Source organism: Pseudomonas rhizosphaerae, from assembly GCF_000761155.1.
GTDB lineage: Bacteria > Pseudomonadota > Gammaproteobacteria > Pseudomonadales > Pseudomonadaceae > Aquipseudomonas > Aquipseudomonas rhizosphaerae.
In genome coordinates, this window is record NZ_CP009533.1 from 3328152 (window position 1) to 3517500 (window position 189349).

General features: G+C 60.6%; 143 protein-coding genes, 3 tRNA genes, 3 rRNA genes, 9 pseudogenes and 1 riboswitch (2 of these 159 only partly in view). Of the genes and pseudogenes, 79 read left to right on the plus strand and 79 right to left on the minus strand.

Going from position 1 to position 189349, the window contains the following annotated elements:
- Positions 1–1159: the 5' portion of a heavy metal translocating P-type ATPase gene (locus tag LT40_RS14760; protein WP_052393441.1), read on the minus strand. 1136 nt of this gene lie to the left of the window's left edge; only the first 1159 of its 2295 coding nucleotides appear in the window; it begins with the start codon at positions 1157–1159; the stop codon falls past the left edge of the window.
- A gap of 84 nt (positions 1160–1243) precedes the next feature.
- On the opposite strand from LT40_RS14760, the gene cadR reads away from it, so the two are divergent.
- From cadR to LT40_RS14780, 4 genes are all read left to right on the plus strand, one after another.
- The gene (gene cadR / locus LT40_RS14765) at positions 1244–1693 is read left to right on the plus strand and encodes a Cd(II)/Pb(II)-responsive transcriptional regulator (protein WP_043193727.1); all 450 of its coding nucleotides are present in this window, start codon (positions 1244–1246) and stop codon (positions 1691–1693) included.
- A gap of 113 nt (positions 1694–1806) precedes the next feature.
- Positions 1807–2106 (plus strand): helix-turn-helix domain-containing protein, encoded by a 300-nt coding sequence (locus tag LT40_RS14770; protein ID WP_052393442.1) that lies wholly within the window; start codon positions 1807–1809, stop codon positions 2104–2106.
- The gene (locus LT40_RS14775; RefSeq protein WP_043191582.1) at positions 2103–3368 is read left to right on the plus strand and encodes a type II toxin-antitoxin system HipA family toxin; all 1266 of its coding nucleotides are present in this window, start codon (positions 2103–2105) and stop codon (positions 3366–3368) included. Before LT40_RS14770 ends, LT40_RS14775 begins: the two co-directional genes overlap by 4 nt.
- Positions 3369–3464: 96 nt before the next feature.
- Entirely contained in the window at positions 3465–3938 is a 474-nt protein-coding gene (locus tag LT40_RS14780) for a GNAT family N-acetyltransferase (protein WP_043191584.1), read from the plus strand.
- 161 nt (positions 3939–4099) lie between these two features.
- Here LT40_RS14780 and LT40_RS14785 read toward each other — a convergent pair whose 3' ends face one another.
- Together LT40_RS14785 and lgt are read right to left on the minus strand one after the other, a co-directional pair.
- The gene (locus LT40_RS14785) at positions 4100–5071 is read right to left on the minus strand and encodes a thymidylate synthase (RefSeq protein WP_043191587.1); all 972 of its coding nucleotides are present in this window, start codon (positions 5069–5071) and stop codon (positions 4100–4102) included.
- Between the two features lie 53 nt (positions 5072–5124).
- A complete protein-coding gene (gene lgt / locus LT40_RS14790) occupies positions 5125–5937 on the minus strand; it encodes a prolipoprotein diacylglyceryl transferase (RefSeq protein WP_043191591.1) in 813 nt (270 codons plus the stop codon).
- 351 nt (positions 5938–6288) lie between these two features.
- On the opposite strand from lgt, the gene LT40_RS14795 reads away from it, so the two are divergent.
- Positions 6289–7032, plus strand: coding sequence for an NRDE family protein (locus LT40_RS14795; protein WP_043191593.1), 744 nt, complete (start codon positions 6289–6291; stop codon positions 7030–7032).
- A 6-nt stretch (positions 7033–7038) separates the two neighbouring features.
- Here LT40_RS14795 and LT40_RS14800 read toward each other — a convergent pair whose 3' ends face one another.
- The 3 genes from LT40_RS14800 to LT40_RS14810 all read right to left on the minus strand — a co-directional run bounded on the left by LT40_RS14800 (position 7039) and on the right by LT40_RS14810 (position 9602).
- Positions 7039–7866 (minus strand): TIGR03915 family putative DNA repair protein, encoded by an 828-nt coding sequence (locus LT40_RS14800; RefSeq protein WP_043191596.1) that lies wholly within the window; start codon positions 7864–7866, stop codon positions 7039–7041.
- A complete protein-coding gene (locus LT40_RS14805; protein WP_043191600.1) occupies positions 7863–9083 on the minus strand; it encodes a putative DNA modification/repair radical SAM protein in 1221 nt (406 codons plus the stop codon). Before LT40_RS14805 ends, LT40_RS14800 begins: the two co-directional genes overlap by 4 nt.
- A 123-nt stretch (positions 9084–9206) precedes the next feature.
- Entirely contained in the window at positions 9207–9602 is a 396-nt protein-coding gene (locus tag LT40_RS14810; RefSeq protein WP_043191602.1) for an acyl-CoA thioesterase, read from the minus strand.
- A gap of 197 nt (positions 9603–9799) precedes the next feature.
- Positions 9800–9907: riboswitch (S-adenosyl-L-homocysteine riboswitch) on the plus strand.
- A 20-nt stretch (positions 9908–9927) separates the two neighbouring features.
- Here LT40_RS14810 and ahcY point away from each other — a divergent pair.
- The 5 genes from ahcY (at position 9928) to LT40_RS14835 (ending at position 16397) form a co-directional block, all read left to right on the plus strand.
- On the plus strand, positions 9928–11337 hold the full coding sequence (gene ahcY, locus LT40_RS14815; RefSeq protein WP_043191604.1) for an adenosylhomocysteinase: 1410 nt from the start codon (positions 9928–9930) through the stop codon (positions 11335–11337).
- 69 nt (positions 11338–11406) lie between these two features.
- Positions 11407–12252 (plus strand): methylenetetrahydrofolate reductase [NAD(P)H], encoded by an 846-nt coding sequence (gene metF, locus LT40_RS14820; RefSeq protein ID WP_043191607.1) that lies wholly within the window; start codon positions 11407–11409, stop codon positions 12250–12252.
- 77 nt (positions 12253–12329) lie between these two features.
- Positions 12330–13412, plus strand: a complete 1083-nt coding sequence (locus LT40_RS14825) for a hypothetical protein (RefSeq protein ID WP_043191609.1) — start codon at positions 12330–12332, stop codon at positions 13410–13412.
- Positions 13413–13464: 52 nt separating this feature from the next.
- Complete coding sequence (locus tag LT40_RS14830) at positions 13465–14295, plus strand: substrate-binding periplasmic protein (RefSeq protein ID WP_043191612.1); 831 nt, start codon at positions 13465–13467, stop codon at positions 14293–14295.
- 221 nt (positions 14296–14516) lie between these two features.
- Positions 14517–16397: an RNA helicase RhlE2 gene (locus tag LT40_RS14835; protein WP_043191617.1), complete on the plus strand. Its 1881-nt coding sequence runs from the start codon at positions 14517–14519 to the stop codon at positions 16395–16397.
- A 163-nt stretch (positions 16398–16560) separates the two neighbouring features.
- On the opposite strand, the gene LT40_RS14840 is transcribed toward LT40_RS14835, so the two are convergent.
- The 3 genes from LT40_RS14840 to LT40_RS14850 form a co-directional block, all read right to left on the minus strand.
- Positions 16561–17160: a YceI family protein gene (locus LT40_RS14840; RefSeq protein WP_043191619.1), complete on the minus strand. Its 600-nt coding sequence runs from the start codon at positions 17158–17160 to the stop codon at positions 16561–16563.
- Positions 17161–17197: 37 nt separating this feature from the next.
- Positions 17198–17749, minus strand: coding sequence for a cytochrome b (locus tag LT40_RS14845; protein WP_043191621.1), 552 nt, complete (start codon positions 17747–17749; stop codon positions 17198–17200).
- Between the two features lie 196 nt (positions 17750–17945).
- The gene (locus tag LT40_RS14850) at positions 17946–19703 is read right to left on the minus strand and encodes a flavin monoamine oxidase family protein (protein WP_043191625.1); all 1758 of its coding nucleotides are present in this window, start codon (positions 19701–19703) and stop codon (positions 17946–17948) included.
- Positions 19704–19892: 189 nt separating this feature from the next.
- On the opposite strand from LT40_RS14850, the gene LT40_RS14855 reads away from it, so the two are divergent.
- Positions 19893–21299: an adenosylmethionine--8-amino-7-oxononanoate transaminase gene (locus LT40_RS14855; RefSeq protein WP_043191627.1), complete on the plus strand. Its 1407-nt coding sequence runs from the start codon at positions 19893–19895 to the stop codon at positions 21297–21299.
- Between the two features lie 135 nt (positions 21300–21434).
- Positions 21435–22154 (plus strand): 16S rRNA (uracil(1498)-N(3))-methyltransferase, encoded by a 720-nt coding sequence (locus LT40_RS14860; protein ID WP_043191632.1) that lies wholly within the window; start codon positions 21435–21437, stop codon positions 22152–22154.
- A 1-nt stretch (position 22155) separates the two neighbouring features.
- Here LT40_RS14860 and trhA read toward each other — a convergent pair whose 3' ends face one another.
- The 7 genes from trhA to LT40_RS14895 all read right to left on the minus strand — a co-directional run bounded on the left by trhA (position 22156) and on the right by LT40_RS14895 (position 27829).
- Positions 22156–22773, minus strand: coding sequence for a PAQR family membrane homeostasis protein TrhA (gene trhA, locus LT40_RS14865; protein WP_043191635.1), 618 nt, complete (start codon positions 22771–22773; stop codon positions 22156–22158).
- A gap of 75 nt (positions 22774–22848) precedes the next feature.
- On the minus strand, positions 22849–23619 hold the full coding sequence (hisF, locus tag LT40_RS14870; RefSeq protein WP_043191638.1) for an imidazole glycerol phosphate synthase subunit HisF: 771 nt from the start codon (positions 23617–23619) through the stop codon (positions 22849–22851).
- 93 nt (positions 23620–23712) lie between these two features.
- Positions 23713–24450 carry a 1-(5-phosphoribosyl)-5-[(5-phosphoribosylamino)methylideneamino]imidazole-4-carboxamide isomerase gene (hisA, locus tag LT40_RS14875; protein ID WP_043191641.1) on the minus strand — a complete coding sequence of 246 codons (738 nt, stop codon included), beginning with the start codon at positions 24448–24450 and terminating at the stop codon, positions 23713–23715.
- A gap of 44 nt (positions 24451–24494) precedes the next feature.
- Complete coding sequence (locus LT40_RS14880; RefSeq protein ID WP_043191643.1) at positions 24495–24752, minus strand: DUF2164 domain-containing protein; 258 nt, start codon at positions 24750–24752, stop codon at positions 24495–24497.
- A complete protein-coding gene (gene hisH / locus LT40_RS14885) occupies positions 24752–25390 on the minus strand; it encodes an imidazole glycerol phosphate synthase subunit HisH (protein ID WP_043191645.1) in 639 nt (212 codons plus the stop codon). The genes LT40_RS14880 and hisH overlap by 1 nt, the downstream gene beginning before the upstream one ends.
- Complete coding sequence (gene hisB, locus LT40_RS14890; RefSeq protein ID WP_043191647.1) at positions 25390–25983, minus strand: imidazoleglycerol-phosphate dehydratase HisB; 594 nt, start codon at positions 25981–25983, stop codon at positions 25390–25392. The genes hisH and hisB overlap by 1 nt, the downstream gene beginning before the upstream one ends.
- 187 nt (positions 25984–26170) lie before the next feature.
- Positions 26171–27829 (minus strand): OFA family MFS transporter, encoded by a 1659-nt coding sequence (locus LT40_RS14895; protein ID WP_043191650.1) that lies wholly within the window; start codon positions 27827–27829, stop codon positions 26171–26173.
- 406 nt (positions 27830–28235) lie between these two features.
- Between LT40_RS14895 and LT40_RS14900 the strand changes: the two genes are divergently transcribed.
- From LT40_RS14900 to LT40_RS14915, 4 genes are all read left to right on the plus strand, one after another.
- The gene (locus LT40_RS14900) at positions 28236–30464 is read left to right on the plus strand and encodes an AsmA family protein (RefSeq protein ID WP_043191652.1); all 2229 of its coding nucleotides are present in this window, start codon (positions 28236–28238) and stop codon (positions 30462–30464) included.
- A complete protein-coding gene (mutY, locus tag LT40_RS14905; protein ID WP_043191655.1) occupies positions 30461–31525 on the plus strand; it encodes an A/G-specific adenine glycosylase in 1065 nt (354 codons plus the stop codon). Before LT40_RS14900 ends, mutY begins: the two co-directional genes overlap by 4 nt.
- Entirely contained in the window at positions 31525–31797 is a 273-nt protein-coding gene (locus LT40_RS14910; RefSeq protein WP_043191657.1) for an oxidative damage protection protein, read from the plus strand. The genes mutY and LT40_RS14910 overlap by 1 nt, the downstream gene beginning before the upstream one ends.
- Before the next feature lie 92 nt (positions 31798–31889).
- Positions 31890–31965, plus strand: a tRNA-Phe gene (locus LT40_RS14915).
- 181 nt (positions 31966–32146) lie between these two features.
- On the opposite strand, the gene LT40_RS14920 is transcribed toward LT40_RS14915, so the two are convergent.
- Positions 32147–34327 (minus strand): TonB-dependent siderophore receptor, encoded by a 2181-nt coding sequence (locus LT40_RS14920; protein WP_043191658.1) that lies wholly within the window; start codon positions 34325–34327, stop codon positions 32147–32149.
- Between the two features lie 314 nt (positions 34328–34641).
- Here LT40_RS14920 and LT40_RS14925 point away from each other — a divergent pair, with 314 nt between their 5' ends.
- Positions 34642–34863 (plus strand): hypothetical protein, encoded by a 222-nt coding sequence (locus LT40_RS14925; protein ID WP_043191660.1) that lies wholly within the window; start codon positions 34642–34644, stop codon positions 34861–34863.
- A 101-nt stretch (positions 34864–34964) separates the two neighbouring features.
- On the opposite strand, the gene gabP is transcribed toward LT40_RS14925, so the two are convergent.
- Complete coding sequence (gene gabP, locus LT40_RS14930) at positions 34965–36353, minus strand: GABA permease (protein WP_043191662.1); 1389 nt, start codon at positions 36351–36353, stop codon at positions 34965–34967.
- A gap of 589 nt (positions 36354–36942) precedes the next feature.
- Here gabP and LT40_RS14935 point away from each other — a divergent pair.
- From LT40_RS14935 to LT40_RS20970, 10 genes and pseudogenes are all read left to right on the plus strand, one after another.
- The gene (locus LT40_RS14935; RefSeq protein WP_043191664.1) at positions 36943–37716 is read left to right on the plus strand and encodes an ABC transporter ATP-binding protein; all 774 of its coding nucleotides are present in this window, start codon (positions 36943–36945) and stop codon (positions 37714–37716) included.
- Between the two features lie 15 nt (positions 37717–37731).
- Positions 37732–38481 (plus strand): ABC transporter substrate-binding protein, encoded by a 750-nt coding sequence (locus LT40_RS14940; RefSeq protein ID WP_043191665.1) that lies wholly within the window; start codon positions 37732–37734, stop codon positions 38479–38481.
- Between the two features lie 56 nt (positions 38482–38537).
- Positions 38538–39233: an ABC transporter permease gene (locus LT40_RS14945; RefSeq protein WP_043191669.1), complete on the plus strand. Its 696-nt coding sequence runs from the start codon at positions 38538–38540 to the stop codon at positions 39231–39233.
- On the plus strand, positions 39230–39919 hold the full coding sequence (locus LT40_RS14950; RefSeq protein ID WP_043191671.1) for an ABC transporter permease: 690 nt from the start codon (positions 39230–39232) through the stop codon (positions 39917–39919). The genes LT40_RS14945 and LT40_RS14950 overlap by 4 nt, the downstream gene beginning before the upstream one ends.
- A complete protein-coding gene (locus LT40_RS14955) occupies positions 39904–41106 on the plus strand; it encodes a methyltransferase (RefSeq protein ID WP_148308565.1) in 1203 nt (400 codons plus the stop codon). The genes LT40_RS14950 and LT40_RS14955 overlap by 16 nt, the downstream gene beginning before the upstream one ends.
- A gap of 290 nt (positions 41107–41396) precedes the next feature.
- A tRNA-Thr gene (locus LT40_RS14960) sits at positions 41397–41472 on the plus strand.
- Positions 41473–41690: 218 nt separating this feature from the next.
- Positions 41691–42282: pseudogene (locus LT40_RS14965) on the plus strand (tyrosine-type recombinase/integrase); the annotation flags it as partial.
- An 861-nt stretch (positions 42283–43143) separates the two neighbouring features.
- Positions 43144–43413, plus strand: a pseudogene (locus tag LT40_RS14970) (integrase domain-containing protein); the annotation flags it as partial.
- A 188-nt stretch (positions 43414–43601) separates the two neighbouring features.
- Entirely contained in the window at positions 43602–44927 is a 1326-nt protein-coding gene (locus LT40_RS14975) for an AAA family ATPase (protein WP_043191673.1), read from the plus strand.
- Positions 44914–45579, plus strand: a complete 666-nt coding sequence (locus tag LT40_RS20970; protein ID WP_052393444.1) for a retron system putative HNH endonuclease — start codon at positions 44914–44916, stop codon at positions 45577–45579. The genes LT40_RS14975 and LT40_RS20970 overlap by 14 nt, the downstream gene beginning before the upstream one ends.
- 270 nt (positions 45580–45849) lie before the next feature.
- Here the strand turns inward: LT40_RS20970 and LT40_RS14985 are convergent, their stop codons facing one another.
- On the minus strand, positions 45850–46824 hold the full coding sequence (locus LT40_RS14985) for a hypothetical protein (protein WP_148308566.1): 975 nt from the start codon (positions 46822–46824) through the stop codon (positions 45850–45852).
- A gap of 717 nt (positions 46825–47541) precedes the next feature.
- Here LT40_RS14985 and LT40_RS14990 point away from each other — a divergent pair.
- The 9 genes and pseudogenes from LT40_RS14990 to LT40_RS21875 form a co-directional block, all read left to right on the plus strand.
- Positions 47542–48146, plus strand: a pseudogene (locus LT40_RS14990) (tyrosine-type recombinase/integrase); the annotation flags it as partial.
- 929 nt (positions 48147–49075) lie between these two features.
- Positions 49076–50055, plus strand: a pseudogene (locus tag LT40_RS14995) (integrase domain-containing protein).
- Positions 50052–50327: pseudogene (locus tag LT40_RS21870) on the plus strand (hypothetical protein). The pseudogenes LT40_RS14995 and LT40_RS21870 overlap by 4 nt, the downstream one beginning before the upstream one ends.
- Positions 50328–51407: 1080 nt before the next feature.
- The gene (locus tag LT40_RS15005; RefSeq protein WP_043191683.1) at positions 51408–52517 is read left to right on the plus strand and encodes a hypothetical protein; all 1110 of its coding nucleotides are present in this window, start codon (positions 51408–51410) and stop codon (positions 52515–52517) included.
- A gap of 24 nt (positions 52518–52541) precedes the next feature.
- On the plus strand, positions 52542–53102 hold the full coding sequence (locus tag LT40_RS15010; RefSeq protein WP_043191686.1) for a winged helix-turn-helix domain-containing protein: 561 nt from the start codon (positions 52542–52544) through the stop codon (positions 53100–53102).
- Positions 53103–53214: 112 nt separating this feature from the next.
- The gene (locus tag LT40_RS15015; protein WP_043191689.1) at positions 53215–53571 is read left to right on the plus strand and encodes a YegP family protein; all 357 of its coding nucleotides are present in this window, start codon (positions 53215–53217) and stop codon (positions 53569–53571) included.
- A 208-nt stretch (positions 53572–53779) separates the two neighbouring features.
- A complete protein-coding gene (locus LT40_RS15020; RefSeq protein ID WP_043191691.1) occupies positions 53780–54871 on the plus strand; it encodes a multiubiquitin domain-containing protein in 1092 nt (363 codons plus the stop codon).
- Positions 54868–56250 carry a ThiF family adenylyltransferase gene (locus LT40_RS15025; protein WP_043191693.1) on the plus strand — a complete coding sequence of 461 codons (1383 nt, stop codon included), beginning with the start codon at positions 54868–54870 and terminating at the stop codon, positions 56248–56250. The genes LT40_RS15020 and LT40_RS15025 overlap by 4 nt, the downstream gene beginning before the upstream one ends.
- 101 nt (positions 56251–56351) lie before the next feature.
- Positions 56352–56588, plus strand: coding sequence for a ubiquitination-like system serine protease family protein (locus tag LT40_RS21875; protein WP_237749330.1), 237 nt, complete (start codon positions 56352–56354; stop codon positions 56586–56588).
- Positions 56589–58463: 1875 nt separating this feature from the next.
- On the opposite strand, the gene LT40_RS15035 is transcribed toward LT40_RS21875, so the two are convergent.
- Entirely contained in the window at positions 58464–58907 is a 444-nt protein-coding gene (locus LT40_RS15035) for a carboxymuconolactone decarboxylase family protein (protein WP_043193734.1), read from the minus strand.
- Between the two features lie 116 nt (positions 58908–59023).
- Between LT40_RS15035 and LT40_RS15040 the strand changes: the two genes are divergently transcribed.
- The gene (locus tag LT40_RS15040) at positions 59024–59938 is read left to right on the plus strand and encodes a LysR family transcriptional regulator (RefSeq protein WP_043191695.1); all 915 of its coding nucleotides are present in this window, start codon (positions 59024–59026) and stop codon (positions 59936–59938) included.
- 98 nt (positions 59939–60036) lie between these two features.
- On the opposite strand, the gene LT40_RS15045 is transcribed toward LT40_RS15040, so the two are convergent.
- The 6 genes from LT40_RS15045 to LT40_RS21325 form a co-directional block, all read right to left on the minus strand.
- The gene (locus tag LT40_RS15045; RefSeq protein ID WP_202807707.1) at positions 60037–60918 is read right to left on the minus strand and encodes an alpha/beta hydrolase; all 882 of its coding nucleotides are present in this window, start codon (positions 60916–60918) and stop codon (positions 60037–60039) included.
- Positions 60919–61110: 192 nt separating this feature from the next.
- A complete protein-coding gene (locus LT40_RS15050) occupies positions 61111–63531 on the minus strand; it encodes a TonB-dependent siderophore receptor (RefSeq protein ID WP_043191697.1) in 2421 nt (806 codons plus the stop codon).
- A 108-nt stretch (positions 63532–63639) separates the two neighbouring features.
- Positions 63640–64593 carry a FecR family protein gene (locus LT40_RS15055; RefSeq protein WP_043191700.1) on the minus strand — a complete coding sequence of 318 codons (954 nt, stop codon included), beginning with the start codon at positions 64591–64593 and terminating at the stop codon, positions 63640–63642.
- Complete coding sequence (locus tag LT40_RS15060) at positions 64590–65087, minus strand: RNA polymerase sigma factor (protein WP_043191702.1); 498 nt, start codon at positions 65085–65087, stop codon at positions 64590–64592. Before LT40_RS15060 ends, LT40_RS15055 begins: the two co-directional genes overlap by 4 nt.
- A gap of 109 nt (positions 65088–65196) precedes the next feature.
- Positions 65197–66036 carry an alpha/beta hydrolase gene (locus LT40_RS15065; protein WP_043191705.1) on the minus strand — a complete coding sequence of 280 codons (840 nt, stop codon included), beginning with the start codon at positions 66034–66036 and terminating at the stop codon, positions 65197–65199.
- 192 nt (positions 66037–66228) lie between these two features.
- Entirely contained in the window at positions 66229–66462 is a 234-nt protein-coding gene (locus LT40_RS21325; RefSeq protein WP_043191708.1) for a DUF1127 domain-containing protein, read from the minus strand.
- A 95-nt stretch (positions 66463–66557) separates the two neighbouring features.
- Here LT40_RS21325 and LT40_RS15075 point away from each other — a divergent pair, with 95 nt between their 5' ends.
- Positions 66558–67412: a LysR substrate-binding domain-containing protein gene (locus LT40_RS15075; RefSeq protein WP_043191711.1), complete on the plus strand. Its 855-nt coding sequence runs from the start codon at positions 66558–66560 to the stop codon at positions 67410–67412.
- A gap of 304 nt (positions 67413–67716) precedes the next feature.
- Complete coding sequence (locus tag LT40_RS15080) at positions 67717–68613, plus strand: class I SAM-dependent methyltransferase (RefSeq protein ID WP_052393446.1); 897 nt, start codon at positions 67717–67719, stop codon at positions 68611–68613.
- Between the two features lie 49 nt (positions 68614–68662).
- Here LT40_RS15080 and LT40_RS22085 read toward each other — a convergent pair whose 3' ends face one another.
- A complete protein-coding gene (locus tag LT40_RS22085; RefSeq protein WP_420329694.1) occupies positions 68663–69370 on the minus strand; it encodes a methyl-accepting chemotaxis protein in 708 nt (235 codons plus the stop codon).
- 159 nt (positions 69371–69529) lie between these two features.
- A pseudogene (locus LT40_RS22090) lies at positions 69530–70735 on the minus strand (FIST signal transduction protein); the annotation flags it as partial.
- A 208-nt stretch (positions 70736–70943) separates the two neighbouring features.
- Between LT40_RS22090 and LT40_RS15090 the strand changes: the two are divergent.
- Both LT40_RS15090 and LT40_RS15095 read left to right on the plus strand, forming a co-directional pair.
- The gene (locus tag LT40_RS15090; protein WP_043191715.1) at positions 70944–71345 is read left to right on the plus strand and encodes a type II toxin-antitoxin system HicB family antitoxin; all 402 of its coding nucleotides are present in this window, start codon (positions 70944–70946) and stop codon (positions 71343–71345) included.
- A gap of 134 nt (positions 71346–71479) precedes the next feature.
- On the plus strand, positions 71480–72601 hold the full coding sequence (locus tag LT40_RS15095; RefSeq protein ID WP_043191719.1) for an SMP-30/gluconolactonase/LRE family protein: 1122 nt from the start codon (positions 71480–71482) through the stop codon (positions 72599–72601).
- A gap of 129 nt (positions 72602–72730) precedes the next feature.
- Here LT40_RS15095 and LT40_RS15100 read toward each other — a convergent pair whose 3' ends face one another.
- The 4 genes from LT40_RS15100 to LT40_RS15115 form a co-directional block, all read right to left on the minus strand.
- Complete coding sequence (locus tag LT40_RS15100; RefSeq protein ID WP_043193736.1) at positions 72731–73375, minus strand: LysE family translocator; 645 nt, start codon at positions 73373–73375, stop codon at positions 72731–72733.
- 174 nt (positions 73376–73549) lie between these two features.
- The gene (locus LT40_RS15105) at positions 73550–74005 is read right to left on the minus strand and encodes a helix-turn-helix domain-containing protein (RefSeq protein ID WP_043191721.1); all 456 of its coding nucleotides are present in this window, start codon (positions 74003–74005) and stop codon (positions 73550–73552) included.
- On the minus strand, positions 73993–74223 hold the full coding sequence (locus LT40_RS21330) for a DUF4160 domain-containing protein (protein ID WP_084139820.1): 231 nt from the start codon (positions 74221–74223) through the stop codon (positions 73993–73995). The genes LT40_RS15105 and LT40_RS21330 overlap by 13 nt, the downstream gene beginning before the upstream one ends.
- Before the next feature lie 60 nt (positions 74224–74283).
- Positions 74284–75063 carry an IclR family transcriptional regulator gene (locus tag LT40_RS15115; protein ID WP_043191727.1) on the minus strand — a complete coding sequence of 260 codons (780 nt, stop codon included), beginning with the start codon at positions 75061–75063 and terminating at the stop codon, positions 74284–74286.
- Positions 75064–75277: 214 nt separating this feature from the next.
- Here LT40_RS15115 and LT40_RS15120 point away from each other — a divergent pair, with 214 nt between their 5' ends.
- The 7 genes from LT40_RS15120 to LT40_RS15150 all read left to right on the plus strand — a co-directional run bounded on the left by LT40_RS15120 (position 75278) and on the right by LT40_RS15150 (position 79875).
- Entirely contained in the window at positions 75278–76042 is a 765-nt protein-coding gene (locus LT40_RS15120; protein WP_043191729.1) for an ABC transporter substrate-binding protein, read from the plus strand.
- A gap of 14 nt (positions 76043–76056) precedes the next feature.
- Positions 76057–76725, plus strand: a complete 669-nt coding sequence (gene ehuD / locus LT40_RS15125) for an ectoine/hydroxyectoine ABC transporter permease subunit EhuD (protein ID WP_043191730.1) — start codon at positions 76057–76059, stop codon at positions 76723–76725.
- On the plus strand, positions 76722–77474 hold the full coding sequence (locus LT40_RS15130) for an amino acid ABC transporter ATP-binding protein (protein WP_043191732.1): 753 nt from the start codon (positions 76722–76724) through the stop codon (positions 77472–77474). Before ehuD ends, LT40_RS15130 begins: the two co-directional genes overlap by 4 nt.
- Before the next feature lie 5 nt (positions 77475–77479).
- Complete coding sequence (locus LT40_RS15135; protein WP_043193737.1) at positions 77480–78748, plus strand: NAD(P)/FAD-dependent oxidoreductase; 1269 nt, start codon at positions 77480–77482, stop codon at positions 78746–78748.
- Positions 78749–78843: 95 nt separating this feature from the next.
- Positions 78844–79119 carry a hypothetical protein gene (locus tag LT40_RS15140; protein ID WP_043191733.1) on the plus strand — a complete coding sequence of 92 codons (276 nt, stop codon included), beginning with the start codon at positions 78844–78846 and terminating at the stop codon, positions 79117–79119.
- Between the two features lie 173 nt (positions 79120–79292).
- Positions 79293–79571, plus strand: coding sequence for a type II toxin-antitoxin system RelE/ParE family toxin (locus tag LT40_RS15145; protein WP_043191734.1), 279 nt, complete (start codon positions 79293–79295; stop codon positions 79569–79571).
- Between the two features lie 13 nt (positions 79572–79584).
- A complete protein-coding gene (locus tag LT40_RS15150; protein ID WP_043191735.1) occupies positions 79585–79875 on the plus strand; it encodes a HigA family addiction module antitoxin in 291 nt (96 codons plus the stop codon).
- 11 nt (positions 79876–79886) lie between these two features.
- Here the strand turns inward: LT40_RS15150 and LT40_RS15155 are convergent, their stop codons facing one another.
- Positions 79887–80909, minus strand: a complete 1023-nt coding sequence (locus LT40_RS15155; protein WP_043191736.1) for an ABC transporter substrate-binding protein — start codon at positions 80907–80909, stop codon at positions 79887–79889.
- Positions 80910–81145: 236 nt separating this feature from the next.
- Entirely contained in the window at positions 81146–81772 is a 627-nt protein-coding gene (locus LT40_RS15160; RefSeq protein WP_043191737.1) for a glutathione S-transferase family protein, read from the minus strand.
- 294 nt (positions 81773–82066) lie between these two features.
- Between LT40_RS15160 and LT40_RS15165 the strand changes: the two genes are divergently transcribed.
- The 8 genes from LT40_RS15165 (at position 82067) to LT40_RS15200 (ending at position 90805) form a co-directional block, all read left to right on the plus strand.
- Positions 82067–83119 carry an ABC transporter substrate-binding protein gene (locus tag LT40_RS15165; protein ID WP_043191739.1) on the plus strand — a complete coding sequence of 351 codons (1053 nt, stop codon included), beginning with the start codon at positions 82067–82069 and terminating at the stop codon, positions 83117–83119.
- 103 nt (positions 83120–83222) lie between these two features.
- Positions 83223–84143 carry an ABC transporter permease gene (locus tag LT40_RS15170; RefSeq protein WP_043191741.1) on the plus strand — a complete coding sequence of 307 codons (921 nt, stop codon included), beginning with the start codon at positions 83223–83225 and terminating at the stop codon, positions 84141–84143.
- Entirely contained in the window at positions 84143–84940 is a 798-nt protein-coding gene (locus tag LT40_RS15175; protein WP_043191743.1) for an ABC transporter permease, read from the plus strand. The genes LT40_RS15170 and LT40_RS15175 overlap by 1 nt, the downstream gene beginning before the upstream one ends.
- Before the next feature lie 136 nt (positions 84941–85076).
- A complete protein-coding gene (locus tag LT40_RS15180; RefSeq protein WP_043191745.1) occupies positions 85077–86537 on the plus strand; it encodes an NAD-dependent succinate-semialdehyde dehydrogenase in 1461 nt (486 codons plus the stop codon).
- 137 nt (positions 86538–86674) lie between these two features.
- Positions 86675–87763, plus strand: a complete 1089-nt coding sequence (locus LT40_RS15185; RefSeq protein WP_043191747.1) for an ABC transporter ATP-binding protein — start codon at positions 86675–86677, stop codon at positions 87761–87763.
- 208 nt (positions 87764–87971) lie between these two features.
- The gene (gene gabT / locus LT40_RS15190; RefSeq protein ID WP_043191748.1) at positions 87972–89264 is read left to right on the plus strand and encodes a 4-aminobutyrate--2-oxoglutarate transaminase; all 1293 of its coding nucleotides are present in this window, start codon (positions 87972–87974) and stop codon (positions 89262–89264) included.
- A 324-nt stretch (positions 89265–89588) separates the two neighbouring features.
- Complete coding sequence (locus LT40_RS15195) at positions 89589–90275, plus strand: HAD family hydrolase (RefSeq protein ID WP_043191749.1); 687 nt, start codon at positions 89589–89591, stop codon at positions 90273–90275.
- Positions 90276–90313: 38 nt separating this feature from the next.
- Positions 90314–90805: an Lrp/AsnC family transcriptional regulator gene (locus tag LT40_RS15200; protein ID WP_043191751.1), complete on the plus strand. Its 492-nt coding sequence runs from the start codon at positions 90314–90316 to the stop codon at positions 90803–90805.
- A gap of 75 nt (positions 90806–90880) precedes the next feature.
- Here the strand turns inward: LT40_RS15200 and LT40_RS15205 are convergent, their stop codons facing one another.
- The 4 genes from LT40_RS15205 to LT40_RS15220 all read right to left on the minus strand — a co-directional run bounded on the left by LT40_RS15205 (position 90881) and on the right by LT40_RS15220 (position 94743).
- A complete protein-coding gene (locus LT40_RS15205) occupies positions 90881–91591 on the minus strand; it encodes a cupin domain-containing protein (RefSeq protein WP_043191753.1) in 711 nt (236 codons plus the stop codon).
- 30 nt (positions 91592–91621) lie between these two features.
- Entirely contained in the window at positions 91622–92905 is a 1284-nt protein-coding gene (locus LT40_RS15210) for an NAD(P)/FAD-dependent oxidoreductase (RefSeq protein ID WP_043191756.1), read from the minus strand.
- A 46-nt stretch (positions 92906–92951) separates the two neighbouring features.
- Positions 92952–93656 carry an HAD-IA family hydrolase gene (locus tag LT40_RS15215; RefSeq protein ID WP_043191759.1) on the minus strand — a complete coding sequence of 235 codons (705 nt, stop codon included), beginning with the start codon at positions 93654–93656 and terminating at the stop codon, positions 92952–92954.
- 139 nt (positions 93657–93795) lie between these two features.
- The gene (locus tag LT40_RS15220; protein WP_043191760.1) at positions 93796–94743 is read right to left on the minus strand and encodes a LysR family transcriptional regulator; all 948 of its coding nucleotides are present in this window, start codon (positions 94741–94743) and stop codon (positions 93796–93798) included.
- A gap of 196 nt (positions 94744–94939) precedes the next feature.
- On the opposite strand from LT40_RS15220, the gene LT40_RS15225 reads away from it, so the two are divergent.
- Positions 94940–96367, plus strand: coding sequence for an aldehyde dehydrogenase family protein (locus LT40_RS15225; RefSeq protein WP_043191761.1), 1428 nt, complete (start codon positions 94940–94942; stop codon positions 96365–96367).
- Positions 96368–96485: 118 nt separating this feature from the next.
- Here LT40_RS15225 and LT40_RS15230 read toward each other — a convergent pair whose 3' ends face one another.
- The 3 genes from LT40_RS15230 to LT40_RS15240 all read right to left on the minus strand — a co-directional run bounded on the left by LT40_RS15230 (position 96486) and on the right by LT40_RS15240 (position 100428).
- Positions 96486–98159 carry a GMC family oxidoreductase gene (locus tag LT40_RS15230; protein WP_043191764.1) on the minus strand — a complete coding sequence of 558 codons (1674 nt, stop codon included), beginning with the start codon at positions 98157–98159 and terminating at the stop codon, positions 96486–96488.
- A gap of 13 nt (positions 98160–98172) precedes the next feature.
- The gene (locus LT40_RS15235; RefSeq protein WP_043191765.1) at positions 98173–99210 is read right to left on the minus strand and encodes an ABC transporter substrate-binding protein; all 1038 of its coding nucleotides are present in this window, start codon (positions 99208–99210) and stop codon (positions 98173–98175) included.
- Positions 99211–99510: 300 nt separating this feature from the next.
- Entirely contained in the window at positions 99511–100428 is a 918-nt protein-coding gene (locus LT40_RS15240) for a LysR substrate-binding domain-containing protein (protein WP_043191767.1), read from the minus strand.
- A gap of 118 nt (positions 100429–100546) precedes the next feature.
- On the opposite strand from LT40_RS15240, the gene LT40_RS15245 reads away from it, so the two are divergent.
- Positions 100547–101626 (plus strand): tartrate dehydrogenase, encoded by a 1080-nt coding sequence (locus LT40_RS15245; protein WP_043191769.1) that lies wholly within the window; start codon positions 100547–100549, stop codon positions 101624–101626.
- A gap of 521 nt (positions 101627–102147) precedes the next feature.
- A complete protein-coding gene (locus LT40_RS15250; RefSeq protein WP_043191771.1) occupies positions 102148–103074 on the plus strand; it encodes a 2-hydroxyacid dehydrogenase in 927 nt (308 codons plus the stop codon).
- A gap of 48 nt (positions 103075–103122) precedes the next feature.
- Here the strand turns inward: LT40_RS15250 and ptsP are convergent, their stop codons facing one another.
- A complete protein-coding gene (gene ptsP / locus LT40_RS15255; RefSeq protein WP_043191774.1) occupies positions 103123–105402 on the minus strand; it encodes a phosphoenolpyruvate--protein phosphotransferase in 2280 nt (759 codons plus the stop codon).
- A gap of 22 nt (positions 105403–105424) precedes the next feature.
- Entirely contained in the window at positions 105425–105904 is a 480-nt protein-coding gene (locus LT40_RS15260) for an RNA pyrophosphohydrolase (RefSeq protein ID WP_043191776.1), read from the minus strand.
- Positions 105905–106044: 140 nt separating this feature from the next.
- On the opposite strand from LT40_RS15260, the gene LT40_RS15265 reads away from it, so the two are divergent.
- Positions 106045–106698: a histidinol-phosphatase gene (locus LT40_RS15265; protein WP_043191777.1), complete on the plus strand. Its 654-nt coding sequence runs from the start codon at positions 106045–106047 to the stop codon at positions 106696–106698.
- 235 nt (positions 106699–106933) lie between these two features.
- Here LT40_RS15265 and LT40_RS15270 read toward each other — a convergent pair whose 3' ends face one another.
- Both LT40_RS15270 and ilvA read right to left on the minus strand, forming a co-directional pair.
- Positions 106934–107380 (minus strand): DUF2269 family protein, encoded by a 447-nt coding sequence (locus LT40_RS15270; RefSeq protein WP_043191778.1) that lies wholly within the window; start codon positions 107378–107380, stop codon positions 106934–106936.
- 140 nt (positions 107381–107520) lie between these two features.
- Positions 107521–109035, minus strand: a complete 1515-nt coding sequence (gene ilvA, locus LT40_RS15275; protein WP_043191780.1) for a threonine ammonia-lyase, biosynthetic — start codon at positions 109033–109035, stop codon at positions 107521–107523.
- Positions 109036–109172: 137 nt separating this feature from the next.
- Between ilvA and rpiA the strand changes: the two genes are divergently transcribed.
- The 7 genes from rpiA to LT40_RS15310 all read left to right on the plus strand — a co-directional run bounded on the left by rpiA (position 109173) and on the right by LT40_RS15310 (position 116672).
- Positions 109173–109850 (plus strand): ribose-5-phosphate isomerase RpiA, encoded by a 678-nt coding sequence (rpiA, locus tag LT40_RS15280; protein WP_043191781.1) that lies wholly within the window; start codon positions 109173–109175, stop codon positions 109848–109850.
- Positions 109851–110217: 367 nt separating this feature from the next.
- Entirely contained in the window at positions 110218–111468 is a 1251-nt protein-coding gene (locus tag LT40_RS15285; protein ID WP_043191783.1) for an SfnB family sulfur acquisition oxidoreductase, read from the plus strand.
- 20 nt (positions 111469–111488) lie between these two features.
- Positions 111489–112694, plus strand: coding sequence for an SfnB family sulfur acquisition oxidoreductase (locus LT40_RS15290; RefSeq protein ID WP_043191784.1), 1206 nt, complete (start codon positions 111489–111491; stop codon positions 112692–112694).
- Entirely contained in the window at positions 112694–114052 is a 1359-nt protein-coding gene (locus LT40_RS15295; RefSeq protein ID WP_043191786.1) for an LLM class flavin-dependent oxidoreductase, read from the plus strand. The genes LT40_RS15290 and LT40_RS15295 overlap by 1 nt, the downstream gene beginning before the upstream one ends.
- A 61-nt stretch (positions 114053–114113) precedes the next feature.
- Positions 114114–114905, plus strand: coding sequence for a MetQ/NlpA family ABC transporter substrate-binding protein (locus LT40_RS15300; protein WP_043191788.1), 792 nt, complete (start codon positions 114114–114116; stop codon positions 114903–114905).
- Positions 114906–114907: 2 nt separating this feature from the next.
- Positions 114908–116038 (plus strand): methionine ABC transporter ATP-binding protein, encoded by a 1131-nt coding sequence (locus LT40_RS15305; protein ID WP_043191790.1) that lies wholly within the window; start codon positions 114908–114910, stop codon positions 116036–116038.
- Positions 116028–116672, plus strand: coding sequence for a methionine ABC transporter permease (locus LT40_RS15310; protein ID WP_043191791.1), 645 nt, complete (start codon positions 116028–116030; stop codon positions 116670–116672). Before LT40_RS15305 ends, LT40_RS15310 begins: the two co-directional genes overlap by 11 nt.
- A gap of 140 nt (positions 116673–116812) precedes the next feature.
- Here the strand turns inward: LT40_RS15310 and LT40_RS15315 are convergent, their stop codons facing one another.
- From LT40_RS15315 to dibA, 12 genes and pseudogenes are all read right to left on the minus strand, one after another.
- Positions 116813–119872, minus strand: coding sequence for an efflux RND transporter permease subunit (locus LT40_RS15315; protein ID WP_043191793.1), 3060 nt, complete (start codon positions 119870–119872; stop codon positions 116813–116815).
- A pseudogene (locus LT40_RS15320) lies at positions 119869–120938 on the minus strand (efflux RND transporter periplasmic adaptor subunit). Before LT40_RS15320 ends, LT40_RS15315 begins: the two are co-directional and overlap by 4 nt.
- Positions 120935–122014 (minus strand): efflux RND transporter periplasmic adaptor subunit, encoded by a 1080-nt coding sequence (locus tag LT40_RS15325; RefSeq protein WP_043191795.1) that lies wholly within the window; start codon positions 122012–122014, stop codon positions 120935–120937. Before LT40_RS15325 ends, LT40_RS15320 begins: the two are co-directional and overlap by 4 nt.
- Before the next feature lie 154 nt (positions 122015–122168).
- Positions 122169–122951 carry a MetQ/NlpA family ABC transporter substrate-binding protein gene (locus LT40_RS15330; RefSeq protein WP_043191797.1) on the minus strand — a complete coding sequence of 261 codons (783 nt, stop codon included), beginning with the start codon at positions 122949–122951 and terminating at the stop codon, positions 122169–122171.
- 100 nt (positions 122952–123051) lie between these two features.
- A complete protein-coding gene (locus tag LT40_RS15335) occupies positions 123052–123993 on the minus strand; it encodes a sigma 54-interacting transcriptional regulator (protein ID WP_043191799.1) in 942 nt (313 codons plus the stop codon).
- Between the two features lie 53 nt (positions 123994–124046).
- Positions 124047–124628: an alpha/beta hydrolase gene (locus LT40_RS15340; protein ID WP_043191802.1), complete on the minus strand. Its 582-nt coding sequence runs from the start codon at positions 124626–124628 to the stop codon at positions 124047–124049.
- Between the two features lie 142 nt (positions 124629–124770).
- Positions 124771–125760, minus strand: a complete 990-nt coding sequence (locus LT40_RS15345; RefSeq protein WP_043191804.1) for a sulfate/molybdate ABC transporter ATP-binding protein — start codon at positions 125758–125760, stop codon at positions 124771–124773.
- A 3-nt stretch (positions 125761–125763) separates the two neighbouring features.
- Entirely contained in the window at positions 125764–126630 is an 867-nt protein-coding gene (gene cysW, locus LT40_RS15350) for a sulfate ABC transporter permease subunit CysW (protein WP_043191806.1), read from the minus strand.
- Between the two features lie 14 nt (positions 126631–126644).
- Entirely contained in the window at positions 126645–127463 is an 819-nt protein-coding gene (gene cysT / locus LT40_RS15355) for a sulfate ABC transporter permease subunit CysT (RefSeq protein ID WP_043191809.1), read from the minus strand.
- 108 nt (positions 127464–127571) lie between these two features.
- Entirely contained in the window at positions 127572–128582 is a 1011-nt protein-coding gene (locus tag LT40_RS15360; protein WP_043191811.1) for a sulfate ABC transporter substrate-binding protein, read from the minus strand.
- Between the two features lie 58 nt (positions 128583–128640).
- Positions 128641–128823, minus strand: a complete 183-nt coding sequence (gene oscA, locus LT40_RS15365) for a sulfur starvation response protein OscA (RefSeq protein WP_043191814.1) — start codon at positions 128821–128823, stop codon at positions 128641–128643.
- A gap of 107 nt (positions 128824–128930) precedes the next feature.
- Complete coding sequence (gene dibA / locus LT40_RS15370; RefSeq protein ID WP_043191816.1) at positions 128931–130805, minus strand: phosphodiesterase DibA; 1875 nt, start codon at positions 130803–130805, stop codon at positions 128931–128933.
- A 147-nt stretch (positions 130806–130952) separates the two neighbouring features.
- Between dibA and desA the strand changes: the two genes are divergently transcribed.
- From desA to LT40_RS15385, 3 genes are all read left to right on the plus strand, one after another.
- Positions 130953–132137, plus strand: coding sequence for a delta-9 fatty acid desaturase DesA (gene desA / locus LT40_RS15375; protein ID WP_043191818.1), 1185 nt, complete (start codon positions 130953–130955; stop codon positions 132135–132137).
- Between the two features lie 161 nt (positions 132138–132298).
- A complete protein-coding gene (locus LT40_RS15380) occupies positions 132299–133288 on the plus strand; it encodes a GGDEF domain-containing protein (protein WP_084139895.1) in 990 nt (329 codons plus the stop codon).
- Between the two features lie 341 nt (positions 133289–133629).
- The gene (locus tag LT40_RS15385) at positions 133630–133938 is read left to right on the plus strand and encodes a hypothetical protein (protein ID WP_043191823.1); all 309 of its coding nucleotides are present in this window, start codon (positions 133630–133632) and stop codon (positions 133936–133938) included.
- Positions 133939–133983: 45 nt separating this feature from the next.
- On the opposite strand, the gene gabT (LT40_RS15390) is transcribed toward LT40_RS15385, so the two are convergent.
- Entirely contained in the window at positions 133984–135264 is a 1281-nt protein-coding gene (gene gabT, locus LT40_RS15390; protein WP_043191825.1) for a 4-aminobutyrate--2-oxoglutarate transaminase, read from the minus strand.
- Positions 135265–135389: 125 nt separating this feature from the next.
- Positions 135390–136832 carry an NADP-dependent succinate-semialdehyde dehydrogenase gene (gabD, locus tag LT40_RS15395; RefSeq protein ID WP_043191829.1) on the minus strand — a complete coding sequence of 481 codons (1443 nt, stop codon included), beginning with the start codon at positions 136830–136832 and terminating at the stop codon, positions 135390–135392.
- Between the two features lie 310 nt (positions 136833–137142).
- Between gabD and LT40_RS15400 the strand changes: the two genes are divergently transcribed.
- From LT40_RS15400 to LT40_RS22100, 3 genes and pseudogenes are all read left to right on the plus strand, one after another.
- Positions 137143–137219, plus strand: a tRNA-Arg gene (locus tag LT40_RS15400).
- Positions 137220–137640: 421 nt separating this feature from the next.
- Positions 137641–138690: pseudogene (locus tag LT40_RS22095) on the plus strand (methyl-accepting chemotaxis protein); the annotation flags it as partial.
- A 141-nt stretch (positions 138691–138831) separates the two neighbouring features.
- Positions 138832–139545 carry a methyl-accepting chemotaxis protein gene (locus LT40_RS22100; RefSeq protein ID WP_420329695.1) on the plus strand — a complete coding sequence of 238 codons (714 nt, stop codon included), beginning with the start codon at positions 138832–138834 and terminating at the stop codon, positions 139543–139545.
- Between the two features lie 1351 nt (positions 139546–140896).
- Here LT40_RS22100 and LT40_RS20975 read toward each other — a convergent pair.
- From LT40_RS20975 to LT40_RS15435, 8 genes and pseudogenes are all read right to left on the minus strand, one after another.
- A complete protein-coding gene (locus LT40_RS20975) occupies positions 140897–141412 on the minus strand; it encodes a hypothetical protein (RefSeq protein ID WP_052393447.1) in 516 nt (171 codons plus the stop codon).
- 1310 nt (positions 141413–142722) lie between these two features.
- The gene (locus tag LT40_RS22165; protein WP_084139823.1) at positions 142723–143034 is read right to left on the minus strand and encodes a MafI2 family immunity protein; all 312 of its coding nucleotides are present in this window, start codon (positions 143032–143034) and stop codon (positions 142723–142725) included.
- Positions 143035–143081: 47 nt separating this feature from the next.
- A complete protein-coding gene (locus LT40_RS15420; protein ID WP_043191835.1) occupies positions 143082–143456 on the minus strand; it encodes a barstar family protein in 375 nt (124 codons plus the stop codon).
- 12 nt (positions 143457–143468) lie between these two features.
- Complete coding sequence (locus tag LT40_RS22105) at positions 143469–143696, minus strand: guanyl-specific ribonuclease (RefSeq protein WP_158497448.1); 228 nt, start codon at positions 143694–143696, stop codon at positions 143469–143471.
- Entirely contained in the window at positions 143684–144094 is a 411-nt protein-coding gene (locus LT40_RS21615; protein ID WP_148308568.1) for a hypothetical protein, read from the minus strand. Before LT40_RS21615 ends, LT40_RS22105 begins: the two co-directional genes overlap by 13 nt.
- Before the next feature lie 183 nt (positions 144095–144277).
- Entirely contained in the window at positions 144278–144802 is a 525-nt protein-coding gene (locus LT40_RS21350; protein WP_084139896.1) for a hypothetical protein, read from the minus strand.
- Positions 144802–153531 carry a two-partner secretion domain-containing protein gene (locus LT40_RS15430; RefSeq protein WP_052393448.1) on the minus strand — a complete coding sequence of 2910 codons (8730 nt, stop codon included), beginning with the start codon at positions 153529–153531 and terminating at the stop codon, positions 144802–144804. Before LT40_RS15430 ends, LT40_RS21350 begins: the two co-directional genes overlap by 1 nt.
- Positions 153532–153556: 25 nt before the next feature.
- Positions 153557–155267, minus strand: a pseudogene (locus LT40_RS15435) (ShlB/FhaC/HecB family hemolysin secretion/activation protein).
- Positions 155268–155897: 630 nt separating this feature from the next.
- On the opposite strand from LT40_RS15435, the gene LT40_RS15440 reads away from it, so the two are divergent.
- The 3 genes from LT40_RS15440 to LT40_RS15450 all read left to right on the plus strand — a co-directional run bounded on the left by LT40_RS15440 (position 155898) and on the right by LT40_RS15450 (position 158605).
- Positions 155898–156527, plus strand: coding sequence for a LysE family translocator (locus tag LT40_RS15440; protein WP_043191840.1), 630 nt, complete (start codon positions 155898–155900; stop codon positions 156525–156527).
- 118 nt (positions 156528–156645) lie between these two features.
- On the plus strand, positions 156646–157533 hold the full coding sequence (locus tag LT40_RS15445; protein ID WP_043191843.1) for a bestrophin family protein: 888 nt from the start codon (positions 156646–156648) through the stop codon (positions 157531–157533).
- A 76-nt stretch (positions 157534–157609) separates the two neighbouring features.
- On the plus strand, positions 157610–158605 hold the full coding sequence (locus tag LT40_RS15450; protein ID WP_043191845.1) for a zinc-binding alcohol dehydrogenase family protein: 996 nt from the start codon (positions 157610–157612) through the stop codon (positions 158603–158605).
- A gap of 3 nt (positions 158606–158608) precedes the next feature.
- Here LT40_RS15450 and LT40_RS15455 read toward each other — a convergent pair whose 3' ends face one another.
- The 7 genes from LT40_RS15455 to LT40_RS15485 form a co-directional block, all read right to left on the minus strand.
- Complete coding sequence (locus LT40_RS15455) at positions 158609–160048, minus strand: efflux transporter outer membrane subunit (protein WP_043191847.1); 1440 nt, start codon at positions 160046–160048, stop codon at positions 158609–158611.
- Positions 160045–160935, minus strand: coding sequence for an efflux RND transporter periplasmic adaptor subunit (locus LT40_RS15460; protein WP_043191850.1), 891 nt, complete (start codon positions 160933–160935; stop codon positions 160045–160047). The genes LT40_RS15455 and LT40_RS15460 overlap by 4 nt, the downstream gene beginning before the upstream one ends.
- Positions 160932–161141 carry a DUF1656 domain-containing protein gene (locus tag LT40_RS15465; protein WP_043191852.1) on the minus strand — a complete coding sequence of 70 codons (210 nt, stop codon included), beginning with the start codon at positions 161139–161141 and terminating at the stop codon, positions 160932–160934. Before LT40_RS15465 ends, LT40_RS15460 begins: the two co-directional genes overlap by 4 nt.
- On the minus strand, positions 161138–163228 hold the full coding sequence (locus LT40_RS15470; protein WP_043191854.1) for an FUSC family protein: 2091 nt from the start codon (positions 163226–163228) through the stop codon (positions 161138–161140). Before LT40_RS15470 ends, LT40_RS15465 begins: the two co-directional genes overlap by 4 nt.
- Positions 163225–163677 (minus strand): MarR family winged helix-turn-helix transcriptional regulator, encoded by a 453-nt coding sequence (locus tag LT40_RS15475; RefSeq protein WP_043193740.1) that lies wholly within the window; start codon positions 163675–163677, stop codon positions 163225–163227. The genes LT40_RS15470 and LT40_RS15475 overlap by 4 nt, the downstream gene beginning before the upstream one ends.
- 211 nt (positions 163678–163888) lie before the next feature.
- The gene (locus LT40_RS15480; protein ID WP_043191856.1) at positions 163889–165265 is read right to left on the minus strand and encodes an HlyD family type I secretion periplasmic adaptor subunit; all 1377 of its coding nucleotides are present in this window, start codon (positions 165263–165265) and stop codon (positions 163889–163891) included.
- Entirely contained in the window at positions 165255–167408 is a 2154-nt protein-coding gene (locus tag LT40_RS15485) for a type I secretion system permease/ATPase (RefSeq protein WP_043191858.1), read from the minus strand. The genes LT40_RS15480 and LT40_RS15485 overlap by 11 nt, the downstream gene beginning before the upstream one ends.
- Before the next feature lie 876 nt (positions 167409–168284).
- On the opposite strand from LT40_RS15485, the gene LT40_RS15490 reads away from it, so the two are divergent.
- Together LT40_RS15490 and LT40_RS15495 are read left to right on the plus strand one after the other, a co-directional pair.
- Positions 168285–182186 (plus strand): retention module-containing protein, encoded by a 13902-nt coding sequence (locus LT40_RS15490; RefSeq protein ID WP_043191860.1) that lies wholly within the window; start codon positions 168285–168287, stop codon positions 182184–182186.
- A 122-nt stretch (positions 182187–182308) separates the two neighbouring features.
- A complete protein-coding gene (locus LT40_RS15495; RefSeq protein ID WP_043191861.1) occupies positions 182309–182647 on the plus strand; it encodes a hypothetical protein in 339 nt (112 codons plus the stop codon).
- Between the two features lie 73 nt (positions 182648–182720).
- Here the strand turns inward: LT40_RS15495 and lapD are convergent, their stop codons facing one another.
- Positions 182721–184673: a cyclic di-GMP receptor LapD gene (gene lapD / locus LT40_RS15500; RefSeq protein WP_043191863.1), complete on the minus strand. Its 1953-nt coding sequence runs from the start codon at positions 184671–184673 to the stop codon at positions 182721–182723.
- 11 nt (positions 184674–184684) lie between these two features.
- Positions 184685–185377: a cysteine protease LapG gene (lapG, locus tag LT40_RS15505; protein ID WP_043191864.1), complete on the minus strand. Its 693-nt coding sequence runs from the start codon at positions 185375–185377 to the stop codon at positions 184685–184687.
- A 230-nt stretch (positions 185378–185607) separates the two neighbouring features.
- Here lapG and LT40_RS15510 point away from each other — a divergent pair, with 230 nt between their 5' ends.
- Positions 185608–186300 (plus strand): GntR family transcriptional regulator, encoded by a 693-nt coding sequence (locus tag LT40_RS15510; protein ID WP_043191866.1) that lies wholly within the window; start codon positions 185608–185610, stop codon positions 186298–186300.
- 80 nt (positions 186301–186380) lie between these two features.
- On the opposite strand, the gene rrf (LT40_RS15515) is transcribed toward LT40_RS15510, so the two are convergent.
- The 3 genes from rrf (LT40_RS15515) to LT40_RS15525 all read right to left on the minus strand — a co-directional run.
- A 5S ribosomal RNA gene (gene rrf / locus LT40_RS15515) occupies positions 186381–186497 on the minus strand.
- Positions 186498–186604: 107 nt separating this feature from the next.
- A 5S ribosomal RNA gene (rrf, locus tag LT40_RS15520) occupies positions 186605–186720 on the minus strand.
- A gap of 148 nt (positions 186721–186868) precedes the next feature.
- Positions 186869–189349 (minus strand): 23S ribosomal RNA (locus LT40_RS15525); it runs 413 nt beyond the window's last position.

Genomic DNA, 189349 nt, shown 5'->3' on the forward strand with positions numbered 1-189349 from the left:
ACACCACGGGCGTATAGATCCGAGAAAAGTTATCCACAAAGCGCTGCGTAGGCGCACGCGCACCTTGAGCCTGCTCGACCGCATGGATGATGCGCGCCAGTGTCGATTGGCCGGCGGCGGCCGTGACCCGGTATTCCAGCGAGCCGGCCTGATTGATGGTCCCGGCGAACACCTTGTCGCCCACATCCTTCTCGACCGGCAGGCTTTCCCCGGTGATGGGCGCCTGATCAATGCTGGATTGACCGGAAATCACTTCGCCATCCAGACCGACGCGTTCCCCCGGACGCACCCGCACGATGGCCTGCAGTGCGACGGTCTTGACGTCCTGTTCCAACCATTGGCCATCGGCCTGGCGCACGGTGGCCGTGTCCGGCGTGAGGCGCATCAGACCGCCAATCGCATTACGGGCCCGATCCAGGGATTTGGCCTCGATCAACTCGGCCACGGTGAACAGGAACATCACCATCGCCGCTTCCGGCCATTGGCCGATCAGCACCGCGCCGGTCACGGCAATGCTCATCAAGGCATTGATGTTGAGGTTGCCGTTTTTCAGAGCGATCCAGCCCTTGCTGTACGTAGTCAGGCCACAACTGGCGATCGACACAAGGGCCAGCAGTGCCACGACCCAGGTCGGCGCCGCCTGGGTGAAGTGGACCACTTCGGCCGCCACTGCCGTCACGCCCGAGAGCGCCAACGGCCACCACGGCTTGCGTGGTGTTGGCAGGTCGTTGCTGGCAGGTTCGTCGCCGGTGATAGGTTCGGCGTGCATGCCCAGTGACTTGATGGCGCTCTCGATTGCCTGGGTATCGGGCAGCGAATGGCGTACGCCGAGCACCCGATTGATCAGGTTGAAATCCAGCTGTTGCACGCCGGCCAGCTTGGCCAGTTTGTTCTGGATCAGCGTCTGCTCGGTCGGACAATCCATCGCCTCGATGCGGAACTCGCTCAACCGGGCATCCTGGCTATCGCCGGGCGCCAGCTGGACGGTCGACGGTTTGGCCGCCTTGCCAGAACAGCAGTGGCCCGACGCCGCAGGGCTGGGCTCGTGCTCGTGCTCGTGCTGGTGCTGGTGCTTGTGCTCGTGCTCGTGCTCGTGCTCGTGCTCGTGCTCGTGCTCGTGCTTATGATCGTGGACATGGCCGGAAGTGGGGTGGCTCATTGGTCGCAATTCCCTGAAGTGCAGGTTGCCAAGTGAACACCCTGTAGCCACTATAGGGTCAAGCATCTTCCAGGGGTTATGAGCATGAAAATCGGCGAACTGGCGAAAATCACCGACTGCCAGGTCGAAACCATCCGCTATTACGAACGTGAAAGCCTGTTGCCGCCCCCTGCTCGCAGCGACGGCAACTATCGCCTCTACACCCAGGCTCACGTCGAACGGCTGACGTTCATCCGCAACTGTCGCATCCTGGACATGACCCTCGACGAGATCCGCAACCTGTTGACCCTGCGCGACAGCCCCCAGGACCAGTGCCAGAGCGTCAACGACCTGATCGATGAACACATCCATCACGTCAAGGCGCGGATAGACGGCCTGGTGGCGTTGCAGGAGCAGCTCGTTGCCCTGCGCCAAAAATGCCATGGCGGTACCGCCGAAGAGCACTGCGCGATTCTCCAGCGCCTGGAAATCAGCGGCGCCGTCACCGTCCCCGATGCTGAGCACTCACATGTAGGCCGCAGTCACGGGCATTGAAAAACACGTGGCGGTTCAGCAGATACACCCTGGCATTCGAATCGCCCAAGAGATATGAATAATATATGGCTCATTCCATTTGACATGAACCATATCAGGCTCATACTCAGCCTATGTTAACCACACTTCTGCAACAGATCCGCAACCGCCGCCAACAACTGGGTCTTCAGATCCAGGACATGCCCCTGCGCACTGGCCTCAGCCGCCAGCAATACGGAAAGATCGAAAAGGACGGCAACCCGCGCCTCAACACCCTGGACCTGATTGCCGAAGGTCTGGATGCAAGCATGGTCCTGGTGCCCAAGGACCAACTCAAACTGATCGAAAAGATCCTCGCAGGCGCGCCGGTGTATTTCGAGGATGATCGACCTGTGGATAACTATCCGGAAAATCCTTGGGATGATCTGCCATGAGTGTCGAAACCGTAGCGGCCTTGAAGCTGACGCTTCATTCGCAACTGGTCGGTTACGTTACCGGCCATTCGAATGGCAAGAATGTACTCACCTTGGCGCCGGATTACATCGCTGATCCACACCGACGCACGCTGACTTTGTCTCACCTCAATCCGGACGTATTCAGACGTCAACTGGCAGACAAGCACCCTTACGTCACCCATCACCGGCTTCACCCCGTGTTGAGCAATCTACTTCCGGAAGGCGCGCTGCGTAGCCTGGTTGCACAAGCCATGAAAGTGCACCCAGACAGCGAATTTCCGTTGTTGAGCTGGCTCGGTCTGGACTTGCCGGGTGCATTGATCGCAACCCCGGTATCCGCCGACCATATCCCAGCCTATGCACTGGGCAACCACGGCAAGATCACTCCAGTATCCATCGACACACCCGACCATCGCTCGCATTTCTCGCTGGCCGGCGTACAGATGAAATTCTCCATGCACGACCGGGATGGTCGTTACATAACCGCCGATCCTACGGCGCCGGGAGACTGGATCATCAAGACGCCTTCCACCGTTCATCCATTCGTGCCGCTCAACGAATACACCTGCATGCAACTGGCGCAACTGGCAGGCGTCGACATTCCCGAAATACGCCTGGTCGGCATGGACATGATCGACAGCCTGCCCGCAATCAACCTACCCGACGAGCAGTGGGCCTACGGCATTCGTCGTTATGATCGGCTTGCTGGAGGCCAGCGCGTTCACTCAGAAGACTTTGCGCAGGTGCTTTACGCCTACGCACACGATAAATACCGCAGCGGCCGTTATGAACAGATCGCCAAATTGCTCTACACCCAGACCCGCCATGGCCAACGGGATGTCACGCAAATGGCTGTGCGTTTGCTGGTCAATGTGCTGCTGGCAAACGGCGACGCGCATCTGAAGAACTGGAGCCTGATCTATCCGGACACTTTCAACGCAGAGCTGTCTCCGGCTTACGACATCGTCGCGACCAAGGTATTTATTCCCGGCGAGAGCCAGTACGCGTTGAATATGGCCAATACGAAAGCCTGGTATGACGTCTCATTTGAACACTTCAAACGATGGGCCGAGACCTCTGGAATACCCTGGCGACCCGTGCTCGCTCATCTACGACAAACGCTGGACGCGGCACGCACGCTTTGGCCTGAAGCACTTGCCGCCAGCGTCATGAAGCCGGACCAGCAAGCGATCCTAAGCCAGCATTGGAAACAGTTGCATGCGGATTTTCGGATCTCTTAACTGAATCAGCGAGCAAGGTTTTGAAACAATGCTGGTTTCGCTATTGCAAAGTCTGCCTATAGGTTCGTTGCACACTTCCAACAAAAAGAACCTGTCATGAATCGCACCGCAACCCCCTTTCAAATATCAGATCTGCGCACTGAACCTGGTTATCTTGCCGTCGTGGGCGAGCGCTTGTGGCAAGCCTGGTGGAAAGAAGACGGCTACGCCTTGGAAGACGTGCTGACGCTTCTGGAAAACAGCCTGCGTTCCGACCCTATTCCCACCACTTTGGTCGCTCATGCAGGTGAGCGTTTCATGGGCACGGTATCGCTGATCGCTTCAGACATGGATGAACGAGTGCAGTATTCGCCCTGGCTGGCGGCGCTATGGGTAGAAGCCGAGAGCCGCAACCAAGGCGTCGGGGCGGCATTGCTGGCGGCCGGAATGCAGCGCTCAAAAGCGGAGGGTGTCGAGCGGATCTATCTATGTGCGGTCGAGGAAAAGTCGGCGTACTACCGCCGGCTTGGCTGGGAGCAGATCGAGACTGACGTTGGGGGGATGAATATCTTCACAAGGGCATCAACGTAGTCCAACGGAAACGCCTGCGCGCGATGCATTGGGTAAGCCGCAATGAATGTTTCGCGTATTCGTGGGAGCGGTCCGTGGCCGCGAAAAGGTCACCGCGGTACGTCAGAGAGACCGCAGTGAGGCATTCGCGGCCGATGACCGCTCCCACGGTGCAGCAGCGATCACACCGCCATTGGCGCAGTCAGTGGCGCGTGGTGTTCGTACCCTTCCAGCGAAAAATCACTCGGTTCGATCAGCTCCAGCCACTCCGGTTGGTACACACCAGTCTTGGCGAACTCGGGCACGCGGTCGGAGATCACCAGCTTAGGGGCCGGTAGTGGCTCGCGTTTCATTTGTTCGTTGAGCATGTCCAAGTGGTTCTCGTACACATGGGCGTCGCCGATGAAGTAGGTGAACCAGCGCGGCGTGTAGCCGGTCAGGCGCCCAACCAGCGACAGCAGCGCGGCGCCTTCGGTGAGGTTGAATGGCGTGCCCAGGCCCAGGTCGTTGGAGCGGATGTACAGCGTCAGCGAAATCTCGCGGGTTTCCGGATTGGGGTGGAACTGGTACAGCAGATGGCAAGGCGGCAGCGCCATTTCATCGAGCTGGGCGCAGTTCCAGCCGTGGAACAAGATCCTACGGCTGCCTGGGTCCTTAATGATGGTGTCGACGCACTGGCGAATCTGGTCGATGGCCTTGTACAGCACCACGAAGCTCTCGCCGTTTTCCTCGGCCTGGGCAATCTGCTGATAGCCTTGGCTGACGGCCAGTTCGATCGCCGCGGGGTTGCTCAGGGCGATGCGTTTGTAGGCTGGCCACTGGCGCCACTGCACGCCATAGATCTCGCCCAGGTCGTCTTCACCCTGGCGAAATGGGTTGGCCAGCCATTGGGCGTTCTCGTTGGCGTTCTGGTCCCAGACCTTGCAGCCCAGGGCGCGGAATTCAGCGGCATTGTTGACGCCGCGTAGGAAGCCGACCATCTCGCCGATGGCCGACTTGAAAGCTAGGCGCCGGGTGGTGATCGCCGGGAAGCCTTCCTGCAGGTCGAACCGCAGCATGGCGCCCGGAAAGCTGATGGTGCGCACGCCCGTGCGGTTGCTTTGCAAGGTGCCGTTCTTGATGACGTGGGCGACCAGTTCCAGATATTGCTTCATGACTTACCTGCATCGTTCAGGGCGCGACCGTGGCCACGCCCAGGCAAAAAGAATCAAACGGCCGGGCGCGAAGCCGTCGGCACGCGGTGGTAGGCCCACCAGATCAAGCCCAAGCCGCCGAGAATCATCGGCAGACACAGCACCTGACCCATGGTCAGCCAGCCCCACGCCAGGTAGCCCAGCTGTGCATCGGGCACGCGGACGAATTCGACGATGAAGCGGAAGATGCCGTAGAACAGGGCGAACATGCCCGATACGGCCATGGTTGGGCGCGGTTTGCGCGAGAACAGCCAGAGAATGACGAACAGCGCGACGCCTTCCAACGCAAACTGGTAGAGCTGCGAAGGGTGACGGGGCAGCTGCGCCGGATCGCTGAACGCCGGGAAGACCATGGCCCAGGGCACGTCGGTGGCCTTGCCCCACAGCTCAGCGTTGATGAAGTTGCCGATGCGGCCGGCACCCAGTCCAATCGGCACCAGCGGGGCGATGAAGTCCATCAGCTGGAAAAACGACTTGTCGTTCTTCTTGCCGAACCACCACGCGGCCAGCATCACGCCCAACAGTCCACCATGGAACGACATGCCGCCTTTCCACACCTCGAATATCAAGGTCGGGTTGGCGATGTATTGCTCCAGATCGTAGAACAGTACGTAGCCGAGGCGGCCACCGAGGATCACCCCCATTGCGCACCAGAACACCAGGTCCGAGAGCTTTTCCTTGGTCCAGGTTGGGTCGAAGCCGTTGAGCCGGCGTGAGGCCAGCAACCAGGCGCCACCAATGCCCACCAGGTACATCAGGCCGTACCAGTGGATTTTCAGCGGTCCAATGGCCAGAGCCACCGGGTCGATCTGCGGGTAAGGCAGCATTGCAATTCCTCAGCTAAGCAAAAAACTCATGCCGACGCCCAATGGCAGCGCGGCGAACAGGTGTTTGAGCACCTTGAACGATAATCTAAGCGTCCGGTGCGCAGCGTATCTGGCGAAACCAGGCGGTGATGGCGATGCACGCCAAGGCGAGCGCATGAACGAATTCGAAACTATACGCCTGGCCAGGGCACCCGTGCAGGCACCGAGCGGCAGGTACATCGCAATTTCACGATTGCGCCCGCAAACAGTCCGGCATGGTACCGGAACCCATGCCTGGCGCTCCACCTCGGGGCGATGGATAGGACAACGGTGGACCGGTAGAGTGAAGCCAAACTACAAGGATCTTCCCGTATGTGCCTGATCGTTTTCACCTGGCAGCCCGGCCATGCCCAACCGCTGGTACTGGCAGGCAACCGTGACGAATTCCACGCCCGGCCCACTGCGCCGTTGTCCAAGTGGCAGGACCATCCCGGCGTGTATGCGGGGCGGGACCTGGAAGCAGGGGGCAGCTGGCTGGGCATCGGGCCGAACGGACGCATCGCCGCGCTGACCAATATCCGTCGACCCGGGCAGCCACCGGCCCGGCGCTCCCGAGGTGATCTGGTGGCGGGTTTTCTGACCGGTGAACAGTCGATCGAGGCTTACCTGCAGGCCGTCACGGATCGCCTGGACCAATACGCCGGATTCAATCTGCTGCTCGGTGATGGTCAGCGCCTGTGCTACCTGCACTCCGCTGCAGGCACGCCGCAGTATCTGGAGGCGGGCACCTACGGCCTGTCCAATGCCAGCCTCGACACGCCGTGGCCCAAGCTGGTGAAAGCCCGCCACGGACTGGAGACATTGGGTAGCCAGCCGCAAGCACTGCTGGACATGCTGACCGACGCCGATCAGGCACCGGAACACGCGTTACCCGACACCGGCGTAGGCCTGGCCACCGAGCGGCTGCTGTCGAGCGTGTTCATCACCGGCGCCAGTTACGGAACGCGGGCCAGCACGGTGGTTATCGTTGACGCCGATGGTCATCGGGAAATGATCGAGCGCAGCTTTGGCCCGTTGGGCAGCACGCTGGGTGAGGTTCATCTACAGGGAGTCTAACGAGCGCTAAACCGAGCGTCCGATACGCTTGCCTTGGCGCTTGCCAATATCGCGGGCCTGCCCGTCGCGCTGCTTGCCGGTGCGCGCATCACTGATCAGGCCAGGAATGAGCGCCCCTTCAGGCAGATTCTTCCAGAAGCGAGTGGGCAAGTGACCTTGCATGACCTTCGGGTTCAAGCGCGCCGGGTTGAAGATGTGGCTGTAATAGGTCAGCCACAGCTCGCCCTGCGGGTCGTGGGCTTGCTGCGCCAGTTGCTGCCACTCCAATGGGCACTGCCGTTCGTGGATCAACTCAGTGCCGTCGTAATAGACACCGTCCTGTGGCGTTGCGATCAGCCAGCGGCTGCGCCCCATGCGCCCGATGAAGTGCTCGCTGGCCAAGGCCAGGATGTCGTGCGCCGGTTCGTGCCAAGCCACGTATTCAGGACCCGGTGGGCCCTCGGCTGCCGCCGGCATCTCGACGAAGCGCAGGAAGGCATGCAGATGATGGCTCTCGCGGCGAACCTGCTTGATACGCCGGTGCAGCTCACTGCCCAGGCGATCACCGGCCAGCATGGCCGTGCGGTCGCCATGGCTGACGCGCCAGAGCACTTCGTACAACAGGCTCCAGCGTTGCTCGCCACGGTACTGGGCGGCGCTTTCCAGTAGTTCGATGAGGGCTACGGGAATTCTTGCCTGAAAAGGGCCGATTTCCGCTGGATAGTGCTCGTCCGTGGCGAACAGGTCCGGCACGGTGTTCCAACCTACGTGACTCGGGTCGATCTGATGGCTGAGCAGCCAACGCGCCTGTTGCCGCCAAGTGGCGAACAGGTCGTCGCAGTCCAGGCATATCATCCCCAGAGCCCCAATTGCTGGGGCTGCGGGCGATCACGCAACTGGTCGCGCAGCAACAGCGTCGAGACTTCCGCCTGCTGCGGGTGGTAGTCGCTGGTGATGAAGAACGGCTTGGCCTTGGCCAGCACGCAACGCAGGCGGGTCAGGTCTTCATAGCGAATCCGTCGTTGCCGGCGCAGCTCCACCAGACGCTTGGTAGTGCGCAAGCCGATCCCCGGAATGCGCGCGATCAAAGCGGGCTCCGCACGGTTGAGGTCCAAGGGGAAAATGCTTCGGTTTTCCAGCGCCCAAGCCAACTTGGGGTCGATATCCAACGCCAGGTCGCCAGGCCCGGAGAGCAACTCATCCGCCTTGTAGCCATAGCTGCGCAGCAGGAAGTCGGCCTGATACAGACGATGCTCGCGCATCAAGGGCGGTGCTGCCAGCGGCACGCTCTTGGGGCTGTTGGGGATGGGGCTGAACGCCGAGTAATAGACCCGCTTCAGGCCGTAGTTGCCGTACAGGGATTCGGCGCTGTGCAGGATGGTGCTGTCATCGGTCTGGTCGGCACCGACGATCATCTGCGTGCTTTGCCCAGCCGGCGTGAAACGCGGTGCGCGCGGTTCGTTGAGTACGGTCTGCTGGCCCGTGTAGATGGTGCTCATGGCCTTCTTGATCGATTTCACATCTTTTTCCGGCGCCAGGGTCTGCAGGCTGGCGTCGGTGGGCAGCTCGATATTCACGCTCAGGCGATCGGCGTAGCGACCAGCCTCTTCGATCAGCGCCGGGTCGGCTTCGGGAATGGTCTTGAGGTGGATATACCCACGGAACTGATGCTCCTCGCGCAGCAGACGCGCGACGCGAATCAGCTGTTCCATGGTGTAGTCGGCCGAGCGAATGATGCCGGAGCTCAGGAACAGGCCACTGATGCAGTTGCGGCGGTAAAAATCCACGGTCAGGCGCACAACTTCCTCAGGCGTGAAACGCGCCCGTGGCACGTCGCTGGAGCGACGGTTGACGCAGTACTGGCAGTCGAACAGGCAGAAATTGGTCAACAGAATCTTGAGCAGCGATACACAGCGGCCATCGGGCGTGTAGCTGTGGCAGATGCCCATGCCGTTGGTCGAACCCAGCCCACCCTTGCCTTCGGAGCTGCGCTTGGGCGCACCGCTGCTGGCGCACGACGCATCGTACTTGGCGGCGTCGGCGAGGATGCTGAGCTTATCGATCAATTGCATGAAATTTCCCGATACTGTTTTTATGTACAGTACAGAAATACCGACGTTTCATCAACGCCGCCGGTCGGCCAGAAGCCAGGCCACACGCGGCCTGGAACGGGACGAGCGCTACATAGGCCGGGTTCAGTCGATGGTTTCGAACTGATCCTTGATGTAGCGGATTTCGGTGCGGCCATGGGGCGCCGGCAGACCGTCTTCGCCCAGGTTGACGAACACCAGCTTGTCGACGGTGAGGATGCTCTTGCGCGTGATCTTGTTGCGCACCTCGCATGTCAGGGTGATAGAGGTCCGGCCGAATTCGGTCGCGGTGATGCCCAGCTCGATGATGTCGCCCTGGCGCGAGGCGCTGACGAAATTGATCTCGGAAATGTACTTGGTCACTACCCGCTGGTTGCCCAACTGCACGATGGCGTAGATGGCCGCCTCTTCGTCGATCCAGCGCAACAGGCTGCCCCCGAACAACGTGCCGTTGGGGTTGAGGTCTTCAGGTTTTACCCATTTGCGCGTATGAAAATTCATGCTGGCTCCTCTGCTCTTCACCTAAGTGTGTCGAATCATGGCAGACCACAGCGCCCGCCTCCATTGAGCTTTGCCTATGAATACCATTATCCATCCGACGGTAATCGTCAGAAATACTTTGGAAGCTGGCCACACCTCTATATAATCGCCAGCGATTCACTCAACGGCCCTCTTCATTTCCCGGCCGTTCCCGCCACCCGTCCGAGGGGCGCTGCAGCAGGCTCGACCTGTCAGGCTCGGATGGGGCGTTGTCCTTACAGGTCTTGCCTGGGGACGCCAAACGCACACAACGGCGCCCATTCGAACCTACGAATGGAGGCTCTTAATGAGCGCTGTACTTACGCCTGCTGGTTTTTCCGATTTCAAAGTCGCCGACATCTCCCTGGCTGCCTGGGGCCGTCGCGAAACCATCATTGCCGAATCGGAAATGCCCGCGCTGATGGGCCTGCGCCGCAAATACGCCGGCCAGTTGCCGCTTCAGGGTGCCAAGATCCTGGGCTGCATCCACATGACCATCCAGACTGCCGTGCTGATCGAAACCCTGGTCGCCCTAGGTGCCGAAGTTCGCTGGTCCTCGTGCAACATCTTCTCCACCCAGGATCAGGCCGCCGCTGCCATTGCCGCCGCCGGTATCCCGGTGTTCGCCTGGAAAGGTGAAACCGAAGAAGAATACGAGTGGTGCATCGAGCAGACCATCCTTAAGGATGGCCAGCCATGGGATGCCAACATGATCCTGGACGACGGCGGCGACCTGACCGAAATCCTGCACAAGAAATACCCGGCCATGCTGGACAAGATCCACGGCGTGACCGAAGAAACCACCACCGGCGTGCACCGCCTGCTGGACATGCTGGCCAAGGGCGAGCTGAAGATCCCGGCCATCAACGTCAACGACTCGGTGACCAAGAGCAAGAACGACAACAAGTACGGCTGCCGTCACAGCCTCAACGACGCCATCAAGCGCGGCACCGACCACCTGTTGTCGGGCAAGCAGGCGCTGGTGATCGGCTACGGTGACGTGGGCAAGGGTTCGGCTCAATCGCTGCGTCAGGAAGGCATGATCGTCAAGATCTCCGAAGTCGACCCGATCTGCGCGATGCAGGCCTGCATGGACGGCTTCGAGCTGGTCTCGCCGTTCATCGACGGCATCAACGACGGCACCGAAGCAAGCATCGACAAGGCACTGCTGGGCAAGATCGACCTGATCGTCACCACCACCGGTAACGTCAACGTCTGCGATGCCAACATGCTCAAGGCGCTGAAGAAGCGTGCCGTGGTCTGCAACATCGGCCACTTCGACAACGAAATCGACACCGCTTTCATGCGCAAGAACTGGGCATGGGAAGAAGTGAAGCCACAGGTCCACAAGATCCACCGCACCGGTGCCGGCAGCTTCGATGCGCAGAACGACGACTACCTGATCCTGCTGGCCGAAGGCCGTCTGGTGAACCTGGGCAACGCCACCGGTCACCCGAGCCGCATCATGGACGGCTCGTTCGCCAACCAGGTGCTGGCGCAGATCTTCCTGTTCGAGCAGAAGTACGCCGACCTGGACGCCAATGGCAAGGCCGCCCGCCTGACCGTTGAAGTGCTGCCGAAGAAACTCGACGAAGAAGTGGCCCTGGAAATGGTCCGCGGCTTCGGCGGCGTGGTCACTCAACTGACCCAGCAGCAGGCCGACTACATCGGCGTGACCGTCGAAGGTCCGTTCAAGCCAGAAGCCTACCGTTACTAAGCGTTCAGGCTCTTGATACGGCGGGCCAGTCAACGCTGGCCCGCTCGATAGGTTTACCGAGAAACTGCCATGTCTCAAGATCGTCCCTTAAGCTTCGAGTTCTTCCCGACCAAGACCGATGCCGGGCATGAAAAGCTGATGGGCGTCGCCCGCCAGTTGGCTGCCTACAAACCCGATTTCTTTTCCTGCACCTACGGCGCCGGCGGCTCGACCCGTGACCGCACGTTGAACACCGTTCTGCAGCTGGAAAACGAAGTCAACGTTCCCGCCGCTCCGCACCTTTCGTGCGTGGGCGACAGCAAGCAAGACCTGCGTGGCCTGCTCGACCAGTACAAGGCGGCCGGCATCAAGCGCATCGTCGCGCTGCGTGGCGACCTGCCGTCGGGCATGGGCATGTCCAGCGGCGAGCTGCGCCATGCCAACGACCTGGTCGCGTTCATTCGCGCCGAAACCGGCGACCACTTCCACATCGAAGTGGCGGCCTACCCCGAGATGCACCCGCAGGCGCGCAATTTCGAAGACGACCTGGTCAACTTCGCCCGCAAGGCCAACGCTGGCGCGAGCAGTGCGATCACCCAGTATTTCTTCAACGCCGACAGCTATTTCTACTTCGTCGAGCGCGTGCAAAAGCTGGGCGTGAACATTCCGATCGTGCCCGGCATCATGCCTATCACCAACTACAGCAAGCTGGCGCGTTTTTCCGATGCCTGCGGCGCAGAGATCCCGCGCTGGGTGCGCAAGCAGCTGGAAGCCTATGGCGATGACGTGAAAAGCATCCAGGCGTTCGGCGAGGAAGTGATCACACAGATGTGTGAGCGTTTGTTGCAAGGCGGCGCACCCGGCCTGCATTTCTATACCCTCAACCAGGCAGAACCCAGCCTGGCCGTATGGAACAATCTGAAACTCAGCAGCTGAGTCTTTCAGGCGGCCCCAAGGCCCTGGCATTTTGCCGGGGCCTTTTTTTGTCGATCACCAGCAGTAGAATCAAGTCCATGCACACTCGAATCGATTCCTCACGCCCGCAGCTGGTCTACCTGGTATTCGGTGCCGACACCTACCATCGCGAAGCGGTCTTCAGCATCTGCAGCGCCTTGGCGCGCCTGCGGGAAACCCCCGATCACGGCCTCGACATCCAGGTATTCACCGATGACCCGACGCCCTATCGCGACCTGCCGGTGCGGGTGCGCAATTTCGATACGGCCACCCGCGAAGCCTGGATGCAGCCGCACGGCTATCATTTCCGCATCAAGCACATGGCGCTGCGCGAAGTGTTGCGCGAGTCCGAAGTGGCCCTGCTGATCGATACCGACACCTTTTTCCATCAATCGCCACTGGCACTGTTCGAGCGCATCACGCCGGGCAGCCTGCTGTGCAATTCGATTGGCATTCGCTACGGTGAATGCCCGGAGAGCGTGCTCTACTCCGCGCTGAGTGCGGAGCTGCTGGCACGCGGGCTGGCCGATGACCAGATGCCGCTGATCAATTCCGGTGTAATCGGGCTGCACGCCGATGATGCCGGCCTGCTGGAGCGCTCCATCGAACTGATGGACGATCTGTATCCGCGCGCCGAGGGTGCCTACATTCTCGAAGAGTTCTGCCTGGGCATCGCCGCCTACAAACGCTACTCGATCCGCGAGTGCCCCGACCTGATTCACCATTACTGGAGCCGCAAGCAACTGTTTCGCGCCAAGGTCATGGCCTGGCTGCGCAAGCATCAGGACGTACCGCTCGACCCCGTCGCGCTGGACGATACCCGCCAGGTTACCGCGCAACTGCCTCGTCCGCCCGCTGCGCAACGCCTGCTGTTCAAGGCCGTGACCCTGATGCTGCCCGGTCATCAGCGGCAATTCGTGCGCGAAGTGCTGTATGGCTGCTACCCCCATGCCAACGAGTTCGACCAGGCCTGTGCACCCGTGTGGTGGGAGAAGGCCCAAGACAACGTCGAGCGGCGCATGCGCACGCCGTTGCAGCCCCGGCAACTGGAGCAATGGCTGGGCCATCCGGGGGTTCGGTTACTGCTGGGCCGTCGTCGCACTTCCATCTATCAGCACCTGACGAGCCGGCAAAAGTTGTGAAAGCCCGGCGCAGACCTTTTCAAGCAGGGCAAGGCGTCGTAATCTCCGGCCCATGGTTGCCATCCTTCGCTCGTTGCCCTCTGCGCTACTCCTTTGCTGGTGCCTGCAGGCCCATGGCGAAACGCTGCGCATCGTCACCGATTCTTGGGCACCTTACGCCTACGAAGAGAACGGCAGCGCGCAGGGGATCGACTACGACATCACGGCGCTGATCTTCGAACGCCTGGGCATCCAGGTGCAGTGGCAGTTCCTGCCGTGGAAACGCTGCCTGGCCATGCTCGACCAGGGTCAGGCGGACGGCATCCTCGACATCTTCCAGACCAACGAACGCGATGCCAGCCTGTTCTACGCCAGGGAGCCACTGTCGCAAGTGCAATGGGTGTTCTACCAGGCCAACAGTCGTCCTCACCCAGTGCACAGCATGGCCGACCTCAAGGGGCTGACCGTGGGCATCACGGCGGGCTACGACTATGGCGACGAATTCGACCAGGCTCAGGGTGTCACCCGCGAGAGCGGGCCCAGCCAGGAAGCCAATTTCGGCAAACTGGCCAAGGCGCGCATCGATCTGTTGATCACCGACCGCCGCGTGGGCGAGTACACCGTCAAGCGTCTGGGCCTGGAACAGCGGGTCAGCCCCCTACCCTTGGAAATCGGCAGCAATCCGCAGTTTCTGGCAGTGCGCCGGGGCGCCGGGATGGATCTGCTGGTGCAACGCTTCGCCGCCGAACTGCGACGCTTCAAGCAGGAACCGGCCTATGAGCAGTTGCTGGCGCGCTATGCCGACGCACCAATGAGTGGTAAAACGATACCTTCCGCTGCGCCACCGATCCTCCAGCAACCGCCCGCTGGCACCGCTGGGCAGCGTGAAAGCAGCGCAATGTGATTGCTCTGTTATACTCGGCCCTTGTGCCAGGCTTACGTCCGGCCGCTCGGCCTTGCCAAGGCCTCCCGAAGCACCTGCCAGCTGGGCTCGCGCCCGCGCACCGCTTCGTGAAGCGCACTTTGCAACCCCAGCAGGACCGGACGCGACAGTGTCACCCCACACCCGTCGCGCCAGGCAAGATTATCCCTCGGGCATAAGCCCCTACTAGAACAGGATTACTCATGTCCTTTGCTTCCCTCGGTCTCTCCGAGGCTCTAGTCCGCGCCATCGAGGCAGCGGGCTACACCCAGCCCACCCCGGTGCAACAGCGGGCCATTCCCGCCGTGTTGCAAGGCCGCGACCTGATGGTCGCCGCCCAGACAGGTACAGGTAAGACCGGCGGCTTCGCCCTTCCGATTCTGGAGCGGCTGTTCCCAGGTGGTCACCCGGACAAATCCCAACGTCACGGCCCGCGCCAACCGCGCGTATTGGTCCTGACCCCCACTCGCGAACTCGCGGCCCAGGTTCACGACAGCTTCAAGACCTACGCCCGTGACCTGAAATTCGTCAGCGCCTGCATCTTCGGCGGCGTCGGCATGAACCCGCAGGTCCAGGCCATGTCCCGCGGTGTCGACGTGTTGGTAGCCTGCCCCGGTCGCCTGCTCGACCTGTGTGGCCAGGGCAGCGTCGATCTGTCCCATGTTGAAATTCTCGTGCTCGACGAAGCCGACCGCATGCTCGACATGGGCTTCGTGCACGACGTAAAGAAGGTCCTCGCACGGCTGCCGTCCAAGCGTCAGAACCTGCTGTTCTCGGCGACGTTCTCCAAGGACATCACCGACCTGGCCGGCAAGCTGCTGCACAACCCCGAGCGCATCGAAGTCACGCCGCCCAACACCACGGTCGAGCGTATCGAGCAGCGCGTCTATCGCCTGGCCTCGAGCCACAAGCGCTCGCTGCTGGCGCACCTGATCACTCAGGGCGCGTGGGAGCAGGTACTGGTGTTCACCCGTACCAAGCACGGCGCCAACCGCCTGGCCGAGTACCTGGAGAAGCATGGCCTGAGCGCCGTGGCGATCCACGGCAACAAGAGCCAGAACGCGCGCACCAAGGCCCTGGCCGACTTCAAGGCCGGCTCCGTACGCATCATGGTCGCCACCGACATTGCCGCGCGTGGCCTGGACATCGACCAGCTGCCGCACGTGGTCAACTTCGAGCTGCCCAACGTCGACGAAGACTACGTGCACCGCATCGGCCGTACCGGCCGTGCCGGCCGTAGCGGCGAGGCGATCTCGCTGGTCGCGCCAGACGAAGAGAAGCTGCTCAAGAGCATCGAGCGCATGACCAAACAGAAGATCCCGGACGGTGATCTGATGGGGTTCGATGCCAGCACCGTGGAAGCGGAAAAACCCGAGGTGCGCGAGCGCCCTCAGGCCAACAACGCGCGCGGTGCCCGCACGCCACGCAGCGACGGCAGCAGCACCGCCGGCAGTGGCCGCAAGGACAAAGGGAAGGACAAAGGCAAGGAAAAGCCCGCCGGGGCGCGTTCTGAACGCCAACCCCGTGACCAGAAGCCACGCCAGCCACAGGCTGCACGCGCAGCTGTAGAACCGACGGTGTCCGCCAACCGTGCGCCGGACGAATTCCTCGATGACGAAGTGGACAACTTCGGCAATCGTGCGGATTACGTCAGCCCCTACCAGGGCAAGAACCAGGGGCGCGGTCGTCGTCCTGCAGGCTCTGCACCGGCCGGTGCTGCCGCTCCGGCAGCGGCGCCTCGTCAGGGTCGCCCTGCCGGTGGTGCGCCGCGCAATGGTGGCGGTGCACGTTCGCCCGGCACTGGCGACAACGCCGGCGCCAAGCGCGGTCCGCGCAGCAACGGGGGTGGCGCGCGTGACGGCCAGCCACGTCGCGATAGCAACCCGCGCAACCGTCGCCCGGCGCGCGACGAGCAGCCACGCCAGGAACCGGCAGTGAGCGACTCGCGCAACCCGAGCCAACCGGTGATCGTGCACAAGGAATCGAAGATCGATCGTTTCCCCACTGCCGAGCAGCTGGAGCAATTGCCGAGCCGCCCACGGGGTGAAAAACCTGCGCTGCTGACGCGTAATCGCGAAGGCTGATCAAGTTCGGCGGCGCGCCGTTCGCGGGCGCCGACCGCTCCCACGGCTGATCTCTGTAGGAGCGGTCGGTGGCCGCGAACGGCGCACCACTGCTCCCAAGCCAGGCACAAAAAAACGCCGCAGCCCTCACAGGCTGCGGCGTTTTTTTATGTCAGCGAATCGCTTACTTCGCTTTCACACCTTCGAACGTGAAGTACAGCTCGACGGTGTCGGACTGTGGGCCCAGGTCCATGGACTTGGGTGCGAAGTCCTTGCGGTTGATCGAAGTGGTGCCTTCGAAACCGGCACGGTAGCCGCCCCATGGATCCTTGCCTTCACCCAGGAAGGTGGCCTTGATCACGACGGGCTTGGTCACGCCGTGGAAAGTCAGGTCGCCGGTCACGTCAGCCGTGGTCTTGCCATCGGCGCTCTTGCCGGTTGGCTTGACGCTGGTGGACTTGAAGGTAGCTTCCGGGAACGCCGCAACGTCAAGGAAATCCTTGCTGCTGATGTGCTTGTCACGTTCGGCGTGGTTGGTGAACACGCTGGCAGTCTTGAGGGTCACGTCGATCTTGGAGTCTTCCGGCTTGGCGGCATCGAAGCTGAACGAGCCGTCGAAGTCCTTGAAGGTACCGGTGATGAAGCTGTAGCCCAGGTGGCTGATCTTGAAGTCGACGAAAGCGTGCTGGCCTTCCTTGTCGATCTTGTAGTCAGCGGCCATGGCCTGACCTGCGGTGAACAAGGCAGAACCAATGGCGAGTGCGGCGAGTGTCTTTTTCAACATGGTCGGTATTCCTCTGAAAGATTGATAGGTACGGCAGTCAAGCTTTGCGACCCAGCATACGGATGAGGGTTGCATCACGATCGATGAAGTGGTGTTTCAATGCGGCCAAGCCATGCAGTACGGCGAATATCACCAGAACCCAGGCCAGATAGAAGTGCACGGTACCGGCTGTTTCCGCCTGATCGGGCAAGCCACTGACCAAGGCTGGAATCTCGAACAAGCCGAACACTGGAATGCCGACGCCATCGGCAGTCGAAATCAGGTAGCCGGCGCTCATCACCAGAAACAGGTCCGCATACAGAAACAGGTGGCCCAGATGAGCCGCCGTGCGGGTCAGCTTGCCCTGGTTGGGGGTGGGCGGCGGCGGTGGGCTGATAAAGCGCCAGACCACACGCAGGAGCATGAAGAAGAACAGCACCAGGCCGATGCTCTTGTGCAGGTCGGGGCCGGCTTTGCGCCACGGGTCGTAGTAACCCAGCCCTACCATCCACAACCCAAGGGCGAACAGCCCGAACACGGTCAGCGCGACGCCCCAATGAAGAACGATGCTGACCCAGCCATAGCGAGAGGTGGAGTTACGTAGTTGCATGTGCCTGGACCCTGTAAGAACTGCGCTAAAGATGACTGACTTATTTATCGGATTAAAGCGGAAAATCTCGCTACGAAATATCGATAAAGTTGATTAAGACAGGATTAAGCGCAGGGCTGTGAGTCCAGAAACGAGGGTTTGCGAGGCGAAAATTCGCCGCCGACCTGCAAAAAGGTCGGCGGCTATGGTGTGAAACCTACGGCTGCGCTGTAGGTTTTGTTACTTCTACCTTGTTTTTGGATTCAACCGGCTTTTTGGCTTCGGCTGGCTTCTTGGGTTCGGGCTTCTTGGGTTCCGGTTTTTTCGTTTCCACTTTCTTCACCGGCGCGGCTTTCTTCGCAGGTTCTGCCTTGACCGGCGCTGGCGCAGGCACGACCGCAGGCACTGGAACGGGTGCTGGCGTCGGCGCAGGAACGGAAGCCGGCGCAACCGCCGGTACGGGTGCCGGTGCAGGCTCGACAGGCTTGGCCGCCGGCGTCTCGCCGCCGCCGAACCACTTGGAGAAGAACCCGGGCTTGCTCTCGGCAGCCTTGGCCGGCACTGCTGCAGGAGGCGCGACTTTGACCGGTTCGAAAGACTTGCCTGCTGCCAGATCCTGCACTTGGCTGGCGGCGTGCTGACCACTGCGCAGCGCGCCTTCCAGGGTGCCGGGGTATAGCGAATCGGTGTGTTCACCCGCGAAGGCAATGCGCTGTTGCGGCTTCTCCCAGACTTTCCAGAATTTGCTGATCTGCCCCGGTCCGTAGGCCAGGTACGCGCCGCCATAGGATGGATCGGTGCTGTAGCGACGGATCTCGTAACCGGTGTAGGCGCCGCGCGCCTGTGGATAGAACGCGTGCAGGCGAATCAGGACCTGGTCGACCATCTGCTTGTCGCCAAAGGCCTGCAGCAGACGAGCGTTGTCACCGGACAGGTTGACCACCAGATTGGCGCCCCCTTTCAAGGCCGGCTCGATCCACAACATGCCCAGCCCGGTGTTGCTGTAGATCTCACCGGACATGCGCGCCTTGCTGTCCCACACCGGCGTCTTGAACTTGAGCAGCAACTGGTCGCGCCAGCCGTAGTTGGTGCCCTTGATCGCGGCCAGCTGGCGGTTGTCCAGCGCCGGGGTGAAGGCAATCTTGCCCAATGCGCGCAGGGGGACGGCCAGTACCACGTAGCTGGCCTGGTAACCCACGGCGCCGACCTTGACGGTCACGCCGTCCTTGTCCTGGCTGATGGCCGACACCGGTGAATCGGTCTTGATGGTCTTGATCTGCTTGACGAACGCCTGGGCCAGCACCGGGCTGCCTCCGATCAGGCGCGAGGCGCGCAGATCGCGGTCGTCGATGTCCTGATAGACGCGGTTCTGCTGGGCGAAATACAGCAGAGACAGACGCGACGGTTCGTCGTAGCGAGTACGAATCTTCTGGTTGATCAGCTGCCGCGCGGTGGCAGGCAGTTGCAGGCGATCCAGCCAGTTGGACACGTTGATCTGGTCCAGGGCGAACAGGGTGCTGGTGGCGCCGGGGTTTTCCGGATCCTTGACCGAGCGGGCCAGGTCATCCAGGGTTTTCTCGTAGCGCTTGAGCGCTTCCGCAGTCGCTGGCTGCTTAGTGGCCAGGTCGGCGGCGGTGAAGTATTCACCGTCGATCAGGTAGCCCGGGTTGCGGACGAATTCGGGCGCCGGCTGGGTGGCCAGCTTGAAGGTGTTCACGTAACCGTTGAGCACCGGCTGGACCTTGCTGCCGCCGATCCATTCGCTGGTAGCCAGGCCCGAGCGGCCGCCGAGGCTGGGACGCGCCTCGAGCACCGTCACCTGCCAGCCCTTGGCCTGCAATTCGTAGGCGGCCGTCAGGCCCGCCAGGCCACCGCCGACGACGATCGCGGTCTGCGGTTTGTCATTGCCCAGCGCTTGCGCACTGAACAGCCCTATCACTATCAGCGCCCAGGCGCGCAACCAACCAGCAGACATGCAGAGAACTCCGGCAGAGCAAGCGAAATGGCCGGATCATGCCCCGGCAATGGCAAAGTGCCGGGCAGCATACGCCAGCGACAAAATGCCCGCCAGCACCGCCATCGAGCATGTTTGGGTTGTTCGCCGGAGCCTCATTGCATAGGCTTGCGCGACTGTTTGCCAAGCGTGTTGCCGCGGGAGAAAAAGATGGGACTCAACGACCAGTGGATGAAACGAGACCTCGAGGTCTTGTGGCACCCCTGCACCCAGATGAAAGACCACGAACGCCTGCCGCTGATCCCGATCAAACGCGGCGAAGGCGTGTGGCTGGAGGACTTCGAGGGCAAGCGCTACCTGGACGCGGTCAGTTCCTGGTGGGTCAATGTCTTCGGGCATGCCAACCCGCGCATCAACCAACGCATCAAGGATCAGGTCGACCAACTGGAGCATGTGATCCTGGCCGGCTTCAGCCATCAGCCGGTGATCGAGCTGTCCGAGCGCCTGGTGAAGATGACGCCCGAAGGGCTGACCCGCTGCTTCTACGCCGACAACGGCTCTTCGTGCATCGAAGTCGCGCTGAAGATGAGCTTTCACTACTGGGTCAATCGCGGTCAGCCGAACAAGAAGCGCTTCGTGACCCTGACCAACAGCTACCACGGCGAAACCATCGCCGCGATGTCGGTCGGAGACGTGCCGCTGTTCACCGAGACCTACAAGCCGCTGCTGCTCGATACCCTGAAAGTCCCCAGCCCGGACTGCTACCTGCGGCCCGAAGGGGTGAGCTGGGAAGAACACTCACGCACCCTGTTCCAGGCCATGGAACAGACCCTGGCCGAACACCATGAAAGCGTGGCTGCGGTGATCATCGAGCCGTTGATCCAGGGCGCGGGCGGCATGCGCATGTATCACCCGGTGTACCTGAAGTTGTTGCGTGAGGCGTGCGACCGCTACGGCGTGCACCTGATCCACGACGAGATCGCCGTGGGCTTTGGTCGCACCGGGACGATGTTCGCCTGCGAGCAGGCCGGCATCCGCCCGGATTTCCTATGCCTGTCCAAGGCACTGACCGGCGGCTACCTGCCGCTGGCGGCCTGCGTGACCACCGACGATGTTTACAGCGCGTTCTACGACGACTACCCGACCCTGCGCGCCTTCCTGCATTCGCACAGCTACACCGGCAACCCGTTGGCCTGTGCCGCGGCCCTGGCCACGCTCGATATCTTCGAGCAGGACAACGTCATCGAGAACAACAAAGCCCTGGCCCAGCGCATGGCCAGCGCCACCGCGCACCTGGCCGACCATGCTCATGTGGCAGAGGTGCGCCAGACCGGCATGGTCCTGGCCATTGAAATGGTCCAGGACAAGGCCACCAAGGCCGCCTACCCCTGGCAGGAGCGCCGCGGGCTGAAGGTGTTCAACCATGCCCTGGAACGTGGCGCGCTGCTGCGGCCGCTGGGCAGCGTGGTTTATTTCCTGCCGCCGTACGTGATCACGCCGGAGCAGATCGACTTCCTGGCCGAGGTGGCCAGCGAGGGGATCGATATCGCCACGCGCAGCAGCGTGAGCGTCCAGGTGGCTGAAGATTTCCATCCCGGGTTCCGTGATCCGGGTTGAGGCTCTTCAGTGCCTGAACTGGCCTCTTCGCGGCCATTGGCCGCTCCTACAGGGGCGCACGATGCAACCGTAGGAGCGGCCAGTGGCCGCGAAGAGGCCCGAATAAACACCCCAAAATCACCAGAGACACCCCCCATGCGACTGTCCCGCTTTTTCATCGACGCCCCCCTGAGCCTGGGCGAACACGAACTCCCCGAAGCCCAGGCCCACTACATCGGCCGCGTGCTGCGCATGGCCTCCGGCGACAAGGTCCAGCTGTTCGATGGCAGCGGCCAGGAATTCCTGGGCACCTTGCTGGAAGTGGGCAAGAAACGCGTCAGCGTCACCCTCGACGAACAGTTCGCCGGCCAGCCCGATTCGCCGCTGGCCATCCATCTGGGCCAGGGCTTGTCCCGTGGCGAGCGCATGGACTGGGCGATCCAGAAGGCCACCGAACTGGGCGTGAGCGAAATCACCCCGCTGGTGAGCGAACGCTGCGAGGTCCGCCTCAAGGACGAGCGCGCCGACAAGCGCCTGGCCCACTGGCGACAGGTGGCTATCAGTGCCTGCGAGCAATGTGGGCGCTCCAGCGTGCCGGTGATTCACTCGCCGCAGGTGCTGGGCGAGTGGGTCACCGCCAGTGACGCCGAGCTCAAGCTGGTGCTGCACCCCGTTGCAGAGCCGCTGCTCAGCCACGCCAAGCCTGCCAGTCTGGCGTTTCTGATCGGTCCCGAAGGTGGCCTTAGCGATGCCGAAGTCGAGCAGGCCAAGGCCGGCGGTTTCCACGCTGCCCGCCTCGGCCCGCGCGTGCTGCGGACCGAAACCGCGCCGGTGGTCGCCCTGGCGGTGGCCCAGCAGTTGTGGGGGGATTTCTAGGTCAGATGACGTAGAAAAAGATCGCGATGAAGTGCAGCACGCTGCCGGCGATCACGAACAGGTGCCAGATACCGTGGGCATGGCGCAGGCGCTTGTCCAGCGCGAAGAAGATGATGCCCAGGGTGTACAGCGCACCACCCGCAGCCAGCAAGGCGAACCCGACAGGCCCGAGCAGGCGCAGCAGCGGCTGGACCGCGACCAGCACGATCCAGCCCATCACCGCATAGATGACGATGGACAGCACGCGCGCTTCGGAGCGCGGCTTGAGCTCCTGCAGCATGCCCAGCACCGCCAGCCCCCAGACCACGCCGAACAGGCTCCAGCCCCAGGGCCCGCGCAGGGTCACCAGACAGAACGGCGTATAGCTGCCGGCGATCAGCAGGTAGATCGACAGGTGATCGAGCTTCTGCATGATCGCTTTGCGGCGCCCGCGCACGCTGTGGTAGATCGTGGATACGCTGTAGAGCACGACCAGCGTGGTGCCGTAGATGCACACGCTGACGATCTTCCAGGGGTCACCTTCAAACGCCGCCAGAAGCAGCAGCCAGACGGCGCCGACCGCCGCCAGCACGGCACCCACCAGATGGGTCCAGGCGTTCATTCGCTCGCCATGGTACATACAAAACTCCTTGCTCCCCGTAGCAGCGGCGCAAGCCGCGTCGGGGCCGAACGCGGCTTGCGCCGCTGCTACAGGTCAGCGTACGACGATGCCTTGCTTGGCCATGAAGGCCTTGGCTTCGGGTACGGTGTACTCGCCGAAATGGAAGATACTGGCGGCCAGCACCGCGCTGGCGCCGCCCTGGATCACGCCATCGGCCAGGTGCTGCAGGTTGCCCACCCCACCGGAAGCGATCACCGGAATGCCCAGCGCATCGCTGATGGCGCGGGTCACGCCCAGATCGAAGCCGTTCTTCATGCCGTCCTGATCCATGCTGGTCAGCAGAATTTCACCCGCACCCAGGCCTTCCATCTTCTGCGCCCATTGCACGGCGTCCAGACCGGTCGGTTTGCGACCACCGTGAGTGAAGATTTCCCAGCGCGGCTCTTCGCCAGGCCCGGAGACCTTCTTCGCATCGATGGCGACTACGATGCACTGCGAGCCGAAGCGCGAAGCTGCCTCGCCGACGAATTCCGGGTTGAACACAGCGGCCGTGTTGATCGAGACTTTGTCGGCACCGGCGTTGAGCAGGTTGCGGATGTCCGCCACCGTGCGCACGCCGCCACCCACGGTCAGCGGGATGAACACCTGGCTGGCCATGCGCTCCACGGTGTGCAGGGTGGTATCACGGCCATCGACACTGGCGGTGATGTCGAGGAAGGTGATCTCGTCGGCGCCCTGCTCGTCGTAGCGCCGGGCGATCTCGACCGGGTCGCCAGCGTCGCGGATATTCTCGAACTTGACGCCCTTGACCACTCGGCCATTGTCCACGTCCAGGCAGGGGATGATGCGTTTGGCCAGGGCCATGGGGGTTCTCCGATCGGGTTGGGAGCGAGGTGTCTGCGGACGCGGCTTGCGCCGCTGCTACAGGGAGCGGTGGCGCGGGCCGCGTTTAGCCATTTACGCGTTGTACGAATCGCAAAATGCCTGGGCCTCGGCGACATCCAGAGTGCCTTCGTAGATGGCCCGGCCGGTAATGGCGCCGATGATGCCCGGGGCTTTGGCGTCCAGCAGGGCACGGATGTCGCCCAGGTTATGGATGCCGCCGGAGGCGATCACCGGAATCTTCGTGGCCGCAGCCAGGGCCGCGGTGAACGGCACGTTGCAGCCCTGCATCATGCCGTCCTTGGCGATGTCGGTGTAGACGATCGCCGACACGCCATCGGCCTCGAAACGCTTGGCCAGGTCGATGACCTGCACCGTACTCACTTCGGCCCAGCCGTCGGTGGCGACGAAACCGTCCTTGGCGTCCAGGCCAACGATGACCTTACCAGGGAACGCACGGCAGGCTTCAGCGACGAACTCAGGCTGCTTGACCGCCTTGGTGCCGATGATCACGTAGCTGACGCCAGCCTTGACGTAATGCTCGATGGTTTCCAGCGAGCGGATGCCGCCGCCGATCTGGATCGGCAGGTGCGGGTAGCGCTTGGCGATCGCGGTGACGACCTCGCCATTCACCGGCTGGCCTTCGAAGGCACCGTTGAGGTCGACCAGGTGCAGGCGACGGCAACCGCCCTCGACCCACTTGGCCGCCATGCTCACCGGATCGTCCGAGAACACCGTGGAATCTTCCATGCGGCCCTGGCGCAGGCGCACGCAGGCACCGTCTTTAAGATCGATAGCGGGGATAATCAGCATCTGCAAAAAACCTTTCGGAGTCGGTGAACGGCGATGCTCGGAAGTCAGTTCTTCTCGAGCGCCCACAGGTCGCTCTCGATGCTTTCGAACCTCTCGCTGAGGTGCGCCTGCACATCGAAAATCGCCCTGTTGTAATAGTGTGGAGCCATTTCGCGGGTGAACAGCTCGAGCACCTCGAGGGCCTCGAACGAACCCAGGTCCAGATCGAAGCGGTCATGCATGAACCGCTTGATCTTGTCGGCCGCCTGGCTTTCCTGCTCGGGTGTCAGGGTGAGAATGGGCGGCTTGCCGGCCTTGGCCATTACCAGCGCCCGTCCCAGGCTGCGAAATTCTGCAGCAGCTGCAGGCCATGGGTATGGCTCTTCTCGGGGTGGAACTGCACGGCGAAACGTGAGCCTTCGGCCAGTGCCGCAGCGAAGTCGCGACCGTAATGGCCGCGCCCTACCACCTGGCCCGGCTTGCCGGCCTCGATGTAGTAGCTGTGCACGAAGTAGAAGCGCGCCAGGTCAGGGATGTCATGCCACAGCGGGTGATCCACCGCCTGCTGCACTTCGTTCCAGCCCATGTGCGGGACTTTCAGGTGTTCGCCGTCTTCGTGCAGGTCCTTGCCGAAAAAGCGTACCTGGCCGGGAAACACGCCGATGCAGTCGACGCCGGCATTTTCCTCGCTGCGCTCCATCAGTGCCTGCATGCCCACGCAGATACCGAGGAACGGACGGTCCTGGCTGACTTCGCGCACCAGCGCATCGAAGCCCAGGCGGCGGATCTCGGCCATGCAATCGCGGATCGCGCCGACACCGGGGAAAACCACGCGGTCGGCTTCGCGAATGACGTTGGCGTCACTGGTGATCAGCACCTTGCCGGCACCTACGTGCTCGAGGGCCTTGGCCACCGAGTGCAGGTTGCCCATGCCGTAGTCGATTACCGCGACGGTCTGCATCAGAGCACGCCCTTGGTCGACGGCATCTGCCCGGCCATGCGTTCGTCGACGGCGACGGCCATGCGCAGTGCGCGGCCGAAGGCCTTGAACACGGTTTCGATCTGGTGATGGGTGTTGTGCCCACGCAGGTTGTCGATGTGCAGGGAGACGTTGGCGTGGTTGACGAAGCCCTGGAAGAATTCCTGGAACAGGTCGACGTCGAAGCCGCCGACGGTGGCGCGGGTGTAGGGCACGTGCATCTGCAGGCCGGGGCGGCCGGAGAAGTCGATGACCACGCGCGACAGCGCTTCGTCCAGCGGGACGTAGGCATGGCCGTAGCGAAAGATGCCCTTTTTGTCGCCGATGGCCTTGGCGAACGCCTGGCCCAGGGTGATGCCGACGTCCTCCACGGTGTGGTGGTCGTCGATGTGCAGGTCGCCCTTGCACTCGATGTCCAGGTCGATCAGCCCGTGCCGGGCGATCTGGTCAAGCATGTGCTCAAGAAAAGGAACGCCGATATCGAATCGGGCCTTTCCGGTGCCATCCAGGTTGATCGAGGCTTTGATCTGGGTTTCCAGAGTGTTGCGCTCGACGAACGCGATACGTTCGGCCATCACCAGCTCCGCAAAATCGTTGGGCGAAAAAGGTGATCATTATAGGCACGCGGGCGGGAAACAGGAACACAAGAGGGGGGAATGGGTGATCTGCGGTGGCCTTTTCGCGGCCGATGACCGCTCCTACGGGATGTCGTAGGAGCGGTCATCGGCCGCGAAAAGGCCACCACCGATTCAAACGTCTACATCAATGAAACAGTACCGCCGTCTTCTGCAGGGTTACCCACACACCCCACGCCAACGGAATGCCCACGGCCAGCCAGGCCGCGACGGCCAGCGGCTTGGACGCAGGGTTGGCCTTCCACTCCAGCACGGTAGTGCCGTCGGTGCCCTTGTCATGGCCCAGCGCCTGCTCGGCCTTGAGCTCGGCATCGGTCATGAAGTACTTGTCGGCCACCGGACGCACCAGCGCGTTGCAGATGAAACCCAGCACCAGCAGGCCGGAGAGGATGTACAACGTGGTGTCGTACACCGCCGCGCGGGCCACGCCTTGCGCCAACTGATAGTCACGCAGGTTGGTCACCAGCACCGGGCCCAACACGCCAGCCACGGCCCAGGCGGTCAACAGGCGACCGTGAATGGCGCCGACCATCTGCGTACCGAACAGGTCGGCCAGGTAGGCCGGCACGGTGGCGAAACCACCGCCGTACATCGACAGCACGATGCAGAACGCCGCCACGAACAGTGCGATGTTGCCCGAATGACCCAGGGTCGGTACCGAGGCATACAACGCCACGCCCAGGGCGAAGAACACGAAGTAGGTCACCTTGCGGCCGATGTAGTCGGAGAACGAGGCCCAGAAGAACCGGCCACCGATGTTGAACAGGCTGAGCAAGCCAGTGAAGCCTGCGGCAATGGCAGCGATCTGCGCCAGTTGGCCGGCGTCCAGCTGGTTGAACGGCAGGTCTACGCCCAGCAGCTTGCCGCCGAACACTTCCTGCAGCAGTGGCGACGCCATGCCCAGGATGCCGATACCGGCGGACACGTTGAGGCACAGCACCAGCCAGACCAGGGCGAACTGAGGGGTTTTCCAGGCCACGTTCACGTGTACGTGACGGTTGGTGATCATGCCCTTGGCCTTCTTCGCCGGAGCGACGTAGCCTTCAGGCTTCCAACCGGTCGGTGGCACGCGGTAGGACAGTGCACCGCCGATCATGAAGACGAAGTAGATCGCCGCCATCACCAGGAAGCTCTGCCACACGCCAACGCTGGTAGGGGATGCGAAATGGCCCATCAGCACCGCCGCCAGCGGAGCACCGACCATGGCGCCGCCGCCGAAGCCCATGATCGCCATGCCGGTAGCCATGCCGCGCTTGTCCGGGAACCATTTGATCAGGGTCGATACGGGGGAGATGTAGCCCAGCCCCAGGCCGATACCGCCGATCACGCCCGAACCCAGCCACATCAGCCAGATCTGATGGGTGTAGATACCCAACGCGGAAATGACCAGGCCACCGCACCAGCACAGTGCCGAAACCACACCCGCCTTGCGCGGCCCGGCGTGTTCCAGCCAGCCACCCCAGATGGCCGCCGAGCAGCCCAGGAAGATGAAGAACAACGTGTAGATCCAGCTGAGCATCGACACCGACCAATCACAGGACGATGAAAACACCTGGCTGAAGAAGCTCATATCGGGCGCGCACGCCACTGGTGCGGTGATGCCGATTGCCTTGGACAACGGCAACCAGAACACCGAGAAACCGTACGCCATGCCGATGCACAAGTGAATGGCCAACGCTGCTGGTGGAACCAGCCAGCGGTTGAAGCCAGGCTTGGCGATGATCCGCTCCTTGGACAGGAATCCTGGCTGGGCACCCGCGCCGCCGCCCGAAAGACTACTGCTCATTTTGTAACCCCCGTTGATTTTTGTAGTTCAGCTGTCTGCACACAAATGCGCCCACATTCTTCACGCACGTTGGCGATCGATTGTTTTATCGGCAGCACTTGGCAAATCGCGACATAAAGTCGCAGCGGACAGTTGAAGGGGCGGAGATTACCACTAGATGTAACCAATGGAAGCAAACTGCTATCCCTTTATTGCGATGAACTGCCGGATGGTTGGCAAATCCTTCCAAACGGTTCCCAGGATTCTGCGCGGACAGCCGAAACCTGCGCGCCAAAGCGCTCGCGACTGCCTTGCGAGGCAGCGGCGAACGCCCGGCGCAACGGCACCGACGGACCGCCCACATCGCCAGTCGCACAACGTTATACTCTCCCGCTAACTTCCAAAATTCGGACTTAAGGACTCGCCCATGAAAGCGTTCGGCAAAATCCTCGGCCTGTGCATTCTCGGTCTGTTGTTGATTCTGGTGGCCCTGGGCTTCGCCCTCACCCACCTGTTCGACCCCAACGACTACAAGGACGAGATTCGCCAACTGGCACGGGACAGGGCTCACGTCGAGCTGACCCTCAACGGGGACATCGGCTGGAGCCTGTTCCCCTGGCTGGGCCTGGAGCTGCACGACGCCAGCGTGGCGACCCTGACCAACCCCAAGACCCCCTTCGCCGACCTGCAGATGCTCGGTCTTTCGGTGCGCGTGTTGCCGCTGCTGCGCAAGGAAGTGCAGATGAGCGACGTGCGCGTCGAGGGCCTGAACCTGTCCCTGGAGCGTGACGCCAATGGCCATGGCAACTGGGAAGACATCGGCAAGCCCCTGCCCACCACCACGGCGGACCCCACCGACCCGAATGCCCCGGCGGTCACCGAGCCCGGCAAGCCGCAGGCGCCTTCGCGCCCGGTCAAGCTCGATATCGACAGCCTCACCGTGAACAACGCCCGCGTGCAGTATCACGACGCGCGCACCGGCCGCATGTACACCGCCGAGAGCATCCAGCTGAGCACCGGCGCCGTGCACGAAGGCGCCGACATTCCGCTGAAGCTGACCGCCTTCCTGGGCACCAACCAGCCGGTCGTACGGGCTCGCACCGAACTGGCCGGCGAACTTCGCTTCGACCGCGTGCTCAAGCGCTATCAGCTCGAGGACATGCGCCTGAGCGGTGAAGCGTCGGGCGATCCGCTGCAAGGCAAAACCGTCACCTTCAGCGCCCAGGGGCAGCTGCTGCTCGACCAGTCCGCCAACGTCGCCGAATGGACCGGCCTCAAGCTGGCCGCCAACCAGATGCGCGCACTGGGCGAACTGCGCGTGCGCAATCTGGACAGCGAGCCACAGCTCAGCGGTGGCCTGTCGATTGCCGAGTTCGATCTGCGTGCCTTCTTCGACGGCATCGGCCAACCGCTGCCGGCGATGGCACCGGGCAGCCTCGGCAAGTTCGAGCTGGTCAGCCGCCTGCAGGGCACCCGCGACAGCCTGGGCCTGGAAGACCTGACACTGAAGCTCGACGACAGCACCTTCACCGGCCGCATCGCCGTAGACGATTTCGCCCGCCAGGCGCTGCGCCTGCAACTCAAGGGCGACACCTTCAACGCCGACCGCTACCTGCCGGCCAAGAGCGAAAAGACCGCCAACGCCAGCGCGGCACGCGAGGCCGAGGTGCAGAACAGCGAAGCGGCCGCCGTGGCATCCGGTGAATCGCCACTGCCCGACGCCCCGACCCGTGGCGCCTGGAGCGACGATCGCCTGCTGCCTGTCGAGCGCCTGCGAGCCCTGGATGTACAAGCCGACCTCGCCATCGGCCAACTGACCCTCAAGGGCCTGCCAGTACGCAACGCCACCCTCAAGGCCCAGGGCCAGGGCGGCATGCTGACCTTGCAAACCCTGGCCGGCGGCCTCTACAACGGCAGCGTCAACACCCAGGGCACCCTCGACGTGCGTCCGGAAACGCCGCAGCTGGCGCTGCAGACGCGCATCGACAAGGTGCCTGTGGAAAACTTCATCAAGTCGCAGAACGCCAACCCGCCGGTCAGAGGCCTGTTGAACCTCAATAGCAACCTGAGCGGCTCGGGCAACAGCCAGAAGGCGCTGGTCGAATCGCTCAACGGCACCGCCAGCTTCGTCCTCAACGACGGTGTGCTGGTCAATGCCAACCTGGAGCAGCAGATCTGCCGCGGCATCTCGGTGCTCAACCGCAAGACGCTCAACGGCGAGCCGCGCGGCAAGGACACGCCCTTCAAGGAGCTCAACGGCAGCCTGGTGTTCCGCAACGGCCTGGCCAGCAACCAGGACCTGCTCGTGCGCATCCCAGGCCTGACCGTCAAGGGCGACGGCGACGTCGATCTGCGCGTACTGGGCATGGACTACCGCGTGGGCGTGGTGGTGGAAGGCGAACAGGGCACCAGCGCCGACCCGGCGTGCCAGGTAGGCGAACGCTTCGTCGGTGTGGAACTGCCGCTGCGCTGCCGTGGCCCGCTGGAGATGGGCGCCAAGGCCTGCCGCATCGACCGTGACGGCTTGGGCCAGGTGGCTGCCAAGCTGGCCGGCGACCGCATCCGCGACAAGATCGACGAGAAGCTCGAAGAAAAACTGGGCGACAAGGTCGACCCCAAACTCAAAGACGCGTTGCGAGGTCTGTTCAACCGATGAGCCCCGAGCAGTTTTCCAGCGCCGTGCTGGAATGGTACGACCGCAACGGCCGGCATGATTTGCCGTGGCAGCAGGACATCAACCCGTATCGGGTGTGGGTCTCGGAAATCATGCTGCAACAGACCCAGGTCAGCACGGTGCTGAACTACTTCGACCGCTTCATGGCCGCACTACCCACGGTGCAAGCGCTAGCCGAGGCGCCGGAAGACGAAGTGCTGCACCTGTGGACCGGGCTGGGCTACTACACCCGTGCGCGCAACCTGCAGAAAACCGCGAAGATCGTGATGGCCGAGCACGGCGGCGAGTTTCCCCACAACGTGGAGAAACTGGTGGAGCTGCCCGGCATCGGCCTGTCCACGGCCGGAGCGATCGCCAGCATCAGCATGGGCCTGCGCGCGCCGATCCTCGACGGCAACGTCAAGCGCGTGCTCGCCCGCTACACCGCGCAGGAAGGCTATCCGGGCGAACCCAAGGTGGCCAAGGCGCTGTGGGCCACCGCCGAGCGCCTGACCCCACAGATCCGAGTGAACCACTACACCCAGGCGATGATGGACCTGGGTGCCACCCTGTGCACCCGCAGCAAGCCCAGCTGCCTGCTCTGCCCACTGGAAAAAAGCTGTGAAGCGCACATGCTTGGCCTGGAAATCCGCTACCCGGTGCCCAAGCCGCGCAAGGCCGTGCCGCAACGCGCAACGCTGATGCCTCTGCTCGTCAACCGCGAAGGCGCCATCCTGCTTTATCGCAGGCCCTCCAGCGGCCTGTGGGGCGGACTGTGGAGCCTTCCCCAGCTCAATGACCTGAGCGACCTCGAGCACCTCGCCGACCAGCATGCGCTGCACCTGCTCGGCCGACGGCAGTTGCCTGCCCTGACCCACACCTTCAGCCATTTCCAGCTGGCCATCGACCCGTGGCTGGTGCAGGTCGAGCAGACCGCCCACCACGTGGCCGAGGCCGACTGGCTCTGGTATAACCTCGCCACACCGCCGCGCCTGGGCCTCGCCGCCCCGGTGAAGAAGCTACTGCAACACGCAGCCGACGCCTTGAACGCAGGAGATCTGTAATGACCCGCACCGTACTGTGCCGCAAGTACAAAGAAGAACTGCCCGGCCTGGAGCGTCCGCCCTACCCCGGAGCCAAGGGCGAGGACATCTACAACCACGTCTCCCAGCAAGCCTGGGGCGACTGGCAGAAACACCAGACGCTGCTGATCAACGAGCGCCGCCTCAACATGATGAACGCCGAAGACCGCAAATTCCTGCAGGGCGAGATGGACAAGTACCTGTCCGGCGAGGAATACGCCAAGGCCGACGGCTACGTGCCACCCGCCGAATGACCCAGCAAAATCGTAAGCGACGGTATTAATTAAAATTTTTTTCGACATCACGCTTGACGACCCGTCGAAAAACCAGTTTAATGCGCCCCGTTGCCCAGATAGCTCAGTCGGTAGAGCAGGGGATTGAAAATCCCCGTGTCGGCGGTTCGATTCCGTCTCTGGGCACCACCTTCCGTTTTCAGGTGGTGCGTGCAGTACCTGAAAACACACAGAGAGCCCGCCTAGTGCGGGCTTTTTGCTGTCTGGCGTTTCACACCTTGTGAAAGACCGTGGGCATGCGAGTGGATCGAGTTTGGTCCTCGGCTCCACTCACAGGCCCGGCGCGCCCTCCTTGGCCAAGTTGGCTGGCTTACCAGCGAAACGCCACGGTCCCCAGCACCGTTCGCTCCTCGCCCCAATAGCAGCGACCCGCATTGTTGCAGCCCGACACGTATTCCTTGTCGAACAGGTTCTTCGCGTTCACGTCCACCGACCAATGCTCGTCGATGTCATACCCCACCAACGCATCCACTAGCGTCACATCGCCGGTCTTCAGCTTGCCGTACAGCGTCGGGGCTGTGTAGGCAAAGGTGTTGTCGAAGTAGCGCACGCCGCCGCCCAGGCGCAAGCCGTTCAGTGCGCCGTCCAGGAAGCGATACGTTGCCCAGGTCGACGCCTGGTTGCGCGGAATGCCCGTCAGTTGATGGTCTTCGAACAATGAACCTGGCGCATCTTTGGTCACCCGTGCATCGGTGTAGGTGTAAGACGCCACCAGACTGAGATTGGGCGTCACGTCACTGTTGACCTCAAGCTTGAGGCCCTGAGACTTGCTCTCGCCCACTTGCCGGCTGAAGCCACTGCTGCCTGCGACCACGTCGCGGGACTTGGTCAAGTCGAAAACAGCTGCGCTGAAGGTCGTGTTCCAACCTGTGGGCTCGAACTTCGCCCCCACTTCATACTGCTTGCTGAGAATCGGATCGAGCAGATCGCCATTGGGCTGGGACGATTGTTGTACGGGGGTGAATGCCGTGGAATAGCTGACATAGGGCGAGATGCCGTTGTCGAACTGGTACATCAGACCCGTCTGCCAACTGAACCGATGATCCCAGCCGTCCAGATCCGTGGCCGCTATCGCTGCACTGCCAGGGCGAGCCGCGCTGGCGCGGTTACGGTATTGGCTCTGCACCCAGTCCTGACGCCCGCCCAACAGAAAGATCCAGTTGTCGTACTTGCTTTGCAACTGGCCATACGCGCCGTACATGTGCTGATCGAGCTGGGAGTTCTGCACGTATTGCGAGGCGTTCGGCTGTACCGTCGAGAACACCGGGTTGAACACGTTATAAGTACCGCCCAAGCCTGCGTTCCAGTCCTGATTGAACGAGGTCCGGTCGTAACTTGCGCCGAGCAGCACAGTGTTATCCAGCGCCCCTGAACTGAAGTGTCCTTCGAACTGGTTGTCCACCGAATAGGTGATCGACTTGTTGTCACGATCATAAGCCGTGCTGCTCAACGTGCTGCCAAAGCCGGCCCGATTCAGGTTGTTTGGCCAGGTTTCATGACGGTTCAAGCGCGATTCCATGTAGCGCGAGTTCTGACGGAACTGCCAGACGTCGTTGATCTGATGGCTGAACTCATAACCCAAGGTCCAGGTTTCGCGCTCGAAATCGTCCCAACTCGGGTTGCCGTTGAACTGATCCTTGCCGATTTTGCCATTGACGTTATTGAGCAGCGTTCCTGCTGCCGGATAGCCCAACAGCAACTTGGTGCGGTCGCGCTGATAGCTCGACAGCAAGGTCAGTGCGGTGTCTTCGCTGAAGTTGAACGTCATCGACGGCGCGATGTAGAGGCGATCATCCGGTACCGAGTCGACCTGAGTGTCGGCATTGCGGCCCAGCATGACCAGTCGGCCCAGAATACGGTTGTCGTCCGTCAACGGACCCGACACATCGAGCCCCAGTTGGCGGCGGTTGTTGCTGCCATAGGTGAACTTGGCCTCGCCCCGCGCGGTTTCGGTCGGCTTTTTACTGACCAGATTAACCAAACCGCCCGGCGCATTTTCGCCGTAGAGAATCGAGCTTGGGCCTCGAAAGACTTCGGTACGCTCCAGGCCATAGGGCTCGGTGGTGGTGTCGTAACGGTTGCCTTGCAGGCGCAACCCATCTTTCAGCAAACCATAGCCATAGTCCGTGGCGTTGTAGCCACGGATGGAAAACAGATCACCGGCCAGGCCGTCGCCGACGGCGAAAGGCGGCGCGAAGATGCCTGGCACGTAGCCGAGGATGTCGGTAAGGGTCTGAGAACCCTGGTCCTGAATGCGTTGACGGGTGACCACTGAAACAGAACGCGGAGTTTCGGACAGAGGCGTACTGGTTTTAGTGCCAGCGGTGCTGTTCTGCACCTGATAACCCACGGTCTGCTGGCTTTCTGGTGCCTGATCGGTAATGACCGAGTCCTGCAACTGTAGCGCTGCGCCTTGGGCCACTGGCCTGGCGGGCGCTTCGTCGGCAGCGGCGATGCCCTGCCAACTGAGTGTGGCAACCAGTAAAGCCATAGAATTCGCGCTGGAATTCTTCTTGTTATTGCGAGCCATCTACCATCCCCTCCCCTGAAGATCCTGCGAAGACCAGCTATTTTTTGTAATGAAATGCCACAAAAAGCGCGAGAATCTAACATAGAGTGATTCTCGCTACCATTATCATTACTAAAAGATCGGCTATCCAAACTTCAGAAGGCGGAACGAAAGTTCTTATACAGGTGCGTAGCAGGCTCATGGGCTACCCTTTGCCTTCACCTCATACCTCTCGAAACACACCGGGAGTTCCCATTGGTCCACGGACGGATCAGCACTCAGCACACGGAGTCAGCATGCACAGTGATGAAAAACTCGAACGCCTTTCGCTCGCCACGCACTCGACAGCAGGGCAGCCAAGCGCGGCTGCAAAGAAACAAGCATTCCTCGACCACCTTGCGTTGTGCCGGCGAAAGGTCGAGCAGTGGCCGGAATGGAAGCAAGCGTTTTTCAAACCACCAGCCACGGCGCGGGCAAATGATTCCGAAGCGAAGGAACTGGATAACCTGAGCGGCTGACACGCCGAGCCAGGCATGCTTGCCCACTTGCAGGGCTGCAGAAACAACAAAGGCCGCTGTCATCACTGACAGCGGCCTTTGCATTCCAGCGGTCTACTTGATCAGCGGCCCATCGCTACCCGCGCGTGGCCGGCCTTGCGGCGGCTGGAGACGATCAGGCCCGCAACCACGACCGCGATGGCCAGGCCGCCTGTGGCGAGGATTTCAACGCGGTGGTCTTCGCGCAGCGCCATGGTGGTCAGTACTGCGACGATGAACAGGATGACCACGTAGGTGAGGCCGGGGAACAGCCACATCTTGAAGTCGATCTTCTCACCGGCGAGCTCGCGCTTACGGCGCATGCGCAGCTGCGACACGGCAATCACCAGGTACACCAGCAGGGCGATGGCGCCGGAGGTGGCGAGCAGGAAATCGAACACGGCGGCGGGTGCGACGTAGTTGGCGATCACGGCAACGAACGCAGCTGCAGTGGACATCAGCACGGCCACCGACGGGGTGCCCGACTTCGAGGTTTTCTGTGCGGCAGCAGGCGCGTCGCCGCGCTTGCTCAGGGAGAACAGCATGCGCGAAGCGGTGTACAGCGCCGAGTTCAGGCAGCTGGTTACGGCGACCAATACCACGATGTCAACGATCAGCTTGGCGTTGGGGATGCCGATCAGCTCGAGCACGGTCTGGTAGGAACCCAGCTCGGCCAGGCGCGGGTCGTTCCACGGCACCAGGGCAACCACCAGGAAGATCGATACCAGGTAGAACAGGAAGATCCGCCAGATCACCGAGTTGGTGGCCTTGGAGATCTGCTGGCCGGGGTTCTTCGATTCGGCGGCGGCGATGGTGACGATCTCGGTGCCCATGAACGAGAACATGGTCGTCAGCATGGCAGCGACGACAGCACCCAGCCCGTTGGGCATGAAGCCCATGGTGTCGGTGAGGTGGCTGACGCCGCTGACCTGGCTGTTGGGCATGAAGCCGAACACCGCGCCCAGGCCGACCACGATAAAGGCAATGATCGCCAGCACTTTGATCAGCGCGAACCAGAACTCGAACTCACCGTAGTTCTTCACGCTGAACAGGTTGGTTACCGTCAGCACCAGGGTGATCACCAAAGCGAACACCCAATGCGAAACGTCGGGAATCCAGGCATGCAGGATCGACGCGGCAGCGTTGGCTTCCAACGGGATCACCAGGACCCAGAACCACCAGTACAGCCAACCGATGGAGAAACCGGCCCAGTGCCCGATGGCGCGGTCGGCGTAGGTGGAAAACGAACCGGTGTCGGGCGAGGCAACGGCCATTTCACCCAGCATGCGCATGACCAGTACCACCAAGCTACCGGCAGCGGCGTAGGCCAGCAGCACGGCAGGGCCAGCAGCGGCGATGGCATGCCCGGAACCTACGAACAGGCCGGCACCGATAACACCGGCGATCGACAACATAGTTACATGACGCGGCTTGAGTCCCTGAGCGAGACCTGTGGAATTCTGCGTACTCATAAAACTACCTTTGCGAAAAATAGCGTTCTGTCCGGCGGTGGTCACAAGCCTTGTGCAAAGTCTGCTACACCCCGTTCCTTATCTTTTACGCAATAATTGCGCCAAATTGTACCAAGGTATATCCTGCCGCCCTGAAACGGACCTCTGGGCTGATCACAGCAAGGGATTGAATCCGTTGAAGTTTGCGACAACGGCTGAGACGCATTACCGAACTACTCAGCCTGGGTCGATATGCCGCACCAAAAAACGACGTCGGTAACACCCTCGCACAAAAACAGTGCAACCTAAAGGCGCAACTTTTGCATGGGCATCTTGTGCCTCAGGTGCAACTTTGTGCGACCTGCCTCTTATCGCACTGCCGCGCAACCCGTGCATTCGCGCTTTCCTCGACTAGGCAAAACTGGCAACATCGCGCCTTTTTATCGCGCCCTGCCCATTCGACACGCTCGCCGCACTGCCTTCGCGCACTGCGCCAGGTGCATGACGATCACGCTGCACGCTCAGCTCCGTCATCCGCGCTATGCTTGCTTTGCGTTTTACCGTTCACGTCGATGACGGCAGGCCGCACCCGCCTATATGAGGACCGCACATGGCCAAGGCCACGCCCGCTCTGGAAATCCGTAACCTGCACAAGCGCTACGGTGCACTGGACGTGCTCAAAGGCATATCGCTGGCCGCCAACGATGGCGCGGTGATCTCCATTCTCGGTTCGTCCGGTTCCGGCAAATCGACCCTGCTGCGCTGCATCAACCTGCTGGAGAACCCCCATCAGGGTGAAATCCTGGTGGCCGGTGAAACACTCAAGCTCAAGGCTGCACGCAATGGCGAGCTGATCGCCGCCGACAGTCGCCAGATCAATCGGCTGCGCAGCCAGATCGGTTTTGTGTTTCAAAATTTCAACTTGTGGCCGCACATGAGCGTGCTCGACAACATCATCGAAGCGCCGCGCCGCGTGCTTGGGCAGAGCCGCGCCGAAGCGGTCGAGGTGGCCGAGGCGCTGCTGGAAAAGGTCGGCATCGCCGACAAGCGCCACGCCTATCCGAACGAGCTTTCCGGCGGTCAGCAACAACGTGCGGCGATTGCTCGCACCCTGGCGATGCAGCCCAAGGTTATCCTGTTCGACGAGCCGACCTCGGCGCTGGATCCGGAAATGGTCCAGGAGGTGCTCGCGGTTATTCGCAACCTGGCCGAAGAAGGCCGTACCATGCTGCTGGTGACCCACGAGATGGGCTTTGCCCGGCAAGTCTCCAGCGAGGTGGTGTTTCTGCATCAAGGTCTGGTGGAAGAGCAGGGTACGCCCGAGCAAGTATTCGACAACCCCTTGTCGGCGCGCTGCAGGCAGTTCATGTCCAGCAACCGCTAACGGAGCAATAACAATATGAACATCAAGAAACTCTTTCTGGCGGTTGCCGCCACCCTGCTGGTCAACGGCGCCGCCCTGGCGGCCGACAAACTGCGCATGGGCGTGGAAGCGGCCTACCCACCGTTCAACAACAAGGACACCAGCGGCCAAGTCGTGGGCTTTGACGTCGACATCGGCAAGGCCCTGTGCGCCAAGATGGAAGTGGAATGCGAAATCGTCACCTCCGACTGGGATGGCATCATTCCCGCATTGCAGTCACAGAAGTTCGACTTCCTGGTGTCGTCCATGTCGATCACCCCCGAGCGCTCGGAAGTGGTGGACTTCACCAACCCGTACTACAGCAACAAGCTGCAGTTCATCGCCAAGAAGGGTGACGACTTCAAGACCGACGGCGACAGCCTCAAGGGCAAGGTCATTGGCGCCCAGCGCGCGACCCTGTCGGGCACCTGGCTGGAAGACAAGTACGGCATGGACGTCGACCTCAAGCTGTACGACACCTCCGAAAACGCCTTCCTGGACCTGACCAGCGGCCGCCTCGACGCCATCCTGGCCGACAAGTACGCCAGCTACGACTGGCTCAAGAGCGACGCCGGCAAGGACTTCGAATTCAAGGGTGACGCTGTCGAGCAAAGCGACAAGATCGGCATCGCCGTTCGCAAGGGCGACGCCCTGCGCGACAAGCTGAACGCGGCGCTGCAGGAAATCATCGCCGACGGCACCTACAAGAAGATCAACGACAAGTACTTCCCTTTCAGCATCCTCTGACAGCCCGGCGGGCGTAGGCCTACAAGGCCGGCGCCCGCCCCTGAACAAGCCTGCCCATGAACATCGATCTCTATGGCTTCGGCCCTGCGCTTGCCGCAGGCGCGCTGATGACCGTCAAACTGGCCCTCAGCGCCCTGTGCCTGGGCCTGCTGCTGGGCCTCGCCGGCGCCCTGGCGAAAACCTCCGGCAACCGCCCCCCGCAGTGGCTCGGCGGCTTCTACTCGACACTGGTACGCGGCATCCCCGAGCTGCTGTGGGTGCTGCTGATCTACTTCGGCACCGTCAACGGCCTGCGCAGCATCGGCCTGGCGCTGGGCGTCGGCAGCCTGGAACTCAGCCCCTTCGCGGCCGGTGTAATCGCCCTGGGCCTGTGCTTCGGCGCCTACGCCACCGAAGTGTTCCGCGGCGCCATCCTGGCCATTCCCAAAGGCCATCGCGAGGCCGGCTTGGCCCTGGGCCTGAGCACGTCGCGGATCTTCATCCGCCTGGTGTTGCCGCAGATGTGGCGCATCGCTTTGCCGGGGTTGGGTAATCTGTTTCTGATTCTGATGAAGGACACCGCGCTGGTGTCCGTCATCAGCCTGGAAGAAATCATGCGCAACGCGCAGAACGCCGTCACCGTCAGCAAACAGCCGTTCACCTTCTATATGGTCGCCGCCCTGATGTACCTGAGCCTCACCGTGGTCGCCATGGTTGCCCTGCACTTCATGGAGAAACGCGCCGCACGCGGCTTCGCGAGGGCTTCGCAATGAACTGGGAAGTGATCATCAAGTGGCTGCCGCGCCTGATGCAAGGCGCCACCCTGACCCTGGAACTGGTCGCCATCGCGGTACTGGCCGGGCTCATCCTGGCCATCCCGCTGGGCATCGCCCGCACCTCGAAGAAGTGGTACATCAGCGGCCTGCCCTACGCCTACATCTTCTTCTTTCGCGGCACGCCGCTGCTGGTGCAGCTGTTTCTGGTGTACTACGGGCTGGCGCAGTTCGACACGGTGCGCGAGAGCAGCCTGTGGCCCTACCTGCGCAGCCCGTTCTGGTGCGCCGCCGGGACCATGACCCTGCACACCGCCGCCTACATCGCCGAAATCCTGCGCGGCGCATTGCAAGCCATCCCCAAGGGCGAGATCGAAGCCGCCCGCGCCCTGGGCATGTCCCGCAGCAAGGCCCTGGTGCACATCATGCTGCCACGCGCCGCCCGCATCGGCCTGCCGGCCTACAGCAACGAAGTGATCCTGATGCTCAAGGCCAGCTCCCTGGCCAGCACCGTCACCCTGCTGGAGCTCACCGGCATGGCCCGCACGATCATCGCCCGCACCTACCTGCCGGTTGAGATCTTCTTCGCCGCCGGCATGTTCTACCTGGCCATGTCGTTCGTGCTGGTGCAGGCGTTCAAACTGCTCGAGCGTTGGCTGCGTGTGGACGCGTGCCAGGGCCGCTGAGCCTGCAAGGCGACCAGCTGCGTGAGCGCTTTCACGCACTGGACGCCTTTTTGGCCGAGCGTATCGATCTGTGGCGGCCCAAACCCTTCACCCAACTGACCCTACCTTGGGAAGCCAAGTATCCCGAGCTCGCCACCTGGCTGCGCGCCCGCCCCCTGGCCGAAGCCGAGGCTGTGCATAACTCGCTGTTGGACCTGGACGCCCCGGCGCCCTTCCCTGCTTTGGCCCGACAGGCACATGCGCTAAGCGCAGTAGGCCCGCTGCCGACCACTGACGTGCCCGCCGCCCGCCGCCGACTCAACGTCGACGTGCCCGGCCGTAAATGGCAGCAGATCGAAGCCTTCGCCGCTGCCCTGCCCTTCGCCGATTCCACCAGCCACTGGCTGGACTGGTGCGCCGGCAAAGGCCACCTCGGCCGCCGCCTGCTGCGCGATGGCCAGCACCTCACCTGCCTGGAATACGACCCCGCACTGGTCGCCAGCGGCGCCCAACTCAGCACCCATCACGCCCTGCCCGCCCACCACCAACTGCAAGACGTCATGGCCGACGACCTGCGCCTGCCAGCCTCCACTACCCCCGTCGCCCTGCACGCCTGCGGCGACCTGCACGTCCAGCTCATGCACCGCGCTACCCAGGCGGGCTGCCAGCACCTGGCCTTCGCACCCTGCTGCTACAACCGCACCCACGGCGCCTATCGCCAACTGTGCAGCGAACCCTCCGCCCTCTCCCTCACCCTCGAAGACCTCGGCCTGCCCCTCGAAGCCACCGTCACCGCCGGCGCCCGCGTACGCCGCCAACGCGACCAGTCCATGGCCCGCCGCCTGGCCTTCGACCTGCTGCAGCGCGAGCAACGCGGCACCGACCACTACCTGCCCTGCCCCTCACTGCCCGCCGCCTGGCTGGACAAACCCTTCGCCGACTACTGCCGCGACCTGGCCGCACTGCAGAGCGTACCCATAGGGCATGGTGTGGACTTCGACGACCTCGAAGCGCGCGGCTGGCAACGACTGGCCCAAGTCCGCAACCTCGAACTGCTGCGCGGCCTGTTCCGCAAGCCGCTGGAGCTGTGGCTGGTGCTCGACCGCGCCCTGTACCTGCAAGAGCGCCAGTACACCGCACAAGTCGGCACCTTCTGCCCGGAAACCCTGACGCCCCGCAACCTGATGATCATCGCCGAACGCACCTGAAGCCTGCGCAACCTGTGGATAACTCTGTGGGTAGAAGTGTGACGCGACGCATCAGTGCTGCGCCAGAACGCTGGAAAGCAGACTGGTCATTTTTCGGTCATGTCCGATTCGCCAGCGAAAACAGTAGCTTGCGAACGATGTCATCAAAACGACCTAATCGGCGAACGGTCGACCGGTTTGGCACGCCGAATGTGCATAAGCACTGACGGGTTAAGAGCTAAAGACGAAGAAATTATGCCGCAGGGGGGTTTACTCGCACGATCGAATGGCTATAATCAGCGCCCTCACTTGCCGGTATAGCTCAGATGGTAGAGCAACTGACTTGTAATCAGTAGGTCCCGGGTTCGATTCCTGGTGCCGGCACCATACAAAACAAGGGCTTGCAGCGATGCAGGCCCTTTGTTTTTGTCCCGCACGTAACAACGCACGTAACAAGCGCGCGACCGGCCCGTGCACACCCCCTGTAGGAGCGGCCAGTGGCCGCGAAGGCGTCGGTCCAGTCACCACTGCCCTAAGCCCCTATAAACTATCCCTCTTCCACATCGCGCAAACACCGCCCAGAATGCCAGCCGCCCTGGCGTTGCATATTTGCATGCCTCAGCGAATTGCGCTTCGCAAGGTGAAACAAATTTGATCTCAAGCGCGGCATTTGGGAAATCCCTGACACCCGCCCAGCGCTGGACGCCGTACCCTTTTCCACACTGGATACAAAATGGCCGGAGACATTCACCTTGTACCCTCATCACCGCAAGCGGTGACCTTGCTAGAGCAGATTCACAAGATCACCGGCAAATTCGACCTGGTGTTTGCCGGAGACGCCAAGCCTTGGAAACCGATGTCCGAAAATACGGTGATGCTGCGTTGAGGACGATGGGCTATGACACCAGAGTGGACATCTGCGGCCACGGCTTCCGCTCCATGGCGTGCAGCGCGCTGATCGAGTCCGGCTTGTGGTCGGAGACAGCCATCGAACGGCAGATGAGCCATAAGGAGCGCAACAATGTGCGCGCCGCGTATATCCACAAGGCCGAGTTCCTTGAAGATAGCCGGATGATCATGACTTGGTGTAGCCGGCTTCTGGAGGTAAACCGCGAGGATCATGTGACGCCGCATGAATTTGCCAAGCAGACGGGTGGAACCGTTATGCGCATTCGCAGTGCAAGGTGGGCCGAGTAGCCCGCCGCGCCACCGCTGCAAACCAGCTCCGTTTAAAAGGACCGAATCTTATACAAAAACAGCCGGCACAGCTTAGCGTCTATGGAAAACCAACATTTTCCACCGGGGGATAATTTTATCTACAGCCGCTAAGAATCTGAAATCCGGCAGCTTGACGATTTTATCCACAAGCGTAAACCACACATTGCAAGCGCTGCTAGGCAGCAAAATATGGCCCGAAACCCAAAAGGTCACGCCCCTCGTGAGACGGTTCATCCCAAGTACGATTCGCGTCCGGTAGCTTGTACGGTCACCACCCATGTGATGGATGCCTACTCAATATCGTTGCCTCTACGGCAACCACCCTACCCTCCTGCCCAGCAGCAACCTATGCGCTTGGCTATTTCGTGTGCGCCAACCCTTTGCCCGCCTCTTTCTTCAGGAAAGAGAAAGGCACTCAAAGCACTGCTGCAGCCCATATAGAACGGGGCTTTGCCGCAATCCTCCTCATGACAATCGGCGTGACAAACACCGAAGTCACCAGCCACAGCGATGCAGATGATGGTGCCGCAGACCATGGATTGGACTGCACCTGGCTGACAGCCAGGCATGCCCCGGTCATTACCTCGTTGCCTTCACCCGACTCAGGATCTCGCGGCGCTGGTTTCGTCAGCCAACGCAGCCTCCACCTGCCCACCGGCAACGGTGCTCAGGTAGTTAGATCATGAGATGCCCAAGCTCTTGGCCGTAAGCAGCCGTAAGTCCCGCGTAAGTGGACATCCCCACAGGCCGCAGGGGCCTTGATCCCTGATAACACTCAACATTCTTGGCGGGATGACGTGAGGAAGGTTTAAAAGGTTTGGCTTCGAGAGGAGTTCGATCATGGCATTGGTAGGTAGACGGGACGGGCGGGATTTTGGCTATGGCCGGCAATTGAGTTATGCCGGGCCACAGGCGTTGCGGGACATGTTTGGCGGCGGGCATTACGGCACGGTCAAGGCGCACAGTGATCGCTGGCAGGCATTTGTACGCTGGTGTCACTCGGAAGATGGGCCGGGGTTTAACGATGCGCGGCAGATTAATCGGCAGACCTTGATGGACTACGCCGGACATCTGCGTCAGCAAGTTGAACGAGGTGAGTTGGCCATCGCAAGATAGGCCGGGGATGTCTACCTTTCAGGGGGCAACCTAACGCTACCAGTTAGGTGTCTACAAAACCGAGGCGATCAGTATCCCGAGAACACAGCCATAACGGTGTGAGCATCATCGGGTCGCTTTGATAGGCATCCTTCCCCTATTCCGGTAGTCTGCGGATAGGGTAAAACAGAAGCGAAACCGTCATGTGGATTAAAGAATTCTCCATCGAAAACATCAAATGTTTCGAGCAGCAGACCTTGAAGTTCGATCAGCAGAATACTCCCTACCAGTGGATTACATTTCTCAGTGAGAACGGCTGCGGGAAAAGTACAATTCTGCAATCGCTCGGCTTGCTGCTTGCCGGGCCAGACAGTATCCCCAGCCTGCTGCCTCGCCCCACTGGCTGGCTGCGCGATGAAAAGATGGCGGGTAAAATATCTATTCGAGTTCACCAAGGTCCTATGGATCCAGGGGACTTTGGCGAGGAAAAACGTCGACGCGTTTTCGCCTACAGCTACCATATTACAGGTGACCGGGCTGTCACAATCCGGAACAAGATCCACACCGCACCGGGTATTCACGAAAACCCGGATCGGGCTTTGAGCTGGCTTCGGCAGAACGCATTCACGAGCAAGGGGCAAGGTTGGTTCTGCGCAGGTTACGGACCTTTTCGACGACTTACTCGCTCTCATCAGATCATTGTGCCGACCCTGGAGCCGCAAGCTCGACATAACAACTTCATCAGCCAATTCCAGGAAGACGAAGCGCTGGCGGTTTTTGAACGCTGGATGGTCTACCTAGATTATCGAATTGCTAAAGACGGTCATGAAAAAGACCGCAGGACCTTGAAGTACGGTATCGAGGCCATCGACAGTCTCTTACCGGATGATGTCCACTTCGATTCCATCTCCTCCGAAGGACGCATCCTCTACAGCGTCAATGGAGAAAAAGTACCCACGCTCTCGCTCAGTGATGGGTATCGGAGCATCTTGGCGTTTGCGGGCGATTTGGTCTGGCGCTTGCTGCTAGCGTTTCCTGAGAGCAAAAACCCAGCTCACGAGCAAGGCGTGGTGCTGATTGACGAGTTGGACATCCATCTGCATCCGCTGTGGCAAAGGGACATTGCCCTCAAGCTCAGATGTGCGTTCCCCAAGCTTCAATTCATCGTGACCACCCACAGTCCCTTGGTCGCCGCAGGCGCGGGCGAAGATGCGTTGACCGTTAAGATTTCGAAGGGCGACAAGGGCGCTACATTCCATCCAGTGGATAACCTACACAAGCTATCCGTAGACAAGATATTGACTACAGAGGCGTTTGGCTTGGTGTCAGCATATTCGCCACAAACCAACGAAAAAATGGAACAGTACTCCCAGTTATTCAATAAACCGGACAAAACGCGTGCGGATAAGGCCGCTCTGAAAAAGCTCCAGCCCCAGATCAAAGATCTTACGAGCGTCCCATCTGGCGCTCAGGAACTGGATCGGAGGATTGATAAACTCCTGGCGAGCTTTATAGATGATCAAGCTTAAGCGACCGTTAAAACCCCAAATTCTCAAGCAGAATGAAACGACTTGGACGGCTGATTACCTAGCAGCCAAGGCATCTGGTGATACTGACGCGATCGACGCTGCAGAAAGGAAATATCGCCATAAAGAAATCAAGAATGCCTTACGCGACATGCACCAGCGTAAGTGTGCCTTTTGTGAATCTTTCATTGAGCATGTTTCTTACTCTCATATCGAGCACTTCAAACCTAAAAAGCGCTATCCGAAAATGCTTGTCAGATGGAGCAATCTCCTGCTGGCTTGCGGTGTGTGCAACGGGACGGCCTATAAAGGTGAAAAATTCCCGACTGCGGCTCAAGATGGGCCTCTTATTAACCCGGCTAACGAAAATCCTGACGATTTTCTAACCTATTTATTTGATCCTGTGGCGAATGTAGCGTTGGTCGGTTACAAACATCCCCGAGGGAAAACCACCATTGATACGCTAGGCCTAAATCGTCCAGATTTAGCAAAAGACATTCGATGCCAAGTTGTCAAAAAATTATTCGCCTTGCGAAAGATTATTGATCAGCCAAACGTTCAGGACGATGTTCGACAGCCCATGCTAGACATCCTATTCGAAGCGGCTGACAGCGGCCAACATTACTCCGCGTTTGCAAAGGCATTGCTACCCTGAATGAATTGCTCCGGCTTTTTTTGACACTGTTCAGCCTAAATGCCGTCCTAGCTTGAGAAGCTCAACTAACAGCGGCTTCTGGTCGCTTCTCGCCCTTCTTGACCGGCAGAGATCGATCGGAAGCGGGCGATCACCCTAGTTCGAGCACTACCCGCGGCGTGCTTGAGTTCGCGTTTAAGGGTACGACATCGTTTGGTCATCAGACACCTCTCTAGGACAAGCATTTTCGCCTAGATGGGTGTCCAATCTCATCAGACCACTACATTGCTTTTATGGGTTGGTTGCCGGAGGGGGTAGACCAATCAAGCCCTTTAACTCCTCAATCGAATGGTCAGATGGATCCCACCGGACGACCTCATGCTTGAGAGTGCTGATTAATCCGTCCACTGAACGGACCTTGTAACATAAATCCCTAAGTATTCGAGCCATCTTCAGTTCATTTTGATCCGGAACACGATAGCGGGTTACCACCTCAATATAACACTCGTTACGCCCATCATAAATTTCACGATTGACGCCGCTACGCAGCACGACTAGGCGCAGATCTTCCTTGCTTTCGAAGTCCGGTAGCAGGTGGCTATAGCTGTCAATGACGCAATTCTCAACGATTGCCAGATGGAATAATAAAGAGTCGCTTTCTAATTCAAATTTCTTATTATAAGTAGAGTAATCAAGGACATTGACTAGTAAGCCTTCCAGCACTGCAGTCAAGCGTTCACAGTACTCGCTAAGCACCACGTCCTTCTTGAACGAGGCGATCTCTAGAGATGCCTTGGAATGAATAAAACACAGCAGCGTATCAATGAAGATATTCACATCTTTTTCTAGCGCCAAAATGACCCTGAGATTTGCATTCGACTCGACTAATCTACGACTTTTATAGTCCCGACTGTGGTTGCCTATCCTGTCTTCTAGAATTGCCAGCAATTCGTTAGCAGCTACCGATAGACTCTCGCACTTGGGCAGCCGGATCCGGAAGTCGCTGTATGATATGGAGTCATGCCAATAGCTGTACATAGACTTATATTTGCTGATAACCGCCTGATCACCGGCATCCTTGTGCAACGCGTGAAGCGTCTCAATCACCGGTGCAAAATCAACTAGAACCCGTTCCTGGTGATCCGTGGGGCGCACCATCTCAAAAAACTCAGGAATTGAGAGGCTTTCTGAGAGGTATCCTATCTGACCATTGGCTTTTCTAAGCCCTACAAACAGTTGTGTGTTTTTTCCTTTTTCGCCTTCCATTTCACACCTATTGGTCAAGAAAAAATGATTATTACTCACGCCATCGCCGCAGTAGAACAGGTCATTGGTCTGTCCGGGATTGGATAAGGAGAATTATGCTAGACCAATGTACTGCGGGTGCAAAGCTTAGTAGTGAGAAGCGGAATACCCACCTTCGCTGCCTGAAACTCAAACTGGTTCGTCAGAGTCGCCTTTGGCAATGTCCGCTATGGGGCGTCCGCTGCCTGTCGCCACGGCAGCTTTTGGCGGACTCCTACCTATTCTCGAAGGAGGGGATGATCAACAACGTTCGAATTCGGGAGGTTTAGCATTCCGTATGCGGCTCTGAATTACTTGCAGACCGACAACGTGCTGACATCTAAAAAATCCCGAGTTCGATTCCACCGAACGCCATAACTAGCTGATTTTTTTATAGTTACTAGTTGGGGTACGCCGAATTTTCCAGCGAACTCCAGATGCCCGAAAAACCTACTCTCGCCGAAACATACCGTTCGTCTGGTACCGGCACCATAGTTTGGACGAGAAAGGCTCACCGCAAGGTGGGCCTTTTTTGTTTGTGGTTTTTGTGGGTGTCCGGCCCGCGCACAACCCCTGTAGGAACGGTCCTTGTGGGAGCGGTCCGTGGCCGCGAAGGCGTCGGTTCAGTCGCCACCGCCTTAGCTCCTATCAAATATCTCCCTCCCACCCGCATGCAAACGCCGCGCAGAATTCCGGCGACTATGGCTTTACGTGTTTGTGCGCCCTAGCGAACTACGCTTCGCAAAGTGGTGCGATTTCGACCTCAAGCGCGGCATCTAAGAAATCCCCAACACCCGCCCAGCGCTGGACGCTGTACCCTTTTCCACACTAGGTACAAAATGGCCGGAGACATTCACCTTGTACCCTTATCCCCGCAAGCAGTGACCTTGCTGGAGCAGATCTACAAGATCACCGGCAAATTCGACCTCGTGTTTGCCGGAGTTGCCAAGCCATGGAAACCGATGTCCGAGAACACGGTGAACGCTGCGTTGAGGACGATGGGCTACGACGGTAAGGTGGACATCTGCGGCCACGGCTTTCGCTCCATGGCGTGCAGCGCACTGATCGAGTCCGGATTGTGGTCGGAGACGGCCATCGAGCGCCAGATGAGCCATAAGGAGCGCAACAATGTGCGCGCCGCGTATATCCACAAGGCCGAGTTCCTTAAGGAGCGCCGGATGATTATGATTTAGTAGAGCCGGTTTCTGGAGGCGAACCGCGAGGACCATGTGACGCCGAATGAATTTGCCAAGCGGTTGGGTGAGAACGTCACGCGCATTTGCACTGCTAGGTGGGCCGAGTAGCCCGCCGCCCCACCGCTACAAACCCGCTGTGAAGTTACACGCCGCGCCGCATGAAGCTCCTCCTCGCGGGTCCTTTTAAACGGGGCTGCAAAGCCGCCTCGATTAAAAGGACCAAACCGTAGAGAAAAACAGCTGGCACAGCTTAGCGTCTGTGGAAAATCAGTATTGCCCACCGGGGGATAGTTTTATCCACAGGCGCTAATTATCTGAGTTCAGGCCGCTTGACGACTCTTGTCCACAGGCGTAAACCAGAAATTGCAAGCGCTGCTGAAGCAGCAAAATGTGGCCGGAAACCTGAAAGGTCACGCCCCTCGTGAGGCGGTTCATCCCAAGTACGATTCGCGTCCGGTAGCTCGTACGGTCACTACCCATGTGATGGATGCCTCCTCAACATCGTTGCCACTGCGGCAACCACCCTACCCTTCTGCCCAGCAGCAACCTACCCGCTTGGCCGTTTCGTGTGCGCCAACCCTTTGCCCGTCTCTTTCTCCAGGAAAGAGACGGGCACTCAAACCACTGCTGCAGCCCATATAGAACGGGGCTTTGCCGCAATTCTCCTCGTGACAATCGGCGTGACAAACACCGAAGTCACCAGCAACAGCGATGTAGATGATGGTGACGCAGACCAAGGAATGGACTGCACCTGACTGACAGTCAGACATGCCCCGGTCATTGCATTGCTGCGTTCACCAGGCTCACGATCTTCAGGCGTTGGTTTAGTCAGCCAGCACTGCCTCCACCGGTCCACCGGTAACGGTGTTAAGGAGGCCAGATCATGAGATGCCTTTGCTCCCGGACGTAAGGAGCCGCCAGTCCCGCGTAGTGGACATCCCCACAGGTCGCAGGGGCCTTGATCCCTGATAACTCTCAACACTCCTGGCGGGATGACGGGGGGCGAGGATCGGAGATCGGAAGATGAGGTGACCGACATGGCATTGGTGGGTAGACGCAATGGCCGCAATTTCGGCTACGGCAGGCAACTGAGCTAGCAGGGCCGCAGGCGTTGAAAGAGATGTTCAGCGGCGGCCACTACGGCACGGTCAAGGCACACTGTGATCGGTGGCAGACATTCGTGAAGTGGTGCCGCTCAGAACAGGGGCCCGGCATCAATGATTCGCGGCAGATTGATCGAGAGATCTTGGTAGATTACGCAGCGTACCTGCGCGACCTGATTATGCGCAGTGACCTTGCTGTCAGCACCGCACAAAACCGCCTATCCAGCGTTAACAGGACCCTGGCAGCGCTTCGCGGTGATCAGTACGTGACATTGCCCAGTCCGAGCAAGGCTTTGGGTATGCAGCGCACCGGGGTTCGACAGTCGGTGCCGCAGGGCCAAGACCGCGAACAGGTTAAACAGATCGTCGATGTGCTTTGCCGCCATCATCAACTACGGGCCGCCGCGATTGTCTTGTTGGGGCGAGCTACCGACATGCGCTTGCGTGAGACCATCCTAGCCGGCTTGCTACGGCTGAGCCGTGAGGCTAACGGCCTAGGCAGGATCAACATCCAGGATGGCACCAAAGGCGGCCGAGCTGGCGCCTCAGCTCCACGATGGATTGCGGTGGACCACCATACTCAAGACGCACTTGGGTTTGCACGGCAGGTGTCGCCTAGTGTTAGCCGTAGCCTGATTGCGCCAGACGAAAGCTATCTGAATGTTCTGCAGGAAATCGTCCGCCCAGCACGGGACATCCTGCATGCGCACAACCTCAAAGGCTTTCATGAGCTAAGGGCGGCGTACGCATGTGAACGCTATGAGCAAATCGCCCAACACCCCGCGCCCATCAACGGCGGCCAATGTTGCCAGGTAGATGGGAAACTTGATCATGAAGCTCGGAGACAGATCAGCTATGTGCTGGCGCACGGGCTTATCGATGTGGTCGCGGCCTACATTGGACGACGCATATGAGTAAGCCATTCGATATGGAACTGTTCTTGGCTGCGGTGCTGACGGGATCGTACGCAACGCGGCAGCGCCATTTACGGCAAGCAAAGCACATCCAAGCGGAGATATCTGAACGCTGGCAGCTAGAAATACCTTGGGGTTGAAAGAAAAAGCATGTTGTTTGATTTCTCAACCATTGACTAGCGAGACCATGCAAGGCGACTCGATATTACTACTTGCTAACAGTGCGGCTGCTGGCTCGTCGTTTAGAAATAGCATGGGTCTTCAAGTGCTAAGAAGATCTGACTTTAACGACCGACCGCAACCGACCCATAACGGACATTAACGGGTGAATCTCTATACCTAGTGACGGCGCGCATATCGACCATTATCTTTGATGACTGGGCCATTGCTCAACAACGTTTTTCGCGATCCAACCGTTCATCAATCACTCGATCGTCAAGCGCGATAGCTTAGAGAAGCGCACGAAGGACGTCGGCGTCGACAACGCGAAGCTCTATCGGTGGATCAAGCGGCTTCGTAATTGGCATGAGGTGCTAGCGCTGATTCCCCGTGAAAGCTGGTACCGCTGATCTCGACCCAAGTGCGTGAGCAGGACGATCGATCTGAAAACAATGTTTTATTGCTATGCAATAACATATTTGTTATGTGACGCCGCCTGATTCTATGGAGCTTGCCCTCCAGTGGCTGCATAGCCCTGGCGTCAAATCGACCCTTGCTTACCACAGATCAGTACCTCCGCAGGCCATAGCTTGCGGACATTAGGAGCTTTTATGACAAGCGCTTCAGCCTCATTCGCTTTTCTCACAGCCCTGGCCGCCCAGACCTTTCGGCTTTACAACCTGGGAGCTCGACCATCACCCTAGGCGAATTGAGCGCTTCAGGTCAGGCGGGCGTAGAACTTCACACCGAGAATGTACTGACATCCGTCGATGTGCTGGGCGAGGATCAGGTTGAGGGAAAAAGCGTGATGAATAGCTGGCAGTTGCTGGGCCAGATGCCTGGTATCCGAATAGCGGAGACAGGCCGGGGGGCCGGGTCAGGTACCCCCAAGCTTGCGAGCAGTGCCTTGCTTAGCTCAGCAAGCACGCAAAGCAAGGCTTGCCAAAAATACTGTATGTACATACAGCAAATACTCATGACGTGGGTGACCCGCGAGAGGGCCCGGCAGCCCACTTCCGCAAACCTGGAGGAAAGCGTAAAAACGCTGGATGGCATTTTGCATCCACCCGTGTAGCTGTATAATTTTCACCACCGCCACAGAATCACCGGCGATCGAGAAGGTCAAATTATTCCAAATAATCTGAACCTCAAGGAAATTATATAACTGCTTTAATATTTAAGTGATACCTCCAATGCCGATACGGAAAAGGATTGCCCAGCTACTCAAAGGAAACCCAGGGCTGAAAGCTCGCGATATTGCGAAAGCTCTGGAGTGCGACCGGAAAGAGGTAACTAAATGCTTATACGACCATCTAGATGTTTTTGTCCAGGATGATAATTTCGTATGGCAGCTAAAGAAGGATGCAAGTTTTGTTTTGGAGTTTACCTCTACAGGGACATGGATAACCCAAGAACACTTTGAGAAGTCACTCTTAAAGTCCGGATCACCGCTAGATGCTATTCATGGGCATGTAGTATTAAAAATTCAGAAGGAACGAAAAGTCCTTCTTTGTGCAGCCGCGCGAATCCTAGCGCTTGCCAATCAACTGATTTTTTCAAAAAAAACAGTTGAAATTGATTTCACAGAGAACAAGTCGACGCTCTCTTACTTGAATCGATCGGGCTTTATCGATCGGCTGGATCGGGCGGTTAAAGTTCTTCCTCGCCGACCGCCTACCTCGGCAGCCCAACAGTACAAAGCCAATAATGCTGGATTGGTAGAGCTGCTAGAGATCAAGCCTAGCAGCAGCGATAACCCAGCGAATGAGAGCGTACCTGAGAGTATCAAGCACAGCTTCGTCGAGGCGTTTGGCGTGCAACATGCCAATAAGCTGTTTACCCTCGTCAGCGAGTTTGTGGGCAATGTAGAGGAACATTCAGACACCCAAATACCTGGGTTTGCCGGGCTACAAAGCTACAGACGTAACGGTTCAACGTGCCTGGTGGCGGTGATTTCGGATTCAGGCAAAGGTATCTGCGCGACACTACGCCCTGCGCTTGATGTGCATTTTCCTGAGATAGCCAACCAGTTCCCAGGCTCGCAAAAAAACTCAGACCCTATGTTGATTATTCATGCGATGAGATATAGAGGGCTGAGCAGACTGGGCAAAGGCAGGGGTGCCGGCTTGAATGCTAGCCAATATCAAGCGGAGAAGTTGAATGCTACGATTAAAATCAGGCAGCAAAATTTTTCTGTAGCGCTTACTTTCAAAAATCAGGGCCTTCATGGTCATGAGTGGTCCTTAGACTTACCGAAACTTTCGGGAACACATATTGTCTTCGAATTTACTCTTGACATTTAAGATATTTCTGGTTAAACTGAAGAAATGAACGAGAATATTAGAATTATAGACCTTCGGGATTTCACGGACGGAAGCAACCCCTACGGTACAGCTAGGGGTAGGAAGGCTCATGCTCAATTAATTGATTTTATTGATTCAAAGATGAAATCAAAAACAATTGGTATATCCCTCAAGAGAATTGAAGGCGCTGACATTTCCTTTCTCCGTGAATGTTTAATCTACACCTTTAAACGATACGCTAAACAGATAGCGTTTTTTGTTAGAGATATTGCAGATGAAGACATAATCGACAATCTAAATGGTGCAGCTTTATCAGGTGACTACATAGTTACGTGCTGGACCAGCAACAAATGCTTCTTCGTCGGCCCTAAACCATCCGAGTCCAGCAGAGCCCTTCTGGACGCCGTTACCCAGAAGCGATCAGCGACCACTGTCCAAATCGCCCAAGCTCTAGATATGAGCGTTCAGAACGCTAGCACCCGCCTCAAACGTCTATCCGAGGACGGCTTCTTGGTGAGAGCTGAGATGACCGCTGAAAGCGGCGGGAAAGAGTTCGTCTACCACGTGATTGGCAATTCTGCTTAAATGGGTTGCTTTATCGAGAAAATGAGGTATGCTCTTGCCGTGTCTCTTTTTTTGAGTTCTGGTTAAACCGGATCATTGATTGAGATGGGTACGGTGACTAGGAGGACCCTGCATGAAAGCGCACTACGAGATTCACGAGTCGAAAAATGGCGAAATGCGCTTTCAGCTCAAAGACCCCAAAGGAATGGTGATCCTCTCCAGCACCGTGTACACCAGTCGGGCCAGCTGCGGTAAGGGAATTGAGTCCTGTCGTGAGCACTCTCCATTCGACCGGTTCTACAGCAGGAGCGAGACAGGGGAGCATTCATTTAGCTTGAGGTCGTCCAACAACAGGATCATCGGCCACGGAGGCAAGCAAGCCACCGCTAATGATCGGGACGCAGTGATTTCAGCAGTTAAGAAATATGCGCCGACAGCGCAAATCGTCAACTACAGCGAAGAAGGAGAGGGAAAATGTAAAGCCACCTGACCGAAGAAAAACTTCGTAGATGAGATACCGGAAAGCGAGTGCAATCGCCGTACGGTGGAGTGGAATGCTTCAAGCGAACAACAGTATTCCCATGTTCCGCACATCAGTCAAGCATCGACTGCAGAACTTCTCAGCTACGGCAATGAACTGGATCGCCCCTCGGCGACCCGAAGCCGCTATGCGCGGAATTCAAAGGAAATACTGAAATATGAACACTGAAAATCAGCATCATCAACACCATATCACCGTTCAAATTGCTGGCGATGACCTGCAGTTCCGTCCGGTTCATCTGGAAGATCGCACTCCCACTGGAGCGCAAATTGCGGCGGCGGCAGACTTCACGCCTGATCAATTGCCGGTCATCCTCCAACTGCTGCCCTCGGGGGCTCTTGAAGACATTCGCCCGGACGAGATTGCCAAGATCACTGATGACCTGAACCGTTTCATCGTGGTCGAGTCGGATCGGAAATACCTTCTGACCGTGGATGGCGCCCGATTTGAATGGCCATGTCACCATATCTCCGGTCAAACCATCCGCATCCTGGCGGACATCGCAGACAACAAGCGGCTGCTGCTCGAACGTGAAGACGAAGCTGACAAAGATATCGAGAACAACGAGTTCGTTGACTTGGACGAGCCGGGGGTCGAGCGCTTCATCACCCGTAAAGCCATCTGGAAGCTGAATGTCCAGGGTGTGGTTTACGAGTTCGAGACGCACACGGTGAGCGTTGGTGAGGCCATGATCAAAGCCAAACTCGATACGAACCAAGCCTGGCAGATCTTCCTCATGGTCAGTGACCAGCCGAAGAAGGAGCTCACCATCAATGACGTGATCGATCTGCGCGCCCCAGGTATCGAGAAGCTTCGGTTGACTCAAAAGGACGTAAGTAACGGCGAGGTCCCGCAGGTACCACGCCGTGAGTTCAGTCTGCTGCCAAAGGACGAGCAGTATCTGAACGCGGCGGGCCATCAATGGGAAACCCGCTTGAACACTGACGGTGGTCGCTGGCTGGTGATCAACGACTACCAACTTCCTCCTGGTTACTCCCACGCAATGGTTCAGCTGGCACTGAACGTGCCGGCTGGCTATCCAGCCGCAATGCTCGACATGTTCTACGTCCATCCAGCAGTGCGACTGGCGAACGGGGCAGAGATCGCTCAGACCCAAATGGTGGGCCACATCGATGGCGTCAAGTTCCAAGGCTGGTCCCGTCACCGGGCTTGGAATCCGGCAACGGACAACATCACCACCCAACTCGCGATGGCAGACGGTTGCATCATGAAGGAGGTAGGCCTGTGAAAGCCCATTCTCGTCTGGTGCTGACGGACGAGATCCATACCTCGCTTCGGGAACACCTGTTCCCGGGCGACGGTAAGGAAGCCGCAGCCATCCTCATTTGCACTTGCTCGCTTGGCAGCAACCTGAAACTTCTCAGCCAAGAGCTGATTTTGGTACCGCACAAGGAGTGCTCAGTCCGTACTCCTGACTCACTCACCTGGCCAGGCAAGTACCTAGAGGACGCCATCGATAGAGCGCTCGTGGGCGCGCGCTCAATCATTTTGGTCCACTCCCATCCTGGCGGTTTGTACGAGTTCTCTTGGGTCGACGATGCGAGCGATGCCAGCACTATGGTTTCGCTAGCTCAGGGGGTGGAGTCCATTCACGGCTCGGCCATCATGGTGCCGTGCGGAGCTATGCGCGCGCGCATTTATCATCCTGACCAAACGTGCGAAGACATTGAGCTGGTCACGGTCCCCGGAGACACGATCCTTTTCTGGTCGAACGACGCGGAAGAGCACCTAACGCCTCCTATGGCATTTACTTCGCAGATGACCCACGCACTCCAGCGACTGACGGTCGCGGTGATTGGGGTCTCAGGCACCGGCTCGATCGTCGCGGAGCAAGTGACCCGCTTGGGGTTTGGCAAAGTCATCCTGGTTGATCATGACCATGTTGAAGAGAAAAACCTTAATCGTATCCTCAACTCGACTATCGCCGATGCCCAGTCAAAACGCCCTAAAGTTGAGATGTTTGCAGAGGCCATCGAGCGGATCCGTGGCCCCAACGTCGCCGAGCCAATTAACAACTCGGTGCTCTCGCGCGAAGCTGTTTTAGCGGTAGCTAACGCTGATGTCATTTTTTGCTGCGTCGATACGCACCAAGGCCGGATGATCTGTGATCTGATGGCATCATGCTTCCTAACGCCATTGTTCGACGTAGGGGTAAAAATTCCTACCCGTCCCACCGAGTCAGATGGGAGAGCAATTCACGACGTTCAGGGGCGAATTGACTACGTCAAGCCAGGCGGCGCCACACTGGCCGACCGTAAAATCTACACCCCAGACTCGCTCTACGCTGAGGCACTGCGGAGCACTAACCCCAACGCACATCGTGATCAAGTGGAGCATGGCTACATCTCCGGTGTTCAGGAAGAAGCCCCTTCTGTGATCACGCTGAACATGCGAGCAGCCAGTGCTTGCGTGAACGAGTTCATTGCCCGGGCGTTCCCGTTTCGCGAAGAACACAACTCCAAATATGCCCAAACAAATTTCACGCTGTCTGGGTGCCTGGAGGACTTCGAACACGAGGACTCATTCAGAAAAGCGCCTAACCCTAAACTGGCGCAAGGAGGGAAAGAACCCCTTCTGGGGCTGCCTGACCTCGGAGTACGGCCATGACCTTCTTCCGAAATCTGCTAGCCAACACACTGCTCTGGCTGGAGCCATACCTCCCTCCTCGAAGACTGATCGTCGTCAAGGGAGATTCTCTTCCGGTCAAGATGCCAATTCGCTCGCTCGTACTTGCCAGGGACGGCAGAGAAGACTGGTGCATCGGTTTTCGATGCCCATGTGGCTGCGGCCGAACCATTGAACTGCTTGTGATTGAGGAGGCCCGTCCTCGCTGGAGTTACACGTTGAATCCAGCTGGCCTGCCGTCCCTTCATCCGTCCGTATGGTTGAACAATGGTTGCCGGTCTCATTTCTGGGTCAAAGACGGTCGCATCAAATGGGTGTGATCGCCCTCATGAGTAAAAACTAACGAATGAACGAGGTTAGACCATGACCATACACATGGGCGGCTTGGAAAAACTGGGTAAAAGCATGCAAGCCCAAAACCTGGACATCTAAAAATTCAGGCTCAAAACCGGGGCAGTGAAGTTTGATTGCTTATTTTCCATGCGAGGAGACTATGAGCTTTCACTAACGACACGTGGCGCAAATCCGAGTTTTTTCCTATTCCCCATCACGAAAACATTTCAGATGGCGACCTATCTCAAAGGAGAAAATTCGAACTTGGTAAATGTGCTGCGCACACATGGCCTCTCAATGAAGGGCTTCAGCAGCACACAGTTTTTCAAGGGCTTGGACAAAATCGTCCCAAGCGTCGCCCATACGAACAATGTACCGACGACATCCGAAATCCTTCAGTTGCGACATGACATGGAGGAGCGGGATCGGCCATTCTTTGACACGTGGGTACCTTGGACAACTGGAGGCCCATCCGCTAAGAACAAGAAAAAAACGTTACTGCTGCTGGGTCCTGTTGCCCTCATCTATAGCGAGAAAAACAGCGCATCGTCGAGATGGAGCTCCGTCGAGCTTGATCGGTAGTGCCAATAGACAATGCTATAGACACGAAGGCTGCCGATAAAATCATTTTCAGCGGAGACGCTCTGTGAAAAGCCACACTGCGGGCCCTCATGAAGCACTGTCATAGTTACGGCGACGCCTCTGACGGTCATCATAAAGCCCTTTTCGCTTGGGGCTCTACACTTGGCATCCGCTAACTTAACCCTGATCAGTACCGTGATTCTGAGGTATCGAGAGTGGGAAGGGCAGCTTCGAGACACTTTGTGCCCCTCCCCAGCTATTGTTCGAAAGCGGTGATCTCACTGAAGCGTTCAAAATGTCTTCAGCAGCAGACGTCCTCTTGCATAGCAGCAATCGACAGGGCCCCAATATTCCAGATTCGATTCCACAGAAGGCCATAGCTAGCTGATTTTTTTATAGATACCCTTTGAGGTACGTCGAAAAATCCACCAAATTCCAGTCCCGCCAAAATCGGGGCCTCACAGCAAACAACCGTTCGTCTGGTGCCGCACCATAGTCTGACGAGAAAGGCTCACCGCAAGGTGGGCCTTTTATGTTTGTGGTTTTTGTGGGTATACCCGGCCCACGCGCAACCCCAGTAGGAGCGACCCGTGGCCGCCAAACCTTCGGCCCACTCACCACCGCCCTAAGCCGTTACCCAACATCTCACCAACCCGGCACGCGAACACCGCACACCTACAACTGCGACTACAGTTCTATGAAATCAAGGAAGCCAAACCCACCATGGACACCTCCCTTTTTCCAAATCATCACTGATCATCGTCTCGGCGACAGGCATGTCCAAGGACGCCCTGCACATCCATGGCTGCATGGCGATTTACCTAGCCTTGGTCGTTTTCATACGCCGCTACCTGTTCTACATCGGCTGGGCGGTTGTATTGAGGCTGGCTTGCCCCGGAAAGTGGCTCGATGGACGGATGACATCGCGACATTCGGATACTGGCGATGGGAGGCCAGCGTGCACGACGTTTCGAACACATTATTTTGGCCAACGGTGTTTAAGCTGGGTTGGATGGTGAAAGCACGGTACACGAATGCCAAAAGTGAATATCGTTAGGTGTAGATCATGTTCGGGTATCGTCCATACCCAGGCTTGGGGGCAATCTGTTTGCTTGGTCAACGCTTTGCTACGCTTTTTGCCTAGCAAAAGAATTGCTATGACCACCGCCTTAGTTAGCTACCTGTAAAAAGTGGCTCTGCAGCGATTCTCCTCGCGAGAGCCAGCCTGACAAACACCCAAGTCACCTTAACAAGCGCCACTTACCCCAAAGCGAAAAGAATCACTCCGCCGGCTGCATACCAAACCCAACACCAAACCGGTTCCAAGCATTGATAGTGGCGATGGCAAAGGTGAGGTCAGTCAATTCACGATCGTCAAACTGTCGGGCCACTACTCTGTAGATTGCCTCGGAAGCGCCATTGTCGGCCAGAAGGGTCAAGGTGTCGGTCCACAGCAAAGCAGCGCGTTCACGGTCTGTGAAAAATGGAGTTTCATGCCAAGCCGAGAGGGCAAACATACGCCGTGGGGTTTCCCCAAGCGCGATGGCATCGCTGGTGTGCTTATCGATGCAATAGGCGCATGAGTTAAGTTGGGAAGCGCGTATCTTGACCAGCTCGTGCAGCGACTTTTCGAGAGACGATTCGCCCATCGCTTTTTCCAGACCCAGCAGGGCTTTGTAAGTGTGTGGGGCAACGTGTGCATAATTCACGCGTGGGGCGGTCATGGTGATGTCCTCTAAAGTAGCCCGGTGGATGTCCGGGAACGCGCTCACTTTATTGGTCGGGATGTAACTCATAAATCGGCTAAAATCGTAAGCATTAGACGACTATCCGGACAATCATGGCTTTTGACCGACTTGAGGCGATGCGAGCGTTTTGCCGCATTGTTGAATTGGGCAGCTTTACCCGCGCCGCAGAGGCGCTCGCCATAGCAAAGACTACGCTGTCAGGCCAGATTAGGGCTTTGGAGGATCAGCTAGGGCTAAAGCTGCTGCACCGCACTACTCGTCGTGTGACTGCTACCACGGACGGTGCTGCCTATTACGAGCGGGCACGCAGGGTGCTGGAAGACATCGACGAGTTGGAAGCCAGCGTCTTGCAAACGCGCTTCGTCGCGCGCGGCAAGATCAAGGTAGATATGCCTTCGCCCGTAGGCCGTTTCTTGCTGATCCCTGCGCTGCCAAGCTTTGTGAGCGACTACCCGGACATCCAATTGGATCTGGGCTGCAGCGAGCGAGTGGCGGACTTGGTTCAGGAAGGCATCGACTGCGCTATCCGCGGCGGCCTGGTGACCGATCCGGACCTAGTGTGCCGACCCATCGGGCAGATGCGGTTTGCACTGTGCGCATCGCCCATATACCTGAATGAACATCCGCCGGTAAACAGTCCGCAAGACCTCACGCAGTTGCGCTATCTGGCTTTTGTGTTTCCCGCCAGCGGCAGGCAGAACTTGGTGCGGCTGGAATGTAGTGGTCAAAGCGTGCTGATCGAGCAGACTCCAGCTATGCGATTCAACAGCGGTGGTGCCTACATGGCGGCGGCGCAAGCGGGATTGGGCTTTGTGGCCTTGCCGCTGTGCGAGGCACAGGCGTTGCTGGCAGATGGCAAGCTGGTGCAGCTACTGCCGGAGTGGCACTTGCCGAGCATGCCAATGAGCTTGGTATACCCCTATTCAAGGCGCCTGTCCGCCCGCGTACGAGCGTTTGCAGAATGGGCAACGGCAACGATGGGGCAGGATCCGCTCTGGCGTTTGTAGGGCTCGGAACCTGCTGGAACAGCGAGTGGCCACAAGCGTAGTTACAGCCACATCCTGATTACCGTAGGTCATCCCACCCCAACCTCCCCAACCACTCCTCATACCTCCCCGGCCATTCCCTCGTCGGCGCATCCCCCTCCCCAACCCAAACCCATGCCCCCCGTCGCATACCGATGCATCTCCACAGCCACCCCACGCTGCTCACACGCCGCGGCCATGATCAGCGTATTGTGGGGATCCACCACCGAGTCATCCTCCGCCTGCACCAAGAACTCGGGCGGTGTGCTCTCTGTCACGCGGTTCTGCACAGACCACTTAGCCTCTTCTTGTGCCGACGCATCTGCCCCCACCAGTACCTTGTGGGTCGAGGTATAGGTGTAAGGCCGCTCCAACGTGATAGGCGGATAGATCAACGCTGCTCCTTCGGCGACGGCAGCTATCGAATCAATGCTGTCCTGCGCTGCATAGGTCTGAGAATCGCCAAGCGTTGCGGTCATGCCCATCAGATGGCCACCGGCTGAAAAGCCCAGTAGCGAGACGTGGCTTTCCCGGCTGCGGACAATGCGCAGCGCGCGCTGTGCATCTTGCATTGCGACGACGTTGCCGGCGTTCCAGCCTTCACTCGGCAAGCGGTAGGCCAGCACGTACGCGGTGTACCCGCGCTGCGTCAGCCAATCCGCCATGGGCCATCCCTCGCCTCCCAGTTCGATCCGTTTGTACCCGCCACCGGCGGCGACCATCACCGCTTTTCCGTTGGGTTTATCGGGTTTGAAGATTTGAAGATAGGGGCGAACGACGTTGCTTAGAGAGCCATGGGATGTGAGCGTGTTGTCTCCCGACGGGCCGCCTCCGCCTGGCGGCACGCCATTCCACAGCTCGACGGTTTCGCTGGGGGCCGTTGGGTCTTTGGCTTGAAGGGCCGCCAGTTTCAACATCAGCACTGCTGTGCCGGCGCCCAGGATGAAATTGCGGCGTTTCATGGAAGCTCACTCGATCGGTGGACGAGAATTTACGCGCCCTAGTATCTTGTTGAGTGCTTGAGGAAAGCTACCTCACTTTCGACCGACGCCACTGAGCTCCACGTATATTTCAAGCATTCGTGATGGAGGACTCATCCTCACATCACCTCAACATGCACCCTGCCGGGGTGATAACCAAGCAGTCCCAACAGCTCAATACTTCCACGTCACCGACGCCGTCAAATTGCGCGGCGCCCCGTAGTTGGTGGAGCCGGACGATTGATACAGCGAGAGCAAGTACTTGCGATCGGTGAGGTTGTTCAGGTTCAGCGACGTGCTCCAGTGATCGTCGATGTCGTAACTGGCCATTAGGTCGACCAACGCGTAGGCGTCTTGGCGCACATTGCGGTTGGTGTCCACTTCGGTTGCGCTTTGCCATTGGAAACGGGTGCCCACTCTGACGCTGGGCATCTCGGGCAGGCGGTAGGTCAGACTGCCGCGCAGGCTATGGGTGGGAATGTACTTGCGGGTTTCATCGCCATTGGCGTCTTCGATCTGCACGAAGGTATAGCCACCTGCTATGTCCAAGCCCGGTAACGCTTCTCCCAATGCACCCAGTTCGAAGCCACGGCTTTTGAGGTTAGTGCCGCGATACAGGTACTGGCCACCGACGATTTCTCCGGTGAGTTCGGCGACGTTCTGCTGATCGGTCTTGAACGCCGCAGCGGTCAGGGTGAGTCGCTCGTCGAACACGAGTCCCTTGATACCCACTTCCAGGCTCTTGCCTTCAAGTGGAAGGAGCAAGCCACTGCCGGTACTGCGCAGGTATTGCGGTTTGAAGATTTTCGTCCAACTGGTGTACAGGCTCCACTGCGGCGTGAGGTCGTAGACCAGGCCGGTGTAAGGGGTGACTTTGCCGTGGACCCGTGTGTCGTGAGGCGATCCATACCCGGCGCCATCGCCGTCGGCACTGAGCATGCGTGCCCCGGCAATCCAGTGCAGGTCGTCGACAACGCTGAAGCGCGCGCCGGCGAACAGGCTTTTTTGGCGGTCGGTGAACAGCTGGGTGTTGAGGTCGTCGGTGTAGTTCAGCGGCGGTTGCACGACATTGCCGGACAGCGCGTCGGCCAGGCTCACTATTTGGTTGCCGGATGAGTCCCTGTAATGGCCGACCTCGTCGTGGTGGGTTCGCCCGTAGTTGGCACCTAGGGTCAATTCATGTTGCCTGCCGAACAGCGCGAAGGGGCCGGACAGTTTCGCTTCGGCCGTGATCTGCTCTTCCTTGCTGGTGGTGCGGTTGATATAGGCATAGGCCTCGTCGGCGGTGGCGGGGATGGCGTAGAGCATCTTGGTGTCGGAATCTTGCTTCATTCCGGCCACGGTAAGGGTGCTGTTCCAGCCGTTGTCGAACGCGTGGGTCAGCTCGGCGAAGGCGCGCTGAGTCTTCACGTCCCAGTAGGTCCAGGGCTGGCCGACACTGGAGCTGCGGCTGCTGTAGTGAATGCGGTTACCTTGGTAATCGGCGATGGGCAAGGCGCCCCAGGTGCTGCCGTTGGAGTAGCTGTTCTGCTGGGTGAAGCCCACGGTGAGGGTGTCGGCCTCGGACAGGTCGAAGGCCAACAGGCCCGCTGCCACGTTGACCTCATGGCCGTACTGGTCCAGGTAGGAATTGCCCTTGTCGTGGGAGGTGATGAAACGTCCGCGAACATTGCCGCTTTGACTGAGCGGACCCGACACGTCGAAGCCCAAGCGGCGGTTGTCCCATGAACCTACGCTGCTGTCGATCCGCGCCTGGAACGTATCCGTAGGCCGCTTGCGCACCAGGTTGACCGTGGCGGACGGATCGCCGGTGCCGCTCATCAGCCCATTGGCGCCGTGCAGGACGTCGACCTGTTCGAATTCGGTCATGTCCTGATCGCCGACCAGTACACCCCCGGAGAACGGCAGGCTCATGCCGTCGAACTCGAAGTTTTCGATCTTGAAACCGCGTGAAGTGAAGGCCGTGCGATCGGTTTCGAACTGTTCGACGGTCACCGACGGTGCGTTACGCAGCGCATCTTTCACGCTGTTGAGCTGGAAATCGTCCATCTGCTGGCGCGTGACGACGGTGATCGCCTGCGGGGTTTCCTTGTCGCTCAGGCCCAGGCGAGTGGTGCTGGACACAGGGTTTGCCCGGTAGCTCTGGCTTGGGCTGACGCCTGCGTTGTCTTGATACTGGATCTGCGTGGGCGCCAGCAGGATTTCGCTGTTGGCCTGCGTGGCTTGAACCGGCACTAGGTAGACGGTCGTGGCATCCGTTCGAGCGAAGGTGTAGCCGCTGCCTTGCAACAACCTCGCGAGGGCTTCTTCCGTGGAGTAGCGACCTTCCACTGCGGTGCTGCGCAAGGCGCTGTCCAGGTTGCCGTCCAGCAACACGTTCTGGCCCGATTGCTGGCTGAACATCAACAAGGCCTGACGCAATGGTTGGGCAGAAATATTGAGTGATAGCCGCTCTACGGACGTCGCCGCCGCATGGACCGGCGCCCCATGAGCCTGAAGCGCGCCGACGAACAGCGTGCACGCCAATGCGGTGCCCAGCGCGTTGCGCTGCCAGCGGCTGTCGATTCTGGATTCATGGTTGAGTTGCGTTGCCATTGCGGTCATTCCCTAGGAAGTGCTCGAAGATGCGAATACCAATCAGTCAGGCTAAGACGCATGAGCGAGCGCAATTCCCTAAGGCTGCGTGAATTATTTGCTGCGGGATCAGGCGGGATAGATCAGGGTGACGAGGTCGGTGTAGCGATCCACTCGAACGGCCAGGGCTTTGGTGATGGCGTCGAGCATCTGCTCGGGCTTGTTCAAGTTGAGTATCAAACTGACCCGGCGCATGGCCAGTTGCTTGTCCATGATGAAGATTCGGCCTTCGCGCCAGCGTTGCAACTCATCGATGACGGTGAGCAAAGGCTTGTCGAAGAACACCAGCCGTCCGCTGCGCCAGGCGAGGACCTGCTCCAGCTCGGCATGCTGGATGGCGCCGGTACGATCGCTGCTGAAGCGCACCGACAGGCCCTCTCCCAAATCGACCTGCTGGTTGGCCGTCACCACACGGACCGTCTTGCGGTTCACCGCCAGCAGCGCCGATGCGTCATCGCAGGACAGACAGAATCCAGCGTCGGCGGCCACCACCTGCCCCGATCGGCTGTTGACCGTGAACTCGCCAGCCGCCGAGGGCAGCACATTGAAGTAGGCCTCGCCATGAAGCAGTTCCACGGCGCGCCGGGTCGGTGAAAAATCCACATTCAATGCGGTGTTGCCAGCGAGGTCGACAGTGGACCCATCGGGCAGACTGACCGTACGCCGTTCGCCCACGGCGCTGCGGATATCGGCGAACGGCAGGCCCATATCCTTGAGCCATAGCGCCGATGCACAGGCGGTGACGGCTACGGCGCTGGCGGCGATGCCCAGGCCAACGAAGCGTCGGCGGGAAAGTTGTGGGGCAGCCGGTGCCCTGGCGAGTGAGTGCAACTGCGCGGAAACGGCCCACAGGTGCTCGAGCTGGGCGTAAGCCTCGGTATGTCGGGGGTCGGCATCGAGCCAGGCGGCCAACTCCGCCTGCTCGGCGGCAGTGGGCGCGCCGCCCTGAACCAACGCGAACCAGGCGCTCGCCTGATGGCTGATGTCGTCAACGCGCGAGACTGGTGGAGGTTCGGCGCTCATTCGGACATACCGATCTTGATCAGGTCCAAGGCACGAACCATGCGGCTGTAAGCGGTCTTCGACGGGATCCCCAGGCGCTGGCCTATTTCCACGTAGGTCAGGCCTTCCACCCGCACCATCAGAAACACTTCGCGACACGGCGCGGGCATATTCTGAATCACGTCGTTCAACGTATTCAGCTGTTGATGGGCAATCGCCGCTTGTTCAAGGGTGGGCGTAGACGGCTCGAAACTGGAGGTTGTCTTGGCATCGAGGGTTTCGCCTTTACGGTGTTCCTGGCGCCGGGTGTGGTCGATGAACAGATTGCGGGCGCTGGAGAACAGATAGGCGCGGAAATTGGCAATCGGGGTGCGGCCCATCTGTTCGGACAGGCGAATGAAGGTGTCCTGAGTCAGGTCGGCGGCGGTCTCTTTGCAACGCAGGCGACGATCCAGGTAATCCTGGATTTCGCTGCGGTGGGCGAGGTAAAGCGCCTTGAGATCTGAGCCGGACATGAACGCAACCTTGAAAGGCGGAGTGGCAAGGGCAGGAAAATATCACAAAGAGAATCATTTGCGCTTGCGCGCTCCTGCCCGCACTCACACAACCCTGTATATCCCTGCCTTAAAAGCGCCTCGCTCCGATCAGCTCCCCCAGCACCTGGTTGGGGATGCGGAAGGGTATGGACGCATGATCTTCGCCAGGTTCGACCCTAAAGCCGGTTCGCAGTCCGAAGCCTGACAATGCTTGCAGGCGTGAATACAACGCGCTGGCATCCTGGATCGCCTGAACCGAATCGCGCTCGGCCATCACGATGCTCAGGCTTGTCTGCGTCATATCGAGTTGTCCGGCGCGGACGCGCTCGGCGAAAGCGCGTTCAGGCGCCAGTAAGAACTGGTCACGCCACCATAGGCTGGGGCTGACCGCTACAACGTGTTGAAACAGGGTGGGCCGAGTGAACACTGCGTACACACCCAGCATGCCGCCAAATGAGTGCCCGACCAGGCTGCGTTGATCCTCGTCGACCTTGAAGTGCTCGGACACTTTGGGCATCAAGCGCTTCTGGATGAAGTCGAGAAATAGATCTTGGCCACCCTGTGCCGGCGTGTTGCGATCTTGCGGTGCAGGCGGTGTCAGATCGAACGCGCGTCTGTTGAAGTCCAGCGGCGTGTCACTCGGATACCCGATCGCCACCAGAATAGCGCCGCGCAATTTGGCCTGCGCGCGCTTGGCGGCATGGAACGCGGGGAAATAGGCATTGCCATCCAACAGGTAAATCACTGGATAACCACCGGTATAAGGAACATCGCCCTCGGGCAGGCTGATCATGATGCGGTATTCCCGCCCGCCTTCGCTTTTCATCGTCCATTGCTCGGTGCCGTCCAGCGCAACCGGCTGCGCTTGAGCGGCCATCGCTGCACTAAGCAACCATGCGCTCAATACGGTAAATACTCTGCGGATCATGTTTCTGGGCGTTCCTTGCTGTGCAGGCACGTGAGCGTAGGGCGTTGACCTCAGAAGAAGCCGACCGGCAAACCCACGCGGCGGAGAATGCGCTCGGTTGCCAATAAGACGGATGACGGCGTCGTTTGTCTTGATCCGGTGGTGGCCGAGCGGATTATCCCAATGTCTGCCCCTCCTTCAGCGCCCGAGACATCACTTGCAAAACGGATCGTCCCAGAACGGGCGCTCGATCTCTTTATAGATGTCCGCCCGGCTCAGGCCCAGATCCTTGAGCCCGGCGTCACTCATCTGCTCCAGTTGGTGGCGTTGCCGAGTCAGTTCGTACCAGCGCGCAATGCGCTTCCATGGATTCACAAAAAGTCTTACTGGCTCACTCTGGGTGCAGCAGCCATGCGAAGCACAGGCATTCACTGTTTGACCTTTCATCTGCTCATCCTCCGGGTTGATGGCTTGATTCTCTGTTCAGGCTTAACATCAATCCAACGAATGTTTTGAATGCAGTGCATCTCAGAGATTGATCAATGTCCCACTACCAGAGCATCGATTCGGAAGTCCTGCGTACCTTCGTGGCCATCGCCGATGAGGGCGGTTTCACCAAGGCCGGTGAGCGGGTGAACCGCACCCAATCGGCGGTGAGCATGCAGATGAAGCGGCTCGAGGAAGACGTTCTGTGTCGGCAACTGTTCGAGCGCGATGGCCGGCAGGTGAAGCTGACGGCTGAAGGGCAGATTCTGTTGGGCTATGCGCGCCGCATTCTCAAACTGCACAGCGAGGTGTTCACCACCTTGCGCGAGCCGCACATGGTCGGCACCGTGCGCATCGGCACTCCGGACGACTACGCCATGCGCTTTCTGCCGGGGATTCTGTCCGGCTTCGCTCAGGCGTTTCCGCTGGTGCAGGTAGAGGTGCATTGCGAGAGCTCCCGGCAGTTAATGCAACGCAAGGACCTGGATCTGACGATCGTTACCCGTGAGCCCGGCCGCGAGGTGGGCCAGTTGCTGCGGCAGGAACGCTTCGTGTGGGCCGAAGCCGAGGGCTTTTTTCTTCACGAACAAACGCCCGTGCCGCTGGCGATGTTCAATACCGATTGTTTTTGCCGGATATGGGCGTGCAATGCCCTGGACGCCGCGCAGAAGCCCTACCGGATCGCTTATTCCAGCCCCAGTCTCGCCGCAATCATGGCAGCAGTCGGCGTTGGCCTGGCCGTCACTGCGCAGTTGCAGAGCCTGATCACGCCCGGGATGCGGATCATTGGCGAAGCCGAGGGCATGCCCTTGTTGCCGTTGGCCAGCATCATGCTGCTGCGCAACCCCGATACCCGCTCGCCGATGATCAATGCGTTGGCCGAGCATATCGTCGAGGGGTTCAGGCTTTGATCGAGCGGGCTGTTCGTGGCCTGCCAAGTACAGCATCTTGTGAAAAGACCATCGAGACGATGCCTGCACCGCGCGAACGACTTCAACTTGGCTGGTGATATACAGACTGGTTAAAGCCCATGAAATTTTTCATTCAACGATCCAATTCAGTTATTTTTTATTCAGATGTTTGTTTACACCTACTCCAATTATGAAAACAAATAAACATCGATAATCCCGCTGATTCGGCTTGAGCCTGTGCTAGCGTTATCCAAGTATCTATTGCACGTTACTGCTCAGTCGAGTTCAACGGGAAACTTATTACATGTCCGCTCTCCAGACGTTGTTCAACGCGTGCCTTGATGAAATTGAACAGGGCGATCTCGTCAAAGGCTTTACCCAGCTTTCGGAAGCGTTGACGGAACACCGCTTGACGTTGAACGATGACGACTGGACTGCTCAGGTTCTCAAAGTTTTCAGGTCTCATCCGCTCGCTCGGAGCTTGCAGGAAGATCCTTATACTCGCCGCGCCCTGGAGAAGCCTCAAGGTTACGCTGGCGATGCAGTCATGATGGACTACATGAATTTCCAGCAGCCTCCCAGCGGGTGCAGTGAACTGGGCGAGCGCATTTTCCGGGCTGTGGTCGCCAGCCCCAATGGCGCGAGCGTGCGTTGGAGATGCGAGCATCTCGCCGGTCTGATTACCCGTGAGGCCCAGCGTCGAAGCAGTCTTTCCGTGCTGAGCGTGGCGTGCGGTCATTGCCGCGAAGGGTTGATGTTGCAGCCTGCAACCATAGCTCGAATAAAGCGCTTCATCGCTTTGGACCAGGATGCCGAAAGTCTCGATGTTGTCCGAGACACCCTGAAGGCGTTCGTAACACCCGTACGAATGAATGTTAAAGACATCGCCGCCGACCCGAGCCTGGGCGACTTCAATCTTATCTACTCGGCGGGCTTGTTCGACTATCTTCCGGATCATGCCGCAAAGGCGTTGTGCGCTACGCTTTTGCAACGGACGACCTCCGGAGGCACACTTCTCATCGCCAATTTCACACCGGACAATTGGGGGCGCGGGTACATGGAGGCCGTCATGGATTGGCATTTGATCCTGAGAACCAAAGACGCCATGCGCAAGTTGCTACCGGCTAGCCAAGTAGCCAAGTCATATTTGTACTTCGACCCCTACCGTAACGTTATATATCTGGAAATAACCAAAGCGTGACTGCACCGCGGCAAGACAGGATCAGCGGTGCAGGGGGGTCGTTTCATCATCAGCCTCGCGTCAGCCCGGTCAACGTATCTGCGATCCCCTTGGTCCGCCTTGCCGTCCCTTCGGTCGCCTGGCTCGATGCCTCCAAGGTGTCCAGCATTTCTCTTAACGCCCCTACTCCCGTGGACTGGTCTTCGATCTGCTGAGCCACCCGCTGAATCTCGCTGGACAGCAGGTCGATATCCACGCCGATATCCGCCGCATTCTTGCGGGTGATCTCCGCCAGTTTGCGGACCTCGTCGGCGACCACGGCAAAGCCCCTTCCCAGATCGCCTGCGCGGGCTGCTTCGATGGCAGCGTTGAGCGCGAGCAGGTTGGTCTGGCCGGCAATCTGCTGAATCACCTGCACGATGGACTGAATCTGCAGGCTCGAACTGGCCAAGGCGCGCGCCCCGACCACGGCTTCGTCGGCCTGCCGCGCCAGGTCTTCGACGGTGCTGCCGGCTTGGGTGGATACGGTGTTCTGCCGGTCGATGGTGGCGGCCAGATCGTCCATCGAAAGGTGCAGCTCCCCGGAATAATGATTGATCTGGGTGGCCATCTGCTCCTGCTGTTCGCCGGCATCGGCAAGCACCTGGCCCAACGCGGCAAGGCCTTTGAACACGGGGAGGATGCCGGCGTCCAGGCCGCGGGTGTCGAGGGCGCTGGTGAAGTCGTTGCGTTTGAAGGCTTCGATCTGTTTCACCACCACGTGGTTGAGGCCGACCATTTTCTTGAGCTGGCGGCGCAGGAAGAAAGCCTTGAACTCGCCGTAATGGGCGATGAAGTTATCCACATACTCATCGGTGAAGGATGCGCCTTTGGCGACGCGGAAGAAGAAGATCGCGGTCAGGGTCTGATTGAGATTCAGGCCGAGGATTTCACCGAAGGTCGAGAAGCCCACCACCGGTACATCACCAAACAGGCCGCGCATGCTGCCCAGGTCATTGGCGTTGTTGAGCCTGCGCAGAATGCAGTCATTGAGGATGGCAGCCACCGGTTGGCCGCCCTTGCCTTGCAGGAACTGTCGGTAGTCTTTTTCCGTGGCCTGACGCAGCGGTGTGCGCTTGACCATGACCAGCTCTTCGCCCGGCGCAACGTCGCAGAACAGTTGGATGATCTGTTGGGTATGGTCGATACGGGCAATGGAGCGCACGAACAATTCGTTGCCCACGCGGATGGCGAAGGAGTACTCGGCCAGGTTCTTTTCCAGGGAATGGCTGTCGCACTTGAACGCGTTGCACAGGGCCTGGACCATGCTCATGATGTTGCCGCTGCTGTCGATCACCTGATCGATGGTGCGGTCTTCGACGGAGGCGGTGAGCACGCTGAACGTCAGCCCGGCCGGTTCGAAGTTCTGGCTCTTGAACACACCGAAACGGATGTCCGGTGCGGTCTTGAGAAAGACGATCTGGGCGTGGTTCTGGTAGCTGCGCTTGCCGTCGTGGATCAGGGTTTTCTGGAAGTCCGACTTGCCGCCCGCAGAGCCGCCGACGAACAGGCAGGGGAAGCGGCCTGACTCATAGAGCGCTTCCATGAAGAACGATTCGGAAGCCGACAGCCCGTCGAAAATCACGTAGGCCAGGGTGTCGCGATGGTCGATGGCCGTGCTGACCTGTACACGCTTGATGTTGTTGACCAGCTTCGCGATGCGCTCGCGCATCTCCATGCGTTTGCCGCCGTTGCGGATGTCTTCGCACTCCAGCGGCACCATGACCACTTCTGCCGAAGCGATCACGTTGCGCTCGAAGCACTGCAGCACGATGCGGTCCCAGTGCTCGCCCGCCGCGCAGTACAGACTGTCCGCGCTGTTGCACAGCTCGCCTGAAGTGGTGCACAGGCTGATAGTGCCATTGGGAAAGCGCTGCCGAACGCTGGCCGCGACCTTGTCGATATCCAGGTGGGGCGAGACGAAGCCCGTCACCAGCACGGGATCCGCGCGCAGACCGGCCAGGGCGCGATCCAGCTCACTGGCTGTGCAGCTCAGGCTCACGGCACCCTGGCTGAGTGCGCGGGCGGGGTTGAAGCGTTTGAAGAGGTTCATCACATGGCTCGCTAGAAAGGTTGCACAGCGCACGCGGGGCGTGGCTTGCATTGCTGTCGCTATCGGCCATGGGGAGGTGGACTTGATGCAGGTGGTCGGGTTTGTGGGGATCTAGGCTGCTGGTTGGACATTTCTGGAAACGCCTGGGTTTTCAGGCGAAACGGCATACCCGTTATCTTGAAAAGGCTTGGGGCAAATCAGGGAAGCCCAAGCGCATTCAGTTCTAAAAACCTATGTACAAAAAGTGTCTGGAGATGCCATGCGCTACCCAATCTGCATCGAGTGGGGCGATGAAACTACAGCCGTCGGAATTCAGGTGCCCGACATTCCTGGCGCCATCACCGCTGCCGACACGTTCGAAGAGGCCTACGGTGCTGCGATCGAGATCGCTCATATCATGCTGGAGGAACTTGCGGCTCGTGGAGAGCGTATTCCTCTCCCAAGCGCGACGGCAGTCCTTCGTAACGACGCCGAATACACGGACATGGGCTGGGGAATGCTCGATATCGATATAACGCCTTACTTGGGCAAGACCGAAAAGGTCAACGTCACACTGCCTGGATTCGTGATTTCGCAGATCGACCGATTTGTTCGTGAGCACAATGTCAAAAGTCGATCTTCTTTCTTGACCGATGCGGCACTTGAAAAACTAGGGCGTTGAGCAAAAAACCGGGACCGCGGGAACCTGTATCCCTGTAAAGCAGCGACCCGGAACAAGGCCGAATACTTGTACGATGTCCTATCACAAGGTATTACTACGTCTCCTCATAAAAACAAAACTACGGAGATCGCTACATGGACTCATTCTCGTCCGCCGGGCCCGAACGGCTCGACCGAGCAAAGGGCAATACCCGCCGCAGCTTTCTGAAACAGTCCTTCGCAGTTTCCGCCACGCTCGCCACCGTGGGCAGCGCTGCGCTGCCCCGACTGTCCAGTGCCGCCGAGCCCTTGAGTCAGCGTTACCCTGACCCGCTGGTGCACGTGCTCGATGACAGTTTCCTTGAGTTGCGCGTGTTCAACGCCAGTGTCGAAAGACTGGCCACCGGCCTGCGGTGGGCCGAAGGGCCGGTGTGGATCGGCGCTGGTCGCTATCTGTTGGTCAGCGACATCCCCAACAACCGCATCATGCGCTGGGACGAAATCACTGACACCTTCTCCGTGTACCGCGAACACTCCAACTTCTCCAACGGCATGTGCCAGGATCGCCAAGGGCGACTGATCGTCTGCGAAGGCTCTACCACCACCAGTGAAGGCCGCCGCATCACGCGCACTGAACACAACGGCACCGTCACCGTGCTGGCTGACAGTTACGACGGTAAGCCCTTCAATTCCCCGAATGACGTCGTCTGCAAAACCGACGGATCCATCTGGTTCACCGATCCGCCCTTCCAGACCATCAACAACTACGAAGGTCACAAGATCACCCCCACTCAACCTCACGCGGTGTACCGCATCGACGGCGAGAGCAGGAAAGTCACGCGGGTGATCGACGACATCAACGGGCCGAACGGCCTGTGTTTTTCACCCGATGAAAAACTGCTCTACGTCGTCGAAGGCCGGGCCAAGCCCAATCGATTGATCTGGGCGTTCGATGTGAAGGACGACGGCACCCTGGGCGAGCGCCGCAAACATATTGAAGGACTGGAGTACGCGGCTATCGACGGCATCAAGTGCGACGAGGCGGGCAACTTGTGGTGCGGCTGGGGTGGCAATGGTGATCCCAAGGCCGACCTGGAAAAACTCGACGGCGTGCGGGTGTTCAATCCGCAGGGCAAGGCCATCGGGCACATTTCCCTGCCCGAACGCTGCCCGAACTTGTGCTTCGGCGGGCGCGAGGGGAACCGGTTGTTCATGGCAGGCAGTCACTCGATCTATTCGTTGTTCGTGAATGCGCGTGGGGCGACGTTTGCGTTGTAAAAACCGAGTCTGCCGCGCATCGGAGGATGCACGGCAGCTGATAAGCCTCTGGCTTCGAACAATGGCCTGAATCCGTCACGGGACGTGATTCGTGATCACCTACAGAATTCGACCATCACCTGAGCATCATCAGGTACGAGTCAGCGCAAGCCTGATGCCTAATGCGATGAACACACCTCCGACGACACGATCCATCAATTTCTGCAGCGATCTGTTGCGTGACATGCCGCTTGAGGCACTTCCAGCCAGCATGGCAAAAGTTGCGTCGGTTAAAAATGCTACCAGCGCATAGGTCAATCCCAACACCAGGAAAGACGCGGTGTGGTGCTCGCCTCCGGGCACTACGAATTGTGGAAAGAATGAAATGAAGAACAGCAGAACCTTTGGATTCATCAGGGTCGTTATGAACCCCTTTGACAGCAGGCCATAAAGATCCGCGTCTTTTTTGATGTCAGCACTTTCAGCGGCTTCTGCGCGTGCGCGACCAAAGGTCTCGAACACCAACTTTCCACCCAGGTAGATCAGGTAAATCGCGCCAACATATTTAATCAGGGTAAACATGACAGGCGAGGCCGCAATCAGAGCTGTGAGCCCCACAACGCTCGCCAACGCATGAGTGCAACTACCCAAGGCCACTCCAGCCGCTGAGATGACGCCCGCACGCCGACCATTTGCGACACTTTGCCCTACCACGTAAGCCATGTCGGGGCCTGGGGTAATGGAAAGCAGAAAAACAGAAACTATAAAAAGCCAGAGGTTGGTGATATCAAACATAGTCATCCCTTATCTAGAATTCAGTTGCCCTGCAGCCAAGCGTATTCGGTTCATGAAATGAGCCGAATAGCCCGACTAATCGGCTCACGACCGGCAACCGAGATGGTGTTCGTGCGCTTGGATAATGTCGGGAACACCTGGTAACTGCCAAATCGGAAGCAGATTAGCCACACTTCAAGCCGCATCCGGGTGATCCAGCGTTTCCCACCCCAGGCACGCCAGCGCCAAGGTCCGCGGCACTGCCTCTCGGCCACTGCTGTATCGGCTGATGCTGCGAGCGCTCACCCCTAGAGCCTCGGCAGCCTGATCCAGTGTAAGGCGGTGCTTCAATCGCCACTGGATAAAGAGGCGCGTATTTTCGTCCACCGCCGATTGCGCCAGTGCGTCCAGAAACAGCGTGTCGGCACCGATCTGAATATCGAGCGCAGGCCATTCAACCGTCCAACCTGCATCACCCATCACAGCGCCTTCAAAAGCTTTGCCTTTGGCCAGTGGGCGCAGGCCAGGGTACCTTTTCAAATCGTCATGCATGTTGAGGCGAAATTGCTGACCGCTGGTATACGTCAGATCAAGTATGGCGCCTGGATGTGCCTGCACAGCCCGCAGGCGGGGGCGTTTCATCGATGCCATTGCTTCCACTCCTTCAAAAGTTCGGTTTGATGGGCCGAGATCCACGCCAAGGCTTCCTGCAAGATTTTCTGAGGTGCTTTGCCTTGGATAACTGCAACGGTTTCCAGACTGATCTGCACATCCAAGCCACCGCCAGTGAGGTGCACATGCGGAGGCAGATGGTCTCGCTCCCGCAACTCGATACGGTATTTATCGCGAAATCGATATTTGGTAGACATGCCTGATCGTATCGCCAATTTGGCGATATCACAATATTAGACTACAGCCTCCATTTTCCCCTACCCCAAACTCCGCGCCGAATTGCTCAACACCTGCACGCACTGCATCAAGGCCGGTACCAGTTGGCTTTCGGCGTCGGCGCGGGTCCAGCGGCTGGTGGGGGCTACCACGTGCACCGCGGCCACGGGCCGGCCATTGCCGCCGATGACGGGGGCGGCGATGGTCATGTCGCCCAGGAACAGTTCCTGGGTGTTCACGGCGTAGCCGCAGTCACGCACCGTTTGCAGCGAGGCCATGATGTCGTCCACCTCGGTATGGGTGTGCGGGGTGTGGGCGACGCGGGTGCTGCTTTGCACCAGGGCCAGGGCTTCGGTTTCGGGCAGGGCGCTGAGGTAGGCGCGGCCGGAGCCGGTGCAGTACATCGGCACGCGGCTGCCGATGGGCATGTGCACGGGTACGAAACGGGCGCTGACGAAGCGCGCGATGTAGGTCATTTCCACGCCGGTGGGTTCGGTCAGGCAGGCCGTTTCCCCGGTGAGCCGGGTCAGTTCGGCCAGGAACGGGTTGCCGACTTCGATCAGGGAATGAGCATCGAGGTAGCTGAAGCCCAGTTCCAGCACATGGGGTGTCAACTGGTAATGCCGGGTGCGCGAGTGTTTCCGAAGGTAACCCAGGCTTTCGAGGGTAAAGACCATGCGCTGGGCCGAGCTTTTGGTCATGTGCGAGGCTTCGGCGATCTCTGCAAGGCTCATGCTGCGGCGCTTGGCGCTGAATGTACGCAGCACGGCCAGGCCTTTTTCCAAGGATTGATTGAACAGGCTGTTGCGATCTTCGGACATGAGGGCCTCAAGGCAATAATCGGCGAGTGAACCCGGACAACAGCAAAGAGACAGCAATTTGCGCGCCTGAAAATCGGATACCGATACGAAAATGCTGTTAATCGATTTTCAGGCCGTGAAAATCGATGATTCAGGTGTGAAATGGCATAGAGCTTGCGACCTCGGCCCTGTCCGCCTGGCGGTCCCACCTTCCGATCCCTTCTGGAGTGACCCGATGAACAGCCTTTCCCCTCTGTTTCGCCGTTTCGCGCTCGGTCTCTGCATGACGCTCGGCGCGTCCCTCGTGCACGCCGCCGATGCACCGATGTACAAGGTTGGTGCAACCGCCACGGGTTCGCCCTTCACCTTCCTGGACATCAAGAGCAACAGCATTCAGGGGATGATGGTGGACATCGCCAAGGCGGTCGGTGAAGCCGGCGGTTTCGGCACGCAGATGGAGCAAACCAACTTCGCGGCGCTGATCCCTTCCCTGACCTCGGGCAAGCTGGGCTTCATTTCCGCAGGCATGCTCAAGACCGATGAGCGCGCCAAGGTGGTGGACTTCAGTGCGCCGGTCTATTCCTACGGCGAAGGCCTGATCGTCAGTGCCGACGACAACACCGCCTACCCTGACCTCGCTGCGTTGAAGGGTGAAGTGATCGGCGCCCAGGCGGGCACTGCGTTCTACGACCTGGTCAACAAGATGGGCATCTTCAAGGAAGTACGCACTTACGACTCGATTGCCGAAATGGTCCGCGACTTGTCCCTGGGGCGCATCAAGGCGGCCGTGGCCGACCAGCCGATCGTGGCCTACCAGATTCGCCAGAACACCTTCAAAGGGGTGAAGCTGGCCGCCGACTATAAGCCGGCCAAGGTGGGCGATGTGTGCTTCGTGGTGCGCAAGGGTGACAGCGAAACCCTGGAGCGCCTGAACCAGGCCATCGACACCATCAAGGCCAACGGCACGCTGCAGGGCATCGTGCAGAAGTGGGGCGTGTAGGCTGAGGAGCGACCATGAAGCTTGCTGACTTCTTGCAGAACGCGCAGGACTTCCTGCCGATTCTGCTTCAGGGCGCGTGGGTGACCATCCAGATCACGGTGCTGTCGTTCCTGCTCAGCAGCGGGCTCGGGCTGGTGCTGGCGCTGCTCAAGCTGTCGCCGATCCGCGCGCTGTCGTGGGCGGCGAGCACGGTGATCAACGTGATCCGTGGGCTGCCGATCATCGTGCAGCTGTTCTACATCTATTTCGTGCTGCCGGAGATGGGCATACACCTGACGGCCTTCCAGGCCGGGGTGATCGGCATGGGCATCGCCTACTCGGCCTATCAGGCGGAGAACTTTCGCACCGGCATCATTGCCGTGGACCAGGGCCAGCGCGAGGCGTCGGAAGCCTTGGGCATGCGTTCGTTCATGATGATGCGCCGGGTGATCCTGCCCCAGGCGTTTCGCATTGCGCTGCCGCCCTATGGCAACACGCTGGTGATGATGCTCAAGGATTCCTCGCTGGTGTCCACCATCACCGTGGCCGAGATGACGCGCCAAGGCCAGCTCATCGCCTCATCGACCTTCCAGAACATGACCGTCTACACCCTGGTGGCCTTGCTGTACCTGCTGATGAGCCTGCCGCTGGTGTACGGGTTGCGGCGCATGGAGCAGCGTTTGAGCCGGAGGAGAAAGGCATGATCCAGATCAGTGGGTTGCAGAAGAACTATGGCGACCATCGCGTGTTGCACGGGGTGGATCTGCAGGTGCAGAAGGGCGAGGTGGTGTGCCTGATCGGCCCGTCCGGATCGGGCAAATCGACCTTGCTGCGCTGCATCAATGCGCTGGAGACCTATGAAGGCGGTACGATCCTGGCCTTCGGCGAAACCGTGCAGCGCGGCAGCAAGACGGTGCATACCTTGCGCAGCCGCATGGGCATGGTGTTCCAGCGTTTCAATCTGTTTCCCCATCGCACCGTGCTGGAAAACGTGATGGAGGGGCCGCTCTACGTGAAAAACGAGCCGGCCGCGCAGGTGCGCCGCGAGGCACTGGCGTTGCTCGACAAGGTCGGTTTGGCGGAAAAAGCCGATGCTTATCCGGAACAGTTGTCCGGTGGCCAGCAGCAACGCGTGGCAATCGCCCGCGCGCTGGCGATGAAACCTGAAGCCATGCTGTTCGATGAGCCGACTTCGGCGCTGGATCCGGAACTGGTGGGCGATGTGCTGCAAGTGATGCGCACCCTGGCCGACGAGGGCATGACCATGATCGTCGTCACCCATGAGATGGGCTTTGCCCGGGAGGTCGCCGACCGCGTGTGCTTTCTGCATGGCGGTTACCTGGTGGAAACCGGGCCGGCCGACGAGGTGCTGGGTAACCCGCAGCATCCGCGCACCCAGGATTTCTTGCGCCGGGTGTTGCATCCCACCACCAGTACGCGGAGCCAGCCATGATCGACGTGCCGTCACTGTGGGCGGCGACCGCGCCGCCTGCGCGGGTCACGCCGCCACTGCGCGAGTCGGGCCAATACGATGTGGTGATCGTCGGCGCCGGGTACACCGGCTTGTCCACAGCGCTGCATCTGGCCGAGCGTGGCGTAAGCGTGTGCGTGCTGGAAGCGCGGGAGCCAGGTTGGGGTGCGTCGGGGCGCAATGGCGGGCAGGTCAACCCGACTTTGAAGCATGACCCGGACGAACTGGTGCGGCTGTACGGCGCGGTCGTGGCGGAGCCGTTGATCGACACCGTGTCGCGCTCGGCGGACCTGGTGTTCGACCTGATCGACCGCCATGGCATCGAGTGCGCTGCCGTGCGCAAGGGCTGGATGCAGGTGTCCTATTCGCACAAGGGCGTTGCGGGCCTGCACGCGCGGGCTGCGCAGTGGGAACGTCGCGGTGTGCCGGTGCAGCGCCTGGATGCCGCCGAGGTGGCGACGCGCATGGGCAGCCAGGCATTCGCCGGTGGCTGGCTGGATGGCCGTGCCGGAGCGATTCAACCGCTGGCCTATGCCCGCGGGCTGGTAAGGGCAGCTCAGGCGGCCGGCGCCAGCATTCACGGGCAGAGCCCGGTGATCGGGCTGCAGCCGGTCGCGTCGGGCTGGCAGGTGCAGACCGCCAGCGGCCACACGGTCAACGCAGCCCAGGTAGTGCTCGCCACCAACGGTTACAGCGATGGCTTGTGGCCAGGCATGGCGCAAAGCGTCCTGGCGGCGAACAGCTTCATCGTCGCCACCCGCCCGCTGCAGGGCGCTGCGGCTCAGAGCATTCTGCCCGGACAGGAGACGGTGTCCACGGCGCAGCGGCTGTTGCTGTACTTTCGCAAGGACAGCCATGGACGCCTGCTGATGGGCGGCCGCGGCACCTTTGCCGATCCCGACGCGCCTCAGGACTTCGCCCATCTGGAACGCTCGTTGGCCTTGCTGTTTCCACAACTGGACAAGCTGGAGTTCGAGTACCGCTGGGCTGGACGCATCGCCATCACCCGGGACTTCATGCCCCACGTGCATCAACCCGCGCCGGGCCTGACGTTGGCGCTGGGCTGCAACGGTCGTGGCATCGCCCTGTGTACCAGCCTGGGGCAGCAACTGGCGGCCAGCCTGTGCGACAGCCAGGCCGACTTCGCTTACCCGGTGAGCCCGCTGCAAAAGCTGCCGATGCATGGGTTGCAACGTTTCTACATCGGCGCCGGCGTGGCCTGGTACAGCTTGCTCGACCGCTTGAACGTGAGCTGAAGGCCTGCGGCAGAGCGTCGCGCCTGGCGTTGGCGGTGAACCAATCGCCATGCGCGGGTTTCAAAAGGGTTCATTCAGAACAATGGTTGCGTCCCATGCCCAAGAAACTTTCCCTCGCTCTGCTGATGATTTCTGCCCTGGGCCTGGCGGCCTGTGACAAGACGTCCGAAGACCACGTGCAGAAAGCCAACGAGCACACCGAAGCCGCTGCCGAGAAGCAAGCCGAGGGCAAGCCTGAGCAAGCCGCCGAGGAAAAAGCCGAAGCCGCCGAAGAACACGACAAGGCCCGCGAAAAACGCGTGACCGAAGACCGCCATCAGGCGCTGTCTTCCGACGTGCCGGACGAGATCAAGGCGCCCGAGAAGAAGTAATTCGATCGCGATCGACCCAGGCCCCGCCAGTGATGGACGGGGCTTTTTTATGCCTGGGCATCCGGCTTCGAACCACATTTGGAAACAGCCAGATGTTCAGAGATTTTCCAAAAGGTCGGTAGGCTATACCAAGCACACACCGGAAGCGTGATCATTTACATCACGGAAAGAGCATGATAAAAAGCTTTCGACACAAGGGCATCAAAGCCTATTTCGAGACCGGATCAACCAAAGGTATCCGCGCCGATCATGCCAAACGTCTGGCGCGCATCCTGCCGATTCTGGATCGCGCCATCGATGCTGGCGACGTCGATATGCCTGGGTGGAGACTCCACCCGCTCAAGGGCGATCTCATGACATTTTGGTCGGTGACAGTCAGCGGTAATTGGCGGTTGATCTTTCGCTTCGATGACGGCGACGTCGAACTGCTTGACTACCTCGACTATCACTAAGGAGTAATGCGCTATGCCTATGCACAACCCTCCTCATCCCGGCGAAGCGTTGCTGGAAGATGTACTTCCGGCCCTGAACATCAAGATTGCCGAATTCGCTCGTCGTCTGGGCTATGCCCGGGAAACCCTGTCGCGAATCCTGCACGGCCATGCACCTATCAGTCCGGACCTCGCCGTACGCCTGGAGCGTGCCGGCATCGGCAAGGCGCGGACGTGGCTGGCCATTCAGACCGATTGGGATCTATGGCAGGCGGAGCAACGCGAGCAGCCGCCGATCGAGCCATTTGCAGTGCTTTGTTCCTGACTGCGCTGCTCTCAGCTCCCCTGCAACGGCTTGGCATCCTTGAAGAAGTAATCCTGCCAGGACGCCGGTTTGTTCTTGATTGCGCCGACGCGGTGCATGAACTCGGCCAGGGGGTAGGTGTTCTTCGGTGTGATCGAGAATTCGAACTGCGGGTTGTCGATGATTTTCAGCAGTACGGCACGGTCGATCTTCGCGCCGGTCACGCGGATGTAGGTATCGGCAGCGGCGCCTTTGTCTTTCTGAGCGAAGTCGGCCGCCTCGGCCAGGGCCTCGACGAACGCGTGGTAGGTCTTGGGGTTTTCCTCGCGGAATTTCTCGGTGGCGAACAGCACGGTGGGTGAGTTGGGGCCCAGCAAGTCGTAGGTGTTGAGCACCACATGCACATTAGGGTTGGCCAGGGCTTGATCCTGGAACGGCGGGTTGGAGAAGTGCCCACTGAGTTCGGTACCGCCGGCAATCAATGCCGCTGTGGCATCGGGATGAGGAACGGCGATGGTGTACTTGTCCAGACGGTTGTATTCCTTGTCGCCCCACTGCTTGGCCGCCGCGTATTGCAGGAAGCGTGATTGCACCGACACACCGACAGCGGGCACGGCAATGCGATCCTTCTCGGTGAAGTCGGCGATGGTCTTGACCTTGGGGTTGTTGCTGAGCAGGTAGTAAGGGAAGTTGCCTAACGAGGCGACGGCCTTCACGTTCTGCCGACCATGGGTCCGATCCCAGATGGTCAACAGCGGACCCACGCCTGCCCCGGCAATGTCGATCGCGCCGGACAACAACGCATCGTTCACCGCAGAGCCACCGGACAGTTGGGTCCAATCGACCTTGATGTCGATGCCCGCCTCCTTGCCGTGCTTCTCGATCAGATGCTGATCGCGCACTACATTGAGCAGCAGATAAACGATACCGAACTGCTCGGCGATACGGATTTCACCCTCGGCATGGGCCTGCGCGGGTGCAACCACGGCACCGGTCAACAGGCTGAACCCGAGGCCGACGGCGGCGGCCATGCGATTGAACGATATTCGTGACATAGGAGCTCCAAGCAAAAGAATCAAAGGTGCTTGGACCGACTATATGTGCATAAAAAAATTATTTTAAATACGGTTAAGGAATAACCATATTCATTAGAGTTCGGGTATCAGGACCTGAACCCTTAGGCATTGGTAAATAGGCGTGACTAACGCGCCAGTGCAGCACCAGCCTCCTATTACAGCGTGTCAGGAAGGTGATTCGTCCAATGCTCAAGCACTGGCCACGACAGTCACGCTCACTTGGCGAACTTGTACTCGCCGCCCTGCTCGAGCGCTTTCTGGTAGGCCGGGCGGGCTTGCAGGCGTTCGACCCAGGCTGACAGGTGCGGGTAGGCTGCAAGCTTGCCCTGGGCCTTGGCCAGTTCGCCGACGAAGCTCATCTGCACGTCGGCGCCGGTCAGCTCTTCGCCCACTAGGTAAGGAGTCAGGCTGAGGGCGGTATTCAGATAGCCCAGGTAGTTCTCCAGCTCCGATTCGATACGTGGATGCAGCGGCGCGCCAGCGTCGCCCAGACGGCCCACGTACATGTTGAGCAGCAGGGGCAGCATGGCCGAACCTTCGGCGAAGTGCAGCCACTGCACGTATTCGTCATAGGTGGCGCTGGCCGGATCAGGCTGCAGGGCGCCATGGCCATGACGACGGATCAGGTAATCGACGATGGCGCCGGATTCGATGATGGTATGCGGACCATCCTGGATCATTGGCGATTTGCCCAGAGGATGGACGGCCTTGAGCTCGGCGGGCGCGAGATTGGTTTTCGCATCGCGTTCATAACGCTTGATCTCGTAGGGCACGGCCAACTCTTCCAGCAGCCAGATGATGCGTTGCGAGCGAGAGTTGTTCAGGTGGTGAACGGTGATCATGGCAAAGGCCTTCAATGGGGGCAGGTTAAGAGCAGACCCGGCCTGGTCGGCGGAGTGCAAAAAATCCCTGTGCCGGCAAGCCCCCCGCAGGGTCTCTTACCTCGCTTGCTGCCGGCAAAACAGTTCCTGCTGCGCGACCCTGCGTTTTCGCAATAAAACACTTCGCCAGCGGCGATTTGTGACCGCTTGCGCGCAGCCCCTGGCGGTAGATTGGACAGCAGCGGTCCAGCAGAACGACCGAGCCACAACAACACGCTCGCCTCCGAAATCTGCCCACCTTCAGGAGTCCCGTACATGACACCGACGACACTGCGCGCATTCAAGTTCACCAGCCTTGCACTGCTGGTGAGCGCCTTCGGGCAGGCCTGGGCCGAGGACATCACCTTCGTATCGCAGGGCGGCGCCTACCAGGAAGCCCAGAGCAAGGCCATCCTGGAGCCTGCGGCCAAGAAGCTGGGCCTGACCCTTAAGCAGGACAGTTCGCCCAAGGCCTACCCGATCATCAAGACCCAGGTCGAAAGCGGCAAGGTCACCTGGGACGTGGTCGACCTGCCCACCGGCGACTGCCTGCGCGGCGAAGCCGAAGGCTTGTTCGAGAAGCTCGACCCGGCCCTGGTGCCGAATGCCGCACAGCTTCCGGCGGAGCTCAAGGACGACTACACCGTGGGCTACATCAGCTATTCGACGGTGCTGGCCTATCGCACCGATGCCTTCAAGGGCGAGAAAGTCCCCAAGACCTGGGCGGATTTCTGGGACACCAAGACGTTCCCTGGCCAGCGCTCGCTGCGCAATCTGCCGCGCCCCACCCTCGAAATTGCCTTGATGGCCGATGGCGTGGCGCCCGACAAGCTGTATCCGCTGGACGTGGAGCGGGCCTTCAAGAAACTTGAGCAGATCAAGCCGCACATTGCCACCTGGTGGACCTCCGGCGGGCAGTCGGCGCAGCTGATCAGCGACGGTGAAGTGGACATGATCCAGGCCTGGAACGGCCGCATCACAGCCGTGCAGGCCGACGGTGCGCCGGTGGCGTTCGATTACAACCAGGGCGTGCTGGAAACCAATTCGCTGTGCGTGCTCAGGGGCACGGCGCACAAGACAGCGGCGATGAAGTTCGTCAACGAGGCCATCGATGCCAAGTTGCAGGCGGCGCTGCCGATGATCATCGACTACGGCCCACTGAACCCGGAAGCCTTCAAGACCGGCACCATTCCCGCCGAACGCGCGGCCAAGCTGCCGTCTTCGCCCGAGAACATCTCGCGCCAGGCACTGCTGTCGGCCAAGTGGTGGGCGTCCCAGGAAGGGGTGAAGGCTGAAGAGCGCTGGTTGTCGTTCGTGCAGAAAAAATGAGCGGTATGGGGTCAGGCCGCGATTGATCACTCCAACTGCCTGACCGCCCAACAACAAGCTGTTTGCGCTGGTCCACCGGCGCTCGGCCGTGAGGAATCGTTCCATGTCCAACGCCTATCTCGCCAAATCCATGCCCGACGCTCATAGCGAGCCGCCGGCGAGCAATGCCGATGTCCTGGCGCGCGAGGAGCGTCGGGAAAACACTTCGATGTTGCTGCTGCTCGCCCCGGCGTTGTTCATGGTGGTGGTGCTGCTGATCCTGCCGATGTGCTGGCTGGCGTTCCAGTCGGTGCAGACCGAAGAAGGCTTCTCGCTGGCCAACTACGCGCGCATCTTCGAAGAACGCATCTACTGGGACACTTTCTACCTGACCTTCAAGATCAGCCTGATCGTGACCCTGTTGTCCATCGTCATGGGCTTTCCCATCGCCTACGCTGCCTCGCGCCTGCAGGGCTTCTGGGCCAACCTGATTCTGATCTGCGTGATCCTGCCGTTCTGGACCAGCGTGCTGGTGCGCTCCTACGCCTGGCTGGTGTTGCTGCAACGGCGCGGGGTGGTCAACCAGACGCTGCTGGACATGGGCATCATCGACCAGCCGTTGAACATGATGCACAACACCACGGGCACGGTGATCGGCACCCTGCACGTGATGCTGCCGTTCATGGTGCTGCCGCTGTATTCGGTGATGAAGAAGATTCCGCAAGATTTGATGCAGGCCTCCGAGAGCCTGGGCGCGAAACCCTTCTACACCTTTCGCCGGGTGTTCCTGCCGATGGCCGCGCCCGGTGTGATGGCCGGTTCCATCCTGGTCTTCGTGATCTGCCTGGGCTTCTTCATCACCCCTGAACTGCTGGGCGGCGGCCGCACCATCCTGGTGTCTATGCTGGTGCAGCGCAACGTCGAGCTCTATCACGCCTGGGGCGCCGCGAGTGCGGTGGGCCTGGTGTTGCTGTTCGTGGTGTTCCTGATTTTCTGGGGCATCAACCGCTTCATTCCCATCGAACGCATCCTGGGAGCACGTTGATGACTATGTTTGCCTACCTGCGCCAGCTACGCCTGTCGCACGTGCTGTTCACCGTGCTGGTCGCGGCGATTCTGCTGTACCTGATCGTGCCGGTGCTGATCGTGGTGCCGATGTCGTTCTCCGAGGCGCGCTTTCTGCAGTTTCCGCCCAAGGAATGGTCGCTGCGCTGGTATGAAGCCTTCTTCCAGAGCGCCGAGTGGATGTCGGCGGCGCGGGTCAGCCTGATCACGGCGGTGGTGACCACGGCGGTCAGCCTGCCGATCGGCATGGCTGCAGCCTACGCCATCAACAACTCGAGCCTGAAGGTGATTCGCACCCTGCAGATCGTGTTGCTGCTGCCCATGATGGTGCCGATCATCCTCATCGCGGCTGGGGTGTTTTTCGTCTACGCGCGAGTGGGGCTGATCAGTTCGCTGACTGGCCTGGTGCTGGCGCACATCATGCTGGCCCTGCCCTACGTGATCATTGCCCTGCTGGCCGGGCTGCGCAATTTCGACATGTCGCAAGAGATGGTCGCGCGCAGCCTGGGCATGAACCGCTTTCGCGCGTTCATGGCGGTGACCCTGCCGCAGATCAAACCCAGCGTGGTTTCGGCGACCCTGTTCGCGTTCATCACTTCGCTGGATGAAACGGTGGTGGCGCTGTTCATCTCCGGAGGCGACAACCAGACCCTGACCAAGCGCATGTTCACCGCGCTGCGTGATGAGATCGATCCGACGATCGCGGCGATCAGCTCGATATTGATTCTGGCGTCGCTGATTCTGGTGGTGGTCGCTGGGCGCAACAAGCAGGGGTGACAGCTCCAGCACAGCCTGCCGCCACCCCACCGCAATTCAGCATCCACGCCCCGCCGAGTGCCCCATCTCGGCATCGGCCACTGCGCGGACATTTCTACACTAGGTCCATCGTTCGGACTGCAAAGGCACCCTGATCATGTTGAAGCATTCACTGCGTGACCCTTCCCTGCTCGTCGAGCAGGCCTACGCCAACGGCCAGTGGATCGATGCCGATGACGGCGCCACCCTAGCGGTGACCAACCCCGCCGATGGCAGCACCATCGCCCACGTCCCGGCCCTGCAGGGCGCCGAAACCCAACGCGCGATCGCGGCGGCCGAAGCCTGTTTCACCACTTGGCGCCAAGTCCCGGCGGCCGAGCGCGCCAAGCTCCTGGAAAAGTGGTACCAACTGATCATGGACAACCAGGAAGACCTGGCCCTGATCATGACCGCCGAACAAGGCAAGCCCTTGACCGAGTCGCGCGGCGAAATCGCCTACGGCGCCAGCTTCGTCAAATGGTTCGCCGAGGAAGCCCGGCGCATCTACGGCGACACCATTCCGTCGCCCGCTGCCGACCGACGCATCCTGGTGCTCAAGCAACCGATCGGCGTGGTCGCGGCGATCACCCCGTGGAATTTCCCCAATGCCATGATCACCCGCAAGTGCGCGCCGGCATTAGCCGCCGGCTGCCCGGTGCTGGTCAAGCCCTCGGAGATGACCCCGCTGTCGGCCCTGGCCTTGGCTGTGCTAGCCGAGCGCGCGGGCATTCCGGCCGGGGTGTTCAACGTGCTCACCGGCATGCCGGCGGGCGTGGGTGGCGAGATGACCAGCAACCCGGCGGTGCGCAAATTGTCGTTCACCGGTTCCACCCGCGTGGGCCAACTGTTGATGAGCCAGTGCGCCTCGACCATCAAGCGCCTGAGCCTGGAACTGGGCGGCAACGCGCCGTTCATCGTGTTCGACGACGCCGACCTGGACCTGGCCATCGCCGGGGTCATGCAGAGCAAATTCCGCAACGCCGGGCAGACCTGCGTGTGCGCCAACCGCATCCTGGTGCAGGACGGCATCTATGCCCGTTTTGCCGAGCGCCTGAAGGCGGCCGTGGCCGAGCTGAAAGTCGGCGATGGTCTGGCCGAGGGCGTGACCATCGGCCCATTGATCAATGCGGCAGCGGTGGACAAGGTGGCCCGCCACATCAGCGACGCGGTGGAGAAAGGCGCGAGCGTGGCCATCGGCGGATTGCCGCAAAACGACGGCCTGTACGTGCAGCCCACGGTGTTGCTGGACGCCAACGCCGACATGCTGCTGGCCGGTGAGGAAACCTTCGGCCCGGTGGCGCCGCTGTTCCGCTTTCATACCGAAGAAGAAGCCCTGGCTCTGGCCAACGCCACGCCCTATGGCCTGGGCGCCTACTACTTCACCCAGGACATGCGCCGCGCCTGGCGCGTGGGCGAGCGCCTGGAGTTCGGCATGGTGGGCTTGAACACCGGGATCATTTCCATGGAGGTGGCGCCGTTCGGCGGCATGAAGCAATCGGGCACCGGCCGCGAGGGTTCCAAGTATGGCCTGGATGAATTCCTTGAAGTGAAGGCCTGGCATATCGGTGGGTTGGGTTGATGGTGGGCCTCTTCGCGGGCAGAGACCCGCTCCCACAAAAGCGCGCACGCTGTCTGTGGGAGCGGGTCTCTGCCTGCGAAGAGGCCGGCACTGACATCCTGCAGGAACGACATTCTTGATCTCTTGGAGCACCACAGATGAATTTCACTGAAGGTTTCGAATCGGTCAGCGTCAACCAGGTCAGCAAGCACTACGGCAGCCTCAAGGCGCTGGACAACGTCAACCTCAAGGTCGAAGCCGGCGAGTTCATGTCGTTGCTCGGCCCGTCGGGCTCAGGCAAGACCACCCTGCTGAGCATCCTGGGCGGCTTCATCCGGGTCAGCTCCGGCAACATCCTGTTCGGCGAACGCAACGTTACCCTGATGCCGCCGCACAAGCGCGAGATCGGCGTGGTATTCCAGAACTACGCGCTGTTTCCGCACATGACCGTCGGCGAGAACGTGGCCTTCCCATTGCGCGCCCGCGGCGAAAGCCCGAGCAAGAGCCGCGACCGGGTCAAGCAGGCGCTGGCCACGGTCGAATTGAGCGGCTACGAAGAGCGTTCGATCGCAGCGCTTTCCGGTGGCCAGCGCCAGCGCGTGGCCCTGGCCCGGGCCATCGTTTTCGAGCCCAAGCTGATTTTGATGGACGAACCGCTGTCGGCCCTGGACAAGCAACTGCGCGAAACCATGCAGATCGAATTGCGCGCCCTGCACAAGCGCCTGGGCGCGACCATGATCTACGTGACCCACGATCAGCGTGAAGCGCTGACCATGAGCGACCGCATCGCCATCATGCGCGGCGGGCAACTGGTCCAGGTCGACACCCCTCGCCGCCTGCACGATCACCCTTCGGACGACTTCGTCGCCAGCTTCATCGGTGAAAGCACCCTGGTGCCGTTGCAACGCGGCGCGGACAACGGCTTGACCCTGGGTGCCACGCCGCTGCGCACCACCCGGCCGGTCCCGGCTTCGGGGGATGTGTTCCTGGCGCTGCAGTCGGAAAAACTGCTGCTGGACAGCGCCAGCGCAGGACCTGAGTGGAACCGCTTGAGCGGGCGGGTCGCCGACATCGTCTTTCAGGGTGAGAGCTTAAAAGTCTTCGTCGACCTGGACGGCGGGCCGACGGTCAGCCTGCGCCAGCCCAGCCACCACGAAGGCAACCTGAGCCTGCCACCGATCGGCTCGCCCATGCTGATGCGCCTGCACCCCGAAGACACCATCGTGGTGCCCCGCGCCGGGGTTTGAGGAGGTCAGTGAGGGCCCTCTTCGCGGGCAAAGAACTTGCGAAGAGGCCCTCACTGACACCCCACCACCCAAACAACCGAATCTACCGCCCCACCCGCAAAAAACAGGCAAACACCCCACCGCACCCCGCAACTTCGGTGCTTGTGATTTCCGCCACTCCTTATCCTGATCACATCACCCGCCACGCTCGGCGCTCACGGAGATCGAGATGAATTCTGCACTGACCGAAAATCAACGCCTGCTTGCCTTGCGCGAACAACACGTACCTCGCGGCATCGCCACCGCCCACCCGGTAGTCGCCGCGCGCGCCCACGGCGCCGAGTTGTGGGACGTGGACAACAAGCGCTATCTGGATTTCGTCGGCGGTATCGGCGTGCTCAATGTCGGCCACAACCACCCGGCCGTGGTCGAGGCGGTGCGTCAGCAAGTGGGCAAGGTGTCCCATGTCAGTTTTCAGGTCGCGGCCTACGAGACGTATATCGACGTTGCGGCGCGGTTGAACACGCTGATCGGCGGGGACGAGCACTACAAGAGCGTGCTGTTCACTTCCGGCGCCGAAGCGGTGGAAAACGCCATCAAGATCGCCCGCAGCTACACCAACCGGCCAGCGGTGATTTCGTTCCGCGGTGGCTTCCACGGCCGCACTCTGCTGGGGGTAACCCTGACCGGCATGAGCCAGCCCTACAAACAGAACTTCGGTCCGTTTCCGGCGGAGATCTATCACGCTAGCTACCCCAATGCCTACCGTGGCATCAGCAGCGACGACGCCCTGGCGCAGCTGCACGAACTGTTCGCCAGCGACGTGGCACCGGACCGCGTGGCGGCGATTCTGATCGAGCCCGTGCAGGGCGACGGTGGCTTTCTGGCCGCGCCGGTCGAATTCCTCCAGGCGCTGCGCGCGCTGTGTACGCAGCATGGCATCGTGTTGATCGCCGATGAGATCCAGGCCGGCTTCGGCCGTACCGGCAAGATGTTCGGTTTCCAGCATGCCGGTATCCAGCCGGATCTGGTTACCGTTGCCAAGTCCCTGGCCGGTGGCATGCCGCTGTCGGGCGTGGTCGGTCGGGCCGAAATGATGGATGCGCCGACCCCAGGCGGCTTGGGCGGTACCTACGGTGGTAACGCCGTGGCCTGCGCGGCGGCGCTGGCGGTGCTGGACTTGTTCGAGCACGAAGACCTGCTGGCCCAGGGCGAGCAGCGTGCGGTGCAGTTGCGCGAGGGCTTGCTGGCATTGCAGAAGCGCTATCCGCGTATCGGTGAAGTGCGGGGGCTGGGTTTCATGCTAGCGATCGAGATGATCAAGGACGATGCCGCGCACAGCCCGGATGTCGACCTCACCCAACGGATCATCGACGAGGCGCGTAACGCGGGGTTGCTGGTGATCAAGTGTGGTTTGTATCGCAACGTGGTGCGTTTCCTGGCACCGCTGGTGACCACCGCCGAGCAGGTGGCGGAAGCTTTGCAGATGCTCGACAAGGCATTGGCAAAAGCCGGGGCCTGATCGACGCAAGCCTTCTGGAAGGCCGCCGGCCTCTTCGCGGCCACGGACCGCTCCCACAGAAATCGGGGCCAACCGTGGGAGCGGTCATCGGCCGCGAAGAATGCGCCGCGGTTTGCCTGATACACCGCGGCGCTATTTTCGCGGTCACGGACCGCCCCACAGGAATCGGGGCCAACCGTGGGAGCGGTCATCGGCCGCGAAGAATGCGCTGCGGTTTGTCTGATACACCGCGGCGCTCTTTTCGCGGCCACGGACCGCTCCTACGCCGGATAAGCTGTAGAAGTCTGCAGGGAAGCCACTCATACCGTCGCTCGGGAGCAAATCATGAAAGTCACACAGTACAAGGCGTTGGGGTTCTCGTACGCCACCCTGGTCGACCGTGAACGGGGCATTCTCGAAGGCCTGCGACCCTTGTCGGTGCAGAGCCCGATTTCCAGCAGCGACGAACAACTGCTGCACGCCTACCGCGTGATCGCCCAAGAGCTTGGCCGGGCGGGCGGCAATGCCAGCGCCAGCGCTTTCCACGGCCAGCTGTACCAGCGCATGGCGCACCGATTGCATGTGATTCCCGGCTGGGATGAAAGTGTTGCCTTCGGTAGCTCGTCGGTGCACTGGCCAATCTTCGAAGACGCCCCCGGTGCCCTGCAATACCTGAGCAAGTTCTACCGGTTGATACTGATCGCCCCACCCCACGGCATCGATGTGGGCACCTTGACCCAACGCTTGCCCGTGGCATTCGATGCGGTCATCGAGCCTTGCAACGACGCCTGGCACAGCAGCCTCGCCGTCGAGTTGCAGCGCCTGGGTCTGGAGCGCTCGCAGCTGCTGCCGGTGCGCAGTACCGAAACGGATGACCCATGGAACCTGCGTGTGGACTTTCCGGTGTGTACCCTGCACCGCGATCATCGCCAGCCATGGAATCTCTCGCCCCAGGCTCTGGACGGCAAGCGCTGTGAATACGCCAGCCTTGCGGACCTCGCCCATGCCCATCAAACGGCATTGCACGCCTGAGGCCCACGTTCATGTTCTGACTTGACGAGGTCCACCCCATGGATGCTGCAACGAAACTGGATCGCATCGACATCAATATCCTGGTGCAACTGCAAAAAGACGGGCGCATGACTAACGTCAGCCTCGCCGAAGCGGTGGGCCTGTCACCCAGCCCCTGCCTGCAACGGGTCAAGCGCCTGGAATCGGCGGGCTACATCAGTGGCTACGAAGCGCACGTCAACCTGGCCAAGTTCGCCAGCTCTGTCACGGTGTTCACCGAGGTGACCCTGTCGGACCACAAGCGCGCCGATTTCGTGAAGTTCGAATCGAGCATTCGCAACATCGACGAGGTGCTCGAATGCCATTTGATCAGCGGCGGGTATGACTATCTGGTACGGTTCCTGTGCAGCAGCATCCAGCACTACCAGGAATTGATGGAGTCGATCCTCGACAAGAACATCGGCATCGACAAGTATTTCAGCTACATCGTCATCAAGAGCCCGGTGCTCAAGAGCGCCGTGCCGTTGCGCAGTTTGGTGCGGGCGGTTTGATGCCCGCACCGCGTCCAGCCATCACACCAATCCCCTGTAGCAGCGGCGCGAGCCGCGTCCGCCGGTCACACCGTCTCAACTCAATATGCAAAACACCTTGCGCACCGTCTGCGTGCTGGCCCAGGCATTGGTCGCGCCTGCCGGCACCACCACGACCTCCCCTGCGTTCACCGTGCACGCCTCGCCCTGCTCGGGCGACAGGGTCACAGCCCCTTCCAGAATGAACATCAGCTCGCTGTAGCCCGGCTGCACCTGCTTGCGCGCATAGGCCTCGCACTGCCACAGACCGATGCGCAGGTTCGCCGCGCTGAACAGCGTTGTGCTCCAGGCCTTGGGGGTCGGGGTGAGCAGCACCGTGGCGGCCGGTGGATCGCTGGGCGGTAGCAGCTGCGCGAAATCGATCTTCAGCGGCTTCGTCGGCATGTCGGTGCTCGGCACCAAGCCTGGAAAAGCCATGAACAGGCGGCGTAGCTGCCCACGGTGCTGCCAGCGCACCGCGATGCCACGGGGCACCACGAAACAATCGCCGGCCTTCAGGCGCAGGTCGAAACCCTCGCCTTGCAGGGTCAACTCGCCGGCTTCGACGATCCCCAGTTCGACCCAAGGAAAATCCTCGATCGACAGGTTGGCCCCGACGCTGGTCGAGGCACCCACCGCATAGCCATTGTGGGCGTCATGAAAGTGCACGGTGCGCCCGGCCGCCAGTGGGTCGTCCTGCAAGGCAAAGGCTGCCAAGGGCAATTGGCGGTCGAGAGGGGGCTGTGAATAATGCAGGATCGGGGGCATAGGGCTCGTCTTGGCAATGAAGTGGGCGGCTCAGCGGCCGATGGCATCCAGCAGTTGTTGCCAACCGGCGGCTAGGCGTACACCGGGCGCGCGGAAGGCATGCAGGGGGATGGGTTTGAAGGTATCGCCCGCCAGCAGGCCCAACTGCACCGGCTCGCCGGCCGTCATGGCAGCCAGTTGCTTGCCCATGTAGGTGGACATCGCCACACCGCCGCCGTTGTAGCCGATGGCATAGAAACTGCGCGGATCCAGTTGGCCGGCGTGGGGCAAGTAATCGAGGGTCATGGCCACCAGCCCCGACCAGCGAAACGTCACGGGCTGGTCACGCAGGATCGGGAACACCACACCCATGCTGCGTTGCAGGGTGGCGAAGGCGCTGTCCGAATCGTCCTTGCCGAACGCACCGCGGCCGCCGAAGATCAACCGGTCGCCGATCACCCGGAACCAGCGCAGCATGCGCTTGGTGTCGCCACAGACCTGACCACCGGGCATTAGTTTGGCCAGCACATCCACGGGCAGTGGCGCAGTCGCGATGATGGCGCTGCGAAACGGAATCAGCCGTCGGTGCAGGGTGTCGGTCGCGGCGCTCTGGTCGGAATAGCCATTGGTGGCATACACCACCTGTTTGGCACTGACCCGCCCCTGGGGCGTCTGCACGATCACCCGGTCGCCCTCTTGGCGAACCTGCAACGCCGGGCTGTTGATGAATATCTTTACGCCCCGTTCGTGCAAGCTGTTGGCCATGCCACGGGCGTAGTTGAGCGGGTGGATACCGCCCGCCTTGGGCGTCAGCAGCCCACCGTGGAAAATGCTCGAGCCGGTCATTTCCCTTACCTGGTCGGCATCGATCATGCGTGATGATTCGCCGCCGGTTTCACGCTTGATCCACTCAGCGGTGTTGCGCAGCCCGGTCAGGGCGAGCTCGTTATGGGCCGCAGCGATATGCCCGCCCATGTGCAACTGGGCGTCCTCGATGCCCAGGCTTTCGACCATTTCCACCAGGCTGTCCACAGCGGCATAGCCGGTGCGGTACATGTGCAACGCGGTGCCGCGGTCGAAGCGCTGCATCAGGGCAGGAAAGCCGACGCGAAACTTGGGCGACACCACGCCGCCGTTCCGGCCGCTGGCCCCCCAGGCCAAGGTGTTAGCCTCCAGAATCAACGGCTCGCGACCGCTCAGGGCAATGTGATGCGCCGCCGAGAGCCCGGTGTAGCCGGCGCCGACGATCACCACATCGCACTGCCGGTCGCCCTGCAGCGCCTGCAGTGCCGGCCCCGGTCGGGCGGTGGCCGCCCACAAACTCTTCACAGTCATAGCCGGTTTCCACGAGTGGCGGCGCTCCAGATGAGCGCCGCGGTTGTCAGCCCAGTTCCTGCTCGACCGCGTCGGCCAGTTGCGCCAGCGAGGTGAAATGGTAGTGCGGTTTGGTGTGCTCGGATTCCAGAGTGCCGCCGCTGCCTTTCTGCGCGTGGCGACGCTCGATCCAGCAGGTCTGGTAGCCCAGGCGCATGGCTACGCCAATGTCGTGGTATTGGCTCTGGGCGACGTGGAGGATTTCTTCGAAGACGATGCCCTGCGTGGCCAGTACGCCCCGGGTGTAGGCGAAGAACTGCGGATCGGGCTTCTCGAAGCGCACGTCGTCGACCGTCACGCGCACATCGAAGGGCTCGTCGAGGGTCTTGGCCATGTGGTTCAGGGCCCAAATCTGCGAGTTGGTGGTGGCCACCAGCTTGAAGTGCTTGTGCAGACGCTTGAGCGCCTCGATCGAATCCGGGAAGGCCGGGAAGTTCTCCACCGCCAGGGCCAGGCCGCGAGCGTATTCGTCGTTGTCTGGCAAGCCGAGCTTGTTGGCGATCAAGTGGTAGCAGCGCTCCAGGTCGTCCGGCCACCAGCCCGAATCGGGCATCGCACGGGCTTCGCGGTAGGCCTTGAGGATGTCGTCGTCGCTGCACGCCTTGCCCGCTTCACCGGCCACTTCGCGCACATGGTTGAGGATGCCGGCTTCGAAATCGATCAGGGTGCCGACGACATCGAACGTCAGGGCTTTGAACTGCTTGAATGACATAGGGCGCTCCACAGGATGAACCAAGGGAAGATGCAAGGTGTGGTTCAATTATCAGCCGGGTGAATCGCCATATGTTCTGTTTTGTCCTTACCTCAGGGCATAACCTACCGTTTTTCCCGCCCTCGCGGCATACCTGGGTTCAGGACGCCTCGGCGATCTTCTTGACCAGGCTAAACTGGGGGTAAAGCGCATCGATTCGCGCGATGTCCGCCTGCATCTCTTCGATGATCCACTGGCGTACGCTGTCGACGATCGGCCGGCTCGGGCGGTTGGCCGGAGTCACCAGGCAGCAGCGCCGGGCACTGACGGTCACCGCATCGCCCACCGGCAGCAGTTGCCCGTTGGCCAGGCAGTGCGACACCACGTTGAGCCAGCCCAGCGCCATACCCTGGCCGAGCAGGGCCGCCTGCACGACCACGGCATAGTCGGAAAACACCAGGGCACTGTCGGTGCGTCCGCCCTGGTCGAAAGGCGCAGCCCAGGTGCGGTCCTGGTTGTCCATGTGGATCAGCGCAGGCGTTGCGCTTTTGCCCTTGCCGCCCGGCACTGCGGAGCGGTACTGGGGGCTGCATACTGGCAGGGTGATCTCGGGCAGGACCAGGCAGTCTGCGGCTTTCACGCTACCGACGTCGAGGTAACGCATGCCCAGGTCGACGTCCATCAACGGCCCGCCGATGCGTCCGGACATCAGCTGGTAGCGCATGTCGACCGTGGGAAAACGCTCGCTGAAACGGCTCATGCGCGGCATCAGCCAGTGGGTGGTGAACGCGGTGGACACCGACAGGGTGATGGTTTCCATACCCGTGGCGCGGGCAGAGATTTCGCTGATGGCCGACTCGATGGTGTCGAAGCCTTCCTGAACCCGGCGATAGAGGATAGTCCCGCTTTCGGTGAGCCGCGCGCCGCCACGAACGCGCTCGAACAGCTGCACCCCGAGGTGATCTTCCAGCCGCGAGAGCATGCGGCTGACCGCAGGTTGGCTGACGCACAGCTCGTCGGCCGCACGTGTAAAACTGCCGCAACGCGCCGCCGCCTCGAAAACGAACAAGGAGCCGGAACTGGGCAGCTTTCTACGAAGGTTGGACATGACCTGAGTTTATGCCTGGGAAAACTATTAGTAAATTGCCGTGACGCCGAAACCCTTCCTATCCTGACCACCAGCCTGACACGTCGGCGACACACGCGGTGTGCCTGACCAACCGCACAAACCCGGACGCGGCTCGCGCCGCTGCTACGGGTACCAGGGGGCATCGGCTTTTTTTATCACGGGTGGAGAGCGACTTTTGGACAACGCGTTGAAGTTCTATATAGACGGGCAATGGGTCGAGCCCTCCGGCGCGCGCCGCCTGGCGGTGATCAACCCGGCCACCGAGCAGGCCTTTGCCGAAATCGCCTTGGGTGAGCAGGCCGACGTCGATGTCGCCGTTGCAGCAGCGCGGCGGGCCTTCACTGAATTTGCCTTTACCACTCCAACCGAGCGCAAGGCGCTGCTCGAACGGATTCTCGAGTCCTTCATGGCCCGCTACGACGACATCGCCGCGGCCATCATGCAGGAGGTCGGCGCGCCCCAGGCCTTGGCCCATGACTGGCAGGCCGGCATCGGCAAGCGTCACCTGGAGCAGATGCTGCGCACCCTGGACAGCTTCGAGTTTCGCAAGACGCGCGGCACCACCCTGATCAACCAGGAACCGGTTGGCGTGGTGGCCTTGATCACCCCCTGGAACTGGCCGATCAACCAGATCGCCTGCAAGGTGGCGCCGGCATTGGCAGCCGGGTGCACCTTGGTGCTCAAGCCCAGCGAGATCGCGCCGATCAACGCGATCATTTTCGCCGAAGTACTGCACAGCGCCGGGGTGCCCGCAGGCGTGTTCAACCTGATCAATGGCGACGGCCCAGACGTGGGTGCGGCGCTGGCCAGCCATCCCGACGTGGACATGGTGTCGTTCACAGGCTCCACCAGAGCGGGTGTGGAAGTGGCGCGGCTGGCCGCGCCGACGGTCAAGCGTGTGCATCAGGAACTGGGCGGCAAGTCGGCGAATATCCTGCTTGATGACGTGGACCTGCACGCCGCCGTGACGGCGGGAGTCAACGGATGCTTTGGCAACAGCGGCCAGTCCTGCAATGCGCCGACGCGCATGCTGGTGCCCGCCGCGCTGCACGATCAGGCCGTGGCTATTGCTCGCCAGGCGGCATCGACCCATCGAGTCGGCGTGCCCGACGATCCGTCGACCACCCTGGGCCCGGTCATCAGTGACCGGCAATACCAGGCGATCCAGCGGATGATCGCCCTGGGCATCGACGAAGGCGCGCAGTTGGTGTGTGGCGGTCTGGGTCGGCCCGCCGGACTGGACACTGGGTACTACGTACAGCCGACGATCTTCGCCGGGGTGGATGCGCAGATGACCATTGCCCGCGAAGAGATCTTCGGCCCAGTGCTGGTGATCCAGCCGTATACCGATGAACAGGATGCGGTGCGTATGGCCAACGACAGCGTGTTCGGGCTGGCGGCGTACGTGCAGTCGGCCAGCCAGGAACGGGCTCGCTCGGTTGCCCTGCAAATGCGCGCCGGGAGTGTCTACATCAACTACCCAAGCTGGGATCCCGCAGCCCCGTTCGGGGGTTACAAGCAGTCCGGCAATGGCCGCGAATATGCCGAATGGGGCCTGGAAGCGTTTCTGGAGGTGAAGGGTATCGTCGGCTGGGGGGCCTGAAACACCGCGGCGCCCCTTTCGCGGCCACGGACCGCTCCCACGGTTCATTTCAGGCCAACTGTGGGAGCGGTCATCGGCCGCGAATCAGGCACCGCAAGCTATCTGAAGAAGTGCGGTGTCACCCCGCCTTGATCAGATCCGCGATGCGTTCGGCCATCATGATGGTCGGCACGTTGGTGTTGGCGCACGGAATCGCCGGTATCAGCGACGCATCGCACACCCGCAACCCCGTTACGCCGATCACTCGGCCATCGCCCAAGGTCACGGCCTGGGGATCGTCCAACCGGCCCATGCGGCAGGTGCCCGACGGATGCCAGGTGCCACCCACATTGGTTCGCACGAATTCGCTCAATGCGCGATCGTCGGCCAGCAGCTTGTCCAGCGTCACCCCCTGGGTCACCAAGCCACGCACCACCCACCCGCGCAACGGCCCGGCAATATCCAGCAGCAGGCTCAACACCCCGCGCTGCAGGGCATTGAAGCGCCCCGGCATCGCCACCTTGGCCACCCTGGGCGAGTAGCTGGATGGAAACACCACGGTGCGCAGAGGATCCAGGCCCGGTGCCGACAACGTCTCGGCGCCCATGCGTACGGCCTGCTTCAAACGCTGCAGGTCGCGTGCTTCGGACAGCATCGAAAAACGGACATCCGGTTCCTGCAACGGATCCAGCGACGTCACCTGCACCCGCCCCCGCGAGTAGGATTTATTGACCCAGAAAAACATCGTGCCCAACCGGTAACCCACCGAATGCCAGCCGGAGCGCGACAGGATCGCCCCGTGCATGTCACCCGGCACGGTGCCCGGCAACCCGGATGAGAAGCGTACGATCGCCTGTTCGTGATGCTCGTCGACGTGCGGCGTGCGCCCTTGTGTCGTCAACAGCGCCGACACGGCGATCGACGGGTGCTCCATCAGGTTGCCGCCTACGCCTGGCCGGTCGGCCACCAGCGGCACGCCCAAGTCCAGCAGTTGGTCCAGCGGCCCTACCCCGCTGCGGATCAACAGCGCCGGACTGTGGATCGCTCCGGCGCAGACGATCACTTCCTGCGCCTGCACTTCCTCCACCGCGCCAGCCCGGTCCAGCAGCCGAGCACCGACCGCCTGGGTACCGCGGAACAACACACGGTCCACTACACACTCGGTACGCAGCGTCAGGTTGGGCCGCGCACGAACCTCGTCGGTGAGGTAGCACACCGACACCGGAATCCGCTCGCCCTGCTCGCTTACCCCGATGGCGCCGACGTAGACGCCGTCCTGCCATTCTCCGTTCTGGTCTGGGCGGGTGGGCAAGCCGCGAGAAGCCAACACCCCCATGACCCCCTTGACGAAGGGCGACAGGAACGCCGGTGCCGTACGCCGGATGCGCACCGGCCCGGCATCACCGTGCAAGGGTCCGGTGAAATCACAGTCGGTTTCCAGCTTGCGAAAGTACGGCAGGCAGCTGGCCCAGCTCCAGCCCTCGGCGCCCAGCCGTCCCCACTCATCGTAGTCGTCCGGCGCACCGCGGTTGGTCATCAGCGCGTTGATCGCCGAGCCACCCCCGAGCAGGCGCGCCTGCTCGTAGCGACGGCTGCCTTGGGCGGCCATGCGTGCAGTCAGGCGCTGCCAGATGTTGCGCTCATCCAGATAAGCTCGGCCCGGATAACGGCTGGCGATGGTCGCTGGCATCTTGCCCGGCGCAATGTCGCGCCCAGCCTCCACCAGGCACACGCGCTTGTTCGGGTCTTCGGACAGCCGCGCGGCCAGCACGCAGCCCGCGCTGCCGCCGCCCAGAATCAGATAGTCGATCACGCTTGCGGCCGCCTTACTGGACGAATTTCAACCAGCGGTCCTTGGCGGCAATGCCTTCGGCCGACGACCACCACTCTTCGGACATCAGCGCCTGCTTGGCGGCGTTTTCCGGCGAGCTGGGCAGCTCTTTGCCCCGTTCGGCGCTGAGCTTGCCGGTGGCGAAGGCAGCAGGGTTGCCCGGTCCGTAGTCGATGTATTTGGGCAAGTCGGCCTGCAGCTCGGGCGACACGGCGGTGTCGACGAACTTGACCGCCTGGGCCAGGTTCGGCGCGTTCTTGAGGATGCACAACTGGGTGTTCTGCAAGATGCCATCGTTGTAGGTGAAGTCGACATCGGCGTTGTCTTTCTTCACCGCGCCCACGCGGCCGTTCCAGATCATCAGCATGTCCACTTCGCCGTCGTTGAGCAGCTGGGCCGATTGCCCGCCCGAACTCCACCACACGGCAATGTCCGGCTTGATCTGGGCCAGGCGTTTGTAGGCGCGGTCGACGTCCAGGGGATAGAGCTTGTCGCGCGGCACGCCATCGGAAATCAACGCAGCTTCCAGGGTGCCCATGGGGTCGTTGCGCAAAGCGCGAGTGCCGGGGAAATCCTTGACGTTCCAGAAGTCGGCCCAGCTCTGCGGCACTTTCTTCAAAGACTTGGTGTTGTAGCCCAGTACCGAGGAATAGAACTCGTAGGCCACCGAATAAGGCGTGCGATAGGCTTCGGGCATGCCCTTGACGTTGGGCATCTTGGCCAGGTCCAACGGTTCGATCAGGCCTTCGCGGCCGCCGCGGATGCAGTTCGAAGGTGGGGTGTCGATCACGTCCCACACCGGCTTGCCGGTTTCGCCCTGGGCCTTGACCATGGGCCATGCGTCCGGAACGCTGTCCTGCTTGATGGTGATGCCGAGCAACTTGGCGGCGGGGTCGAGGATGGCCTTGGTCTGCGCTTCCTGGTACACGCCACCTTGGGAGACGAAGGTAATCTGCTCGGCCTGGGCGCTGGTGGTGCACGCCATGGCTACGTACAACAGGGATAGGACAGAACCGAAAGACAAGGTTTTCATGGCAAATCATCCTGGGGGTAGATTAATTCGGCAGCGACAAAAACCTCGACGGGTAGCCCATGTTTGCACCGGTTCTGTATTTTTGTTCGACCGAGCGGGATCGCTGGAAGGTACAAGACGACACGCCAGAACGACAATGCACCATTAGTCAGTACCACCATGATTTCAGGTTATGAATCCCAGTCACCCATACCCCCTGTAGCAGCGGCGCGAGCCGCGTCACCAACGCCGCAGTACACCTGACCCACCGCTTGGAGGCCGGACGCGGCTCGCGCCGCTGCTACAGGACGCAGGTGCCAGTCAGCCGTGTTCCACCATGGCGAACGGCAATCGTTGGCCAAGCGCTTCGCGCAGGTAGTGCACGAAAGCGGCGATGCGCTGGGGCGTGTGGCGCCTTTGCTGGTACACCGCGTACACATCGGCCTGCGGCGCCTGATGGTCGGTCAACAGCGCTTGCAACCGTCCACTTTCCAGATGCGTCTGCACATCCCAGCGCGACCTCAAGATCAAACCATGGCCATCCAGCGCCCAGCCCAGCGCCACTTCACCGTCATTGCTCGACAGCGTTCCGGTGACCTTGTGCGCGTAGTCCCGGCCGTCCTTGCGGAAGCGCCAGATGGCGTAATCGCTACCAAACTGGCGCAGCACGATGCAATTGTGCGCCGCCAGATCGGCCACCTGAGTCGGTGCAGGCATGTCCTCAAGGTATCTGGGCGCCCCGCACAGCACGCGCGGATTTTCCAGCAGGCGCACAGCGATCAAGCGCGAGTCGGGCGGCTCGCCCATGAACACGCCCAGGTCGAACTGATCGTCGAGCAGACTCATCGGCTGGCTGCTCAGCTCCAGGGACACTTCCAATTCAGGATGCAGGCGCGCAAAGGCCGAGACCACCTGGGCCAGGTGCCTGCGGCCAAAGCCCAGGGTGGCATTGATCCGCAACCGGCCATGCAAAGTCGGCTGACGCGTACCCAGCGCGCTTTCCAGCTCATCGAGCTGGCGCAGGATCGGCCGCCCGCCTTCCAGGTACAGCACGCCTTCAGGCGTCAGCGACAAGCGTCGCGTGGTGCGTTGCAGCAACTGCACGCCCAGGCGCTGCTCCAGCTGGCTCAGACGCTTGCTCACTGCGGGCAGCGACAGGCCCAGGTGCCGGGCCACCTCGGTCAAGCTGGCCCGGGTGGCCACCTGCTGAAAGAAGCTCAGGTCATCGATCATGCTCATGGATTGTTTACCTGAATCTAAGAATGGCTTAACCAGCAGGCCAATTATTAATCCCGACACACTGATTACACTGAGTCCACAGGTTCATCAACCCATGCATCAATGACTGGAGTGCAGCATGAGCAAGTCCACTTACAAGATCGCGGTGATCCCCGGTGACGGCATCGGCAAGGAAGTCATGCCAGAAGGGGTTCGTGTGCTCGACGCCGTGGCCGCCCGCTACGACCTGCACTTGCAATGGGACTGGTTCGATTTCGCCAGTGCCGATTACTACCTGGCGCACGGCAAGATGATGCCTGATGACTGGTTCGAGACGCTCAAGGGCTACGACGCCATCTACTTCGGCGCCGTGGGCTGGCCCGATGTGGTGCCCGACCATGTTTCGCTGTGGGATTCGCTGCTGCAGTTCCGCCGCGAGTTCGACCAGTACGTCAACCTGCGCCCCTGCCGCTTGATGCCTGGGGTCAAGGCACCACTGGCCAACCGCAAGCCCGGCGACATCGATTTCTGGGTCGTGCGCGAGAACACCGAAGGCGAGTATTCCAGCGTGGGCGGCAAGATGTTCCCCGGCACCGACCGCGAGATCGTCCTGCAGGAAACGGTGATGACCCGCGTTGGCGTGGACCGCATTCTCAAGTTCGCCTACGACCTGGCGCAAAGCCGACCCAAGAAACACCTGACCTCGGCCACCAAGTCCAACGGCATCGCCATTACCATGCCGTACTGGGACGAACGCGTGGTCGAGATGGGCAAGAAGTACCCGGCCGTGAACGTGGACAAGTACCACATCGACATTCTCACGGCCAACTTCGTGCTGCACCCGGACTGGTTCGATGTGGTGGTGGCCAGCAACTTGTTCGGCGACATCCTTTCCGACCTGGGCCCGGCCTGCACCGGCACCATCGGCATTGCGCCGTCGGCCAATATCAATCCGGAGCGCAACTTCCCCAGCCTGTTCGAACCGGTACACGGCTCGGCGCCGGACATTGCCGGCAAGGGCGTGGCCAATCCGATCGGGCAGATCTGGTGCGGCGCCATGATGCTCGAACACCTCGGTCATCCTGAGGCAGGAGCGGAGGTTCTGGCGGCCATTGAAAAGGTCCTGGCCATGGGCCCCGAACAAGCGCCCCTGACCGCCGACATCGGCGGCACCGGCACCACTCGCGCCTTGGGCGAGGCCATCGCCGCCGTCTGCTGATGCCGCGATGCACCTGACACACCCTAGCGCCCCTGTGGGAGTGGGCTCTGCCCGCGAAACAGGCACCGCAGTGTTTCAGGTGTACCGCAGTGAAGCCTTCGCGGGCAGAGCCCGCTCCCACAAGGTGCCAATGCTCCAAAGGTTATTGGCAGTGCGCTGTGGGAAAGGCTATCACCGCTCCACTGGGGGAGCGGGCTCTACCCGCGAAACAAGCGCTGCGGTACCTCTGATACACCGCAGCCCCCTGTGGGAGCGGGCTCTGCCCGCGAAACAAGCGCTGCGGTACCTCTGATACACCGCAGCCCCCTGTGGGAGCGGGCTCTGCCCGCGAAACAAGCACCGCGGTACCTCTGACACACCGCAGCCCGCTCCCACAGCCCCTCCTCCCACAGAGTCCTGCTCCCACGCGGTACCGCTCCTACGGTCAACTTGTTCTGTTTGACCGGCTCGATTCGGGAGAATGTTGCGTCGCGATCTGGCATCGTCGGTGTTCCCTCCGATCGTCCATGAGAACCCGCCTTATGACGCTGCTGTTCAAAGTCCCCGACGAGCGTGCGTCGGTCTGGAAGGCATTGTTCGCCGAACATGCCCCGGATATTCCCGTGCGTTTCTGGCCAGACATCGGCGACCCGGCGCAGGTGCGCTACTTTGCGGCCTGGCAGCCGCCTGCAGACCTGTATGAACGGTTCACCGAGCTTGAGGTGGTCTTCGCCACTTCGGCGGGGGTCGACCAGTTCGATCTGGCCCATGTGCCCGACTTGGTCAGCGTGGTGCGCATGCTCGACCCCGGCATTGCCCAAGGCATCATCGAATACGCAGGCTTTGCCGTGCTTGGCTTGCATCGACAACTGCCGACCTACCTGCAGCAACAGCGCGAAGGCGTATGGAAGGCCCATCCGCTGCTGGCAGCCAGCAAGCGTCGTGTGGGCGTCATGGGTCTGGGCAACCTGGGCCAGGCCACGCTGAATACGCTGAGGCCGTTCGGCTTTGCCCTGAGTGGTTGGTCACGTACGCTCAAGACTTTGCCCGGCGTGCAGTGCTACGGCGGCCTGGAACAGCTGCCGGACTTTCTCGGCAGCTGCGACATCCTCCTGTGCCTGTTGCCGCTGACCCACGACACTGCCGGCATCCTCAACGCGCAGACCTTCGCCGCGCTGCCCGCGGGCGCGAGCCTGATCAACCTGGGCCGTGGTGGCCATCTGGTGGAAGCGGACTTGTTGGCGGCGCTGGACTCGGGCCATCTGGCCCATGCAATCGTCGATGTGCTGCAAGAAGAGCCGCCACGCAGCGATCACCCTTTCCTCGACCATCCTAAAATCTGGCTGACCCCGCACATCGGCGCCATGACCGATCCGCACTCGGCCTTCGAGGTACTGCTGGAGAACATCCGCAGGCATCAACGAGGTGAGGACATGGTCGGTCTGGTGGAGCCGGGCACCGGCTATTAGCGGCAAACCTGTGGCAGCCACATAGAGGGCTGCCACAGGTCAGGCGCTTCAGTGCTTCTTCGGCGTACTCGGATTGATCATCCGCGACAGGCCCAGGTTCTTCAGGGCCAGCTGCAGCGAGCTGTGGATAACTTGCGGGTTGTCGATCTTGCTCAACTGGGCCAGCAGTTCCTTGGCCTTGCTCAGGTTGACCTGACGCAGCATCCACTTCACTTTCGGCAAGTTGGTAGCGTTCATCGACAGGCTATCGAAACCCATCGCCATCAACAGTATCGCCGCAGCCGGGTCGCCGGCCATTTCGCCACAGATGCTCACCGGCTTGCCTTCGGCATGCGCCTCGGTGACCACGTGCTGCAGGGCCTGCAGCACCGCCGGGTGCAGGTAGTCGTAAAGGTCGGCCACGCGCGGGTTGTTGCGGTCCACGGCCAACAGGTATTGGGTCAGGTCGTTCGAGCCCACCGAAAGGAAGTCGACCTGGCGCGCCAGCTCCTTGGTCAGGTACACCGCCGCCGGGATCTCGATCATCACGCCCACCGGCGGCATCGGCACGTCGGTGCCCTCGTCGCGCACCTCGCCCCAGGCCCGGTGAATCAGGTGCAGGGCTTCTTCCAGCTCGTGGGTGCCGGAGATCATCGGCAGCAGGATCCGCAAGTTGTTCAGGCCTTCGCTGGCCTTGAGCATCGCGCGGGTCTGCACCAGGAAGATTTCCGGATGGTCGAGGGTCACGCGAATGCCGCGCCAGCCCAGGAACGGGTTCTCTTCCTTGATGGGAAAATACGACAGCGACTTGTCGCCGCCGATGTCCAGGCTGCGCATGGTCACCGGCAGCGGGTGGAAGGCTGCCAACTGCTCACGGTAGATGGCCAGCTGTTCCTTCTCGCTGGGGAAACGCTGGTTGATCATGAACGGCACTTCGGTGCGGTACAGCCCGACGCCCTCGGCGCCGCGCTGCTGGGCGCGGGCCACGTCGGCCAGCAACCCGGTGTTGACCCAGAGCGGCATGCGGTGGCCATCCAGGGTCACGCAGGGCAGTTCGCGCAGGGCGTCGAGGCCCAGCGCCAGCTGTCGCTCTTCCTCGACCACATCGGCAAACTGCTTGCTGAGGATGTCGCTGGGGTTGGTGTAGACCTCGCCGTGGTAGCCATCGACGATCATCTTGATGCCATCGACCTTGGAATACGGCAGGTCGACCAGGCCCATCACCGTCGGGATGCCCATGGCACGCGCCAGGATGGCCACATGGGAGTTACCCGAACCCAGGACCGACACCAGGCCCACCAGCTTGCCTTCCGGCACCTCGCCGAGCATGGCCGGCGACAGCTCCTCGCTGATCAGAATGGTGTTGTCGGGGTAGACCAGGGTTTGCTGGCGCGCCTCCTGCAAATAGGCGAGCAGGCGCCGCCCCAGGTCCTTGACGTCGGAGGCGCGCTCGCGCAGGTAGGCGTCGTCCATCAATTCGAAACGGTTGACGTGCTCGGTGACCACGTGGCGCAGCGCACCCTGGGCCCACTGGCCGGTCTTGATCACGTTGGTTACTTCGCTGCCCAGCGAGGCATCGTCGAGCATCATCAAGTAGACGTCGAACAGCGCCCGCTCTTCGGGGCGCAGCTGGGTGGCCAGTTTTGCCGACAGGGTGCGCATGTCGTTGCGCACGCCTTCCAGCGCGTTCTGGAACAACGCCAGCTCGGCATCGATGTCGCTAACGCTCTTGTCGGGCACCACGTCCAGGTCCGCCGGCGGCAGCATCACCACCGCGGTCCCGACTGCGGCGCCGGGCGAGCCGGGCACGCCAACGAAGCGCGCTTCCTGGATGCCCTTGCCCTGCCGCCCCAGGCCGCGAATCGAACCGGTGGCTTCGGCGTGGGCGATCACCCCCGCCAATTGCGCGCTCATGGTGACCAGAAAGGCTTCTTCGCCCTCGTCGAACTGACGCCGCTCCTTTTGCTGGATCACCAGCACCCCCACCACACGACGGTGGTGGATGATCGGCGTACCGAGGAAGGACGCGTAGCGCTCCTCGCCGGTTTCGGCGAAGTAGCGATAGCGCGGGTGGCCGGCGGCGTTTTCCAGGTTGAGCGGTTCTTCGCGGGTGCCCACCAGGCCCACCAGGCCTTCGTTGGGGGCCATGCTGACCTTGCCGATGGAGCGCTTGTTGAGGCCTTCGGTGGCCATCAATACGAAGCGATTGGTTTCCAGATCCAGCAGGTACACCGAGCAGACCTGGCTGCCCATGGCTTCCTTGACGCGTTGCACGATGATCCCCAGCGCCGACTTGAGATCCTTGGCGGAGTTGACTTCCTGGACGATCTTGCGCAGCGTATTGAGCATGGCTCGGGGTCGAACTCCGTCGTCAGTCGCGCGAGAGAAGGCGCGGGGCTAGCTCTTTGAGCGCGCGTCTGTAGACCTCGCGCTTGAATGTCACCACCTGGCCCAGCGGGTACCAATAGCTGACCCAGCGCCAGCCGTCGAACTCGGGCTTGCCGGTCAGGTCCATGCGTACGCGCTGTTCGTTGGACACCAGGCGCAGCAGGAACCATTTCTGCTTCTGGCCGATGCACAGCGGCTGGCTGTGCGTGCGCACCAGGCGTTGGGGTAGACGATAACGCAACCAGCCGCGGGTGCAGGCAAGTATTTCTACATCCTGGCGTTCCAGCCCGACTTCTTCATTCAGCTCGCGGTACAAGGCCTCTTCCGGCGTTTCCTGAGGGTTGATGCCCCCTTGCGGGAATTGCCAGGCGTCCTGATTGATACGCCGAGCCCATAGCACCTGACCGGCGTCATTGGTAAGAATGATGCCAACGTTAGGGCGAAAACCATCGGGGTCGATCACGGCAACAACCTCGTAAACGCATGTTCTGGCATTGTTCCACAAAGCCTGTGAAGGCAGCAACGACGCCGCATAGCTTATGTGCACACATGTGAAAAGTCCGTATTCTGTGGGCCTTTTCCCCATTTAATGCGAGTCATTTCATGCGCCTGGCCCTATTCGACCTCGACAACACGCTGCTCGGCGGCGACAGCGACCATGCCTGGGGTGATTACCTGTGCACGCGCGGCATTCTCGATGCCGCCACGTACAAGGCGCGCAATGATGAGTTCTATCAGGACTACCTGGCAGGCCGTCTGGACTTGAACGAGTACCTGAACTTCACCCTGGAAATCCTCGCGGCGACCGACGTGGCGCAACTGGATGAATGGCATCGCGATTTCATGCGTGACTGCATCGAGCCGATCATGCTGCCCAAGGCCGCCGCCTTGCTGCAACAGCATCGCGACGCGGGTGACAAGCTGGTGATCATCACCGCCACCAACCGCTTCGTGACCGGCCCGATCGCCGAGCGCCTGGGCGTGGAAACGCTGCTGGCCACGGAAGTGGAAATGGTCGACGGCCGCTACACCGGACGCAGCTATGACGTGCCCTGCTTCAAGGAAGGCAAGGTCACGCGCCTGAACCGCTGGCTGGAAGAGAACGGCTACGATCTGCACGACAGCTATTTCTACAGCGACTCGATGAACGATCTGCCACTGCTGGAGCAGGTGACCCACCCGGTGGTGGTCGATCCAGACCCCCGCCTGCACGAAGAAGCCAAGCGCCGCGGCTGGAAAGAAATCTCCCTGCGCTGATACCTACTGACTGCTCACTGCTAACTGTGGGAGCGGGGCGGGCGGCTGAGCCCTCTGCCCGCGAAGAATGCGCCGCCGTCTGCCTGACTGTGGGAGCGGGCTCTGCCCGCGAAGAATGCGACGCGGTCTGTCTGATCCACCGCGGCGCTCATTTCGCGGGCAGAGCCCGCTCCCACAGGGATCGCGGCCAACCGTAGGAGCGGTCATCGCCGCGAAGAATGCGCTACGGTTTGTCTCAGACAGGCTTGGTCACCATCAGCCCGATGATCGACAGCAACACCACCACTGCCACGGTCGCAATGATCAATACATTGCGCCGTTTGGCCGCGATGACGACCTCATCAAGGCCCGTCGCCAGACGCAGGCGGCTTACCCGGTTGATCAGCAGCAGCCAGACCCCACCGCCGATCACATACAACACCGCGGCGGTGAGAATCCAGGTTTGCCCCAAGGGCCAGCCGACCCGGTGCACCAGCCACCAGCCGGTCACCGGAAAACTCACCAGGCTCACGGCCATGACCACCCAGGCGTACACCCAGGGCCGTTGCAGGGTACTGGCGAAGGGCAGCCGGTCGCCGCCTTTCCAACTGCGCCAGGCACGGTAGATGACGGCCGCCACGCTGCCCAGCAGCACGACCGTGGCAGCGACGTGAAATACTTTCAGAATCGCCAGGCTTTCCATGACGCGTGATCCCTATGGGCATTGACGATGCATCATCGACAAGCGTAGCAGCCGTCGAGTTCACCCTGTGGGAGCGGGGCGGGCGGCGAGCCCTCTGCCCAAGAATGGCACACCACTGACTCAAGCCAGGCCCCGCATCACTACCCCAGGAACAACTGATAGGCCGGGTTATCCGTCTCGTCCCAGAACGGGTAGCCGATTTCGGCCAGCGCGCCGGCTACCAGATGGCGCTCCTCTTCAGGCACCTGCAGCCCTGCCACCACGCGGCCATCAGCGGCGCCGTGGTTGCGGTAGTGGAACATCGAGATGTTCCAGCGCCCGCCCAGCTTGTCGAGGAAGTTGAACAGCGCACCCGGACGCTCCGGGAACTCGAAGCGCAGCACCATCTCGTCGCTGACCCGGACCGCATGGCCACCGACCATATGGCGGATGTGCAGCTTGGCCAGCTCGTTGTCGGTCAGGTCCAGCACCGGGAAGCCATGGGATTGCAGCGTCTGCACCAGTACCGCCCGCGGATCGCGTTCGGGGTGGGTCTGCACGCCGACGAAAATGTGTGCTTCGTGACCGGTGTGGTAGCGGTAGTTGAACTCGGTGATCTGGCGTTTGCCTACGGCCTCGCAGAACGCCTTGAAGCTGCCCGGACGCTCGGGAATGGTCACCGCGATGATCGCCTCGCGCCCCTCGCCCAGCTCGGCTCGTTCGGCCACGTGGCGCAGCCGGTCGAAGTTGACGTTGGCGCCCGAATCGATCGCTACCAGAGTCTGCCCCGACACACCCCGCGCCTCGACGTACTTCTTGATCCCCGCCACCCCGAGCGCACCAGCAGGTTCGGTGATCGAGCGGGTATCGTCGTAGATGTCTTTGATCGCCGCACAGATCTCGTCGGTGCTGACGGTGATCACCTCGTCCACGTGATCCTTGCAGATCTCGAAGGTGTACTGGCCGATCTGCGCCACCGCCACACCGTCGGCGAACAGCCCGACCTGCGGCAGCACCACGCGCTCACCGGCACGCATGGCCTGCTGCAGGCAGTTGGAATCGTCCGGCTCGACGCCGATGACCTTGATGCCCGGGCGCAGGTATTTGACGTACGCGGCGATGCCGGCGATCAGGCCGCCGCCGCCCACCGGCACGAAGATCGCGTCGAGATCGCCCGGATGCTGACGCAGAATCTCCATCGCCACCGTGCCCTGCCCGGCGATGGTGTAGGGGTCGTCGTAGGGATGGATGTAGACCATGCCCTGCTCGTCCACCAGCTTGAGCGAATGGGCCAGGGCCTCTGGAAACGAGTCGCCGTGCAGCACCACGATGCCGCCGCGCGAACGCACGCCTTCGATCTTGATCTCGGGGGTGGTATTGGGCATCACGATGGTGGCCTTGATCCCCAGCTCGCGCGCCGCCAGCGCCAGGCCCTGGGCATGGTTGCCGGCCGAGGCAGTGACCACGCCACGGACCAGTTCCTCTGCGCTGAGCTGAGCCAATTTGTTGTAGGCGCCGCGAATCTTGAACGAGAACACCGGCTGCAAGTCTTCGCGCTTGAGCAGAATCTTGTTGTTCAGGCGCTCGGACAGCTGCCCGGCGGGCTGCAAAGGGGTTTCCACCGCAACGTCGTAGACGCGCGAGGTGAGGATCATCTTTACGTACTGTTCGAGCATGGCGGACATCACTGACGATAACGGGCAGGGCCGACGAGTCTAAGCCAACGACCACAGCAAAACCAAGGTTTTGCCCTTATAATGCGCGCCTTCGGGGCCGCAACCACTAGAGCCCCAACTGCCGCTGCGGAGCTTGCATGACCCAGGACCAACTCAAACAGGCCGTCGCCCAGGCTGCCGTGGATTTCATTCTGCCCAAGCTGGGCGAAAAGAGCGTTGTCGGCGTGGGTACGGGTTCCACCGCCAACTGCTTCATCGATGCGCTGGCGCAGCACAAGAGTGCGTTCGACGGCGCCGTGGCCAGCTCCGAAGCGACCGCGGCACGGCTCAAGGGCCATGGCATTCCGGTGTACGAACTCAACAGCGTGGGCGACCTGGAGTTCTACGTCGACGGCGCGGACGAAAGCGACGAGCACCTGAACCTGATCAAGGGCGGCGGCGCTGCGCTGACCCGCGAGAAGATCGTCGCGGCCGTGGCCACCACGTTCATCTGTATCGCCGACGGCAGCAAGCTGGTGCCGGTGCTGGGCGAGTTTCCGCTGCCGGTGGAAGTCATCCCGATGGCCCGCAGCCATGTCGCGCGCCAGCTGGTGAAACTGGGCGGCGATCCGGTCTACCGCGAGGGCGTGGTGACCGACAACGGCAACATCATCATCGACGTGTACAACATGCAGATCACCGACCCGGTGGCGCTGGAAACCCAGATCAACGCCATCGTCGGCGTGGTCACCAACGGCCTGTTCGCCGCCCGCCCCGCCGATGTGCTGCTACTGGGCACCAGCGAAGGCGTCAAGACCCTCACCCGCCCCGCCTGACCGTTTCTGTGAGAGCGGTCATCGGCCGCGAAGAAGGCGCCGTGGTACATCCGACACATCGCAGCGTCTCCTTCGCGGCCACGGACCGCTCCCACATGAATCACCACACTCCTCCCCCTGTAGGAGCGGTCATCGGCCGCGAAGAAGGCGCCGCGGTACATCCGACACACTGCAGCGACCCTTCGCGGCCACGGACCGCTCCCACATGCTTACACATGACCTTCTGAGAGTACGAAAACATATCTATCCATATTCCCAATCGTTAGTTCATTTAAATTTAACGAACGATTAGGGTATATACACCGGACCACCGGACCTGCGTACATCCAAGCAGGGCGACATACGCCCTGCATGACGTGAGGACGGTATGGTCATCCACTCGAATTCCCTCGAACATTCGCTTTCAACCCCGGCCGATCAAGGTCCGGCGCTTGCGCCTGCGCAGATCCTGCGCAACGACGCCGATGCAGTCGCAGCCGCACATGCGCTTGCCGCCAGTGCCCGCACCCATGCTGCCAAGCGAGACCAGCAACGTGAACTGCCCTGGCAGCTGATCGACCAGTTCACCGCCAGCGGCCTGGGCAGCATCACCGTGCCACGCGCCTTCGGCGGCCCCGACGTCAGTTTCGTCACCCTGGCCGAGGTCTTCCGCATCATCAGCGCTGCCGACCCGGCCCTGGGGCAGATCCCGCAGAACCATTTCGGCATCCTGCAGATGCTTCGCGGCGCCGCCACAGAGGCGCAGCAACACACCCTGTTCACGGCCGTGCTCGAAGGCGCGCGCATCGGCAACGGCGGCCCCGAGCGCGGCGCCCGCAACACGTTGGAAATCAATACCCGCATCGTCCGCGACGGTGACGGCGGGCGAATCAGCGGGCAGAAGTTCTACTCCACCGGCGCGCTGTTCGCCCACTGGGTGGCAGTCAAGGCCGTGGACGATGAACAGCGTCTGGTCATGGCGTTCGTACGCCGCGGCACACCCGGCCTGCGCATCGTCGACGACTGGTCCGGCTTCGGCCAGCGTACCACCGCCAGCGGCACTGTCGTGCTTGAAAATGCGCACGTACCTGACACCCATGTGGTGCAGATCTGGCGCCAGGCACAGCAACCGAACATTCAGGGCGCCGTGTCGCAACTGATGCAGGCCGCCATCGACGCCGGCATTGCCGAAGCGGCGATCGACGACACCATCGCCTTCGTCCGGGAAAAATCGCGCCCGTGGATCGATGCCGGGGTCGAGCGCGCCAGCGACGATCCGTTCGTGATCGCCGACATCGGTCGCTTGAAGCTGGAATTGCACGCCGCGCAGGCACTGCTGCGCAAGGCCGGCCGCGTGCTCGACCAGATTGGCCAGGCGCCGGTGGACGCCGCCCTCGCCGGCCAGGCCTCGATCGCCGTGGCCGAAGCCAAGGTGATCACCACCGAAATCGCCCTGCAGGCCAGTGAAAAGCTCTTCGAGCTGGCCGGCAGCCGCGCCACGCTTGCCGAGTTCAACCTCGACCGCCACTGGCGCAACGCCCGCGTGCACACCCTGCACGATCCCGTGCGCTGGAAATATCACGCCGTCGGCGCCTATCACCTGAACGGCAGCCTGCCTGCACGCCATTCCTGGATTTGACCAGACCGCTGGAGATCAGCATGAGCTCATTGCTTCACCCCCTCGACGGCGTCGCACGCATCGCCAACGATCAGCAGGCGCTGGACGTCGCTCGGCAGCTGGCCCCCCTGTTGCAACGCGACAGTGCCCTGCGCGACCGCGAACGGCACCTGCCCCACGCCGAACTGGCGCTGTTCTCCCGCTCTGGCCTGGGCGGTATCAGCGTGCCCAAGGCGTTCGGCGGAGCCGGCGTGTCCAACGTGACCCTGGCCCAGGTCATTGCCCTGCTGGCGGCTGCCGACGGCTCGCTGGGACAGATCCCGCAGAACCATTTCTATGCCCTGGAAGTACTGCGCATCAACGGCAGCCCGGCGCAGCAGCAGCGCTTGTACAGCGATGTGCTGGCAGGCCAGCGGCTGGGCAACGCCCTGGCCGAACTCGGTACCCGCACCGCCCACGACCGCACCACGCGCCTGACCCGCGACGGCGACGGTTTCCGCATCCATGGTCGCAAGTTCTACGCCACCGGTGCGCTGTATGCCCAATGCATTCCCACTTCGGTGATCGATGAACAGGGCGTACAGCAACTGGCCTTCGTGCCCGCCGACAGTGCCGGGGTCGAGGTCATCGACGACTGGAGCGGCTTCGGCCAGCGCACCACGGGCAGCGGCTCGGTGGTGTTCGACAACGTCTGGGTCAGCGTCGACGCCATCGTCCCGTTTCAAAGCGCGTTCGAACGGCCTACCACGGTCGGCCCATTCGCGCAGATCCTTCACGCCGCGATCGACACCGGCATCGCGCGCGGGGCGTTCGAGGACGCCTTGCAGTTCGTCCGCACCCGTACCCGGCCGTGGATCGACGCGACCAGTGACAAGGCGGTGGAAGATCCGCTGTCGCTCAAGAGCTTCGGCCATCTGGCCATCCGCCTGCACGCCGCCGAAGCGCTGTTGGAGCGGGCCGGCGAGATCCTCGACAAGGCCCAGGCCGAGCCCACCGCCGAACACGTCGGCGCCGCCTCGATTGCCGTGGCCGAAGCCCGCGCCCTCAGCACCGAGATTTCCCTGGCCGCCGGCAGCACCCTGTTCGAACTGGCCGGCAGCCAGGCCACCCTGGCCGAGCATGGCCTGGACCGGCACTGGCGCAACGCCCGCGTGCACACCCTGCACGACCCGGTGCGCTGGAAGTACCACGCCATCGGCAACTACTACCTCAACGACCAGTTGCCACCACGCCGGGGGACCATCTGATGAGCAAGAAGCAGATCCTGCTCAACGCCTTCAACATGAACTGTGTGGGCCACATCAACCACGGCCTGTGGACCCATCCGCGCGACACTTCGAGCCAGTACAAGACCCTGGAATACTGGACCGAACTGGCTAGTTTGCTGGAGCGCGGCCTGTTCGATGGGCTGTTCATCGCCGACATCGTCGGGGTCTACGACATCTATCAGGATTCGGTCGACGTGACCTTGAAGGAGTCGATCCAGCTGCCGGTCAACGATCCGTTGCTGCTGGTGTCGGCCATGGCCGCGGTCACCCGCCACCTGGGCTTTGGCCTGACCGCCAACCTCACCTACGAAGCGCCCTATCTGTTCGCCCGACGCCTGTCCACGCTCGATCACCTGACCCGCGGTCGGGTGGGCTGGAACATCGTCACCGGCTACCTGGACAGTGCGGCCAAGGCCATGGGCCTGACCCGGCAGGTGGAGCACGACCGCCGTTACGATCAGGCAGACGAATACCTGGAGGTGCTCTACAAACTCTGGGAAGGCAGCTGGGAAGACGACGCCGTCGTCGAAGACCGCGAGCGGCGCATCTACGCTCAGCCGGAAAAGGTCCACAAGGTGCAGCATGAAGGCGAGTTCTACCGGGTCCAGGGTTACCACCTCTGTGAACCCTCGCCACAGCGCACACCGCTGCTGTTCCAGGCCGGCAGCTCGGCACGGGGCCTGCAGTTCGCTGGCCAGCATGCCGAATGCGTGTTCATCAGCGGACAGAACAAGCAGGCCACCCGCGCCCAGGTGGACAAGGTGCGCGAGGCCGCCCGTGCAGCCGGTCGCGATCCGCAGGCGGTGAAGGTCTTCATGGGCCTGACGGTCATCGTCGCTGCCACCGAGGCCCAGGCCTGGGCCAAGTATGACGAATACCTGAGCTATGCCAGCGCCGAGGCCGGCGTCGCCCACTTCGCCGCCTCCACCGCGATCGACTTTGCCCGCTACGAACTCGACGAGCCCATTCAGTACGTGAAGGGCAACGCCATCGAGTCGGCCACCAAGACCCTGCAGAACAACGACTGGACCCGCCGCAAACTGCTCGACCAGCACGCTCTGGGCGGGCGCTACATCACCTTGGTCGGCGACCCGGAACAGGTCGCCGACGAACTCGAAGCCTGGATCGCCGAGACCGGCCTGGACGGGTTCAACCTGACCCGCACGGTCACCCCGGAAAGCTACGCCGACTTCATTGACCTGGTGATACCGGTGCTGCAGGCGCGGGGTTCGTACAAGAGCGCCTACGCCCCCGGCACGTTGCGCGAAAAGGTCTTCGGCCAAGGCCCGGGATTGCCCGAAGGGCATGCCGGTTTCAGTTACAAGCGCGGTGCCTGATCGGGCCTCTTCGCGGGCAGAGGCCCTCCCCAACCCCCACAAAAACCAACGGACCAACACCATGCTCAAACCCACCCTGCTACTCGCCCTTACCCTCCTCACCGGCCTGGCCCACGCTGCGGATGACAAACCCCTGATCGTCGGCACCACCGCCGCCTTCGCCATCCCCCTGGAAACCGCCGTGGAGGAAGCCAAGAAACAGGGCCTGACCGTCAAGCTGGTGGAATTCACCGACTGGATCGCACCCAACGTCAGCCTGGCCGCCGGCGACATCGACGTGAACTACTTTCAGCACAAACCGTTCCTGGAAAACGCCAATACTCAGGCCGGCACCGACCTGGTGCCCTACGCGCCGGGCATCATCAACAACGTCGGGCTGTATTCCAAGCGCTACAAGAGCGTCGACGAGCTGCCAAAGGGCGCCAGCGTGGCCATCGCCAACGACCCGATCAGCAGTGGCCGTGGCCTGCAACTGCTGGCCAAGGCCGGCTTGATCACCCTCAAGCCGGGGGTTGGCTACAAAGCCACCGAAGACGACATCCTCACCAACCCCAAGGGCATCAAGATTCTTCAGGTCGAAGCGGTGCAACTGGTGCGCGCCTACGACGACGCCGACCTGGTGCAGGGCTACCCGGCCTACATCCGCCTGGCCAAGACCTTCGATGCCGGCTCGGCCTTGCTGTTCGACGGCCTCGACCATCCCGAGTACGTGATCCAGTTCGTGATCAAGCCCGAGCGCAAGGATGATCCGCGCCTAGCCAAGTTCGTGGATATCTACCAACACTCGCCGGTCGTGCGCGCCTCGCTCGACAAGATCAACGGCAAGCTCTACCAAGTCGGCTGGAAGGAGTGAGTATGCCCACCACCAATGTCCAACGCCGGCTGGCCGATACCGCCGGCCTTGCCCGGCAGCCTGCCGAACCCCTGGAGCTGCACCCGCAACTGGCCAACAGCCTGGTGCGCTTCATCGGCGTCGGCAAGACCTATGAGGGCGCGCAGGGTCCGGTGCAGGCCTTGCAAGGTATCGACCTGACCATCGAGCGCGGCGAAGTGTTCGGCATCATCGGCCGCAGCGGCGCCGGCAAGTCGTCGCTGATCCGCACCATCAACCGGCTGGAACAGCCCAGCAGTGGACGGGTGCTGATCAACCAAGTGGACATCGGCGATTTCAACGAAGATCAATTGGTGGCGCTGCGGCGACGCATCGGCATGATCTTCCAGCACTTCAATCTGATGTCGGCGAAAACGGTGTGGCAGAACGTCGAGCTGCCGCTCAAGGTCGCCGGCGTGCCCCAGGCCGAGCGCTGGCGCAAGGTCGGTGAACTGCTGGAACTGGTCGGCCTGCAGGGCAAACGCGATACGTACCCGGCGCAGTTGTCCGGCGGGCAGAAGCAGCGTGTCGGCATCGCCCGGGCGCTGGTTCACGACCCGCAGATCCTGCTGTGCGACGAAGCCACCTCGGCGCTGGATCCGGAAACCACCGAATCGATTCTGGCGCTGCTGCGCGATATCAACCGGCGCCTGGGGCTGACGATCATTCTGATCACCCACGAAATGGCCGTGATCCGTGCCATCTGCGACCGCGTGGTGGTGCTCGAAGGAGGTCAGGTGGCGGAACAGGGACCGGTGTGGCAGGTCTTCGGCGACCCTCGGCACGAGGTCAGCCGCACCTTGCTTGCGCCTTTGCAACAGGGTCTGCCCGACGAGTTGCGGGCTCGGCTGCGCAGCACGGCGACACCCGATGCCGCATTGGTGTTGCGCCTGCGCGTGACCGGGGCACAGGCCGGCGAAGCGGACCTGTCCTCGTTGTTCAACCTGCTGGGCGGGCAGGTCAGCCTGCTGCAGGGCGGGATCGAACGCATTCAAGGGCGGGCGCTGGGCAGCCTGGTCGTGGCGGTGAGCAATTCGCCCCATGACCGTGAGCATCTGCTGCAACGCGCCCGGCAATGGGCACAACAGGTAGAGGAGCTGGGCTATGTGGTTTGACCGTTTGCTGCAGGGCGCCCTCGACACCTTGTTGATGGTAGGGGTTTCGTCGTTGATCGCGTTGCCGGTGGGGGTCGTGATGGCGGTGGTGCTGGTCACCAGCGACCGTGGCGGCATCTATCAGGCACCGGCGCTGAACCGGGTGCTGGGCGCGTTCGTCAACCTGTTCAGGTCGGTGCCGTTTCTGATCCTGATGGTGGCGTTGATCCCGTTCACTCGGTTGATCGTAGGGACCACCTATGGGGTGTGGGCGGCGGTGGTGCCGTTGACTATCGCTGCGACGCCGTTCTTCGCGCGCATCGCCGAGGTCAGTTTGCGTGAGGTCGACCATGGCCTGATCGAAGCCGCGCAGGCAATGGGTTGCCGACGCTGGCACATCATCTGGCATGTATTGCTGCCCGAGGCGCGGCCCGGCATCGTCGCCGGTTTCACCATCACCGTGGTGACCATGATCAACTCATCGGCCATGGCCGGCGCCATCGGTGCCGGTGGGCTGGGCGACATCGCCTACCGCTACGGCTACCAGCGTTTCGACAGCCAGATCATGCTCACGGTGATCGTCCTGCTGGTGGCCCTGGTGACCTTGATCCAGTTCAGCGGCGACCGGCTGGCGCGGGTGCTCAACAAGCGCTAGTCCCCATACCGCAGCGCCCCCTTCGCGGCCACTGGCCGCTCCTACAGGAATGCGATCCTGCGTAGGAGCGGTCCGTGGCCGCGAAAGCCACGCTGCGGTATCTCAGGCGAAACACCCTACCTTCTTTTGCCCAACCTGGATCAAGCCTCCTTCCCCTCGCCCTCACCTTCCTTGATCCGATACCAGGCCACATACAGCGCCGGCAGGAACAACAGGGTCAGCAAGGTCGCCACCACGATCCCGCCGATCATCGCGTAGGCCATCGGCCCCCAGAACACTTCACGGGCGATCGGAATCATGCCCAAACTGGCCGCCGCTGCGGTGAGCAGGATCGGCCGACGCCGATGCTCGGTCGCTTCCAGCACCGCATCCCACGGCTTGTAGCCATCACGCTCGTAGGCATCGATCTGGGTCACCAGAATCACCGAGTTGCGGATGATGATACCGATCAGGGCCAAAATCCCCAGGATCGCCACGAAGCCCATGGGCGTCCCGGTCGGCACCAACGCCAACACCACACCGATGATGCCCAGCGGCGCCACGCTGGCCACCAGGAACATCTTCTGCACACTGTGCAGCTGAATCATCAGGAAGGTCGCCATCAGGAACAGCATCAACGGCACCACCTTGGCGATCGGCCCCTGGGCCTTGCCGCTTTCCTCGACCGTACCGCCAGTGGCCACCTTGTAGCCCACCGGCAGGCCTGCGGCGAATTTCTCGATCTCGGGCTTGAGCTGGGCCACCAGGTCGGTCGGCTGGATATCGTCGCTGACCGCCGCCTTCAAGGTGATGGTCGGCAGACGATCACGCCGCCACACCAGCGGCTGCTCCAGCTCGTAGCGCACGGTAGCGAAGGCCAAGAGCGGAATCGACGTGCCGCTGGGCGTGACGATCTGCAGGTTCTGCAGGGTTTCCGGCGAGCCGCGCTCGGCGTCGTTGGCCCGGCCTACCACGTTGACCAGGTAGATATCGTCGTTGACCTGAGTCACCGCCGAACCCGTCACGATGGTGTTCATCAGCTTGGCCACGTCTTCGGACGACAACCCCAGCTGCCGCGCCTTGTCCTGGGCGATATCGATGCGCAGCACTTTGCCCGGCTCGTTCCAGTCGTAGATCATTTCACCGATGTGCGCGTTATGGTCCAGCAGGGTGGCCAGCTCGATGGCGTGCTTGCGCACCTGATCGATGTCCTTGCCGCTGACCCGGTACTGGATCGGCCGCCCCACGGGTGGGCCCATTTCCAGCGCCTGGACATAGGTGCCGATGCCCACGAAGTCGTCACGCAGACGCTTTTTCAGGCGCTCGGTCAAGGCCCCGCGTTCTTCCAGACCCTTGCTGACGATCACCAGCTGGGCGTAGTACGGGTTCTCCAGTTGCTGGTCCAGGGGCAGATAGAAACGGATCGCGCCCTGACCGATGTAGGTGCTCCAGCGGACGATGTCCGGATCATCCTTGAGCGTCGCTTCCAGGCGATCGACCGCCTGGCGCGTCTCGTTGATCGAGGCGTTCTGCGGCAGGTTCAGGTCCACCAGAATTTCCGGCCGGTCGGACGAGGGGAAGAACTGGTTCTGCACGAAGCGCATGCAGAACAGCGCTGCGGCGAACAGCAGCAAGGTGCCGATGATCGTCAACCAACGGTGGCGCATGCAGCCCAGCAGCCCACTGTGGAACCAGCGTGCGACGCGCCCGGGTTGCTCCGGCTTGGGTTTGACGTTCTTGCTCAGGATATGCACGCCGATGACCGGCGCAAACAGCACCGCCACCACCCACGACACCAGCATGGCCACCGCAATCACGGCAAACAGGGTGAAGGTGTACTCACCTGCCGAGCTGGCGTTCAAACCGATCGGCACGAAGCCCGCCACGGTGACCAGGGTGCCGGTGAGCATCGGGAATGCGGTGGAGGTGTAGGCGAAGGTAGCCGCGTCCTCCTTGCTGTCACCTGCCTCCAGGCGGGTGACCATCATCTCCACGGTGATCATCGCATCGTCGACCAGCAGGCCCAGGGCGATGATCAACGCCCCCAGGGAAATACGCTGCATGGTGATGCCGCTGTACTCCATGAACACGAAGACCATGGCCAGCACCAACGGAATCGAGCAGGCCACGACCAGACCGGCGCGCACGCCGAGGCTGACGAAGCTGACGATCAGCACGATCACCACGGCCTCGAACAGCGCGCTGGTGAACCCGCCGACCGCCTTCTCGACCACCTCGGCCTGGTCCGACACCTTGTGCACGCCCACGCCTACCGGCAGCTGCGCGGTCAATTCGTCCATGCGCGCATGCAGCGCGGTACCGAATTCCTGAATGTTGCCGCCGTCCTTCATGGCGATGGCCAGGCCGATGGCAGGCTGGCCGTTGTAGCGGAACATCGGCGCGGCCGGGTCCTTGTAGCCCCGTTCGATGTCGGCGATGTCGGTCAGGCGATAGAAGCGGTCGTTAAGCCGGAGATTGACCGTTTCCAGGTCTTTCTCCGACTTGAACTGCCCCGAGGTTCGCACCGAAATGCGCTCCGGCCCTGCCTCGATCACACCGGCCGGCGTCACCGCGTTCTGCGCCTGCAACGCCCCTACCACCTGTTGCTGATCCAGGCCCAGCGCTGCGAGTTTGCGCGTGGAGAAATTCAGGTAGATGACTTCGTCCTGCTGGCCCACCAGCTGGACCTTGCCCAGGTTGTCGACCTGGCGAATCTCGGCACGCACCTGCTCCACGTAATCGCGCAGCTGACGCATGCTCAGGCCATCGGCGGTGAAGGCGTAGATGGAGCCGAACACGTCACCGAATTCATCGTTGAACGAAGGCCCCTGCAACCCTTGGGGGAAGGTGCCGCGAATGTCGTCGACCTTCTTGCGCACCTGGTACCAGATCTCGGGAATCGCCTTGGCACTGGTGGTGTCGCGCAGGTACACGAACACCGTGGATTCGCCCGGGCGTGTGTAGCTTTTCACGTAGTCCAGCGAGTCCAGCTCTTCGAGCTTCTTCTCGATGCGGTCGGTCACCTGCTTGAGGGTTTCGTCCTGGGTCGCGCCCGGCCAGCGGCTCTGGATGACCATGGTCTTGATGGCGAACGCCGGGTCTTCTTCACGGCCCAGGTTGAAATAGGAAAACACGCCCATCAGCAGGCCGACGAACATCAGGTACCAGACGAAGGACTGGTGCTTGAGCGCCCAGTCGGACAGGTTGAAACTTCCCTTCATTGCCGGCTCGCCTCGTCCAGTTTGATTTTCTGCCCAGGTTTCAGGCTGTTGACGCCAGCGCTGACCACGCGCTCGCCCGCCTGCACACCGTTGCCGATCACTACGACGCCACGATCGCGGCTGAGCACGGTGACCTGTTGCGGGTTCACGGTCTTGTTCTGGACGTCCACCCGCCACACCTGGGTCTTGCCGTCGACTTCCTGCACGGCGGTTTCCGGCAGCTCCAGGCGCTGCACGATGGTCGAACTCAGGGTGACGCTGATCGCCGTGCCCAGGCGCAGGCCCGCAGGGCTGTCCGCCAAGGTCAGGCGGGCGCGACGGGTGCGCGTGGCGCTGTCGGGTCGCGGTTCCAGCTCACGCAAGGTGCCCGTGGTCGCAACGCTGGGGTCGAGCTGGGACTGCACATGGAATGCCACGCCGGCAGGCAGGGTTTCGGCAAGCCCGGCGGGCAGGTCGATGACCGCCTCCTTGACGTCGGGACGGGCCAGGACCACCACTTCTTCACCGGCGCTCACCACCTGCCCTACTTCCACCTTCCACTGGTTGACCACCGCGGCATGGTCGGCACGCAGTTCGCTGTAGCTCAACTGATCCTTGGCCTGGCTGACGGCGGCCTTGGCCTGATCGAGCGAAGACTGCGCGGTTTTCAGGTCGGTCTGGGCAATGTCCAGCCCGGCCTGCGCACCTACGCCCCGGTCGAACAGTTCCTGCTGGCGGCGGGCGTTGGCCTGGGCGTTGATGAACTGCGCCTGGACGCGAGCCAGATCGCCCTGGTTGGCGCGCAACTGGTTCTGCTGGTCGGTCGGATCGAGAGTGGCCAGCAACTGGTTCTTTTCCACCTGGCTGCCGACATCCACCGCGCGCCGGGCAATGCGTCCGGACACGCGGAAACCCAAGGTGCTTTCATAGCGCGCCTGGATATTACCGGCGAAGCGACCCAGGCTTTGCTGGTCCAGGCCCTTGACCTCCACCGACAACACCGGACGGATGGGCTCGGGGCCGGCTCTTCCTTCGAACAGCCTGCCAGCAACAGCACGGCCGCAGACAACGCGATCACCGCTTTCATGGCTGACGCTCCTGGGCAATTTCCACCTGCATGTCGGGGTGCAACAACTGACCCCCGGCCACCACCACGCGGTCGCCATTGTTCAAGCCATTGGCGATCACCACCTTGGCCGTCAGGTAACGGCCCACCTCGACCTTACGCAGGCTGACCTTGTCGCCTTCCCCGACTACCCACACGGCAGGCTCTTCGATGTCCTTGGTCAGCGCCGACCACGGCAGTTCGACACTGGTCTTGCCCGGCCCATCGAGCGAGGCGTTGACCACCGACCCCAGATCCATGCCCTTGGGCAGGCCCTGCAAGGCGATCTTCACCCGTACCGTGCCGGTCTGCGCGGACACCGCCGGGGTGACTTCGCGCACGGTGCCGGTGGTCTTGATCGCCGGATCGTCGAGCAGGCTGACGGTGATCGGCTGCTGGCCGCCCGGCTGGGCGAACAGCGATTCATACACGTCGAAGACCGCATCGCGGTCGCCATCGCGGGCCAGACCGAAGATCGGCGCAGTGGCCTGGACCACCTGGCCCACCTCGGCCTGGCGCGCGGTGATCACGCCCGGGGCATCGGCCACCAGATCGGTGTAGCTCAACTGTTCGCGAGCATTGGCCAACTGGGCGTTGGCAGCCGCCAGCGAGCTCTGCGCCCCGCGCAATGCTGCCTGGGCGGAATCGTATTCACTCTGGCTGGTGTAGCCCTTGGGCAGCAGCTTCTGCTGGCGCACGAAGGCCGCCGAAGTCTGGTTCACCCGGGCCTGCTCGGCGGCCACCGCCGCCTTGGCCGAATCGACGTTGGTCTGCAGGTCCTTGGGGTCCAGGCGGGCCAGCACTTGCCGCGCGCTGACGTGGTCGCCCACATCCACCAGGCGCTGGATGATCTTGCCGCCAACGCGGAACGACAGCTGGGTCTGAATGCGAGCCTGCACATCGCCAGTCAGATTGACGGCGGCGGCGAATTCACCGCTCTGCACATTTTCCACGCGCACGCGCGGGTGCGTCGGTTCGATGGGCTTGTCTTCGCCACACCCGACCAGCGCGATGAACAAGAGGGAAACCCCTACAACCTTCCAACGAGGACCAGCCATGCAGGCTCCTTTGCGTGCGCTGTGATGCTAGGTGTGTATGCGACTGTAGACGGGGTTCGAGGTTCATTTGCCGGGATGGCCCCGCCCGGACACAGCAAAACGCCGACACTGTACAAGCTGTCGGCGCTCAGGTGAACCGTCGTGACGCTCGGAATCAGAACGCTGGCAATACCGCGCCGCTGTACTTCTTCTCGATGAATGCCTTCACTTCGGGGCTGGTCAGCGCCTTGGCCAGTTTCTGCATGGCCGGGCTGTCCTTGTTGTCCGGACGGGCCACCAGGAAGTTCACGTAAGGCGAATCCGAACCTTCGATGACCAAGGCATCCTTGGCTGGGTTCAGGCCTGCTTCCAGTGCGTAGTTGGTGTTGATCATGTCCAGGTCGACCTGATCCAGCACGCGCGGCAGCATGGCCGATTCCAGCTCCTTGAACTTGAGGTTCTTGGGGTTGCTGGCGATGTCCTTTGGAGTGGCCAGAGCGTTGCTCGGGTCCTTCAGGGTAATCAGGCCGGCTTTCTGCAGCAGGATCAACGCACGGCCGCTGTTGCTACCTTCGTTGGGGATGGCCACGGTTGCGCCGTCCTTGAGTTCGCTCAGCGCTTTGACCTTCTTGGAGTAACCGCCGAAGGGCTCGACGTGCACGCCGATCACGGTGACCAGGTTGGTGCCCTTGCCCTTGTTGAAGCTTTCCAGGTACGGCAGGGTCTGGAAGTAGTTGGCGTCCAGACGCTTCTCGTTGACCTGCACGTTGGGTTGCACGTAGTCGGTGAAGACCTTGATGTCCAGCTCGACGCCTTCTTTTGCCAGGGTCGGCTTGATCAGTTCGAGGATCTCGGCGTGGGGAACCGGCGTGGCCGCGATCACGAGTTTGTCTGCCGCGTTGGCCAGGCCGAAAGACAGGGAGGCCGCCAGAGCGGTGAACAGCAAAGCCTTCTTCATGCTAAGTCCTTGAAATTGGGTGCCGGCGGCAGCAAATGGCCAGCCTTGCGCGGACAATACCCGGAATTAATATTCCTACAAATACCTTTTAGTTCGCTGCTTATGCCTTTTTGTGCAAACGCTCTAGGTGGCGGGTCAGCAGCCTTGCCAATGCCGCAGGCTCGACGTGCTCGACGGCCTGCGCCAGCTGCTGCTCGAGGTGCCCCAGTGTGTCCGTCGCCACAGGAAGATTGAGGTGCTCGGGGAGTATTTCGTCACCACTGCTCACCAGCAGGGCAAAATGGATGACGTTTTCCAGCTCGCGGGTGTTGCCGGGCCAGTCGTGTCGCTCCAGCACCTGCTGCGCATGAGTGCTGATCAGCGGCACCGCCAGGTTCAGGCGATGGCTGTAGATGCCCAGGAAATATTCGGCCAGGGCCAGAATGTCGCCGATGCGCTCGCGCAGCGGCGGCAGGGTCAAACGGCCTTCGCCCAGGTAAGCATACAAGCGCTCGTTGAATTTGCCGGCCGCCACGGCCTGGGCCAGATCGATGCTCGACGCGGCCACCAGGCGCACGTCCACCGGATTGGGCTGGGCCGCGCCGACGCGCGTGACTTCGTGGGTTTCCAGTGCCGCGAGCAACTTGGTCTGGATGGCCAGCGGCAGGTCGGCGATCTCGTCCAGGTACAGCGTGCCTCCGTTCGCCGAGCCGAACCAGCCGGCCCGGCTGCTGGCCGTACCACTGTGGGCGCCTGCGCTGTAGCCGAACAGTTCGGCGTCGGCGTAGGTCGGGCTGATCGCACCGCAGTTGACCGAAACGAACAGCCCGCCGCGATCACTGGCCCGATGGATGTGCCGGGCGAGCAGCTCCTTGCCGGTCCCGCTCTCGCCATGGATCAGCACCGGCAACGCCTTGGGCGCCAGCCTTTCGAGCTCTTCGCGCAAGCGCCGCGAACGCGGGTCGACGAATACCAGTGCCTTGGCACGAATGCTCAGCGGGCTTTTGTCGGCGTCGGGAAAGGTCAGCAGCGGCTGGCCGAAGGTGTCGTGGTATGCAGTCATGGGCAAAGCTCCCACCGGCCTGGATGCAGGCGGCGTACTTGGTTTTCGGACAATCAGGCGCGCAGCTGGGTGTGCTGGTCCATGCGGCTTTGCAGGCGGTACAGGTAGGCGAAACCTTGTTCCCAGCGCTGGTGCCCGGACTTGACGTTGATGTGTCCGGCACCCGCCAGGATGCCTGCCTCGGCCCCCCAGTCGCGGGCCAGTTGCAAGGCCCGTGGGGCACTGGCAGCCGGATCGTTGTCCGAGCCCACTACTTGGCTGGGGAACGGCAACAGGTGCTTGGGGATCGGTGCAAAGTTGCGCAGGGCCGGCGAGCAGGCGGGCCGCTCCACGTCCGCCGGGGCCACCAGCAAGGCCCCACGAACCTTGCGCAGCGAGACCAGCGATGCGTTGACCGACCAATGCGCGACGGTCACGCAGCCCAGGCTATGGGCAATCAGAATCACCGGATCGGCGCTGGCATTTATCGCACGGTCCAGGGCTGCAACCCAATCTTCACGCCGTGGCGTCAGCCAGTCATCCTGCTCGACCCGCGCGCTGTTGGGCAGGCTTCGTTGCCAGTGGCTTTGCCAATGGTCGTCGGACGAGCCCTGCCACCCTGGCACGATCAGATAGCGGATCGATTGATTGCGCATGGGATGCGCCTCCTGCAAACGTTGCGTAGGAGGCCAGTATAGGGAAAGGATTTATACGCGTTAAGGAATAAGAAGCTATTTGGTAATAACCAAAGGTTCCATTAGGGCGCTACATCAAACCCGGACGCGGCTCGCGCCGCTGCTACAGGCCTGACGCCTTCTGCCACACCTTGGGTTTGAAGAACAACGTCTCGCCCCGCGCCAGACCGCTGAGGCTGTCATGGTCCTTGACCACTTCCGCCTCGATCAGATCGCTCTGCCCTTCGACCTTCAACGTCACCCGCGTGGTCGCGCCCAACGGGCGAATGTCACGCACCTCGGCAGCATGGTGATCCTCTAGTTCATGGCGCGACAACGACACCTCGTGCGGACGAAACAACACATGCTCCTCACCGCCCAACTGCAAGCGGTTGGAGTCGCCCAGGAAGTGGTACACGAAATCGCTGGCCGGGTTCTCGTACACCTCGCCCGGCGAGCCGATCTGCTCGATGACACCCTTGTTCATCACCACGATGCGATCGGCCACTTCCATGGCCTCTTCCTGGTCATGGGTAACGAAAACCGACGTCAGGTTGATGTCCTCGTGCAGGCGAGCCAGCCAGCGGCGCAGCTCCTTGCGCACCTTAGCGTCGAGCGCACCGAAAGGTTCGTCGAGCAGCAGCACCTTGGGTTCGACCGCCAGCGCCCGGGCCAGGGCGATACGCTGGCGCTGGCCACCGGACAACTGCTCGGGATAGCGATCATGCAACCAGTCCAGCTGTACCATGCTCAACAGCTCATGCACCTTCTGCGCAATCACCGTTTCAGTCGGCCGCTCGCGCTTAGGCTTCATGCGCAAGCCGAAGGCCACGTTGTCGAACACCGTCATGTGACGGAACAACGCGTAGTGCTGGAACACGAAACCGACGTTGCGATCCCGCACATCATGGCCGGACACGTCCTCGCCATGGAACACGATGCTGCCCTGATCGGGTGTTTCCAGCCCGGCGATAATGCGCAGCAGGGTGGTCTTGCCGCACCCGGACGGGCCCAGCAAAGCCACCAGCTCGCCACTTTGGATATCCAGATTGATGGAGTCCAGGGCCTGGAAGGCATTGAAACGCTTGCTGACGTTACGAACTTCGATCGACATTAATCATTCCTCCGCGGCGCTGTTGCGCAGGCGGTCAATACGGGACTCGCTCCACTGCTTGAGCAGCAGGATGAAGAGCGCCAGGATCAGCAACAGGCTCGCGACGGCAAAGGCGGCGACGTGGTTGTATTCGTTGTAGAGGATCTCCACGTGCAGCGGCAGGGTGTTGGTCACGCCACGAATGTGGCCGGACACCACCGACACGGCCCCGAACTCACCCATCGCCCGCGCGGTACACAGCACCACGCCGTAGATCAGCCCCCACTTGATGTTCGGCACTGTCACGTGCCAGAACATCTGCCAACCATTGGCGCCCAGCAGGCGCGCCGCTTCCTCTTCTTGAGTGCCCTGCTCCTGCATCAGCGGGATCAGCTCGCGGGCCACGAACGGCACGGTGACGAAGATCGTCGCCAGCACGATGCCAGGCAAGGCGAACACGATCTGGATGTCATGGTCCTGCAGCCACGGCCCCAACAGGCCCTGGGCACCGAACATCAGCACATAGACCAGGCCGGCAATGACCGGCGAGACCGAGAATGGCAGATCGATCAAGGTGACCAGGATGCTCTTGCCGCGAAACGAATACTTGCTCACGCACCACGCGGCGCTGACGCCGAACACCAGGTTCAGCGGCACTGAAATGAGCACGGCGAACACGGTTAGCTTGAGCGCCGACAGCGCATCAGGCTCGAAGATGGCGGCGAAGAACGTCCCCAAGCCCTGCTTCAGGCCCTGGGACACGACGATGAGCAACGGCAGCAACAGAAACACGGCGAAGACCAGCCAGCCCAGGGCGATCAACACCCTGCGTGACGTCGCGCTGCCACGTCGGGCCGCATTGGTGGAGGCAGCAATGGAAGATGCAGACATGTGCGGAGCCTCCTTCAAGGGGTTTCGATGCGCCGCTGCAACAGATTGATCAGCAGCAGCAGAATGAAGGAAACCACCAGCATCATCACGCCGATGGCCGTGGCGCCGGTGTAGTCGTATTGGTCCAGCTTGACCATGATCAGCAGCGGCAGGATCTCGGTCTTCATCGGCATGTTGCCGGCGATGAAAATGACCGAACCGTACTCACCCACGCCACGGGCGAAAGCCAGGGCGAAACCGGTCAGCCAGGCGGGCAACAACGCCGGCCCCAGGATGAAGCGGAACACCTGCAAGGGCTTGGCACCCAGGCAGGCTGCGGCTTCCTCGACCTCGCGCGGAATGTCCGCCAGCACCGGCTGCACCGTGCGCACCACGAACGGCAGGGTGACGAAGGTCAATGCCAGAGTGATCCCCAACGGGGTGTAGGCGATCTTGAAGCCCAGGTCGGCGGCGAACTGCCCGACCAAACCATTGGGTGCATACAACGCGGTCAAGGCAATGCCCGCCACGGCCGTGGGCAGGGCGAACGGCAGGTCGATCATCGCATCGATGATCTTGCGTCCGGGGAAGGTGTAGCGCACCAGCACCCAAGCCAGCAAGGTGCCGATCACACCGTTGATGATCGCTGCGCACAACGCCGTGCCGAAACTGAGTTTCAAGGCGGCCAGTACGCGAGGTGCGGTGACGATGGTCCAGAACTGTTCCCAGGTCAGCTGCGCGGCATGCACGAACATGGCGGCCAGGGGGATCAGCACGATCAGGCTGAGGTACACGACGGTGTAGCCCAGCGTCAGCCCGAAGCCGGGTATGACGGGGGAGATACGACGCGACATAGAAGTCCTTGATGAATACGGTTTACGCAATCGGGCCTCTTCGCGGGCAGAGGGCTCGCCGCCCGCCCGCCCGCGAAGAGGCCAGCCGCCTCAACGCATGTCTATAACTTATTGAGCCTGATAAATCTGGTCGAACACCCCACCGTCATTGAAGAACTTGGGCTGTGCAGTTTTCCACCCGCCAAAATCCTTGTCGATAGTGACCAGATTCAACGCCGGAAATTGCTTCTCGTACTTGGCTGCCACGTCCTTGTCGCGTGGACGATAGAAATTCTTCGCCGCGATTTCCTGCCCAGCCGGGCTGTACAGGTGCTTGAGGTAGGCCTCGGCGATTGCCTCGTTGCCCTTCTTCTTCACGTTCTTGTCGACCACCGCCACTGGCGGCTCGGCCAGGATGGACAGCGAAGGCACGACGATGTCGAACTTGTCCGCGCCGCCGTCTTCCTTCAGCGCCAGGAACGCTTCGTTTTCCCAGGCCAGCAGTACATCGCCCTGGCCGTTGTTGACGAAAGTAATGGTCGAGCCGCGGGCACCGGTGTCCAGGATTGGCACGTGCTTGAACAGCGTCTGCACGTATTCCTTGGCCTTGGCTTCGTCGCCACCGCCGGCCTTCAGGCCATAGGCCCAGGCGGCCAGGAAATTCCAGCGCGCGCCGCCGGAGGTTTTCGGATTGGGGGTGATCACCGAAACATCGTTCTTGATCAAATCGCCCCAGTCCTTGATGCCCTTGGGGTTGCCCTTGCGCACCAGGAACACGATGGTCGAGGTGTACGGCGTGCTCGCATCCGGCAGGCGGGTCTGCCAGTTTTCCGGAATGGATTTGCCCAGCCGGCTGATCTCGTCGATGTCACCGGCCAGTGCCAGGGTCACCACATCGGCAGGCAGGCCATCGATCACCGCGCGACCCTGCTTGCCCGAACCGCCATGGGACTGCTTGATCGACACGTTGTCGCCCGCGTGCTCTTTCTTCCAGAAGTTGACGAACTCAGCGTTGTATTCCTGATACAGCTCACGGGTCGGATCATAGGACACGTTGAGCAGCTCGTAGTCCTTGGCGACTGCGGAGCCGGCAAATACGGCACTGGCGAGGGCTGCCAAGGCATAACGGCGGATAGACATGGACGAAGCTCCTGGAATGGCGGGTGTTGTTCTTATGGCTGATGCGCAGCACGCGTATTCAGCTGGGCTTGTTGCCCGGGTTCTGCAAACGGAATTTTTCCTTGCGCTCGATCTGCACGACCTGAGCGTTGTGCACGGTGATCTCCACCGCACCGAAACGCAGGTCGCGCAGCGCACTCTGGATTTCCCGCAGAATGGTGGCTTCGTCCTGTCCTTCTACGCTGCGTAGCGATGCGCTCATGATCATGCTCCTGGATAAGGGGTGCCAAGGTGGCGTGAGCGCGATATTAGAGAGGTCCTATTATTCTTAAAAATACTGTTTAAGAATTTTCATATAACCAAACGTATTTATCCCTGGTTTTGCCCCACCCAATGCAAGGCACGGGCCTCGACCGGACGCCCGAACCAGTAGCCCTGGCCCAGCCCGCAACCATGCTCCAGCAGGAACTGCGCCTGATGGGCCTGCTCGATACCTTCGGCGTGAACCTGCATGCCCATGCTGTGCGCCAGGGCGATGATCGCCGTGGTGATCGCCACGTCGTCTTCGTCGCCCGGCAGGCCGGCGACGAAGCCCTGGTCGATCTTGAGCTTGTGAACGGGCAGGCGCTTGAGCCTGAGCAGGGACGAATAACCGGTGCCAAAGTCGTCGATCGCCAGTTGCAGGCCAAGGTCGCGCAGGTGGTGCAGTTGCTCCAGGGCGCGGTCCGGATCGTCCATCACCGCACTTTCGGTCACTTCCAGTTCCAGATGGGCGGGCGCCAGTTGCGTTTCGGCCAGGACCGTTTCTACCTGCCGATAGAGATCATGGTGGCTGAACAGACGGCTGGAGATGTTCACCGCCACGAAATCTAGTGCCTTGCCCTCGTCCTGCCAGCGACGCATCTGACGACACGCCGTGGCCAGCACCCAGGTATCGATCTCGGCGATCAGACCGCTGCGCTCGGCGATCGGTATGAACTGCCCGGGCGGCACCAGGCCCCGCTCCGGATGTTGCCAGCGCACCAGCGCCTCCACTCCGACCATGGCTGCATCACGCAACGCATGCACCGGCTGGTAATGCACGCACAACTGACCGTCCGCCAGGGCCTGGCGCAGTTCGGCGGTCACTTCGATCTGCTGCTGCGCCCGCGTGGTCAGCTCCTGGGTGTACAAGGCATAGCTCGAACGACCCCGCGCCTTGGCCTGAAACAGCGCCGAGTCGGCGTTGCGCAACAGCTGTTCGGCACCCTGGGCATCGTCGGGAAACAGGCTGATGCCGATGCTGGCACTGATGAACAGGGTGTGCCCGTCGATAACGAACGGCGCACGCAGACCCTCGAGCAATACCTGCCCAAGCGCCGTTGCCTGACCGCTGCGCAACTCGCCTTCCATCAGCACCGCGAACTCGTCACCGCCCAGGCGGGCCAGGGTCACCTCCTCGCCCAACCCGGATTGCAGACGCTCGACCACCGACATCAACAGACGATCGCCAACGCCATGACCGAAGCTGTCGTTGACGTTCTGGAAATGGTCGAGGTCGATCAACAGCAACCCACAGCTTCGACGTTCAACCCTGGCCGTGCTCAACGCATGCTCGGCGCGGTGGCTGAACAGCAGGCGATTGGGCAGCCCGGTCAATGGATCGTGATGTGCCAGATGGGCCAGTTCGCGCTGCGAATGCCTGATCGCGCTGATATCGGAAAACACCGCCACATAGTGGCTCAGCTTACCCCGGTCATCGCGAATCCCGCGGATGGTCTGCCACTGTGGATAAATGTCACCGCCCTTGCGGCGGTTCCAGATCTCGCCGCTCCACTGATCGTGTTCGGCCAGCGTGCGAAACATCTGTTGATAGAAAGCCGGCGGATGCTGCCCGGACTTGAACGTGTTCGGATTCTGCCCGAGCACTTCGTGTTCGTCGTACCCGGTGATCGCCATGAAGGCGCGATTGACCTGCAGGATGCGCCCCGTGATGTCGGTCACCAGCACGCCATCGGCAGTGCAGTCGAAGACCGCTGCCGACAATCGCCGGCTTTCACGACTGGCCTGGCGCGCGCGCCGCCAGGCGAAAGCGAACGCGCTGCCCATCATCCCTACCGCACAAGCAGCCAGATGAAGCTCCCATCCGGCCAGCCAGGTACCGAAAAGGCCACTCGACACACGATCGCACAACAGGAACCACACCACGCAGACAATCAGGTAAATCACAACGGCGCGCGTTGTAACCCGAGATAAAACAGACATAGGGTCAATCGGCCAACATAAAATGTGTATCAATTATAGAATAGAAACATTCAGCGACTCTTCTTCAAAAGAGCGACTGGCTTTCTCTGATAGCTTGTCGATAATGCGCTGCACGCATTACCCACCCAACCGAGGGCCCTCCCCCCTATGTGGTACAACGGTTTTCTCGATCTGTCCGCCTGGCAAGTGGTGGCAGTCACGTTGTTGCTGACCCATGTGACCATCGTCGGCGTCACAGTCTATCTGCACCGCTATTCTGCCCACCGCTCCCTGGAGCTCAACGCCGGGCTCAAGCACTTCTTCCGTTTCTGGCTGTGGCTCACCACCGCGCAGAACACCCGCGAGTGGACCGCCATCCACCGCAAGCACCACGCCAAATGCGAAACCGTCGACGATCCGCACAGCCCGGTCATCAAAGGCCTGGGCACCGTGATGCGTACCGGTGCCGAGCTCTATCGCAAAGAGGCGGAAAACCCCGAAACTTTGCGTATCTATGGCAAGAACTGCCCCGAAGACTGGATCGAACGCAACCTGTACTCACGCTTTCGCCATACCGGCGTGATCCTGATGCTGGTCATCGACCTGCTGCTGTTCGGCGCCCTGGGCCTCACCGTCTGGGCCGTGCAGATGATGTGGATTCCCTTCTGGGCCGCCGGTGTCATCAACGGGCTGGGCCATGCCGTGGGCTACCGCAACTTCGAATGCCGCGACGCGGCCACCAACCTGGTGCCCTGGGGCATCATCGTGGGCGGCGAAGAACTGCACAACAACCATCACACCTACCCCAACTCGGCCAAGCTGTCGGTCAAGAAATGGGAGTTCGACATGGGCTGGGCGTGGATCAAGCTGTTCACCTGGCTGCGCCTGGCCAGGGTGCAGCGCGTGGCACCCATCGCCCACCGTGTGGAAGGCAAGGGCCAGCTCGACATGGACACTGCCATGGCGATCCTCAACAACCGTTTCCAGATCATGGCCCAGTACCGCAAGCTGGTCATCGCGCCACTGGTGCAACAAGAACTGAGCAAGGTCGACGAATCGGTACGTCACCAGTTCCGCCGGGCCAAACGCCTGCTGTCGCGTGAAACCAGCCTGCTGGACGAGGGTCATCATCTGCACATCCAGAAGATGCTCGAACACAGCCATCCCTTGAAAGTCATCTACGAAAAGCGCTTGGCCCTGCAACAGATCTGGGCGCGCACCAGTTCCAATGGGCATGATATGCTGGCGGCCATCAAGGATTGGATCCAAGAGGCGGAAGCCAGCGGCATTCACTCCCTGCGCGACTTTGCGACCCAACTCAAGACCTACTCGTTGCGGCCCGCCGTAGCCTGAGCCGTTTATCGGTGCGCCCTGGCCCCGGGGCGTGCCGTTCGGAACTTCGTTACAATTTTCCGCTCTCAGACTCATAGCGCTACCGCCTGGGATCATGCCTTGGCCGCGCTTTTTCGCGCATCCGTTCGCAGTAATCCCAACGCCTCTGAGATGCCGTGATGATGGTCAATAAAAAATTACCTTCTACACCCGTCAAACCCTTACCCGAAGCCGCTGAAACCCTACTGGCCTTGATGCATGCCCAGGGTGAAGTCGCGCGGCTCAAGGAGCGCGAACAGCTGTTCAGCTCGCTGTTGGTCAGCGTCAATGCGGTGCTCTGGGCGTTCGATTGGGAAACCCAGCAGATGATCTACGTCAGCCCGGCCTACGAGCGCATCTTCGGCCGCTCGGTGGGGTTGCTGCTGGCCGACTACAACGAATGGCGCGACAGCATCTATCCTGACGATCTCGACTATGCCGATCGCAGCCTGGCCGAGGTGCTCGACAAAGGCTCAGTCGAAGACCGCGAATACCGCATCATCAGCGCCGACGGTCAGATCCGCTGGCTCAGCGACAAATGCTTCGTCAGTCATCAGGTGGATGCAGGCCAGCGGGTGATCGTGGTGGGCATCGCCGAGGACATCACCGAAAAGAAGCACCTTGAAGGCGAGCTGCAGCGCCTCGCCACCACCGACGTGCTGACCCAGAGCAGCAACCGTCGACATTTTTTCGAATGCGCCCACCGCGAGTTCGAACAGTCACGCCTCAACGACACGCCCATGGCCTTTCTGCTGCTGGATATCGACGACTTCAAGATGATCAACGATACCTACGGCCACCAGGAAGGTGACCACGTGTTGCAACGCATCGCCGAAACCGGCCGCGCAGTGCTGCGCCGTGGCGACCTGTTCGGGCGCATCGGCGGCGAAGAATTCGCCGCGGTATTTCCAGGTTGCGCCCCCGACATGGCCATGCAGATCGCCGAACGCCTGCAGCGCGAGATCCAACGCCTGAGCTTCAACCACAACGGCAAAAGCTACGGCGTAACCGTGAGCCAGGGGCTGACCAGCATCCAGCCCCAGGACGAAATGCTCGACTCGCTCTTCTCCCGCTCTGACGCCGCCATGTACCAGGCCAAGCGTCAGGGTAAGAATCAGATCGTGCCAGCGTAGGGCTTCCCGGCAGCTGCGCGGGTTAGCGTGCAGAGAACTGCTGCACAGGCGTATTCCAAGAAACCCCGTTCTCTTGAAAAACCTGTTTACCATTGCTGATCAGCAGATAGCTTGGCTTCCTTGAGACTCGATCACTACCATGATTTACTTGGTCTCATCGCAACGGAACGCGACCAGAATTACTTGAAAAAAAGTCCCCAGCCCGCATGCCAGCATGCTGTTATTCCTCATAGCCATAGCAAACGACCTTGCTCGCTCCTTGCTACCCGTATTTATAAAACAAACATCAACTGGCAGATTCAAATCACTTTCTTCTACTTTCTACGACCAAGGATTGGTATATGAAAAAGATATTCGCACTTACTATTTTGGTATTGCCATTGGCTGAAACCAGTGCCGATACCAATACTGGCATTCAGATTCACACCTGCGAAAGTTTATATGCCACGCCCAGCAACCTCCCATCCGATGTCAATCCAGACTGGGGCGGTATATGCTCCGATGAACATGCCGAGGAACGAGGCTTCACATGCAGCGATCACATGATGGGGCGTTTCAACATCTTGCCCGACTTCCAGAACGATCCCAACTGGATAGCCCAAGCGATATTCGACCACTGCGTTACCCAGCAAGATAAAACAGCCCCATAAAAAAAACCCGCCGAAGCGGGCTTTTCTATCAAACAATCACATCACTCAAGCCAGTTCAGCGAAACACTCTTCGATGATGGCCAAACCTTTATTCAACTGCTCGTCTGGCGCAGTCAGTGGCACCAGGATGCGCAGGACGTTTCCGTAAGTACCGCACGACAGCAGGATCAAGCCCTTGTCGCGAGCCTTGGCCACGACCTGGGCCACGGCTGCGGCGTTCGGCTTGTGGGTGTCGCCGCCTTCGAACAGCTCGACGGCGATCATTGCGCCCAGGGCACGCACATCGCCGATGACCGGGTACTTGGACTGGATGGCACGCAAGCCTGCTACCAGATGTTCACCAACGGCCTTGCTGCGGTCCAGCAGGTTTTCTTCCTCGAACACTTCCATCACGGCCAGTGCCGCGGCGCAAGCGATCGGGCTGCCAGCATAGGTGCCGCCCAGGCCACCTGGTGCGATGGCATCCATGTACTCGGCCTTGCCGCACACACCGGCGAGCGGGAAGCCGCCAGCGATGGATTTGGCGAAGGTGGTCAGGTCGGGCGCAACACCCATCTGCTCCATCGCGAAGAACGTGCCGGTACGGCCTGCGCCGGTCTGCACTTCGTCAGCGATCAGAAGGATACCGTGCTGATCGCACAGGGCGCGCAGACGCTGCATGAAAGCCTTGGGCGCGACATAGAAACCGCCTTCGCCCTGCACGGGCTCCAGAATGATCGCGGCGATGTCACGGGCTTCGGCGTCGTTCTTGAAGATGCGCTCGATGCTGGCGATGGAGTCGTCGACGCTCACGCCATGCAATTCGCAGGGGTAAAGCGCACGGAACACACCGCCGGGCATCAGGCCCATGCCTGCCGAGTACGGCACGACCTTGCCGGTCAGGCCCAGGGTCATCATGGTGCGACCGTGGTAGGCGCCAGTGAAGGCGATGACACCGGCGCGGCCGGTGGCGGCACGCGCGATCTTGATAGCGTTTTCCACGGCTTCGGAGCCGGTGGTCACCAGCAGGGTCTTCTTGTCGAAGTCGCCCGGTACCTTGGCGTTGATCTTCTCGCAGACTTCAACGTACGGCTCGTACGCCAGCACCTGGAAGCAGGTGTGGGTCAGCTTGTGCAATTGCGCCTGTACGGCGGCGATCACTTTGGGGTGGACGTGGCCAGTGTTGAGCACCGCGATACCGCCAGCAAAGTCGATGAACTCGCGACCTTCGACGTCGGTAACCGTGGCGTTCTGCGCCGACTCGGCGAAGATCGGGTGAATCTGGCCCACGCCGCGCGGGACGGCTGCCTGGCGGCGTTGCATCAGGGATTCGTTGGTCTTGCTCATGAAGTTCCTCATTCGCCGCTCATCGGTCGGCGTGATTCAAGGATTGAGCGGCCGGTGAGTCCCGCAGCAGCATACGATGATCGACTGCTGCGGACGCCGGCCGCCAAGGGTGTCTGCGCGGTGGGTTACACCGAAATGCAGAGGTATTTGATTTCCAGATAGTCTTCGATGCCGTATTTGGAGCCTTCGCGGCCCAGGCCCGAAGCCTTGATGCCGCCGAACGGCGCCACTTCGTTGCTGATCAGACCGGTGTTGATACCGACCATGCCGTATTCCAGCGCTTCGGCGACACGGAACACCCGGCTCATGTCGCGGGCATAGAAGTACGACGCCAGGCCGAACTCGGTGTCGTTGGACATGGCGATCACTTCGGCCTCGTCCTGGAAGCGGAACAACGGCGCCAGCGGACCGAAGGTTTCTTCCTTGGCCACGGCGGCGTCCTTGGAGACGTTGACCAATACGGTCGGCTCGAAGAAGTTGCCCTGCAGTGCGTTGCCACCGGTCAGCACGGTTGCGCCCTTGCCCACGGCATCGGCAATGTGTTCCTTGACCTTGGCCACGGCCTTGTCGTCGATCAGCGGGCCCGTGGTGGTCCCTTCTTCCAGACCGTTGCCGATCTTGAGCTTGCCCACCGCCACCTTTAGCTTCTCGGCGAACGCGTCATACACGCCGTCCTGCACATAGATGCGGTTGGCGCACACGCAGGTCTGGCCGTTGTTGCGGTACTTGGAAATGATCGCGCCCTCGACCGCCTTGTCCAGGTCGGCATCGTCAAACACGATGAAAGGCGCGTTGCCGCCCAACTCCAGCGAGACCTTCTTGATGTCCTTGGCGCATTCGGCCATCAACTGGCGACCGATCTCGGTCGAGCCAGTGAAACTCAGCTTGCGCACGATCGGGTTGCTGGTCAGCTCGCTGCCAATGTCGCCGGCGCTGCCGGTCACGACACTGAACACACCCTTCGGAATACCCGCGCGCTCGGCCAATTCAGCCAGCGCCAGCGCCGAGAACGGCGTCTGCGAGGCAGGCTTGAGCACCATGGTGCAACCGGCAGCCAGCGCGGGACCCGCCTTGCGGGTGATCATCGCGGCGGGGAAGTTCCACGGTGTGATGGCTGCGGTCACGCCGATGGGCTGCTTGATCACGATCAGGCGCTTGTCCGGCTGGTGACCGGGAATGGTGTCGCCGTAGACGCGCTTGGCTTCCTCGGCAAACCATTCGATGAACGACGCCGCGTAGACGATTTCGCCCTTGGCCTCGGCCAGTGGCTTGCCCTGCTCCAGCGTCATCAAACGTGCGAGGTCATCCTGGTTCTCGATCATCAGTTCGAACCAGCGGCGCAGCTTGTTCGAGCGCTCCTTGGCGGTCAACGCACGCCAGGCCGGCAGCGCCTTGTCGGCAGCCTCGATGGCGCGACGCGTTTCAGCGGCGCCCATTTTCGGCACGGTGCCGAGGATTTCGTTGGTAGCAGGGTTGCTGACCTTGATGGCCTGCCCACTGTCGGCGCCCAGCCACGCACCATCTATATAGGCTTGCTGGCGGAACAACGAGGTGTCTTTGAGCTGCATGTCGGCTTCCTTAACGGCGCCGTACGTAACGGCACGAATGGAGGGATGAGAAGGCGCCCGGGCTGAGGTGGACATACCGCATGGATGGACTCACGCGTTTCAGCGACCAGACAAGAGCGTTTGAAATCTCAAACGAATCCTAGGATCTATGGGGTGAAAGGACAATAGGCCGTTCGAAAAAAAGAACGATTGGCCTCGGAGATGCAGGCGCGTCCGGCTCGCGTCAGTGTCACCGTAGCAGATTACAAACGATGGGACGGTTATCGCAATGGACGACCACCCCCGACATGGGTATCATGGCGCCCGCGTTGCACCAGTAGCTCAGCTGGATAGAGTACTGCCCTCCGAAGGCAGGGGTCGTGGGTTCGAATCCCGCCTGGTGCACCATCTTTTCCCCCCTCTATATTCTTGCATCCAGCTTCGCTACCCGAAGCCCCGGCTCGCAGATCTCCTTTATTCCACGCATCCATCGAAGCTTCGACTTCTGATCTCTGCCCCTCTACGCCTGCCTTATGACACACGGCCGTATCGCTGAATCAAGCCTTCGCTATCCCTCCACCTAAGCCACGCGCTGTCTGCCTAAAAAATGACCAAATTCTCCAGCTTTCGGAAAACCATTTCGAAACATTTTTATATTAAAAAATCACTCAAAGCCCTGAACTTTTCCCGCGGCTTGTAACATGTAAAATAAGCACATCTTTTAAAAAATATTTGTTAAAGATCTCCGCCCCCCAGCCGATGGCATTGACGCATCAATGGCATGGAGGAGCCGACTGGAAAACTTAAAACAGATATTCGAGAGGCTTACATGTTTAACAATGCGTTGACCAACTTATCAGTCAGATCAAAGTTGGCACTTGGCTTCACGGTTGTGATCATACTGACGGTCCTGATCGCCTGGACGGGCTGGCGAGGCATCGCCTCCATGAGCGAGCGCAGCGAGCGCATCACGGACATTGCCAAGCTCAGCACCCTGACGCGAGACATGCGCATCGCGCGCTTGGTGTACACCCAGAATTCAGACGACGCCAATGCCGCCAGCTGGCTCAAAGCCTATGAAAACCTCGATAACCATCTTGAGTATCTCAACAGCGTATTGAATTCCGAACTCAATATTCCTCATGTTAAAACTGCGATGGCAGCCATGAAGGAATACAAGGATCATTACAACAGCATCATCACTGCCACACACGCGCGTGAGGCCAGCAGAGACGTCTTTGGCACCAATGCCGACACCGCGGACGCAAAGTTGCGGCAGTTGAATGGGCGCGCCAACTCAATGGACGGTGACGCCGCGCAGCGCGAGGCGGTGCAACGAGCGCTGATGCTGTTTCAAAAGATGCGCTTCGATGTTCGTGGGTACACCTACACCCTGAAACCCGAGGCCCAGCAGTTGGCTGTTACTTCCATTGCTGCAGCCTCCGATTATATGAAAAGCCTGACGAGTTCCGGTCTCGACAACGCCGCTGTCGCCAGCCTGGTGGACTCGATGAACGCCTATGGGTCCGCCATCAACGGATTCTCGTCTTCGCAAGCCACCATTAACCAAGGCCAAGCGGGCATCTCGAAGAACATCGAAGTCCTGCTCGGTTCGGCCAATCAACTGGCACAGAACCAGGTCGACTTGCGCCTTGCAGACGTCGATCAAGCCAACCGCATGTTGATTCTCTGGCTGGTTGCAGCCCTTATCGCCAGCGCGTTGGCGGCCTGGATCATCACCCGAATGATCGTCATTCCGCTGCGGGAAACACTGCAACTGGCCGACCGTGTAGCCAATGGTGACCTGACCCACAATGAAGCCCCGACGCGCAAGGATGAACTTGGCCTGCTGCAAATCAGCATGCACCGCATGACCTTGAACCTGCGCCAGTTGATCGGCGGCCTGCGCGATGGCGTTACCCAGATCGCAAGTGCTGCCGAACAGCTTTCCGCCGTGACCGAGCAGACCAGCGCAGGGGTGAACAGCCAGCGTACTGAAACCGACCAGGTTGCCACCGCCATGAACCAGATGGCCGCCACCGTGCAGGAAGTTGCACGCAATGCCGAGCAGGCTTCGGATGCCGCCGTCAGCGCCTCCCGAGAAGTGCGCGAAGGCGACGCCGTAGTTTCCAAGGCCGTCATTCAGATCGAAACACTCGCCACTGAGGTCGGGCGCTCCAAAGTTGCAATGGATGAGCTGAAGCAGGAAAGCAACAAGATCGGTGGCGTGCTCGACGTGATCAAGGCAGTGGCCGAACAGACCAACTTGCTGGCCCTCAATGCCGCCATCGAAGCCGCACGCGCCGGTGAGGCCGGACGCGGCTTCGCCGTGGTCGCCGATGAAGTCCGCAGTCTTGCCCAGCGCACTCAGACTTCAACCGAAGAAATTGCGACCCTGATCGACGGCTTGCACACCCGAACCGCGCAAGTTGCGACCACCCTGGAAAACAGCCGCCTGCTGACCGATGACAGCGTTGCCTTGACCCGTGATGCAGGTACATCCATAGGCAACATCAGCCGATCCATCACGACCATCGAATCGATGAACCAGCAGATAGCCGCTTCCGCCGAAGAGCAGAGCGCGGTGGCCGAGGAAATCAACCGCAGTGTGATCAACGTTCGGGACATCTCCGAGCAGACGGCTTCGGCGAGTGAGGAAACGGCATCGTCCAGCGTTGAGTTGGCACGATTGGGTGTGCATTTGCAGGGGCTGATGAGTAAGTTTGTGCTGTGATGTAGGGTTTGGGAAAGCTGAGACGGTGTGGAGCCCCAAGTGAGAGCTTGGGGCTTGTTTGTGGTGGTTACTGGAGTAGGCAGGGTTTGGTGCAAGTTGAGTAATTAGGCTCAGGGATAACTGTTGGCTTCAAGCGCCTGAGCCGTGCTTCCCTAACCGGTTTAGCAGCTTCTGCACGATCGAATCGAGCTTAGCGCCCGCTGTGAAATGTGCCAGGGCGTTTTGAACTTCATGGTTCTCAGCCACCAAGAGAACAAAGACGTGCTGGGTATTGGGGCGACAGCCGTGGCTGCGAGGTCTTTGAGATGCTCTGCTCTGCCTGCGCATTTGCCACCATCGACGAGGTGGCGGCGCAATAGTCAGGATGAGTAGCTGCCAACCAGCTCCGAGACTTGAAATGGTTTCTTCCACGTTGCTTTAGCACCAGCTCACTAGACACATCGACGGCGCATGCACTCTTCCTCGTAAAAGTGGCGCAAAGCGGTAGGGTCACGTTCTATCAGGCCCTCATAATGCGATGTATCATTAATTAATTGCTCATAACTCCAAAGAGCCTGTAATCCTTTCTCGTTAGCCAAGCTGGGTAAAACGACCATGCTGCTGGTATGCCGGAATCGCTCAGCGAAAAGAGTTCCATCGGAAACCAATTAGGCAGATGGTCCTCGTCTGCTAATAAAAGCAGAATTACACCACATCACAACGAAATTGCGAACGCTTCATACTCCGTACCTACGGAGAGGGAGAAGTTCGACTCTACCGTATAGCCCAAGCGGATCACTTGGTCCGAGAGGGATTTACCATTTTTACTTATGCAGATTACGCGCATGATCGTCACTTAAATTTGAAATCGTCAACAGCACCGGAATTCGTGTTTCGCACATAATGAACTTCAACACCGTTGACGTTCTGCGTCATTTTTACCCAACCGTCTGAGCCAGGCCAGCGAGTATCTGTCATACCATTCCTCATCGGAACGACACTACCTGATGCTGGATTAGATATAACCTCTAAGACAGTACGTGACCGATTATTGTGCTGCCCTTGTACGGGGCGTGGGCAGAATCATAAACCGTTTTAATTTCACCAAAAAGCGCAGTCCATTTTGCACCCGAGGTAAGCGACTAAGCTCGCTTACCCCCTCCAAAAAATTACATATCAACGCCTAATTTTTCGGCGACCTCCCTCAGTCGCACAGAAACCTCAATGATTTCATCTTTACTTAGGCCGCAATAGGTAGACAGAGACTCATCTGGAACATTTTGAATTAAAGCCAATCCGCACGACACAAAATACCTAAGCTCTCTTGGTGTGACCTTCAAACTAATATAATCTTGCTCATTAATTGGATCATTCATTTTTTGGGGACCTGAGATTTAATGTAGTTATCCCAACCGACACCACCCTGGTCAGGTCTGAACGCGGTAGCCTCACCTCTCTGTCCGCGAGTTACAATAGTCTTAGTTGAGCTATCGAGATAGTATATCGTTCCATCAACGGATTGGCGACGCTCGATCGCCGGGTTAGAAACGATGTTCTCAACAAAATTCTGAAACTGATTTTTTGTACTAATACCAAGATTGGCAAACTCCTGCCGCTCAACCACATGTTTCTGGAAAGCATGTCCACTTGCGACCTCTTCAGCTAAGAGCTGAGAGTTGAGTCTGCCTTGATTGATAGCGCTTTCAGCCCCGGAGCTACCTTTCGCCCCACCCGCACTCCCCCTACCCGCCTTCCCCCCAACCGCCATCGACGCAGCCGCCACCATAGCGTCGCGAATCATCTCCTTCCGGGCGTCGCTGAACCCTAGCCGGTTTTGCAGCTCCTGCACAACCGAATCGACCTTGGCGCCCGCCGTGACCTGTGCCAAGGCGTTTTGAACTTCATTGTTCTCTGCCAGCAGCAGCGCAAATACCTGCTGAGCATTGGGTCGACAGCTGTCGCTAAGACGTCTTTGGACTACTCCGGCCTAAAAATTTAACAAGCATTGGCATATAGCACCCCAATTTCGGTACTTTCAACAAAAAACTGCAACGCTGCAATGACCTGCTCAGGACTCGGTGCGACAAACTTCTGCAGGGACTCCCCACCTGTGGAGCTTGAAATCGTACAGACCGAGAGGTTTTTTCGATTTTTGTAGAACCAACTCGTGCCAACGGGATGTCGTACCCAACTTAACATCCATAATCCATAATTAGCCACTCACATCCATCTGAAAGTTTTTCAAGAATCGCTGTACTTCCCCTGGCTCGCGTTCAACGATCCCTACGTAATGCTGATATTCATTGACAAGCAATGAATATCCAAAAATATAGTTGATTCCAAACGTATCAAATAGCACCTTATAGTCGGGCTTCGACTGTGTAATACAAAACTCCCACCCTGTTGGAGCACTAGAATCGACCAAATCGAAAAGGTAGCTCGGAACCCAGAAAGGTAAGTCATCAGGAGCCCTAACTAAAAAATCCACCCGATCAGAGATAAATAACAAGCCGTATATAGTATAACGTTCACCACTCGCTAGCGGAGAGTAATTAGTCTGATCCATCTCCCCCAAATAACGCTTGGATGAAGGTATAGCCGCACCAAGGATAGATGTACATAAAGCTATCATATTTACTCACTTAAATTTGAAATCATCGATGGCACCAGCAATAGAATTTCGGACGTAGTGAATTTCAATACTGTTTATGTTTTGAGCTGATTTCACCCAACCTTCTGCAGCCGGCCATCGGGAGTCTGTCATAGGGACAGGTAGCTTCCGACCAACTGCGGGATTTGAAATAGCTTGTTACAATGCGAGTTTTTCATTCAAATTGGCAGGTACAGATCTGCCTGTCGAACCTAATCCTAATGGCTTGTTAGCCAAAGACGATAGTTCAGTTCCCTTCGCCCCACCCGCACTCCCCCTACCCGCCTTCCCCCCAACCCTCATCGACGCAGCCGCCAACATAGCGTCGCGAATCGCCTCCTTCCGGGCGGCGCTGAACCCTAGCCGGTTTTGCAGCTCCTGCAAAACCGAATCGACCTTAGCGCCCGCAGTGACCTGTGCCAAAGCGTTTTGAAATTCATTGTTCTTGGCCAGCAGAAGCGCAGAGACGTGCTGAACGCCCTGTGGATCTTAAAGCACGCAATGTGGTATTTCTCTGATAAGCCTCCTAAACTTGTGCTTCTTTTCACCTAAAAGTCATATTCTCGCCGACAATAGATGAAGCCATCGAGGCAATCAAGACGCCCTATTGATCCAAGTAAGAATTTACAATCCAAATCCACATGCGAAATTTTTTCTCGATCAATCGAAGCTGAGATATTTGTCGCAACAACCTCCAAACTTTCCCAGTCAAACTCCGTAGGCGGTCTGTCGAGATAGTATATGATACACAATTTTCCATTATCTGAAAGCGAAGTCGCAACTGCTCTGATTGCTGGATATATCTCGCCAATCAGAGCACGCCAAACACACAAGACTAACCAATCCGGGACAGACTTCATGGTTTCACTCCGACCGTTGTTGGATTTGTTGACACCAGCGGCTTAAGCTATTTTTCTAGCAGATCCTCGACCGTAAGCCTATCAATTTCTCTGAAGACTACTTCTATCTCGTGCCCTTCGTCACCAACCCAATCAAACACCGCGTCACGTAAAATCTCAAGGTATACCTGTAGATCCTCTCTTGGCAATTCTGGAAGAGTCACATGTACAAGGACGATTTTGCGGCATGGAATCCAGCTAAGATCTCTTAAGCAATCATATAAGGCATCCCAATTAAATCCAAAACACCCCGGCAACCACAGTAGGTAATACAGCGCTCTTATCAATTCCTCTGCAATCCCAATGGACGGGTCAATCTGCACATAAAAAACCTCGGCCGCGTCATATGAAGGCGGGATGTCCACAAACTTGAATGGCAACATTTTCGACAGGCCTCAATTTTTTATCGGGATGAAGGTTTTGTAGTGGTCGGCTGTGTAATACATTTCGCCGCCTTTTCCTACGACGATTCGCTGAGGTCCTGGCCCTGCAATACCGGGCGTAGGATGGACGTATTCAGTGTAGTAACCGGCTGGTTTCTGCGGCAGATCCGATGCGCGATTCTGGAATATAGAGCTGTTGTTTCGATCAGGGAAAGATTCATCTGACTTTATCCGATCCAAGGTTGCGCCAAGATCGACTGTGCCTTGGAGGACCTGACCAGTTTTTTGATCAACAACCTTGATGCTATCGATGAATCGAGTGGTATCATTTGCACCGAAAGTACTGCTTTAAAAATACTAGTTCCATCATCAACGGCTGATGATGCATCATATATTGCTGCGGTCGCTGCCATAAGCGAATCCTCTCCACCAGCTAAGGACAGCGCCAATACAGCCCGAGCTTGGCTAAACAGCTGAAGGCCTTCTCCATTTAAGCTTTGCCCTTCGTCCAGGCTGTCTTGCAAGTCAAAATACTTCTCATCTAACCGTGCAGTTAAAGTATCTAGCCCAGAAACCTGATCAGTCGTGGGTTTGTTACCAGATTGTAGATACCTAAGAGACTCGGCAACGATAGACACTTCTACTCGGCAGGCCTGTAAGGCAATTTTGCAAGCCATTTTTACAACATGTCTTCGTTGTTCCTAACTAACTACCCTAATTTTTTCTACAAGGCTTTCCTCAACTATATCTAAACGCATGATTATTATTTAGCCTCTGGCAGTGGCTTTAATAGCGCGGACACATCCTATGCGCTCTTTAAACTACGACTGCCAGAATGTCAGACAGACACCATATTCATCGAGAAGATCGTCAGCAATTTCAAACTGAAATACCTTCTCTGGAAAGGCATCGGATAACGCGCGCCTCCAATATCTAGTGACCTGTTCGGCAAATAAATGACAAAGACGATAATCTTCTTCCGACAGGCCCACTTTAAATACGGGTCGACTCGGTGCATCCTCCCACTTTGAAAAGAACTGATTTATTGAAAAAATATTTCTGTATCGTTCAACGTCTCTACGCGATGTATTTTGTTCCAACACACTAGATTCGGTCTCAACCAGCCCGTTCAAATGAAATTTTTGCGGATCGTATTGCTGAGCGTTAGGCAGCCAGAAAATGTGACCATTGACCTCAATAAAATCAGGAGAGAGCAAACCCAGAACAGAAATTGCCTGTTCTAATGAAACCAAGTTCCCTACATATGAAAAAAACTCCCCGGAGCCAATATCTGAAACAAACAGACTCAACGACTCTTTAGAAATATTTCCCTGATAAATTTTCATCATTTCAACCCCAAGCTATCAAGAACCGACTGAGGAACATTCCCCTCAAAAACTTTTGTATCACTTCCCTTCTTGGGGAAATATGTTCCATTCGGAGCTTGGTTCCATTCGACCACCTTAATCCGAGAGCTAGACACATCATATAGTGCACGCCCCTCAGGACCGTAGATAACAACATGCCCATTTCCAAGATTTGCATAAGAATCTGGAGTTTGCCCTTGCAACGGATACTGAACACCACCACGCGTTCCCGTGAACGTCACATTCGTTTCCCTGAGTCCCTTGGTATAATCTAAATCAATAGTATTACCGGCAGAGTCCGTAGTGAACCTGGGTGTATTTGGAGCGTTAGTGGTTCCTTTCGCCCCACCCGCACTCCCCCTACCCGCCTTCCCACCAACCGCCATCGACGCAGCCGCCACCATAGCGTCGCGAATCGTCTCCTTCCGGGCGTCGCTGAACCCTAGCCGGTTTTGCAGCTCCTGCACAACCGAGTCGACCTTGGCGCCCGCCGTGACCTGTGCCAGGGCGTTTTGAACTTCATGGTTCTCAGCCAGCAGCAGCGCAAAGACGTGCTGAGCATTGGGGGCCACAGCCGTTGCTGCGAGGTCTTTGAGCTGCTCTGCTCTGGCCTGAGCATTGGCTACCATCGACGATGTGGTGGCACAGAAGTCAGGGTTGGCAGCGCAAGACTGGAAGGCTGCAATTTCCTGATCACGGCTCAGCCTGACGAACTTTTGAAGAACATCCTCTGAGCAACCACCGTCTTTAGCGGCGCAGGCGTTGAGCTCTTTGGCTGCGCGCGTGAGGTCGCTGTGGCTCAGGTGGTTGTATTGCGTGGCTGTGGCTGCGATGTTGGCGGCAATCTCAGGATCGCCGCCCGTCACCACGCTGGACAGCAGGCCTACCACATTCGACATGGCCAGCAGATTGGCCTTGGCCTGTTCGGCGCCCCCTTTGCCGGGCTCATAGCCTTCTGGCATGACCAGGTCCGCCAGGTAGCTGACCATGGCTTCATTCGCGCCACCGGCCAGGGCACCGGTCTTGAAGTCCTCGCCCATGGCCAATGCCTTCATGCCGCCCAACAGTGCGTGCGCCGCGACCTTGCTGGGGCTTCCTTCAACCATCGCAGAGTTGCCCAGCGCGTTTGCACCTTGGGCACCCGCAGCAGTGATCAGTGCGCTGACCATGCTGCTTGCAAAGTTGTCGCTGAGGCTGCCGCCGGTGATGGCTGTCTTGGCCAGCGAGTCGGCGCCGGCTTTGGCAGCGACCAGACCGGCACTGTCTGTGTCGAATCCGAGTCGCGTAGGGTCGTAGCCCAGCTGACCTGCAATGCCAGCGCTGGTAGCAGCGAGTGCATACCCTTTAAGGCTGTTACTGTTGAAGGTATCGCTGAGCGTATCGCTGACTTTGCCTTTGTTGTTGATGGCGCTGACGGTTGCTGTACTTGCCATGGATGTAAGCGCGGCAGTCGCTGCCATATTGCCCAGCCCTGCAGAAGCGGTAGCAGTGGCTGCGGCCATGGTGCCGGTGGAAGAAGCGCCCAATGCGGTGCCGGCTGAGGCAGCGGCGCCGCTGGCAGCGCCTGCGGTGAGAACCGACACGATGATCACGATGGCCAACATCGCCCCTTGGCCCAGTCCCGAGTGCCCATACTTGAACGACTCGTGCACTTCCTTGATCTGCTGCCAGTTCACATCCCCGCGTGCTTCTGCCTCTTTCAACCATGCCAATTGAGGGTCGACCTGGACCATGGTGTCGATGGTCTGGCTGACGGTGCTCTGATCGATATGCTTGATATCGATGTTCAGGCCTTCGGCCGCCCTGATAACCAACGCACCTTGCGCAACCAACTCACTCTGCCGCACCGTCTCATCAGTCCTGCCCTTGCCCTCCATGGACGTCCAGGCAAGATCACTGCTGCTCTTCTCGTGGCTCTCCTGCTTGAGATCCTTCACACCTTCAAAATCAACGGCGCCGCCGCTGTCCAGGGTCAGGTCCTTGCCGCTTTCCAGTTTGGCGACCTGATACTTTTGATCGCCGCCGCTTTCCAGGGTGAGGTTGCCACCGGTCTTGATTTCGGTGCCCACGTTGGTAACGGTGGTCGTCTCGTCGCGCTGGGTCTGTTTGCTGCCCAGGCTGCCCTTTTTCTTTTTGTCGTAAAGGGAATAATCGCTGTCTTGAGCGGCCAGCAGTTCCAGTTTTTCACCGGCGTACAGGTAGGCTTCGTCGCCTGCCGTGATACGGCTGGAGACCAGGGCCATGTCCTTGCCCGCCGTCAGGGCGATGTCGCCGCCTGCATCGAGCGAAGTGCCGATCTGGCTGACGTGATCTTCCCGTGCGGTGACCTTTTTGGTTTTGGAATAGGTGTGCTGTTCGTCTGCCGCAGAACTCAGCGTGAGATCATCGACGGCTGCCATGGCGATGTTGCGTTTGGCGTCGATGTCGCTGGCAATGGCCGTCAGGTCACGACCGGCGGTGGCGATGACGTCCCGGCCTGCGGCGAGGCTGGAGCCGTGCTGGGTAACGGAACTGCTGTTGGCTTTGCGGCCGCGGTCATTGCTTTCAACCTGCTCGGCTGAAGTGATGTTGATATCTCGACCGGCGGCCAGTGTCAGGTCGTTGCCAGCTTGCAACACCCCACCCACATTATTGACATCCCGCCCCGCCCACACGCTCAGATCATTAGCCGCCTCGATCCGAGCGGCCGTGTCCGCGAAGTCCCTGCGTTCGCTGCGGTAGCCGCTACTGCTTTGATGGCTGGTCACCGTGCGCTCGTTGATCACGTCGCCGTTGACGGCGGTCAGGCTCACGTCGCGACCGGTGATCACGCCACCGGCCTTGTTGACGAGGGTGTTGCTCGTCAACAGATCAAGTCGGCCGCCGGCCTGTACCAGGCCGCTGTTGACCAGGTTGTTGCCAGCGCTGGCGCTGAGGTTGTTGCTGGCTTTCAGGGTGCCTGCGTTGGTGAGGTCGTTACCGGAAACCAGGTTGACGTCGCGACCGGCGATCAACGCGCCGTCAGGGCCGAGGCGGTTGTTGGCCTGGGCCAGGTACAGCACGGGCACCAGCACGTTTTGGCCGTTGACCTTGTACTCTTCCAGCCAGACGATGTCGTGGGTCAGTGCTGCGACTTGCGCCGAGGTCAACGTGGTACCGACCGACAGGCCCAGTTGCTGCTTGCTGGCGATGGCGTTGTTCATCAAGTACTTGAACAGCGCTTCGTCGGAGTGCTGGCCGTCGATGAAGCGTTGGCCGGTACGGGCAACCAGCGCCTGCTGGATCAGCTTCTGTTCGTACAAGCCGTCGCCCAGGCGCTTGGCGCTTTCGTCCGGGTTATAGCCCAGACCCGCCAGCAGGTAGTCTGAGCTCAGGAATTGCTTGAGGTCGGTGAGTGCCGGGTTGGTTTCGATCAGGTATTTGTGCGCCGGTGAGGTGCTCTGGGTTTCGGGCAGGCCTTGGACGCGGTTGATGGAGCCGGGTACGTGACCGTCCGTTGCCTTATGAGAGGCGACTTGACCCTCCACCTGAACGATACGGCCCTCGCTGGTGTCGGCGGTCTGGGTGCGCTGGGCCGCATCGATGCTCGCGCTGCCAATGGTCCAGCTGTGCGGGGCGGCATCGGCCTGTTTGGCGGCGGTATCCGTGGCGGCTAGGTCACTGAGACGGAACAGGCCATGTTCTCCACTGGGCAGACTGAAGCCTGGCAGAGACAGCGGGTTGATCTGTTGCTGAGCGAGATCGGGAGGCAGCTGCGCGTCGAGACTGACTCGGGTACTGAAATCGCTGCCTGACGCACCGGTGTCGGTGCGGGTGCCGCTGCTGACGTAGTGGTAGTCGTTGCGTACCACGCTGTTGTCGAAGTTGTTCTGGGTAGTGATGCTGACGTCGCCAACCGCCTGAATGACCGCCGCGTAGCGTTGATCGCCGGTCGCCAGTTGTGTCACACGGGCGAAGTCCGGGAGCTCGGTCTCCATATAGGCGAGGAAGTGGCTGATACCCGCTTCCAGACCGCTCACGTTATTGGCATCGTACTGGTCACCTTCAAGCCAATACTGCGTGTTGAAGGCATTGGCTTCCGTCAACAGCCCGCCTGCACCTCGCTGGCGGTTGGTGCGGAAGGTCCGCACGTATTCGGTATCACCCGTTTCGATGCCGAGGTTGAACAGGTTGGTGACCGAGGCGTTCAGGTTGCCGCCCGTGACAATGGTGCTGCTCTGGTTGAGCAGGTCGCCGCCGTTGAAACTCAGGTTGCCGCCTGCGGTGATGCTCGATGCCTGGCTCGCTTGGGTGACTTCCAGCTTTTGGCGTTCCAGGACTTCGAAGACGAAATTGCGTTTGCCCGAACAGTCGCCGGCGTTGACGCCCTCGATACAGGCCACCTGATAGATCTTGCCGGTGTAGATGCCGGCGTCATTGACGGTGAGCACTTCGCGCACGTTTTCGATGGTGCTGGCAGCCAAGCTCATGCTGCCGTCGCTTTGCAGCGTCGAGGAGCTGTTGCGAATCAGGCTGGCGTGGCCGCCATTGCCGTCGCGATCGATGCGCAGATTGGCCAGGCTGTAGACGTCGGCGTAGCGGTTGGTGAAGGTGTCGACCTGCAAGCCCATGTCACCGCCGCTGAAGAGCAGTCCTCGCTCGTTGAGCAAGGCGCCGGTCTTGAGCGTTAGGGATTGGGCGCTGCCGAGGGTGCCGTAGTTGTCGATGTTGCCGGCCGTGATCCCGGCGTCATCCACAGAAGTGATGCGGCCCCGATTGAGCAAGGCGCCGCCAACGCCCAGCTTCAAGCCAGCGCCGGAGGTGATGCTGGCCGGTGTCGCGAGTTGCAGTTGGGCGGCGTCGATCTGCAGGCTGCCCAGGCTGGTGACGCGGCCATTGCCCGAATAGGTACCGCTGAGCCCAAGCCAGAGGTCACCGTCACTGGCCAGCTTGCCGTCGTTGCTCCAGTTGACGCCTTCACCGCGCAGGCTCTGTGAAGCGAGCAACTGGCCGCTGGCGGTCTGGTGAAAGTTGCCGACCTTGAGGGTCAGGCGCCCGGCTTGCAGCACGCCGCTGTTGGTCCAGCTGTCGGCATTGAGGGTCAGGCCACCACGGGTAACTAGGCTGCCACCAGCGGCGGTGACGTTGGCGCTGGAGATATTGAATTCACCCAGGCCTACGTGCAGCAGAGAGCCGTTGGTATTGCGGAAGCTGCCTGCGTCGACCGTCAGATCGGCGTTCGCAATCTCGATCACGCCACCCTGGTTATCCAGCACACCGCCTACGTGATACACCGAGGCGCCGTCCGTGCCGAGTGCGCGCAGGGTGCCGCCCTGGTTATCGAGGTTGGCCGCGGTGATGTCGAAGAAGGAGTCGCTTTCGATGATGCCGGAGCGGTTGATCAGCGTACCGCCCAGGGCAAAACGCACACGGCCGCCGGCAATCTGGCCGGCGTTGGTGAGGGTGTCGGCGTTGACGTCGATCAGACCTTTTGCATACAGGCCGCCTGCGCTGTTGTTGAAGTCAGCGGTGGTGATGCTGGCGTCGCCACTCTGCGCGGCGATGCGGCCATTCTGGTTGTCGAGGCCGGCCAGGGCTAACAAGGTCAGGCGTTGGCCTTGCAGGGTGCCTTGAGCGTTGAGCAGGCTACCGGCCATGCGCGCCTCAAGAGCGCCGCGCAGGCTGGAAAGGATGCCGCCACGGTTGTCCAGGCTCCCGGCGTTCAGTACCAGGTCGCCGTTCTGGGCGATGAGGCGACCGTTGGCGTTGTCGATCGCGCCACGGGTGTGCAGCGTCAGGCCGGTCTGGCTCTGTACGGCACCCCCGCCGTTTTCCAGCTCAGCGGCGCTGAGGCTGACGGCGCCATTCTGGCTGTAGATCAAACCGTCGGCGCCGTTCTGTACGGTACCGCTGGCCTCCACGGTCAGTTGATCGAGCGCCGCCAGCGTGCCACGGTTGCGGTTGTCCAGGCTGCCGGTGAGCAGGCTCAGCAGACTTTTGCTGACCAGTTGCCCACCTTGGTTGTCGATGTGCGCAGCGCGCTGAATGCGCAGAGGGCCACCGCTGGCGAATTTGCCTTGAGCGTTGATCAGGGTCCCCAGCAAGTCGAGCGTGATGCTGCCGATGCTGGCCCATTGACCACTGGTATTGTCCAGTTGCGTACCGGTAAAGCTCAGGTCCTGCTGGCTGTTGACGGTCCCGGCGCGGTTGCTCAGGTCTGTGGCTCGAACGGTCAGTTCTGCGCCGCTGTCAATCAGACTGCCTTCGCTGTTGTCGAGCGTGTCTTGCACGGTCAGGCTTTGCCCGGCGCCGCTGCTTAGAATGCCGCCTTGGCTGTTGTCCAGGCGGGCGCTGTCGATGTTCAGACGTCCGGCACTGGCCAGCGCACCGGCCTTGCTGTTGAGCAGCGCCCCGCTCAGGTTGACTGCCAGGTTGCCGTCGCGGCTGGAAACGGTGCCGTTGTCGCGGTTGTCCAGGCTGCTGCCCTGCAGGTTCACACCCTGCCAACCGGACAGCAGGCCATTGCGGTTGATGATGGCGCCGCTGATGACGGACAGCTGGCCGCTGCTGATGACTTTGCCAGCACGGTTGTCGAGCTGGGCACTGGTCAGGGTGTAGCTCTGATTGCTGGAAATTTCGCCGTTGCGATTGTCGACGGCGCCGATGCGATTGAAGGTCAGAGGGCCTTCGCCGTTGATCAAGCCAGCGCTGTTGTGCAGCGTGCCGCCGTTGAGATCCAGACGCACAGCGCGGTTGCCAAGCAACTGGCCGCCCTGGTTGTCGAGGTCGGCGCTGTGGATGTCCAGCACGTTTGTCGCGTTGATCAGGCCATTGTTGCGGTTGAGCAGGCTGCCCTGGCTGGTCAGGTTCAGATCGCTGCGGCTGGTGAGCACGCCTTCGCTGTTGTCCAGGCTACCGGCCTGCACGCTGAGCGCGGCGGCGGCAATCTGGCCTTTGAGGTTGGCCAGGGCCCGCTCGATGTGCAGGGTCAGGGTCTGGTTGCTGAGCAGCTTGCCCGCTCTGTTGTCCAGGCTGCGGGCTTTGAGGGTGAAGGCCTGGCTGCTGGAGATTTCACCGCCTTGGTTGTTCACTTCGGTCAGGTTTTTGAAGCTCAACCGCGTGGCGTTGATCAGGCCTCGCTGGTTATCAAGTACGCCCGACAAATCCAGGGTGATGGCTTGCAGGCTCGTTAGTTCGCCGCCCTGGTTGTTCAGGGTCTTACCGGTCAGCTGCACAGCCGCCTGACCTTGCAGCGCACCCTTGTCACGGTTATCCAGGTGGTCGACGGCCAGTTGCAGGCTGCGGTCGCCGCGCAGGGTGCCGGTGCGGTTGTCGCCGTTCACGGCGTTAACGCTCAGCTGGTTCTGGCTGGTGATGCGGCCCTGACGGTTGTCGAGATCTTTGGCGGTGACAGTGGCGCTCTCTATGGCCCTGATCTGGCCGCTGCGGTTGTCCAGATGGTCCGCGCGGGCCTCAAGGTTGGCACCGCTCAGGGTGCCGTTGCGGTTATCGATGGCATCTTTGCCCACGACTTTCAGGTTACGGCTGGCGACCACGCTGTTGCGGTTGCTGAACGCTTGCGCCTCGAGGCGTACGTCACCGTGAGCGTTGCGGCTTTTGTCGCCATTGACCCCTGCTTCGATGATGCCGCTGTTGGTCAACTGCCCGCCGCTGCTCAGGGTGATGCTGTCGCGGGCGGTCAGGTTGTTGGCGACGGTCAGGTTGCCACGGGTCTGCACCCGCAACTGGCTGCCTGCATGGACTGGGCCTTGGGCGTCGAGGTCGTGCGCCGTGAGGTTCACGGCGCCGCTGGCCGCCGCTTGGGCCAGGCTCAGGTGACCGTTGGCGTCGAGCTGGATGTCACCGGCGCTGGCCGCCAGATAACCGGCCAGCTTCACCCCGACGCCGGCTTCGGTGCCCACCAGCTTGATCGCACCGGCATACATGCCGCCCAGCGCGGAACTGTCGATGGCCAGTTGCGGCTTGGCCGAGCCGTCGTCGGCACGGGCGGTGGCCTGCAGGGTCGCGGCGTCGACATCGCTGCGTCCCGCCACGATGGCGAGATTGCGCGCGTTGATCTGTGCGTTGATCTGGGCCGAGCGGGTGATGATCTCGAAACCATCGACATTGCTGGCGTTCAGGCCCTGGCCGTCGATGGAGATCGCGCCGCCATCGACCTGATAGCGCTGCACCCGGCCGTTCTCGACGATCGGCTTGCCGGTGGTCAAGGTCACCTGCGGGGTGTTGATGAAGCCGCAGCCGTTGCAGGTCATGCCATAGGGGTTGGCGACAATGACCTTGGCCGACTGCCCGGCGACTTCGGTATAGCCACGCAGCTGGCTGGGGTTGCCGCCGGTGACTTCGTTGAGAATGACGTTGGCCGCGGAGCCCGCCAGATTGGGGTTGCCAACGATGAGGCCACCCAGCTGAGTGCTTTGGGTGCGGCTGGTGGCGTTATTGAGGATCACGCCCTGGCTGCCGACGTTGTAATCCTTGTACTGGTTGTGGGACAGACCGGTCGCATTGGGGGTAGCAATGTTGACGATCGGCACACCGTTGCCGGCCTGTTGCAGGCTGGTGCCTGGACCACTGACCACGATGCCTTCGGCTTGCGCCCACAGCGGTTGCCAGAACATGACGTTGGCCAGCAGCAACGCCAGCGCGCGCTTGGGCAGGCCGCAGAATTGCTCACGGGGCTGAATCCGGGCCGAAGTTTGTCGGGCCAGAAAAGCGAACTGGCGAACGTCCATGTCGATTACCTACTGAAACGTGAAATCAGAGAAAGAGGTCGAGGCGAAAGTAGATCGGGGTTTCGCGATCGCTCAGCGCGTCGGGGCGTTCCAGCGAATGAGCGAAAGTCACCGACGTCGCGAAATGCTGACCGCGAGCGAACAGCTCGACTGAGTTACTGGACACGCGACCATGCTGGTCGCCGTTGTAGCGATCACCCCGGATCACGCCTTGGTCGTATCCCAGGCCGATGCCGTATTCATAGAAGACCGAGCGCAACCAGCCGAGATTGACCGGACGCGTCCAGCGCAGGTCACTGCGCCAATAACCGCCGCTGTCGCCGGACAGGTTCTGGTCCTTGATGCCGCGCATCGACGACTGTCCGCTCAAGCTCATGCGTTGCGGGCTGAACAACACATCTCCACTGCGCTGCTCGGTGGCCAGGCTGGTGAAGCTGAACGTTTCGCCCCACAGGTTGAAACCCTGCAGGTAACTCACGGTGGCGGTGTATTTGCGATAGCGGTCGTTGGGGTCGCCGTGCTGTTCGACCTTGCGACTCTGCGCATCGAAAGCGCCGATGCCTTGCTGCATGCCCAGATCGAGGTTGACGAACGCATTGCCGATACGACGGCCATGGTTGACGCCAAACTGGGCTTCACTGATGCGGTTGCTGCTGACTTCCAGGCGGTTGCCGTCCAAGTAGTTGTTGCCGCGCAGGTAGGCCAGGCCGCCGTTGATCGACGTTTTGCTGACCGAGTCGCGATGTATCACGCGCTCGGCACGAAACTGATGGTTCTGGCTATCGCCAGTTTGCTTGAAGGCAAAACCGTTGCCGTACGCCTGCGAACCGTACTCACTCTGGCTATAGGCATAATTGAAGTTCCACCAGCCCCAGGGCACGTTGTAGTACGCCGTGGTGCTTTTGGAGCTGCGGTGATGGTCACTGACGGCATCATGGCTGCCGCGCAATACCAGCTGATCGGCCAGACCCAAGGGGCTGTCCCAATCAAGACCTGCCCCCCACTGCTGCTGACCGGTGCTGCGCTGGCCATCGTTATTGCGCGACAGCGAAGCACGCCAAGGCTTTTGTGCAGCATTCCTGACCAGCACGGTACTGCCCCCCACCGCCTCGCCAGGCGCCAGCTCCATTTGCGCACCGTTGGACGGCAGGCGATTGAGCTGGTCGACCAATTGCTCGACTTCGCGCAAATTGAGCAGCTCGCCTACATGGCCCGGAAAAGCCATGTTCACTTCCCGTGGCGATAACCCGCTGTCATCGGCAGGTCGAATGCCTTCCAGGCGGCCTTCAACCACTTGAAGCGTGAGGATGCCGGTCGACAGGTCCTGTTGCGGCAGGTAGGCACGACTGGTGACCAGGCCCAGTTGCAGATAGCGATCGGTGACGCCCCCCTAGCAACTCGTTGAGTTGCTTAACACCCAGGCATTGGCCCAGGTAGGGCTGCACGAGCTCAGTTCTTTGAGCGGGGCCGAGGGTGTCGGCGCCCTGGATGTCGATACGCTGGATAGTGAAGCAGCGGGCGTCCTCCATGGCTGCAGGCGCAGAAGGGCGGGCCTGCTCGCCGGGAAGCTTCTTGAGCTCCTCGAGCCGCTGCCGCTGCTCCTGTAATAGGCGATCTTGACGGTCGCGAATGAAGTCCTGCTCGCCCGGGGTAGTGGCAGCAGCGAAGGCCTGAGTTACAAAGAAAATGCAGGCTACGGAGTACCAATTTATATAGCGCGCTGCTATTACCCACATATTCAATCCCTGATACCGGAGCGGTTTTGTATCTGCTCAATGCGGCGGGATGATATTTAGCCATCAAATTCACGTCAAAGATCAAATGTGTCCATTTTCGACAGCACGTGGACTCTTTGAGACTTTTAGACACAACTTGATTTATCGCTATGATTTTCTAGATAGTTAGCTAGCAGCACGCTCAGGGCCAATATTATCTACTTACTATTTAAATCAGTAACTTAGCTCAATTTAGTGCACTTAGCCCGTTCGACTGCCGGTGATTCAAGGCTTGAACATTTCCCTACCCATTCGTAGGCAAAGTCTTATAGACAGCGTTTTATAGTTCTGACCGATGCAATAGAGTTGGCCGATCTTTGCAACCTCGACAAGTACAGGGCCGAAATTTCCTAAACAAGTCCAAATTTTATAATAATGAATTTTAACAAGTGGTGTTAAGCATGCAGCCAGCCAAATCACAATGAGAACTTCGGCTCGTCGACGCATTGTTGCGTTCACCTTCCTAGCTGATCCGGACCGATGTGAAGCGACGCTTCAGGTATCAACGTTGCGGCTTGGCAAGGGTTTCTCTACATTCTCCAGATGATCTTCGAGTACCTCGGTTCCCTCTCGCGAAAGAGACGCAGAAAAATGGACCTCACTACCCTCCTCCTTTTCATCCCCGCCTGCTTCGCCCTGAACATGGCTCCAGGCCCCAACAACCTGTTGTCCATCAACAACGCCGCCCATCAAGGCTACAGGGCCGCGTGCCTGGCCGGGTTCGGGCGGCTGGTGGCATTCAGTGTGATGATTGCACTGGCGGCCATGGGGCTGGCGGCGGTGTTGTTCGCATCCGAATGGTTGTTTCTGGCCATCAAGACGGTGGGCGCGCTCTACCTGCTGTGGCTGGCGTGGAGCCTGTGGACCGGCGAGCCCGTCGACATGGCAGGGGACTCCACGGCCGGTGGTACCGACCTGTGGCGGATGCTGCGCCGCGAGTTCCTGATCGCCGCGGGTAACCCCAAGGCGATCCTGATATTCACCGCGTTCCTGCCGCAGTTCGTCGATCCGCAACAACCCGTAGGCGCCCAGTTTGCGGTGCTCGGCGCGCTGTTTCTGGTTTTGGAATGGGTCGCCGTAGCTCTGTATGCGTACCTGGGCGTAAACCTCAAACGCTGGCTGAATACGGTGCAGGCCAAGCGCCGCTTCAACCGGGCCTGTGGGGGGTTGCTAGGCTTGGCAGGCGTTGGCCTGCTGTTTGCCCGTCGCGGGCATGCCTGAAGCCTGAAGTGCCAGCATTGGCCTGTAGCAACTGGTAACGTGCATTCGTTAGCGCACAACGAACCTTGTTGCCAGACCGGCGTCCGACCTAGGCACGCCCATCGCTTGAGGTCCGCCTGTGAAAGAAGCCATCGCCAAGAAATACCGTTTGATGATCAAGACCATGGGCTATGTCGGCTGGTCGTTGTTCTGGCTGCTGCTGTGGGATATCGCGGTCACCGTCGACTTCATGCTGTTCCTCAATACCAAGCTGAGCCTGCCGATCATGCCGTTGACCCTGTTGGGCTCGGCGCTGATCGTATTGATCAGCTTCCGCAACAGCAGCGCGTACAACCGCTGGTGGGAAGCACGGACGCTGTGGGGATTGCTGGTCAATGCGTCGCGCAGCTATGCGCGCCAGGTGCTGACCCTGATCGACGACGAAGGTGATGACGTAAACCCGGTCAAGGCCACCTTGCTGCGGCGTCACGTGGCCTATGTGAACTGCCTGGCGGCACACGTGCGGCACATACCCTGCCCACCCGAAGTCGCGGCGTTCATCAGTGCCGAGGAGTTCGAGCGACGCGACAGCACCAACAACTTTTCCAACGACCTGTTGACCGGTTCTGCAGCGTTGATCACCCGCGAATACAAGGCCGGTCGCCTGGACAGCATTCGCTTGGCACGCCTGGAATCGACCATGGTGGACATTTCCAACTGCCAAGGTGGCATGGAGCGTATTGCCAACACGCCACTGCCCTACCCCTATGTCTACTTCCCTCGATTGTTCATCACCGTGTTCTGCCTGATCGTACCGATCGGCCTGGTGGATTCCCTGGAATGGTTCACGCCGCTGGCCTCTACCGTGGTCGGTTTCATGCTGTTGGCCATCGAGCGCATCGGCACCGACTTGCAGAGCCCGTTCAAGGTCAGTGAACATCAGATCCAGATGGACTCGCTGTGTGAGAACATCGAACGCAACCTGCAGTCGATGCAGCGCGACACGCAGGAAATGCGTTCCGCGTAGTCTGACGAACATCGGTGACCGTCGAGCGCTTCGCAACCCGAGCGCGTCGATTTCACAACTCACTTGGAAACCCCTCATGAAAGCCATCGCTTACACCCAGAACGGCACGGCGTCCGTGCTCACCGATATGCAACTGCCTGCGCCCACACCGGGCCCGCGTGATCTGCTGGTGCAGGTCCAGGCCGTTTCGGTCAATCCGGTGGATACCAAGGTGCGCAAAGGCGCCGCCGTCACCGAGCCGCGGGTACTGGGCTGGGATGCGGTCGGCACAGTCCAACAGGTGGGCGATCAGGTCAGCCTGTTCAAGGTCGGCGACAGCGTGTTCTACGCCGGCGCCATCGACCGCCCCGGCAGCAACAGCGAACTGCACCTGGTGGACGAGCGGATCGTCGGGCACAAGCCGCAAAGCCTGGACAACGCCCATGCCGCCGCCCTGCCGCTGACCTCGATCACTGCTTGGGAATTGCTGTTCGACCGCCTGGGCGTGCCCGAAGGCGGTGGCGAAGGCCAGAGCCTGCTGATCATCGGCGCGGCGGGTGGCGTTGGCTCGATCCTCACGCAATTGGCGCGCAAGCTGACCAAGCTGACCGTGATCGGCACGGCGTCGCGAGATGAAACACGTCAGTGGGTGACCGACCTGGGCGCTCACCATGTGATCGATCACAGCCAGCCGCTGGTGGCGCAGCTGGAAGCCATCGGTGTCGGCCAGATCGACCACGTGGCCAGCCTGACCCACACCGACACGCACTTCGAGCAACTGATCGAGGCCCTGCGCCCTCAGGGCCAACTGGCCTTGATCGACGACCCGAAGACCCTCGACGTGATGCCGATGAAGCGCAAGGCCCTGTCGCTGCACTGGGAGCTGATGTTCACCCGCTCGCTGTTCCAGACTCCGGACATGATCAAGCAGCACGAACTGCTCGAACGCGTGGCCGAACTGATCGACAGCGGCGTGTTGCGCACCACCCTGGGCGAGCACTACGGGGTGATCAACGCCGCCAATCTGATCCGCGCCCACGAGCTGATCGAAAGCGGCACGGCCAAGGGCAAGATCGTCCTGGAAGGCTTCTAAGCCTCAGCGTGCGCTCGGTACCTGCCGGGCGCTTTCCCAACCGCCACCCAGGGCCAGGAACAGGTTGATCTGCTCCATGGCCACCTGAGTGTTGGCTGCCGCCAGTTGTCCGCGCACATCGGTGTAGGTGCGCGTCGCCTGCAAGTCCGCCAGGAACGATGCACGCCCGGCACGGAAGAACTGATGGGTCTGGTCGGCCGCCTGCTGCGCCGATTGCTCGGCATCGGCCAGGGCATCACGGCGCTGCAGCAAGGCGGCGTATTGCGCCAGACCCGTCTGGGTCTCGCGGATGGCATTGAGCACCACACCATCGAAATTGGCCAACGCGGCCTGGGTCGAGGCTTCGGTCTCGCGAATCCGCGCCCGCGCGCCATTGGTGGGCACGTTCCAGTTGATCAGCGGGCCGATGCCCCAGCGATTGGTAGCCGGATGCCCGAGGTCGTCGAGAATACCCACCGTGCCGACCGTGGCGCCGATGCTGATGTCCGGGTACAGCTGACCCGTGGCCACGCCGATATTGGCGGTGGCCGCCGCCAAACGGCGTTCGGCCTGGCGAATGTCGGGACGACGCTTGAGCAGCGCGGCGCCATCGCCCACTGGCATCAATTGATTGATACGCGGCAGCTCGGCGCAGTTGGCCACGTCGGCAGGCAGCTGTGCGACCGGCGTGGCCAGCAGCATCGATAATTTATACAAGCCAGCCTGGCGCGAGGCCTGGTAACGCGGCAACTCCGCGCCTAGGGACTTGTACTGAGTTTCGGAACGCGTGACCTGGGTTTCGTCGCCACGGCCGGCATCGCGCAGGCGCTGGGTCAGTTGCACGCCTTCCTGCTGCAGTTCGAGTGAATGCCGGGCAATCTCGTATTCCTCGTTGGCCGCGCACACTTGGGTATAGGCGCGCACCACATCGGCGACCACGGTGATGCGTGCGGTGTCGGCGGCGGCCTGGGTGGCGTCGGCACTGGCACGCGCCGCTTCGATGCCGCGCTTGAGCGTGCCCCATAAATCGAATTGGTAGGACAAATTGAGCGAAGCGCTGCCCAGGTTATCCACAGGCAGTTTCTCGGTCATCAGGAAGGCTTCGCCTGACTCCTGCAAACGCTGCGCCTCGGCCTTGGCGTTGAAATCGAACCCGCCTTCGGCCTGGGCCTGCTCGATCTGCGCGCGGGAGCGAGCGATATTGGCCGCGGCCACGCGCAGGTCGGTGTTCGACGCCATGGCCTGGCGCACCAACGCATCCAGGCGCGGATCGTGGTACAGCTTCCACCAATCCTGCGGGACCGGCGCCGAGACCACGTTACTGTCGCCTTCGGCGAGCGAGCCCTGCAAGTCGGCTCGATTGAGCGCCGCTTCCTGAGGGGTATGGTAATCGGGCCCGACCATCTGGCAGGCCGACAACAGCAGCGCCGCCGCGAGGCCGGAAAGACGCAGGGCCTTGCTCATTGCGCCGCTCCCGCTACCACACCGTCTTCGATGATCGACACCGTGGCCGTGCGGCCGGCGATCAGGCGATAGCCTTCGGGCAGATTTTCGAAGGCAATGCGCACGGGAATCCGCTGCGCCAGGCGCACCCAGCTGAAGGCCGGGTTGACGTTGGGCAGCAGGTTGCTGCCACTGCTGCGATCGCGGTCTTCGATGCCGGCCGAGATGCTCTGCACCCGGCCCTGCAGACGCGTGTTGTCGCCCATCATGCGAATGTCCACGGCCTGGCCGACGTGAATCACGCCCAGTTTGGTTTCCTCGAAATAGCCATCGATATGGAACGAGGTGCCATCCACCACGGCCAGCACGGCGCGGCCTGCGGTGACGAACTCGCGCGGGCGTGGCGCGCGGTCGTTGATGAAACCGTCCACCGGGCTGCGGATCACCGAGCGATCGAGGTTCAGTTGCGCGGCATCCACGGCGACCTGGGCTTCGGACAACGCAGCCAGGGCACGCAATTGCCGCGACTGGCTCTCTTCGAGCTGCTCGCGGGCGACCAGGTTGCCCAGGCCACGGTTGCGCCGCAGTTCGCGCTCGGACTGGGCCAGGGTTTCCTTGCGCTCGGCCATGCTCGCCTGGGCCTGACGCAGGGCCAGGCGGAAGCGATCCTGATCGATGGTGAACAGCACGTCTCCGGCCTTGATCGGCTGGTTGTCGTGCACGTTGACGTGCTCGATCAGGCCGGACACATCCGGCGCAATCTGGATGATGTCGGCGCGGACATGGCCGTCACGGGTCCAGGGCGCATACATGTAGTACATCACCATGCGCCAGACGATGAACGCCGCCAGGCACACGAACAGCAGGGTCAAGACCAGGCGGCCAAAGGTGAGGATCGGTTTTTTCATAGCATCAGGCTTCGACAGATGGCGTCCACCGCGCCGAGCAGCACAGCGTAGAGAGCGACGTTGAAAAGAGCCCGGTGCCAGACCAGGCGGTAGAAATGCAGGCGGTTGAGCACGCCATGCAGCAACAGAAACAGGCCGTAGGTGAACACCATCATCACCAGGACGGTGGGCAGGAAGATCCCGCTGATATCCAGTTCGCCAATCACAGCGGTGCTCCATCGATGCCATGCGGCAGTTGTTCGGCGGCCTCGCCCGCTTCGGTGACCACTTCAGCACCCGGCAGCAATGCCAGGCGCAGGCCGCTCAAGGCATGCAGCAGATGCTCGCGGGCTTCTTCGGCCTCGGCCATGGCCTGCACGGTCAAGCCACGGCGCGCGCGGTCCATGGTCATGAGCAGACCCATGGGCGCAGGCAGGCGTTCACTGGCCTGGCGACAGGCTTGGAAATACTGCCCCACTTCACCGATCACCTGGCGCAGCAACGGCTGCACGGCGAGTGGCACACGCGGGCTGTAGGCCTGCATGTCGAGCAGGTTCAGCGCCACGCGGACATCGCGCAGTGCCGCGCTGGTGTCCTGCCCGGTCATGTTCAGGCGTGGCAGGTGCTGCATCAGCCGGTCGAGCATCTGCACGCCCATCGCGCGTTGTTCGGCCAGGCTCGCCGGGCGGGTGATATGCACCACGTCGCGCCAGCTGAACCGGGTCAGGCGCTTGGCCGCCAGCTCCACGCCGAAGGGCCGCACCACCAGCGTCCAGACGAAGGCGAACAACAGGCCCACCGGACCGGCCAGGTTGCTGTTGGCGAAATTCATGAAGTCCGCGTCGTAGGCGCCTTGGATGCTGATGAAGGACGAGGTGTTGACGATGGTCAACAAGGTGCCGAGGAAAAACCGCGGCTGCACGGTCAAGGTACCGACGACGATGAAGGGCACCGAGAAGGCCAGCACCAGCATCGGAAAGTCGTGCAGGTTGGGTAGCACCAGAAACAGGTAGAGGCTAGCGAACACCACTGACATGACGGTCCAGAAGAAGAACCGATAGATCTGCGGTGCCGGGTCGTCCATGGCGGCGAAGAAGCTGCACGCCACGGCGGCCAGGATCACGGCGCTGGCGCCATCGGTCCAGCCCAGCAAAATCCACAGCACCGAGGCAACGATGATCGCAGTGACCGTGGAGAACACCGAATACAACATCAAGCCGCGGTCCAGGAACGGCTTGAGCCGACCCAACCGCCAGTGCCGGTAGACCGCTCGCCACGGCAGGCGGCTGTCGGTCTTGATCGCCAGTTCCAGGCTGCGCAGGTCCTGCCACAGGTCGACCCATTCGCCCAGCCGGTACACTGCGTTGGAGAACAGCAACTCGCGGCGGTCGTCCAATTGCTCGGGGCTTGGCCGCAGGGCGTACAGCTCATCGCGCAGCGCTTGCCAGCGGGCCTGATCGGGATCGTCCACGCTGTCCTTGAGCCATTGCCGGGCCGATGCCATGACCGGCGCCAGACGCGCCACCAGTTCGGGGGTACGGCGCTCGATGGCGAACAGGGCATCGTCCAGGGCATCGATAACCGGCAGCAGATGGATCATGCGCCCGCGCAGTTCCCTGGCATTGCGCACCAGCTGTGGTCGCGCCCCTTCGTGGGGAAGCTGGCCGATCATCATTTCCAGCGAGTTGAAGGTGCCGACCATGGCCGAACGCAAGGGGCCGACTACGTCGCCTTTGACGTCCCGCGCCATGAAGCGGTCGCTGTAGCCGGCCGCGTCCTCGAACCATTTGCCGGCAGCGCCGACGAACACCGGAGTAAGCCGGCGCGGCCAGAACATCGCGCCCACCACCGCGGCGCAGACGATGCCCAGGCAGATCTCCTGGAAGCGCGAGCTGGCGATGTCGAACACCGCCGTAGGGTTGTCCACCACCGGCAGGGCGATCAGCGGCAAAGTGTAGCCCGACAGCATGAAGGCGTAGCTGTTGGCGGTACGCAGGTGCAACGACAGGTACAGCAACGTGCCGGTCCACAGGGCAATCACAGTAGCCAACAGAAATGGCGTCTGCACGAACAGCGGCACGAACAGCACGGCCGCAGCGGCACCGGTGAACGTCCCCACCGCGCGGTACACCGCCTTGGAACTGGTCGGGCCAACGAACGGGCTGGAGACGATGTAGACGGTCGCCATCGCCCAGTACGGACGCGGCATCTGCAGGATCATGGCGATGTACAAGGCGATCATCGAGGCGGCGAAGGTGCGTACGCCGTAGAACCAGTCCCGGGCTGGGGGCACATCGCTGAAAAAGCCTTTCACGGGTAATCACCCGGCGCGCCCTGTCCCGCTTCCTCGAATGCCCGTACCACGCGCAATGCCGCTTCCAGGTCCGCCGGAGCGATGTCCTTGAGCACTTCGCGACGCAGGCGCACCAATTCACCCTCGATGGACTCGGCCAAAGTGCGGCCGCTGGGGGTCAGGCTCAAGGCCTTGGCGCGACGGTCGGTGGGGTCTTCGCTTCGCACCACGAAACCGGCGCTGCACAGTTGGTCGAGCAGGCGGACCAGCGATGGGCTTTCCAGACCGGCCGCCTGGGCCACCGTGACCTGCCGTACGCCGTCGCCCAGGCGCACGATCAGCAACAGGGGCACGGCACAGGCTTCGGACACGCCATAGTTGGCCAAGGTGGCCTGACAGATGCGCCGCCAGTGGCGCGAGGCAACCACCATGCCGCTGCTGATGTTCAGCTGGAGCTTGTCGATGTTCATCGGGAAGGTGCGAATATTCATAGTTTGCTAACTATCTATATTCGCGGAACGGAAACATTTCGTCAAGAATGCCCGACCGAATGCAATCCCCTGTAGGAGCGGTCATCGGCCGCGAAAAACGCACCGCAGGGCGTCAGACACACCCCACGAGCCGTTCGCGGCCACGGACCGCTCCTACAATGGAACGTGAGCGACCGCGACGCGTGAATCCCTACCGCTCGTGCAACGCCTCGGCGCGGGACTTGATGATCGGCTTGAGCAGGTAGCTCAGGATGCTCTTCTTGCCGGTAATGATGTCCACCGACGCCACCATGCCCGGGATGATCAGCAAAGGCTTCTCATCGGAGCCCAAGTGGCTCTTGTTGGTCCGCAGCTTGATCAGATAGAAGGTGTTCTTCTTCTCTTCATCCTGCACAGTGTCGGCGCCGATCTGTTCGAGCGTGCCTTCCAGCCCGCCGTAGATGGTGTAGTCATAGGCCGTGAACTTGATCATCGCCTTCTGCCCCGGATGCAGGAACGCGATGTCCTGCGGACGAATCCGCGCCTCCACCAGCAGGCTGTCATCCAACGGCACGATCTCGGCCATGTCACTGCCCGGCTGGATCACTCCGCCGACCGTATTGACCAGCACCTGCTTGACGATCCCGCGCACCGGCGAGGTCACCATGGTACGGCTCACCCGATCCTCCAGTCCCTTGGCCGTGGCCTGGGTCTTGGCCAGATCGGTGCGCGCCTCGTTCAATTGGGTCAGCGCCTCACTGCGGAACTTGCCGCGGGTCTCGTCGATCTTGCGCTGCACCTCGCCAATCGCCGCCTGTGCACGCGGCACCGCCAGCGTGGTGCCGTCGAGCATGCCGCGGGTTTCCACTTCCGAACGGCGCAGACGCAGCACCTCGACCGGCGAAATCGCACCCCTGGCCACCAACGGCTCCGACATGCTGATCTCCTGGCGCAGCAGGTTCAGACTGTTGCGGTACTGCTCGGCCTTGGAAGTGAACTCGCGCAGCTCCTGCTGGCGCTGCACCAGTTGCTGCTGCAAGCCGCCGATTTCATCGGCCAACTGCTGGCGACGGCTCATGTACAGCGACTCTTCGTTGGCCGCCTGGTTGGGCACCGACTTGCGCGCCTGGGCGGTAATGTTCAGCGGCCGGTTTTCCACCTCGGCACTCAGGCGCTCCACCCGCAGCTCCATGGCCACCCGATCCGCTTCGGTTTCACCAACGTTGGACGCAAAGCGCGTGTCGTCCAGACGAATCAGCGGTGCGCCCGCCTCGACGATCTGCCCTTCCTTGACGTAGATCTGGGCAACGATGCCGCCTTCCAGGTTCTGGATCTTCTGGATGCGCGAAGAAGGAATCGCCTTGCCGTCGCCTTTGGTCACCTCGTCGATCACCGCGAAGTGCGCCCAGGTGAGCAGAAACACGAAGAAAGCGATCACACCCCAGATGGTCAAGCGCACAATGCGCGGCGCATCGTCGATCAGCGCTTTCTCGACCTCGGGCAAAGGCTGGCCGTCCAGGGAATCGGAGCCTTTGAAATAGCGTACGAGGGAATTCTTGAAGCCGCCGGAAGAGGATTTAAGCAACACTGATCTGCCCCTTCTTCAATGCTTCCATGACAGCAGCCTTCGGCCCGTCTGCCAGAATCTGCCCACGGTCGATCACCAACAGGCGGTCGACCAGGCTCAGCAGCGAAGCACGGTGGGTAACCAGAATCACGGTCTTGTTCTCGATGACGGCTTGCAGGCGCGCTTTCAGGCGTTCCTCGCCGGTGTTGTCCATGGCGCTGGTCGGTTCGTCCAGCAAGAGAATCGGCGGGTTGAGCAACAGCGCCCGCGCCAGCGCCACGTTCTGCCGCTGGCCGCCAGACAGGTTCTGTCCGCGCTCGCCCACTTGCAGTTCATAGCCTTGCGGATGCAGCCGGGCGAATTCGTGTACCCCGGCAAGCTCGGCGGCCTGCAGGACCATTTCGTCATCGACGTAGCGCGCACCCGAGACCAGGTTGTCCCGCAGCGTACCGGACAACAGCTGGATGTCCTGCGGCACGTAACCCATGTTGTGGCGCAACTCGCTGACGTCGATCTGGCGAATGTCCACGCCATCGACCAGCAGCGAGCCGGCATCGGGCTGATACAACCCCACCAGCAGCTTGGCCAGCGAGCTCTTGCCCGAGCCACTGCGGCCAATGATGCCGATCTTCTCACCGGGGCGCACGCTCAGGTTGATCCCGTGCAGGGCCTGGTTCTGCTGGTTCGGGTAGGTGAAGTCGACGTTGCGAAACTCCATCGCGCCCTGCAGCACCTGGCGGCTCAACGGGCGCTCGTCGAAATTGCGCTCCTGGGGCAGCTCCATCATCTGGTCGACCGACACCATGGTCACCTTGGCCTGCTGGTAGCGGGTGAGCAGGCCGGACAACTGCGCCAGTGGCGCCAGCGCACGACCACTCAACATGTAGCAGGCCACCAGGCCGCCCATGCTCAGGTTGCCTTCGATGATCTGGTAGACACCGAAGATGATGATCGCCACGCCGGCCAGTTGCTGGATCAGCAAGGTGATGTTCATCGACAGGCTGGACAGGGTCTTGACCCGCAATTCCAGGCGGCTGAGCGTACCGATGGTCTGCTCCCACTGGTACTGGCGCTCGCTTTCGGCGTTGTTGGTCTTGACCCCATCGAGGCCGCCCAGGGTTTCGATCAGGCTCGACTGACGCTCGGCGGCCAGCGCCATGGTTCTTTCCAGCGTCTTGGTCAGGGGTTTCTGCAGGAAATAGCCGATACCCAGCGCCAACGGAAACGCGACCACCGGAATCCACACCAGATGCCCACCCAGCAAGGCGATGACCAACAGGATGAGAATCGTGAATGGCAGGTCGATCAGGCTGGTCAGGGTCAGCGACGTGAGGAAGTCCCGCATGCCCTGGAATTCGTGAATGTTCTGCGCGTAACTGCCCACCCGTGCCGGACGGCTTTTCATCGACATGCCGACGATGCGCTCGAACAACGTGGCCGAGATGATCAGGTCGGTCTTCTTGCCGGCCAGGTCCAGGCACAGGCTGCGCAGGCCCTTGAGCAACAGGTCGAACAGGTAGGCACCGCAGATACCCACCGCCAGCACCCACAGGGTCGCGGTGGCCTGGTTGGGCACGACGCGGTCGTACACGTTCATCACGAACAGGGGTGCGGCCAAGGCGATGATATTGATCACCAGGCTGGCCGCGATGGCGTCGGCATACAGCCAGCGCGAGCGCTTGAGGGTGTCGCGGAACCAGGAATGGGCACGCGGGATCAGCGAGCCGTTGGTGACGTCGAACTTGTGCTGCGGCTGGGCGAAGAACACCCGTCCCGTGAAGTCCTGAACCAGCACCTCACGCGCCACGCGCACTTCGCCGCCATCGCTTTCGCTGAGCAGCAAACGCGCGGTATCGCCTTCCCAGCCCAGCAGCACGGCGCAGCGTGCGTCCTTGAGCATCAGCATGGCTGGCAGGGCGATGGAAGGAATCTGTTCCAGCTTGCGTTGCAGCACCCGCCCCTGCAGGCCGGCGCGAGCAGCGGCGCGCGGCAGCAGGTCGGCGGTCAGGCGTTGCGAAGGCAGCGGCAGGCCCGTGGTCAGCATGGCTCGGCTGGCGGGTTTGTGATGCAGCGAGCACAGGGTCAGCAGGCCGTCGAGCAACGGATCGTCATGCTGGCTGCGTGGGTCCTGGCTGAGTAGTACCGAACTTAATTCCGAATCCACGCTGACACTCTCTTATCGCTCATTGAACACCTCGATCCCTGTGGAATCAGTTCATCTCGCCGAATCTTGCGGCGGTTTGGGTTGTATTTGCACAAGGGATGCCAGCGTACACGCTGGTCGCTGGCTTCGCATGAGCTCGTTTGGCGAACGGATGCACGGTGACGCGAGCAATCCTGGTAGCCGACGGCTGTGTTTCACGGCTGACTCAGCCTGACCCTGCACGCATCCATTTCGCCAATCAACGGTCAGTGGCACTTCGCTGTATTGCGCCCTGAGTAAAAAAATTTTCAATGAACACAAAGAGTTAACCGTTATTAGTTGCGCACTAACAATTACGAACTTTCCGTTGCCATGTTTGTCCATCGGTCGATGTTGTCTATTCGACATATACCGACAAGCCTGCGCTCGCCTTTATTCAAATCGATGACTCGTTCTCCACACCCAAGGCCACGGTCCTCGCATCCACGGGGTACGCGGTGTGCAGGCTCGGCCTGGCAGGGTTTGTGCTAGGTTCGGCTTTCCTGCAAGCCACTCATTGCGAACATTTCTCGGGATCTGTCTCGGATATCCCCGATGCGACTTTTTTTGTCACATTCGTCGGCGAAAAACGTCAGTCGTGGTCGTCTTGGCGTCAATGAACTCACACTGTTGAAGCGTTTTGCATACCCGAGAAATATCAATGTGACATTACACAATGGATTGTTTAGGATGGCGCCAAATAGGTCAATACATTGTCAGAAAGTTCATTTTTGCGGATTTTAGACAATAGTTTGGCGCCAATATTACAGCATAAAATACGTACCGAATGCCCGTCGCCATCACTGGTGATGTTCAGGCACCGTACCAAACGAATGGTCACCCCGGAGAGTCCCCCACATGAGCAGTGTTGTTGCCATCGTCAAAAGCATTGTTGGCCAAGTATTCGCAGTATCCCCAGAGGGGATTCGCCGTGTGCTCATCGAAGGGGATCGGCTGTTCGCCGGGGAGCAGGTCGTTACCGGTGCGGCAGGTGCCGTCACCCTGGCCCTGGCCGATGGCCGTACCATCGACCTGGGGCGCGACACACAGTGGAGCGCCAACACGCCCGACTCCAGCACTGACCTGAGTGCTGCCACCGCGCAGGCGGCACCTTCGGTAGAGGAATTGCAGCAGGCCATCGCGGCCGGCGCCGACCCTACCCAGGATCTGGAAGCCACCGCCGCAGGCCCGGGTGCGAACGACACCGGTGGTGACGGCGGCGGCAGCCACAGCTTCGTCCTGCTCAGTGAAACGGCGGGCGAAGTCGACCCTACCGTCGGCTACCCTACCGAAGGCCCGAATGGCGCCGCCGCTCAGAACACGCGCGAGATCGAGGGCGATACCAACCCGATCAACGCCGACACCGGTGACGATGGCGTGGTCCAGCGCACCGCCACACTGACCGTGACGGCAACGACCGCCATCACCGAAGCCGGCGGCGTGATCACCTACACCGCCACCGTGACCCAGGCACCTTCCGCCGACCTGACCGTCAACCTGTCCAACGGCCAATCGGTGCTCATCCCCGCAGGCCAGACCACAGGTGCCGTCAACGTCACCGTGCCGGACACCAACACACCGTATATCGACCCGTCGCAGATTTCCGTAGTGGTCACCGGCACGACCGGCGGTGGCGACCTTGTGGTCACGACTGATCCGACCCCAGCCGTCACCCGTGTCGACGACACTATCGACGTCACTACCGTGACCCTGATCGTAGGTAACAACCCGGTCACCGAAGGCACAACGATCACCTACACCGCCGTGCTCACCAACCCGGCGCAGACGCCGGTGACCGTGACTCTGTCCAACGGCTCCACCATCACCATCCCGGCAGGCCAGTCCTCGGGATCGGTCGACGTGGCGGCACCGGCCAATGACGTCTACAACAATCCAACGACCATCAACACCACCATCACCGGCGCCACCGGTGGCAACTTCGAAAGCCTGGTGCCGAGCACGGCGCCTGCGGTGGTCAACATCGTCGACTCGATCGACACCACGACCGTCGTCCTGACCGCTACCGTCCCTGCGGGCGGCGCCCTGGAAAACGGCACCATCGTCTACACCGCTACCATCGGCGCGCCAGTGACCGGCTCGCCTGTCGTCGTGACCCTGTCGAACAACCAGACCATCACCATTGGTGTAGGCGAAACCAGCGGTTCGGTTTCTTTCCCTCTGGGCAACGACGTCTATAACGGCGCTGATACCGTCAGCACGGCCATCACCGGCGTAACCGGTGGCAACTACGAGCAGCTGACTCCGAACACCACTCCAGTAGTAACGCCAGTCGGCGACAGCATCGACGTCACCAACGTCGTCCTGACCGCTACCGTCCCCGCGGGCGGCGCCCTGGAAAACGGCACCATCCTCTACACCGCCACCGTTGGCGCTCCAGTCACCGGCTCGCCTGTTGTCGTGACCCTGTCCAACAACCAGACCATCACCATCGCCGTGGGTGAAACCAGCGGCACCGTTTCCTTCGCTTTGGGCAACGATGTCTACAACGGTGCCGATACCATCAGCACCGCGATCACTGGCGTCACCGGTGGTAACTTCGAGCAACTGACTCCGATCACCACTCCGGTCGTAACGCCAGTCGGTGACAGCATCGACGTCACCAACGTTGTGTTGACCGCCACCGTCCCTGCGGGCGGCGCCCTGGAAAACGGTGCCATCCTCTACACCGCTACCGTCGGCGCACCAGTGACTGGCTCGCCCGTTGTCGTGACTCTGTCGAACAACCAGATCATCACCATCGCCGTGGGCGAAACCAGCGGCACGGTTTCCTTCGTTTTGGGCAACGACGTCTACAATGGCGCTGATACCATCAGCACCGCAATTACCGGCGTTACCGGTGGTGATTTCGAGCAACTGACTCCAATCACCACCCCAGTCGTAACCCCAGTCGGCGACAGCATCGACGTCACCAACGTTGTCCTGACCGCCACCGTCCCCGCGGGCGGCGCCCTGGAAAACGGCACTATTCTCTACACCGCCACTGTTGGCGCACCAGTGACTGGCTCGCCTGTTGTCGTGACTCTGTCGAACAACCAGATCATCACCATCGCCGTGGGCGAAACCAGCGGCACGGTTTCCTTCGCCTTGGGCAACGACGTCTACAATGGCGCTGATACCATCAGCACCGCAATTACCGGCGTTACCGGTGGTGATTTCGAGCAACTGACTCCAATCACCACCCCAGTCGTAACCCCAGTCGGCGACAGCATCGACGTCACCAACGTTGTCCTGACCGCCACCGTCCCCGCGGGCGGCGCCTTGGAAAACGGCACTATTCTCTACACCGCCACTGTTGGCGCACCAGTGACTGGCTCGCCTGTTGTCGTGACTCTGTCAAACAACCAGACCATCACCATTGGTGTGGGCGAAACCAGCGGTTCGGTTTCTTTCCCTCTGGGTAACGATGTCTACAACGGCGCTGATACCGTCAGCACGGCCATCACCGGCGTAACCGGTGGCAACTACGAGCAACTGACTCCGATCACCACGCCGGTCGTGACTCCAGTCGGCGACAGCATCGACGTCACCAACGTCGTCCTGACCGCTACCGTCCCTGCGGGCGGCGCCCTGGAAAACGGCACTATCCTGTACACCGCCACTGTCGGTGCTCCGGTCACCGGCTCGCCGGTTGTCGTGACCCTGTCGAACAACCAGACCATTACCATCGCAGTAGGCGAAACCAGCGGCACCGTTTCCTTCGCCTTGGGCAACGACGTCTACAACGGTGCCGACACCATCAGCACCGCGATCACCGGCGTAACCGGTGGCAACTACGAGCAGCTGACTCCGATCACCACACCGGTAGTAACGCCAGTCGGCGACAGCATCGACGTCACCAACGTCGTCCTGACCGCTACCGTCCCTGCGGGCGGCGCCCTGGAAAACGGCACTATTCTCTACACCGCCACCGTTGGCGCGACAGTGACCAATTCCCCTGTCGTCGTCACTCTGTCGAACGGCCAGACCATTACCATCGCCGTTGGCGAAACCAGCGGCACTGTTTCGTACGCGCTGGGTAACGACGTCTACATAGGTGCCGATACGGTCAGCACTGCGATCACCGGCGTAACAGGTGGCAATTTCGAGCAGCTCACGCCGATCACCACGCCAGTCGTGACCCCGGTCGGCGATGTCATCGATGTCACCACCATCGGCCTCACCGGCGATGCGTCGGTCACCGAAGGCCAGTCGGCTACCTACACCCTGACATTGAGCAACCCAACCAATGTCGACACGCAGATCACCCTGAACCTGACCTACGGCGGCAGCGCTTCGCGCAGCGACTTCCAGGGGCCGGACACCATCACCGTGACCATCCCACGCGGTCAGACCAGCGTTCAGTTCCAGTTGCCGATCCTCGATGACAGCCTGGTAGAGGGCCGCGAGAACGTCGTGGTGACCATCGCTACGCCAACCGGCGACAACTTCGAAAGCCTGGTGGTCGATCCACAGGCCTCCAGTGTCGACACCACCATCATCGACAACGATGCGCCCGTGGTCGGCGACAACGACGGCGTGCCGGGCAATAAACTGACCGGTACCGAAGACACCGTACTGGCACTGGACTGGGCCTCGTTCAACATCCAGCCAACCGCCAACCCCAACCTCGATGTGGGGATCAAGTTCACCAGCCTTCCGGCGAACGGCTCGCTGCAGTTCAACGACGGCACGGGCTGGAGAGACCTGACCCAGGCCGATCTGGGCACCACGTTCAGCAAGGCTCAAATCGACGCGGGCACACTGCGCTTCGTCCCGGTCGCCGATGAGTCGGGCAGCGATGCCTACAACAACGGTGGCACGGGCGACCAGCGCAGCGATTACGCCAACTTCACCTTCACCCCGACGGTCGACGCACTGGTGGGCAAGCCGGGCACCGTGGTCATCGACATCAAGCCAGTGGCTGACGTCCCCGTGCTGTCCGTGGCCCAGACGATCTCCGGCCTGATCAAGTACACCTACACCGACCTGCAAGGCCTTGGCACCAACGGTGAAGGCGCTGATCCTGCGTTGATCAAGTCCACCATCGAAGCCGCCGGCAGCCGTCCGGGCGTCGTCATCTCCGACGTGGGTGACTCGAACGTTGTGCAGGGCACCGGTACCAAAGTCACCGGCCTGATCTTCCTCGAAGCTGGCAAGACCTACACCTTCAGCGGCAAGGCCGACGACGGTCTGTTGATCAACGTTGGCGGCAAGGACCTGGATGGCGCGCACTGGGGCGCTGGCATCGACCCCACCTCGGGCGACTACACCGGCAGCATCACGCCGACCGAAACCGGCTACTACAGCATCGACCTGTATCACTACAACCAGAACGGCCCAGGCTTCTACAACCTGAACCTCTCGGTGGATCAGGGTCCGGCGACGTCGATCGGTGCGAGCGGCGTGCCGCTCTACAGTGATATCAGCGAAGTCATCAACCAGGGCATCGATGTCGTCCCGCACGTCGACGCCAACGGCGACGGCTACTACGCCGGCTACGAACTGAACCACGGTGCCGAAGACACGGCGATCCAGCTCAGCTCCATCGTCGTTTCGTTCGGCGACACGCTGGATGGTTCCGAACAGCACGTGCTGCAGATCAGCGGTATTCCAGTGGGTGCGGTGCTGCGTGACGGCGCCAACCACACTTATGTTTCCGAAGCCGGCGGCAACGGCACGGCCAACATCACCGGCTGGGACCTGACCACCCTGACCCTTACCCCACCGACCGATTTCAACGGCACCGTGGCCTTGACCGTCACCGCCATCGCCACTGAAAACGCCGACCTGGCCAACCCAGCCTCTGTCAGCCAGCAGTTGAACGTCATCGTCGACCCGGTCACCGATGTGACCAATGTGGTACTCACCGCCGAAGTCCCAGCGGGCGGTGCGGTCGAGAACGGCACCATCGTCTACACCGCCACTGTGGATTCGCCAGTGACCGGCACGCCAGTGGTCGTGACCCTGTCGAACACCCAGACCATCACCATTCCCGTCGGTCAGACGTCGGGCTCGGTGACTTACGTCATTGGCAACGACGTTTACAAAGGCGCTGACACCGTCAGCACGGGCATCACCGGCGTAAGCGGTGGCACCTACGAACAGTTGACTCCGAACACCACGCCAGTCGTCACTCCAGTTGGGGACAGCATCGATGTCACCAACGTCGTACTGACCGCCACCGTTCCTGCAGGCGGCGTCGCTGAAAACGGCACCATCGTCTACACCGCCACTGTCGGCGCACCGGTCACCGGTTCGCCGGTTGTCGTGACCCTGTCGAACACCCAGATCATCACCATTCCCGTCGGTCAGACGTCGGGCTCGGTGTCCTATGTTGTCGGCAACGACGTGTACAAAGGTGCCGACAACGTCAGCACTGGCATCACCGACGTAAGCGGTGGCAACTACGAGCAATTGACGCCGAACACCACGCCAGTCGTGACTCCGGTCAGCGACAGCAACGATGTTACCAACGTGGTACTGACTGCCGCTGTTCCAGCGGGCGGTGCCGTTGAAAACGGCACCATCGTCTATACCGCCACTGTTGGCGCTCCGGTCACCGGCTCGCCGGTTGTAGTGACCCTGTCGAACAACCAGACCATCACCATCGGTGTGGGCGAAACCAGCGGTACCGTCTCCTACACCCTGGGTAACGACGTCTACAACGGCGCCAACCCTGTCAGCACGGCCATCACCGGCGTAAGCGGCGGCAACTACGAGCAGCTGACTCCTAACACCACGCCGGTCGTAACGCCGGTTGGCGATAGCACCGACATCACAAACGTCGTACTGACCGCTACCGTCCCAGCGGGCGGCGCCCTGGAAAACGGCACCATTGTCTATACCGCGACCGTCGGCGCACCTGTCACCGGCTCCCCGGTTGTCGTGACCCTGTCCAACAACCAGACCATCACCATCGGTGTGGGCGAAACCAGTGGCACTGTTTCCTACACCCTGGGTAATGACGTCTACACCGGCGCCGCCACCGTCAGCACGGCCATCACCGGCGTAACCGGTGGCAACTATGAACAGCTGACTCCGAACACCACGCCAATCGTGACCCAGGTCGGCGATGTGACCGATGTCACCACTATCAGCCTCAGCGGCACTGCGTCGGTAACCGAAGGTGAGTCTGCGAGCTACACGCTGACCCTGAGCAATCCGACCAATGTCGATACGCAGGTCACCCTGAACCTGAGCTACGGTGGCAGTGCGACAGGTGCCGACTATCGGGGCACGGACACCATCACCGTGACCATCAAGGCGGGGGAAACCAGCGCCAACTTCCAACTGCCCATCGTCGATGACGCTCTGGTCGAAGGTCGCGAGAACGTCGTGGTCACCATCGCCAATCCGACCGGCACCAACTTCGAGAGCCTGGTAGTCAACCCGCAGGCCGCCAGCGTCAATACCGTCATCATCGATAACGACGCGCCCGTGGTCGGCGACAACGACGGCGTGCCGGGCAACAAACTGACCGGTACCGAAGACACCGCCGTGGCACTGAACTGGGCGTCGTTCAACATTGAGCCAACCGCCAACCCCACCCTCGACCTAGGCATCAAGTTCACCAGCCTGCCGGCAAACGGCACCCTGCAGTTCAACGACGGCAGCGGCTGGAAAAACCTTACCGCAGCTGACTTGGGCACTACCTACAGCAAGGCCGACATCGATGCCGGCAAGCTGCAGTTCGTCCCAGTAGCCGACGAGTCGGGCAGCGATGCCTACAACAACGCCGGTACCGGTGACCAGCACAGCGACTACGCCAGCTTCACCTTCACCCCGACGGTCGACGCGCTGGTGGGCAAACCCGGTACCGTCACCATCGACATCAAGCCAGTGGCCGATGCTCCGATCCTGAGCCTGACACCGGACTACGTCGTTCCGACCGGCCTGATCAAGTACACCTACACCGGCCTGCAGGGGCTGGGCACCAATGGCGAAGGCGCTGACCCTGCACTGATCAAGTCCACCATCGAAGCCGCCAACCGGCCTCAGGGCGTGGTCGTTGCCGATGTGGGTGACACCAATGTCGTACAGGGCACCTCTACCAAAGTCACCGGCCTGATCTTCCTCGAAGCCGGCAAGACCTACACCTTCACCGGCAAGGCCGACGACGGTCTGCTGATCAACGTTGGCGGCAAGGACTTGAGCACCGCCCACTGGGGCGCTGGCGTCGACCCCACTTCAGGTGACTTCAGCGGCACCTTCAAGCCGACTGAAACCGGCTACTACAGCCTGGACCTGTACCATCACAACCAGAACGGTCCGGGCTTCTACGGCCTGAACCTGTCGGTCGACCAAGGCCCCGTGACTCCGATCGGCCAGAGCGGAGCGCTGCTGTACACCGACATCGCCGACCTGGTGAACCAAGGCATCAACGTCACCCCGCACGTCGATGGCAATGGTGATGGTTACTACGCCGGCTACGAACTGAACCACGGCGCCGAAGACACTGCGATCCAGCTGAGCACCATCAACGTCACCTTCGGCGACACGCGTGATGGTTCCGAACTGCACGTGCTGCAGATCAGCGGTATCCCGGCAGGCGCAGAGCTGCGTGATGGCGCTGGCCATAGCTACGTTTCTACAGCCGGTGGCACCGGCACGGCCGATATCAGCACGTGGGATCTGAAAACCCTGACCATCACGCCGCCGACCGATTTCAACGGCACTCTGGCGCTGACCGTCACGGCCACCGCCACCGAGAGCGCTGACTCGGCCAACCCGGCTTCGGTCAGCCAGCAGCTGAACGTCATCGTCGACCCGGTCACCGACGTGACCAATGTCGTGCTCACAGCACAAACGCCACCAGGCGGCGTGCTGGAAAACGGCACCATCGTCTACACTGCGACGGTGGGTAATCCGGTGACTGGCACACCGGTCGTCGTCAAGCTGTCGAACGACCAAGTCATTACCATTCCTGTGGGCGAGACATCGGGTTCGGTGTCCTACGTCGTCGGCAACGACGTGTACAAGGGCGCTGACTCGGTCTCCACCACGATCACTGGCGCCACCGGCGGCAACTACGAACAACTGACCCCGATCACCACCCCAGTGGTGACCCCGGTCGGCGATACCATCGACGTCACCACCATCAGCCTCACCGGCGATGCGTCGGCCACCGAAGGCCAGTCGGCGACCTACACGCTGACCCTGAGCAACCCGACCAACATCGATACTCAAGTCACCCTCAATCTGACCTACGGCGGCACCGCTACACGCGGCGATCATGAGGGCGCGGACAGCATCACCGTGACCATTCCGAAGGGCCAGACCAGCGTTCAGTTCCAGCTGCCTATCGTCGATGACGCTTTGGTGGAAGGTCGCGAAAACGTCGTGGTGACCATCGCCACGCCGACCGGCGACAACTTCGAAAGCCTGGTAGTCAACCCACAAGCCGCCAGCGTCGACACCACCATCATCGACAACGATGCACCGGTGGTAGGCGACAACGGCGACAACAATGGCGTGGCTGGCAACAAGCTCAGCGGCACCGAAGACACCGCCGTGGCCCTGGACTGGGCTTCGTTCAACATCCAGCCGACCGCCAACCCTGGCCTCGACCTGGGCATCAAGTTCACCGGTCTGCCGGCAAACGGTTTGCTGCAGTTCAAAGACGGCAGCGAGTGGAAAGACCTGACCGCAGCCGATCTGGGCACCACCTTCAGCAAGGCGCAAATCGAAGGAGGCGCACTGCGCTTTGTCCCAGTAGCCGACGAGTCGGGCAGCGATACCTACAACAACGCTGGCACCGGTGACCAGCACAGCGACTACGCCAGCTTCACCTTCACCCCGACGGTCGATGCGCTGGTGGGCAAGCCAGGCACCGTGACCATCGACATCAAGCCGGTGGCCGATGCTCCGATCCTCAGCCTGACCCCGGACTATGTGGTCCCGACCGGCCTGATCAAGTACACCTACACCGACCTGCAAGGCCTGGGCAACACCGGTGAAGGCGCTGATCCTGCGTTGATCAAGTCGACCATCGAAGCCGCGGGCAGCCGTCCGGGCGTGGTCATCGCCGACGTTGGCGACACCAACATCGTCCAGGGCACTGGCACCAAAGTCACCGGCCTGATCTTCCTGGAAGCTGGCAAGACCTACACCTTCAGCGGCAAGGCCGACGACGGTTTGCTGATCAACGTCGGTGGCAAGGACCTGGGCACTGCCCATTGGGGTGCGGGCGTCGACCCGACTTCGGGTGACTTCAGCGGCAGCATCACGCCGTCCGAAACCGGCTACTACAGCCTGGACCTGTACCACCATAACCAGAACGGCCCAGGCTTCTACGACCTGAACCTGTCGGTCGACCAGGGTCCTGCGACCTCGATCGGTGCGAGCGGCGTGCCGCTGTACACCGACATTGCCGACCTGGTGAACCAGGGCATCAACGTCACTCCACATGTCGACGGCAACGGCGATGGTTACTACGCCGGTTACGAACTGAACCACGGTGCCGAAAACACCGCGATCCAGCTGAGTACCATCAACGTCACCTTCGGCGACACGCGTGATGGCTCCGAGCAGCACCTGCTGCAGATCAGCGGTATCCCAGAGGGCGCGGTACTGCGCGATGGTGCCAACCACAGCTATGTCTCTGCCGCCGGTGGCACCGGCACGGCCGATATCACCACGTGGGATCTGAAGACCCTGACCATCACCCCGCCGACCGACTTCACCGGCACGCTGGCCCTGACCGTCAAGGCCACCGCTACTGAAAGTGCGGACCAAGCCAACCCGGCGTCGGTCAGCCAGCAGCTCAACGTCATCGTCGATGCGGTGAACGAAGCGCCAGCGGTAGCCATGGACCAGCAAATGGTCTTCAACGAAGGCTCGGCAGAATCGGTCAACCTGGTATCGGGCCTGACCATCAGCGACAAGGACAACACCGCTGGCGATCAACTGCAAAGCGCGAAGATCGTCATCCACAACACCATGGCCGGCGACATCCTGACCTCGGCCTTCGAGGCCGGTAAAGGCACCACCACCCAGGGCATCGGCTACAAGGTCGATGGTGTCGCCAGCGATGGCACCATGACCATCACCCTGGAAGGGATGGCGAGCCGCGCCGCCTACCAGGAGTTGATCAGCTCGATCCAGTTCAAGGCCACCGGTGAGCATCCGGAAAGCACCGTGCGCCAGGTCTCGGTCGAAGTGACCGACACCGGCGTGCAGGGCAATGGCGTCAACGGCGCATCCTCGGTCGTGGCCAACAGCACCATGGCGGTCAAGCCGGCCGTGGTCGTCACCTTGTCCGCCGAGCCAGAAGCAGTCGAGGGCGGTGTGATCAAGTACACCGCCACCCTGACCGACCTGCATGGCAATGCCGTCAACGCTCAGGACACCATTCGGGTCGACATCGGCAACGGCGCGAGCATCAGCATCGCCAAGGGCGCCTCGGCAAGCTCGACCACCGTCGATGCGCCAGCGGACGACGTGTACAAGGACGCCGATTCGGTCAGCCGCACTATCCAGAACGTAAGCGGTGGCGGCAACGTCACGCTGGTGCCGGGCACCACGCCGGTCAATGTCCTGGTCAACGACACCATCGACGCGACCAAAGTCACCTTGAGCGCCACCTCGGCGGTCAACGACGGCGGCGTCATCACCTACACCGCCACCCTCGACCACGCGGCCGACAAGGCCGTGAAGCTGCTGCTGTCGAACGGCCAGACCATCGACATCGCAGCCAAGGCCACCCAAGGCTCCGTCAATTACACGGTGGCCAACGATGCCTCGCGCGCCGGTATCCTCACGGTTGCCGTGGCTGGTATCGCCAACGCCGCCAATGGCAAGCCGATCGATGGCAACTTCGAAAAACTGCTGTACCAGGATGCATCGGCCAGCACCACCGTGACCGGTCCACAGACCACCATCGGTATCACCGGTGCCGAGCGGATCATCGAAGGTCAGTCGGCTGTCTACACCTTGACCCTCAGCCACGAGACCAAGAGCCCGGTCACCGTCACCCTGAGCTATTCGGGCAAGGCGGCCAACGGCGCTGACTTCCAGGGCCAGACCACCGTGGTCATCGCCGCCGACAAGTCGTCTGCGACCTTCCCCATCATCACCCTGAGCGATCAGTTGCGTGAGGGGACCGAACAACTGGTCGTGACCATCGACTCGGTCACCGGCGGCAACTTCCAGAGCCTGACGCCAGACCCGGCCCACGCCAGTATTGCCATCAACATCATCGACAACACCCTGGTGGCCGACACCGCCACGGTCGATGAAGGCGCCACCCTGAACGGCAACGTGCTGACCAATGATCGCGACGGTGACAACAGCCTGACCGTGGCCAAGTTCACCGTCGGCGGCACCAGCTATGCCATGGACGCCAGCGGCCATGCCTCGGCTCAGGTCTTCGCCGAAGTCGACAAGCCGTCGGTAGTCGTCGGCAATCTGACCATCGCTGCCGATGGCAGCTACACCTACACGCCGGCCAAGGGTTACGAGCACTGGAGCGGCACCGTGCCAACGGTCAGCTACACCACCGATACCGGCGCGGTCAGTACCTTGAACATCACCGTGGCGCCAGTCAGCGATACTCCGCTGCTGAGCGTTGCCAACCCAACTTCGTGGACCCTGTCCGGCGACGCCAACACCGTCACCAGCGGCCAGGTCAGCCAGTTGGGCGAGGCGTGGAAGACCCACAACGCCAACAACTACATCGAGGTCAATCCGTACAGCGTCTACAACGGCACCTCCAGCAGCACCAAGGTGATCGAGCTGGAAAGCAACGTGGGCGACGCTAGCGACCTCTACACTGTCGTGGCCAACGCCAAGGCCGGTTCGCTGTACACCCTGGACTTCGACTACTCGCCACGCAAAGGGCATGAAGGCGATTCCGACATCAAGGTCATGTGGGGTGACAAGGTGGTTGCCGTGATCAACGGCACCACCGTTGGCATGGTGCACTACAGCCTGCAATTGCCGGTGGACAGCACCGCCAGCAAGACCTTGACCTTCGTTTCGGTGGACAAGAACTCGTACGGTGGCCTGCTGGACAACATCACGCTGTCCACCACCGGCAACACCGGTGTGGCCGGCAAGGCAATCGCACTGTCCGAGATCACTTCGCAGCTGGTCGACCGTGACGGTTCCGAAACCCTGACCACGACCATTTCCAACATCCAGGCCGGTGCCACCCTCAGTGACGGCACCCACAGCTTCACGGCCAGCAGCACTGCACAGGTCGCGGACGTCAGCGACTGGAGCCTGTCCACCCTGACCCTGACCACCGCGGCCAATGCGCCTGCCGGTGACATCAACCTGAAGGTCAACGCCAGCGCCAAGGACGGTACCGCCGTCGCTGCAGCGGCTGCTGAACAGACCCTGACCGTGCACGTGGTGGAGGCCAAACAGAGCTACAGCGCAATCACCGGCAACGCCGGCACCGAGACGCTGGATGGCACTACCGGCCGCGACATCATCGTCGGCGACGTGACACCGACCCAGACGCAGAACGGCGCCAGCTACAACATCGCCTACATCCTGGATCGCTCCGGCAGCATGAAGGACACCTTGGCCAGCGCGAAGGATTCGGTCGCAACCGCCGTCCAGCAGCTCTCGCAGAACCTGGGCGGCGGTACGGTCAAGGTGACCATCGTCGACTTCGGCACCGACGCCAAGCAAGGCGCCACGCTGACGCTGACGCCGAACATGTCGCTGGACGCGATCAAGGCCGGCCTGGGTCTCAACGCCCTCACCGCCACCGGTGGTACCAACTACGAGGCCGCGTTCTACAAGGCCGAGGCTTGGTTCAAGGGGACCGAAGCCACCAGCAACACTGGTGCCGTCAAGCTCAGCTACCTGATCACCGACGGCGAACCGACCTACTACCTGGACACCGCCAATAATCGCCAAGGCGATGGTCGCACTACCAACAACGCTGTCATCGATGGTTCGGCGGAGGGCTTCGCGGCCTTGGCCAAGGTCTCGACCGTGGAAGCCATCGGCGTCGGTAACAGCGCCAGCGTAACCACCTTGCAGAAGTTCGACAGCGACGGCGAAGTGCAGACCAAGATCGATGTCAGCAATATCGCTGCCGCACTGAAGAACAGCCTCATCACTGCCGGTGGCGACACCATCAACGGCGGCGAGGGCCACGATATCCTGTTCGGCGACACCATCTCGTTCACCAAGGCCGGCGTAACCACCGAGGGCACGGCAGCACTGACCGAGTACGTGAAATCGGTCACCAACACCAGCTCGGTCACCTCCGAACAGGTACACGACTACATCACCAAGCACGCCAGCGACTTCAATGTCGGCCCTGCCAGCTCCGAGGGTCAAGCCGGTCTGTTCACCGTCGCCAAAGGGGGCAACGACTTCCTCAACGGTGGTGATGGCAACGACATTATCTACGGCCAGAGTGGCAATGACACCCTGCGTGGCGGTGCCGGCAACGACATCCTCTTCGGCGGCGCAGGCAAGGACACCTTCGTCTGGAAGAGCGGTGACGTCGGTACCGACACCATCAAGGACTTCAGCCATGCCGAAGGCGACAAGCTGGACCTGTCCGACCTGTTGCCTTCGGACGCTGAAACCAACCTGGCGAACTACTTGAAGCTGAGCACCGACACGGCCGGTAATTCGACCCTGCAGATCAGCACCAAGGGTGGCATGGCCTCGGCTGCAGCCTCGGTCACGCCGGACGTCACCATCAAGGTCGACAACGCCCATTGGGGCAGCGGTACCGACGCCATCAAGTCGCTGATCTCCGGTGGCGACCTGTTGGTCAAGCACCACGATTGATGCAACCAGCAGCCGACCCCTGTGGGTCGGCGACCGTCGGCATCCATTGGGTCTGAATCCGTGTACTCTCTGCCGAGGCTGCCCTGCAGTCTCGGCAGGTTTTTTTCGATGGGAGCGCTTCGATGTTCTACGTACAACGCGATCAACAAGGTGTATTGGTCCGCGTGGAGGCGGCTGCCTACGCCGAGGCCACGGAAACCCTGCCAGCCGATCACCACGAGATCCAGGCCTGGTACGCCAACGACGTGGTCGAAACCAGCCTGAAACAGCTCAAGCAGAGCGACCTGGACATGATCCGGGTACTCGACGACCTGATTCAGGTGCTGACCAGCAAGGGCATCATTCGCGTCACCGATCTGCCGGCAGCGGCCCAGGCCAAGCTCAAGGATCGTTCCAGCGCACGTGTCGCGCTGGGTGGCTTGAATCAGCTGATCAACGACGATGAAACCGGCTTGATCTGAAGCCTTCGCCCCGCTTCACCACCGCGCCTGAAACGGCACGGTCTGGAGTGGATCGAAGGCCTGCGCGTCAGACCTAGCCTGGCTGCCAGGGCTGCGGCTCACCCACGAGCTGGCCCTGCACGCCGGCAATCCCCATCTCGCGAATTACCTGCAACTCCCCTTGCGTCTCGACCCGCTCGGCAATCAGCGGCAGGTCGATGCTGTGCGCTGCCCGCTGGATGGCCTCGATGAACAGCCGCTTGTGGCTTTCCTGATCGATGGCGCGAATGTAGCTGCCGTCGATCTTCAGGTAGCCAAGGCCCAGATGCGCCAGGTTGCCGATCATGCTGAAACGCCCGCCAAAGCGCTGCAGGCTCAGGCTGTAGCCCAGGCTGCGCAGACGCCGCGTGAGCTGCTCGAGCACGCTTTGTTCCGGAATCTGCTCCTCGCCGATTTCCAGGGTCAGGCGCGGGCCCAGGGATGGATACTGCGCCAATCGTTCGAACAGCGCTTCCAGCGCCTGCGGATCGTTCAAGCTGGCTGCAGACAGGTTCAAGGCGAGCGTGGCGTCGTGCTTGCGCAGATGTTCCAGCACCAGCTCTAGCATCAGCCGATCCAGGCGTGCCGACCACCCGAAGCGCTCCAGCCAAGGCAGGAATCGCCCGGCAGCAACGGCATGGCCCTGCTCGTCGATCAGCCGCGACAGCACCTTGTGGTGAAGCACCTGCGTGGTATCCAGGCTGCTCACGACCGGCTGGAAGTACAGCTGGAAGCGGCCCTGCGCCAGGGCATTGTCGAGCAGCGTGTGCCAGGCGTGGTGATCGTTCTCCACCGTCGCCAGTGCCCTGTGCTCGAGACAGACCCAACTGCACTCACCCGCGCCCTCGGCCTGCGCCAAGGCCTCGTCGGCCAACTTGAGCAGCGCTTGCGGGTCATCCCCAGGCGTATACGGTGCCAGCCCCAGATGGGCCACCGGCAGCAGGTCGGTAGCGCCGGTCTGTGCCAGGCTGCGCAGGTTCGCGTCGAGCGCCTGGGCGAGCTGCTGAGCCTCTTCGCGCACCATGCCCGGTGCCAGTATGGAAAACTCGCCACCCCGGCTGCGGGTGATCAGGTTGAGCGTCTCAGGGTGACGCGCGCAGGTGCGTACCAACTGCTGGCTGACCGCCTGCAGCAACTGGTCGGTCCGCTGCCCACCCAGCCGTTGGTTGAGGCCGGCCAGGTCGTTGATACGCAACAGCACGAGATAACCCGCGCTGGCCTCTTCCAGATTGCTCACCCGCGTGTGCAACTGCATCTCGAAATAGCGCCGGTTGGCCAGTCCGGTCAGGCTGTCCTGGTACGACTCGATACGCAACCGTTCACTGCGCACGGTCTGCTCATGGAACAACGCCTTGAGTTTTTCCACCATCTGATTCATGGCTTGCACCACGCGCCGCAGTTCAGGCGTGCGCGGCAGATCGGGCAGGCTGAGGAACTCCCTTCGCGCAATGGCGTGCGACTGCTCGACCATGTAGTCCAGCGGCTTGAGCTGGCGACGCAGCAGCAGTGCACCCAGCGCAGCACTGACCGCGCCGCACAGCAGCAACCAGCCCAGACTGCCCAGGGCAGCCTGCCACAGCTTGGCCACGGCAAACATCGGATGGCTCACCACCTCGACCCGGGCCGCCTGCTCCCAACCGCGGCTGACAATGGCGTCGCCGCCGGCTGGGGCTAGATTGATCATCTTCACGAACCAGGCTGGCACACCGTTACCATCCGGCTCGGCGGCTCGCTCGACGATGACGCTGTCATCCGCCAGGTTGACCACGCGAATGCTGGCGTAATAGCCACTGTCGAAGATCGAGCTGACCATCAGTTCGACCATCGCCGGGTCGTCGATATTGGGCGTGAGCGACAACGCCAGGGCCGTGGCCGCATCCTGGGCGTGCGAACGCAGCTGGTTGACGTACTGAGTGCGCGAGCTCTCTAGGCTGACCATGAAGCTGCCAGTGAAAGCCACCACCAGAAACAGGCATATCGCGATCAACAGCTGTTTGAACAGAGACATCGTTGCTCCACTTAATAATCCGGACTGGCCGGAAAGCCTTCGGCGGTCATTTTCTTCAGCACATCCTGCCAACGCGACAGGCGCTTGGTATCACCTACCTTCTTGTTGCCACCAGCGCCGGTGAGCCACAACCCCTCACCGTTGAAGGCATAGACAGGCAAAAGGTCCTGGCGCTGATTGGCAGGCAATATAGGGTCCATCAGGCTGTCCAGTACCAGGGGCATGGCAGTCGGGGTGGCGTAGTAGGTGAGCACCATGTGCGCGCGGTTCTGCCGCAGCGCCTTGACGTAGGTGATGCGCAGCTTGTCGGCGGCAACGCCCAGATGACGCAGGCTGAAGTACTTGGCAATCGCATAGTCCTCGCAGTCGCCTGCACCCTTGAGCAACGACTGTACCGGCGTGGCCCAATAGTCCACCTCATGCCACAGATCCAGGTCCTCGCGATACCGCAGCTGATGGTTGAAAAACTTGTTCACCACTTCCAACTGTTCGCTTTCACTCAACGGCTTCTGGGTAGCCAACAGCCGTTGCCACGCATCGATACGCTGCGCGCCTTCACCTAATGGACCATACAGACCCTCGGCGCGGCGACTGATCTGATTGAAATCCCAGTCGGCATGAAGTCCACCCAGCAATGTGCCTGCCAGGGCAAAGGCAATCGCAAGACAGCGCACCGTCTGTAGGTACTTCAACCGTGTGAGCAACGTGTTCGATCCGCCGGGGACGCATTGCAGCCCACCATGGTGCGGGGGCGCTGGGTAAAAAACAATGGCACGATGAAATCACTTTCTCGTGATCCTGTGCAGCCTTTTCGTCGCTTCAATACTGCACTTCGTCTGGCTATCAGCCTCGCGGGTCGTTATTCAAATGCGCCAGCTTTCAATGTGTAACTGGTTGCGTCAGGATGTCGCAAAAATAGCAGAGGCAGTTTGGCGTGACTGGAAAACCCACTGTGCTGGCCAGTATTCTCGGCAGTGAACAAGTGCCTGCGCATCTGGCACGCTCGGTGATTGAAGAAAGGCTTCGTGCAGCCATCTACGATGGACGCCTACCCTGCGGCATGGCCATCCGGCAGCAGGAGCTGGCCACATTGTTCGGCGTCAGTCGCATGCCAGTGCGCGAAGCCCTGCGCCAGCTTGAAGCACAGGGCCTGTTGAAGGTCGTGCATCACAAAGGCGCAGTGGTCGCTCCCCTGATCAATCACGACTCCGCAGAAACCTATGCCTTGCGCATGCTCCTGGAGTGCGAAGCCTTGCGTCTTTCAGTCCCACTGTTGGAAGAAGCAGATTTTGCCTTTGCACAGGACTGCATCGAGCGCTTGGAACGCACATCGGATTACGTCGAGATCAGTCGTCTGAACCGGGCGTTCCATCGAACGCTGTACGCCCATGCCAATAACCGCCGTTTACTGAACCTGGTAGATGAAGGGCTCATCGAAGAAGAGCGCTTCCTGCGCTTCAACCTCGAAGCCATGGGCTTGCGTAATATGGCCCAGGACGATCACCGGAACATGTTGCAGGCCGCCAGGCAGCGCAATGTAGCCCTGGCGGTCGAACTGTTGCGAGAGCATCTCCAGCGCGGCGTAGACGCCATCGAACGCTATCTGGCGCAACGCTCAAGCAACTGAAGCCAAACGCCCGGAAGAACCCAGAGGCCAGAAAGCAAAAACCCCTGTCTGCGTGAGCAGACAGGGGTTTTCTTATTCAATCTTGACGATGACCTACTCTCACATGGGGGAAACCCCACACTACCATCGGCGATGCATCGTTTCACTGCTGAGTTCGGGATGGGATCAGGTGGTTCCAATGCTCTATGGTCGTCAAGAAATTCCGTGTGCCGGATCGGCGTTGCCAACCACAGCGAAATATTGGGACTTCTACTTATAGACAAAACCCCTACCTGCTCACGCAGATAGGGGTTTCGGAATTGAATCTTGACGATGACCTACTCTCACATGGGGAAACCCCACACTACCATCGGCGATGCATCGTTTCACTGCTGAGTTCGGGATGGGATCAGGTGGTTCCAATGCTCTATGGTCGTCAAGAAATTCTGTAGCCAGGATGCCCTTTGGAAGGCACTCCAGCGAATCGGGTATGTGATAGTCGTGGGTTGTCTTGCTGCGAACTTTCGGTTCGTGTCATCTCCACAGTCACCGCAATCTGGTCGTTCGACGCAAATTGCTTGGGTGTTATATGGTCAAGCCTCACGGGCAATTAGTATGGGTTAGCTCAACGCCTCACAGCGCTTACACACCCCACCTATCAACGTCGTAGTCTTCGACGGCCCTTCAGGGAACTCAAGGTTCCAGTGAGATCTCATCTTGAGGCAAGTTTCCCGCTTAGATGCTTTCAGCGGTTATCTTTTCCGAACATAGCTACCCGGCAATGCCACTGGCGTGACAACCGGAACACCAGAGGTTCGTCCACTCCGGTCCTCTCGTACTAGGAGCAGCCCCTCTCAAATCTCAAACGTCCACGGCAGATAGGGACCGAACTGTCTCACGACGTTCTAAACCCAGCTCGCGTACCACTTTAAATGGCGAACAGCCATACCCTTGGGACCGGCTTCAGCCCCAGGATGTGATGAGCCGACATCGAGGTGCCAAACACCGCCGTCGATATGAACTCTTGGGCGGTATCAGCCTGTTATCCCCGGAGTACCTTTTATCCGTTGAGCGATGGCCCTTCCATACAGAACCACCGGATCACTAAGACCTACTTTCGTACCTGCTCGACGTGTCTGTCTCGCAGTCAAGCGCGCTTTTGCCTTTATACTCTACGACCGATTTCCGACCGGTCTGAGCGCACCTTCGTACTCCTCCGTTACTCTTTAGGAGGAGACCGCCCCAGTCAAACTACCCACCATACACTGTCCTCGATCCGGATGACGGACCTGAGTTAGAACCTCAAAGTTGCCAGGGTGGTATTTCAAGGTTGGCTCCACGCAGACTGGCGTCCACGCTTCAAAGCCTCCCACCTATCCTACACAAGCAAATTCAAAGTCCAGTGCAAAGCTATAGTAAAGGTTCACGGGGTCTTTCCGTCTAGCCGCGGATACACTGCATCTTCACAGCGATTTCAATTTCACTGAGTCTCGGGTGGAGACAGCGCCGCCATCGTTACGCCATTCGTGCAGGTCGGAACTTACCCGACAAGGAATTTCGCTACCTTAGGACCGTTATAGTTACGGCCGCCGTTTACCGGGGCTTCGATCAAGAGCTTCGCTTGCGCTAACCCCATCAATTAACCTTCCGGCACCGGGCAGGCGTCACACCCTATACGTCCACTTTCGTGTTTGCAGAGTGCTGTGTTTTTAATAAACAGTCGCAGCGGCCTGGTATCTTCGACCGGCATGAGCTTACGGAGCAAGTCCTTCACCCTCACCGGCGCACCTTCTCCCGAAGTTACGGTGCCATTTTGCCTAGTTCCTTCACCCGAGTTCTCTCAAGCGCCTTGGTATTCTCTACCCAACCACCTGTGTCGGTTTGGGGTACGGTTCCTGGTTACCTGAAGCTTAGAAGCTTTTCTTGGAAGCATGGCATCAACCACTTCGTCGTCTGAAAGACAACTCGTCATCAGCTCTCGGCCTTGAGATCCCGGATTTACCTAAGATCTCAGCCTACCACCTTAAACTTGGACAACCAACGCCAAGCTGGCCTAGCCTTCTCCGTCCCTCCATCGCAATAACCAGAAGTACAGGAATATTAACCTGTTTTCCATCGACTACGCTTTTCAGCCTCGCCTTAGGGACCGACTAACCCTGCGTCGATTAACGTTGCGCAGGAAACCTTGGTCTTTCGGCGTGGGTGTTTTTCACACCCATTGTCGTTACTCATGTCAGCATTCGCACTTCTGATACCTCCAGCAAGCTTCTCAACTCACCTTCACAGGCTTACAGAACGCTCCTCTACCGCATCATCATAAGATGATACCCGTAGCTTCGGTACCTGGTTTGAGCCCCGTTACATCTTCCGCGCAGGCCGACTCGACTAGTGAGCTATTACGCTTTCTTTAAAGGGTGGCTGCTTCTAAGCCAACCTCCTAGCTGTCTAAGCCTTCCCACATCGTTTCCCACTTAACCAGGATTTTGGGACCTTAGCTGACGGTCTGGGTTGTTTCCCTTTTCACGACGGACGTTAGCACCCGCCGTGTGTCTCCCATGCTCGGCACTTGTAGGTATTCGGAGTTTGCATCGGTTTGGTAAGTCGGGATGACCCCCTAGCCGAAACAGTGCTCTACCCCCTACAGTGATACATGAGGCGCTACCTAAATAGCTTTCGAGGAGAACCAGCTATCTCCGAGCTTGATTAGCCTTTCACTCCGATCCACAGGTCATCCGCTAACTTTTCAACGGTAGTCGGTTCGGTCCTCCAGTCAGTGTTACCTAACCTTCAACCTGCCCATGGATAGATCGCCCGGTTTCGGGTCTATACCCAGCGACTAAACGCCCTATTAAGACTCGCTTTCGCTACGCCTCCCCTATTCGGTTAAGCTCGCCACTGAATATAAGTCGCTGACCCATTATACAAAAGGTACGCAGTCACAGAACAAAGTCTGCTCCCACTGCTTGTACGCATACGGTTTCAGGATCTATTTCACTCCCCTCTCCGGGGTTCTTTTCGCCTTTCCCTCACGGTACTAGTTCACTATCGGTCAGTCAGTAGTATTTAGCCT

Excerpts from the sequence above, each read along its gene's own strand:
- cadR (WP_043193727.1), top strand. The coding sequence starts at position 1,244 with ATGAAAATCGGCGAACTGGCGAAAATCACCGACTGCCAGGTCGAAACC.
- LT40_RS14770 (WP_052393442.1), top strand. The coding sequence starts at position 1,807 with ATGTTAACCACACTTCTGCAACAGATCCGCAACCGCCGCCAACAACTG.
- LT40_RS14775 (WP_043191582.1), top strand. The coding sequence starts at position 2,103 with ATGAGTGTCGAAACCGTAGCGGCCTTGAAGCTGACGCTTCATTCGCAA.
- LT40_RS14780 (WP_043191584.1), top strand. The coding sequence starts at position 3,465 with ATGAATCGCACCGCAACCCCCTTTCAAATATCAGATCTGCGCACTGAA.
- LT40_RS14785 (WP_043191587.1), bottom strand. The coding sequence starts at position 5,071 with ATGAAGCAATATCTGGAACTGGTCGCCCACGTCATCAAGAACGGCACC.
- lgt (WP_043191591.1), bottom strand. The coding sequence starts at position 5,937 with ATGCTGCCTTACCCGCAGATCGACCCGGTGGCTCTGGCCATTGGACCG.
- LT40_RS14795 (WP_043191593.1), top strand. The coding sequence starts at position 6,289 with ATGTGCCTGATCGTTTTCACCTGGCAGCCCGGCCATGCCCAACCGCTG.
- LT40_RS14800 (WP_043191596.1), bottom strand. The coding sequence starts at position 7,866 with ATGATATGCCTGGACTGCGACGACCTGTTCGCCACTTGGCGGCAACAG.
- LT40_RS14805 (WP_043191600.1), bottom strand. The coding sequence starts at position 9,083 with ATGCAATTGATCGATAAGCTCAGCATCCTCGCCGACGCCGCCAAGTAC.
- LT40_RS14810 (WP_043191602.1), bottom strand. The coding sequence starts at position 9,602 with ATGAATTTTCATACGCGCAAATGGGTAAAACCTGAAGACCTCAACCCC.
- ahcY (WP_043191604.1), top strand. The coding sequence starts at position 9,928 with ATGAGCGCTGTACTTACGCCTGCTGGTTTTTCCGATTTCAAAGTCGCC.
- metF (WP_043191607.1), top strand. The coding sequence starts at position 11,407 with ATGTCTCAAGATCGTCCCTTAAGCTTCGAGTTCTTCCCGACCAAGACC.
- LT40_RS14825 (WP_043191609.1), top strand. The coding sequence starts at position 12,330 with ATGCACACTCGAATCGATTCCTCACGCCCGCAGCTGGTCTACCTGGTA.
- LT40_RS14830 (WP_043191612.1), top strand. The coding sequence starts at position 13,465 with ATGGTTGCCATCCTTCGCTCGTTGCCCTCTGCGCTACTCCTTTGCTGG.
- LT40_RS14835 (WP_043191617.1), top strand. The coding sequence starts at position 14,517 with ATGTCCTTTGCTTCCCTCGGTCTCTCCGAGGCTCTAGTCCGCGCCATC.
- LT40_RS14840 (WP_043191619.1), bottom strand. The coding sequence starts at position 17,160 with ATGTTGAAAAAGACACTCGCCGCACTCGCCATTGGTTCTGCCTTGTTC.
- LT40_RS14845 (WP_043191621.1), bottom strand. The coding sequence starts at position 17,749 with ATGCAACTACGTAACTCCACCTCTCGCTATGGCTGGGTCAGCATCGTT.
- LT40_RS14850 (WP_043191625.1), bottom strand. The coding sequence starts at position 19,703 with ATGTCTGCTGGTTGGTTGCGCGCCTGGGCGCTGATAGTGATAGGGCTG.
- LT40_RS14855 (WP_043191627.1), top strand. The coding sequence starts at position 19,893 with ATGGGACTCAACGACCAGTGGATGAAACGAGACCTCGAGGTCTTGTGG.
- LT40_RS14860 (WP_043191632.1), top strand. The coding sequence starts at position 21,435 with ATGCGACTGTCCCGCTTTTTCATCGACGCCCCCCTGAGCCTGGGCGAA.
- trhA (WP_043191635.1), bottom strand. The coding sequence starts at position 22,773 with ATGTACCATGGCGAGCGAATGAACGCCTGGACCCATCTGGTGGGTGCC.
- hisF (WP_043191638.1), bottom strand. The coding sequence starts at position 23,619 with ATGGCCCTGGCCAAACGCATCATCCCCTGCCTGGACGTGGACAATGGC.
- hisA (WP_043191641.1), bottom strand. The coding sequence starts at position 24,450 with ATGCTGATTATCCCCGCTATCGATCTTAAAGACGGTGCCTGCGTGCGC.
- LT40_RS14880 (WP_043191643.1), bottom strand. The coding sequence starts at position 24,752 with ATGGCCAAGGCCGGCAAGCCGCCCATTCTCACCCTGACACCCGAGCAG.
- hisH (WP_043191645.1), bottom strand. The coding sequence starts at position 25,390 with ATGCAGACCGTCGCGGTAATCGACTACGGCATGGGCAACCTGCACTCG.
- hisB (WP_043191647.1), bottom strand. The coding sequence starts at position 25,983 with ATGGCCGAACGTATCGCGTTCGTCGAGCGCAACACTCTGGAAACCCAG.
- LT40_RS14895 (WP_043191650.1), bottom strand. The coding sequence starts at position 27,829 with ATGAGCAGTAGTCTTTCGGGCGGCGGCGCGGGTGCCCAGCCAGGATTC.
- LT40_RS14900 (WP_043191652.1), top strand. The coding sequence starts at position 28,236 with ATGAAAGCGTTCGGCAAAATCCTCGGCCTGTGCATTCTCGGTCTGTTG.
- mutY (WP_043191655.1), top strand. The coding sequence starts at position 30,461 with ATGAGCCCCGAGCAGTTTTCCAGCGCCGTGCTGGAATGGTACGACCGC.
- LT40_RS14910 (WP_043191657.1), top strand. The coding sequence starts at position 31,525 with ATGACCCGCACCGTACTGTGCCGCAAGTACAAAGAAGAACTGCCCGGC.
- LT40_RS14920 (WP_043191658.1), bottom strand. The coding sequence starts at position 34,327 with ATGGCTTTACTGGTTGCCACACTCAGTTGGCAGGGCATCGCCGCTGCC.
- LT40_RS14925 (WP_043191660.1), top strand. The coding sequence starts at position 34,642 with ATGCACAGTGATGAAAAACTCGAACGCCTTTCGCTCGCCACGCACTCG.
- gabP (WP_043191662.1), bottom strand. The coding sequence starts at position 36,353 with ATGAGTACGCAGAATTCCACAGGTCTCGCTCAGGGACTCAAGCCGCGT.
- LT40_RS14935 (WP_043191664.1), top strand. The coding sequence starts at position 36,943 with ATGGCCAAGGCCACGCCCGCTCTGGAAATCCGTAACCTGCACAAGCGC.
- LT40_RS14940 (WP_043191665.1), top strand. The coding sequence starts at position 37,732 with ATGAACATCAAGAAACTCTTTCTGGCGGTTGCCGCCACCCTGCTGGTC.
- LT40_RS14945 (WP_043191669.1), top strand. The coding sequence starts at position 38,538 with ATGAACATCGATCTCTATGGCTTCGGCCCTGCGCTTGCCGCAGGCGCG.
- LT40_RS14950 (WP_043191671.1), top strand. The coding sequence starts at position 39,230 with ATGAACTGGGAAGTGATCATCAAGTGGCTGCCGCGCCTGATGCAAGGC.
- LT40_RS14975 (WP_043191673.1), top strand. The coding sequence starts at position 43,602 with ATGTGGATTAAAGAATTCTCCATCGAAAACATCAAATGTTTCGAGCAG.
- LT40_RS20970 (WP_052393444.1), top strand. The coding sequence starts at position 44,914 with ATGATCAAGCTTAAGCGACCGTTAAAACCCCAAATTCTCAAGCAGAAT.
- LT40_RS14985 (WP_148308566.1), bottom strand. The coding sequence starts at position 46,824 with ATGGAAGGCGAAAAAGGAAAAAACACACAACTGTTTGTAGGGCTTAGA.
- LT40_RS15005 (WP_043191683.1), top strand. The coding sequence starts at position 51,408 with ATGCCGATACGGAAAAGGATTGCCCAGCTACTCAAAGGAAACCCAGGG.
- LT40_RS15010 (WP_043191686.1), top strand. The coding sequence starts at position 52,542 with ATGAACGAGAATATTAGAATTATAGACCTTCGGGATTTCACGGACGGA.
- LT40_RS15015 (WP_043191689.1), top strand. The coding sequence starts at position 53,215 with ATGAAAGCGCACTACGAGATTCACGAGTCGAAAAATGGCGAAATGCGC.
- LT40_RS15020 (WP_043191691.1), top strand. The coding sequence starts at position 53,780 with ATGAACACTGAAAATCAGCATCATCAACACCATATCACCGTTCAAATT.
- LT40_RS21875 (WP_237749330.1), top strand. The coding sequence starts at position 56,352 with ATGCCAATTCGCTCGCTCGTACTTGCCAGGGACGGCAGAGAAGACTGG.
- LT40_RS15035 (WP_043193734.1), bottom strand. The coding sequence starts at position 58,907 with ATGACCGCCCCACGCGTGAATTATGCACACGTTGCCCCACACACTTAC.
- LT40_RS15040 (WP_043191695.1), top strand. The coding sequence starts at position 59,024 with ATGGCTTTTGACCGACTTGAGGCGATGCGAGCGTTTTGCCGCATTGTT.
- LT40_RS15045 (WP_202807707.1), bottom strand. The coding sequence starts at position 60,918 with ATGAAACGCCGCAATTTCATCCTGGGCGCCGGCACAGCAGTGCTGATG.
- LT40_RS15050 (WP_043191697.1), bottom strand. The coding sequence starts at position 63,531 with ATGGCAACGCAACTCAACCATGAATCCAGAATCGACAGCCGCTGGCAG.
- LT40_RS15055 (WP_043191700.1), bottom strand. The coding sequence starts at position 64,593 with ATGAGCGCCGAACCTCCACCAGTCTCGCGCGTTGACGACATCAGCCAT.
- LT40_RS15060 (WP_043191702.1), bottom strand. The coding sequence starts at position 65,087 with ATGTCCGGCTCAGATCTCAAGGCGCTTTACCTCGCCCACCGCAGCGAA.
- LT40_RS15065 (WP_043191705.1), bottom strand. The coding sequence starts at position 66,036 with ATGATCCGCAGAGTATTTACCGTATTGAGCGCATGGTTGCTTAGTGCA.
- LT40_RS21325 (WP_043191708.1), bottom strand. The coding sequence starts at position 66,462 with ATGAAAGGTCAAACAGTGAATGCCTGTGCTTCGCATGGCTGCTGCACC.
- LT40_RS15075 (WP_043191711.1), top strand. The coding sequence starts at position 66,558 with ATGTCCCACTACCAGAGCATCGATTCGGAAGTCCTGCGTACCTTCGTG.
- LT40_RS15080 (WP_052393446.1), top strand. The coding sequence starts at position 67,717 with ATGTCCGCTCTCCAGACGTTGTTCAACGCGTGCCTTGATGAAATTGAA.
- LT40_RS22085 (WP_420329694.1), bottom strand. The coding sequence starts at position 69,370 with ATGGTCGGCCTCAACCACGTGGTGGTGAAACAGATCGAAGCCTTCAAA.
- LT40_RS15090 (WP_043191715.1), top strand. The coding sequence starts at position 70,944 with ATGCGCTACCCAATCTGCATCGAGTGGGGCGATGAAACTACAGCCGTC.
- LT40_RS15095 (WP_043191719.1), top strand. The coding sequence starts at position 71,480 with ATGGACTCATTCTCGTCCGCCGGGCCCGAACGGCTCGACCGAGCAAAG.
- LT40_RS15100 (WP_043193736.1), bottom strand. The coding sequence starts at position 73,375 with ATGTTTGATATCACCAACCTCTGGCTTTTTATAGTTTCTGTTTTTCTG.
- LT40_RS15105 (WP_043191721.1), bottom strand. The coding sequence starts at position 74,005 with ATGGCATCGATGAAACGCCCCCGCCTGCGGGCTGTGCAGGCACATCCA.
- LT40_RS21330 (WP_084139820.1), bottom strand. The coding sequence starts at position 74,223 with ATGTCTACCAAATATCGATTTCGCGATAAATACCGTATCGAGTTGCGG.
- LT40_RS15115 (WP_043191727.1), bottom strand. The coding sequence starts at position 75,063 with ATGTCCGAAGATCGCAACAGCCTGTTCAATCAATCCTTGGAAAAAGGC.
- LT40_RS15120 (WP_043191729.1), top strand. The coding sequence starts at position 75,278 with ATGAACAGCCTTTCCCCTCTGTTTCGCCGTTTCGCGCTCGGTCTCTGC.
- ehuD (WP_043191730.1), top strand. The coding sequence starts at position 76,057 with ATGAAGCTTGCTGACTTCTTGCAGAACGCGCAGGACTTCCTGCCGATT.
- LT40_RS15130 (WP_043191732.1), top strand. The coding sequence starts at position 76,722 with ATGATCCAGATCAGTGGGTTGCAGAAGAACTATGGCGACCATCGCGTG.
- LT40_RS15140 (WP_043191733.1), top strand. The coding sequence starts at position 78,844 with ATGCCCAAGAAACTTTCCCTCGCTCTGCTGATGATTTCTGCCCTGGGC.
- LT40_RS15145 (WP_043191734.1), top strand. The coding sequence starts at position 79,293 with ATGATAAAAAGCTTTCGACACAAGGGCATCAAAGCCTATTTCGAGACC.
- LT40_RS15150 (WP_043191735.1), top strand. The coding sequence starts at position 79,585 with ATGCCTATGCACAACCCTCCTCATCCCGGCGAAGCGTTGCTGGAAGAT.
- LT40_RS15155 (WP_043191736.1), bottom strand. The coding sequence starts at position 80,909 with ATGTCACGAATATCGTTCAATCGCATGGCCGCCGCCGTCGGCCTCGGG.
- LT40_RS15160 (WP_043191737.1), bottom strand. The coding sequence starts at position 81,772 with ATGATCACCGTTCACCACCTGAACAACTCTCGCTCGCAACGCATCATC.
- LT40_RS15165 (WP_043191739.1), top strand. The coding sequence starts at position 82,067 with ATGACACCGACGACACTGCGCGCATTCAAGTTCACCAGCCTTGCACTG.
- LT40_RS15170 (WP_043191741.1), top strand. The coding sequence starts at position 83,223 with ATGTCCAACGCCTATCTCGCCAAATCCATGCCCGACGCTCATAGCGAG.
- LT40_RS15175 (WP_043191743.1), top strand. The coding sequence starts at position 84,143 with ATGACTATGTTTGCCTACCTGCGCCAGCTACGCCTGTCGCACGTGCTG.
- LT40_RS15180 (WP_043191745.1), top strand. The coding sequence starts at position 85,077 with ATGTTGAAGCATTCACTGCGTGACCCTTCCCTGCTCGTCGAGCAGGCC.
- LT40_RS15185 (WP_043191747.1), top strand. The coding sequence starts at position 86,675 with ATGAATTTCACTGAAGGTTTCGAATCGGTCAGCGTCAACCAGGTCAGC.
- gabT (WP_043191748.1), top strand. The coding sequence starts at position 87,972 with ATGAATTCTGCACTGACCGAAAATCAACGCCTGCTTGCCTTGCGCGAA.
- LT40_RS15195 (WP_043191749.1), top strand. The coding sequence starts at position 89,589 with ATGAAAGTCACACAGTACAAGGCGTTGGGGTTCTCGTACGCCACCCTG.
- LT40_RS15200 (WP_043191751.1), top strand. The coding sequence starts at position 90,314 with ATGGATGCTGCAACGAAACTGGATCGCATCGACATCAATATCCTGGTG.
- LT40_RS15205 (WP_043191753.1), bottom strand. The coding sequence starts at position 91,591 with ATGCCCCCGATCCTGCATTATTCACAGCCCCCTCTCGACCGCCAATTG.
- LT40_RS15210 (WP_043191756.1), bottom strand. The coding sequence starts at position 92,905 with ATGACTGTGAAGAGTTTGTGGGCGGCCACCGCCCGACCGGGGCCGGCA.
- LT40_RS15215 (WP_043191759.1), bottom strand. The coding sequence starts at position 93,656 with ATGTCATTCAAGCAGTTCAAAGCCCTGACGTTCGATGTCGTCGGCACC.
- LT40_RS15220 (WP_043191760.1), bottom strand. The coding sequence starts at position 94,743 with ATGTCCAACCTTCGTAGAAAGCTGCCCAGTTCCGGCTCCTTGTTCGTT.
- LT40_RS15235 (WP_043191765.1), bottom strand. The coding sequence starts at position 99,210 with ATGAAAACCTTGTCTTTCGGTTCTGTCCTATCCCTGTTGTACGTAGCC.
- LT40_RS15240 (WP_043191767.1), bottom strand. The coding sequence starts at position 100,428 with ATGAGCATGATCGATGACCTGAGCTTCTTTCAGCAGGTGGCCACCCGG.
- LT40_RS15245 (WP_043191769.1), top strand. The coding sequence starts at position 100,547 with ATGAGCAAGTCCACTTACAAGATCGCGGTGATCCCCGGTGACGGCATC.
- LT40_RS15250 (WP_043191771.1), top strand. The coding sequence starts at position 102,148 with ATGACGCTGCTGTTCAAAGTCCCCGACGAGCGTGCGTCGGTCTGGAAG.
- ptsP (WP_043191774.1), bottom strand. The coding sequence starts at position 105,402 with ATGCTCAATACGCTGCGCAAGATCGTCCAGGAAGTCAACTCCGCCAAG.
- LT40_RS15265 (WP_043191777.1), top strand. The coding sequence starts at position 106,045 with ATGCGCCTGGCCCTATTCGACCTCGACAACACGCTGCTCGGCGGCGAC.
- LT40_RS15270 (WP_043191778.1), bottom strand. The coding sequence starts at position 107,380 with ATGGAAAGCCTGGCGATTCTGAAAGTATTTCACGTCGCTGCCACGGTC.
- ilvA (WP_043191780.1), bottom strand. The coding sequence starts at position 109,035 with ATGCTCGAACAGTACGTAAAGATGATCCTCACCTCGCGCGTCTACGAC.
- rpiA (WP_043191781.1), top strand. The coding sequence starts at position 109,173 with ATGACCCAGGACCAACTCAAACAGGCCGTCGCCCAGGCTGCCGTGGAT.
- LT40_RS15285 (WP_043191783.1), top strand. The coding sequence starts at position 110,218 with ATGGTCATCCACTCGAATTCCCTCGAACATTCGCTTTCAACCCCGGCC.
- LT40_RS15290 (WP_043191784.1), top strand. The coding sequence starts at position 111,489 with ATGAGCTCATTGCTTCACCCCCTCGACGGCGTCGCACGCATCGCCAAC.
- LT40_RS15295 (WP_043191786.1), top strand. The coding sequence starts at position 112,694 with ATGAGCAAGAAGCAGATCCTGCTCAACGCCTTCAACATGAACTGTGTG.
- LT40_RS15300 (WP_043191788.1), top strand. The coding sequence starts at position 114,114 with ATGCTCAAACCCACCCTGCTACTCGCCCTTACCCTCCTCACCGGCCTG.
- LT40_RS15305 (WP_043191790.1), top strand. The coding sequence starts at position 114,908 with ATGCCCACCACCAATGTCCAACGCCGGCTGGCCGATACCGCCGGCCTT.
- LT40_RS15310 (WP_043191791.1), top strand. The coding sequence starts at position 116,028 with ATGTGGTTTGACCGTTTGCTGCAGGGCGCCCTCGACACCTTGTTGATG.
- LT40_RS15315 (WP_043191793.1), bottom strand. The coding sequence starts at position 119,872 with ATGAAGGGAAGTTTCAACCTGTCCGACTGGGCGCTCAAGCACCAGTCC.
- LT40_RS15325 (WP_043191795.1), bottom strand. The coding sequence starts at position 122,014 with ATGGCTGGTCCTCGTTGGAAGGTTGTAGGGGTTTCCCTCTTGTTCATC.
- LT40_RS15330 (WP_043191797.1), bottom strand. The coding sequence starts at position 122,951 with ATGAAGAAGGCTTTGCTGTTCACCGCTCTGGCGGCCTCCCTGTCTTTC.
- LT40_RS15335 (WP_043191799.1), bottom strand. The coding sequence starts at position 123,993 with ATGACTGCATACCACGACACCTTCGGCCAGCCGCTGCTGACCTTTCCC.
- LT40_RS15340 (WP_043191802.1), bottom strand. The coding sequence starts at position 124,628 with ATGCGCAATCAATCGATCCGCTATCTGATCGTGCCAGGGTGGCAGGGC.
- LT40_RS15345 (WP_043191804.1), bottom strand. The coding sequence starts at position 125,760 with ATGTCGATCGAAGTTCGTAACGTCAGCAAGCGTTTCAATGCCTTCCAG.
- cysW (WP_043191806.1), bottom strand. The coding sequence starts at position 126,630 with ATGTCTGCATCTTCCATTGCTGCCTCCACCAATGCGGCCCGACGTGGC.
- cysT (WP_043191809.1), bottom strand. The coding sequence starts at position 127,463 with ATGTCGCGTCGTATCTCCCCCGTCATACCCGGCTTCGGGCTGACGCTG.
- LT40_RS15360 (WP_043191811.1), bottom strand. The coding sequence starts at position 128,582 with ATGTCTATCCGCCGTTATGCCTTGGCAGCCCTCGCCAGTGCCGTATTT.
- oscA (WP_043191814.1), bottom strand. The coding sequence starts at position 128,823 with ATGAGCGCATCGCTACGCAGCGTAGAAGGACAGGACGAAGCCACCATT.
- dibA (WP_043191816.1), bottom strand. The coding sequence starts at position 130,805 with ATGTCTGTTTTATCTCGGGTTACAACGCGCGCCGTTGTGATTTACCTG.
- desA (WP_043191818.1), top strand. The coding sequence starts at position 130,953 with ATGTGGTACAACGGTTTTCTCGATCTGTCCGCCTGGCAAGTGGTGGCA.
- LT40_RS15380 (WP_084139895.1), top strand. The coding sequence starts at position 132,299 with ATGGTCAATAAAAAATTACCTTCTACACCCGTCAAACCCTTACCCGAA.
- LT40_RS15385 (WP_043191823.1), top strand. The coding sequence starts at position 133,630 with ATGAAAAAGATATTCGCACTTACTATTTTGGTATTGCCATTGGCTGAA.
- gabT (WP_043191825.1), bottom strand. The coding sequence starts at position 135,264 with ATGAGCAAGACCAACGAATCCCTGATGCAACGCCGCCAGGCAGCCGTC.
- gabD (WP_043191829.1), bottom strand. The coding sequence starts at position 136,832 with ATGCAGCTCAAAGACACCTCGTTGTTCCGCCAGCAAGCCTATATAGAT.
- LT40_RS22100 (WP_420329695.1), top strand. The coding sequence starts at position 138,832 with ATGAACCAGATGGCCGCCACCGTGCAGGAAGTTGCACGCAATGCCGAG.
- LT40_RS22165 (WP_084139823.1), bottom strand. The coding sequence starts at position 143,034 with ATGAAGTCTGTCCCGGATTGGTTAGTCTTGTGTGTTTGGCGTGCTCTG.
- LT40_RS15420 (WP_043191835.1), bottom strand. The coding sequence starts at position 143,456 with ATGTTGCCATTCAAGTTTGTGGACATCCCGCCTTCATATGACGCGGCC.
- LT40_RS21350 (WP_084139896.1), bottom strand. The coding sequence starts at position 144,802 with ATGAAAATTTATCAGGGAAATATTTCTAAAGAGTCGTTGAGTCTGTTT.
- LT40_RS15430 (WP_052393448.1), bottom strand. The coding sequence starts at position 153,531 with ATGGACGTTCGCCAGTTCGCTTTTCTGGCCCGACAAACTTCGGCCCGG.
- LT40_RS15440 (WP_043191840.1), top strand. The coding sequence starts at position 155,898 with ATGGACCTCACTACCCTCCTCCTTTTCATCCCCGCCTGCTTCGCCCTG.
- LT40_RS15450 (WP_043191845.1), top strand. The coding sequence starts at position 157,610 with ATGAAAGCCATCGCTTACACCCAGAACGGCACGGCGTCCGTGCTCACC.
- LT40_RS15455 (WP_043191847.1), bottom strand. The coding sequence starts at position 160,048 with ATGAGCAAGGCCCTGCGTCTTTCCGGCCTCGCGGCGGCGCTGCTGTTG.
- LT40_RS15460 (WP_043191850.1), bottom strand. The coding sequence starts at position 160,935 with ATGAAAAAACCGATCCTCACCTTTGGCCGCCTGGTCTTGACCCTGCTG.
- LT40_RS15475 (WP_043193740.1), bottom strand. The coding sequence starts at position 163,677 with ATGAACATCGACAAGCTCCAGCTGAACATCAGCAGCGGCATGGTGGTT.
- LT40_RS15490 (WP_043191860.1), top strand. The coding sequence starts at position 168,285 with ATGAGCAGTGTTGTTGCCATCGTCAAAAGCATTGTTGGCCAAGTATTC.
- LT40_RS15495 (WP_043191861.1), top strand. The coding sequence starts at position 182,309 with ATGTTCTACGTACAACGCGATCAACAAGGTGTATTGGTCCGCGTGGAG.
- lapD (WP_043191863.1), bottom strand. The coding sequence starts at position 184,673 with ATGTCTCTGTTCAAACAGCTGTTGATCGCGATATGCCTGTTTCTGGTG.